This window comes from Streptomyces sp. NPDC089799 (assembly GCF_040684755.1).
Taxonomy (GTDB): Bacteria; Actinomycetota; Actinomycetes; order Streptomycetales; family Streptomycetaceae; genus Streptomyces.
In genome coordinates, this window is sequence record NZ_JBFBGR010000008.1 from 18559 (window position 1) to 245633 (window position 227075).

At 72.7% G+C, this 227075-nt stretch carries 201 protein-coding genes, 6 tRNA genes, 1 pseudogene and 1 riboswitch (1 of these 209 running past the window's edge); of the genes and pseudogenes, 80 read left to right on the plus strand and 128 right to left on the minus strand.

All coding sequences use genetic code 11. The features are described from left to right. Nucleotides 1-110: 110 nt before the first annotated feature. From AB0O36_RS10445 to AB0O36_RS10455, 3 genes are all read left to right on the plus strand, one after another. Complete coding sequence (locus AB0O36_RS10445; RefSeq protein WP_365106966.1) at nt 111-1163, plus strand: DUF916 domain-containing protein; 1053 nt, start codon at nt 111-113, stop codon at nt 1161-1163. A gap of 64 nt (nt 1164-1227) precedes the next feature. Beyond that, nucleotides 1228-1926, plus strand: coding sequence for a hypothetical protein (locus AB0O36_RS10450; protein ID WP_365106968.1), 699 nt, complete (start codon nt 1228-1230; stop codon nt 1924-1926). Then, nucleotides 1923-3086, plus strand: a complete 1164-nt coding sequence (locus tag AB0O36_RS10455; RefSeq protein ID WP_365106970.1) for an NAD(P)-dependent oxidoreductase — start codon at nt 1923-1925, stop codon at nt 3084-3086. Before AB0O36_RS10450 ends, AB0O36_RS10455 begins: the two co-directional genes overlap by 4 nt. Nucleotides 3087-3168: 82 nt before the next feature. On the opposite strand, the gene AB0O36_RS10460 is transcribed toward AB0O36_RS10455, so the two are convergent. Genes AB0O36_RS10460 through iolC form a run of 4 tightly spaced genes read right to left on the minus strand, consistent with a single transcriptional unit; the run spans nt 3169 to nt 8492 of the window. Continuing rightward, nucleotides 3169-4668, minus strand: coding sequence for a CoA-acylating methylmalonate-semialdehyde dehydrogenase (locus tag AB0O36_RS10460; protein WP_365106973.1), 1500 nt, complete (start codon nt 4666-4668; stop codon nt 3169-3171). Between the two features lie 13 nt (nt 4669-4681). Next, a complete protein-coding gene (iolD, locus tag AB0O36_RS10465; RefSeq protein WP_365106976.1) occupies nt 4682-6550 on the minus strand; it encodes a 3D-(3,5/4)-trihydroxycyclohexane-1,2-dione acylhydrolase (decyclizing) in 1869 nt (622 codons plus the stop codon). After that, on the minus strand, nt 6547-7557 hold the full coding sequence (iolB, locus tag AB0O36_RS10470; RefSeq protein ID WP_365106978.1) for a 5-deoxy-glucuronate isomerase: 1011 nt from the start codon (nt 7555-7557) through the stop codon (nt 6547-6549). Before iolB ends, iolD begins: the two co-directional genes overlap by 4 nt. Next, nucleotides 7548-8492, minus strand: a complete 945-nt coding sequence (gene iolC / locus AB0O36_RS10475; protein WP_365107560.1) for a 5-dehydro-2-deoxygluconokinase — start codon at nt 8490-8492, stop codon at nt 7548-7550. Before iolC ends, iolB begins: the two co-directional genes overlap by 10 nt. Before the next feature lie 71 nt (nt 8493-8563). On the opposite strand from iolC, the gene AB0O36_RS10480 reads away from it, so the two are divergent. From AB0O36_RS10480 to AB0O36_RS10490, 3 genes are all read left to right on the plus strand, one after another. Then, nucleotides 8564-9478 carry a sugar phosphate isomerase/epimerase gene (locus AB0O36_RS10480; RefSeq protein ID WP_365106981.1) on the plus strand — a complete coding sequence of 305 codons (915 nt, stop codon included), beginning with the start codon at nt 8564-8566 and terminating at the stop codon, nt 9476-9478. A gap of 14 nt (nt 9479-9492) precedes the next feature. After that, on the plus strand, nt 9493-10506 hold the full coding sequence (locus tag AB0O36_RS10485) for a Gfo/Idh/MocA family oxidoreductase (RefSeq protein ID WP_365106984.1): 1014 nt from the start codon (nt 9493-9495) through the stop codon (nt 10504-10506). 235 nt (nt 10507-10741) lie between these two features. After that, complete coding sequence (locus tag AB0O36_RS10490; protein ID WP_365106987.1) at nt 10742-10936, plus strand: MerR family transcriptional regulator; 195 nt, start codon at nt 10742-10744, stop codon at nt 10934-10936. A 184-nt stretch (nt 10937-11120) separates the two neighbouring features. Here the strand turns inward: AB0O36_RS10490 and AB0O36_RS10495 are convergent, their stop codons facing one another. Beyond that, on the minus strand, nt 11121-13502 hold the full coding sequence (locus tag AB0O36_RS10495; protein ID WP_365106988.1) for an MMPL family transporter: 2382 nt from the start codon (nt 13500-13502) through the stop codon (nt 11121-11123). A gap of 130 nt (nt 13503-13632) precedes the next feature. Between AB0O36_RS10495 and AB0O36_RS10500 the strand changes: the two genes are divergently transcribed. The 3 genes from AB0O36_RS10500 (at nt 13633) to AB0O36_RS10510 (ending at nt 17151) form a co-directional block, all read left to right on the plus strand. Beyond that, complete coding sequence (locus tag AB0O36_RS10500; RefSeq protein WP_365106991.1) at nt 13633-14283, plus strand: TetR/AcrR family transcriptional regulator; 651 nt, start codon at nt 13633-13635, stop codon at nt 14281-14283. A gap of 256 nt (nt 14284-14539) precedes the next feature. Beyond that, nucleotides 14540-14767: a cation transporter gene (locus tag AB0O36_RS10505; protein WP_365106993.1), complete on the plus strand. Its 228-nt coding sequence runs from the start codon at nt 14540-14542 to the stop codon at nt 14765-14767. Nucleotides 14768-14886: 119 nt separating this feature from the next. Next, nucleotides 14887-17151, plus strand: a complete 2265-nt coding sequence (locus AB0O36_RS10510) for a heavy metal translocating P-type ATPase (protein WP_365106995.1) — start codon at nt 14887-14889, stop codon at nt 17149-17151. A 353-nt stretch (nt 17152-17504) separates the two neighbouring features. Here the strand turns inward: AB0O36_RS10510 and AB0O36_RS10515 are convergent, their stop codons facing one another. Together AB0O36_RS10515 and AB0O36_RS10520 are read right to left on the minus strand one after the other, a co-directional pair. Continuing rightward, the gene (locus AB0O36_RS10515; protein ID WP_365106997.1) at nt 17505-18794 is read right to left on the minus strand and encodes a citrate synthase; all 1290 of its coding nucleotides are present in this window, start codon (nt 18792-18794) and stop codon (nt 17505-17507) included. Between the two features lie 182 nt (nt 18795-18976). Further along, complete coding sequence (locus tag AB0O36_RS10520) at nt 18977-21205, minus strand: ATP-dependent RecD-like DNA helicase (RefSeq protein WP_365106999.1); 2229 nt, start codon at nt 21203-21205, stop codon at nt 18977-18979. Nucleotides 21206-21845: 640 nt separating this feature from the next. Between AB0O36_RS10520 and AB0O36_RS10525 the strand changes: the two are divergent. After that, nucleotides 21846-22337: pseudogene (locus tag AB0O36_RS10525) on the plus strand (GNAT family N-acetyltransferase); the annotation flags it as partial. Here the strand turns inward: AB0O36_RS10525 and AB0O36_RS10530 are convergent. Beyond that, on the minus strand, nt 22243-23289 hold the full coding sequence (locus AB0O36_RS10530) for an EamA family transporter (protein WP_365107002.1): 1047 nt from the start codon (nt 23287-23289) through the stop codon (nt 22243-22245). The pseudogene AB0O36_RS10525 and the gene AB0O36_RS10530 sit on opposite strands and share 95 nt — an antisense overlap. Before the next feature lie 104 nt (nt 23290-23393). Between AB0O36_RS10530 and AB0O36_RS10535 the strand changes: the two genes are divergently transcribed. After that, nucleotides 23394-24347, plus strand: coding sequence for a LysR substrate-binding domain-containing protein (locus tag AB0O36_RS10535; protein WP_365107004.1), 954 nt, complete (start codon nt 23394-23396; stop codon nt 24345-24347). A gap of 287 nt (nt 24348-24634) precedes the next feature. Beyond that, nucleotides 24635-26320, plus strand: coding sequence for a glycoside hydrolase family 3 N-terminal domain-containing protein (locus AB0O36_RS10540; protein WP_365107563.1), 1686 nt, complete (start codon nt 24635-24637; stop codon nt 26318-26320). 25 nt (nt 26321-26345) lie between these two features. Here the strand turns inward: AB0O36_RS10540 and AB0O36_RS10545 are convergent, their stop codons facing one another. The 6 genes from AB0O36_RS10545 to speB all read right to left on the minus strand — a co-directional run bounded on the left by AB0O36_RS10545 (nt 26346) and on the right by speB (nt 35731). Further along, complete coding sequence (locus tag AB0O36_RS10545) at nt 26346-27779, minus strand: S28 family serine protease (protein ID WP_365107006.1); 1434 nt, start codon at nt 27777-27779, stop codon at nt 26346-26348. An 81-nt stretch (nt 27780-27860) separates the two neighbouring features. Then, entirely contained in the window at nt 27861-28292 is a 432-nt protein-coding gene (locus AB0O36_RS10550; protein ID WP_365107009.1) for a hypothetical protein, read from the minus strand. Between the two features lie 147 nt (nt 28293-28439). Further along, the gene (locus AB0O36_RS10555) at nt 28440-32300 is read right to left on the minus strand and encodes an ABC transporter ATP-binding protein (protein WP_365107012.1); all 3861 of its coding nucleotides are present in this window, start codon (nt 32298-32300) and stop codon (nt 28440-28442) included. Nucleotides 32301-32532: 232 nt separating this feature from the next. Beyond that, on the minus strand, nt 32533-32874 hold the full coding sequence (locus AB0O36_RS10560; protein ID WP_365107013.1) for a DoxX family protein: 342 nt from the start codon (nt 32872-32874) through the stop codon (nt 32533-32535). A gap of 137 nt (nt 32875-33011) precedes the next feature. Continuing rightward, the gene (locus AB0O36_RS10565; protein ID WP_365107016.1) at nt 33012-34694 is read right to left on the minus strand and encodes a thiamine pyrophosphate-binding protein; all 1683 of its coding nucleotides are present in this window, start codon (nt 34692-34694) and stop codon (nt 33012-33014) included. Between the two features lie 53 nt (nt 34695-34747). Then, nucleotides 34748-35731, minus strand: a complete 984-nt coding sequence (speB, locus tag AB0O36_RS10570; protein WP_365107019.1) for an agmatinase — start codon at nt 35729-35731, stop codon at nt 34748-34750. Between the two features lie 388 nt (nt 35732-36119). Here speB and AB0O36_RS10575 point away from each other — a divergent pair, with 388 nt between their 5' ends. Beyond that, nucleotides 36120-38132: a helix-turn-helix domain-containing protein gene (locus AB0O36_RS10575; RefSeq protein ID WP_365107022.1), complete on the plus strand. Its 2013-nt coding sequence runs from the start codon at nt 36120-36122 to the stop codon at nt 38130-38132. A gap of 70 nt (nt 38133-38202) precedes the next feature. Here AB0O36_RS10575 and AB0O36_RS10580 read toward each other — a convergent pair whose 3' ends face one another. Together AB0O36_RS10580 and AB0O36_RS10585 are read right to left on the minus strand one after the other, a co-directional pair. Continuing rightward, on the minus strand, nt 38203-40056 hold the full coding sequence (locus AB0O36_RS10580; protein WP_365107025.1) for a caspase family protein: 1854 nt from the start codon (nt 40054-40056) through the stop codon (nt 38203-38205). Beyond that, nucleotides 40053-40424 (minus strand): hypothetical protein, encoded by a 372-nt coding sequence (locus AB0O36_RS10585; RefSeq protein ID WP_365107028.1) that lies wholly within the window; start codon nt 40422-40424, stop codon nt 40053-40055. Before AB0O36_RS10585 ends, AB0O36_RS10580 begins: the two co-directional genes overlap by 4 nt. A gap of 267 nt (nt 40425-40691) precedes the next feature. On the opposite strand from AB0O36_RS10585, the gene AB0O36_RS10590 reads away from it, so the two are divergent. Next, nucleotides 40692-41849: an amidase domain-containing protein gene (locus tag AB0O36_RS10590; RefSeq protein WP_365107031.1), complete on the plus strand. Its 1158-nt coding sequence runs from the start codon at nt 40692-40694 to the stop codon at nt 41847-41849. A gap of 52 nt (nt 41850-41901) precedes the next feature. After that, nucleotides 41902-42297 carry a hypothetical protein gene (locus tag AB0O36_RS10595; protein ID WP_365107034.1) on the plus strand — a complete coding sequence of 132 codons (396 nt, stop codon included), beginning with the start codon at nt 41902-41904 and terminating at the stop codon, nt 42295-42297. A gap of 116 nt (nt 42298-42413) precedes the next feature. On the opposite strand, the gene AB0O36_RS10600 is transcribed toward AB0O36_RS10595, so the two are convergent. Next, nucleotides 42414-42884: a hypothetical protein gene (locus tag AB0O36_RS10600; protein ID WP_365107037.1), complete on the minus strand. Its 471-nt coding sequence runs from the start codon at nt 42882-42884 to the stop codon at nt 42414-42416. A 166-nt stretch (nt 42885-43050) separates the two neighbouring features. Continuing rightward, nucleotides 43051-43701, minus strand: a complete 651-nt coding sequence (locus tag AB0O36_RS10605; RefSeq protein ID WP_365107040.1) for a helix-turn-helix domain-containing protein — start codon at nt 43699-43701, stop codon at nt 43051-43053. A gap of 300 nt (nt 43702-44001) precedes the next feature. Between AB0O36_RS10605 and AB0O36_RS10610 the strand changes: the two genes are divergently transcribed. Continuing rightward, nucleotides 44002-45159, plus strand: coding sequence for an acyl-CoA dehydrogenase family protein (locus AB0O36_RS10610; RefSeq protein ID WP_365107042.1), 1158 nt, complete (start codon nt 44002-44004; stop codon nt 45157-45159). A 6-nt stretch (nt 45160-45165) separates the two neighbouring features. Then, nucleotides 45166-46041 (plus strand): acyl-CoA thioesterase II, encoded by an 876-nt coding sequence (gene tesB, locus AB0O36_RS10615; protein ID WP_365107045.1) that lies wholly within the window; start codon nt 45166-45168, stop codon nt 46039-46041. Between the two features lie 25 nt (nt 46042-46066). Here the strand turns inward: tesB and AB0O36_RS10620 are convergent, their stop codons facing one another. Both AB0O36_RS10620 and AB0O36_RS10625 read right to left on the minus strand, forming a co-directional pair. Beyond that, nucleotides 46067-46861, minus strand: a complete 795-nt coding sequence (locus AB0O36_RS10620) for a phosphatase (protein WP_365107048.1) — start codon at nt 46859-46861, stop codon at nt 46067-46069. Nucleotides 46862-47080: 219 nt separating this feature from the next. Then, a complete protein-coding gene (locus tag AB0O36_RS10625; RefSeq protein WP_365107051.1) occupies nt 47081-47662 on the minus strand; it encodes a TetR/AcrR family transcriptional regulator in 582 nt (193 codons plus the stop codon). Nucleotides 47663-47754: 92 nt separating this feature from the next. Here AB0O36_RS10625 and AB0O36_RS10630 point away from each other — a divergent pair, with 92 nt between their 5' ends. The 10 genes from AB0O36_RS10630 to AB0O36_RS10675 all read left to right on the plus strand — a co-directional run bounded on the left by AB0O36_RS10630 (nt 47755) and on the right by AB0O36_RS10675 (nt 61354). Beyond that, nucleotides 47755-49386 carry a carboxyl transferase domain-containing protein gene (locus AB0O36_RS10630; RefSeq protein ID WP_365107054.1) on the plus strand — a complete coding sequence of 544 codons (1632 nt, stop codon included), beginning with the start codon at nt 47755-47757 and terminating at the stop codon, nt 49384-49386. Nucleotides 49387-49400: 14 nt separating this feature from the next. After that, the gene (locus AB0O36_RS10635; protein ID WP_365107057.1) at nt 49401-51407 is read left to right on the plus strand and encodes a biotin carboxylase N-terminal domain-containing protein; all 2007 of its coding nucleotides are present in this window, start codon (nt 49401-49403) and stop codon (nt 51405-51407) included. Between the two features lie 92 nt (nt 51408-51499). After that, nucleotides 51500-52420 (plus strand): hydroxymethylglutaryl-CoA lyase, encoded by a 921-nt coding sequence (locus tag AB0O36_RS10640; protein WP_365107566.1) that lies wholly within the window; start codon nt 51500-51502, stop codon nt 52418-52420. A 6-nt stretch (nt 52421-52426) separates the two neighbouring features. Beyond that, nucleotides 52427-53587, plus strand: a complete 1161-nt coding sequence (locus tag AB0O36_RS10645) for an acyl-CoA dehydrogenase family protein (RefSeq protein WP_365107059.1) — start codon at nt 52427-52429, stop codon at nt 53585-53587. 290 nt (nt 53588-53877) lie between these two features. Further along, a complete protein-coding gene (locus AB0O36_RS10650) occupies nt 53878-54945 on the plus strand; it encodes an ABC transporter substrate-binding protein (protein WP_365107061.1) in 1068 nt (355 codons plus the stop codon). 113 nt (nt 54946-55058) lie between these two features. Continuing rightward, complete coding sequence (locus AB0O36_RS10655) at nt 55059-55964, plus strand: siderophore-interacting protein (protein WP_365107063.1); 906 nt, start codon at nt 55059-55061, stop codon at nt 55962-55964. A 204-nt stretch (nt 55965-56168) separates the two neighbouring features. Further along, nucleotides 56169-57671, plus strand: coding sequence for an aspartate aminotransferase family protein (locus AB0O36_RS10660; protein WP_365107066.1), 1503 nt, complete (start codon nt 56169-56171; stop codon nt 57669-57671). Next, nucleotides 57658-58974, plus strand: coding sequence for a SidA/IucD/PvdA family monooxygenase (locus AB0O36_RS10665; protein WP_365107068.1), 1317 nt, complete (start codon nt 57658-57660; stop codon nt 58972-58974). The genes AB0O36_RS10660 and AB0O36_RS10665 overlap by 14 nt, the downstream gene beginning before the upstream one ends. Continuing rightward, entirely contained in the window at nt 58971-59576 is a 606-nt protein-coding gene (locus AB0O36_RS10670; protein WP_365107071.1) for a GNAT family N-acetyltransferase, read from the plus strand. The genes AB0O36_RS10665 and AB0O36_RS10670 overlap by 4 nt, the downstream gene beginning before the upstream one ends. Further along, complete coding sequence (locus tag AB0O36_RS10675) at nt 59573-61354, plus strand: IucA/IucC family siderophore biosynthesis protein (RefSeq protein ID WP_365107074.1); 1782 nt, start codon at nt 59573-59575, stop codon at nt 61352-61354. Before AB0O36_RS10670 ends, AB0O36_RS10675 begins: the two co-directional genes overlap by 4 nt. 67 nt (nt 61355-61421) lie before the next feature. On the opposite strand, the gene AB0O36_RS10680 is transcribed toward AB0O36_RS10675, so the two are convergent. From AB0O36_RS10680 to AB0O36_RS10700, 5 genes are all read right to left on the minus strand, one after another. Then, nucleotides 61422-61625: a hypothetical protein gene (locus tag AB0O36_RS10680; RefSeq protein WP_365107076.1), complete on the minus strand. Its 204-nt coding sequence runs from the start codon at nt 61623-61625 to the stop codon at nt 61422-61424. Further along, nucleotides 61622-62026, minus strand: a complete 405-nt coding sequence (locus tag AB0O36_RS10685; protein ID WP_365107078.1) for an ATP-binding protein — start codon at nt 62024-62026, stop codon at nt 61622-61624. The genes AB0O36_RS10680 and AB0O36_RS10685 overlap by 4 nt, the downstream gene beginning before the upstream one ends. A gap of 250 nt (nt 62027-62276) precedes the next feature. Next, nucleotides 62277-63446 (minus strand): helix-turn-helix transcriptional regulator, encoded by a 1170-nt coding sequence (locus AB0O36_RS10690; protein ID WP_365107080.1) that lies wholly within the window; start codon nt 63444-63446, stop codon nt 62277-62279. A gap of 36 nt (nt 63447-63482) precedes the next feature. Further along, nucleotides 63483-64118 carry an HAD family hydrolase gene (locus AB0O36_RS10695; protein ID WP_365107083.1) on the minus strand — a complete coding sequence of 212 codons (636 nt, stop codon included), beginning with the start codon at nt 64116-64118 and terminating at the stop codon, nt 63483-63485. A 52-nt stretch (nt 64119-64170) separates the two neighbouring features. Beyond that, nucleotides 64171-65673 (minus strand): IPT/TIG domain-containing protein, encoded by a 1503-nt coding sequence (locus tag AB0O36_RS10700; RefSeq protein ID WP_365107086.1) that lies wholly within the window; start codon nt 65671-65673, stop codon nt 64171-64173. 217 nt (nt 65674-65890) lie between these two features. Here AB0O36_RS10700 and AB0O36_RS10705 point away from each other — a divergent pair, with 217 nt between their 5' ends. Then, the gene (locus tag AB0O36_RS10705; protein ID WP_365107089.1) at nt 65891-66949 is read left to right on the plus strand and encodes a hypothetical protein; all 1059 of its coding nucleotides are present in this window, start codon (nt 65891-65893) and stop codon (nt 66947-66949) included. A gap of 9 nt (nt 66950-66958) precedes the next feature. On the opposite strand, the gene AB0O36_RS10710 is transcribed toward AB0O36_RS10705, so the two are convergent. The 3 genes from AB0O36_RS10710 to AB0O36_RS10720 all read right to left on the minus strand — a co-directional run bounded on the left by AB0O36_RS10710 (nt 66959) and on the right by AB0O36_RS10720 (nt 68850). Beyond that, entirely contained in the window at nt 66959-68089 is a 1131-nt protein-coding gene (locus tag AB0O36_RS10710) for a site-2 protease family protein (RefSeq protein WP_365107091.1), read from the minus strand. A gap of 81 nt (nt 68090-68170) precedes the next feature. Continuing rightward, nucleotides 68171-68569 carry a hypothetical protein gene (locus tag AB0O36_RS10715; RefSeq protein ID WP_365107094.1) on the minus strand — a complete coding sequence of 133 codons (399 nt, stop codon included), beginning with the start codon at nt 68567-68569 and terminating at the stop codon, nt 68171-68173. Then, nucleotides 68566-68850, minus strand: a complete 285-nt coding sequence (locus AB0O36_RS10720; RefSeq protein WP_365107096.1) for a hypothetical protein — start codon at nt 68848-68850, stop codon at nt 68566-68568. Before AB0O36_RS10720 ends, AB0O36_RS10715 begins: the two co-directional genes overlap by 4 nt. A gap of 160 nt (nt 68851-69010) precedes the next feature. Between AB0O36_RS10720 and AB0O36_RS10725 the strand changes: the two genes are divergently transcribed. Together AB0O36_RS10725 and AB0O36_RS10730 are read left to right on the plus strand one after the other, a co-directional pair. Then, nucleotides 69011-69484, plus strand: coding sequence for a hypothetical protein (locus AB0O36_RS10725; RefSeq protein WP_365107099.1), 474 nt, complete (start codon nt 69011-69013; stop codon nt 69482-69484). Beyond that, the gene (locus AB0O36_RS10730; RefSeq protein ID WP_365107100.1) at nt 69481-69834 is read left to right on the plus strand and encodes a hypothetical protein; all 354 of its coding nucleotides are present in this window, start codon (nt 69481-69483) and stop codon (nt 69832-69834) included. The genes AB0O36_RS10725 and AB0O36_RS10730 overlap by 4 nt, the downstream gene beginning before the upstream one ends. Before the next feature lie 28 nt (nt 69835-69862). Here the strand turns inward: AB0O36_RS10730 and AB0O36_RS10735 are convergent, their stop codons facing one another. Continuing rightward, nucleotides 69863-71611 carry a family 20 glycosylhydrolase gene (locus tag AB0O36_RS10735; protein ID WP_365107102.1) on the minus strand — a complete coding sequence of 583 codons (1749 nt, stop codon included), beginning with the start codon at nt 71609-71611 and terminating at the stop codon, nt 69863-69865. 52 nt (nt 71612-71663) lie between these two features. Here AB0O36_RS10735 and AB0O36_RS10740 point away from each other — a divergent pair, with 52 nt between their 5' ends. The 3 genes from AB0O36_RS10740 to glmS all read left to right on the plus strand — a co-directional run bounded on the left by AB0O36_RS10740 (nt 71664) and on the right by glmS (nt 74869). Next, nucleotides 71664-72569: a DUF4429 domain-containing protein gene (locus AB0O36_RS10740; protein ID WP_365107104.1), complete on the plus strand. Its 906-nt coding sequence runs from the start codon at nt 71664-71666 to the stop codon at nt 72567-72569. A gap of 140 nt (nt 72570-72709) precedes the next feature. Then, nucleotides 72710-72985, plus strand: coding sequence for a hypothetical protein (locus AB0O36_RS10745; RefSeq protein WP_365107568.1), 276 nt, complete (start codon nt 72710-72712; stop codon nt 72983-72985). 66 nt (nt 72986-73051) lie between these two features. Further along, a complete protein-coding gene (gene glmS / locus AB0O36_RS10750; protein WP_365107107.1) occupies nt 73052-74869 on the plus strand; it encodes a glutamine--fructose-6-phosphate transaminase (isomerizing) in 1818 nt (605 codons plus the stop codon). A 72-nt stretch (nt 74870-74941) separates the two neighbouring features. Here the strand turns inward: glmS and AB0O36_RS10755 are convergent, their stop codons facing one another. After that, on the minus strand, nt 74942-75508 hold the full coding sequence (locus AB0O36_RS10755; RefSeq protein WP_365107109.1) for an acetate uptake transporter: 567 nt from the start codon (nt 75506-75508) through the stop codon (nt 74942-74944). 111 nt (nt 75509-75619) lie between these two features. Further along, on the minus strand, nt 75620-76153 hold the full coding sequence (locus AB0O36_RS10760) for a universal stress protein (protein ID WP_365107112.1): 534 nt from the start codon (nt 76151-76153) through the stop codon (nt 75620-75622). A 308-nt stretch (nt 76154-76461) separates the two neighbouring features. Here AB0O36_RS10760 and AB0O36_RS10765 point away from each other — a divergent pair, with 308 nt between their 5' ends. From AB0O36_RS10765 to AB0O36_RS10780, 4 genes are all read left to right on the plus strand, one after another. Further along, a complete protein-coding gene (locus tag AB0O36_RS10765; RefSeq protein ID WP_365107115.1) occupies nt 76462-76818 on the plus strand; it encodes a hypothetical protein in 357 nt (118 codons plus the stop codon). Between the two features lie 374 nt (nt 76819-77192). Continuing rightward, nucleotides 77193-78365 carry a helix-turn-helix domain-containing protein gene (locus tag AB0O36_RS10770; protein WP_365107116.1) on the plus strand — a complete coding sequence of 391 codons (1173 nt, stop codon included), beginning with the start codon at nt 77193-77195 and terminating at the stop codon, nt 78363-78365. 96 nt (nt 78366-78461) lie between these two features. Beyond that, complete coding sequence (gene orn / locus AB0O36_RS10775; RefSeq protein ID WP_365107119.1) at nt 78462-79064, plus strand: oligoribonuclease; 603 nt, start codon at nt 78462-78464, stop codon at nt 79062-79064. A 106-nt stretch (nt 79065-79170) separates the two neighbouring features. Then, nucleotides 79171-79243 (plus strand) — tRNA-His (locus tag AB0O36_RS10780). Between the two features lie 72 nt (nt 79244-79315). On the opposite strand, the gene AB0O36_RS10785 is transcribed toward AB0O36_RS10780, so the two are convergent. Continuing rightward, nucleotides 79316-80161, minus strand: a complete 846-nt coding sequence (locus AB0O36_RS10785; RefSeq protein ID WP_365107122.1) for an NAD(P)H-binding protein — start codon at nt 80159-80161, stop codon at nt 79316-79318. Between the two features lie 119 nt (nt 80162-80280). Here AB0O36_RS10785 and AB0O36_RS10790 point away from each other — a divergent pair, with 119 nt between their 5' ends. Further along, nucleotides 80281-80778 carry a MarR family transcriptional regulator gene (locus AB0O36_RS10790; RefSeq protein WP_365107123.1) on the plus strand — a complete coding sequence of 166 codons (498 nt, stop codon included), beginning with the start codon at nt 80281-80283 and terminating at the stop codon, nt 80776-80778. A 145-nt stretch (nt 80779-80923) separates the two neighbouring features. Here the strand turns inward: AB0O36_RS10790 and AB0O36_RS10795 are convergent, their stop codons facing one another. From AB0O36_RS10795 to AB0O36_RS10810, 4 genes are all read right to left on the minus strand, one after another. Then, nucleotides 80924-81637, minus strand: coding sequence for an NAD(P)-binding domain-containing protein (locus AB0O36_RS10795; RefSeq protein ID WP_365107126.1), 714 nt, complete (start codon nt 81635-81637; stop codon nt 80924-80926). Nucleotides 81638-81716: 79 nt separating this feature from the next. After that, nucleotides 81717-82022 (minus strand): hypothetical protein, encoded by a 306-nt coding sequence (locus AB0O36_RS10800; protein ID WP_365107129.1) that lies wholly within the window; start codon nt 82020-82022, stop codon nt 81717-81719. Between the two features lie 86 nt (nt 82023-82108). Then, nucleotides 82109-83476 (minus strand): HAMP domain-containing sensor histidine kinase, encoded by a 1368-nt coding sequence (locus tag AB0O36_RS10805; RefSeq protein ID WP_365107132.1) that lies wholly within the window; start codon nt 83474-83476, stop codon nt 82109-82111. 16 nt (nt 83477-83492) lie between these two features. Beyond that, on the minus strand, nt 83493-84182 hold the full coding sequence (locus AB0O36_RS10810; protein ID WP_365107133.1) for a response regulator transcription factor: 690 nt from the start codon (nt 84180-84182) through the stop codon (nt 83493-83495). A 79-nt stretch (nt 84183-84261) separates the two neighbouring features. On the opposite strand from AB0O36_RS10810, the gene AB0O36_RS10815 reads away from it, so the two are divergent. The 3 genes from AB0O36_RS10815 to AB0O36_RS10825 all read left to right on the plus strand — a co-directional run bounded on the left by AB0O36_RS10815 (nt 84262) and on the right by AB0O36_RS10825 (nt 85468). Beyond that, the gene (locus AB0O36_RS10815) at nt 84262-84840 is read left to right on the plus strand and encodes a hypothetical protein (protein WP_365107136.1); all 579 of its coding nucleotides are present in this window, start codon (nt 84262-84264) and stop codon (nt 84838-84840) included. Nucleotides 84841-84938: 98 nt separating this feature from the next. Then, nucleotides 84939-85214 carry a type II toxin-antitoxin system Phd/YefM family antitoxin gene (locus tag AB0O36_RS10820; protein WP_365107139.1) on the plus strand — a complete coding sequence of 92 codons (276 nt, stop codon included), beginning with the start codon at nt 84939-84941 and terminating at the stop codon, nt 85212-85214. Continuing rightward, nucleotides 85211-85468, plus strand: coding sequence for a Txe/YoeB family addiction module toxin (locus tag AB0O36_RS10825; RefSeq protein ID WP_365107142.1), 258 nt, complete (start codon nt 85211-85213; stop codon nt 85466-85468). The genes AB0O36_RS10820 and AB0O36_RS10825 overlap by 4 nt, the downstream gene beginning before the upstream one ends. A 27-nt stretch (nt 85469-85495) precedes the next feature. Here AB0O36_RS10825 and AB0O36_RS10830 read toward each other — a convergent pair whose 3' ends face one another. Continuing rightward, nucleotides 85496-86398, minus strand: coding sequence for a fused MFS/spermidine synthase (locus AB0O36_RS10830; protein WP_365107145.1), 903 nt, complete (start codon nt 86396-86398; stop codon nt 85496-85498). A gap of 68 nt (nt 86399-86466) precedes the next feature. Beyond that, on the minus strand, nt 86467-86889 hold the full coding sequence (locus AB0O36_RS10835) for a hypothetical protein (protein ID WP_365107571.1): 423 nt from the start codon (nt 86887-86889) through the stop codon (nt 86467-86469). Between the two features lie 254 nt (nt 86890-87143). Here AB0O36_RS10835 and AB0O36_RS10840 point away from each other — a divergent pair, with 254 nt between their 5' ends. Continuing rightward, nucleotides 87144-88478 (plus strand): tetratricopeptide repeat protein, encoded by a 1335-nt coding sequence (locus AB0O36_RS10840; RefSeq protein WP_365107147.1) that lies wholly within the window; start codon nt 87144-87146, stop codon nt 88476-88478. A 29-nt stretch (nt 88479-88507) separates the two neighbouring features. On the opposite strand, the gene AB0O36_RS10845 is transcribed toward AB0O36_RS10840, so the two are convergent. Further along, nucleotides 88508-89098 (minus strand): histidine phosphatase family protein, encoded by a 591-nt coding sequence (locus AB0O36_RS10845; RefSeq protein ID WP_365107150.1) that lies wholly within the window; start codon nt 89096-89098, stop codon nt 88508-88510. Nucleotides 89099-89197: 99 nt separating this feature from the next. Here AB0O36_RS10845 and AB0O36_RS10850 point away from each other — a divergent pair, with 99 nt between their 5' ends. From AB0O36_RS10850 to AB0O36_RS10865, 4 genes are read left to right on the plus strand one after another with little or no spacing between them, the layout of a single operon-like run. After that, nucleotides 89198-90019, plus strand: coding sequence for a phosphatase PAP2 family protein (locus AB0O36_RS10850; RefSeq protein WP_365107153.1), 822 nt, complete (start codon nt 89198-89200; stop codon nt 90017-90019). Next, the gene (locus AB0O36_RS10855) at nt 89958-91268 is read left to right on the plus strand and encodes a hypothetical protein (RefSeq protein ID WP_365107156.1); all 1311 of its coding nucleotides are present in this window, start codon (nt 89958-89960) and stop codon (nt 91266-91268) included. Before AB0O36_RS10850 ends, AB0O36_RS10855 begins: the two co-directional genes overlap by 62 nt. After that, complete coding sequence (locus AB0O36_RS10860) at nt 91256-92839, plus strand: hypothetical protein (RefSeq protein ID WP_365107158.1); 1584 nt, start codon at nt 91256-91258, stop codon at nt 92837-92839. Before AB0O36_RS10855 ends, AB0O36_RS10860 begins: the two co-directional genes overlap by 13 nt. Further along, nucleotides 92836-94182, plus strand: a complete 1347-nt coding sequence (locus AB0O36_RS10865) for an AAA domain-containing protein (protein ID WP_365107160.1) — start codon at nt 92836-92838, stop codon at nt 94180-94182. Before AB0O36_RS10860 ends, AB0O36_RS10865 begins: the two co-directional genes overlap by 4 nt. 12 nt (nt 94183-94194) lie before the next feature. On the opposite strand, the gene AB0O36_RS10870 is transcribed toward AB0O36_RS10865, so the two are convergent. Both AB0O36_RS10870 and AB0O36_RS10875 read right to left on the minus strand, forming a co-directional pair. Further along, nucleotides 94195-95841 (minus strand): carboxylesterase family protein, encoded by a 1647-nt coding sequence (locus AB0O36_RS10870; RefSeq protein ID WP_365107163.1) that lies wholly within the window; start codon nt 95839-95841, stop codon nt 94195-94197. Nucleotides 95842-95920: 79 nt separating this feature from the next. Next, nucleotides 95921-96427, minus strand: a complete 507-nt coding sequence (locus tag AB0O36_RS10875; RefSeq protein ID WP_365107165.1) for a MarR family winged helix-turn-helix transcriptional regulator — start codon at nt 96425-96427, stop codon at nt 95921-95923. Nucleotides 96428-96541: 114 nt separating this feature from the next. Between AB0O36_RS10875 and AB0O36_RS10880 the strand changes: the two genes are divergently transcribed. Continuing rightward, nucleotides 96542-97105 (plus strand): NADPH-dependent FMN reductase, encoded by a 564-nt coding sequence (locus tag AB0O36_RS10880; RefSeq protein WP_365107167.1) that lies wholly within the window; start codon nt 96542-96544, stop codon nt 97103-97105. Between the two features lie 109 nt (nt 97106-97214). Here AB0O36_RS10880 and AB0O36_RS10885 read toward each other — a convergent pair whose 3' ends face one another. Further along, nucleotides 97215-98459, minus strand: coding sequence for an amidohydrolase (locus AB0O36_RS10885; RefSeq protein WP_365107170.1), 1245 nt, complete (start codon nt 98457-98459; stop codon nt 97215-97217). A gap of 321 nt (nt 98460-98780) precedes the next feature. On the opposite strand from AB0O36_RS10885, the gene AB0O36_RS10890 reads away from it, so the two are divergent. The 3 genes from AB0O36_RS10890 (at nt 98781) to AB0O36_RS10900 (ending at nt 100038) form a co-directional block, all read left to right on the plus strand. Further along, on the plus strand, nt 98781-99122 hold the full coding sequence (locus AB0O36_RS10890) for a hypothetical protein (protein ID WP_365107173.1): 342 nt from the start codon (nt 98781-98783) through the stop codon (nt 99120-99122). A 234-nt stretch (nt 99123-99356) separates the two neighbouring features. Continuing rightward, nucleotides 99357-99974 (plus strand): hypothetical protein, encoded by a 618-nt coding sequence (locus tag AB0O36_RS10895; RefSeq protein WP_365107174.1) that lies wholly within the window; start codon nt 99357-99359, stop codon nt 99972-99974. Beyond that, nucleotides 99965-100038: transfer RNA gene (locus AB0O36_RS10900), tRNA-Lys, on the plus strand. Before AB0O36_RS10895 ends, AB0O36_RS10900 begins: the two co-directional genes overlap by 10 nt. 74 nt (nt 100039-100112) lie before the next feature. On the opposite strand, the gene AB0O36_RS10905 is transcribed toward AB0O36_RS10900, so the two are convergent. After that, nucleotides 100113-101345 (minus strand): M6 family metalloprotease domain-containing protein, encoded by a 1233-nt coding sequence (locus AB0O36_RS10905; protein ID WP_365107574.1) that lies wholly within the window; start codon nt 101343-101345, stop codon nt 100113-100115. A 398-nt stretch (nt 101346-101743) separates the two neighbouring features. On the opposite strand from AB0O36_RS10905, the gene AB0O36_RS10910 reads away from it, so the two are divergent. Then, entirely contained in the window at nt 101744-103504 is a 1761-nt protein-coding gene (locus AB0O36_RS10910) for an EAL domain-containing protein (RefSeq protein ID WP_365107577.1), read from the plus strand. 121 nt (nt 103505-103625) lie between these two features. Here AB0O36_RS10910 and AB0O36_RS10915 read toward each other — a convergent pair whose 3' ends face one another. Together AB0O36_RS10915 and AB0O36_RS10920 are read right to left on the minus strand one after the other, a co-directional pair. After that, on the minus strand, nt 103626-105323 hold the full coding sequence (locus tag AB0O36_RS10915; protein ID WP_365107177.1) for a glycosyl hydrolase family 18 protein: 1698 nt from the start codon (nt 105321-105323) through the stop codon (nt 103626-103628). 316 nt (nt 105324-105639) lie between these two features. Next, nucleotides 105640-106860 carry an LLM class flavin-dependent oxidoreductase gene (locus AB0O36_RS10920; RefSeq protein ID WP_365107179.1) on the minus strand — a complete coding sequence of 407 codons (1221 nt, stop codon included), beginning with the start codon at nt 106858-106860 and terminating at the stop codon, nt 105640-105642. A gap of 239 nt (nt 106861-107099) precedes the next feature. Between AB0O36_RS10920 and AB0O36_RS10925 the strand changes: the two genes are divergently transcribed. Continuing rightward, nucleotides 107100-107858 (plus strand): IclR family transcriptional regulator C-terminal domain-containing protein, encoded by a 759-nt coding sequence (locus AB0O36_RS10925; protein ID WP_365107182.1) that lies wholly within the window; start codon nt 107100-107102, stop codon nt 107856-107858. A gap of 208 nt (nt 107859-108066) precedes the next feature. Here AB0O36_RS10925 and AB0O36_RS10930 read toward each other — a convergent pair. The 7 genes from AB0O36_RS10930 to AB0O36_RS10960 form a co-directional block, all read right to left on the minus strand. Further along, nucleotides 108067-108140: transfer RNA gene (locus AB0O36_RS10930), tRNA-Lys, on the minus strand. 104 nt (nt 108141-108244) lie between these two features. Next, complete coding sequence (locus tag AB0O36_RS10935; protein ID WP_365107184.1) at nt 108245-109360, minus strand: AI-2E family transporter; 1116 nt, start codon at nt 109358-109360, stop codon at nt 108245-108247. Nucleotides 109361-109491: 131 nt separating this feature from the next. Continuing rightward, the gene (locus AB0O36_RS10940; RefSeq protein WP_365107187.1) at nt 109492-110343 is read right to left on the minus strand and encodes a DMT family transporter; all 852 of its coding nucleotides are present in this window, start codon (nt 110341-110343) and stop codon (nt 109492-109494) included. A gap of 120 nt (nt 110344-110463) precedes the next feature. Continuing rightward, on the minus strand, nt 110464-112191 hold the full coding sequence (locus tag AB0O36_RS10945) for an AMP-binding protein (protein WP_365107189.1): 1728 nt from the start codon (nt 112189-112191) through the stop codon (nt 110464-110466). 24 nt (nt 112192-112215) lie between these two features. Beyond that, nucleotides 112216-112824: a lytic polysaccharide monooxygenase gene (locus AB0O36_RS10950; protein ID WP_365107192.1), complete on the minus strand. Its 609-nt coding sequence runs from the start codon at nt 112822-112824 to the stop codon at nt 112216-112218. Between the two features lie 291 nt (nt 112825-113115). Then, nucleotides 113116-114720, minus strand: coding sequence for an SPFH domain-containing protein (locus AB0O36_RS10955; protein ID WP_365107195.1), 1605 nt, complete (start codon nt 114718-114720; stop codon nt 113116-113118). Next, entirely contained in the window at nt 114717-116255 is a 1539-nt protein-coding gene (locus AB0O36_RS10960; protein ID WP_365107580.1) for a peptidoglycan-binding protein, read from the minus strand. The genes AB0O36_RS10955 and AB0O36_RS10960 overlap by 4 nt, the downstream gene beginning before the upstream one ends. Before the next feature lie 218 nt (nt 116256-116473). On the opposite strand from AB0O36_RS10960, the gene AB0O36_RS10965 reads away from it, so the two are divergent. After that, a tRNA-Lys gene (locus AB0O36_RS10965) sits at nt 116474-116547 on the plus strand. A 71-nt stretch (nt 116548-116618) separates the two neighbouring features. Here the strand turns inward: AB0O36_RS10965 and AB0O36_RS10970 are convergent. The 15 genes from AB0O36_RS10970 to AB0O36_RS11040 all read right to left on the minus strand — a co-directional run bounded on the left by AB0O36_RS10970 (nt 116619) and on the right by AB0O36_RS11040 (nt 136051). Further along, on the minus strand, nt 116619-117266 hold the full coding sequence (locus tag AB0O36_RS10970; RefSeq protein ID WP_365107197.1) for a class F sortase: 648 nt from the start codon (nt 117264-117266) through the stop codon (nt 116619-116621). Then, a complete protein-coding gene (locus tag AB0O36_RS10975; RefSeq protein ID WP_365107200.1) occupies nt 117263-117982 on the minus strand; it encodes a hypothetical protein in 720 nt (239 codons plus the stop codon). The genes AB0O36_RS10970 and AB0O36_RS10975 overlap by 4 nt, the downstream gene beginning before the upstream one ends. Before the next feature lie 114 nt (nt 117983-118096). After that, the gene (locus tag AB0O36_RS10980) at nt 118097-118876 is read right to left on the minus strand and encodes an HAD-IIA family hydrolase (RefSeq protein WP_365107203.1); all 780 of its coding nucleotides are present in this window, start codon (nt 118874-118876) and stop codon (nt 118097-118099) included. Nucleotides 118877-118990: 114 nt separating this feature from the next. Beyond that, complete coding sequence (locus AB0O36_RS10985) at nt 118991-123091, minus strand: caspase family protein (protein WP_365107206.1); 4101 nt, start codon at nt 123089-123091, stop codon at nt 118991-118993. Then, nucleotides 123088-123978, minus strand: a complete 891-nt coding sequence (locus AB0O36_RS10990; RefSeq protein ID WP_365107208.1) for a hypothetical protein — start codon at nt 123976-123978, stop codon at nt 123088-123090. Before AB0O36_RS10990 ends, AB0O36_RS10985 begins: the two co-directional genes overlap by 4 nt. A gap of 99 nt (nt 123979-124077) precedes the next feature. Continuing rightward, nucleotides 124078-125679 carry an alkaline phosphatase family protein gene (locus AB0O36_RS10995; RefSeq protein ID WP_365107211.1) on the minus strand — a complete coding sequence of 534 codons (1602 nt, stop codon included), beginning with the start codon at nt 125677-125679 and terminating at the stop codon, nt 124078-124080. Nucleotides 125680-125787: 108 nt separating this feature from the next. Then, nucleotides 125788-126870 (minus strand): 2-aminoethylphosphonate ABC transporter substrate-binding protein, encoded by a 1083-nt coding sequence (locus AB0O36_RS11000; RefSeq protein ID WP_365107214.1) that lies wholly within the window; start codon nt 126868-126870, stop codon nt 125788-125790. Between the two features lie 24 nt (nt 126871-126894). Further along, a complete protein-coding gene (locus AB0O36_RS11005) occupies nt 126895-127692 on the minus strand; it encodes an ABC transporter permease subunit (protein WP_365107217.1) in 798 nt (265 codons plus the stop codon). Further along, entirely contained in the window at nt 127679-128476 is a 798-nt protein-coding gene (locus AB0O36_RS11010; RefSeq protein ID WP_365107220.1) for a 2-aminoethylphosphonate ABC transporter permease subunit, read from the minus strand. The genes AB0O36_RS11005 and AB0O36_RS11010 overlap by 14 nt, the downstream gene beginning before the upstream one ends. Before the next feature lie 292 nt (nt 128477-128768). Further along, nucleotides 128769-129821 (minus strand): ABC transporter ATP-binding protein, encoded by a 1053-nt coding sequence (locus AB0O36_RS11015; RefSeq protein ID WP_365107223.1) that lies wholly within the window; start codon nt 129819-129821, stop codon nt 128769-128771. Next, nucleotides 129818-130657 (minus strand): phosphonatase-like hydrolase, encoded by an 840-nt coding sequence (locus AB0O36_RS11020; RefSeq protein ID WP_365107225.1) that lies wholly within the window; start codon nt 130655-130657, stop codon nt 129818-129820. Before AB0O36_RS11020 ends, AB0O36_RS11015 begins: the two co-directional genes overlap by 4 nt. A gap of 5 nt (nt 130658-130662) precedes the next feature. Next, nucleotides 130663-131784: a TIGR03364 family FAD-dependent oxidoreductase gene (locus tag AB0O36_RS11025; protein WP_365107228.1), complete on the minus strand. Its 1122-nt coding sequence runs from the start codon at nt 131782-131784 to the stop codon at nt 130663-130665. Between the two features lie 147 nt (nt 131785-131931). Beyond that, entirely contained in the window at nt 131932-132690 is a 759-nt protein-coding gene (locus AB0O36_RS11030) for a GntR family transcriptional regulator (RefSeq protein WP_365107231.1), read from the minus strand. Nucleotides 132691-132941: 251 nt separating this feature from the next. After that, complete coding sequence (locus AB0O36_RS11035; RefSeq protein ID WP_365107234.1) at nt 132942-134081, minus strand: hypothetical protein; 1140 nt, start codon at nt 134079-134081, stop codon at nt 132942-132944. 650 nt (nt 134082-134731) lie between these two features. Further along, nucleotides 134732-136051, minus strand: coding sequence for an ROK family transcriptional regulator (locus tag AB0O36_RS11040; RefSeq protein ID WP_365107237.1), 1320 nt, complete (start codon nt 136049-136051; stop codon nt 134732-134734). Between the two features lie 55 nt (nt 136052-136106). Here AB0O36_RS11040 and AB0O36_RS11045 point away from each other — a divergent pair, with 55 nt between their 5' ends. Continuing rightward, nucleotides 136107-137237, plus strand: a complete 1131-nt coding sequence (locus AB0O36_RS11045) for a Gfo/Idh/MocA family oxidoreductase (RefSeq protein WP_365107239.1) — start codon at nt 136107-136109, stop codon at nt 137235-137237. Between the two features lie 265 nt (nt 137238-137502). On the opposite strand, the gene AB0O36_RS11050 is transcribed toward AB0O36_RS11045, so the two are convergent. From AB0O36_RS11050 to AB0O36_RS11065, 4 genes are all read right to left on the minus strand, one after another. Continuing rightward, the gene (locus AB0O36_RS11050; RefSeq protein ID WP_365107241.1) at nt 137503-138360 is read right to left on the minus strand and encodes a fumarylacetoacetate hydrolase family protein; all 858 of its coding nucleotides are present in this window, start codon (nt 138358-138360) and stop codon (nt 137503-137505) included. A 156-nt stretch (nt 138361-138516) separates the two neighbouring features. Next, entirely contained in the window at nt 138517-139299 is a 783-nt protein-coding gene (yidC, locus tag AB0O36_RS11055; protein WP_365107243.1) for a membrane protein insertase YidC, read from the minus strand. A 188-nt stretch (nt 139300-139487) separates the two neighbouring features. Further along, the gene (locus tag AB0O36_RS11060; RefSeq protein WP_365107245.1) at nt 139488-139823 is read right to left on the minus strand and encodes a DUF6412 domain-containing protein; all 336 of its coding nucleotides are present in this window, start codon (nt 139821-139823) and stop codon (nt 139488-139490) included. 109 nt (nt 139824-139932) lie between these two features. Beyond that, nucleotides 139933-140922, minus strand: coding sequence for a class E sortase (locus tag AB0O36_RS11065; RefSeq protein ID WP_365107248.1), 990 nt, complete (start codon nt 140920-140922; stop codon nt 139933-139935). On the opposite strand from AB0O36_RS11065, the gene AB0O36_RS11070 reads away from it, so the two are divergent. Next, complete coding sequence (locus tag AB0O36_RS11070) at nt 140835-141833, plus strand: SEC-C metal-binding domain-containing protein (RefSeq protein ID WP_365107251.1); 999 nt, start codon at nt 140835-140837, stop codon at nt 141831-141833. The genes AB0O36_RS11065 and AB0O36_RS11070 overlap by 88 nt on opposite strands. A gap of 32 nt (nt 141834-141865) precedes the next feature. Here AB0O36_RS11070 and AB0O36_RS11075 read toward each other — a convergent pair whose 3' ends face one another. The 3 genes from AB0O36_RS11075 to AB0O36_RS11085 all read right to left on the minus strand — a co-directional run bounded on the left by AB0O36_RS11075 (nt 141866) and on the right by AB0O36_RS11085 (nt 145861). Beyond that, the gene (locus AB0O36_RS11075; protein ID WP_365107583.1) at nt 141866-143692 is read right to left on the minus strand and encodes a DEAD/DEAH box helicase; all 1827 of its coding nucleotides are present in this window, start codon (nt 143690-143692) and stop codon (nt 141866-141868) included. An 11-nt stretch (nt 143693-143703) separates the two neighbouring features. Next, nucleotides 143704-145110: a transcriptional regulator gene (locus AB0O36_RS11080; RefSeq protein WP_365107254.1), complete on the minus strand. Its 1407-nt coding sequence runs from the start codon at nt 145108-145110 to the stop codon at nt 143704-143706. A gap of 64 nt (nt 145111-145174) precedes the next feature. Further along, a complete protein-coding gene (locus tag AB0O36_RS11085) occupies nt 145175-145861 on the minus strand; it encodes a hypothetical protein (RefSeq protein WP_365107257.1) in 687 nt (228 codons plus the stop codon). A 285-nt stretch (nt 145862-146146) separates the two neighbouring features. On the opposite strand from AB0O36_RS11085, the gene AB0O36_RS11090 reads away from it, so the two are divergent. The 4 genes from AB0O36_RS11090 to AB0O36_RS11105 all read left to right on the plus strand — a co-directional run bounded on the left by AB0O36_RS11090 (nt 146147) and on the right by AB0O36_RS11105 (nt 148817). Further along, nucleotides 146147-146920: a hypothetical protein gene (locus tag AB0O36_RS11090; protein ID WP_365107260.1), complete on the plus strand. Its 774-nt coding sequence runs from the start codon at nt 146147-146149 to the stop codon at nt 146918-146920. Nucleotides 146921-147059: 139 nt separating this feature from the next. Beyond that, nucleotides 147060-147266 carry a hypothetical protein gene (locus AB0O36_RS11095; RefSeq protein WP_365107262.1) on the plus strand — a complete coding sequence of 69 codons (207 nt, stop codon included), beginning with the start codon at nt 147060-147062 and terminating at the stop codon, nt 147264-147266. 151 nt (nt 147267-147417) lie between these two features. Then, nucleotides 147418-148347, plus strand: coding sequence for a NaeI family type II restriction endonuclease (locus AB0O36_RS11100; protein WP_365107586.1), 930 nt, complete (start codon nt 147418-147420; stop codon nt 148345-148347). A 5-nt stretch (nt 148348-148352) separates the two neighbouring features. Next, on the plus strand, nt 148353-148817 hold the full coding sequence (locus tag AB0O36_RS11105) for a very short patch repair endonuclease (RefSeq protein ID WP_365107263.1): 465 nt from the start codon (nt 148353-148355) through the stop codon (nt 148815-148817). Here the strand turns inward: AB0O36_RS11105 and dcm are convergent, their stop codons facing one another. The 3 genes from dcm to AB0O36_RS11120 form a co-directional block, all read right to left on the minus strand. Next, a complete protein-coding gene (gene dcm, locus AB0O36_RS11110; protein WP_365107266.1) occupies nt 148818-150005 on the minus strand; it encodes a DNA (cytosine-5-)-methyltransferase in 1188 nt (395 codons plus the stop codon). Between the two features lie 141 nt (nt 150006-150146). Then, the gene (locus tag AB0O36_RS11115) at nt 150147-151211 is read right to left on the minus strand and encodes a hypothetical protein (protein WP_365107268.1); all 1065 of its coding nucleotides are present in this window, start codon (nt 151209-151211) and stop codon (nt 150147-150149) included. A 37-nt stretch (nt 151212-151248) separates the two neighbouring features. Then, nucleotides 151249-151794, minus strand: a complete 546-nt coding sequence (locus AB0O36_RS11120; RefSeq protein WP_365107271.1) for a GNAT family N-acetyltransferase — start codon at nt 151792-151794, stop codon at nt 151249-151251. 160 nt (nt 151795-151954) lie between these two features. Here AB0O36_RS11120 and AB0O36_RS11125 point away from each other — a divergent pair, with 160 nt between their 5' ends. Together AB0O36_RS11125 and AB0O36_RS11130 are read left to right on the plus strand one after the other, a co-directional pair. After that, the gene (locus AB0O36_RS11125) at nt 151955-152131 is read left to right on the plus strand and encodes a hypothetical protein (RefSeq protein WP_365107274.1); all 177 of its coding nucleotides are present in this window, start codon (nt 151955-151957) and stop codon (nt 152129-152131) included. A gap of 37 nt (nt 152132-152168) precedes the next feature. Further along, nucleotides 152169-152468 carry a hypothetical protein gene (locus tag AB0O36_RS11130; RefSeq protein WP_365107276.1) on the plus strand — a complete coding sequence of 100 codons (300 nt, stop codon included), beginning with the start codon at nt 152169-152171 and terminating at the stop codon, nt 152466-152468. 270 nt (nt 152469-152738) lie between these two features. Here AB0O36_RS11130 and AB0O36_RS11135 read toward each other — a convergent pair whose 3' ends face one another. From AB0O36_RS11135 to AB0O36_RS11155, 5 genes are all read right to left on the minus strand, one after another. Beyond that, the gene (locus tag AB0O36_RS11135) at nt 152739-154172 is read right to left on the minus strand and encodes a DUF445 domain-containing protein (protein ID WP_365107279.1); all 1434 of its coding nucleotides are present in this window, start codon (nt 154170-154172) and stop codon (nt 152739-152741) included. A gap of 436 nt (nt 154173-154608) precedes the next feature. Further along, on the minus strand, nt 154609-155454 hold the full coding sequence (locus AB0O36_RS11140; protein WP_365107280.1) for a DUF1707 domain-containing protein: 846 nt from the start codon (nt 155452-155454) through the stop codon (nt 154609-154611). 122 nt (nt 155455-155576) lie between these two features. Continuing rightward, the gene (locus AB0O36_RS11145; RefSeq protein WP_365107282.1) at nt 155577-156542 is read right to left on the minus strand and encodes an ATP-binding cassette domain-containing protein; all 966 of its coding nucleotides are present in this window, start codon (nt 156540-156542) and stop codon (nt 155577-155579) included. A 9-nt stretch (nt 156543-156551) separates the two neighbouring features. After that, nucleotides 156552-157373, minus strand: coding sequence for an ABC transporter permease (locus tag AB0O36_RS11150; protein WP_365107588.1), 822 nt, complete (start codon nt 157371-157373; stop codon nt 156552-156554). 76 nt (nt 157374-157449) lie between these two features. Continuing rightward, a complete protein-coding gene (locus AB0O36_RS11155; RefSeq protein WP_365107285.1) occupies nt 157450-158253 on the minus strand; it encodes an ABC-2 family transporter protein in 804 nt (267 codons plus the stop codon). A gap of 231 nt (nt 158254-158484) precedes the next feature. Here AB0O36_RS11155 and AB0O36_RS11160 point away from each other — a divergent pair, with 231 nt between their 5' ends. After that, nucleotides 158485-160872, plus strand: coding sequence for a transglycosylase domain-containing protein (locus AB0O36_RS11160; RefSeq protein ID WP_365107286.1), 2388 nt, complete (start codon nt 158485-158487; stop codon nt 160870-160872). A 54-nt stretch (nt 160873-160926) separates the two neighbouring features. On the opposite strand, the gene AB0O36_RS11165 is transcribed toward AB0O36_RS11160, so the two are convergent. The 3 genes from AB0O36_RS11165 to AB0O36_RS11175 form a co-directional block, all read right to left on the minus strand. After that, nucleotides 160927-161247 carry a multidrug efflux SMR transporter gene (locus AB0O36_RS11165; protein ID WP_226726471.1) on the minus strand — a complete coding sequence of 107 codons (321 nt, stop codon included), beginning with the start codon at nt 161245-161247 and terminating at the stop codon, nt 160927-160929. Between the two features lie 32 nt (nt 161248-161279). After that, nucleotides 161280-161345, minus strand: a riboswitch (guanidine-III (ykkC-III) riboswitch). A 120-nt stretch (nt 161346-161465) separates the two neighbouring features. Further along, nucleotides 161466-161807, minus strand: a complete 342-nt coding sequence (locus AB0O36_RS11170) for a co-chaperone GroES (protein ID WP_365107289.1) — start codon at nt 161805-161807, stop codon at nt 161466-161468. 23 nt (nt 161808-161830) lie between these two features. Continuing rightward, entirely contained in the window at nt 161831-162151 is a 321-nt protein-coding gene (locus AB0O36_RS11175) for a DUF3618 domain-containing protein (protein WP_365107291.1), read from the minus strand. Nucleotides 162152-162262: 111 nt separating this feature from the next. Here AB0O36_RS11175 and bcp point away from each other — a divergent pair, with 111 nt between their 5' ends. The 4 genes from bcp (at nt 162263) to AB0O36_RS11195 (ending at nt 164162) form a co-directional block, all read left to right on the plus strand. Continuing rightward, nucleotides 162263-162730, plus strand: a complete 468-nt coding sequence (gene bcp / locus AB0O36_RS11180; protein ID WP_365107294.1) for a thioredoxin-dependent thiol peroxidase — start codon at nt 162263-162265, stop codon at nt 162728-162730. Nucleotides 162731-162878: 148 nt separating this feature from the next. Further along, a complete protein-coding gene (locus AB0O36_RS11185; RefSeq protein ID WP_365107296.1) occupies nt 162879-163520 on the plus strand; it encodes an HNH endonuclease signature motif containing protein in 642 nt (213 codons plus the stop codon). Then, complete coding sequence (locus tag AB0O36_RS11190) at nt 163517-164026, plus strand: HNH endonuclease signature motif containing protein (RefSeq protein WP_365107299.1); 510 nt, start codon at nt 163517-163519, stop codon at nt 164024-164026. The genes AB0O36_RS11185 and AB0O36_RS11190 overlap by 4 nt, the downstream gene beginning before the upstream one ends. Before the next feature lie 53 nt (nt 164027-164079). Then, nucleotides 164080-164162: transfer RNA gene (locus AB0O36_RS11195), tRNA-Leu, on the plus strand. Between the two features lie 67 nt (nt 164163-164229). On the opposite strand, the gene rdgB is transcribed toward AB0O36_RS11195, so the two are convergent. The 4 genes from rdgB to AB0O36_RS11215 all read right to left on the minus strand — a co-directional run bounded on the left by rdgB (nt 164230) and on the right by AB0O36_RS11215 (nt 166568). Further along, nucleotides 164230-164832 (minus strand): RdgB/HAM1 family non-canonical purine NTP pyrophosphatase, encoded by a 603-nt coding sequence (gene rdgB / locus AB0O36_RS11200; protein ID WP_365107302.1) that lies wholly within the window; start codon nt 164830-164832, stop codon nt 164230-164232. Between the two features lie 47 nt (nt 164833-164879). Next, a complete protein-coding gene (locus tag AB0O36_RS11205; protein WP_365107305.1) occupies nt 164880-165263 on the minus strand; it encodes a hypothetical protein in 384 nt (127 codons plus the stop codon). Between the two features lie 173 nt (nt 165264-165436). After that, entirely contained in the window at nt 165437-166168 is a 732-nt protein-coding gene (gene rph, locus AB0O36_RS11210; RefSeq protein ID WP_365107308.1) for a ribonuclease PH, read from the minus strand. Between the two features lie 88 nt (nt 166169-166256). Then, the gene (locus AB0O36_RS11215) at nt 166257-166568 is read right to left on the minus strand and encodes a PTS glucose/sucrose transporter subunit IIB (protein ID WP_365107312.1); all 312 of its coding nucleotides are present in this window, start codon (nt 166566-166568) and stop codon (nt 166257-166259) included. 141 nt (nt 166569-166709) lie between these two features. On the opposite strand from AB0O36_RS11215, the gene AB0O36_RS11220 reads away from it, so the two are divergent. Next, nucleotides 166710-168023, plus strand: a complete 1314-nt coding sequence (locus AB0O36_RS11220) for a PTS transporter subunit EIIC (protein WP_365107315.1) — start codon at nt 166710-166712, stop codon at nt 168021-168023. 350 nt (nt 168024-168373) lie between these two features. After that, nucleotides 168374-169639: a PTS transporter subunit EIIC gene (locus tag AB0O36_RS11225; protein ID WP_365107318.1), complete on the plus strand. Its 1266-nt coding sequence runs from the start codon at nt 168374-168376 to the stop codon at nt 169637-169639. 170 nt (nt 169640-169809) lie between these two features. Here the strand turns inward: AB0O36_RS11225 and AB0O36_RS11230 are convergent, their stop codons facing one another. Together AB0O36_RS11230 and AB0O36_RS11235 are read right to left on the minus strand one after the other, a co-directional pair. Further along, the gene (locus AB0O36_RS11230; protein ID WP_365107321.1) at nt 169810-171282 is read right to left on the minus strand and encodes a M1 family metallopeptidase; all 1473 of its coding nucleotides are present in this window, start codon (nt 171280-171282) and stop codon (nt 169810-169812) included. A 143-nt stretch (nt 171283-171425) separates the two neighbouring features. Continuing rightward, nucleotides 171426-172178: an MBL fold metallo-hydrolase gene (locus AB0O36_RS11235; protein ID WP_365107324.1), complete on the minus strand. Its 753-nt coding sequence runs from the start codon at nt 172176-172178 to the stop codon at nt 171426-171428. A 237-nt stretch (nt 172179-172415) separates the two neighbouring features. Here AB0O36_RS11235 and AB0O36_RS11240 point away from each other — a divergent pair, with 237 nt between their 5' ends. Both AB0O36_RS11240 and AB0O36_RS11245 read left to right on the plus strand, forming a co-directional pair. Further along, the gene (locus AB0O36_RS11240) at nt 172416-172829 is read left to right on the plus strand and encodes a hypothetical protein (protein ID WP_365107327.1); all 414 of its coding nucleotides are present in this window, start codon (nt 172416-172418) and stop codon (nt 172827-172829) included. Beyond that, nucleotides 172826-173182: a DUF488 family protein gene (locus AB0O36_RS11245; protein ID WP_365107330.1), complete on the plus strand. Its 357-nt coding sequence runs from the start codon at nt 172826-172828 to the stop codon at nt 173180-173182. The genes AB0O36_RS11240 and AB0O36_RS11245 overlap by 4 nt, the downstream gene beginning before the upstream one ends. A 66-nt stretch (nt 173183-173248) precedes the next feature. On the opposite strand, the gene AB0O36_RS11250 is transcribed toward AB0O36_RS11245, so the two are convergent. The 8 genes from AB0O36_RS11250 to clpS all read right to left on the minus strand — a co-directional run bounded on the left by AB0O36_RS11250 (nt 173249) and on the right by clpS (nt 178723). Further along, a complete protein-coding gene (locus AB0O36_RS11250) occupies nt 173249-173695 on the minus strand; it encodes a hypothetical protein (protein ID WP_365107332.1) in 447 nt (148 codons plus the stop codon). Between the two features lie 250 nt (nt 173696-173945). Beyond that, nucleotides 173946-174896: a cysteine synthase gene (locus AB0O36_RS11255; RefSeq protein WP_365107335.1), complete on the minus strand. Its 951-nt coding sequence runs from the start codon at nt 174894-174896 to the stop codon at nt 173946-173948. Then, on the minus strand, nt 174896-175174 hold the full coding sequence (locus AB0O36_RS11260; protein WP_365107338.1) for a MoaD/ThiS family protein: 279 nt from the start codon (nt 175172-175174) through the stop codon (nt 174896-174898). The genes AB0O36_RS11255 and AB0O36_RS11260 overlap by 1 nt, the downstream gene beginning before the upstream one ends. Before the next feature lie 91 nt (nt 175175-175265). Next, nucleotides 175266-175376, minus strand: coding sequence for a putative leader peptide (locus tag AB0O36_RS11265; protein WP_365107341.1), 111 nt, complete (start codon nt 175374-175376; stop codon nt 175266-175268). Between the two features lie 88 nt (nt 175377-175464). Then, nucleotides 175465-175887, minus strand: a complete 423-nt coding sequence (locus AB0O36_RS11270; RefSeq protein WP_365107343.1) for a M67 family metallopeptidase — start codon at nt 175885-175887, stop codon at nt 175465-175467. Nucleotides 175888-176033: 146 nt separating this feature from the next. Further along, nucleotides 176034-177467, minus strand: coding sequence for an amino acid permease (locus tag AB0O36_RS11275; RefSeq protein ID WP_365107346.1), 1434 nt, complete (start codon nt 177465-177467; stop codon nt 176034-176036). A 330-nt stretch (nt 177468-177797) separates the two neighbouring features. Beyond that, nucleotides 177798-178409 carry a DUF2017 domain-containing protein gene (locus AB0O36_RS11280; protein ID WP_365107349.1) on the minus strand — a complete coding sequence of 204 codons (612 nt, stop codon included), beginning with the start codon at nt 178407-178409 and terminating at the stop codon, nt 177798-177800. After that, entirely contained in the window at nt 178409-178723 is a 315-nt protein-coding gene (gene clpS, locus AB0O36_RS11285) for an ATP-dependent Clp protease adapter ClpS (RefSeq protein ID WP_365107351.1), read from the minus strand. The genes AB0O36_RS11280 and clpS overlap by 1 nt, the downstream gene beginning before the upstream one ends. A gap of 106 nt (nt 178724-178829) precedes the next feature. Between clpS and AB0O36_RS11290 the strand changes: the two genes are divergently transcribed. Both AB0O36_RS11290 and AB0O36_RS11295 read left to right on the plus strand, forming a co-directional pair. Continuing rightward, nucleotides 178830-180158: a nicotinate phosphoribosyltransferase gene (locus AB0O36_RS11290; protein ID WP_365107354.1), complete on the plus strand. Its 1329-nt coding sequence runs from the start codon at nt 178830-178832 to the stop codon at nt 180156-180158. Nucleotides 180159-180512: 354 nt separating this feature from the next. Then, a complete protein-coding gene (locus AB0O36_RS11295) occupies nt 180513-181115 on the plus strand; it encodes an isochorismatase family protein (protein ID WP_365107357.1) in 603 nt (200 codons plus the stop codon). A gap of 72 nt (nt 181116-181187) precedes the next feature. Here AB0O36_RS11295 and AB0O36_RS11300 read toward each other — a convergent pair whose 3' ends face one another. Beyond that, on the minus strand, nt 181188-181523 hold the full coding sequence (locus AB0O36_RS11300) for a hypothetical protein (protein ID WP_365107360.1): 336 nt from the start codon (nt 181521-181523) through the stop codon (nt 181188-181190). A gap of 160 nt (nt 181524-181683) precedes the next feature. Then, on the minus strand, nt 181684-184113 hold the full coding sequence (locus AB0O36_RS11305; RefSeq protein WP_365107363.1) for an immune inhibitor A domain-containing protein: 2430 nt from the start codon (nt 184111-184113) through the stop codon (nt 181684-181686). 338 nt (nt 184114-184451) lie between these two features. Here AB0O36_RS11305 and AB0O36_RS11310 point away from each other — a divergent pair, with 338 nt between their 5' ends. Continuing rightward, complete coding sequence (locus AB0O36_RS11310; protein ID WP_365107366.1) at nt 184452-184763, plus strand: hypothetical protein; 312 nt, start codon at nt 184452-184454, stop codon at nt 184761-184763. Between the two features lie 37 nt (nt 184764-184800). Here the strand turns inward: AB0O36_RS11310 and AB0O36_RS11315 are convergent, their stop codons facing one another. Both AB0O36_RS11315 and AB0O36_RS11320 read right to left on the minus strand, forming a co-directional pair. Beyond that, nucleotides 184801-185601 carry an RDD family protein gene (locus AB0O36_RS11315; protein WP_365107369.1) on the minus strand — a complete coding sequence of 267 codons (801 nt, stop codon included), beginning with the start codon at nt 185599-185601 and terminating at the stop codon, nt 184801-184803. Between the two features lie 68 nt (nt 185602-185669). Continuing rightward, the gene (locus AB0O36_RS11320; protein WP_365107371.1) at nt 185670-186221 is read right to left on the minus strand and encodes an RDD family protein; all 552 of its coding nucleotides are present in this window, start codon (nt 186219-186221) and stop codon (nt 185670-185672) included. A gap of 2217 nt (nt 186222-188438) precedes the next feature. Between AB0O36_RS11320 and AB0O36_RS11325 the strand changes: the two genes are divergently transcribed. After that, complete coding sequence (locus AB0O36_RS11325) at nt 188439-188918, plus strand: SsgA family sporulation/cell division regulator (protein ID WP_365107373.1); 480 nt, start codon at nt 188439-188441, stop codon at nt 188916-188918. Between the two features lie 72 nt (nt 188919-188990). On the opposite strand, the gene AB0O36_RS11330 is transcribed toward AB0O36_RS11325, so the two are convergent. Further along, on the minus strand, nt 188991-190490 hold the full coding sequence (locus tag AB0O36_RS11330; RefSeq protein ID WP_365107375.1) for an FAD-linked oxidase C-terminal domain-containing protein: 1500 nt from the start codon (nt 190488-190490) through the stop codon (nt 188991-188993). 121 nt (nt 190491-190611) lie between these two features. On the opposite strand from AB0O36_RS11330, the gene AB0O36_RS11335 reads away from it, so the two are divergent. After that, nucleotides 190612-192084, plus strand: a complete 1473-nt coding sequence (locus AB0O36_RS11335; RefSeq protein ID WP_365107378.1) for a tetratricopeptide repeat protein — start codon at nt 190612-190614, stop codon at nt 192082-192084. Nucleotides 192085-192238: 154 nt separating this feature from the next. Here the strand turns inward: AB0O36_RS11335 and hppD are convergent, their stop codons facing one another. Further along, on the minus strand, nt 192239-193384 hold the full coding sequence (hppD, locus tag AB0O36_RS11340; protein WP_365107381.1) for a 4-hydroxyphenylpyruvate dioxygenase: 1146 nt from the start codon (nt 193382-193384) through the stop codon (nt 192239-192241). A gap of 131 nt (nt 193385-193515) precedes the next feature. On the opposite strand from hppD, the gene AB0O36_RS11345 reads away from it, so the two are divergent. Further along, nucleotides 193516-193986, plus strand: a complete 471-nt coding sequence (locus AB0O36_RS11345) for an Lrp/AsnC family transcriptional regulator (protein WP_365107591.1) — start codon at nt 193516-193518, stop codon at nt 193984-193986. Between the two features lie 27 nt (nt 193987-194013). Here AB0O36_RS11345 and AB0O36_RS11350 read toward each other — a convergent pair whose 3' ends face one another. The 6 genes from AB0O36_RS11350 to AB0O36_RS11375 all read right to left on the minus strand — a co-directional run bounded on the left by AB0O36_RS11350 (nt 194014) and on the right by AB0O36_RS11375 (nt 200319). After that, on the minus strand, nt 194014-194811 hold the full coding sequence (locus tag AB0O36_RS11350; RefSeq protein WP_365107594.1) for a S16 family serine protease: 798 nt from the start codon (nt 194809-194811) through the stop codon (nt 194014-194016). Nucleotides 194812-195020: 209 nt separating this feature from the next. Then, nucleotides 195021-195662: a helix-turn-helix domain-containing protein gene (locus tag AB0O36_RS11355; protein ID WP_365107384.1), complete on the minus strand. Its 642-nt coding sequence runs from the start codon at nt 195660-195662 to the stop codon at nt 195021-195023. Between the two features lie 579 nt (nt 195663-196241). Beyond that, nucleotides 196242-198029, minus strand: a complete 1788-nt coding sequence (locus AB0O36_RS11360) for a DEAD/DEAH box helicase (protein WP_365107387.1) — start codon at nt 198027-198029, stop codon at nt 196242-196244. Between the two features lie 143 nt (nt 198030-198172). Continuing rightward, nucleotides 198173-198541 (minus strand): Fic family protein, encoded by a 369-nt coding sequence (locus tag AB0O36_RS11365; RefSeq protein ID WP_365107389.1) that lies wholly within the window; start codon nt 198539-198541, stop codon nt 198173-198175. Continuing rightward, nucleotides 198541-198738 (minus strand): Arc family DNA-binding protein, encoded by a 198-nt coding sequence (locus AB0O36_RS11370; protein ID WP_365107392.1) that lies wholly within the window; start codon nt 198736-198738, stop codon nt 198541-198543. Before AB0O36_RS11370 ends, AB0O36_RS11365 begins: the two co-directional genes overlap by 1 nt. 33 nt (nt 198739-198771) lie before the next feature. Then, nucleotides 198772-200319, minus strand: a complete 1548-nt coding sequence (locus AB0O36_RS11375; protein ID WP_365107395.1) for an MFS transporter — start codon at nt 200317-200319, stop codon at nt 198772-198774. A gap of 217 nt (nt 200320-200536) precedes the next feature. Between AB0O36_RS11375 and AB0O36_RS11380 the strand changes: the two genes are divergently transcribed. Beyond that, a tRNA-Cys gene (locus AB0O36_RS11380) sits at nt 200537-200608 on the plus strand. Nucleotides 200609-200684: 76 nt separating this feature from the next. On the opposite strand, the gene mycP is transcribed toward AB0O36_RS11380, so the two are convergent. The 9 genes from mycP to AB0O36_RS11425 form a co-directional block, all read right to left on the minus strand. Next, a complete protein-coding gene (gene mycP / locus AB0O36_RS11385; RefSeq protein WP_365107398.1) occupies nt 200685-201881 on the minus strand; it encodes a type VII secretion-associated serine protease mycosin in 1197 nt (398 codons plus the stop codon). A gap of 20 nt (nt 201882-201901) precedes the next feature. Continuing rightward, complete coding sequence (locus AB0O36_RS11390; RefSeq protein WP_365107401.1) at nt 201902-203401, minus strand: hypothetical protein; 1500 nt, start codon at nt 203399-203401, stop codon at nt 201902-201904. After that, nucleotides 203401-203946: a hypothetical protein gene (locus AB0O36_RS11395; RefSeq protein WP_365107404.1), complete on the minus strand. Its 546-nt coding sequence runs from the start codon at nt 203944-203946 to the stop codon at nt 203401-203403. The genes AB0O36_RS11390 and AB0O36_RS11395 overlap by 1 nt, the downstream gene beginning before the upstream one ends. A gap of 141 nt (nt 203947-204087) precedes the next feature. Beyond that, nucleotides 204088-206436, minus strand: a complete 2349-nt coding sequence (locus AB0O36_RS11400; RefSeq protein ID WP_365107407.1) for a xanthine dehydrogenase family protein molybdopterin-binding subunit — start codon at nt 206434-206436, stop codon at nt 204088-204090. Further along, nucleotides 206433-208982 carry a 2Fe-2S iron-sulfur cluster-binding protein gene (locus tag AB0O36_RS11405; protein ID WP_365107410.1) on the minus strand — a complete coding sequence of 850 codons (2550 nt, stop codon included), beginning with the start codon at nt 208980-208982 and terminating at the stop codon, nt 206433-206435. The genes AB0O36_RS11400 and AB0O36_RS11405 overlap by 4 nt, the downstream gene beginning before the upstream one ends. Nucleotides 208983-209020: 38 nt before the next feature. Then, entirely contained in the window at nt 209021-209908 is an 888-nt protein-coding gene (locus AB0O36_RS11410) for an FAD binding domain-containing protein (protein WP_365107412.1), read from the minus strand. A 251-nt stretch (nt 209909-210159) separates the two neighbouring features. Further along, nucleotides 210160-211878, minus strand: a complete 1719-nt coding sequence (locus AB0O36_RS11415; RefSeq protein ID WP_365107597.1) for a beta-N-acetylhexosaminidase — start codon at nt 211876-211878, stop codon at nt 210160-210162. A gap of 359 nt (nt 211879-212237) precedes the next feature. After that, nucleotides 212238-212528 carry a DUF3039 domain-containing protein gene (locus AB0O36_RS11420; protein WP_365107415.1) on the minus strand — a complete coding sequence of 97 codons (291 nt, stop codon included), beginning with the start codon at nt 212526-212528 and terminating at the stop codon, nt 212238-212240. Between the two features lie 28 nt (nt 212529-212556). Further along, a complete protein-coding gene (locus AB0O36_RS11425) occupies nt 212557-213117 on the minus strand; it encodes a YqgE/AlgH family protein (RefSeq protein ID WP_365107418.1) in 561 nt (186 codons plus the stop codon). A 308-nt stretch (nt 213118-213425) separates the two neighbouring features. Here AB0O36_RS11425 and murA point away from each other — a divergent pair, with 308 nt between their 5' ends. After that, nucleotides 213426-214775: a UDP-N-acetylglucosamine 1-carboxyvinyltransferase gene (gene murA / locus AB0O36_RS11430; protein WP_365107421.1), complete on the plus strand. Its 1350-nt coding sequence runs from the start codon at nt 213426-213428 to the stop codon at nt 214773-214775. A 376-nt stretch (nt 214776-215151) separates the two neighbouring features. Here the strand turns inward: murA and AB0O36_RS11435 are convergent, their stop codons facing one another. The 8 genes from AB0O36_RS11435 to AB0O36_RS11470 form a co-directional block, all read right to left on the minus strand. Beyond that, nucleotides 215152-215433, minus strand: coding sequence for an HU family DNA-binding protein (locus AB0O36_RS11435; RefSeq protein ID WP_030875040.1), 282 nt, complete (start codon nt 215431-215433; stop codon nt 215152-215154). Nucleotides 215434-215769: 336 nt separating this feature from the next. After that, nucleotides 215770-217194 carry an NAD-dependent malic enzyme gene (locus AB0O36_RS11440; RefSeq protein WP_365107425.1) on the minus strand — a complete coding sequence of 475 codons (1425 nt, stop codon included), beginning with the start codon at nt 217192-217194 and terminating at the stop codon, nt 215770-215772. 510 nt (nt 217195-217704) lie between these two features. After that, nucleotides 217705-220017, minus strand: coding sequence for a UvrD-helicase domain-containing protein (locus AB0O36_RS11445; protein ID WP_365107428.1), 2313 nt, complete (start codon nt 220015-220017; stop codon nt 217705-217707). Between the two features lie 127 nt (nt 220018-220144). Continuing rightward, entirely contained in the window at nt 220145-220705 is a 561-nt protein-coding gene (locus tag AB0O36_RS11450) for a CGNR zinc finger domain-containing protein (protein ID WP_365107431.1), read from the minus strand. Between the two features lie 65 nt (nt 220706-220770). Beyond that, on the minus strand, nt 220771-221397 hold the full coding sequence (locus tag AB0O36_RS11455) for a GNAT family protein (protein WP_365107434.1): 627 nt from the start codon (nt 221395-221397) through the stop codon (nt 220771-220773). Between the two features lie 19 nt (nt 221398-221416). Beyond that, nucleotides 221417-222664, minus strand: coding sequence for a uroporphyrinogen-III synthase (locus tag AB0O36_RS11460; RefSeq protein ID WP_365107437.1), 1248 nt, complete (start codon nt 222662-222664; stop codon nt 221417-221419). Nucleotides 222665-222787: 123 nt separating this feature from the next. Then, nucleotides 222788-224182, minus strand: a complete 1395-nt coding sequence (locus AB0O36_RS11465) for a nitrate/nitrite transporter (protein ID WP_365107439.1) — start codon at nt 224180-224182, stop codon at nt 222788-222790. Nucleotides 224183-224277: 95 nt separating this feature from the next. Continuing rightward, a complete protein-coding gene (locus tag AB0O36_RS11470; RefSeq protein WP_365107442.1) occupies nt 224278-225255 on the minus strand; it encodes a LysR family transcriptional regulator in 978 nt (325 codons plus the stop codon). A gap of 229 nt (nt 225256-225484) precedes the next feature. Here AB0O36_RS11470 and AB0O36_RS11475 point away from each other — a divergent pair, with 229 nt between their 5' ends. Both AB0O36_RS11475 and AB0O36_RS11480 read left to right on the plus strand, forming a co-directional pair. After that, nucleotides 225485-226729 carry an MFS transporter gene (locus AB0O36_RS11475; protein WP_365107600.1) on the plus strand — a complete coding sequence of 415 codons (1245 nt, stop codon included), beginning with the start codon at nt 225485-225487 and terminating at the stop codon, nt 226727-226729. A gap of 114 nt (nt 226730-226843) precedes the next feature. Further along, nucleotides 226844-227075, plus strand: the beginning of a protein-coding gene (locus tag AB0O36_RS11480) for an SH3 domain-containing protein (RefSeq protein ID WP_365107445.1). 1331 nt of this gene lie beyond the right edge of the window; 232 of the gene's 1563 nt are visible here — the first part of the coding sequence; its start codon is at nt 226844-226846; the stop codon falls past the right edge of the window.

Consider the following 227075-nt stretch of genomic DNA (forward strand, 5'->3'; position numbering starts at 1 on the left):
TTTTTCTTTTGTGTTTTTTTCTTATTTTTATCCGATCGGGTCCGGGGGGGGGGGGGGGCCCCGCCCCCCCACCACCCTCGTCCTGTTCCGGCCCTCCTGGAGACCCGCCCATGCAGCCTGCCCTCCGCACCCGAACCGGCCTCGCCGCGCTGCTCCTGTTGCTCGCCGGCGTCCTGCTGCTGGTGCCCGCCGCGCCCGCCCGGGCCGCCGACAACGGCACCTGGAGCGTGTTCCCCACCCCGCCGGCCGGGGCGCAGATGCCCGACCGCGCGTACTTCTTCCACCAGGGCGCGGCCGGTACGACGGTGCGCGACAGCGTGACCGTCCACAACACCTCCGACAGGGAACTGAGCTTCAAGGTCTTCGCCACCGATGCCGTCAACACCCCGGTGGGCGGGGCGTTCGCGCTGCTGCCGGCGGAGACCGCGCCCAAGGACCTGGGCACCTGGATCCGCCTCGGGCCGGAGGCCGCCGACGGGGCCGGCGGGACGGTCACCGTGCCCGCCAAGGGCCGCAGGGACATCCCGTTCACCGTCACCGTGCCCGAGGACGCCATCCCGGGCGACCACGTGGGCGGGATCGTCGCGCTCGGCACGGCCGTCGAGGGCGTGGAGGGCGACGGCAAGGTCAAGGTGGGGGTGCGCCGTTCGGTGGGCGCACGCCTGTACTTCCGCGTGCCGGGGCCGGTGGCGGCCGGTCTGAGCGTGGAGGACGTACGGGTGGCGCGGCATGCGCCGCTGCTGCCGTGGATCGGCGGGAAGGCCACGGCCACCGTCTCGTACACCCTGGTCAACCGGGGCAACGTGGTGGTCTCGCCGACGCTGGCGGTACGCGCCGAGGGGGCCTTCGGCCGTACGGTGCGCAGCAGTCCGGCCCGTGACCTGAAACTGGTGCTGCTGCCGGGCCAGCGCATCGAGCTGACCGAACCATGGCCGGACGCACCCCAGTTGGACTGGGTGACCGTCACCCTCACCGCCGGCGCGGCGGACCAGCCCGGCCTGAAGGCCACGGGTGGGGCGGAGTTCGTGGCGGTGCCCTGGGCGGCGGCGGGCGTCCTGCTGGTGCTGACCGGGGCGGGCATCGCCGTGCTGGTGGTGCGCCGGCGCCGGACCGCCCCCCTCGAAGATCCAATTTCCGTACGGGACTTGGCCGAAACCCGTTGATCGGCGAGGCTGACCCCTGGCGTCCCGGCGCACGGCCGGACCGCTGACCAGGGGGGAGCCCACGATGGAGTGGACGGACACCAGAACCACGGCGGACGAAACCGGCCGCCCCGACCCGACGGCCGCCCCCGCCCCGGCGAGCGCACTGCTGTGGCGCGTCGAGGACGCGCTCGGTGACGGCACCTCGGTCTGGCTGCCCGGGGACGGCCTGCTGCGGCTGACCCTGCCGGTGTTCGGCGGCGGACCGGTGCCGGTCACCGTCGACGCGGTCGCGGACACGGTCCGTCCGGCGCGCGGGATCGTGTACCTGCTGCCCGGCGGAGGGCTGGACTTCACCGCCGCGTTCCTCACCCCGGCCGGGGCCGGGCAGGGCCTCGCGGAGCGGCTGTGCGACCGCGGCCTGCTGGTCGTCGGCGTCACCCCGCGCGAGGACGCGGCGGAGGCCGCGGACACCGCCGCCGGATGGGACCCGGAGGCGCACCACCGGGACCTGGCCGGGGTGGTGGCCGCGCTGGATCCCGTACTGCGCCTGCCGTACGCCTACGCCGGCCATGCCGAGGGGGCCGCCCTGGCCCTGGCCGCAACCGCCGCGGACGACTCGCCGCGCCTGCGCAGGCTGATGGAGGCGCACGCCCCCGGAGAGGGCCCGCACGCCGCCCTTCTCCCCGACCGCGCGCACGACCCCGCCCACACCGACCACCGCGCCCACGCCGGCCTCCTCGGAGACGCCCCTGCCCCCACGGCCGCCCGGGCCGTGCTGTGACCCGTGCCGCCGACCACGGCGCGGGCACACCCTCCGGCCCCGCCCGGCCGGAGCGGCCCCCTGCAGCGGCGGCTCCGGCGGGGGCGAGCGCGCCTCCGGCGCGTGTCCTCCTCCTCGACGCCGCCCCCGGCGACCTGCTCGACCGCGAGCTGGAGCGCCTGCTCGGCCATGGGCTGGCCGTCACCCTGAACCTCCGCCGGGTCGCCGACAAGGCCGCGGCCCGGGCCGCCTGGCAGGGCAGGGTGGAGTTCACCGACTTTGATCCCTTCGACGGGGAAGCGCTGATCGCGGAGACCCTCCGGGACGGCCACGGCCACGACGCGGTCAAATCCCGTGCCGGAGTCCCGTTTCGCGCCGCGTTCCTCGCGGCGGCGACCGCCCCCGGGATCAGCGCCCCGCTCCGGGTGATCGGCCGGGCCGGGGCGGGCACCGACCACGTCGACCTGCCGGCCGCGGCCCGGCACGGCGTCGCCGTCACCCACACCCCCGGGTCGAACGCCGAGGCGGTGGCCGAGTTCGCCCTGGCCCAGCTGCTCGCCCTGACCCGTGACCTGACCGCGTACGACGACGCCGCGCACCGCGGCCTCTGGCGCGCCCCCGCCGCCCCCGCCCGGGAGCTCTCCGAGCTCACCCTCGGCCTGGTCGGCGTGGGCCGGATCGCCTCGGCACTGGCGCGGCGGGCGACCGCCCTGGGCATGACGGTGCAGGGCCTCTCCCGGCGCCCCGCCGGTGCCGGGGACCCGGTGCGCCGGGCCGGCTCCCTCGGTGCGCTGCTCGGCAGCAGCGACGTGGTCTCCCTGCACCTGCCGCTCACGGCGGAGACCCGCGGACTGATCGGTGCCACGGAACTGGCCCTGATGCGCCCGGGGGCGGTCCTGCTGAACACCGCCCGCGGCGGCATCGTCGACGAGCAGGCCCTGGCGGACGCGCTCCGCGACCCCGCGCACCCCCTGGCCGCGGCCGCCGTCGACACCTTCGCCCGCGAACACGCCGCCTTCGCCTCGCCCCTCTTCGGCCTGCCGAACGCCCTGCTGACCCCGCACGTCGCGGGCATGTCGCGCACGGCGATGGCCGGCGCGGCGCTCGCCTGTGCGGACCACATGGCGGCCCTGCTGGCCGGCCGGTCCGAGGGCGTTCCCGTGGTGGCGCCGGCGGGCTGAGGGCGGAAACGGGCTCGCCCCCGCGTGAGGGTTGCGGGGGCGAGCGGTTCCGGCCGGCCTGCGGGCCGGGGCGGCGGTGGGGTCAGTGGTTGCGGGGGAAGCCCAGGTCGACGCCGGAGTGCGGCTCGGACGGGTCGGGCCAGCGGGTGGTGACGACCTTGCCGCGGGTGTAGAAGTGGATGCCGTCCGGGCCGTAGATGTGGTGGTCGCCGAAGAGCGAGTCCTTCCAGCCGCCGAAGGAGTGGTAGCCCACCGGGACCGGGATCGGCACGTTCACGCCGACCATGCCCGCCTGGACCTCCAGCTGGAAGCGGCGGGCCGCGCCGCCGTCCCGGGTGAAGATCGCGGTGCCGTTGCCGAACGGCGAGTCGTTGATCAGCGCCACGGCCTCCTCGTAGGTCTCGGCGCGCAGCACGCAGAGCACCGGGCCGAAGATCTCGTCGCGGTAGGCGTCGGAGTCGGTCTTGACGTTGTCCAGGAGGGACAGGCCGATCCAGTGGCCGTCCTCGAACCCGTCGACCGTGTAGCCGGTGCCGTCCAGGACCACGTCCGCGCCCTGCTCGGCGGCGCCGTGCACGTACGAGGCGACCTTGTCGCGGTGCACCTTGGTGATCAGCGGGCCCATCTCCGAGGTCGGGTCGTTGCCCGGGCCGATCTTGATCTTCTCGGCGCGCTCGCGGATCTTCTCGACCAGCGCGTCGCCGACGGCGCCGACCGCGACGACGGCCGAGATGGCCATGCAGCGCTCGCCGGCCGAGCCGTACGCCGCCGAGACCGCGGCGTCGGCGGCCGCGTCGAGGTCGGCGTCGGGCAGGACCAGCATGTGGTTCTTGGCGCCGCCCAGCGCCTGGACGCGCTTGCCGTTGGCGGAGGCGGTGGTGTGGATGTACCGGGCGATCGGGGTGGAGCCGACGAAGGAGACGGCCGCGACGTCCGGGTGGGCGAGGAGGGCGTCCACGGCGACCTTGTCGCCGTGGAGCACGTTCAGCACACCGTCCGGCAGGCCGGCCTGGCTCGCCAGCTCGGCCAGCTTGTTGGCGGCCGACGGGTCCTTCTCGCTCGGCTTGAGCACGAAGGTGTTGCCGCAGGCGATGGCCAGCGGGAACATCCACATCGGGACCATCGCCGGGAAGTTGAACGGAGTGATGCCGGCGACCACGCCGAGGGGCTGCCGGATCGCGGCCACGTCCACCCGGTTGGAGACCGAGGTCGACAGCTCGCCCTTGAGCTGCGTGGTGATCCCACAGGCCAGCTCGACGATCTCCAGACCGCGGGCGACCTCGCCCAGCGCGTCCGAGTGGACCTTGCCGTGCTCGGCGACGATCAGCTCGGCGATGGCGTCGCGGTTGGCGTCCAGCAGGGCGCGGTAGGCGAACAGCACCTTGGTGCGGGCGGCCAGCGAGGACTGGCCCCAGGTCCGGAACGCGTCCTTGGCGGCCTGGACCGCGGCGTCCACCTCGTCCACCGAGGCCAGCGCGACCCGGGTGGTGACCACGCCGGTCGCCGGGTCGGTGACCGGGCCGTAGTTGCCCGACGCGCCCTCGACGGTCTTGCCACCGATCCAGTGGTTGACGGTCTTCATTTGCCTTGCTCCTTCACAGATGGCGACGTCGCTGCGCGGCTTGCCGGTCGTACGCTTGGCGGGCTTCGATCGCGGCCGGACGGGTCGCGGCCTCGGCCACAGGAACATCCCACCACGCCTGTGCGGGGGGCGGGCCCGACACAGTGTCGGGCGTTCGGGTCTGTGTGTAGACACATGTGGGCCGGTCCGCGGCGCGCGCTTCGGCCAGGGCTTCCTGCAGGTCACGGACGGTGCGGGCGCGGATCACGGCCATTCCGAGGGAGGCCGCGTTGGCCGCGAGGTCCACGCCGGGCGTGTGCTCCGGGGCGAACGCGGTGCCGAGGCGTTCGCCCCCGACGGCCGCGGAGAGGCCGCCGATGGAGGCGTACCCCTGATTGTCCAGGATCACCAGTTTGAGCGGTACGCCCTCCTGTACGGCGGTGACCAGCTCGGTGGGGTTCATCAGGTACGTGCCGTCGCCGACCAGCGCCCACACCGGCCGGCCGGGCTCGGCGAGGCCGATGCCGAGGGCGGCCGGGATCTCGTATCCCATGCAGGAGTACCCGTACTCCACGTGGTACTGGAGCGGCGACCTGGTCCGCCACAGTTTGTGCAGGTCGCCTGGGAGCGATCCGGCCGCGTTGACCAGGACGTCCTCGCCGGTGACCACGGCGTCGAGGGCGCCGAGCACCTGTGCCTGGGTGGGGGCGAGGTCGAGGTCGGCGCCCTCGGCCCGGAAGGCCAGACCCACGCGGCGCTCCCAGTCCTCCTTGGCGGCGCCGTACGCCGCCGGGTACGCGGGGTCGACCCGGTGGCCGGCCAGCAGGGCGGCCAGCTCGCGGAGGGTCTCCCGGGCATCGCCGACGAGCGGCCGGGCGGCGGCCGGCTTGTGCGCGTCGTACGGATCGAGGTTGAGCCCGATGAAACGGACGTCAGGATTCCGGAACAGGGTCGAGGAGGCGGTGGTGAAATCGCTCAGCCGGGTCCCGGCGGCGATCACCAGGTCGGCTCCGCGGGCGAGGTCGTTCGCGGGGGCGGTCCCGGTGTGGCCCACCCCGCCCACGTCCGCCGGATGGTCGTGGGGCAGGGAGCCCTTGCCGGCCTGGGTGGAGGCCACCGGGATGCCGGTGGCCCCGGCGAACGCGGCCAGCTCGGTCTGGGCCCCGCTGTACCGGATCCCTCCGCCCGCGATGATCAGCGGCCGGGCGGCGGCCCGGACGGCCCCGGCCGCGGCCTCCAGCTCGTCCCGGTCGGGCCGGGGCCGGCGCACGGCCCACACCCGCTCCGCGAAGAACTCCTCCGGCCAGTCATGCGCCTCGGCCTGTACGTCCTGGGGCAGCGCCAGGGTGACGGCCCCGGTGGCGACCGGGTCGCTGAGCACCCGCATGGCCTGCAGGGCGGCGGGGATCAGCGCCTCGGGGCGGGTGATCCGGTCGAAGTACCGGGACACCGGCCGCAGGGTGTCGTTGACGGACAGGTCACCGGCGTACGGCACCTCCAGCTGCTGGAGCACCGGGTCGGCGGGCCGGCCGGCGAACACGTCGCCGGGCAGCAGCAGCACCGGGATCCGGTTGATCGTCGCCCCGGCGGCACCGGTGACCAGATTGGTCGCGCCGGGCCCGATGGAGGTGGTGACGGCGTGGGCGGACAGCCGCCCGCTGTGCCGGGCGTACCCGACGGCCGCGTGCACCATCGCCTGCTCGTTGCGCCCCTGCAGGAAGGGCATCTCCTTGCCGCCGGTCTCCAGCAGGGCCTGCCCGATCCCGGCCACGTTGCCGTGCCCGAAGATGCCCCAGGTCGCGGCGATCAGGCGGTGCCTGCGCCCGTCGCGCTCGGTGAACTGCCGGCTCAGGAACGCGATCAGCGCCTGGGCGGTGGTCAGCCTCAGGGTGCGAGTGCTCATCGGCGGGCCTCCTCCGCCCGGTGGAAGGGCAGCCGGGGGTCGGTGTCCAGCCCCTCCCAGGTCTCCCGGATCCAGGCGTGACCGGGATGGTCCCGGATCAGCCACTCCCGTTCCGCTCCCGGCCCGGCCATCACGTTCAGGTAGTACATGTCGTGCCCCGGGGCGGCGATGGAGGGCCCGTGCCACCCGTCGGGAATCAACACGGCGTCCCCGGTCCGCACCTCGGCGAGCACATCGGTCTTCCCGGCGGGCGAAGGCGTCACCCGCTGGTACCCCACTCCGGGGGTGTCCCCGTGCGGGGCGATCTCGAACCAGTAGATCTCCTCCAGTTCGGACTCCTCCCCGGGATGCTCCTCGTCGTGCTTGTGCGGCGGGTACGAGGACCAGTTCCCGCCGGGGGTCAGCACCTCGACGGCGATCAGCCGGTCACACGCGAAGGCGTCCGCGGCGGCGAAATTGTTGACCTGCCGCGAGCAGGACCCGCGCCCCCGCAGCTCGACGGCCACGTCCCGCCCGGCCCCGTACCGTGCCGGCAGCCGCCGCTCGCACCGCGCCCCGGCCAGCGCGAACCTCCCGCCCTCCGCGGACCGCACCTCGACCTCCGCGTCCCGCGGCACATAGGCGAAGTCGCTCGTCGCCTCGAACACGCTCCCCCGCCCGAGCAACTCGAACACGACGGGCTCCCCGCCCTCGGCAGAGCGGGGCACGGGGTCCGGGGCGGAGCCCCGACCGGGGTCCGGGGCGGAGCCCCGAGGGGGGTGTGGGGGCGCGGCCCCCGCGGACGGGGTCCGGGGCTGAGCCCCGGCACCCGGCGGAGCCGCATGACCGGACACAGCGGGAAGGGGCGGGGTGGGGAAACGCTCCGCGCAGCGGACCACGCACCCGCCGGACAGCGGCAGCACGACCCACTCCGCGTCCCCGCACGCGAACGCGTACGCCTCACCCGGCCCGAGCTCCAGGATCCGCAGCCGCGTCAGCTCCATCGCGTGCTCCGAAATCACCGGCACGACGCCAGCACCTCCTCCACCTCCGCCGCGTACGGCATGGCGGACGAGCACTCCAGCCGCCCCGCCACGATCGCCCCCGCCGCGTTCCCGTACCGCACGGCCCGCTCCGGCCCCCACCCCGCCAGCAGCCCGTGACACAGCGCACCCCCGAACGCGTCCCCCGCGCCGAGCCCGTTGACCACCTCCACCTTCACCGGCGGGACCTCCACCACCGTCCCGTCCCGGTGCGCCGCCAGCACCCCGTCCGGGCCGCGCTTCACCACGGCCAGTTCCACCCCCGCCGCCAGCAGCGCCCGTGCCGCCGCGTACGGCTCCTGCTCGCCCGTCGCGATCCCGCACTCCTCCGTGTTCCCGACGGCCACCGTCGCGGAGGCCAGGGCCCGCGCGTACCAGGGGGCCGGGTCCGAGGACCACAGCACGGGCCGCCAGTCCAGGTCGAACACCGTGGTCCCGGACTTCGCCCGCGCCTCCAGCGCGGCCAGGGTGGCCGTCCGGCCCGGTTCCTCACTCAGCCCGGTGCCGGTCATCCAGAACACGCGTGCGGAGCGCACCGCGTCCAGGTCCAGTTCCTCCGTGCGGATCTCCAGGTCCGGCGCCTTCGGCTCCCGCCGGAAGTGGATCGGGAAGTGGTCGGGCGGGAAGATCTCGCAGAAGGCCAGCGGGGTCGGATACGCCGCCACCTCGCCCACCCACCGGTCGTCCACGCCGAAGCGCCGCAGCTCGGCCCTCAGGTACGCGCCGAAGGGATCGGCACCGGTGCGGGTGATCAGCGCGCACCGGCGCCCCAGCCGGGCCGCGGCGACCGCGACGTTGGCCGGGGAGCCGCCCAGGAACTTCCCGAAGGTGTCCGCCTCGGCGAGTGGCACCCCGCTGCGGAGCGGGTAGAGATCCACGCCGATGCGTCCCATCGTGATCAGGTCGAACGGTTCCGACAGGTCGGCGGACGGGTCGGTACGCACAGTCAAGTCCTCCCAGTTTCCCCACAATGCAGCCTAAGGTGGCCGTTATGACGTCCTCCCCGCCCGCGTTGACCCGTATCCGTGTCGGTTCGGCTCCGGACTCCTGGGGAGTGTGGTTTCCGGACGATCCGCGGCAGACCGGCTGGGCCCGTTTCCTCGACGAGGTGGCCGACGCCGGGTACGAGTGGATCGAGCTCGGCCCGTACGGATACCTCCCCACCGATCCGGTCCGGCTGGCCGAGGAGACCGCGAAGCGCGGTCTGCGGGTCTCGGCCGGGACGGTCTTCACCGGACTCCATCACGGGCCGGCGGTCTGGGACCGGACCTGGGAGCACGTGTCGCAGGTGGCGGAGCTCACCCGCGCGATGGGCGCGGAGCACCTGGTGGTGATCCCCTCCTTCTGGCGGGACGACAAGACCGGAGAAGTGCTGGAGGACCGGACCCTGACCGCCGGACAGTGGCGCGAACTGGCCCGGCAGACCGAGCGCCTGGGCCGGGAGGTGCGGGAGCGGCACGGGCTGCGGATCGTGGTGCACCCGCACGCCGACACGCACATCGACACCCCCGAGAACGTGACCCGCTTCCTGGACGCGACCGACGCCGACCTGGTGTCGCTGTGCCTGGACACCGGGCACTACGCGTACTGCGGCGGGGACAGCGTGGAGCTGATCGAGACCTTCGGGGAGCGCATCGGCTATCTGCACCTCAAGCAGGTGGACCCGCGGATCCTCGCCGAAGTCCGTGCGGGACAGGTGCCGTTCGGGCCGGCGGTGGCGCGCGGGGTGATGTGCGAGCCGCCGTCCGGGGTGCCCGCGCTGGAGCCGGTGCTGGCCGCGGCACAGCGGCTCGGCACCGACCTGTTCGCCATCGTCGAGCAGGACATGTACCCCTGCGAGCCGTCCCGGCCGCTGCCCATCGCCCGGCGCACCCGCGCCTATCTGCGCTCCTGCGGCGCCCGTTGAGAGGCTTTCCGGACATGACCAGCACGCTCGGCATCGCGGTGATCGGCACCGGGAAGATGGGCGCCGACCACGTCCGCCGGATCGGGCACTCGGTGGGCGGTGCCCGGGTGGTGGCGGTGGCCGACCCGGACGGCGACCGGGTCAAGGAGGTCGCGGCGGGCCTGGAGGGCGCCTCCGCGCACACCGACCCGGTGGCGGCACTGTCCGCGCCCGGCGTCGGGGCGGTCCTGATCGCCTCTCCGGGACCGGCCCACGAGGAGGCCCTGCTGGCGGCTCTGGAGCGGGAGCTCCCGGTGCTGTGCGAGAAGCCGCTGACCCCGGACCCGGCCGCCGCCCTGCGCGTCCTGGAGGCGGAGCGGCGGCTGGGGCGGCGCCTGGTCCAGGTGGGTTTCATGCGCCGGTTCGACGCCGAGTACGAGCGGCTGAAGGGACTGCTGGACTCCGGCGGGATCGGGCGGCCGATGTTCCTGCACTGCCGTCACCGGAACGCCTCTTCCCCCTCCTTCTTCACCAGTTCGATGCTCATCAGCGACTCGGTGGTGCACGAGGTGGACGCCGCCCGCTGGCTGCTCGGCCAGGAGGTCACGGCGGTGACCGTGCTCTCTCCGGCCGCTTCCTCCGCCGCCCCCGGGGGACTGCGCGATCCGCAGCTGGTGCTGCTGGAGACCTCGGGCGGCGCCATCGTGGACGTGGAGATCTTCGTCAACTGCGGCTTCGGCTACCAGGTGCAGGTCGAGGCGGTCGGCGAGGCGGGCAGCGCCCGGATCGGTGACGCGGGGGCGATGGTCGTGCAGGCGGCGGGCCGCCGTTACGACGAGGTCCCGCAGGACTTCACCGTGCGCTTCGCGGACGCCTACGACCGGCAGCTCCGCCGGTGGGTGGCCGCAGCCGCCCGCGGCGGGGTGGACGGCCCGGACGTCTGGGACGGCTACGCAGCCGCCGCCGTGTCGGAGGCCGGACTCACCGCCCTGCGGACCGGCACCCGCACCGCGGTGGAACTGGCCGAGCGGCCCCCGCTCTACCGCTGAAACCCCTTTCGCCACGGCCGGCTCCCGTGTCACCACGGTCACGGGAGTCGGCCCCCGGTCACGCTTGTCCGCGTTACGCGGGTCTTCCGTCACAGCCGTGCGACAGCCCCTCCCCTGCCCTCTGGCGTGGTCGTTCTCCGGGCACAACCCGAGTCGAGTGATCGTCAGCGTCCACGCTCCGGCTCCCCCCGACGGCCTCCCGGCCGACCCCGGTACGTGGACAAGGAGGTGTGCCATGACCGACCGGAAGCTGTGGTCGTACAAGGAGATCGCCGCCCACATCCGGGTCCAGCCCGACACCGTGCGCTCGTACCGCAAGCACGGGCTGCTCCCCCCGCCCGATCATGTGGAGGGCGGCAAGCCCTTCTGGTACGCCGACACGGTCCGCGCCTGGGTGGCCCGGCGCCCCGGCAACCGCGGCGGCCGCTAGCCGGTGGCAGCATCGTTGCCGGTATCCGGACCGGCCTCCGGACCGGTCTCCGGACCGGTCTCCGGACCGGTCTCCGGACCGGTCTCCGGACCGGCCTCCGCATCGGTGTCCGGAAGCCTGCTTCACCTCCCCGGCGACGCCCCGGCGGCTCCGGCCGCCGGGGCGCGGGCCGCCCGGCCCCGCCTTACTGGCCCGCCCCGGCCAGTACCTTCGCCTCCCCTTCCTCCTCCTTCTGCCCCTTCTGCCCCTTCTCCTCGCGCTGTTCCGGCTGCTCCTGCTCCACCGGCCGCTCCACCGGGGCCTGCGCCGGCTCGCCCTCACTGAGTCCGAACCGGTCGTGCAGACGGCGCAGCGGGCCCGGCGCCCACCAGGTGGCCCGGCCGGTCAGCTTCATCACGGCCGGCACCAGCAGGCTGCGCACCACCATCGCGTCCATCAGCACCGCCAGCGCGATGCCCAGCCCGAGCATCTTGGTGTTGGTGACCCGAGAGGTGCCGATGGCCACCATCACCACCGCGAGGATCACCGCGGCCGCGGTGATCAGTCCGCCCGTCCTGGCCAGACCGGTGCGGACGGCTCCCTCGTGGTCGCCGGTCCGGTCGTACTCCTCCTTGATCCGGGATATGAGGAACACCCCGTAGTCCATGGAGAGTCCGAAGGCGATGCAGAACATCAGCACCGGCAGGTTGGTCTCGATGTCCCCGGTCGCGGTGAAGGAAAGCAGTCCGGACAGGTGGCCCTCCTGGAACACCCACACCACCGCACCGAACATCGCCGTCAGGCTGAGCGCGTTCAGCAGCACCGCCTGGAGCGGGATCAGCACGCTGCCGCTGAGCAGGAAGACCAGCAGCAGGGTCGCCACGGTGATCAGGGCGAGCGCCCACGGCAGCTTCTCCGCGATCGCGTCCTGGGCATCGACCAGGACGGCCGCCTTGCCCGTCACCGCGGTGTCGAAGGGGGCGTCCACCCCGCGCACCTCGCCCACCAGGTCCTGCGCCTGCCCGCCGATGGCCTCGCCCTCACCGACGACCGTGAAGTACGCGGAGGACCCCGAGACGACCGGCCCCTCGACCCGGAGCGTCCCGGGCAGGGCGTCCAGCCGCGCCCGGTACTCCCGGTACTGCCCGGCGTTCGCCGCGCCCTCGGCGAAGACGACCAGCCCGTCGCCGGGGCCGCCCGGGAAACCGTCCCGGATCTGCTGCTGGACGAGGTGCGAGGCAGCGGTCTCCGGCAGCTGCCGGTCGTCGACCGTGCCGAACTTCACCCCGAGGAAGGGCAGTCCGAGGAGCAGCAGGCCCGCCGTGGTGGCCACCGCGAACAGCGGGGCCCGGCGCATCACCAGCGCGGCCGACCGCGCCCAGCCCCGCCCCTCGGCGCCCTCGGCGGCCGCCGCACCGGCCCCGGCGGTACGGCGCCGGCGCCACAGGCGCCTCAGGTCCAGCGAGTTGACCCGGTCCCCCAGCAGCACCAGCGCGGCCGGCAGCAGGGTCAGTGCCGCCCCGGCGGCGATCAGCACCACCGCGATCCCCGCGTAGGCGAAGGAGCGGAGGAAGTACATCGGGAAGAGCAGCATCGCCGAGAGCGCGACCGCGACCGTCAGTGCGGAGAACAGGACCGTCCGCCCCGCCGTCCGCAGCGTGGCGCCGACCGCCGCGACCGGTTCCCGGCCGGCCGCCAGCTCCTCCCGGTACCGCCGCACGATGAACAGGGCGTAGTCGATGGCCAGTCCGAGGCCGAGGGCCGTGGTCAGGTTCAGCGCGAAGACCGAGACCTCGGTGACCTCGCTGAGTCCGCGGAGCACCGCGTTGGTCCCGAGGATGGCGACGATGCCGACGCCCAGCGGCAGCAGGGCCGCGATCGCGCTGCCGAAGACCAGGACGAGCAGTACGAGGGTGACCGGCAGGGCGATCAGCTCGGCGCGGAGCAGGTCTTCCTGGATGGTGGTGGTGATCTCGCGCTGGACGGCGGCCGGTCCGCCGAGCGACACGTTCACCGGTCCGTGGGTGCCGCGGTACTCCGGCTCGATCCGGTCGAGCACCGCCGTGGCGGTCTTGGCTTCGCCCTGGATGCGGGCGGCGATCAGCGCCTGCCTGCCGTCCTTCGACTTCAGGGTGGGCAGTCCCGTCCGCCAGTACGAGCCGACGCCGGTGATCCCCGGTTCGGCGGCGAGCCGGGCGGTGAGCCGGTCCGCTTCGGCGGCCACGGCCGGATCGTCGACCCCGGCCGGCCCGACGCCCGGACCGGCGTCCACCAGGAGCAGCAGGTTCGGCTGGGAGGCGGGGAAGTCGCGCTCCAGGGCCCGGGTGGCATAGGTGGACTGCGCGTCCGGGTTCTCCCAGCCGCCGCTCGCCAGCCGGTCGGCGACCCCGCCGCCCGCGAGCACGGCCAGGGCGGTCAGGACCAGTGCGATCAGCAGGGACAGCCGGGGCCGGGCGGTGACCACACGCGTCCAGCCGCCCACCCCCGCCGGACGGCTCTCTCCCCCGCGCTGCCCGGCTTCCACTCCGCGTCCTCCCCTGTCGCTCTGCCGGTCCGGCCGATGATCTGCCTGTTTGACTTCGGGCATGGCTCGGTGTCCCCTTCACCGTGATTGCCAGCCGGAATAAACTGGCAAACACGAGCACTCGCTCGCGTTTCTCAAGAATGCGAGCGAGCTCTCGCGTTTGTCAATCACCCTGGGGAAGGAAGGGATCGCCGTGCCCGAGGAGAAACGGGCGAACGCAGCCAAGAAGGTCGCGGCTCCGCGCCGCCAGGCCCGCGGGGAGCGCCGCATCGCCCAGCTCCTGGAGGCGGCCGCCGGCGTGTTCTGCAGGTCGGGGTACGCGGCCGCGAGCACCAACTCGATCGCCCGGGAGGCGGGCGTCTCGCCCGGCACGCTCTACCAGTTCTTCCCGAACAAGGAGGCCATCGCCGTCGAGCTCGGCGGCCGCCTGCTGGAACGGGCCAACGAGATGCACGGCCAGGCCTTCCTGCCGGAGAACCTCGACAGACCCCTGCCCGAGCTGCTCGACGCCGTCCTCGACCCGCTCATCGAGTTCCAGTGCGAGAACCCGGCCTTCTGGGCCCTGATGCACGGCTCCGGAGTGCCCGGCATCACCCAGGAGCACCAGACCCTGCACGCCGGCATGCTCGCCCGGGTCGAGAGCGTGCTGCGCAGCTTCCGCCCGGACGCCACTCCCGCCGAGGTGCACCTCACCGCCAACGTGATCCTGGGCATCTTCAAGTCCTCGATGGACCTGATCCTGGCCTCCGAGGGCGAGGAGCGCGCCGCGTACGTCACCGAGCTCAAGACGGTGTTGCGGCGCTACCTGGAGCCGATGGTCACCACGCCCCCGACCACCCGCTGACCCGACCGCGGGCACGGCCGTGAGCACGGCCTCGGGTGCCGGACCTCAAGGGGCCCGGCGCCCGAGGCCCGCCCCCCGGAGCCGGGCCCGCCGGCTCCGGGTCCTCGCGGCACCCGGGTGGCCGAAAGGGAATCCCCGGATCCGACACCGCTCGCTTAATACCCCCTAGGGGTATAATCTGTGGTGCGGCGGGAGGACCGTGGAACCACACGGGCCCTCAACCGCACCATCGGCCACCCCCGAAGAGGAGAACGACATGACCGCCGAGACGGACACCCGGACCACCACCGTCTACCGCGTGACCGGCATGACCTGCGGCCACTGCGAGGGCGCGGTGTCCGCCGAGCTCTCCGCCCTCCCCGGGGTCACCTCGGTCAAGGCCGTGGCCGCCACCGGAGAGGTCACCGTGGTCTCCGAGGCGCCGCTCGCCCTGGACGACGTACGCGCCGCGGTCGACGAGGCCGGCTACGAACTCGCCGAATAGGCGGCAGGGTTCCGGGGCCCGGACCGGGCCCCGGCTCCCCGCCCCGCACCACCCCGCCGGGCCGTGCCGCGCCGGACGACACCGGCCCCCGACGGCCCGGCCTTCCCCTGGAGCCGGACATGAGCAGCACCCTTGAGGTGGAGCTGACCATCGGCGGGATGACCTGCGCCTCCTGCGCGGCCCGCATCGAGAAGAAGCTCAACCGGATGGACGGCGTCACCGCCTCGGTGAACTACGCCACCGAGAAGGCGAAGGTCACCTACGACCCCGGGGTGGAGGTCGCCGACCTGATCGCCACGGTGGTGAAGACCGGGTACACGGCCGAGGAACCCCCGCCCCCTCCGGCCCCGGAACCGGCCGCCTCCGCCGCCCACCCGGCCGGCTCCGTCCCGGCCGCCGCCACCCCGGAGACCGACCCCGAGCTCGCCGCCCTGCGGCAGCGGCTGCGGGTCTCCGTGCTGCTCGCGGCTCCCGTGGTCCTGCTCTCGATGGTCCCGGCCCTCCAGTTCGACAACTGGCAGTGGCTCTGCCTCACCCTGGCCTCCCCCGTCGTCGTCTGGGGCGGCCTGCCCTTCCACCGGGCCGCCTGGAGCAACGCCCGGCACGGCGCCGCCACCATGGACACCCTGGTCTCCATCGGCACCCTCGCCGCCTACACCTGGTCCCTGTGGGCGCTGTTCTTCGGCCACGCCGGGATGACCGGCATGCGGCACGGCTTCGACCTCACGGCCGACCGCACCGACGCCTCCTCCTCCCTCTACCTGGAGGTCGCGGCCGGCGTCATCGCCTTCATCCTGCTCGGCCGCTATCTGGAGGCCCGCGCCAAACGGAAGGCCGGCGCCGCCCTGCACGCCCTGCTGGAACTCGGCGCCAAGGACGTCGCGGTGCTGCGCGACGGGCGCGAGGTGCGGATCCCGGTCACCGCGCTCGCCGTCGGCGACCGGTTCGCGGTCCGGCCCGGCGAGAAGATCGCCACCGACGGCACCGTCCTCGAAGGCGCCTCCGCCGTGGACACCTCGATGCTCACCGGCGAGTCCGTCCCCGTGGAGGTGGCGGCGGGCGACGCGGTCACCGGCGCCACCGTCAACACCTCCGGCCGACTCGTCGTCCGGGCCACCCGCGTCGGCGCCGACACCCAACTGGCCCGGATGGCCAGGCTGGTCGAGGAGGCGCAGAGCGGCAAGGCCCGGGTGCAGCGGCTCGCCGACCGGATCTCGGCCGTGTTCGTGCCCGTGGTCCTGCTGATCGCGCTCGGCACCTGGGCCGGCTGGCTCCTGGCCACCGACGACGCCACCGCCGCCTTCACCGCCGCCGTGGCCGTCCTGATCATCGCCTGCCCCTGCGCCCTCGGCCTGGCCACCCCGACCGCCCTGATGGTCGGCACCGGCCGCGGCGCCCAGCTCGGCATCCTGATCAAAGGCCCGGAAGTCCTCGAATCCACCCGCACCGTCGACACCGTCGTCCTGGACAAGACCGGCACCGTGACGACCGGCCGGATGACCCTCCTGGGCGTGCACCCCGCCGAGGGCACCGACGAGCACCAACTCCTGCGGCTGGCCGGAGCCCTGGAACACGCCTCCGAACACCCCATCGCCCAGGCCGTCGCCGCCGGCGCTGCCGAACGGGTCGGCACGCTCCCCGTCCCCACGGCGTTCACGGGTCTGCCCGGCCTCGGCGTCCGGGGCACCGTCGAGGGCCGCGAGGTGCTGGTCGGCCGTCAGAAACTGATGGCCGAGCAGGGGCTGACCGTCCCGCCCGGGCTGACCGTCGCCGTCTCCGAGGCCGAACGGTCCGGCCGTACGGCGGTCATGGCCGCCTGGGACGGGGCCGTCCGCGGGGTCCTGACCGTGGCCGACGCGGTCAAGCCCACCAGCGCCGAAGCGGTCTCCCTGCTGCGCGGTCTGGGCCTCACCCCGGTGCTGCTGACCGGCGACAACCAGGCCGTCGCCGAGGAGGTGGCCCGCGAGGTCGGCATCACCGAGGTCATCGCCGAGGTGCTGCCGCAGGACAAGGCGGAGGTGGTCGGCCGCCTCCAAGCCCGGGGCCGTACGGTCGCCATGGTCGGCGACGGCGTCAACGACGCCGCCGCGCTGGCCCGGGCCGATCTGGGCCTGGCCATGGGCACCGGCACCGACGCCGCGATCGAGGCCGCCGACCTCACCCTGGTCCGCGGTGACCTGCGGGTGGCCGCGGACGCCATCCGGCTGTCCCGCAGGACACTGGCCACCATCAAGGGCAACCTGTTCTGGGCCTTCGGGTACAACGTGGCGGCGCTGCCGCTGGCCGCCGCCGGACTGCTCAACCCGATGATCGCGGGGGCCGCCATGGCCTTTTCCTCGGTGTTCGTGGTCACCAACAGCCTGCGGCTACGATCTTTCCGCTGAGCCCGCCTCCCCCGCTCACACACAGTTCCTTCACGGGAGACGCAGATCACAGTGATCCCAACGTAACCATTCGGGGTGGTCGCGGGTCTAATGGGGCGATGCCAAGAACATCTTGGGGGATGTTCGCGGAGGTCTTGGGGGACGTCCGCGGCATCGGCTAGGCCGGGGCACGTGCCCTCGGGGAGCTTTGAGCGGCCCTCCCGACCCGTGCGGGTCCCGGCAGGCACCACAAACGCCCCGGTTCGGGTCCCGTGGGGGGAATCCGACCGGGGAACGGAAAGCGCCCCGACCGTCGACCCGTGGGGGGATCGACGGCGGGGCGCTTTCTCTTGCCCGGGGGCCGGGGCCGCGGGTCAGCGGGCCTCGACGGGGACGAAGTCGCGCAGGACCTCGCCGGTGTAGATCTGGCGCGGGCGGCCGATGCGGGAACCCGGCTCCTTGATCATCTCGTGCCACTGGGCGATCCAGCCGGGAAGGCGGCCGAGCGCGAAGAGCACGGTGAACATCTCGGTCGGGAAGCCCATGGCCCGGTAGATCAGACCGGTGTAGAAGTCCACGTTCGGGTAGAGGTTGCGCGAGACGAAGTAGTCGTCGGAGAGCGCGTGCTCCTCCAGCTTGAGCGCGATGTCGAGCAGCTCGTCGGACTTGCCGAGCGCCGAGAGGACATCGTGCGCCGCCGCCTTGATGATCTTCGCCCGCGGGTCGAAGCTCTTGTAGACGCGGTGGCCGAAGCCCATCAGGCGGACGCCGTCCTCCTTGTTCTTCACCTTGTTGATGAAGGAGTCCACGTCGCCGCCGTTGGCCTGGATGCCCTGGAGCATCTCCAGCACGGACTGGTTGGCGCCACCGTGCAGGGGGCCCCACAGGGCGCTGATGCCGGCGGAGATGGACGCGAACATGTTCGCCTGCGAGGAGCCGACCAGGCGGACGGTGGAGGTCGAGCAGTTCTGCTCGTGGTCCGCGTGCAGGATCAGGAGCTTGTCGAGCGCGGAGACCACGACCGGGTCGAGCTCGTACTCCTGGGCCGGCACGGAGAAGGTCATGCGCAGGAAGTTCTCGACGTAGCCGAGGTCGTTGCGCGGGTAGACCACCGGGTGGCCGACCGACTTCTTGTACGCGTACGCGGCGATCGTCGGCAGCTTGGCCAGCAGGCGGATCGTCGAGAGGTGGCGCTGCTTCTCGTCGAACGGGTTGTGGCTGTCCTGGTAGAACGTGGACAGCGCGCTGACCACGGAGGACAGCATCGCCATCGGGTGGGCGTCGCGCGGGAAGCCGTCGTAGAAGCGCTTGACGTCCTCGTGCAGCAGCGTGTGCTGGGTGATCTCGTTGCGGAACGTCGCGAGCTGGTCGACGGTCGGCAGCTCACCGTTGATCAGCAGGTAGGCGACCTCGATGAAGGTCGAGCGCTCCGCAAGCTGCTCGATCGGGTAACCGCGGTACCGCAGGATGCCCTGCTCGCCGTCGAGGTAGGTGATCGCGGATTTATAGGCGGCGGTGTTTCCGTAGCCGCTGTCCAAGGTGACCAGCCCGGTCTGAGCCCGGAGCTTCGCGATGTCGAAGCCCTTGTCACCGACGGTGCTCTCGACCACCGGGTAGGTGTATTCACCGTCCGCGTACCGCAGTACTACAGAGTTGTCGCTCACGTCATCCCTCACCGACGTAGTGCCTCTTCTTCGAGGTGCCCTGACTGCCTCTACCTTCCCCCATTTGGCGCAGGAGAGTGCACTCGGGGTCGGCCTTTGGTGTTTTTGACGGCACTGAGTGCCGCCAGCCCGCCTATCCTGCCCCCTCCGCGCCGGTGCTGGAACCCCAAATGATCGATCATTTAGGTGATGTTTCCCACCGGTATGCGGCCGGACAGCCTCGCGGCGACCGCCGTGTACCTCCTGCCTGCGGAAACGGTACGCACGGCCTGGGCCAGCGCCTTGCGTGAGCCGACCAGCACGACCAGTTTCTTCGCCCTGGTCACCGCCGTGTAGAGCAAGTTCCGCTGGAGCATCATCCAAGCCCCGGTGGTGACCGGGATCACCACGGCGGGATATTCACTCCCCTGGGAACGGTGGATGGTGACGGCGTAGGCGTGGGCCAGCTCGTCGAGCTCCGTGAAGTCGTACCCCACCTCCTCGTCCTCCTCCGTGCGGACCGTCAGGGTCTGCTCGTCCGGATCGAGCGCCGTGACCACGCCCACGGTGCCGTTGAAGACACCATTGGCGCCCTTCTCATAGTTGTTCCTGATCTGGGTGACTTTGTCACCCACACGGAAGACCCGGCCACCGAACCTCTTCTCCGGCAGCCCCGGCCGGGCCGGGGTGACCGCCTGCTGGAGCAGCCCGTTGAGGGTGCCCGCACCCGCCGGACCCCGGTGCATCGGCGCGAGGACCTGGACGTCCCGCCGCGGGTCCAGGCCGAAGCGCGCCGGGATCCGCCGGGCGGCCACGTCCACCGTCAGCCGGCCGGCCTCCTCGCCGTCCTCCTCGGCGAACAGGAAGAAGTCCGGCAACCCCTCGGTCAGCGGCGGGAGCCCGGTGTTGATGCGGTGCGCGTTGGTCACCACACCGGACTGCTGCGCCTGCCGGAAGATCCGGGTCAGCCGCACCGCAGGCACCGGCCCTCCCTCGGCCAGCAGGTCCCGCAGCACCTCCCCGGCACCCACCGACGGCAGCTGGTCCACGTCCCCGACGAGCAGCAGGTGGGCGCCCGGTGCCACCGCCTTGACCAGCTTGTTGGCCAGCAGCAGGTCCAGCATGGACGCCTCGTCGACCACGACCAGGTCCGCGTCGAGCGGCCGGTCCCGGTCGTACGCCGCGTCCCCGCCCGGCTTGAGCTCCAGCAGCCGGTGCACCGTCGACGCCTCCGCGCCGGTGAGCTCCGACAGCCGCTTGGCGGCCCTGCCCGTCGGGGCCGCCAGCACCACCTTGGCCTTCCTGGCACGGGCGAGCTCGACGATGGAGCGCACGGTGAAGGACTTGCCGCAGCCCGGTCCGCCGGTGAGCACGGCCACCCTGCGGGTCAGTGCCAGCTTCACCGCGTCCCGTTGCTCCGGCGCGAGCTCGGCCCCGGTCCGTCCGGCGAGCCAGCCCAGCGCCTTGTCCCAGTCCACGTCCCGGAAGCCCGGCATCCGGTCCTCCTCGGTCTGCAGCAGCCGGCGCAGCTGCCCGGCCAGGGAGAGCTCGGCCCGGTGGAAGGGCACCAGGTAGACCGCGGTCAGCGGCGGGCCGCCCTCCGGGTCCGGAACCGGCTCCCTCACCACCCCTTCGGGATCCGCGGCGAGTTCGGCCAGGCAGTCGATCACCAGCCCCGTGTCCACCTGGAGCAGTTTGACCCCGTCCGCGATCAGCCGTTCCTCGGGGAGGAAGCAGTGCCCCTGGTCGGTGGACTGGGACAGCGCGTACTGCAGCCCGGCCTTGACCCGTTCGGGGCTGTCGTGCGGGATGCCGACCGCCTGCGCGATCCGGTCGGCGGTGAGGAAGCCGATGCCCCAGACGTCGGCGGCCAGCCGGTAGGGCTGATTCTTCACCACCGAGACGGAGGCGTCCCCGTACTTCTTGTAGATGCGCACGGCGATGGAGGTGGAGACGCCGACGCCCTGGAGGAAGACCATGACCTCCTTGATGGCCTTCTGCTCCTCCCAGGCGGCGCCGATCATCCTGGTCCGCTTGGGCCCCAGGCCCGGCACCTCGACCAGCCGCTTCGGCTCGGTCTCGATGACCTCCAGGGTGTCCGTGCCGAAGTGTTCGACGATGCGGTCGGCGATCCTCGGGCCGATGCCCTTGATCAGCCCCGAGCCGAGGTACCGGCGTATGCCCTGGATCGTCGCGGGCAGCACCGTGCGGTAGTTCTCCACCGTGAACTGCCGTCCGTACTGCGGGTGGGAGCCCCAACGGCCCTCCATCCGCAGCGATTCGCCCGGCTGTGCGCCGAGCAGCGCCCCGACCACCGTCAGGAGGTCGCCGCCGCCGCGCCCCGTGTCCACCCGGGCGACCGTGTACCCGTTCTCCTCGTTGGCGTACGTGATCCGCTCCAGGACCCCTTCGACCACCGCCATGTTCGACATGGCACGAAGCTACCCCCACCCGCGGACATCCCGCCCGGCCTGTGGACGGTCCCCCGGACCCCCGTGCGGGGCGACGGCGGGAGACACCAAGGGGGCCCGGCCTCGCGGCCGGGCCCCCTCACGGTTACCCCTCCCGTGCAGGACTTCCCGATCCCCCCGGATCCCTCCCCGGAAGCCCTGACGCCACATGAGACTCGCGCGCCGCCGGAACGGTTGCACGGCAATGCACAGCGTTATGCTTCTGTTACTCAAGGTGCCGTCAAACCCCTCCAGACGTAGCGTTTCGGCCATGGGTGACTCCTCTTTCGAGGACGAGGTCCTCACGGAACTCGGCGATGACCGGCTGAGCGAGATCGCCGCACTGCTCGGGACCGATGCGGAGGGCGCGCGCGAGACCGTCTCCACGACGGCCGGCGTCATGGCCGGCGGCCTCCGGGAGCAGGCCGGTGGCCGACGCGGTCGCGAAGAAGACCGGCGTACCGGCCGCCACCGTCAGCCGCGTCATCGAGCTGATCGTCCCTGTGATGCCGGCCGTGCTCGCCAACCGGGGAGCCCGCAAGAAGTGAGCCGTTCCCCGGCTCCGGGCCGACGCCGCCCCGTCGGCGCCCCCTAGAGTGGTGGCATGGCTGAGAGGGTGCGGCTGCGGGAGCCCGGGCCGGGCGATCTGGGCTGGATCGTGCAGCGCCACGGCGCGCTGTACGCCGCCGAGTACGGCTGGAACAGCGAGTTCGAGGGGCTGGTCGCCAGGATCGTCGCCGACTTCGCCGAGGACCACGACCCCCACCTGGAGCGGGTGTGGATCGCCGAGCTCGACGGCCGCCCGGTCGGCTCGGTGATGTGCGTACGGGAGGACGGCTCGCCCGGCACCGCCCGGCTGCGCCTGCTGCTCGTGGACCCCGAGGGCCGGGGCCTGGGCATCGGCGCCCGGCTGGTGGACGCGGTGGTGTCCTTCGCCCGTTCGGCCGGCTACCGCGAACTGGTGCTGTGGACCAACGACGTCCTCGCCGGCGCCCGCGCCCTCTACCTGCGGGCCGGGTTCACGCTCGTCTCGGAGCAGCCGCACCGCTCGTACGGAGCGGACCTGACGGGTCAGGACTGGCGGCTGCCGCTGCGGGAGGACCCCCCGCGCTGACCCCGCCGGCCGGTGCTCCTCCGGCGGCTGCCCCTCCGGACGGTGCTCCCCCCGCCGCCGCTCCGGCCGACGCCGCACCGGCCGTACGCCGGGCCCGCCCCGACGGGGTGAGCGAGGTCAGCGCCACCCCGCCCACCAGCAGCACCGCCGCGAGCCAGCGGAGCCCCGACACCCCCTCCTCCAGCACCAGCGCCGCCGAGGACATCCCGAACACCGGCACCAGCAGCGAGAACGGCGCCACCGAGGAGGCCGGGTAGCGGCGCAGCAGGTACCCCCAGGCACCGAATCCGAACACGGTCGAGACCCAGGCCACGTACGCGATGACGCCCACCCCGGACCAGTCCAGGGCGCGCAGCGCGGCGAGGTCCCGCTCGGGCCCCTCCAGCAGCAGCGAGAGCGCGAGCAGCGGCAGCACCGGCACGGTGCACACCCAGAGCATGAAGTTCAGCGCGTCGGGCGGGGACGCCTTGCGGGTCAGCACGTTGGACACCCCCCAGCAGACGGCGGCCGCGACGACCAGCGCGAAGCCCAGGACCGGCCCCGAGGCGCCCTCGTCCACCCCCGCGACCACGATCCCGGCGAGGGCCACCGCCATCCCCAGCAGCCGCACCCGGCCGGGCCGTTCGCGCAGTACGACCGCCGCGAACACCGCCGTGAACACCGCCTGGACCTGCAGCACCAGGGAGGACAGCCCGGCCGGCATCCCGGCGTCCATGCCGGTGAACAGCAGCCCGAACTTGGCCACGCCCAGGGCCAGGCCCACCCCGAGCACCCACTTCCAGGCGACCTTGGGGCGTCCGGTGAAGAACACCGCGGGCAGCGCGGCGACCAGGAAGCGGAGTGCGGACAGCAGCAGCGGCGGGAAGTGGTCGAGGCCGATCTCGATGACGACGAAGTTGAATCCCCAGACGGCGGCGACGAGTACGGCGAGTGCGATGTGTACGGGACGCATGCTCCGAGCATCGACCCGCCGACCCTTAAGCACCAGCGAAGGTCTCTACCGGGTCGGATACAGCAACGCTTACGAATGACCGCCCGGGGACCTACGATGGGCGCATGCTGGATCTGGCCCGCCTGCGCGCGCTGCACGCCGTCTCCGTCCACGGTTCGGTCGCGGCCGCCGCGGCCGCCCTCGGCTACACCCCGTCCGCCGTCTCCCAGCAGATCGCCAAGCTGGAGCGGGAGACCCGCACCACCCTGCTGGAGCGGCGCGGCCGGGGCGTGGCGCTCACCGAGGAGGCCCGCCATCTGGCCGCCACGGCGCAGGAGTTGCTGGCCATCGTGGAGCGGGCCGAGACCACCCTGGAGGAACGCCGCGGACTGCCGAGCGGGCTGCTGACGGTCGCCGCGTTCGCCTCAGCCGCCCGCGGGCTGCTGCCGGGGGTGCTGGCGGAGCTGGCGCACCGGCACCCCGCGCTGGACGTCCGGCTGACCGAGGTGGACCCGCACCTGTCCGTGGACCTGGTGGCCCGGGGCGTCACCGACCTGGCCGTGGCGCACGACTGGGACATCGCCCCGCTCCCCGCCCCGGAGGGCGTCGACCAGGCCCGCATCGGGGACGAGCGGTGCGACCTGATCGTGCCGGCGGGGCATCCGTTCGCCCGGCGCGCGGTGGTGCGCCGGGAGGACCTCGCAGGCCAGCGCTGGGTCTGCCAGCCTCCCGGCATGGTCTGTCACGACTGGCTCGTGCGGACCCTGCGGGACGCCGGCTGCGAACCGGAGGTGGTGCACGTCGCGGAGGAGAACCACACCCTGGTCGCCCTGGTCGCGGCGGGGCTGGGGGTGGCCGTGATCCCACGGCTCGGCACCGGTCCGCTGCCGCCGGGCGCGGTGGCCGTCCCCCTCGAACCGGCGCCCGTGCGCAGGCTGTACGCACTCTGGCGGACCGGCGCGGCCCGCCGCCCCGCGATCACCGAGACGGTCCGCACCCTGCGCGCCCACTGGCCCCCGCCGGGGGTGGGCGGGACCACGGACGCGCACCGGCCCCACCGGGATCAGGATTCGGTCTAGCGCTTACGGGGGACCCGCGCGCGTGGGGCCGGGCCCGGGCGGGCCGGGCGCAGTAGCGTGCCCGGGTGCCGTCCAACGTGCCGTCCAACGACCCGTCCACCGAGCCGCCGGGCGTGGCGGGCAACGCGTCCCGCCGCCGCCTGCTGACCGCTGCCGCCGCCGTGGCCGCCGGTGTGGCGGCCGGCGTCTGCGCCACCCGGAACGGCGGCTCCGCCCCGGTCCCCCTCGCGCACGCCGGGCACCGGTCCGACGCGCGGAACCCCGGCACCACCCCCGGTGCCACACCGGTGGCGGCACCCGGCAGGCGGCCGGACGCCGCCGCCCTGCGGCAGCTGCTGGACGGGATGACGCTGGCGGAGAAGGTGGGCCAGCTGTTCGTCAGCCGGGTCTACGGGCACTCCGCGACCGACCCGGACCCCGCCGACGCCGAGGCGAACCTGGCGCAGTTCGGGGTGCGCACCGCCGCCGAGCTGGTCTCCCGCCACCACCTCGGCGGGACCATCTACTTCGCCTGGGCGCACAACACCCGGGCCCCGCTGCAGATCGCCGCGCTCTCCAACGGCCTCCAGCGCGCCGCGCTGGCGGCCCCCTCCCGCATCCCGCTGCTGATCTCCACCGATCAGGAGCACGGGATCATCGCCCGGATCGGCCGCCCGGCCACCCTGCTGCCCGGCGCGATGGCCCTCGGGGCGGGCGGCTCCACCGCCGATGCCCGGCGGGCCGCGCGGATCGCCGGCACCGAACTGGCCGCGCTCGGCATCCGCCAGGACTACGCCCCGGTGGCCGACGTCAACACCGACCCGGCCAACCCGGTCATCGGCGTCCGCTCCTTCGGCTCGGACCCGCGGGCGGTGGCCGGGCTGGTCGCCGCCCAGGTACGCGGGTACCAGGCGGCCGGGATCGCGGCGACCGCCAAGCACTTCCCCGGCCACGGAGACACCGCCACCGACAGCCACGTGGGCCTGCCGGTGATGGACCACACCCGGGCGGAGTGGGAACGGCTGGACGAGCCGCCCTTCCGGTCGGCCGTGGAGTCGGGCATCGACGTGATCATGACCGCGCACATCGTGGTGCCGTCCCTGGACCCGTCCGGGGACCCGGCCACCCTCTCCCGTCCGGTCATCACCGGCGTGCTGCGCGAACGCCTCGGCTTCCGCGGGGTGGTGGTCACCGACGCCCTCGACATGGCCGGCGTACGGCAGAAGTACGGCGACGAACGGGTGCCGGTGCTGGCCCTGAAGGCCGGCTGCGACCAGCTGCTCAACGCACCCGACCTGGCGCTCGCGCAGCGCAGCGTGCTGGCGGCGGTGCGGAGCGGCGAGCTGACCGAGGAACGGATCGGGGAGTCGGTGCTGCGGATCCTGGAACTCAAGGCCCGCCGCGGGCTGTTCGGGGACCCGTACACCTCGCCGGAGCGGGTCGCGGCCGCCGTCGGCACACCCGCGCACCTGGCCGCCGCCGACCGGATCGCCGCCCGTACGACCACCCTGCTGGCCAATCCGCGGGGCCTGCTCCCGCTCGACCCTGCGGTATGCCCCAGGCTGCTGGTCACCGGCGCCGACCCGGCCTCGCCCAGCGGCACCACGGGCCCGCCGACGGCCGTCCTGGCCCGCGAGCTGACCGCCCTGGGGTTCACCGCCACGGCCGTCCCTGCGGAGCGGGCGCCTGCCGCCGCGCCGGGCCACGACGCGCTCCTGGTATGCACGTACAACGTCCCGGAGGGCGCGAGTCCGCAGCGGACGCTGGTGACGGAGCTGATCGCCACCGGGGTCCCGGTGGTGGCGCTGGCCGTCCGCAACCCCTACGACGCCGCGCGGCTGCCCAAGTGCGCGGCGAGCCTGGCGACATACTCCTGGACCGATGTGGAACTCCGCGCCGCCGCCCGGGTGCTGGCCGGTGCGGTCCGCCCGGCCGGGCGGCTCCCGGTGCCCGTGCCGGGCGGCTACCCGCTGGGCCACGGCCTCACGTACTGAGACCGCGGCCCGGCGGCCCGCGGTGTTACGGGCGGAGCTGCGGCTCGCGCTCGGTGTCCCGCCGGTCGAGCTTCATGTCGGCCCTGGCCAGCGGCTTCGCCTTGGCCGGGTCCGCCTGGACGGCGGCCGGCGCGACCCCGGCCCACTCCAGGATCCGTGCGGTGGCCAGCGCCTTCTCGCCCTCCTGGAGCTTGGCGACATTGGCCCCGTGGTTGGCGCCCGGCGCGATCATGACGTAGGAGTCACGCGCCCCGTAGCCCAGGCGGAACGGTTCGGCACCCCACGGGTCGTTCTGCCCGTAGACAAAGAGCATCCGCTCGGCGTTGTTCTTCACCCAGGTGTCCACGTCCCGCATCACCCCCGGCTGGAAGGTCATGGGGATGTCCCGGGGCACGAAGTTCCGCGGCGGCTGGTAGCCGTAGCGGGTCAGGCCCTTCAGGTGGGGCTGCTTGATGTCGGGCGAACCGAGCTGGGTGCCGGCCTGGTAGTAGTACGGGGTGTACGTCTCCAGGCCCTGGTCGGTGTAGGCCGAGAAGCCGGAGATGGCGTCGACGGTGTCCCAGATCTCCTGGTCGGAGGCGGTGGCCGCGGCCGGCACGGTCCCGCAGTCGGAGAGCAGGCTGTACTGCCAGAACGCCCACGTGTAGTCGAGGACCACGGCCTCGTACGCCTTGTCGAGGCTGCCGACGGTGTTGAAGGTCCAGCCGTTCTCGGCGGCGGCCGCAGCGTACTTGGCCTCCAGCGGCTCGCGGCGCTTGAGCGCCTCGCGCTGGACGTTGTTCAGCTTGTCGCGGCACTCCTTGGTGCCGACCTTGGCGAAGAAGCGGTCGTAGGCCGAGTCCTCGTCGTTCACCACGTCGTTGGGCGCGACGTAGGCGACGACCCCGTCCATGTCCTTGGGGTGGAAGCGCTCGTAATAGGTGGCGGTCATGCCGCCCTTGCTGCCCCCGGTGGCGAGCCACTTCTTGCCGTAGATCTTCTTCAGGGCCTGGTAAATGCGGTGCTGGTCGTCCGCGGCCTGCTTGATGTTCAGGTGGGACCAGTTGGCCGGCTCGGGCCGGGAGGGCGTGAAGAACCGGTACTCCATCGACACCTGGTTGCCGTCGACGATGGTCGTCGGCTCGCTGCGGCGCGGGTTGGTGTTCACGTTGTAGCCCGAGGTGTAGAACACCGTCGGCCGGTTGGTGTCCTTGTGCAGCAGCGTGATGCGCTGCTTGAAGGTGCCCTGCCACGGCTTCCGGTGGTCCACCGGCTGCTCGTAGTCGAGGACGAAGAAGCGGTAACCCGTGTACGGCTTCTCCTCCACGAGGCTCATCCCCGGTATCGCGAGGATCCTGTCCTTGATGTCCGGGCCGGTGGCGGGCCCGGCGGCGGTGGCCGCCTGAGCCGTCAGTCCGGCCGCGCCCAGGGTGCCGGTCAGCATCGTGAGCGACAGCAGGCATCGGAGCGCCTTGCGCATTCGTCCTCCCCTTGGTTCACTTCGGTCGCCGTGAACCTAACGGGCGCAACGCACTTGTGAACAGACCCGGTTGGGACGCCTTCAGCAGAGGATCCAGCCCGAGGAGACCGAACCGGCGCCGACTTCGCCGCGGACGAACACGCAGCGGCTCACCGCGTAGACCGTCACCGGTCCGGCGAAGCGGGTGAACCTTCCCCGGTCCGCGACCGGCACCCCGCCGCGCGGCTGGACGCTGACGGACATGTGCTGCCGTACTCCCGTGCGGTAGGGCAGGGTCATCGCGCAGACGTGGGTGCGCGACTTGAACACGCGGACCTCACCGGTCGAGAACGGCAGCGTCCGCACCAGCCGGCCGGCGCAGCCGCCGGCCGTGGCCTCGGGTACCTCCCGCGCCTGTGCCGCCTGCGCGGGCGCGGCGGTGAGCAGCCCGCCGGCGACGGCCAGGCCCAGGCCGGCCACGGACACGCCCAGGGCCCTGGTCAGCCGCCCTGTCCTGCCCCACGCGTGGAACATGGTTCCCCCCAGTCGGTCGTACGTATGACGCACGGACGTACGACGCACGACCGACGGGGTTGGTTCCAGCCGGTTCCGCTTAGGACGGTTTCAGGCCACCCGGGCGGGGGCCTGCGGGAGGGCCTGCGGGGGGCCGGAGCGGGACGTTCAGGCCGCGGTCGCCTTCTCGTCCTCGCCGATGAAGGTGCGCCAGAGCTCGGCGTACCGGCCGCCGCGGGCGAGGAGTTCGGCGTGCGTGCCGTCCTCGGCGATCCGGCCGCCGTCCATGACCACGACCCGGTCCGCGCGGGCCGCGGTGGTGAGCCGGTGCGCCACCACCAGGGTGGTACGGCGGCCCGCCAGACGGTCCGTGGCCTGGTTGACCAGGGCTTCGCTCGCCAGGTCCAGGGCGGCCGTCGCCTCGTCGAGCAGCAGCACGTCCGGGTCGACGAGTTCGGCCCGGGCCAGGGCGATCAGCTGCCGCTGGCCGGCCGACAGGTTGCGGCCGCGCTCGGCCACCGGGTGCAGGTAGCCGCCGTCGAGGGTGGCGATCATGCCGTGGGCGCCGACCGCCCGGGCCGCAGCCTCCACTTCCGCGTCGCTCGCGTCCGGCCGGCCGTAGGCGATGGCGTCCCGGACGGTCCCCGGGAAGAGGTACGACTCCTGGGGGACCACGCCCAGCCGGTGGCGGTAGCCCGTCAGGTCGAGCTCGCGCAGGTCGGTGCCGTCGGCGGTGACCCGGCCGTCGGTGGGGTCGTAGAACCGGGCCACCAGCTTGACCAGGGTGGACTTCCCGGCCCCGGTCTCACCGACGAAGGCGACGGTCTGCCCGGCGGGTATCCGCAGGTCTATGCCGGCCAGCGCCTCGCCCTTCTCGCCCCGCTCCTCGGCGGTGCCGTACCGGAAGCGGACGCCCTCGAAGGCGATGTCCCCGCGGAGCTGCTCCACCTCGCGGGGGGCCTTCGCGCGCGGCGTGGTGGTGGGCTCGCGCAGCAGGTCCTGGATCCGGCCCAGCGACACGGTGGCCTGCTGGTACCCGTCGAAGACCTGGGAGAGCTGCTGGACGGGGGCGAAGAACAGGTCGATGTAGAGCAGGTAGGCGACCAGCGCGCCGGTGGTCAGGGTGCCCGCCTCGACCCGGCCGGCGCCGACGATCAGCACGGCGGCCGCGGCCACCGAGGAGAGCAGCTGGACGAAGGGGAAGTAGACGGATATCAGCCACTGTCCGCGGACCCGGGCCTCGCGGTAGGAGTCGCTGCGCTCGGCGAACCGGGCGGCCCCGGAGCGCTCGCGGCGGAACGCCTGGACGATCCGCAGCCCGGAGACGGACTCCTGGAGGTCGGCGTTGACCACGCTGACCCGGTCGCGGGCCAGTTCGTACGCCTTCACGGACCTGCGGCGGAAGACGATGGTGCCGATGACGAGCAGCGGCAGGGTGGCGAAGACGATCAGGGCCAGTTCGACGTCCAGGACCAGCAGGGCGACGAGGATCCCGAAGAAGGTGAAGACCGAGACGACGGCGGTGACGAGCCCGGTCTGCAGGAAGGTGGACAGGGCGTCCACGTCGGTGGTCATCCGGGTCATGATCCGGCCGGTGAGCTCGCGCTCGTAGTAGTCCAGGCCGAGGCGCTGCAGCTGCGCGAAGATCTTTACGCGGAGCGAGTAGAGCACGCGTTCGCCGGTGCGGCCGGTCATCCGGGTCTCGGCGACCTGCGCGGCCCACTGGCCGAGGACGACCAGCAGGGCCACCGCGGAGGCGGCCCAGACCGCGCCGAGGGCGAGCCGTTCCACTCCGTCGTCGATGCCGTGCCGGATCAGTACCGGCAGCAGCAGGCCGGCGCCCGCGTCCACGGCGACCAGGCCGAGGCTCACGGCGAGCGGGGCCCAGAAGCCGTGGAGCAGGCGGCGCAGGCCGTAGCTCTCCTCGGGTGCGGCCGCGCGGGTCTCGTCGATGTCCGGGGTGTCGTCGGCGGGCGGCAGCGCGGCCACCTGCGCGAGAAGTGCGGGGGTGGCCGGCATTCCGGCGACGGCCCCGGCCATGCTGTGCGGCGCGCCGGTCCCGGCGGCGGGCGCGGTGACGGCGCCGCGCCCGGCGTCCTGCTCTGCCTCCTCCTCGCGGCGCTTCCACAGCTCGGGGGTGATCCCGTCGACGGCCCGGCGCTTGGCGCTGACCGGCTCGGAGTCGATCTCCGCCTCGATCTCCAGCTCGCGTTCGAGGTCGGCGAGGACGTCGGCGTCGGTCGCGGGCTCCGCGTCGGGGACCCGAGGCGATCCCGCGGCGAGCGCGTCGGGGTCGGTGAGCAGCCGGCGGAACAGCGCGGAGTCCCGCTCCAGCTCCTCGTGGGTGCCCAGGGCGGCGAGCCGGCCGTCCTGGAGTACGGCGATCCGGTCGGCGAGCGCGAGGGTGGAGCGGCGGTGCGCGATGAGCAGGGTGGTGCGGCCCGCCATCACCGACCGCAGGGCCTCGTGGATCTCGTGCTCGATGCGGGCGTCGACGGCGGAGGTGGCGTCGTCCAGGAGCAGCAGCCGGGGGTCGGTCAGGATGGCCCGGGCGAGGGCGATGCGCTGCCGCTGGCCGCCGGACAGGGTGAGTCCGTGCTCGCCGACCGCGGTGTCGTAGCCGGCGGGCAGGGCTTCGATGAAGCCGTCGGCCTGGGCGGCGCGAGCGGCGGCCCGGATCTCCTCGTCGCCGGCGTCGGGGTGGCCGTAGGCGATGTTGGACCGCACCGAGTCGGAGAACAGGAAGGAGTCCTCGGGCACCAGTCCGATGGCGGCGCGCAGGGAGTCGAAGGTCAGGTCTCGGACGTCGTGGCCGCCGATCCGGACGGTGCCGCGGTCGGCGTCGTAGAAGCGGGGCAGGAGCAGGGAGAGGGTGGACTTGCCGCTGCCGGAGGCGCCGACGACGGCGAGGGTCTCGCCGGGTTCGACGCGCAGGCTGAGCCCGTCCAGCACGGGCTTCTCCGGGTCGTAGCCGAAGGACACGTCCTCGAACTCGACGGTGGCGGGGGCGTCCGCGGGGAGCTCCGTGGTGCCGTCCTCGATCACCGGCCGGGTGTCGATGAGCTCCAGGACCCGCTCCACGCCCGCGCGGGCCTGCTGGCCGACGGTGAGCACCATGGCGAGCATGCGGACGGGGCCGACCAGCTGGGCGAGGTAGGTGGAGAAGGCGACGAAGGTGCCCAGGGTGACCCGGCCGTTGGTGGCCATCCAGCCGCCGAGGGCGAGCATGGCGACCTGGGCGAGGCCGGGGACGGCCTGCAGGGCGGGGGTGTAGCGGGAGTTCATGCGGATGGTGCGGAGCCGTCCGGCGAACAGCCGGCGGCCGGCCTCGCGGAGCTTGCCGGTCTCCTGATCCTCCTGCCCGAAGCCCTTGACCACGCGGACGCCGGTCACGGCGCCGTCCACGACGCCGGCGACGGCGGCGGCCTGGCCCTGGGCGTACCAGGTGGCGGGGAACAGCTTCTTCCGGCTGCGCTTGGCGATGAACCAGAGGGCGGGGGCCATGAGGAGGGCGACGAGGGTCAGCAGCGGCGAGAGCCACAGCATGACGGCCAGGGATATGCCGAAGAGCAGGAAGTTGCCGATGGTCATCGGCAGCATGAAGAGCAGGCCCTGGATCAGCTGGAGGTCGCTGGTGGCCCGCCCGACGACCTGTCCGGTGGAGAGCTCGTCCTGGCGCCGTCCGTCGAGCCGGGCGATGGTGTCGTACATCTCGGTGCGGAGGTCGTGCTGCACGTCGAGGGCGAGCCGGCCGCCGTAGTACCGGCGTATGTACGTCAGCACGTACACGGCTGCCGCGGCGCCTATGAGCATCCCCGCCCAGGGCCCCATGGGCTTGCTCTGATCGCCGATGACGTCGTCGATGATCACCTTGGTGACCAGTGGCACCACGGCCATCACGGCCATGCCGCCGAGCGAGGACCCGAGGGCGAGCAGGACGTTCGCCTTGTACCGCCAGGTGTACGCGGTGAGCCTCCTGGCCCAGCCCTGCCGTCCCTGCCCCGCCCCGGCTTTTTCTCCCGCCGCCACGTGAAGCCTCCCCGTTCGTCCTGTCCTGCCGGAAGGCACCAACGCGGCGACCGGCGGATTTCATCCCGCAGCAACAATTGAACGGGTGTACGCCGGGCCTCACGAGCCGGACTCGTCCGGCCGTGGCGGCCCGCCTCGACGGACCGTCGGGGCGGGCTCCGGAACGGGCTCCCGGAAACACTCCGGGAGGGGCTCCGGGACGGGCTCCGGGACGCGGTCCCGGGGACCACGCTCAGGCGGCCAGGATCAGGGCGGCGGCGGCCGGGGCGGCGTAGACCACCGGGAAGACCATGTGCGCGTACGCCTTCGCCCGGGCCACGGTGATCACGGCACCGGTGAAGTACAGCACCAGCCCGATCCCGGCCAGCGTCCCGATCACCGGCACGAACAGCCCGACCAGCAGACCGGCGGCACCGGCGGCCTTGGCCGCGCCCAGGAAGTTCCACATGCCCTGCGGCACCCCGTACTCGGCGAGCGGCTCGACGGTGAACTTCGCCTTGAAGAAGATCGAGGCTCCCGAGAACCCGGCCATCACGGCGGCAAGGACGGTGACGATGACGTAGGTGGTGGACATGATGCTCGCTCCTCGGTGTCGGCAGTCTCTCCGGGAGCCGGTGCGCTGCGCTCCGGCCCGTTCACTGCTCTGAACCGCGGCGGCGCGCATGTGTGACAGGCCGGGGAAAAAACTTTCCGAACCTCGTGCACCGGGCCTCAGAGGTGCGTCGGGGCGAACATCCTCAGGGTGGCGGGGAGGACGACGACCGAGGGGCCGGGGGTGGCGAGGGCCTTGGCGAGGTCGGCCTGGAGGGCGGCCGGGGTGGTGGTGGTCGCCGGGACGCCGAAGGAGGCGGCGAGGGCGGCGAAGTCCGGGCGGGCGAGGTCCGTGGCGGTGGCGTTGCCGTAGGCGTCGGTCATGTACTCGCGCAGGATGCCGTAGCCGCCGTCGTCCACGATCAGCCAGGTGACGTCCAGGTCGTGCTGGACCGCCGTGGCCAGTTCGGCCAGCGAGTACATGGCGCCGCCGTCGCCCGAGACGGCCAGGACCGGGGTGCCGGGTTCCGCGACGCAGGCGCCGAGGGCGGCCGGGAAGGCGTAGCCGAGGCCGCCGGCGCCCTGGGCGGAGTGCATGGTGTTCGGGTGCTTCGGGTCGAAGGCGGACCAGGCCCAGTACGACAGCATCGTCATGTCCCAGAAGGACGGGGAGCGGGCCGGGAGCGCCTTGCGGATCGAGGCCAGGAGCTGCTGCTCCAGGGTGAGGTCCTGGGCGGCGAGGCGGGCGGCGATGTCGGCCAGGACCATCCGGACCCGGTCGGGGGCGGTGGGGTCCTCGCGCCGGCCGACGGTCTCCAGGAGGGCCTGGAGGGCCAGGCGGGCGTCGGCGTGGATGCCGAGCGCGGGGTGGTTGGACTCCAGCTTGCCGAGGTCGGCCTCGATCTGGATGACCCGGCCGGACGGGAAGAACGTGTGGTAGTTCGAGGAGAGCTCGCCCAGGCCGGAGCCGACGACGAGGAGGACGTCCGCGTCCTCCAGGAAGTCGGTCATGTGCCGGTCCTCCAGCCAGGACTGGAGGGAGAGGGGGTGCGTCCACGGGAACGCGCCCTTGCCGCCGAAGGTGGTGACCACGGGGGCACCGATGTGTTCGGCGAGCTGCCTGAGCTTGCCGGCGGCGTCCGCGCGGACCACACCGCCGCCCGCGACGATCACCGGGCGGGCGGCGTTCTGCAGCCAGTGGGCTGCCAGCGCGGTCAGCTCGGGGCGCGGGGCGAGCTCGTGCGGGGTCGCGTCCACGCCCGTGACCTGCGGGATCACGGTCTCGGCGCGGAGGACGTCCTCGGGGATCTCCACCCAGACCGGTCCGTGCGGGGCCGTGAGGGCCGATTCCCAGGCCTCGGCAATCGCCGAGGGGATCTGGGACTGCGTACGGGCGGTGTGGACGGACTTGACCACGTCCCGGAAGGACGCGGCCTGGTCGCGCAGCTCGTGCAGGTGGCCGCGCCGTCCGCCGCCCAGCCCCGCGCCCGGGACCTGGGAGCAGATGGCGAGGACGGGCGCCGAGGCGGCCGCCGCCTCCTGCAGGGCGGGCAGGGCGGTCAGTGCGCCCGGTCCGGTGGAGAGCAGCAGCGGGACCGCCTCGCCGGTGAGGCGGCCGTACGCGTCGGCGGCGAAGCCCGCGTTGTTCTCCACGCGGAGGCCGACCAGACGGAGGTCGGAGCGGCCCACGGCGTCGAAGAGGGCCAGCGCGTGCTGGCCCGGGATGCCGAAGACGGTGGTGGCGCCCAGGCCGCGCAGCGTCTCCACGACCAGGTCCCCGCCCGTACGGCCCGGCGGCGGTGCCAGGGCGGCCGCCGTCTGGGCCTCGGTGGGACGGAGAACCAGGTCGTGGTCGTGCGTCACGCGCTGTGCGCCTTTCTGCCGTGCTCCTCGGCCGTGCTCACCGGCCGTCGTGCCTACGCGCCCTTCGCGGCGCCCTTCGCGGCGGCGATCTGACGGCTCATGATCGTGGTCAGCTCGTACGCGGTGTGCGAGGCCGCGACCGAGGTGATCTCTGCGTGATCGTACGCCGGGGCGACCTCGACGACATCCGCGGAGACCAGGTTGCAGGAGGACAGACCGCGGATGATCTCCAGCAGCTCGCGGGAGGTCATGCCGCCGGCCTCCGGGGTGCCGGTGCCGGGGGCGTGCGCCGGGTCGAGCACGTCGATGTCGATGGAGATGTACAGCGGGCGGTCGCCGATGCGCTGGCGCAGCTGGTCGGCGATCTCGTCGGCGCCGCGGCGGTAGACGTCGGCGGAGGTCACGATGCCGAAGCCCATCTTGGCGTCGTCGTCGAGGTCCTGCTTGCCGTAGAGCGGGCCGCGGGTACCGACGTGGGAGAGCGCCTCGGTGTCGAGGATGCCCTCCTCGACGGCGCGGCGGAACGGGGTGCCGTGGGTGTACTCGGCGCCGAAGTAGGTGTCCCAGGTGTCCAGGTGCGCGTCGAAGTGGAGCAGGGCGACGGGGCCGTGCTTCTTGGCGACCGAGCGGAGGAGGGGGAGGGCGATGGTGTGGTCGCCGCCGAGGGTCATCAGGCGGGAGCCGGCGGTCAGCAGCTCGTCGGCCGCGGCCTCGACGGTCTCGACGGCCTCGTTGATGTTGAAGGGGTTCACGGCGATGTCGCCGGCGTCGGCGACCTGTGCGAGGGCGAACGGGGAGGCGTCCTGGGCCGGGTTGTACGGGCGCAGCAGGCGGGAGGCCTCACGGATGGCGTTGCCGCCGAAGCGGGCGCCGGGGCGGTAGGACACGCCGGAGTCGAAGGGCACGCCGACGACGGCCACGTCGGCGGAGCCGACCTCGTCGAGGCGGGGCAGCCGGGCGAAGGTGGCCGGGCCGGCGTACCGCGGGATGCGGGAGGAGTCGACGGGTCCGCGGGGCTGCGTGCTCTGCGTGCTCATGTCGGGGACGGCCCTTCTGTGGCTGGCGTGTGCGGTGTGGTGCGGGTGCGCTGCGCCGTGCTCGGAGCTGCGTGTGCTCCGAGCTGCGTCGCGCGGGTGCGCTGCTGTGGCCCGGCACCGGGGTGCCGGAGCGGCCGGCGCGGTTGCGCCGGTGGCTTGGTGCCGGTGGCTTGGTGACGGCGGCCTGGGTACCGGTGCCTCTGCGCCGGTGTTCCGGTGCTCGTGCCCCGGCGCCGTGGCCGATGCAGTGACCGATGCGGTGACCGATGCGGTGACCGGCGCCGCGCACGGGCGCACGCCGGGCACTGTTTCGAGCGTAGGCCGCCTGCCGCCCGCCGCGAAGTGTACGTTTTATCCATCGACCCAACCCGGACTGTACGGAGCATCCATGCCGCCTGTGTCCTCTGCCGACGGGCCCCAGAATCCCGCAGCCGCCCCCGGAGCGCACGGGGACGCGGGCACGGGCGCCGGAGCGGACGCGGGCACGACTCCGGCCGGAGCCGTCGGTGACCGGGCGGCGTCGCCGGGACCGCGCCCCGCCGGGCGGGCGACGGGCGGCGGCCCGGGTACGCCGGTCGGGTCGGACGGATCCGCGCCGCCGCCCGGAGCCGGCGCCACGGGTGCGGCCGGCGCGCCTCACGGGACGGCGGGCGGGGCTGGCGGGGCAGGACCCGGCGGACGCACGGCGCCCGCCTCCGCCGCCCCCTCCGGCGCCGGCGCGGCCGGGCCGGCCGGGACGTCGGGTGCGGCCGGCCCGGCCGGGGGGCGCGGGGGCTCGCGGGCCGGGGCGGGGGTCGGCGGGGCGGCGCCGCCCATCGCCCTCGCCGCGCTGCTCGCCGACCGGTCCCTCGGGCTGCGGCTGCTCGCCGGGCCCGCGGAGGCCGAGCTGCTCGGCGTACACGCCTCGGAGATGGCGGACCCGTCCCCCTACCTCCTCGGCAGCGAGCTGCTGCTGACCGCGGGGGCCGGTCTGGCCCCGGCCGGAGGGGCGGGGACGGGAGGAGCCAGGACCGGCGGAGCCGAGACCGGCGGAGGGCCCCTGGGCGCCGGGACCAGCGGAGCCGGGACCGACGGGGCGGACGCCGACGCCTACGTCGCTCGCCTCGTCCACGCCGGAGTGGCCGCGCTCGGCTTCGGTGTGGCGCCGGTGCACGCCGAGGTGCCGCACGGGCTCCTCGCGGCCTGCGCGCGCCACGGCCTGCCCCTGCTGGAGGTGCCGCAGCCGACCCCGTTCACCGCCGTGGCCCGTGCGGTCTGGCGGCTGATGGCGGAGGCCCGTACCCGCGAGCTGCGGCGGGTCGCGGAGGCCCAGCAGTCGCTGGCCGCGGCCGCGTCCCGGCCCGACCCGGTCCCGGCGGTGCTGCGCCGGCTCGCTGCCGCCCTCGGCGGCTGGGCCGTCCTGCTGTCCCCCGACGGCACCGTGACGGCCTCGGCGGGCACTCCCCCGCCGGAGCCTGCCGTACACGCCCTGGCCGACCTGGGCCGCCGGGTGGCGTCCGGCGGGCCCGCCACCGCCGCGGAGACCCTCCCGCCGGCCGCCACCTCCGGGACCCTGCCGCCCGGCACCGCCGCGGACGCCCCGCCGGAGGGTCTCCGGCACCTGGCGGCGTACGCCCTGGGGCCGCAGGCCGCCGGGACGGGCCGGGCCGTGCTCGGTACCGCGTCGGCCACGCGCACCCCCGGCGACCACACCGTCGCGGGCGCCGCCGCCGTCCTGCTCACCCTGCTCACCACCGCCCGCCAGGCCCCCGGTTCCGTCGACGCGGGAGCCCGTTCCTCCGCCGCCCTGCTACGGCTGCTGCTCGGCGGGCAGCCCGTCGAGGCCGCCGCCCTCCTCGGCCCCGGTCCGTGGACGGTGGTGCACGCGCGGCCACTGCCCGGTACGGACGCCCGCGCACCGGGGGCCGCCGCCGCCCTGGCCGCGGAGCTCGGCGCGGCGCTGGTGGACGCCGGGGGGCCCGCCGTACGGCTGCTCACCGACCGGGAGCCGGAGCCCCGGCCCGGATGGCGGCTGGGGGCGAGCTCCCCCGCCGGCGCCGCCGGCCTGGCGGCGGCCGACGCCGAGGCGGCCGGGGCGCTGCGCCGCGCCGAGGCCGCGCGGTCCCCGCTGCTGCGGCACACCGCCGACGGCCTCGCCGCGCTCGTACCGGCAGCACAGGCGGAGGCGCACGCGCGGACCCTGCTGGCCCCGCTGGACCCGGTGCTCCGCGGGACCCTCCGCGCCTGGCTCGCCCACCACGGCGGCTGGGACCGCGCAGCGACCTCCCTCGGGGTGCACCGCAACACCGTCCGCCAGCGGATCGCGCGCTGCGCGGAGCTCCTCGGCCGCGACCTGGACGACCCCGACGTGCGCATGGAGCTCTGGTTCGCGCTGAACCGGGCCTCCGGGGCGGACGGCTGACCGCCCCGGGGCCCGCCCGGGACCGCCGGGACCGCCGGGCGATCGTCGGGCAACCGCCGAGGACCGCCCGTCAGCCCGCCGCGGCCTCCCCGAACAGCCGCCGGCTCTCCCGCTCCACCGCCACCCTCCCGTACTTGTTCACCAGGGCGAGGTAGAAGAGTCCCGGCGCGGTCGGCGACCACGACCCGGCCCGTTCCGGGTCGAAGATGAAGCGGACCACCGGCTCGATCTCGAAGTCCACCAGCTCGTGCCGGTCGTGCTCCCACTTGTCGGACACCCCGCGCGACCGCCGTTCGACGAACTCGTGCGAGGTCACCTGGCGCAGCCTGGCCATGAACAGCGCACCCCACTGGTGGGTGCTCTTGTCGATGGTCAGGGCCAGCATGTTCAAGCGGTACTCGTGCGCGCTCAGCGCCAGCTCCTCGCTGAGCCCGCGCCGCGCCACGTTGAAGATGTTGGGTGCCTGGCGGGCCGCGTTGTCGACCACCCTCGACAGGGCCTCGTTGGCCGAGGAGTTCCAGGTTCCGGGATGCGAGCCGACCATCTGGCTGCGCCGCGAGACGATCAGCTTCTCGTCCCGCGTGATCACCGCGACGTTCGTTCCGAAGGAGGAGCTCATGAACGGCGCGACGTCGAGCGGGTCCTGGTGCGGGTCGATGTAGCGGCTCTTGGGGGTGGACCCGTCCCGGAACCGCCGGTCGAGCTGTTGCGTGGCCAGGAAGGTGTAGTAGTCGGAGTTCTGCAACTGGATGTAGATCTCGGGTGATTCGGTCTCGGCGACCCGGCCGATCGTGATCCGTTCGACGGCGTAGTTGAGCCCGTTCCAGAAGTAGGGCCGGCCGGCGGCCTTCAGTGCGCCCTGCTCCGCCTCGATCTCGGCCCGCCACTCGGCGAGTTCCTCCGGCAGCTCCACGTCCTCGTCCACGGCCCGTACGTGCAGGGAGCTCTCGGGAATGGCACTCTCGCCGTCCCCCTCCACCACGATCAGGTCGGTCCGCATCGGGCCCCAGGTGAACGGCTCCCAGGACGCGCTGACCCCGGACGGGCCGGCGGCCCCGGCCCCGGTACCGCCCACGGCCGCCGCGCCGTGGGCCACCGCACCGGGCGCGCCGGAGGCCACCGCGCCGGCCGCGTCGGGCGCAACGGCCGCACCGCCCATACGGGAGGCATCGGCCGCGACGCCGGCCCTGTTGCGGACGAGCGCCACCTGGCCGCCCAGCGCGTGGTTGTGCCGGTCGGGCTGCGGATAGCCCTTGCTCACCAGGTTGTGGCTGACCCTCTGGAAGATCGTGTCCATGTCCAGCAGTTCGGCGGCGCCCTCGATGCCCGTTTCGAGGGTGTGGACGAGCTCACCGGTGAACGCGGTGTACCGGGCCGCCGCCGGCGCCTTGGCGAGCGGCCGGCTCGGGGTGGTGGCCGCCCAGACCACCGTCCCGTGCACATCGGTCTTGGCCGAGCCCATCACGGTGGCCATGCGTTCGCTGGCGGCCCGCCCGCTGTAGCAGCAGTCGAGGATGATGATGCGCCGGGCGGCCTGCGCCTCCCCCATCAGCACCGCACGGCGGACCCACTCGTAGTGGACCGCGTTGTACCGTTCCGAGCCCGGCTTGCGGCGGGTTCCGGTCAGGCCGAGGTAGAGCCCGTCCTCGTCCGCGAAGCCGTGGCCCGCGTAGTAGAAGACGAGTGTGTCGGTGGCCCGGTCGGCGGCGGCCTCCAGCGCGGCCATCACCTCGTCCGCGTTCCCGGGATCCCTGACCACCCGGCAGTGCGAAGCCGGCAGGCCGAGGTGTCCGGGGCTGACCAGGATCCGGTGCAGCGCCTTGAGGTTGCCCTCCACCGCCTCCAGGCCCGGGTGGTGGTCGTACCGGGACACGCCGACCAGCACCGCCTGTGACCGCTGCGGGTCCGGAAGCCGTGAGCTCACCGGCGCTCCCCCTCCGGCGCGGGCCGGAGGTCCTCGTCCGCGGGCTCCTCCAGCAGCGCCCGGACCTGGCCGGAATCCGCCCTTCCTGGAAGCTCCTGCTCCCGGCCTCCGGTGCGGAGCCTCCTGGACCTGGCCCGCGGCCGGGTCCCGAGCCAGGTGGCCAGGGAGACGGCGAAGCCCCCGACCGCGGCGATGTCCCCGAGGACCACGTGGACGGCCTCCAGGACGCCCCCCATCGTCTCCGGCTCCTCCGCCTCCACCAGCAGGATCACCGCTTCCCGGAGCTGGGGGTCCTCCCGGAGCCACGCGCGCAGTGCCCGCAGTTCCTCGTCGTCCCCCTGCCCCGCGCTCAGGACCTCGACTTCCATCCAGAACCCCCGTGCCGTACGAGATCGAACGTGGCGGTGACAGGATTCAAGCCGCCCCGCGCCCGGTCAACAGCGTTATCCGCCAAGATTCATCCCCGAGGCGAGCGAAGCGCGGTGGTTCGCACTCCGATACGACATCCTGCCCGGACTGATCCATTCCAGTCAGACACGGCCGCAACTTGGCCGAAAACAAAAGCATTTGGCCACGCAGTTTGGCACAGTGGCCCCAACGGGAAATTCACACCCGCACACAAGGGGGATCAGTCAGTGAACTCCACCCTCCGGTTAAAGACCGCCACCGCGGTGGTCCTGACCGTCGCACTGTCCGCCGTCCTGCTGCCGGCGGCCGGGGCCTCGGCGGCCGCCGGCGCCGAGGCAGGAGCCTCCGCGAGCGTCGACGCGGCCACGAAGCAGGGCTTCGCGTCGCTCGCCGACGCCGTCCTCACCAAGCGCACCTCGGCCCTGCTCGACGGGCCCCGGCCGAACGCCTTCGCGGCGACGCCCCCGTCGGGGCCCGTCAGTGTCGCGAGCGGCCTGGCGTCCGCGGAGAACGGTGCCGTCGCCGGCCTGCTGCAGCGCAGGGCCCGGCTCGCCGAGCTGAAGGAGGCGTACACGGCGGCGAAGGTCGACGTGGACGTGGACAGCGTGCGCGTCACCGGCGCCCGCGCCAAGGTCCGGGTCACCGAGACCACCGAACTGACCTACAAGAAGATCTACGGCGACGAGCCGCCCAACACCGGCTTCCAGGCACAGCACGAGCTCACCTTCACCGCCGCACCCGGCGGGACCTGGCAGCTCACCGGCATCACCCCGCTGGACCAGGGCGGCCCGTCCGCGATCAACGCACCGGACTCGGCCGTGGTGGACCCGGGCGGCGTCGTGGCCGACGCGGCCGGCCAGGCCGCGGCCACCACCGTGCCCGCGCGGCCGGAGGCGAAGATCTCGCCCGCCGCCGGGTACAACTACGGCGCGATGGCGAAGTACGCCGAGAAGTACTGGAAGAACTACAACCCGTCGTACCGGAAGTTCAACGACGTCGGCGGCGACTGCACCAACTTCATCAGCCAGTCCCTCCGGGCCGGCGGCTGGAAGAACGACACGGGCTGGTACAAGAGCTACAAGAACTGGTGGTACAACTCCGCCAACCAGACCACGTCCTGGGTGAACGTGAACTACTGGGCGTCCTTTGCCCTGTACAGCAAGCGGACGCACAACCTCAGCAATGTGTACTACCTGGGCGTCGGGGACATCCTCCAGATGGACTTCAGCGGCAACGGCTCGAAGGACCACTCGATGATCACCACGTACCGCAGCTCGCGTGGTGTCCCGTACCTCACCTACCACTCCAACAACACCTACCGGAAGTCGGTGGCGAGCATTGTGGCGCAGAACCCGCGGGCGAAGTACTACGCCTTCCGCACCTGACCGGTCCGGCCGCCGCCCTCGGGCCCGGATCCTGGCCGGCGCGGCCGCCGCGGTGTTCTGCGCCGCGGCCCTCACGGCCTGCGGGGGCGGCGACGCCAAGGCGGACCTGGCCGACCAGGACCGCTTCCTCCGCAGCTACGTGTCGCTGCTCAACGCGTCGGACGAGACCGGCCTGGCCGGCCTCCTGGACGACCACCCGGACGGCAAGGAGGACGCCGCCGCGCGGATCAAGCGGTACGGCGGCCAGGGCTGGGACGTCCACTGGACCCGCACGTCGGATTTCCCGAACGTCTGGCACGTGCGGCTGACCGGCACGGCGAAGGCGGCGAACCGCCCCGTCCGGGTCGACGAGACCGTCAGCTGGGAGGACGAGCACTGGCTGCTCACCCCCCTGGAAGGCGTCGGGAAGAAACCGTCCAACGCGGCGGACACCACCCCGCCGCCCTGACGGCACCGCCTCCGCGACCCGACCAGGCCCGCGTCCCCTCGGGGGCGCGGGCCTGCCCGGCGTTGCACGCCTCGGCACCACTCCGATGAGCCCGGGCGGCCCGGCCCCCTGCCGGATCAGATGTCGATCACGCGGTACGCGAGGGTGTAGACCCCGCCGGAGCCCTCCAGCGAGCGGTACTGGACCTCGGCGCCGGCCTCGCTGCCGGTGACCAGGGTGGCACCGAGCTTGTCGTCGCCGCTGGTGGTGTCGTAGTCCCACAGGGTCAGCGTGCGGGCCTGCTGCTTGCCCAGGACCAGGGCGGAGTTGCCGTTCCCGTCGGTCAGGGAGCGGACGTAGTTCGTGCCCATCGTCTGATACTTGGCGCTGCCGGGCCAGACCTTGATCTGGTTGCCGTTGGCGTCGGTGATCTTGAGATACGCCTCGTCGTGGTCGCCCTCGCTCTGCTGGTGGCAGGTGAGCTCCAGCAGCTCGATCCTCACGTAGTCGACCGGCTCGGCGTGGGCGGTGCCGGCGAAGGCGGTCAGGCTGCCGAGGCCGAGTGCGGCGGCGGTGGCGATGCGGGCGATGCGGGTCCTGGCGGACATGTGGTTCCCCCCGTGGTTCAGTCCGTGTATCCGTTCGCGCCGGGGAGCTCCCCGGCACACCCCTACGGTGCCCGGCCGTCCCGCCGCCGCTCTACGCGCGTTCCGCTGAGCGGAACGCGCCCGCCACCGCCCCGACGCCCGCCCCGACGCGCCTCTGCGCCCGCCCCTACGCCCGGGCCACCGCCCGGCAGGGCTCCGGGGCGGGTGCCGTGCCGCGGGCCAGCGCCCGGGTGATCGCCAGACCCGCCTCGGCAACGGCCTGGGTGAGCGGCCCGAGGGGGCGCCCGGCCCGGACCACCCCGGCGACGGCGGCGACCGTACGGCCGTCCGGCGACCGGACCGGCACGGCGGCGCAGGCCACGCCCTCCATCACGTCCTCACGGTCCAGCACCAGCCCGCCGCGCGTGCCGCGCAGGGCGCGCCCGGCGGCCGTGTCCAGCAGGAAGCTCATTCCGTCGCGGACCGGCACCAGCGACTCGGGCTCGCCCGGGACCGAGCAGACGGTCATCGCGAGCTCCTGCCGCAGCACCGTCAGCACCACGCTCGCCCCGGTGGCCCCGCGCAGCCGGTACAGCGGCAGCCGGGCCGCGGCGCGCAGGCCCGGGTGCGGCTGCCAGGCCTGGCCGAGCCGGAAGACCTGCGGCCCGAGGCGGTAGCCGCGGCCCTTGCGTTCCACCGCGCCCACCGCCGCGAGCTGGTCGAGCAGCCGGTGCACGGTGCCCTTGGGGACGCCGCAGGCCAGCGCCAGTTCCGTGACCCCGGCCTCCCGGTCGTACAGCCGCAGGGCCTCCAGCAGGGCGAACGCGCCCTCCAGCACCCCCCTGCCGCCCGGCGCGGACGCCCGTTCCGATGCCTCTGCCGACGGACGCGCCGACGTGTGCGCGCATCTTTCCGCGGACTCGCTCATGGTTCCCCCGATGTCCCCCGAAGTGCTTCGTTCCCCGTTCGCAGAATGCCGCCCTCCCCCGCCGTTGCGAAGGGGTTCGGCATCGCGGCGTGTCCCGGGGGCAGGGACCGGCCCACGACATCTGGACAGCGGAAGGAACTCGCCGGTAACTTAAATCTGAGCAAGCGCTTAGCCAGTAGGCTGGCCGGGACAGGATCGAGGAGGCGGCTCGTGCGCCGTACGGTATTCAACGAGGACCACGAGGCGTTCCGGGAGACCATCCGGGCCTTCGTCGAGGCCGAGGTCGTCCCGGTCTACGACGAGTGGTTCGCCGCCGGCCAGGCCCCGCGCGACTTCTACTACAAGCTCGGTGAGCTGGGCATCTTCGGCATCAACGTGCCCGAGGAGTTCGGCGGCGCGGGCCTGGACACCCACAAGTTCGAGGCCGTGCTCTACGAGGAGACCGCCCGCGCGGGCGTCAACTTCGGCGGCTCCGGCGTGCACGTGCTGCTCGCCCTCCCCTACATCAAGATGCTCGCGGACGACGAGCAGAAGAAGCGCTACCTCCCGAAGTTCGTCTCCGGCGAGGAGATGTGGGCGCTGGCGATGACCGAGCCGGGCACCGGCTCCGACGTCGCGGGCATGAAGACCACCGCCCGGCTCTCCGAGGACGGCACCCACTACGTCCTCAACGGTTCCAAGACCTTCATCACCGGCGGCGTGCACGCCGACCGCGTGATCGTCTGCGCCCGTACGTCCGCCCCCACCGAGCAGGACCGCCGCTTCGGCATCTCGCTCTTCGCCGTGGACACCAAGTCCGAGGGCTACTCGATCGGCCGCAAGCTGGACAAGCTGGGCCTGCGCACCTCCGACACCGCCGAGCTGGCCTTCGTCGACGTCAAGGTCCCGGTCGAGGACCTGCTCGGCGAGGAGAACAAGGGCTTCTACTACCTCGGCCAGAACCTGCCGTCCGAGCGCTGGGGCATCGCCTTCGGCGCCTACGCCCAGGCCCAGGCCGCCGTCCGGTTCGCCCAGCAGTACGTGACCGACCGCACCGTCTTCGGCAAGCCGGTCGCCCACTTCCAGAACACCAAGTTCGAGCTGGCCGCCTGCCAGGCCGAGGTGGACGCCGCCCAGGCCGTCGCCGACCGCGCCCTGGAGGCCCTGGACGCCCACGAGCTGACCCCGGCCGAGGCCGCCTCCGCCAAGCTGTTCTGCACCGAGGTCGCGCACCGCGTCATCGACCGCTGCCTCCAGCTGCACGGCGGCTACGGCTACATGAACGAGTACCCGATCGCCCGCCTCTACGCCGACAACCGCGTGAACCGCATCTACGGCGGCACCAGCGAGGTCATGAAGTCCATCATCGCCAAGTCGATGGGGCTGTAAGTCCCCTTGAGCGAGGCGCTGACCGATCTCCTCGACCTGCTCGACCTGGAGCAGATCGAGGAGAACATCTTCCGCGGCACCAGCAGGACCTCCCTGGTGCCGCGGGTCTTCGGCGGGCAGGTCGCGGCCCAGGCCATGGTCGCGGCCGGCCGCACCGTGCCCGCGGACCGTACGCCGCACTCCCTGCACTCGTACTTCCTGCGGGCCGGGGACGCCGGCGCGCCGATCGTGTACTCCGTGGACCGGATCCGCGACGGCCGCTCCTTCACCACCCGGCGGGTGGTCGCCGTCCAGCACGGGCAGCCGATCTTCCACCTCTCCGCGTCCTTCCAGACGTACGAGGAGGGGCTGGACCACCAGACGGTCATGCCGGACGCGCCGGACCCGGAGACCCTGCCGACCGCGGCGGAGGACCTGCCCCGCTACCGGGAGATCTTCCGGGACCCGGGCACGGTGGAGCGGCTGCTGGAGGCCCGGGGCGCGGTGGACCTGCGGTACGCGACCACCCCGCCGTGGGGCTCGGTCGGCGAGCCGCTGGACCCCCGCTCCCAGGTGTGGTTCCGTACGGCCGGCAAGCTCGACGCGGACGACCCGCTGCTGCACGTCTGCCTGGCGACGTACGTCTCGGACATGACGCTGCTGGACTCCGTCCTGCTCGCGCACGGCCGGGGCGGCTGGGCCGTCGGGGACGTGGTGGGCGCGTCGCTGGACCACGCGATGTGGTTCCACCGGCCCTTCCGGGCGGACGAGTGGCTCCTGTACGACCAGGAGTCCCCCACGGCACACGGCGGCCGCGGACTCGGCCAGGCCCGCATCTGGACCCGCGACGGCAAGCTGGCCGTCACGGTGATCCAGGAGGGCGTGGTCCGCGTCCCGCGCTGACCGCGCCCCCGCGGCGGCGGGCCGGTCAGCCCTCGTGCCCCAGGCCCGCCGCGTTCAGCAGGTACGCCACCATCGGGTCGTAGTGGCGCGGGTCGCGGACGTGGTCGTCCAGCGGGACCGCGACCTGGAGGGTGCCTTCCGATTCGGCCAGGAACAGCGCGGGGTCGTTGCAGTCCGCGTAGCCGACGGCGTCCAGGCCGCGCTGGGCGGCGCAGCCGGCCCAGCCGTGGTCGGCGACGACCAGGTCGGGCAGCGGCCGGCCGACGAGGGCGAGGCCGTCGAGGATGGCGTTCATCGGCTCCGGCGAATGGGTGTGCCACAGCGTCGCACCCCGTTCCAGCACCGCCACGTCCGCGACCTGCCAGACCATGCCCTCGTCCGCGGTGAGCCCGGAGGGGATGACCACGACCTCGCAGCCGGCCGCGCGCAGGGCGGCGGCGGTGGCCCGGTGCACGTCCAGCAGGCCGCCCGGGTGGCCGGTGGCGAACAGGACGCTCTGCCGGTCCAGCGCCGCCTTGTGCAGCCGGGCCGCCATCCGGTCCAGCGCTGCGACCGTCAGCTCGGGGTCGATGGTGTCCTGGCCGTGGCGGTGCTCGGGGTCGTCGACCACGCCGCAGCGCTCCGCCATGACGGCCAGGACGTCCTGCTCGTCATTCCAGCGGTCGCCCAGCTCCAGGCCCAGCCAGTAGTGCCGGTCGCCGTTCGCGAGCTTGCGGTAGTGGGAGAGGTTGTTCTCGCGCGGCGTGGCCACCTGGCCTGCGATCCGGGTGCGGACGAGGTGGTCGACGAGTTCGGCGCGGCTGGGTATCGGGGTCGGCATGCGGCCATTCTGCCGCTGCCCGGCCGGAGGCGCTGGTTCCGTTCCATGGTCCGTCGACAGCGGCCGCCACGACCCGGCGAAGGGGCCGCACGAAGGGGCCGCGCCCGCCCCGTGCGCGCGACGCCGGACCGTGCCCCCGGCCGGGCTGCGCGGTGGCTCTGCAACGGCCCCGGGGTGACCCCGCGACGGCCCCAGGCCGGCCCTGCGGCGGCCCCGCGGCTAGCGCGCCGAAAGCGCCGCGAAGGCGCCGTCCGCGAGCCGGCGGAGCAGCGACTCCATGGCGTCGCGGCCGAGCGAGCCCAGGTGCGGGGTCGAGTTCAGCAGGCCGAAGACCGCGTGCACGGTGACCCGGGCCTCCGCCTCGGGCGCCGCCGGGTGCAGCTCCCGTACGACCTCCACCCAGAGCTCGACGTACTGCCGCTGCAGCTGCCGGACCAGCTTGCGGTCCTCCTCGCGCAGCCGGTCCAGCTCCCGGTCGTGGAGGGTGATCAGCGCCCGGTCGTCCAGCGCGAAGTCGATGTGGCCGTCGATGAGGGAGGCGAGCACCGCCCCGGGGTCCCCGGCCGCCTCGGCGACCCGGTGCCGGCCGCCGGTCAGCAGCCGCTCGCTGATCCCCACCAGCAGCTCCGCCAGCATGGCGTCCTTGCCGGCGAAGTGCCGGTAGAGGCCGGGGCCGCTGATGCCCACGGCCGCGCCTATCTCGTCCACGCCGACGCCATGGAATCCACGCTCGGCGAAGAGGCGGGCGGCCTCACTGAGGATCTGCTCGCGACGGGTCGGGGCGGCCGCTGATGTGGTCATGGAAATCCATTCTAGACAGGGCCGTTAGCGGTCGTTAACCTGGGCGCGACAAGTGTTAACGCTCATTAACCGAGGGCAAGGGGGCTCACGGGATGCAGCAGGCACCAGTGCTGACGAGCGCCGCGGATCCGGCGTCGGACGCCTGGCGGACCAACGAGGCCGCCCACCGCGAGCTGGCCGAGGGTCTGCGGACCCGGCTGGAGGCCGCCCGCCTCGGCGGCGGCGAGAAGGCCCGCGCCCGGCACACCGCGCGCGGGAAGCTGCTGCCGCGGGACCGGGTGGACACCCTCCTGGACCCGGGCTCCCCGTTCCTGGAGCTGGCCCCGCTGGCTGCCGAGGGGATGTACGGGGGCGCCGCCCCGGCCGCCGGCGTGATCGCCGGCATCGGGCGGGTCAGCGGCCGCGAGTGCGTGATCGTCGCGAACGACGCCACCGTCAAGGGCGGCACGTACTACCCGATGACCGTGAAGAAGCACCTCCGGGCGCAGGAGGTGGCACTGGAGAATCGTCTCCCCTGCCTCTACCTGGTCGATTCCGGCGGCGCCTTCCTCCCGATGCAGGACGAGGTCTTCCCCGACCGCGAGCACTTCGGGCGGATCTTCTACAACCAGGCCCGGATGTCCGGCGCCGGCATCCCGCAGATCGCGGCCGTCCTCGGCTCCTGCACGGCCGGCGGCGCGTACGTCCCGGCGATGAGCGACGAGGCGGTCATCGTCCGCAACCAGGGCACGATCTTCCTGGGCGGCCCGCCGCTGGTGAAGGCCGCCACCGGCGAGGTGGTCACGGCCGAGGAGCTCGGCGGCGGCGAGGTCCACTCGCGCACCTCCGGGGTCACCGACCACCTGGCGGAGGACGACGCGCACGCGCTGCGGATCGTCCGCAACATCGTGGCCACCCTGCCCGGCCGCGGGGCCCTGCCCTGGTCGGTGGAGGCACCGGAGGAGCCGAAGGTCGACCCGTACGGGCTCTACGGCGCGGTCCCCGTCGACTCCCGCACCCCCTACGACGCCCGCGAGATCATCGCCCGGATCGCGGACGGCTCCCGCTTCCAGGAGTTCAAGGCCGAGTTCGGGCAGACCCTGGTCACCGGCTTCGCCCGGATCCACGGCCACCCGGTCGGCATCATCGCCAACAACGGCATCCTGTTCGCCGAATCCGCCCAGAAGGGCGCCCACTTCATCGAGCTCTGCGACCAGCGCGGCATCCCGCTGCTGTTCCTGCAGAACATCTCGGGCTTCATGGTGGGCCGCGACTACGAGGCGGGCGGCATCGCCAAGCACGGCGCGAAGATGGTGACGGCGGTGGCCTGCACCCGAGTGCCCAAGCTGACCGTCGTCGTCGGCGGCTCCTACGGCGCCGGCAACTACTCGATGTGCGGCCGGGCGTACTCGCCCCGCTTCATGTGGATGTGGCCCAACGCCAAGATCTCCGTCATGGGCGGCGAACAGGCCGCGTCCGTACTGGCCACCGTCAAGCGGGACCAGATCGAGGGCGCCGGCCAGGAGTGGGCCGCCGGGGAGGAGGACGCCTTCAAGGCGCCCATCCGCGCCCAGTACGAGGAACAGGGCAACGCCTACTACGCCACCGCGCGGCTCTGGGACGACGGGGTCATCGACCCGCTGGAGACCCGCCAGGTGCTGGGTCTGGCCCTGACCGCCTGCGCCAACGCCCCGCTGGCACCGAAGGACCCGGCCCAGCCCGGCTTCGGCATCTTCCGGATGTGAGGGACGGGAAACCGATGTTCAGCACTGTTCTGGTCGCCAACCGCGGCGAGATCGCGGTCCGCGTCATCCGGACCCTGCGCTCCCTGGGGATCCGCTCGGTCGCGGTCTTCAGCGACGCCGACGCCGACGCCCGGCACGTCCGCGAGGCCGATGTCGCGGTCCGCATCGGCCCGGCGGCCGCCGCGGAGAGCTACCTGTCCGTCCCCAGGCTGATCGACGCGGCCCGGCGCACCGGCGCCGAGGCGGTCCACCCCGGCTACGGCTTCCTCGCGGAGAACGCGGCCTTCGCGGCCGCCTGCGCCGAGGCGGGCCTGGCCTTCATCGGCCCGCCGGCCTCCGCCATCTCCCTGATGGGCGACAAGATCCGGGCCAAGGAGACGGTGAAGGCGGCCGGGGTCCCGGTCGTCCCCGGCTCCTCCGGCAGCGGCCTGTCCGACGCCGAACTGATCGGCGCGGCCCGCGAGATCGGCATGCCGGTGCTGCTCAAGCCCTCGGCGGGCGGCGGCGGCAAGGGCATGCGCCTGGTCCGCGACGAGGCGCTGCTGGCCGAGGAGATCGCGGCGGCCCGCCGCGAGGCCCGCTCCTCCTTCGGTGACGACACCCTGCTGGTGGAGCGGTGGATCGACCGTCCCCGGCACATCGAGATCCAGGTCCTGGCGGACGCCCATGGGAACGTCGTCCACCTCGGCGAGCGCGAATGCTCGCTGCAGCGGCGCCACCAGAAGGTGGTGGAAGAGGCCCCGTCGGTGCTGCTCACCCCGGAGATCCGGGCGGCGATGGGCGAGGCGGCGGTGAACGCGGCCCGCTCGTGCGGCTACGTCGGCGCGGGCACGGTGGAGTTCATCGTGCCGGGCGGGGACCCGTCCTCGTACTACTTCATGGAGATGAACACCCGCCTCCAGGTCGAGCACCCCGTCACCGAGCGGATCACCGGGCTGGACCTGGTGGAGCAGCAGCTGCTGGTCGCTGCGGGCGAGAAGCTGTCCTTCGGCCAGGAGGACGTCCGTCTCGAAGGCCACTCGATCGAGGCGCGGATCTGCGCGGAGGACCCGGCCCGCGGCTTCCTGCCGTCCGGCGGGCGCGTGCTGGCCCTGTCCGAGCCGTCCTCGGACACCGTCCGTACGGACTCCGGGCTCTCGGCGGGCGTGGACACGGGCAGCACCTACGACCCGATGCTGTCGAAGGTCATCGCCTGGGGGCCGGACCGGGCGGCGGCCCTGCGGTCGCTGCGGGCGGCACTGGCCGACACGGTGATCCTGGGCGTCCAGACCAACACCGGCTTCCTGCGGAGGCTGCTGGCGCACCCGTCGGTGGTGTCCGGCGACATGGACACCGGCCTGGTCGAGCGGGACCTCCCCTCCCTGCTCCCCGAAGGCGTCCCGGCGGAGGTGTACGCGACCGTCGCGCTGCTCGCGGCGGCCGGCGAGCCGGGCGGCTCCGCCGGCGGCTGGGTCGACCCCTTCGGGGCCGCCGACGGGTGGCGCCTGGGCGGCACCCCCGCCTGGACGGTCCGCCACTTCCGCATCCCGGGCCAGGACCCGGTCGAGGTCCGCACCCGCGCCCGGGGCACGTCGTACGAGCTGCTGCTCGACGCGGACGCCGGCACCTCCGGCGCCCGGCTCGTCGAGCTCGGCGCCGACCGGGTCACCGTCGAACTCGACGGCATCACGCACCGGTTCGCGTACGCCGCCTCGGCCGAGGGCATCTGGGTCGGCCGGGACGGCGACACCTGGCACGTCCAGCGGCACGACCCCGTCCAGGCGAGCCTGTCCGGCTCCCGGCACGGCGGTGCCGACACCCTCGCCGCCCCCATGCCGGGCACCGTCACCGTGGTGAAGGTGGCCGTGGGCGACAGGGTCGAGGCCGGCCAGAGCCTGCTCGTCGTCGAGGCCATGAAGATGGAGCACGTCATCTCCGCCCCGCACTCCGGCACCGTCGCCGAGCTCGACGTCAGCCCCGGCACCACCGTCGCCATGGACCAGGTCCTGGCCGTGGTCACCCCGGAGGACGAGGAGGCATGAGCGGCATGGACGACGTGAACAGCGCGGACGACGTGAACAGCGCGGATGACGTGAACGGCGTGGCTGACGTGAACGGCTCGGCCGGACTGCCCATGACCGTGCCGGCGCCCGGGCTCCCCGCCCGGGTCAGGATCCACGAGGTCGGTGCCCGGGACGGCCTGCAGAACGAGAAGACGGCCGTCCCCACCGAGGTGAAGGCCGAGTTCATCCACCGGCTGGCCGCGGCCGGCCTCACCACCGTCGAGGCGACCAGCTTCGTGCACCCCAAGTGGGTGCCCCAGCTCGCCGACGCCGAGGAGCTGTACCCCCGCCTGGCCGGGCTCGACGGCGTGCACCTGCCCGTGCTGGTGCCCAACGAGCGCGGCCTGGCCCGGGCGCGCGAGCTCGGGGCCGACCGGATCGCCGTGTTCGGCTCGGCCACCGAGACCTTCGCCGCCCGCAACCTCAACCGCACCGTCGCCGAGTCGCTCGCCATGTTCGAGCCGGTCGTGGCCTCGGCCAAGGCCGACGGCATGCACGTCCGCGGCTACCTCTCCATGTGCTTCGGCGACCCCTGGGAGGGTGCGGTCCCCGTCCACCGGGTGGTCTCCGTCGCCAAGGCACTGCTCGACCTGGGCTGTGACGAGATCAGCCTGGGCGACACCATCGGCGTCGCCACCCCCGGCCACGTCCGGGCCCTCCTCTCCGCCCTCGGCGAGGACGGCGTCGGCACCGACCGGATCGGCGTCCACTTCCACGACACCTACGGGCAGGCCCTGTCCAACACCCTGGCCGCCCTCCAGCACGGCGTCACCACCGTCGACGCGTCGGCCGGCGGCCTCGGCGGCTGCCCGTACGCGAAGAGCGCCACCGGGAACCTCGCGACCGAGGACCTGGTGTGGATGCTCGACGGTCTCGGCATCGAGACCGGCGTCGACCTGGCCGCCCTCACCGCCACGAGCGTGTGGATGGCCGAACGGCTGGGCCGCCCCAGCCCCTCCCGCACCGTCCGCGCCCTCTCCCACAAGGAGTAGCAGATCATGTCCCTCGACCACCGGCTCTCCCCCGAGCACGAGGAACTCCGCCGTACCGTCGAGGCGTTCGCGCACGACGTGGTCGCCCCGAAGATCGGCGACTTCTACGAGCGGCACGAGTTCCCGTACGAGATCGTCCGCGAGATGGGCGCCATGGGCCTGTTCGGCCTGCCCTTCCCCGAGGAGTACGGCGGCATGGGCGGCGACTACCTCGCCCTCGGCATCGCCCTGGAGGAGCTGGCCCGGGTCGACTCCTCCGTCGCCATCACCCTGGAGGCCGGGGTCTCGCTGGGCGCCATGCCGCTCCACCTCTTCGGCACCGAGGAGCAGAAGCGGGAGTGGCTGCCCAAGCTGTGCTCGGGCGAGGTGCTCGGCGCCTTCGGCCTGACCGAGCCCGGCGCGGGCAGCGACGCCGGCGGCACCCGCACCACCGCCGTCCGGGACGGCGACCACTGGGTCATCAACGGCTCGAAGTGCTTCATCACCAACTCGGGCACGGACATCACCGGTCTGGTCACGGTCACCGCGGTGACCGGCCGCAAGGCGGACGGCCGCCCGGAGATCTCCTCCATCATCGTGCCGTCCGGCACGCCCGGCTTCACGGTGGCGGCGCCGTACTCCAAGGTCGGCTGGAACGCCTCGGACACCCGCGAGCTGTCCTTCTCCGACGTCCGGGTGCCGCTGGCCAATCTGGTGGGCGAGGAGGGCCGCGGGTACGCCCAGTTCCTGCGCATCCTCGACGAGGGCCGGATCGCGATCGCCGCGCTGGCCACCGGTCTGGCGCAGGGCTGTGTGGACGAGTCGGTGAAGTACGCGAAGGAACGTTCCGCGTTCGGCCGGCCGATCGGCGACAACCAGGCCATCCAGTTCAAGCTGGCCGACATGGAGATGCGCGCGCACATGGCCCGTCTCGGCTGGCGCGACGCGGCCTCCCGGCTGGTGGCCGGGGAGCCGTTCAAGAAGGAGGCGGCGATCGCCAAGCTGTACTCCTCCACGGTTGCCGTGGACAACGCCCGTGAGGCCACCCAGATCCACGGCGGGTACGGCTTCATGAACGAGTACCCGGTGGCCCGGATGTGGCGCGACTCCAAGATCCTGGAGATCGGCGAGGGGACGAGCGAGGTGCAGCGCATGCTGATCGCCCGTGAGCTGGGCTTCGCCGGCTGACGTCTGACGGCGACTCCGGCCGGGCGACGACGCCCGCCGGCCCCGCCACCCCTCCGGACCCTACGGGCGGCCCGCGTTCCGACGCGGGCCGCCCGCGCGTTTTCGGACACCGGAGGGGGCCGCGGGAAGGCTCGCGACCCGGGCTCGACCCGGGCGGGATCCGGGCGGGACCGAAGTGAGATCCAAATTACTTAGGACCGCCTTACCTAATCAGGCCAAGGTTAGGCTAACCTTCCCAGCGAACGGCCCGTTGTCCCGGGCCGCGCCCCCGTACGAAAGCAGACACAGCCATGCCCAAGCCCAGAGCGACCCTCCTCACCCGCCGTGGCCTGATCGCCGCCGGTGGTGCCCTCGGCCTCGTCGTCACCCTCGCCGCGTGCGGCGGCAAGGACGCGGGCAAGGACGGGGCGGACGCCAAGGACAAGGGCGCCGCGGCCACCGGGCCGTGGAGCTTCAAGGACGACCTCGGCAAGACGGTCGAGGCCAAGAGCACGCCGAAGAACATCGTGGCCTTCACCGGCACCGCCGCCGCGCTGTACGACTACGGCGTCCAGGTCAAGGGCGTGTTCGGCCCGACCAAGACCGCCGACGGCAAGCCCGACGTGCAGGCCGGCTCGATGGACATCTCCAAGGTCGAGATCCTCGGCAACGTCTACGACGAGTTCAACGTCGAGAAGTACGCGGCCCTGAGGCCGGACGTGCTGGTCACCAACACCTGGGACGGCACCTACTGGTACGTGCCCGAGGCCTCCAAGGACAAGATCCTGAAGCTGGCCCCGGCCGCCGCCGTGGGCGCGGGCGGCGTCTACCCGGACAAGTCCCCGGTCACCATGGACAAGGCCCTCCAGCGCAACGCCGAGCTGGCCAAGTCCCTGGGCGCCGACCTGGCCTCCAAGAAGAACGCCGACGCCAAGGCCCGCTTCGAGGCCGCCGCCGCCAAGGTGCGCGAGGCCACCAAGGCCAACCCCGGCATCAAGGTGCTGGTCGGCTCCGGCTCCCCCGAGCTGTTCTACGTCTCCACCCCCGAGACCTCGGCCGACCTGAAGTACTTCCAGAGCCTGGGTGTGGAGTTCGTTGCCCCGGAGAAGGACAAGCTGGACCAGGGCGGCTTCTACGAGAGCCTGAGCTGGGAGAACGCCGGCAAGTACCCGGCCGACGTCATCATGCTCGACAACCGCAGCGCCACCCTGCAGCCGGACGCCCTGAAGAGCCAGAAGCCCACCTTCGCCGGCCTGCCGGCGGTCAAGGCCGGCCAGGTCATCCCGCGCACCACCGAGCCGATCTACTCGTACGAGAAGTGCGCGCAGATCCTCGAGGACCTCGCCAAGTCCATCCAGAGCGCCAAGAAGGCCGGCTGACACCCGGCCGACCCGAAAAGCCGGGCCCCGACCGGGGCCCGGCTCGCGGCCGTTCGGCGGCCGCAGTGCCCGCGGCTGCCACCGGCGCCGCACACGTCCCAGGGGGGAACCGCATGACCGACGACACCACCGTCCCCCACTTCAGGTTCTTCGAGCTCGAAGTGGTCCGCACCGAGCGCATCGGGCACTCCTTCCTGCGCGTCACGTTCGGCGGCGGGTCCCTGGCGGAGTTCCCGGAGTTCCGCTCGGGCGGCTTCGACCAGAGCCTGTCCCTGTTCCTCCCGCTCCCCCACCTGGAGCACACCGTCCTGCCGTCCACGGCCGAGGACACCTGGTTCGCCGACTGGCGCGCCGTACCGGACGCGGAGCGCCCGGTGATGCGCTCGTACACGGTGCGCGAACAGCGCCGTACGGACACGGGCGGGACCGAGGTCGACATCGACTTCGTGCTGCACGGCGGGACGAGCCCCGCGTCGAACTGGGCCGGCCGGGCCGTGCCCGGCAGCCGGATCATGGCCATCGGGCCCGCCGCGGCCGAGAACAAGTCGGTCCGCTTCCGGCCGCCGGCCGGCACCGACGCCCTGGTGATGTACGCGGACGAGACCGCGCTGCCCGCGGCCGCCGCGATCCTGGAGGGGCTGCCCGCCGGGACGCCCGTCCGGGCCGTCTTCGAAGTCCCGCACGAGGACGACCGGTTCCTGTCCGTGCCCGGCGGGGACGGCCGGGACATCAGCTGGGTGGTGCGGGATCCCGCCACCCCCGGCCCGGAGCGCGCAGAACGCGTACGGGAGGCCTTCCGCGCCCTCGAACTGCCTGCCGCCCGGGCCCCGTACGCGTGGATCGCGGGCGAGGCCGGCACCGTACGGGAGGTACGCCGCCACCTGGTGCAGGAGCGGTCCGTCGACCGGCGCGCGGTGCGCTTCACCGGTTACTGGCGGCTCGGCGCGAGCGAGGAGCAGCTGCTCGCCGAGGCGTACGCGGGACGGGCGCCCAGCGAGGACCCCGACTCCGCTCTTTAGTCCGGGAGTTCACCTCCCGTCATCCGCTTGCCCGAAGGGCCCCGGCGATTTCCGGCCGGGGCCCTTCTCCATTTGGCCGATAACTAAGGTTAGGCTAACCTAAACATCGCACGGCGCACCCGGTCTGCTGCCGTCCCCCCTCTTCTTTCGCTCATCCCCCCTTTCTCGTTCTTCCCCCTTCTCCCCTGCCCGGAGGACCTGTTGATGCGCACGCACCTGCTCAACGAGACGACCGCCGACCGCTACCGGCGCTCGGTGACTCAGGGCGTCGAACGCGTGGCCGCGAAACTCGCCTCCACCACCGGCCCCCACACCGGGATAGCCGTGGACGAACTCGCCCCGGTCATCGCGGGGATCGACCTGGACCGGCCGCTCGAAGACCCGGCCGCCGTCCTGGACGAGCTGGAGGACGTCTACCTCCGGGACGCGGTCTACTTCCACCACCCGCGCTACCTCGGCCACCTCAACTGCCCGGTCGTCATCCCGGCCGTGGTCGGCGAGGCGATCCTCTCGGCCGTCAACTCCTCGATGGACACCTGGGACCAGTCCATCGGCGGCACCCTCATCGAGCGCCGCCTGATCGACTGGACCGCGCAGCGGATCGGCCTCGGGCCGGACGCGGACGGCGTGTTCACCTCCGGCGGCAGCCAGTCCAACTTCCACGCGCTGCTGCTGGCCCGCGACGAGGCCTGCCGCACCGTCATGAAGCAGGGCATGGCGGAGGGCCTGGAGCTGACCAAGGCCGAGGTCCTCCCCAGGCTCCGCATCCTCACCTCCGAGTGCAGCCACTTCAGCGTGCAGAAGTCCGCGGCGATGCTCGGCCTCGGCTACGAGGCGGTCATCTCCATACCCGCCGACCGCGACCGCCGCATGGACACCGCCGCGCTCGCCCTGGAACTGGAGAACTGCGCCCGCGAGGGCCTCTTCCCGATGGCGGTCGTCGCGACCGCCGGGACCACCGACTTCGGCTCCATCGACCCGCTCCCGGAGATCGCCGCGCTCGCCGCCGAACACTCCGCCTGGATGCACGTGGACGCCGCCTACGGCTGCGGACTCCTGGTCTCCCCCACCCGACGGCACCTGCTGGCCGGCATCGAGTTCGCCGACTCGGTCACGGTGGACTACCACAAGTCCTTCTTCCAGCCCGTCTCCTCCAGCGCGGTGCTGGTCCGCGACCGCGACACCATGAAGCACGCGACCTACCACGCCGACTACCTCAACCCCCGCCGGATGGCGGAGGAGCGGATCCCCAACCAGGTCGACAAGTCCATCCAGACGACCCGCCGCTTCGACGCCCTCAAGCTGTGGGTGACCCTGCGCACCATGGGCGCCGACGGCATCGGCGGGCTCTTCGACGAGGTCGTCGACCTGGCCGCGGCCGGCCACGGGGTCATCACCGCCGACCCGCGCTTCGAGGTCGTCGTCCGCCCGCAGATCTCCACCCTGGTCTTCCGCTACGTCCCCGCCGGCGACGGCGAGCACGCCGCCGCCCGCCCCGAGCTGGTCGACGAGGCCAACCTGCACGCCCGCAAGGCGCTGTTCGCCTCGGGCGAGGCCGTGGTCGCCGGCACCAAGGTGGACGGCCGCCAGTACCTGAAGTTCACCCTCCTCAACCCGCAGACCACGACGGCCGACATCGCCGCCGTCCTCGACCTTCTCGCCGCGCACGCCGAGCAGTACCTGGGAGAGTCCCTTGTCCACGCCTGAGACCACCGCGTCGCACCCGACGTACGACTTCATCGCCATCGGCCTCGGCCCCTTCAACCTGGGGCTCGCCTGCCTGACCGCGCCGATCGACGGCCTGAACGGCCTGTTCATCGAGTCGAAGCCGCACTTCGAGTGGCACGCCGGGATGTTCCTGGACGGCGCGCACCTGCAGACCCCGTTCATGTCGGACCTGGTCACCCTCGCCGACCCGACCTCGCCCTTCTCCTTCCTGAACTACCTGAAGGACAAGGACCGGCTGTACTCCTTCTACATCCGGGAGAACTTCTACCCGCTGCGGACCGAGTACAACGACTACTGCCGCTGGGCCGCCGACCGCCTGGACAACGTCCTGTGGTCCACCTCCGTCACCTCCGTCACCCACGACGAGGCGACCGGGCTGTACGAGGTCCACACCGGCGGGGGCGCCACCCACCGGGCCCGCCGCCTGGTACTCGGCACCGGCACCCCGCCGCACGTCCCCGCGGCCTGCGAGGGCCTCGGCGGGGACTTCTTCCACAACTCCGCCTACGTGCAGAACAAGGCCGAGCTGCAGAAGAAGGAGTCGATCACCATCGTCGGCTCCGGCCAGAGCGCGGCCGAGATCTATTACGACCTGCTCTCCGAGATCGACGTCCACGGCTACCGGCTCAACTGGGTCACCCGCTCCCCGCGGTTCTTCCCGCTGGAGTACACCAAGCTGACGCTGGAGATGACCTCCCCGGAGTACGTGGACTACTTCCACGCACTCCCCGAGGACACCCGCTACCGCCTGGAGGGGCAGCAGAAGAACCTGTTCAAGGGCATCGACGGCGACCTCATCGACGCGATCTTCGACCTGCTGTACCAGAAGAAGGTCACCATGCCGGTCGACGTCCCGACCACGCTGCTGACCAACACCTCGCTGGACTCCGCCGCGTACGACGCGACCACCGGTACGTACACCCTGGGGCTGCGCCAGCAGGAGCAGGAGCGGGACTTCTCCCTCACCACCGAGGGCCTGGTCCTGGCCACCGGCTACAAGTACACCTTCCCGGAGTTCCTGGAGCCGGTCCGCCACCGCCTGAACTTCGACGGGCGCGGCCGCATCGACGCGGCCCGCAACTACAGCGTGGACGTCACCGGCCGCGGGATCTACCTGCAGAACGGCACCACGCACAACCACTCCCTCACCTCGCCCGACCTGGGCATGGCGGCGTACCGGAACGCGTACATCGTCGGCGAGCTGCTCGGCCGCGCCCACTACAAGGTCGAGAAGTCCATCGCGTTCCAGCAGTTCACCGCCCCGGAAGGCACCCTCGCATGAGCACCACCCCTGTCCTCTTCTCGCGCACAGACCCGGCGCTCGGCACCTTCTCGGTGCGCCCGCTCGACCCGTTCTCGGACGCGGAACTGCTCCACCGCTGGGTCACCGACCCGAAAGCGTCGTTCTGGATGATGCAGGACGCCTCCCTCACGGACGTCGAGCGCGAGTACATGCGGATCACCGCGCACGAGCACCACCACGCCTTCATCGGGCTGCACGAGGGCGAGCCGGCCTTCCTGATGGAGTCCTACGACCCGCGCGAGCTGGAGCTGGTCGGCCTGTACGACCCGCAGCCCGGCGACGTGGGCATGCACTTCCTGGTCGCGCCGACGCAGACCCCGCTCTCCGGCTTCACCCGTGCCGTGATCACCACGGTGATGGCGGCCCTGTTCGACGACCCGGCCACCCGGCGCGTGGTCGTGGAACCGGACGTCCGCAACAAGGCCGTCCACGCGCTCAACGAGGCCGTCGGCTTCGTCCCGGAGCGCGAGATCACCAAGCCGGAGAAGGAGGCCCTGCTGTCCTTCTGCACCCGGGCCGCGTTCGAGGCCGCCACGGGCGTCTTCGCGACCGGCGACAGCGAGGAGGAAACCGCCGCATGACCATCGCCGACGCCATCACCCACCTCTCCCCCGAGCTGTGGGCCCGCGCCAACCGGGCCCTGGTCCGCAAGGCCCTCGCCGAGTTCTCGCACGAGCGCCTGCTGACACCGACCTCGCTCGGCGGCGACCGGTACAGCCTCCACAGCGACGACGGGACGGTGGAGTACGTCTTCACCGCCGCCCGGCACGCCCTGGACCACTGGGCGGTGGACGAGTCCTCGATCACCCGCCACAAGGACGGTGCCGCCGCCGAGCCGGACGCCATCGACTTCCACATCGAGTTCCAGCGCTCCCTGGGCCTGAGCCCGGAGGTGCTGCCGGTCTACCTGGAGGAGATCTCCTCCACCCTGTCCGGCTCCGCGTACAAGTACGCCAAGACCCAGGTCACGTCCGGCGTCCTCGCCAAGTCCTCCTTCCAGGACATCGAGACCGGCATGACCGAGGGCCACCCCTGCTTCGTGGCCAACAACGGCCGGCTCGGCTTCGGGGTGCACGAGTACCACGCGTACGCGCCGGAGGCCGCGAGCCCGGTCCACCTGATCTGGGCGGCGGCCCACAAGGACGTCTCCACCTTCACGGCGGGCGCCGGCCTGGACCACGACACCTTCATGCGCGACGAGCTGGGTGGGGCGGCGGTCGAGGGCTTCGCGGCGAAGCTCCGCTCCCTGGACCTGGACCCGGCGGACTACCACCTCTTCCCGGTCCACCCCTGGCAGTGGTGGAACAAGACCACGGTGACCTTCTCCGCGGAGATCGCCACCCGCCGCCTGGTCCTCCTCGGCGAGGGCGAGGACGCGTACCTCCCGCAGCAGTCGATCCGTACGTTCTTCAACACGACCACGCCCACCAAGCACTACGTGAAGACCGCCATCTCGGTCCTCAACATGGGCTTCATGCGGGGCCTGTCGGCGGCGTACATGGAGGCCACCCCGGCCATCAACGACTGGCTGCACGGCCTGATCGAACAGGACGAGGTCCTTCGGTCCGTCGACTTCTCGATCATCCGGGAGCGTGCGGCCATCGGCTACCGCCACCTGCAGTACGAGCGCGCGACGGACCGCTACTCCCCGTACCGCAAGATGCTGGCCGCGCTCTGGCGCGAGTCCCCGGTGGGCTCGTTGCAGGACGGCGAGCGCCTGGCCACCATGGCCGCACTCCTCCACGTGGACGCGGACGGCAAGTCGTTCATCGGCGCCCTGATCGAGGAGTCCGGCCTCACCCCGGCGGAATGGCTGCGCCCCTACCTCCGCGCGTACCTCCTGCCCCTGCTGCACTGCTTCTACCGCTACGACCTCGCCTACATGCCGCACGGCGAGAACACGATCCTGGTGATCAAGGCCGGCGTGGTGCAGCGGGCGATCTTCAAGGACATCGCCGAGGAGATCGTCATCATGAGCGGGGACGCGGTCCTGCCCCCGGAGGTCGAGCGCATCCGCGCCGACATCCCGGAGGACATGAAGCTCCTGTCGATCTTCACGGACGTCTTCGACTGCTTCTTCCGCTTCCTGGGCTCGATCCTGGTCTCGGAGGGCATCTGCACCGAGGAGACCTTCTGGCAGGCCGTGGCCGACTGCGCCCACGAGTACCAGGACTCCATGCCGTCCCTCTCGGAGAAGTTCACCCAGTACGACCTCTTCGCGGACGAATTCCAGCTGTCCTGCCTCAACCGCCTCCAGCTGCGCAACAACAAGCAGATGGTCGACCTGTCCGACCCCTCCGCCGCCCTCCAGCTGATCGGCACCCTCCCGAACCCCGTCGCGCCCTACGCGCGGCGGTGACCGGAGGAACGGGCGCGCGTTCCCGAAAACGGTCCCTCGGACGCGCGCCCGTTCTTCCCCCAACCCCTCATCGGGGAGCAAGAGCCCGCTGGAAATCGGTGACGATCCGCCGGTAGCCGGTGTGCCCGGTGCTCCGCGCATGCCGCAGCGCCCACACGGCGGTGGTGTCCTCGTCGTCCGCCGGCCCGGACCCGGCATGGCACGAGGTGCACTCGGTCTCGTGGATCGCCCCGCTCCCGGCCCGGTCCACGGCCAGCAGCCAGCCGCTCACCGCGGCTTCACCGACAGCTCGGCCCACACCCGCTTCCCGGGCCCGCTCCGCTCCCCCACGGCCCACCGGTCGGCGACGGCCGCGACCAGGAACAGCCCGCGCCCTCGCTCCCCCTGCCCCTCCCTGACCTCGGGCTTCGCCGGGCAGGCGTCATGCACCTCCACCCGCACCCCGTCTGCGAGCCGCACGTACCGCGTCTCGATCTCCCGGTCCGGCGGCGCGAAGGCATGCCGTACGGCATTGGTGACCAGCTCCGAAGCGACGAGCAACGCGTCGTCCTCCAGCTCCTGCAGCCCCCACCCGGCGAGCACCTTGCGCAGCTCCGCCCTGGCCAGCGACACGCACTGGGCCTCCCGCCGCCACCTCAGCACGACTTCGTCCCGCTCGCGGAGATCGCTCACCGGACCACCACCCGCCCGTGGATGACCCGGGGCCCGAGATCGATCCCGAGGGTGGCAAGCACAAGCACCTGCCGCCGCCACCATTGCCTTACATGGGGCACCAGCCCGATAAAATGCAGCACGTCGACGCTCCTTTGGTAAGCGTTGGCCACGCCCCCGGACTGTTCGCGCAGTCGCGGGGGTCATTCCTTGATGATGGGCTGCTGCAACGGAGCCAAGGGATACAGCTTGTATCCCTCCCACGGCTTGCTCAGACGGCGCCGATCCAGTCGGCAAACGCATTCAGCGAGTCAGCCTCCGCTCTTTTGATGCGGCGGATCGTCACAACGTCCTCACGCGCCCACGGGTGCTCGCGGACATGCTGCGGCGCCAGTCTGCGTGCCACCTTCAGCGACTCGAACGCGGCGTCGGGTCGGCCTGACCACAGCTGGGCCCGGCCCAGCTCGACGTAGAAGCCGGAGCGGCGCTCGGCCGGGATCTCGCTACCCGGCTCCCACCCTCGCACCAGGTCCAGGGCGCGGCCGATGTGGTCCTGGCCAAGGCTGACGGCCACCGCCACCTCGTGGATCCGAACGCTCGACTGCCCGAACGCCGTACCCAAGTAGACGCCTTCCGGCACTCCCTGAGCGAGGCGTTCAGCGGCGCGGAGGTGAGTCTGTGCAGCGGCAGAATTCCCGGCTCGGGCCGCGACCACGGCCGTCCTCATGTGCAGGGCCCCCTGCACGGCCGCCGCGCGTTCGGAGACCGGCCCGGACACAGTTCCAAGGACCCGTTCGAGGGCTGCCTGGCCGGCCCGGTGTGCACGGGCTGCCATGAATGTCTCGGCGTGCACGTATGCAGCCGTGTTCACGACGTCGGGGTCTCCAGTCTGATCAGCCGCCCAACGCATGACGTCGATCAGCCGTGCAGACAGGTCGTACGCACCGTACTTGTACGCCACGGCGTCCGCCGCCCTCGCAGCATCGACAACAAGGCGGGCCGCCTCTGCTCGGCTCCGGCCGCTTGTGGCGTGCAGGTGGGCAAGCGCATCCGTGAGCAAAGCGGAGGCGCTGGTGGCGATGTGACCGTACTGGGCCGCGAGCCGCCAGCCGGTCGCCACGGAAACAGCTGCAGCGACTTCGGCGAACGGGCGTCCGGGCGGGTCCAGGGGAAAGTCGTAGCCGGCGATTGCTGCAGAGATCGCCGGGAGTGCGGAATGGACTTTGTGCTGCGTGCCCGTGTACGCCGGATCGAGCCGGGACGCGTCAACGCCAAGAGCTGACGCCAACGCCTCCAACAACACCGGGGACGGGGTGCGTACGCCTCGCTCGACACTCTTCACCATGACGAGGGAGACATGGGATTCCCGGGCCAAGTCCGCCTGCGTCATCCGTCGAGACTTGCGCCGCGCGGCGATGCGCTGCCCGATGTATTCGGCCATGCACAGAACGTACTGGTCACAAGAACTGCCCGTGGGTCAGATCAGACCAACCAGGTCGTGCAGGGAGTCGATCGACCAGTCCGCGGCGGCCCGGACACCGGGGTCGTCGGCCCACCAGAACCCCCACGGCCCGCGACGCAGGTGGGCGGTCCGCAACCCGGCCGCTCGCGCCGGGAACACGTCGTTGGCCGGATGGTCGCCCACGTACAGGGTCTGGTCGGCTGGGGCAGCGGCAACATCCAGCACACGGGCGAAGAACCCCGGGGCGGGTTTGGAGACCCCCCACTCCCCCGACGTCACCACCAGGTCCGCGGGCAGCTCCAGGGCGCGGAGCAGATCGCCCATGAGCCGACTCTGGTTACCGGCCACGACGACGCGAGCGCCGGCGCTGCGCAGCGCCGCCAAGGCCGGCCGCACGTCTTCGTAGAGGTCGCTCTCGTCGAGTTGCTCGCCTCGCCCGGCCGCCGCCCGTGCCGCGTACTCAGCGCCGATGTCGATGCCCGGCCTGAGCATCCGAAGCGCGTCCGCGTTGTCCCGTCCGTCCACCACGACCGCCCCGACGAGCGCGGAGAGGGTGTGTCTCGGTACGCCGAGCCAGTCGGCCCAGGATGCCCAGTAGCGGTCATCGCAGGTCAGTGTCTCGCCTACGTCCAGGACCACGGTACGAATCACCCGACCACCCTATGGGCCTCGGATTCGGCCTGGGCCGCCTTCGTGGACGGGGTCAGGTGCTCAGGCCCAGGTACGTGAACTCGTCCGCCGGGGTCGCGGGGGACGAGTAGCCGTTCAGGAAGACGGTGACGTTGACGGTCGGGGACTTGCCGATGCCGATGGTTCGGCTGGGTGCCTTGACCAGCAGCTGCTCGGGGGCCCACTGGATCACCTCGGCGAGTGTGTCGCCGAAGTAGACCTGAGGGGTCGAGGTGAAGTTGATGCCGTTGATCTGGACCTGGTCGCCCACCCGGCCGGTGTCCGGGGTGATGCCGGTGACCACCACCGCCGCGGGGCCGCCGTAGGCGAACACGCCGCGCGGCACGGCCGGGGACGTGCCCAGGTCGTTCGTCGCCCGGACGTCGACCACGCCGACGCCCTCGACGGGCGCCCAGACGATGACCGCTTCGTCGCGGATGGCGACGTACTCCTTGGTGACCGGCAGCGTCCCGAAGTCGACCAGGACGCCGTCGCCGAACCCGCTGCCGACGACCTCGACCGGGCCGCCGGCCGTGCCGACGGGCGTCACGAGGGCCACCACCGGGCCCGACGGCACGTCGGGCGCGCCGAGGAGGCCCAGATAGGTGGAGTTGGCGTGCTGGAAGGCCACTTGGCCCATGAAGTCCTGGACCGAGCTCCTCACCACGCCCAGGTCCACCGGGTCGTAGCTGTCGTTCAGCGGGTCGTCCTTGCCCGGCTGGACGTACACGTGGGGACCGGGGAGGCCCGCGAGCGTCGAGAGGACGGCTTTGACGTCGTCGTTCGCCGCCGGACCCGGACTGGGGTACCACTGCTTGACCGCGTCGAGGTTGTTCCATGACTGCGGCACCACGTCGTTGATGTTGTAGTGGCGCTCGTTCGCCTGCCATTCCAGGGAGTCGACCCAGTCGGCGAAGTCCGCTCCGCCGGCGGTGGGGGCGGCGAAGGTGTGCAGCTCGAAGTTCGGCGTCCCGTCCGGCCCGCCGATCGACTGGAGGTAGGGGGCGACCATGGTCGCGATGCAGCCGCCGAGGCTGTGGCCCGTCACGTAGACGGTCGGGTTCGGCTGCGCCTGCCCCAGGGCGGTGGTGAGCGCCTGCGCCAGGGTGACGCCGTCCGTGCTCATGCCGACGACCTCGGTGAACGCCTTCATCGCGCCCTTGGCGACCCACACCGGGGACGGCATTCCGGCGAGGTTGAACGGGACCACCGTGCCGACGTCGAGGTCCTCCAGCAGATCGGTGACGTTGCCGACGGTGCCGCGGATCACCACGGCGAAGGTGTTGGAGCCGTCGGTGTTGGTGGCGAGGTAGGCGAGGTTGGCGTTGCCCGGACTCACCCCGAGCCAGGAGAGGACCCAGGTGCCCTGGGTCGCGAGCGAGGTATCGGCCAGCTGCTGGGTGATGCCGGACGCGATCCGGGTGCTGTGTTCCGCCAGGGTCTCGCCCGAGGGTCGCGGGGTGGCCGCGGTCGCCGCGATCGCGGACAGCGTCATGGTCACCTGCGGGACGGTCGGCTGGTTCTGGTCGGTCGCCATGCTCGCGCTCGCTCCTCGTGGGATCGCCCGGTCCGGCCGGAGCAGGTTCGCGCCCAACCTACGGTTCCCCGGAGGACGCCGACGGGAGGCGGGCCCCGGCTTCACGCGATCGGGCCCCTCCGGTCCGGTCCGGCGACGACGCCCCCGCCACGACGCCTCACCCGTCCGGCCCCACACCGCCCCGAACAGGCGGGTCGGCGAGGAAGACTTGGGCGTCATGACAGTTTCCCACCCGCTGGCCGGGATCGCCGCGCAGCCGGAGACGGCTGCCCGCTGGGCCCTGGGCCGGATGGCCTCGGCGGCCGCCGAGGACGTGCGCTTCGATGCCGTGGCCCGGTCGTCCGGGCACCGCGTCCCGGACGACGTCTCCGGGCGGTACGGGTCCCACGGCACCGCCCGCTTCGAGAGCAGCGCGCCGGAACCGGAAGGCCGCGAGGTGCTCGACGGTGCTTCGACCGCGGAGCTTCGTGCGGACGTGTCCGTCGGCGTGGATCCGTGCCTGGCGCTCGCGGATCCGGCCCGGCTCGTCAGCGCGGTCGCCACTGCCACGGACGGGCGCCTCACCTGGCAGGGCGAACGGCCCGCCGTCGAGCTCGTCCTCACCCCCAACCCCGAGTCCGCCGACCCGGACGGCTCCTGGCTCCCTCCCGGGGCCACCCGCCTCATCGCCACGGTCGACGTCCGCACCGGTCTGCTCCTGGGCGCCCGCGTCTTCGACTCCCACGGCTGTTTCCGCACGGGCGAGCTCCGCCTCACCCGCACCTCCGCCGACACGGCAGCCGCCCTGCCCGCGGACGGGACGGGGGCCGGTACCGTACTGGCGCGGATGGCCACCGCTCTCCTCGACCCGGTGCGGCTGCACGCCCGGATCGACGCCCAGCCGGGCGTCGACGTGCCACCGGCCACGGCCTCGTCTCCGTCCCGGCGCCGCTGGACCGTCACCGTCCACAGCCCCGACGGCATCCTGACCGCGGACATCAGCGGCGACTACCGCAGCGACCGGACCTCCCCGGGCGCCGCCCGGCTCGCCGAACTCCTCACCCCCTCCCGCATCGTGTCCCACCTCGCGCACGCCACCGCGACGGGTCCCGACTCCCTCCGCGCCACCGTCCGCCCACTGCGCAGCTTCCCGCTCAGCGCCTGGGCCCCTGACGAACACCTCACCTGCGACTTCACCGTCGACCCGGCGACCGGCGTCCTCCTCCTCGCCCACACCACCGACTCCGACTCTCGCACCCTCTTCCGCTGCGAGGTCCACCTCCACCGGCCCGGGTGACGGCGGACTTCAGCGCGCCGCCGGGCCCCGGAGGGCGTGGCGCTGGAGGAGGCGGGTGACGTCGCGTTCGGTGATGACGCCCGCCAGCCGGCCGGCGCCGATGACGAGGATGTACGCGCCGCCGCCGAGGGTGAGCTTTTCGAGGACGTCGGTCAGGAGGTCCTCCGGGCCGCACGCGGTGCAGCGCTCCAGCGGGACCGCCACGTCGCGCACCCGCAGGTCGTCCCGCCGGTCGGGCGGGACCTTCGCCAGGCGGCCGAGGTGCAGCAGGCCGCTGGGGCGGCCGTCGAAGTCGGTCACGGGCAGCACCCCGTGGCGGGCCTGTAGGGCGACCTCCTCGACGCAGCGTTCCACGGTCAGCCAGTCCGGGCAGGTCTCCACCGGGGTCGTCATCGCGTCCGAGGCGCGGAGCCCGCGCAGGGCCGGTGCCAGGGCCGCGTGCTTGCGTTCCGCTCCGGCGACGAACATGACGAAGAGGCCGATGAACGACAGCCACAGACCGCCGGGGTAGCCCCGCAGCAGGGAGATCCAGCCTACGGCGACCATCGCGGCGCCCATGACCTGCCCGCTGCGGGCGGCCGCGCGTTCGGCCCGGTCCCGGTCGCCCGTACGCCACCACAGGAGGGCCTGCACCACCCGGCCGCCATCGAGCGGGGCCGCGGGCAGCAGGTTGAAGACGCCCAGGACGGCGTTGATCCAGCCGAGCCACAGCAGCACCGCCGCGGGTACGGCCCAGCCGTGCACCGTGCCCAGCCCGACCCCGGCGCCGAACGCCACCGCGCCCACGACCAGGCTGGTGAGCGGGCCGCTCACGGCCACCAGGAACGCCGCGCCCGCCGCCCGCGGCCGGCCCATCTCGGTCACCCCGCCCAGCGCCCACAGGGTGATGCCCTGCACCGGGATGCCCTTCCGCCGGGCCGTGACCGCGTGGGCGGCCTCGTGCGCCAGCAGGCTGGCCAGCAGCAGGAGCGCCCCGGCCAGGCCGGCGACCGCGTACACGGCGCCCGGCCGGTCGGGGACCGAGTCGGGCAGCGTCCGGCTGCCCAGGCTGTACCCGAAGAGCCACACCAGCACGGGCACCGTCCAGTGCATGCGCAGCGGTATCCCGAAGACCCGTCCCATCGGCAGCGCGTTGTTCATGGCCATCTCCCGCAAGCCGCCCCACTGCCAGTCTCGCGCTGCGAGGGCCCCGGTGCGGGCCGGCCGCCGGAAGGTGGCGCGTCAGTGGAAGCCGAGCATCCCCGGGGTCTCGATGTCGATGGTGACGATGCCTGGCGGGTAGGAGTCCTCGGTTCCGGTGAGCAGAATCGACATGCTCGCGAATTCCGCACGCGGCAGGGCGCAGTACAGGGCATGACAGATGTCGGGGCCGCCATAGCCGTCCCGGACCATCGTGCCCACGGTGACCGAGGCAACGGTGTCGAGATCGTCGACGAGCACCGAGGAGAGGCTCAGCACACGGCGGGCCGCCCCCTCGTCGTCGGCTTCGGCCTGCATCAGACACAGGGCGGGAACGGTCAGTTGGTCACCCGGAGTCCGAGCCATGTTGCCGGCGAGCAGGCTGAGCGCCTTGTGGCCGGCGGCCAGCGCCTTGACGGCACTGGTGTCGAGAATGATCACGCGGCGTCCCGCCCGACCGCCCGTACCTTCTCGGCGGCCAGCTTGTAGATGTTGGCCAGCACGTCCGGCGCTCGGTCGAATTCCTCGTCGCTGATGTCGACGCCCAGCACCTCGCGGACCACCTTGCGGTCGGCAGCGAGCCGCGCGGCGCGTTGTGCGACCGTCGGCTGTTCGGCCGCCAGAGCCTCCACCATCTGCCCGATGCTCACTCCACGCTCCTTGGCGAGCTCGGCGAGATGGTCACGGGTCTCTTTGGGAACCTGAATCGTCGTGGTTGCCATAGCGGCACTATAGAGCGACCAGAGACAGGCGGCCAGGCTCCGGACGGCAGACCGGAGCCCGCACTCACCGGCAGACGGGGTCAGTTGCGCTGGAATGGGCTGTGGGGTCGGGCCGCGCAAGCAGCACCATGAGTCCGACATCCGAGCTAGTGTGGATGTCATGACGTCCGCCTATGAAGACGTGCCCTTCAGCGAGCTGCTGCACCGGCCCGCCGTGACCACTCGCCGCCTGGACGCCGTACGGGCGCTCCGGCTGCGCAGACGCGACGCGGGCGACCTCGCCCTGATGCGGATCGACCAGCTGGAGAGCGACACCACGGTGGTGGACTTCACCGCCCGTCTGCTGACCGGACTGGTCCGAACCGAAAACATCGACGCGCTGCGACAGGCGCTGCCCGAAGCCCTCCCGTGGAGCACGTTCCTGCCCCCGGAGGACATCGACGTGCTGATCTCCGAGTTGGTGGCCACCGCACGCGGCGCCGTGGCGCTGGACAACCTCTCGCCGATCGCGCTGCTGCTCACGCAATGGCGTCACAGCGCCGAGATCTACGCGGATCCCTCCCTGCTGGCCGTGCTCACCCGGGAACCCGAGGGAGATCTCGGACCGGCCCCCATCCCCGAGGCGACAGAGTGAGCCCCAAGCGCGGGGATCGTGCCGCACCCCCGCCCGTCGGCGAGGAATACGACCTGCGCTTCGCCAATACGGAGGCCGCCGACGGCTGGGAACATCTGAGCCGCCATGCGGCCGGCAATCTGCGCCGCGCGTTCGAGAAGATTCGCGGCAATCCCCGAGCTGCCGACCAGCCCGACCGCCAGCACCGCCTCAAGGGCAAGCTCGGTACGGCGGAGTTCAAGGGCCAGGAGCACGAACGGTGGCAGTTCGAGGTCACGGGCGGCGGACGCATCTGGTACCTGATCGATGACGCCCGCCGCACTGCCTGGATCACCTACGCCGGTACCGGCCACCCGAAAGCCACGGATTGACCGACAGGCACCGGCCTGACGGGAAGGGTCAGTTGCGCTGGATGTCGTCGCGGGGCGGGAAGGGGGCCGTGGGGCGGGCCGCGGCCGGGGAGGGCTGGACCGGGGCGGGCCAGGGGACGTCGGGGGCGCGGAAGTAGCCGATCTGCTGGGCTTCCAGGCGGGGGCCGTGTGCCGCGAGGCGCTGGGCGTACGAGGGCCAGTCGCGCCGGGTGGCCGGGGACCAGCCGAGTTCGGCGATGCCCAGGACCCGGGGGAAGGCCATGTACTCCAGGTCGGCGCGGGTGGCGATGGTCTCCGTCCAGAGGGGGGCCTCGACGCCGAGGACCGCGGATTCCGGAACGCCGGGGAAGTACGCGCCCGGGTCCCAGTCGTAGGCGCGCCGGACCGGGACGTAGCCCGCCCAGGCCAGGCCCGGGGCGGTGTCCGCGTCGTACTTCATGTCGAGGTAGGCGTGGTCGGCCGGGGAGAGGATCAGCCGGTGGCCGGCCTTCGCGGCGGCCGCCACCCGGTCCCGCTCGGCGGCCGGGGTCCGGTCGTGGCCCCACCACTGGAGGACCGCGCCCGGCGCCGGGTCGGCCGCGGCCAGCTGGTGCCAGGCCACCACCTGCTTGCCGTACCCGGCGACCACCGCCTGGGCGCGCTCCATGAAGGCCGCGTAGTCCGCCGCCGGGGTGGAGTGCGCCTCGTCGCCGCCGATGTGGAGGTAGCGGCCGGGGGTGAGCTCGGCGACCTCGCGCAGGACGTCGTCGATGAAGGCGTAGGTGATCTCCTTGGAGACGCAGAGCGAGCTGAAGCCGACCTTGGTGCCGGTGTAGCGGGCCTGGGCCTTGCCGTCGCAGTTGAGCTCGGCGTAGGAGGCGAGGGCGGCGTTGGTGTGGCCCGGCATGTCGATCTCCGGGACCACCTCGATGTACCGGTCGGCGGCGTAGTCGACGAGTTCGCGGTAGTCGTCCCGGGTCCAGTGGCCGCCGGGGCCGCCGCCGACCCCGCCCACGCCGCCGTAGGAGGCGAGCCGGGGCCAGGAGGCGATGTCCAGGCGCCAGCCCTGGTCGTCGGTGAGGTGGACGTGCAGCTTGTTGATCTTGTACTGGGCGAGCTGGTCGACGTACCGCTTCACCTGCGGGACGGTGAAGTGGTGGCGGGCGATGTCGATCATCGCCCCGCGGTACGCGAACCGGGGCCTGTCGGTGACCGTGCCGCCGGGGACCTCCCGGCCGGACACCAGCTGGCGCAGGGTCTGCACTCCGCGGAACAGCCCGGCGGGGGCGTGGGCGGTGAGGGTCACGGCGGTGGCGGTGGACTCCAGGCGGTACCCCTCCTCGCCCAGGGACCCGTCGGACCCATCGGACCCGCCGGACCCGTCGGACCCGTCGGACCCGCCGGACCCGCCGGACCCATCGGACACGCCGGTCCCGTCGAGGCGGAGCCGGATGCCGTCGCCGCCGTCACCCGCCCCGCCGTCGGCCACGGGCAGCGGCAGGCCGGTGGGGCCGCGGAGGTCCTCGGCGAGCCGTTCGCCGATCTGCCGGACCTCCTCGTCCGCGCCGCCACCGCCACCGGTACCCGTGCGGATCACCGTGCCGGGGACGAGCCGGTGGGCCGGCCCGCCGGGCCTCACCTCGGCGGGGGCCGGGAGCAGCCGTTCGTACGGCGGCAGGTCCGCGTACACGAGCAGCTCGCCCGCCTTCGCGTCGCCGGCCCCGCCGGCCTGGGAACAGGAGGCCGAAGCCGCGAGGACCAGCAGGACCCCGAGCGTGCGCATCATCACCCGACTCATGTGCCCAGATATAGGCCAACTCCCTTGATCGCGACGGTGGAAGAATCGACGGATGGCAGAAATCATCCAGAAGGACGGCACCTGGACCTTCGACGGGGACCTGGTGCGCATCGTGCCGGGCCACGAGAAGACCGCCGGACTGCTGCGGCAGGCCCTCGGCGAGGTCACCGTACCGCTGCGGGCACTGGCCGGGATCTCGTACGAGCCGGGCCGCAAGGCGGGGCGGCTCCGGCTGAGACTCCGGGAGGGCGCGGACCCGCTGCTGCAGGTGACGGCGGGGCGCCTGCCCGAGTCGTCCGACCCGTACCGGCTGACGGTGGAGGCGGACCGGGGCGGGGTCGCCGAATACTTCGTCGACGCGGTGCGCAACGCGCTGCTGCTGGAGCAGGTCGATCCGGGGCCGGTGACCGAGTACCTGCTCCCGGGCCCCGCCGTGCCGGTCACCGCGTCGGCGGGTGACGGGACCGCCTCCTTCAACGGCGACCGGGTGAGCCTGGAGTGGAACTGGAAGACCGAGGAGGCGAAGGCGTCCGGCGGAACGCGGTCCTTCCGGGTGGCGGACGTCACCTCGGTGGACTGGTTCCCGGCGATCGGCCTGGAGAACGGCTGGCTGCGCTTCGTCCTGGCCGGGAGCACGTCCGGGGCGCCCGCCGCGAAGTACGACCCGCACAGCGTGGAGCTCTTCGGGTTCAGGAAGGACCCGCTGATGGCACTGGTGGCGGCGGCCGTGGCGGCCAGGATGCCGCATCCGGCGGCGCCGGCCGGCGCCGAGGCGGTGAAGGAGCTCACGGCGCCCGCCGCCGCTCCTGCCCTCCCCGCTCCGGCCGCGGCACCCGACGCGGAGGACCACGACGTGCTGCTGCGCCGCCTCCGCGAACTCGGCGAGCTGCACCGGACGGGGGTCCTGACCGCGGAGGAGTTCGGCACCGCGAAGGCGGCGATCCTCCGCCGGTTCTGACCGGAACCATCGCCGCCGCTTCCGACCGGAACCGGCGATTCTGGCCGGAATCACCCATTCCTTGGTCTGCACCATTAAGATCCTGCCCGAAATCGGGCAGGATCTTTGCGTTCCGAGGCGTGAGACGTCAGTATCTACGGGTGCTCGAACGCCGCCCGTCGCATGACGACCTCGTCGACCACCTGGTGCGCAGCACCGCGCTGCCGCGCGGTGAAGCGGCCCGGGTGGTGCTCGACGTACTGGCGTACTTCGACGAGACGACCGAGGAGTTCGTCCGCCGCCGCCACCGCGAACTGCAGTCCGGCGGATCGGTGAACACCGAGATCTTCGAGCGGATCTCGGCCGAACTGCCGCACCGCGCCGTGGCACCTCCGGAGCTCTCGCTCCGGCAGCTGCGCCGCATCGTCTACGGCTGACGGCCGACCGCGAACCGGGCGGGCACCGGGCACACACGTACGAACGTTCAGGAGGGGCTTAGATCCATGTGCGGAATCGTCGGCTACATCGGCAAGCGTGACGTCGCTCCACTGCTGCTGGAGGGCCTGCAGCGGCTGGAGTACCGGGGCTACGACTCGGCGGGCATCGTGGTCAACAGCCCGAAGGCCGGTGCCCTGAAGGTGGTCAAGGCCAAGGGCCGGGTCCGTGACCTGGAGGCCCGTGTTCCCAAGCGTTTCGCCGGCACCACCGGCATCGCCCACACCCGCTGGGCCACCCACGGCGCCCCGAGCGACCACAACTCGCACCCGCACCTCGACCCCGAGAACAAGGTCGCCGTCGTCCACAACGGCATCGTGGACAACGCCTCCGAGCTGCGCGCCAAGCTGGAGGCCGAGGGCGTCGTCTTCGCGTCCGAGACCGACACCGAGGTGATCACCCACCTGGTCGCCCGCTCCGAGGCCGACACCCTGGAGGGCAAGGTCCGCGAGGCCCTCAAGGTGATCGAGGGCACGTACGGCATCGCCGTCATGCACTCCGACTTCGCCGACCGCATCGTCGTCGCCCGCAACGGCTCCCCGGTCATCCTCGGCATCGGCGAGAAGGAGATGCTGGTCGCCTCCGACGTCGCCGCGCTGGTCGCCCACACCCGCCAGGTCGTCACCCTGAACGACGGCGAGATGGCCACCCTCAAGGCCGACGACTTCCGCACCTACACCACCAGCGGGACGACGACCAACGCCACCCCCGAGACCGTGGAGTGGGAGGCCGCCTCCTACGACATGGGCGGCCACGACACCTACATGCACAAGGAGATCTCCGAGCAGCCCGACGCGGTCGACCGCGTGCTGCGCGGCCGGATCGACGACCGCTTCTCCACCGTGCACCTGGGCGGCCTGAACCTGGACCCGCGCGAGGCCCGCGCCATCCGCCGGGTCAAGATCCTGGGCTGTGGCACCTCGTACCACGCCGGCATGATCGGCGCCTCCCTCATCGAGGGCATGGCCCGCATCCCGGCCGACGCCGAGCCGGCCTCGGAGTTCCGCTACCGCAACCCGGTGGTCGACCCCGACACCCTCTACATCGCGGTCTCCCAGTCCGGTGAGACCTACGACGTGCTGGCCGCCGTCCAGGAACTCAAGCGCAAGGGCGCCCGGGTGCTGGGCGTCGTCAACGTGGTGGGCTCCGCGATCGCCCGCGAGGCGGACGGCGGCGTCTACGTGCACGCCGGCCCGGAGGTCTGCGTGGTCTCCACCAAGTGCTTCACCAACACGGTCGTGGCCTTCGCGCTGCTCGCCGTCCACCTCGGCCGGATCCGGGACCTGTCCGTCACCGACGGCAAGCGGATCATCGAGGGCCTGCGCAAGCTGCCCGCGCAGATCTCCGAGATCCTGGAGCAGGAGGACGAGATCAAGCGCCTGGCGGCCGAGTACGCCGACGCCAAGTCGATGATGTTCATCGGCCGGGTGCGGGGCTACCCGGTGGCCCTGGAGGCCTCCCTGAAGCTGAAGGAGATCTCCTACATCCACGCCGAGGCGTACCCGGCCTCGGAGCTCAAGCACGGCCCCCTCGCGCTCATCGAGCCCTCGCTGCCGACCGTCGCGATCGTCCCGGACGACGACCTGCTGGAGAAGAACCGCGCGGCGCTGGAGGAGATCAAGGCCCGCAGCGGCCGCATCCTCGCGGTCGCCCACCGCGAGCAGGAGAAGGCCGACCACACGATCCTCGTTCCGAAGAACGAGGACGAGCTCGACCCGATCCTGATGGGCATCCCGCTCCAGCTGCTGGCGTACCACACCGCCCTGGCCCTCGGCCGGGACATCGACAAGCCGCGCAACCTGGCGAAGTCGGTCACCGTCGAGTAGTCGACCGCGTGCCGCAGCCCCCCGTGCATCCGTGCACGGGGGGCTGCGGCGCATCCGCGGTGCTGCTGCCGCTCAGCCCGCGGCGGGGGCGCTGCGGCCGGCGCGGCCCAGCGACATCGGCCACTTGGCCAGCGCGGCGGTGGCGCCGTACCAGCCGAGGAGGCCCGAGACGGCGGCGACCCAGCCGCCGGCCTTGGCGAGTCCACTGCTGTCCGCGAAGGCGCCTATCGCCAGGAGGAGCAGGGAGAGGGTCAGCAGGGCGTACACGCCCTGGCTGAACAGACCGCTCGACGCGGCGACCGTGAGGGTCAGCGCCAGCAGCGCGAACAGCACCAGAAACGTTCCGGCAGCCTCGGCGGAGGCCGACGCGCCGGCGCCCTTGGCCCAGGTGAACCAGAAGATGCCCAGGCCCGCGAAGGCGGTGCCGTTGAATCCGTTGCCGCCGCGGTACTCAAGGAGCCCGAGGAGGAAGAGGGCGACGCCTCCGACGTACATGGCGAGGAGGACGGAGTCGGCCGCGGAGACACCGTCGATCACACCGGTGTGGCCGATTCCGAACGCGAGAAGGGTGAGACCCAGGGCCAGGTGCCCGAGGGTCGAAGTGGTGGCCGTGCTTCCCGCGGAGACATCATTGTCCACGGCGGGCTCCCTTCGATCCGATCTGCAATTGTGCTGTTACCCAGCGCTTTTTATGTACCCTTCACATGGGTGCACAACCGCACAAGGGTCAGACAATCCGTCACGTCGCGATTACGGAATGACAACGACGGGTCGCTGCGCCCGCTTCGCCAGCCGGCCGGCCACGGAGCCGAAAATGCGCCCCACGATGCCGTGCGTCGAGCCCACCACGATCGCGTCGGCCGAGTACTCGCGGCCGACCTCCTCCAGCTCGTGGCAGATGTCCCCGCCGCGCTCGACGAGGATCCACGGCACCTCGGCCAGGTAGTCGGCACAGGCCAGTTCCAGACCCAGCACCTCGGTGCGGTGGTCGGGCACGTCCACGAAGACCGGCGGTTCGCAGCCCGCCCAGACCGTCGTCGGCAGGCGGTTGGCCACGTGCACGATGATCAGGCCGGAACCCGAGCGGCGGGCCATTCCGATCGCGTAGGCGAGCGCCCGCTCGCTGGACGTGGAACCGTCGAAGCCCACCACCACGCCGTGCCGGAAGGCCGGATCGCAGGGGTGGGGGCGCGTCTCCTCGGCGGCGCGCAGATCGGCCGACGTGGTGTCGGCGACGCGCTTGCGCTTGCGGTCCGCGGGTTCGGGGATGTCGTGACCGGCCATGGGTGTCTCGGCGTTCGGATCCTCGGGAAGCAACGGGCGGATTGGCGACGCTGGGTGACGGGAGGGTGTGCGGGAAGCATCTTTCCAGGCCTTTACCCACCAGCGTACGGCGACACTCCTGTCCTGCACAGGGCTTGCCGCCCCTGGAGAGCGTCCCAGGGAGCATGCCGGAGAGGACCCTCCTTGGCAATGGCGGTTGGCCCCTACAGGCAGTGACGAGCCACCCGTGCGCGCAGTGACCGGCGTCGGTCCGACGCCGTTGGACAAGAGTCCGAGCGTGTCAGGAAGAGCCCGCAGGGAGTACAGCCGTGCCAGGCCATCCGGTTCACCCCGTCCGCCCCGACCGGCAGCACCGGCCCGCCCGCGAGGACCCCGCCGGGGACGTGGTGCGGTGGGCGGCGTTCAGCTGCCTGCTCGTCCCGGTGGTCCTCGTGGTCTACGGGACGTCCTTCGGCGGCGCGGCCGTCGCCACCCTCGGCCTGGTCGCCGTGACGGCCGCGTGCCGGGTCATGCTGCGGCTCTCGGAGAAGAACCAGAGGGCGGCCGCGCGGGTGCTCGCCGAAGCGCAGGGGCCGGCCGGGCCGCACCGCGGCCGGCACTCGCGGACCGGCGCGGGCGCGCACCGCGGATGTCACGCTTCCGGGGGCCCGACCACGCAGGACTGACCGGTTCGCACACCCGCCCCCGCATGTTTTCAGCCAACTTCACTTTCGAGTACAACCATCGGCGGAATCCCCCCACGACCCCCCTACCACCAGCGTCGACGGCGGAAGGGGGGTGTGGAGACCCTACGAGTACTGGCCACGGCCACCCCTTCCGCTTTCACGCGAGGTCGCGGAGTGGAACGCTTGGTGATCGAATGCTTTTCGCCAAGTTGCCAAGTCGACATAGCGCTGCGTGCTGAACTTGTCACGCCGACAGCACGGGACGCAGTAGATTCGATCATGTATTTACGGCGGGGGACACGTGCAAGGCCGAGGGGAAACGTACACGTGCGACCAGACCAAGGAGTCGCGACACCCAAGGGGGGCTTAGCGCCATGAGCCAGGACTCCACCGCCGTCGTCGCGGACGCCGGCCGGAAGCTCGCGGGGCGCCGCCGCAGGGAAATCGTCGCGGTGCTGCTCTTCAGCGGCGGACCGATTTTCGAGAGTTCCATTCCACTCTCCGTGTTCGGCATTGACCGGCAGGACGCGGGAGTTCCACGCTACCGACTGCTCGTGTGCGCCGGGGAGGACGGTCCGCTGCGGACCACCGGCGGACTCGAACTGACCGCCCCGTACGGGCTGGAGGCCATTGCCCGCGCCGGCACCGTGGTCGTTCCGGCCTGGCGGTCCATCACTTCACCACCTCCGCCGGAGGCGCTGGACGCACTGCGTCAGGCGCACGAGGAGGGCGCACGGATCGTCGGACTGTGCACGGGGGCCTTCGTGCTCGCCGCCGCAGGTCTGCTGGACGGCCGGCCCGCGACGACGCACTGGATGTACGCGCCGACGCTGGCCAAGCGCTACCCGTCCGTCCACGTCGATCCGCGCGAGCTGTTCGTCGACGACGGCGACGTGCTGACCTCCGCGGGCACCGCGGCCGGAATCGACCTGTGCCTGCACATCGTGCGCACGGACCACGGCAGCGAGGCGGCCGGGGCCCTGGCCCGCAGGCTCGTCGTGCCACCGCGCCGCACCGGCGGGCAGGAGCGCTACCTCGACCGGTCGCTGCCGGAGGAGATCGGCGCCGACCCGCTGGCCGAGGTGGTGGCCTGGGCACTGGAGCACCTCCACGAGCAGTTCGACGTGGAGACGCTCGCCGCCCGCGCCTACATGAGCCGGCGCACCTTCGACCGGCGCTTCCGGTCGCTGACCGGCAGCGCGCCGCTGCAGTGGCTGATCACCCAGCGGGTGCTGCAGGCCCAGCGGCTGCTGGAGACCTCCGACTACTCCGTGGACGAGGTCGCCGGCCGGTGCGGGTTCCGCTCTCCGGTCGCGCTGCGCGGGCACTTCCGCCGGCAGCTGGGGTCCTCCCCGGCCGCCTACCGGTCCGCGTACCGGGCGCGCCGCCCGCAGAGCGAAGTCCCGGTGGTGTCCGAAATCAGCGGTGGCCCGCTTCCGCACCAGCGCACGCCGCAGCCCCAGCGGGCCGCGGCGGCCCTGGCCGCCACCGGTCCGACGGTCACCGAGCTCTACGCGCCGGGCCGGGCCCTGCGCGAGCACGCGTAACCGTGCGCCCGCGTGCCACGGTGCGCGGGCGCACCGCCTGAGGTCCTCGGATCGGTCCATGACCGATCCGGGGACCTTCCGCATAAGGTGAGACGCATGAACGATCGCATGGTGTGGATCGACTGCGAGATGACCGGGCTCTCGCTGACGGACGACGCACTTATCGAGGTGGCCGCACTGGTCACCGACTCGGAGCTCAACGTACTCGGCGAAGGCGTGGACATCGTGATCCGCCCGCCGGACGCCGCCCTGGAGACCATGCCCGACGTGGTGCGCGAAATGCACACCGCTTCCGGGCTGCTCGACGAGCTGGCCGGCGGCACCACGCTGGCCGACGCCGAGGCACAGGTCCTGGCCTACGTACGGGAGCACGTCAAGGAGCCCGGCAAGGCGCCGCTCTGCGGGAACTCGGTCGGCACCGACCGCGGTTTCCTGCTGCGCGACATGCCGACTCTCGAGGACTACCTGCACTACCGGATCGTGGACGTCTCCTCGATCAAGGAGCTGGCGCGCCGCTGGTACCCGCGGGCGTACTTCAACAGCCCGCCGAAGAACGGCAACCACCGGGCCCTCGCGGACATCAAGGAATCCATCGCGGAGCTCCGCTACTACCGGGAGGCGGTCTTCGTGCCGCAGCCCGGACCGGACTCGGACACCGCCCGGACCATCGCGGCGAAGCACGTCCTGCCTGCGGAGTAGCACCCGCGGACAGCACCGGAGCGAGGGCGGGAGGGAATGGGTGCGCGAGCACCCTCCAGAACCCTGTACCCTTTTCTTCGGCCGGTCGGAATTCCGACCGGGCATGGTGGGTGTAGCTCAGTTGGTAGAGCACCTGGTTGTGGTCCAGGTGGCCGCGGGTTCGAGTCCCGTCACTCACCCTGTACGAGGGCCCCGGTTCGCGGAAGCGGATCGGGGCCCTCTGCGTTTCCCGGCGACCGGACGGGTCCGCATCACGCGGCGGGGCCGGCGCCGGAGTCCGCGGTGAAGTCGGCGGCGTGGTCCTCGCACCAGGTGGCGAAGGAACGGGCGGGGTGGCCGGTGAGGAGCTCGACATCGCCGGTGACCGGCACGGGCAGACCGTCCGAGGCGGCCCAGAAGTCGAGCAGGGCGTCGGCGTAGGGGCCGGGCACGTACTCGGCCACATCGTCCTTCCACTGCCCGGGGCTGATGCTCTCGACGGGTATGGGACGCTCCAGGACGCCGCCGAGGATCGAGAGCTGCGTGGTGAAGGTCAGCGCCTGCGGTCCGGTCAGGGTGTACGCGCGGCCGGCGAGGGCGGGGTCGGTGAGGACCGCGAAGGCCGCTTCGGCCAGGTCCGCCTCGTGGACCGGGTCGGCGTAGGCGCCGGGGAAGGGCAGCCGGACGGGGCGGTCGGCCTTGATCGGCCAGGCCCAGCCCCGGGCGTTGCTCGCGAAGGAGCCGGGGCGCAGCACCGTGGTGCGCAGCGGGGACGCGAGGAGCGCCTGCTCGACGGCGAGGTGCCCGGCCGCCAGCGGGCTGTCGGCGGCGTCGGGGGCGAGCACCGAGGAGGAGGACAGCAGCACCACGTGCTCCACGCCCGCGGTGACCGCCTCCTTGACGAAGGCGTCGATGCCCCCGGCCTCGGCGTAGAGGAAGACGGAGCCCACCCCCCGCAGCGCGGCGGGGAAGCCGGCGGGGTCGGAGAGGTCGCAGTGGACGGTGCCCGGAGTGTCCGGGCGGCGCGAGGCGAGCCGGTACGCCAGGCCGTGCCGGTCGAGCAGGGCGGTGAGGCCGCGGGCGACGGCGCCGCGGCCGCCGGTGACGAGGATCGTCATGGTCGTTCCCTTTCGGTCCGTGCGTCGCGGCCGTGAACGGCTACCATGATGGCGCGACGCAGATTCTTCGTGGCGCATTCTCTGCGTCACGCAGATAAATTTGGACCATGGGAGATGCGATGTCAACCGATTCCCCCCGTTCGGGTGAGGAGCAGTGGAGCCGGGCCGAGCTCCTGGCCCGGGTCGTCACCGAGAGCCAGCGGCACTACGCCGACTACTCGCTCTTCAACCAGGCCATGGCCGACCGGCTGCAGCTGCACCCCACCGACATGCAGTGCATCGCCCTCCTCGACATGGAGCCCGGCCCCGTGAGCACCGGCGACATCGCCCGGCTGACCGGCCTGACCTCGGGCTCCGCCACCCGGCTCGTGGACCGCCTGGCCAAGGCCGGCATCGTGGAGCGCAAGGCCGATCCCCAGGACCGCCGCCGTTCGCTGGTCTCCCTCAACGCCGAGGCGCGGGACCGGATCAGCACTGCCTGGGAGACCCCGGGCCGCGCCTTCGGCGCCGTCCTGGACAGCTACTCCGACGCCGAACTCGCCGTCATCGCCGACTACCTGCACCGGGCCGCCGAGGTCGGCCGCGCCCAGGCCGAACGCCTCACCTCCGGCGGCTGAGCGCCCGGAGACCGGGAAGGCCCGGGCCGGAAGGCCCCGAGCCGGAAGGCCCGAGCCGGAAAACACGAGCCGGAAAACACGAGGGCCCGCCGGTTCGCCACTGACGAACCGGCGGGCCCTCACCCTCAAGGCCGCTCAGGGGCCGTCAGTGGCCTCCCCAGGAACCTCCGCCGCCCGCCCCCTGGATGTGGAAGTTGAAGTCGCTGTGGCCGAGGCTGCCCATCAGCCGCAGCCAGACCGGCAGCAGCATCTCGGTCCCGCGCGCGGTCTCGATGCCGCCCAGGTCGAGGATCGCCCCCTCCGGCCAGCCGAAGGAGAGCAGGAGCTCGCGGACGGTCTTCTTCGCGTCCTCGTCCTCCCCGCTCAGGAACACGTGGTGGTCGCCGGCCACCCGCGCCGGGTCGACCATCACCAGGCAGTTCATGGTGTTGAGGGACTTCACCACGCGCAGCCCGGGGAAGGTGCGCTGGATCAGCTCGCCGAGGCTGTCCGTGTCCACCGGGTCCAGCCGGGGCGGGAACCCGTGGGAGAAGTCCAGCGGGTTCGCCACGTCGAGGAGCACCTTGCCGTCCAGGTGGGCGGCGTCCGCCTCGGTCAGGGCCTCGATGCTGACCCGTCCGCCGGTGGCGTTCACCAGGATCTCGCCGGTGCGGGCCGCCTCGGCGAAGCCGGCCAGGCGGACCTCGGGGTGGTCCGCCTGCCAGGTGGCGTAGGGCGGTGTGCCCATGGCATCGGGTTCGGTGCGGGCCATGGTGGCCCCGGGGTCGCGGGTGCCGATGACCACGTCGTGGCCGAGGCCGGCGAGCCGGCCGGCCAGCGTACGGCCGACGATTCCGGTGCCGAGTACTGCGAAACGCATTGGGGTCAGCCCCTTCAGGGAGTGCGGCGAGCAGTGCGGGCACAGCTCTACCACGCGCCGCCGTCGGGAGCGTGCCGGTTCAGCCCTTCGGGGCGTACGACGTGGCCGCCAGCCCCCGCTTCATCTCCTCCGGGTTCATCACCGGCTGGATCTCCACCTCCGCGTGGAGGTCGAAGAAGAGCGGTTCCAGCAGCGAGGGCACGGCGGCACTGTCCGTCAGGTCGCAGACGAACCAGAAGGACCGCACACCCTCCGAAGGGCCGAAATACGCCGCTTCCGGCTTCAGCTTCTCCATCAGGTCGCTCATCAGGGCGGGCAGCCGGCCGCTCTTGAGGGCTTCGTTGCTCGCCACCGTGTCCATGTGGCCCCGGATCATGACTCGCATGTGTGACTCCTTCCGTCACACCCACCGTCGGGCGGCCCACCGGGACCGGCAACCGCCGGACTCCATCCGGGCGCCACCCGTACGCCTCACCTCCGGCGCTTGCGCCGCCCCGCCCGCCGGTTCCCCGACTGCCCCGTCTCCCGCCCGTCCAGCCCGATCCACACCCGCACCTCGGTGCCGCCGAGCACCGAGCTGCCCAGCCGTACGTCGCCGCCGGTCGACTCCGCCACCCGCCGTACGATGTCCAGCCCCAGCCCCGTGGAACCGGTCCGGCCCCCGTCGTTGCCCCGCCGCAGCGCCGCGTCCGGGTCGGCGATGCCCGGCCCCGCGTCCGAGACCAGCACGATCACCGCGTCCGCGGTCTCGTGCACGTCCACCGCGAACGGCGTGCCCTCCGCGGTGTGCCGGAACACGTTGCCCAGCATGGCGTCCATCGCCGCCACCAGCTCCGGCCGCGCCACCGGGATCCGTATCGTCCGGGCGGCCCCGGCCAGCCGGACCTCGCGCCCCTGGTCCTCGGCCAGCGCCGACCAGAACTCCATCCGCTCCCGGATCACCTCCCCCGCGTCGCAGCCCGCCGCCGCGACCGCCGTGGACCGCTGCTCGCGGGCCGTCCGGATGATCGCGTCCACCTCGCGCTCCAGCTGCTCGACCGCCGCCCGGGTCTGTTCGACGGCCGGGCCGTCACCGAGGGAGGCCGTGTTCAGCCGGAGCACGGTCAGCGGGGTGCGCAGCCGGTGCGAGAGGTCCGCGGCCAGCTCCCGCTCGTTGGCGAGCAGTTCCATCACCTGGTCGGCCATGGAGTTGAAGGCCACCGCCGCCGACTGGAGTTCCTTGGGACCGTCCTCGGGCACCCGGGCGCCCAGCCGGCCCTCGCCGAGCTCCTGGGCGGCGTGCGCGAGCCGTCTGGCCGGGCCGGTCATCCGGGCTCCGAGCCGGTCCGCGACCGCCACCGAACCCACGACCAGCGCGGCCCCGACCCCGGCCAGCACCAGCCAGGCCGTGCTCACCCCGTTGCTGACCTCGCTCTCCGGAACGAGGATCTCGACGACCGCGATGTCCCCGGTGCCGATGGCGGTGGGCTGCAGCAGGGCGAACCCGCCGCCGGCCGCGCGCACGGTCCGGGCGGACCCCTCCAGCCGGGTCCGCTCCACGGCCTCCGTGCCGGCCCAGCCGGGCTCGCCGATGATCACGGCGGCCTCCCCGTGCACGGCCGGCACGTGGACGGCCATCCGCCGGAGCGCACCCATGTCCGTGCTCTCCACGGCACGGTGCAGCTGCTGCGCGTCGGTGGTGATCGACAGGGTGGGGCCGATGGTGGCGGCCTGCCGCTCGGCGTTGGAGAACGCCCGGTCGCGGGCCATCTCCTGGACGACCAGGCCCAGCGGTACGGCGAAGGCCACGACCACCATGACGGTGACCGCCAGGCACACCTTGACCAGCGCCCACCTCATGCCCGGCCCGCCGTGCTCACTGCGGCGGCTCCAGCTTCACCCCGACGCCCCGCAGGGTGTGGAGGTAGCGGGGGCTGGCCGCGGTCTCGCCCAGCTTCCGCCGCAGCCAGGACAGGTGGACGTCGATGGTCTGGTCGTCGCCGTAGGACTGCTGCCAGACCTCGGCGAGGAGTTCGCGCCGGGCCACCACCACGCCGGGCCGCCCGGCGAGGAAGGCCAGCAGGTCGAACTCGCGCCGGGTGAGGTCGAGTACGGTCCCGTCGAGCTCGGCCTGGCGGCGCAGCGGGTCGATGGACAGCCCGCCCACCCGGAGCACCCGGGAGGGCGGCCCGTCCCCGGCCGCGGAACGCGCGCGGCGCAGTACGGCGGCCATCCGGGCGGACAGGTGCTCCACGGAGAAGGGCTTCGTGAGGTAGTCGTCGGCGCCGTCGTTGAGCAGCCGGACGATCTCCGCCTCGTCGTCCCGCGCGGTCGCGATGATCACGGGTACGTCGGTGATGCCGCGCAGCATCTTCAGCGCCTCGGAACCGTCCAGGTCGGGCAGTCCGAGATCGAGGATGACCACGTCGAAGCGGTGGTGCGCGACTTCCCGCAGGGCCTCCAGCGCCGTCCCGACGCTGCGCACCGTGTGCGCGGCGTCGGTCAGGTGCCGGATCAGAGCGGAACGCACGAACTGGTCGTCCTCGACCACGAGCACACTTGCCATGGCCCGCACCGTACGCCATCCCGGGGACCCGCCGGGGTGGCGGCCGGTCTCCGGGACGGGTGGTGCAGTATGTGCGCTGATGCAACGAGGACTTGTCCACGCACTGGCCTGGACGCTGGCGACCGGGGCGGCGGTGACGCTGTCCTGGTGGGGTGTGCGCACGGTGATGTCCGGGACGGCTTACGACCGGCCGAAGGCCATCCCGCTGACCGCCGGACCGCTGTCCTCCTCCACGCACGGGGCGAAACCGGAGCCCTCGCGGCTCCCGTCCGGCCCGTCCGCACCGTCCTCCGCTTCCCCTTCGCCCGCCGCTCCGTCCCCGTCCGCACCCTCCGGCACCCCGGGAAAGCCGAGGAAGTCCGTGCCCCCGTCCCTCCCGGGCCCGGGCCCCACCTCCGCCGGGCCGTCCGGCGGCAAGCCCTCCGCCTCCGGCGGGGGCCGGGTGGAGGGCCGTACGGTCGACGGCGGCCGGGTGGTCTTCGAGCTGGGCACGTCCTCGGCGGAGCTGGTGTCCGCGACGCCGTCGCCGGGCTGGCAGATGCAGCTCTGGAAGCAGCCGACGTGGATCCGCGTGACCTTCACCAAGGACGGCCGGGAGTCCTCCGTCTTCTGTACCTGGCACGACCACCCCCCGACGGTCGAGACCTGGCAGACCTGACCGAGGCCCCGGCGGGACGGCCGAGTGGTACCGTGTAGCCGTACGGCGTCCCGTACGGCATCTCCGTACGGCGTGCGACGCGATCCGGAGGTGGCCCCATGCCGATCTCGGCGAATGAAGCCCGTCAGAAGTTCTACCCGCTGATCCGCAAGGTCAACGAGGACCACGTTCCGATAGAGGTCACCTCTCGCGAGCACGGCGACATCGTCATGATGTCCGCCGAGGACTTCCGGTCGTGGCAGGAGACGGTGTACCTCCTGCGCTCACCCCGCAACGCCCAGTCGCTGATGGAGGCCGTTGCGCGCGACAAGGCCGGTGAACGACTGGTCACCAGGACCATGGAAGAGCTGACTTCCCTGGCAGGGACCGAATGAGGAGCATTCACTTCGACCCGGCCGCATGGGATGACTTTCTGTTCTGGCTCAACGCGGATCGCAAGATGGCCCGCAGGATCACACGGCTGATCGAGGAAATCCAGCGAACCCCCTTCACCGGCGTCGGCAAACCGGAGCCTCTGAAGGCCGACCTCTCCGGCTACTGGTCCCGCCGGATCGACGACGAACACCGTCTGGTCTACCGGGCCGACGACAAGGAAGTGAAGATCCTCAAGGCCCGGTACCACTACTGACCCGCTCCCTCTCGGCGCCCCCCGCCGTCACTGGAACGCGGTCGGCGGGGGTGCCGGGGAGGGCGTGGCCGAGGCGTCTGTGACGGGGGTGGCGCCGCCGGCGAAGTCGGTGAGCGCGCGGCCGTGTTCGACGCGGCCGGGATGGGGGTCGCTCGCCACCCGCCGGGTGAAGTCGGCGATCGGGAGTTCGGTGTCGGCGGCCACCAGGACCGCATTGCCGAATCGTTTCGCCCGCCAGACCACCGGGTCCGCCGCCATCGCCAGGTGCCCGAAGCGGGAGGCCGCGGTGGCGATCTGCCCGCGCAGGTGCGCCAGCGGCGGCCCGTCCGCGAGGTTCGCGACGTACCACCCGGTGGGCGAGAGCACCCGTCGTACGTCGTCCAGGAACTCGGCGCTGGTCAGGTGTGCCGGGGTACGGGCGCCCCCGAACACGTCCGCGATCACCAGGTCCGCCCAGCCCTCGGGGAGCTTGGCCAGTCCGGCACGCGCGTCGAGCGCGCGGACCCGGACCCGGGCCTGCGGGTCCAGGGGCAGGTGCTCACGCACGAAGGCCACCAGCCCGGCGTCGATCTCCACGATCTGCTGGCCGGAGCGGGGGCGGGTGGCGGCGGTGTACCGGGCGAGGGTGAAGGCGCCGCCGCCCAGGTGGAGCACGTTCAGCGGCTGCCGGGCCGGGCCGGCCAGGTCGATCAGGTGCCCGATCCGCCGCTGGTAGGAGAAGTCGAGGTGGGTCGGGTCGTCGAGGTCCACGTGGGACTGCGGGGCGCCGTCGATCAGCAGGGTCCAGGCACGGGTGCGGTCCCGGTCCGGCGCCAGCTCGGCCGTGCCGCCGTCCACCCGTCCGGTGACCGGCCCGGTCGTCCCGGTCCTCCCGGTCGTCCCGGTCGTTTCGTTCTCGCGCTCGCCGCCGCGCCGCCTGCTCCGTCCCACCGGCTCATTATCGCCGGTCAGCGGGTTCCGCCGGGCAGCAGGTTCCGGCTGCCGGCAGGCGCCGCCGGTCAGCGGCAGCTGTCGGCCGCCTCGATCAGCCGCGCCGCCTCGCCCAGGGCCGCGCGCAGCACCTCGGGATCGGTCACCGCGCCGCCGTCCGCCTCCGGCGGGAGCAGCCAGCCGGTGCCCGCGCCGCCGGTGGTGGGCGCCCCGCCGATCGCCGGGGCCTCGCCGAACCGCATCCCGCGCCCGTTGGTCTGCGTACAGGCACTGCCGGGGAGGTCCCAGGCGTCGGCGGTGCCGGCCGGGACGAGGAAGCCGAGGGTGTCGCCCGAACCGTCGTGGAGGACGGGTCCCACACCCGTCGCGGGGGCGGCGGCACGGCGGATGATGTCGACCGCCTCCAGTCCCTGCCGGGTGGGCACGGTCACGAGGTCGGGAGCGACGTCCGGCCCGGACGCGGCGCCGGCGCCCACTGCGCAGTTCTCCATTCCGGCCTCCACCATGGGAACCCTCCTCCTGCTCCTTGACCACTCCTCATGCTCCTCATGGTTCAACGCCCGGGAACGTCAACGGTGGCGGCGCAAAGCCGCTGCAAAGGATGGCAGTTCATGGCAGATCACGGGTGAGATATCCCTTTTGTAGCCAAACAGCGTGTGGGGGTGGGACACCTGGCGGTACGTTCATGCGCGCCGGACCCCCCTTCCAGAACCCGGCAGGAGTTCTCGCCAGAGAGGCCACGTCGATGACGGCGTCCCCCATCTCACTCACGCCCAACACCTCCTTCCGGCGGCTGCGCGGTCAGCACTCCCCCGCCGAGTTCGCGGCTCTGGTGCGCCGGGCGGCGCGGGAGATCGGAGAAACGGTTTCCTGCGACGCCCGCTACATCGGCCGGGTCGAGTCCGGCGAGATCCGCTGCCCCAACTACGCCTACGAGCGGGTCTTCCTGCACCTGTTCCCCGGACGCACCCTGGCCGACCTCGGGTTCTCCCCGCGCGAGGCGGTCCGCGGCCGGGACCGCCTCCGCTTCCCCGGCCCGCCCGCTCCGCCCGCCCCCGTCCCGTCCCCCACCCCCTCCGAGGAGAGCGACGTGCTGCGTCGCGCATTCATGGCCGGCGGCTCGGCCACCGTGGCCGCCGCCGCGATCGACTTCAGCCCGCTGGGCGACCACCGCCGGACACCGGGCCGGGCCGGCGAGTCCGAGGCCGCCGCCGTAGAGGAAGCCGTACGCCGGATCCGGCTGCTGGACGACCGGCACGGCGCCGACGACCTGTACCGCCGGGCCGCCGAACCGCTGCGGGCGGCCTACGCACTGCTGGACGCCGGGGCCATGCGGCAGTCCACCGAGGACCGGATCCAGGCGGGCGCGGGCGAACTGGCCCTCTCGGTGGGCTGGCTGGCGCACGATTCGGGCCGCTTCGAGGACGCCCGGTCCCACTACGCGGAGGCGCTGGCCACCGCCCGGGTCTCCGGGGACGCCGGACTGGAGGCGCACGCGTTCTCCAACACGGCCTTCCTGGCGCGGGACGCGGGGCGGCCGCGCGAGGCCGTCCGGGCGGCCCAGGCGGGGCTGGCGGCGGCCCGCGGGCTGGGGTCGTCGCGGCTGCTGTCGCTGCTCTCGCTGCGGGAGGCGGGCGGCTGGTCGGGGCTGGCGGACCGGCGGTCCTGCGAGGAGGCGCTGAGCCGGGCGCACTCGCACTTCGCGCGCGGCACCTCTCCCGCCGACCCGGAGTGGATGTCCTTCTTCGGGGAGGCCGAGCTCGAATCCCTGGAGTCGCGGTGCTGGGCGGGGCTGGGCGAGTACGGGCGGGCCGCGCGGCACGCGCGGCGTGCGGCGGACCTGCAGGACCCGCACTTCGCACGGAACATGGCGCTGTACACCGCGGAGCTCGCCGGGGACCTGGCGCGGGCGGGTGCGCCGGAGGAGGCCGCGTGGGCGGGTGAGCGGGTGCTGGACCGGCTGGCGGAGGTGCGGTCGACGCGGGTGCGCTCGATGCTGGCGGGGACGGCGGCGGCGCTGGTCCCGCACCAGCGGTCGGGGCGGGTCGCGGCGTTCCTGGCCCGGCGGTCGGAGGTCTAGGGGCTGTCCGGCGGATCAGGCGCGGCCCGTTACAGGTGGCCCGTGTCGTTCCAGCGGTCCAGGGCAGGGGCGCCGTACTGCCAGCCGAGGACGGACAGGGAGGTCGGGTCGAGGCGGATGCGGGAGCCGAAGAAGATGTCCTCGCCCAGCCAGCGGGCGGCCAGGCTGCGCAGGATGTGGCCGTGGGCGAAGACGAGGACGTCGCGCTCGGCCGCACGGGCCCAGGCCACGACCTCGTCCACGCGCGCGGTGACCTCTGCGGTCGACTCGCCGCCGGGCGCGCCGTCGCGCCAGAGCAGCCAGCCGGGACGGACCGCCTGGATCTCGGCCGGCGTCATGCCCTCGAAGTCGCCGTAGTCCCATTCCATCAGCGCGTCCCACGGATCGGCCCGGCCGCCGAACCCGGCCAGGTCACAGGTTTCGCTCGCGCGGAGCAGCGGGCTGGTGCGCACCTCCGCCCCGCGCAGCCCGGACCACGGCTCCCGGGCCAGCCGCTCGCCGAGCAGCTTCGCGCCGCGCCGCCCCTCCTCCAGTAGGGGGATGTCCGTGCGCCCGGTGTGCTTGCCGGAGAGCGACCAGGCGGTCTGTCCGTGGCGGGCGAGCAGGATACGGGGGGCCATGTCTGTTTCTCCCAGGTTCGTACCTGTTGGATAGTCCGACAATCATCCATCACATGAACGCGGGGCAACCCATCCGCTCCTGAGATCGTCTTACGTCGTATGACTGAACGGCACCGGCCCACCCGTTGGTGGGCCGAACTGCTGCTGCTGGGGATCGTCTACGGCGTGTACTCCGGCGGCAGGCTCCTCGCACGCGGCGACGTAGACCTCGCCGTGGAACACGGCCTTTCCATACTCCGGTTCGAGCACGTCCTCGGGATGGACTTCGAACGGCCCCTCAACCGCCTGTTCACCGAGCAGGCGTGGCTGGGGGTTCCCGCCGACTTCGTCTACGCCTCCCTGCACTACCTGGTGACCCCGGTCGTACTGGTCTGGATGTACCGGCGCCGGCCGGCCCACTACCGGTTCGCCCGCACCTGGCTGGTGTCGTCCACCCTGCTCGGGCTCATCGGGTTCAGCCTGATGCCGACCTGCCCGCCCCGGCTGCTCGACGCCGCGCACGGGTTCACCGACACCATGGCCTACTACAGCGGCTACGGCTGGTGGGGCGCGGAGGCCAGCGCACCGCGCGGCATGGGGGCGCTCACCAACCAGTACGCCGCCATGCCGAGCCTGCACGTGGGCTGGGCCCTGTGGTGCGGGGTGCTGCTCTGGACGTATGGGCGGAGCCCGCTGCTGAAAGCTTTCGGTGTCGCGTATCCGCTGGTCACCACGATCGTGGTGATGGGCACGGCGAACCACTACTTCCTCGACGCGGTGGCCGGTGCGGCCGTCATGGGGGCCGGGTTCCTGATCGCCGTACGGATCGGTGCCCGCAGCCGCACCCGCGTTGTCAGTGGCGGATGGGACACTTCCGCGGGTGAGCTCCTACCCAAGCAGCGTCCCGCCGCCGAAGACGACTCTCCGGCAGCGGCTCGCTGACCTGCGCGGCCCGGCCGTGCCGCCCCGCCCGCTCGACGCCCGGGCGCTCGCGGCGCTCGCCGCCAACCCGGGCTGCGGCAGACGGGCCCTGCTGGACGGCGCCGGGGTGGACAAGACCGCGCTGGCCACGGCCCTCGGCACGCCGGCCGGGTTCGGCCAGTCGCAGTTCGCCATCGTCCGCGGGCACTCCTTCGAAGCCGCCGTCAAGGGGGACGGCGGCTCTGTGCTGCTCCGACTGGTGCACGAGCGGCTCGACGCGGGCAGCGAGCCGCCGGGCCGGTCGGCCCGCGTCCCCGACCTCACCGCGGCGGGCCCCGAGGGTCGCGCCGGGCGGACGGCGCTGGCGCTGCGCGAGGCCACCGCGGCGGCGCTCGCCGAGGGCGCCTGGACCCTCCTGGACCATCCGATGCTGGCGCTGGAGGTGGCCGGCACCCCGGCCTACCTGGAGCCGGACGCGATCGTGGTGCACCCCGACGGCCGGTGGACGGTCGTCGAGATCAAGTCCTTCCCGATGATCGACGGCACGGCCGACCCGTCCAAGGTGGGGGCCGCCGCCCGCCAGGCCGCCGTCTACGTGCTGGCCCTGGAGAAGACCGCCGCCCGGGTGGAGGGCGCCGAGGTCGCGCACCGGGCCCTGCTGGTCTGCCCGAAGGACTTCTCCAACCTGCCGACCGCGGCCGTGCTCGACGTCCGCAAGCAGCGCGCCGTCACCCGGCGCCAGCTGGACCGGCTCACCCGCGTCGAGGAACTCGCCGCCGGACTCCCCGAGGGCCTCAGCTTCGACCCGTCCCGTCCGGCCGAGGAACTGGCCGAGGCGGTCGAGGCGGTGTCCGCGGCCTACGCCCCCGACTGCCTGGCCGCCTGCGAACTGGCCTTCCACTGCCGCCGGCGGGCCCGGGACGACGGCTCCGTGACGGTGCTGGGCCGCTCCGTGCGCGCGGAACTGGGCGTCCTGACCACGGTCGGCGAGGCGCTGGCCGCCGCCGACGGCATCCCCGGCCCGCGCCCGGCCGGCGGGGGCTGCGGCACCCCGGAGCCGGACCCGGCAGCGGACGGCGCACAGGATCCGACGGTGGAAGCGCTGCGGTACGCCGCGCGGCTGCGGGCCGAGGCCCTGCACACCGCAGCCACCACCGCGGCCGCCGACGGCGCCACCGCCGGCGCCACGGCCACCCGTACCGACAGCGCCTCCGGCACCGCCGCCGCCCGCACGCAGCACCGACCGGAGGCTCCGGAATGTCCCTGCTGAGCACCCTGGCCCGGCTGGAGGCCCTCCGCGCCGGGCGGGCCCGGCCGCTGGCGACCGTACGGCACCGGCACCTGAGCGAGCGCCCGCTGGTCTTCGTACCGCTGACCACCGCGGGTGAGGCGGGCGCCCCGCTCGGCGCCATGCTGGGCACGGACCCGGACGAGCCGCGGATCCTGGTGATACCGCAGCCCCGGGACCGGGACCTGCGCTGGCGGTTCCTGGGCGACCTGGCCGCGTACGTGATCCCGTACGTCGAGGGGTTCGCGGACGACGTGGAGCCCGCCGAGCGGACCGAGACCGACCCGGAGACCGGCAAGCGGGTCAAGGTCGAGACGGAGCTGTGCAGGGACGCCCCGCAGATCGTGGTGCCCAGCCGGGCCGGCATCGACCACGTACGGCTGCTCGGCCGGTCGATGCGGTTCCGCCGGACGGCCGAGGAGGACCCGGAGGCCCCCTATCCGGCGCCCGACCGGGTGCCGCTGCTGGGGCGCTGGTTCACCCATCTCGCCGAGCGGTCCCGGGTGCCGGGGTCCTCGATGCTGGTCTCGGCCACGGACCTGCTGTCCCGGCACTGGGCGACCGGTCAGAGCAACCTGGAGGACCAGCACCTCGGTTCGCTGCTGGGCTGGATCGACCCGCCCGAGGGGGTCTCCGGCGAGGAGGCGGCCCGGCGGGCCGAGCTGGCCCGGGACGCGACGGGGCAGCTGCTGGTCCCGCCGGCCGGACCGGCCACCGACCCCTCCTTCGACAACAAGCTGCTGGCGCCCGCCATGACCCGCTTCGACGCGGCCCGGGCACACGGGGAGCGGCCGGACACGGACGGCCTCCGGGTGGCGGAACTGGCGGTCCGGGAGCTGGTGGTGTCGCAGATGGCACCCACCTGGCGGGCGGTGTGGCGGTCGCTGGACCTGGTACGGGACCTGCCGCCGGGCGAGCACACCGAGGAGCGCTGGACCCGCGACCGCTGGTCGTTCACCGGGCACCGGGACCGGGTGCGCGCGGGTGAGCCGCCGCAGCCGCGCCGGGACGACGCGGTGACGGCGGCGCAGAAGCTCGCCTCGCGGGAGACCGAGCAGACCCGCCTGGACGCCCAGGAGGCGCTGGACGACCCGCTGGTGATGGCCGGCCGGAGGCTGGCCGGCGAGGCGTTCGCGGGCGAGGTCACCGAGGTGGTGATGGAGTGGACCGACTCCAAGCGGCCCAGTCCGCGGCCGCTGGTCGTGGTGGCCACCGACGACCGCCCGCAACTGCCGGAGGGCGGCGGCGGGAAGGTGTGGCGCTCGCTGGACGGGCGCCCGCAGGCGGCCGCGTTCGTCCGGCGCGAGGAGGACGGCCGGCTGGTGCTGCGGCTGCTGGACAAGATGGGGCGGGGCCGGGACCCGGAGCCGGGTTCGGTGCCGGAGAAGGGCGACCGGGTGTGCTGGACCCTGTTCGAGCACGACGCCCGCGGCGGCCCGAAGCTGCCGGACCCGGAGAACACCCCGTGGACGCACGGCGGCCCGCCCGGCGCACTGACCGCCGCGACGCCGCAGGGCGCGCCCGACCCCGTGACCGACGAGGACATCCTGTGAGCCGCCAGACCACGACCGCGTCCGATCCGGGCGCGGCCGCCGAGCGCGCCACCGCGGCGATCCTGCACGACACCCTGCACGCCCCGCAGCGGGGTGTGGTCGTGGACTCCCCGCCGGGGGCCGGGAAGTCCACGCTGGTGGTGCGGGCCGCCCGGGAGCTCGCCGCGGCCGGGCGCCGGCTGATGATCGTCGCGCAGACCAACGCGCAGGTGGACGACCTGGTGCTGCGGCTGGCCGGGAAGGACCCGGAGCTCCGGGTGGGCCGGCTGCACAGCAGTGACGCCGACGCCTACGACCCGGCGCTGCTCGGGCTGCCGTCGGTGGTGCTGTCGGCGAAGCCGGGCGACCTGGCCGAGCTGCCGGTGGTGATCTCCACCGCCGCGAAGTGGGCGTACGCGCAGGGCGTGGAACCCTGGGAGCACGCGATCGTCGACGAGGCGTACCAGATGCGCTCCGACGCGCTGCTGGCCGTGGCCGGGCTGTTCGAGCGGGCGCTGTTCGTCGGCGACCCCGGTCAGCTGGACCCGTTCAGCGTGGTCGGGGCCGAGCAGTGGGCGGGGCTGTCCTACGACCCTTCGGCCTCGGCGGTGTCCACGCTGCTCGCGCACAACCCGGACCTGCCGCAGCACCGGCTGCCGGTGTCCTGGCGGCTCCCGGCGTCCGCGGCGCCGCTGGTCTCCCGGGCGTTCTACCCGTACTCGCCCTTCCGCAGCGGCACCGGCCACGGGGACCGGCGGATCGGCTTCGGCACCGCCTCGGACGGCTCGGGGCCGGACCGGGTGCTGGACGTGGCGGCCGAGTCGGGCTGGGGCCTGCTGGAGCTGCCCGCCCGGCACACCCCGCGGACGGATCCGGAGGCCGTCCGGGCGGTGGCCCTGGTGGTACGGCGGGCGCTGGACCGCGGCACGGTCACCACGGACGAGCGGTCGCCGGACCCGGTGCCGCTGACCGCGGACCGGATCGCGGTGGGCACCGCCCACCGCGACCAGGCGGCGGCGGTGCGCGCCGCGCTGGCGGAGCTGGGGGTGGCCGGCGTCACGGTGGACACCGCGAACCGCCTGCAGGGCCGCGAGTACGACCTCACGGTGGTGCTGCACCCCCTGTCCGGCCGCCCGGACGCGACGGCCTTCCACCTGGAGACGGGCCGCCTGTGCGTGCTCGCCTCCCGGCACCGGCACGCCTGCGTGGTCGTCGCCCGCGCGGGCATCGCCGACCTCCTCGACGAACACCCCTCGCTGGAACCGGTCCAGCTGGGCGTGAGCGTGAAGTTCCCTGATGGCTGGGAAGCGAACCACGCGGTGCTCCAGCAGCTCGCCGAACACCGCGTGAGCTGGCGGCCGTAGGGTCCGGCCGGTTCAGCCCAGGGACTTCCAGAACCCGTACCGGTGGTCCTTGGCGAAGTCCACCGGGCGGATGCCGTTCGGGCCCGAGGCCAGGGCCAGGGCGTTCACCGCCGCCGGGGTGGTGGGCTTCCATTCCGCGGTGGAGCCGGGCTTCCCGGTGCGGGCGAAGTCGGTCCAGATGCGGATCATGTCGTCGGACAGTGCGCGCTGGGCCGGGTTCAGCTGCTCGTACGTGTCGAGTTCGAAGAGGTAGGGGAGGTCGAAGGTGTGCGGGGCACCCTTCGGCCCGGCCGGCTTCGGGATGCTCGGGTCGGAGTACCAGGGCACGTCGGCCTCGGCGAACTCGTAGGTGTACGTGGGCGAGTGCGCGGACAGCGCGCGACCCATGTCCACGGCGTGCCGGGCCCACTTGCCGTCGGTGAGGGCGGCGGCCAGGGCGAGGGCGTACGAGCCGCCGTAGGCGTCGGCAGGGTAGTGGGCGGCAATGACTCCGGCCCGTTCCGCACCGAACTCCGTTCCCAGGGCGGCGAGGACGTCGGCCCGGTCGAGCCGGGCCTGCGGGTCACCCGTGGTCGCCTTCTTCATGCCCTCCATCGCGTTCACCCGGCCGCGTTCCTCGTCCCGGGTGGTGCCGAGCAGCACCGGGACCCGGTTGAAGCGGCCCGAGGCGAAGGCCTCGCGCGGGGTGCGGGGCAGCAGCGCGCCGCCGTAGGACGGTCCGTACGCGGGCTCCGGTCCGAACGGAGGACGCACCAGGTACTCGGTGCCGGCGGTGTGCCAGTCCGCCCCGGGGACACCGTCCCCCTTGAGTCGGTCGGTGATCCCGGCGGCCGTCCGCTCGCCGTCCCGCAGCGCGGTCGCGCGCTCGCGCCCGCCGTCGGGGCCCGTGCAGGGGGCGCTCTGGAGGATGACCCGGTCGAAGAGCCCGGCGGAGGACGGGGCGACCAGGTGGGCGCAGCTGCTGTGGCCGCCGGCGGACTCGCCGAAGAGGGTGACGTCGTGCGGGTCGCCGCCGAAGGCCGCGGCGTTGCGGCGCACCCAGCGGAGGGCCTCCTGCTGGTCGAGGAAGCCGTAGTTGCCGGATTCGCCGCGCCGTTCGAGGTCGGGGTGGGCCAGGTAGCCCAGGGCGCCGAGCCGGTAGTTGACGGTGACGACGACCACGTCGCCCTGCGCGGCCAGCCGTCGGGCGCCGTGCATGGAGCCCGCGCCGTCGCTGTGGTCGCCGCCGTGCAGGTAGACCATCACGGCGCGGGGCCGGACCGCGGCGGTCCGCGGGGTGGTCACGTTCAGGGAGAGGCAGTCCTCGTCGTCGGAGTGCGGGCCGAGGGGGCCGATGGCTCCGGTCTGGGGGCAGGCGGAGCCGGGCCGGGTGGCCTCGCGGACGCCGGACCAGCGCCGGACCGGGGCGGGCGGGGCCCAGCGGCGTTCGCCGGTGGGCGGGGCGGCGTAGGGGATGCCCTGGAAGGTGCGGACGGTGTCGGTGACCGCGCCGCGTACGAGGCCCTTGTCGGTGCGTACGGTCGGGCCGTCGGCACGGTGCACGGCGGCGGCCGTCCCGGGGACGGCGGCTTCGGCCGCGGTGCTCGCGGTGACCGCGGTCACCGCGAGGGTGGCGCCCAGGGCGAGGGGGAGCAGGGGGCGTGCTGTCCGCTTCAACATGTAGACAACCGTATGAATCTGACGGTCGGGCGGGCATCCGATCACCCCCCGGGTGCGGGGTGGGGCTACCCCCACCCCGTCAGTCGCGCCCGGGGCCGCAGTCCAGGGCGGCGGTCGTGAGGGTGTCGCCGATGGCGGCCAGCGCCTCCAGCTGCTCGGGGGCGAGGAGGTCGATCAGGTGCCGGCGGACCGATTCGACGTGCATCGGGGCGGCCGCCTCGATGACGGCCCAGCCGTCCCCGGTCAGCACCACCTCGGCCCCGCGGCCGTCCGCGGCCACCCCCTCTCGGCGGACCAGGCCGCGCTGTTCCATGCGGGTCAGCTGGTGGGAGAGGCGGCTGCGGGACCACAGCATGAGTTCGGCGAGGCCGCTGATCCGGCGGCGCCGGCCGGGGCTGCGGCTGAGCATGGCCAGGACGTCGTAGTCGGCTTCGGAGAGCCCGCTGTCCCGGCCCAGGTCGCGCGCGATCGCCGCATTGACCAGCGGGACCGCGCGCCGCCAGGCGTGCCAGGCGCGCATTTCGGCCGCATCGAGCCAGCGCGGCTCGGGCTCCGGTCCGGACGGAGCGTGGGAGGTGTCGCTCATGGGCCCACTCTAGCGAGGTAGGTGACATGTCATCTAGGTGGTTGACACGTCATCGACTCATGGGTTTTATTGGTGACACGTCAACTACCGGCGCCTGATCAACGGGGGTTCTCCATGCCGCGCCTGCTCGTCGTCTCCACCAGCACCCGCCCGGTCTCCACCGGCCGGCCGCTCGCCGCCTGGATCGGCGGGGCCGCCGCCGAGCACGGCGGCTTCGAGGTCGTCCCGGTGGACCTCGCCGAGATCAACCTGCCCCTGCTCGACGAGCCGGCGGCGCCCGCCTCCGGCGAGCCCTACACCCACCAGCACACCAAGGACTGGAGCGCGCTGATCGAGTCCGGCGACGCCGTGCTCTTCGTTCTCACCATGTACAACGGCGCCTTCGCCGCCCCGCTGAAGAACGCCGTCGACTACCTCTACCGCGAGTGGCAGGGCAAGCCGGTCGGCCTGGTCAGCTACACCGCCGGCCCGTCGGGCGGCGTCCCGGCCGCCGAGGGCATCGCCGACGTGCTGACGCGGATCGGCGCCCGCGTGGCCGAGAGCCGCGCCTCGGTCCCGAGCATCTACGGCCACCTCGGCGACGAGGGCTTCACCGCGCCGGAGGGCTTCGCCGACCGGCTGACCGAGGTCCTGGACGAGCTGGCCAAGCTCGCCACCGAGCAGCCCGTCAGCTCCTGACCCCGGTTTCGGGCGGTTGCGTGCCGCGCCGGGCGGGGCATGCCCTGCCCGGCGCGGATCAGCGCGGCCGGCGTCACCGGCGCCACCGGCGACCCGCGGGCAGCCCCGCTCAGCCGGTGACGAGTGCCCCCGCCAAGTGGTCGTACGCGACGTGCACGTGCAGCCGGACGCCGGTGACCAGCGTGTCGTCGTCGGCGTAGAAGCCGGGGTGGTGGTTGCGGACGACCCCCCGGCCGCCCGGCTCCGGCACCGCCTCGCCGTACTCGTCCAGCAGGGAGTCCTGCACCCCGAGCATCACGTACAGGCCGCCGAACCGGCCCACGAGCTCGGAGACGTCGTCATAGCCGAGGGTCCCGCCGGTCTCGACGAGCCGGCCCGCACCGGCCACCCGGCGCAGAGTGGGCAGCGCCGCCGTCACCCACTCCTCGCTGTTGTGCACGGCCGGCACGTCCTGCAGGTATTCGACCGCCGCGGTGCAGCCGTAGGCGCGCGCCGTGTGCTCGGCGAGGACCGTCAGCCGGGACCGGACCCCGGCCATGTCCTTCTCCTCCGCGCACCGGACGGTCCCCCAGAGGGTGACCGTCTCGCCGATGACGTTGAACCGGCCCACGTCCTCGATGTGCCCGATGGACACCGTGACCGGCGTGAACGCGGAGACCTGCCGGTAGAGCTGGCCGATCCCGGTGAGCAGCGCGCCGACCGCCGGCATCGGGTCGATGCCGTGCCAGGGCGTGGAGCCGTGCGTCTGCTGCCCCGTGACGGTGATCCGGACCAGGCTGGACGCCGCGTACTGGTTGCCCACCCGGTAGCCGACGTGCCCCTTGGGGTGCGGGGTGACATGCATCCCGAAGGCCATGGTGGGCACGGGGTCCCCGAAGGCACCCTCGGCGACCATCCGCCGGGCCCCGCCCTCCTCGTCCACCGGCGGCCCCTCCTCGGCCGGCTGGAACACGAACAGCACCGTGCCGGGCAGCCGGTCCCGTACGCCGGCCAGCACGGCGGCGGCGCCGAGCAGCATCGCCGTGTGGCAGTCGTGCCCGCAGGCGTGCGACACGCCCGGAACGGCGGACGCGAAGCCGGTGCCGCAGCGGTCGGGGACGGGCAGCGCGTCGGTGTCGGCACGGAGCGCGGCCACCCGGTCCCCGGGCAGCCCGCCGCGCAGCACGCCGACCACGCCGTGACCGGCGATCCCGGTGCGGACCTCGTCGAGGCCGAGGTCGCGGAGCGCCCCGGCGACCGTCCGGGACGTGGCCTCCTCCCGGTTGGACAGCTCGGGGTTCCGGTGCAGGTGGTGGCGCCAGGCGATGACCTGCGGTGCGGCCTTGGCCGCCAGGCGGTCGAGCTCCTCGTGCATCCGCGCTCCTCGCTCCCTGCTCCTTGTCGGTGCTCCCGCTCGGTGCTCCCGCTCGGTGTCCCCGCTCGATGTTCCCGCTCGATGTTCCCGCTCGGTGCTCCCGCTCGGTGCTCCCGCTCCGTGCTGTCCCGATCCGCGCTCCTGCCCGGCGCCCCGCGTCCGCGCGCCGGCGCGCTCTGCGTGCGCCGCCCCTCCCTGTCTGCCCCGCCGCACCCCCCTGACACCCGCCCGCCCCGCCCTTCGAGCGGCGGTCTTGCGCGGCGTTGGACAATAGAGGGTGGCCCGGAAGGACCGGTGGACCGCGAGCGCAGGAGGACACGCATGGCAGAGCCCGAGCGGACCGAGCGGAGGCTGCGGCCCGCGCCGCTGCTCTTCGAGCCCTCGGAGGCTGCCGCGGACCCGGAGCACTTCTTCGATCTGGAGTCCATCGACGACCCGCACGAGCTGCTGGTCCGCGCGACGGAGCTGGCGCTGGCGTTCCGGGCCGCCCAGGACCGTGCCATGGAGTTCCAGGCGGTGGCCGCGGCCCAGCTGGCGGACCCGCGCCGGTTCGACCGCCTGCCGCCCGCCGCCATCGCGGAACGGGTCGAGTGGACCGAGGACTACGCCCGCAAGATGATCGAGTTCGGCGAGGACCTCCTCAAGGGCCTCCCGGACGACTGACCGGACCACCCGGCCGGCCCCACCCACCCGGGCCCGGCCGTCCTGCCCACCTGACCGCCTGCCCCACCTGACCGCCTGCCACGCCCGGCCCCGCCACGTCCGGCCCCGCCCGACACCCATGCGTCCCGGGCATCTGGCATATGCGGCGCGCAACATACCCCACCCCGGGCCCGTGCGGGGCCATTTCCCGTAACCCGGCGAAACCGGTTGCGTACGGCGGGTACACCTGGATGCATGACGACGACGCTCTCTCCGAACAGCGGCTGTCCCGCCTTCGAGGCCGCGCGGGTCGCACAGGCCACGCAGGTCACCCTGGAGGGGGCCGCCTGGCTCGCCTCCTCGTCGGCGTACCCGCAGAGCACCCTTTCGCTGTGGCGGCAGCGGCCCTCCGCGCCCGCCGTGCTGCCGTGCGGGACGGCGTTCGACATCGTCAACGTCCCGGTCGTCTTCGGGCGGCGACTGCTGGACCTGCTGTGGGGCGAGGGCCCCGGCTCCGGGCCGGTGGCCGTGCACCGCGGCCGGATGCTGCTCTTCGCCGCCCCGGGGACCGCCCAGCGGCTGCCCGCCCTGCTGGACTGGGAGGAGTGGGCCACCTCCGTCCCCGCGCCGCTCTGCCACGGGCGGGGCGACGCCGTGACCGTCCCGGCCCTGCTCCCGCCGCCGGGCCCGTCGCGCTGGCTGGTCGCCCCCGACACGCGCAGCCCGTGGCTGCCCGGGCCCGAGGCCCTGCTCTGGGCCTGCGTCCGCGCCGCGCGGGCCACGTCCTCCGCTTCCGCCGCCGACCTGCGGGTATCGATTTTTCCTTCGGCGGATCGGGATGCTAATGTCTACGACGTCAGCAGGCGCCGCTAGCTCAGTTGGTTAGAGCAGCTGACTCTTAATCAGCGGGTCCGGGGTTCGAGTCCCTGGCGGCGCACCGACGGAAGAAGCCCCTCGCAGCAGCGAGGGGCTTCTTCGTTTCCCGGCGGGGCCACCCGGGGGGCGGAGTCCTCAGGTGGTGATCTTCACCGTATAGGCCCCCGACGGGGTCCGGTCGGCCACCTCGATCGTGATCCGCTCACCCGGCACCGTGAACGTCTCCCCCACCTCCAGCGGGGCGTCCGCCAGCGGCGGGTACACCGACCGGTCCCAGCACGCCTCAGTCCCCGGGTGCCCGTCGAGCACCTCGATCGGGCCACCGCCGGACGGCGCCTCGTTGCGGACCCGGTAGACGAGCACGCCCTCGGTGCAGGTGTCCCCGTCGTTCCCGGCCGAACCCCGCGCCTCCACGGCGATCGCGCTGCCGGGGCCCGTACGGATCACCGCCAGCCGGGTGCCGCCGGTGCCGCCGCGCGGCACCTCCTCGCCCAGCGGTTCCAGGGTGTGCAGGGAGGAGCCGCTCTGCACGCAGTCCACCTGCCCGGGACCGAGCCAGCCCAGCTTCCACTTGTGCCAGGCGAACAGGTCCGGGGCCATGCCGAACTGGCTGCCCATGACGTCCCAGTCGCCGACATAGGTGTCCCAGTCGCCCTTGCCGTCCGTCGGCCGGTGGTAGAGGTCCGGCAGGTCGAAGACGTGGCCGGTCTCGTGCGCGAGCACGTTGCGGTCCGGCGGATGCTGCTCGAAGACCGTCACGATCCGGCGGAGTTCGGCGCCGTCCGCGCGGATCGGCCGGTCGAAGTTGACGACCTTGGTGGCGTCGGAGTCCACCCCCGGGGCGTCGGGATCGGCGACGAAGTAGACGATGTCGTAGGCGGAGAAGTCGACGGCCCGGTCGGCGGCGGCGACCGCGTCCCGCAGGTAGGACGCCCGGTCGTCCGGGTCCCAGTCACGCTGTATGCGGTACTCGGTGGACGGCTTCGGCATCCGGATCCATGCCTTCTGCGGGTGCGCGGCCAGCCGGAACCTGCCGTACGAGGCCCGCTCGAAGAACGCGCCGGTGGCGGGGAAGTAGTCGGCGGTCAGTTCCCGGGGAGTGGTCTTCGGGACGGCGTCGGGGAAGGACAGGAAGACCATCACCGCGTCGAGGGTGCGCTCCGGCTTGGGGTAGGCCCGGTTCCAGGTGTCCAGGCCCACCGAATGGTGCGCCGCCGTACGGGTGAGCGCGCACGGGCCGGCGCCGGTGTCGGCGACCGCAGGTCCCGCGACCAGCGACGTGGCGGCGAGCGCCGTCATGGAAGTGAGGGCCGCCGCCGCACTGCGCATACGACGGTCCACTCCCCCGGGTGTCTGCTGTCGCGGCACATCGACCTCCGGTGGGGGGATTCGATCCATCCCAACCACCTTGCGGGGATTGTCCTACTTATGTCCTGTTCCGCTGCCCCACCTGAGTGATCGACGGTGTCGGACCTTCTCGCACACGCCCGAACGGGAGATTACGAAGCGTCACGACCGATCACGGGGGAGCCCGCTGTGTTCACAGCCGCGCAGAAACGATCGGGCGGCACCCTGGCGCCCCCGCCCGACCCGCCGTCAGAAGGGCGTCAAGACGCCGAAGCGCCCCGCCCGGGACGGCGCCGCCGCTGGATAGGGCCTCCCGCCTGCCTCTATGATCGGCACACTTTCCTGCGCGGACATCACGAGCACTGCGGGAGCGAACGGTGGGCGGAACCTCAGAGGGAACCGGTTCGGCGGCCGACAGCATCCGACCGGCCACTACGGAGCGTGAACTGCGCGACTACCGAGCGGCCTTCAACGCGGCCCATCTCCCGATGGCGGTCGTCGACCGGGACGGCTTCGTCGTCGCCGCGAACGAGGCCCTCGGCGGGCTGCTCGGAGCCGAGCCGCACGAACTGGTCGAGCAGTCGGCGGCCGACCTGGTCGACCTGGCCGCCGAGGCCCGGACCTGGCAGGCGTACCGGGAGGTGCTGCGCGGCCGGCAGGCCAGACTGCGCTGCACCCGGCGGCTGAAGCACCCCGACGGGCACAGCCTGTGGACCGAGGTGACCCTCGGGCCGGTGCCCGGCACCCGGGACGTCCTGCTGTCCGTCGCGGACATCAGCGACCGGCGCGATCTGCAGGCCCGCCTCCGGCACCTGCAGATGCACGACCCGGTCACCAGGCTGCCCAACCGGGCGCTGTTCTTCGAGCGGCTCTCCGCCGCTCTGGAGGCGTCCTCGTACGAGCACGGCGGCACGGGCCGGATCGGGCTGTGCTACCTGGACCTCGACGGGTTCAAGGCGGTCAACGACACCCTCGGGCACCGGATCGGGGACCGGCTGCTGACCGCGGTGGCTGCCCGGCTCACCCAGTGCGCCGACCAGTCCGGTTACGGGCGCACGGGCGGGCACCTGGTGGCCCGGCTCGGCGGCGACGAGTTCGCGCTGCTGGTCGAGGACTCCACCGGCACCGAGGAGCTGGCCGATCTGGCCCGGTCCGTGCTGACCGCCGTGCAGGAGCCGTTCGAGCTGGCCGGGCAGCGGCTGTCGGTGTCGGCCTCGATCGGCGTGGTGGAGCGGGCCGCCGCCGGGACCTCGGCCACCGGGCTGATGCAGGCCGCCGACACCACGCTGTACTGGGCGAAGGCGGACGGCAAGGCCCGCTGGACGCTCTTCGACCCGGAGCGCAACGCGCACCGGATGACGCGGCAGGCGCTCAGCTCGACCCTCCGTCCGGCCGTGGAGCGGGGCGAGTTCGCGCTGGAGTACCAGCCGCTGGTGGACCTGGAGAGCGGGGCCGTGCGGGGCGTGGAGGCCCTGGTGCGGTGGAATCATCCGCAGTTCGGACCGCTTGCGCCGAATCGGTTCATCGGAATTGCGGAAGAGGACGGTTCGATCGTCCAGTTGGGGCAGTGGGTGCTGCGGACGGCGTGCCGGCAGGCCCGGCGCTGGCAGATCGAGCACCCCAGTGATTCCCCGGTGTTCGTGTCGGTGAACGTGGCGGTCCGGCAGGTGTGGGACTCGGACCTGGTGGGCGACGTGGCGGAGATCCTCGCGGAGACCGGGCTGGCCCCGCAGCTGCTCCAGCTGGAGCTCACCGAGTCGGCGGTGATGGGTTCGGCCGGGCGGCCGCTTCAGGCGCTGCAGGCACTGAGTGACATGGGCGTCCGGATCGCCATCGACGACTTCGGCACCGGCTACTCCAACCTCGCCTACCTCAGCCGGCTGCCGGTCTCGGTGCTGAAGCTGGACGGCTCCTTCGTCCGCGGCTTCCGCTACGAGGAGGGCGCCCATCCCAATCCGGCCGACGAGACCATCGTCGAGGCTCTGGTCCAGCTGGCGCACCGGCTGGGGCTGACGGTGACCGCCGAGTGCGTGGAGACGGCCGGCCAGGCCGCCCGGCTCCGGCGGGTCGGCTGCGACACCGGCCAGGGCTGGCTGTACTCGCGCGCGGTCGCCCCGGAGCGCATCGCCGAGATGATCGGCGGGCGCTCCGGGGCGGGCGGCCCCGGCGACGCGCCCTGAGGCGGCGCGGGCCCGGACGGGCGCACCGGGGAAGGGCGCACCACGAAGGGGCGCACCACGAAGAGGCGAACCCGCCCCTGCCGGTGGGCAGGGGCGGGTCGCTCGGCGCGAGGTGGGGGGATCAGCAGGCGCCGAGGTCCTGCCAGACGCCCCATTCACCGGTGGTGCCGGGGGTCTCGTTCTGGGTCCACCACTTGGCCTTCCACTTGCGGCCGTTGTGGGAGACCTCGCTGCCGCCGTTGTAGACGGTGCCCGCGACGTAGGCCGGGAGGCTGCCGCAGCCCGTGGTGGGCGGCGTGGTCGGCGGGGTCGTGGGCGGGGTGGTCGGCGGCGTGGTGGGGGGTGTGGTGGGCGGGGTGGTCGGCGGGACCGTGGTGCCGCCGAGCGCGTCGTTGATCCGGCCCAGCAGGGTGGCGTTGTTGTCCAGGCCGAGCAGGGAGTACATCATCGCGCCGGCCAGGCCGCGCTGCTTGCCGTAGGCGACGCGCTCCTGGATGGACCTCTGGTTCAGGCCGGTGAAGAACTCGCCGTCCTTGTAGAAGTACGAGGACTTCGAGGCGTCGTCCCAGAAGGTGGTGGCGGGGTTGTCGACGATCCCGCCGAGCTCCTTGTAGTGCGCGATGCCGGCCTGCTGGCTGAGCGGACGGGCGCCGGAGCCGCCGGTGGCGGGCTGCGCGAGGCCGTTGGTGGTGCCCGCCGGGACGCCCTTCCAGCCGCGGTAGTAGAACTCGTAGCCCAGGGTCAGTTTGTTGGCGGGGAAGCCGCCGGTGATGCCGTAGGCCGGGTTGCCGTCGATCCACGAGTCGATGGCGTTGTCGATGCTGTACTTCTCGACGCCGGGCGCGATCGGGTCGGTCGGGTCGGCCGCGGACGGGTACAGCGGGGACTGGTGGTACGTCGGCCCGTCGCCGTCCCAGGCGCCGTGCATGTCGTACGTCATGATGTTGGCGTAGTCCAAGTACTGGCCGATCTTGTCGGTCTCGATGTACTTGATCTTGTCCTGGCCGGCCGGGAGGGCCGCGGTCAGCATGTACTTCTTACCGCCGTTGGCCGCGCCCTCGGTGTCGAGCTGCTTGCGGAACTCCTGCAGCAGCAGGGTGAAGTTCTGCTTGTCCTCGGGCCCGTAGTGGTTGCCCAGGTGGCCGCCGGAGGAGCCCGGGTACTCCCAGTCGATGTCGATGCCGTCGAAGATGCCCGCCGCGGTGCCGGGACCGCCGAAGCCGCCCTCCACCGGCAGGTCGCCCTTGATGTACTGCTTGATGCAGGAGGCGACGAACTTCTTGCGGGAGGCGTCGGTCTTGGCCGCGTCGTGGAAGTACTTGGAGTACGTCCAGCCGCCCAGCGAGATGTTGATCTTCAGGTGGGGGTACTTGGCCTTCAGTTCCTTGAACTGGTTGAAGACGCCCACGATCGGCTGGTCCCACTTGTCCGCGACGCCGTCCACGCTGTCGGCGGCACCGAAGGACTTCTGGTAGTCCGCGTAGCTGTCACCCGCGCCGTCGCCGGCGTTGGGGTTGTTGTCGTCGCCGGCCGCCTTGTTGGCCTCGAAACAGGTGAGTTCGGTGGGGTGGATGTTGCCGAACGAGTAATTGATGACGTCCAGCTTGCTCGCGATGCCCCGGGTGTCGAGGTGCTTGGGGTAGAAGGCGTTCCCGTACACGCTCCACTGGTCGTAATAGGCGATCCGGACACCGCCGGCGGCGGCGGTGGCCGAGGCGTCCGCGGCCTGGGCGGTGCCGAGGCCCGCGAAACCGGCCAGCGCTCCGGCGGCGAGCGCGGCCGTGGCGGCGGCCGCGACGAGGGGTTTACGGATGTGCATGAACAGCCTCCGGAGGTGGGAGGGGAGGACGTGGGGAGGATGTAACAGCCCGGGTGGGAGAAGTGATAGCGATCACGAGATGACCCCGTCAATGGTTTGCGCCAAAGAAGGACTAGACCACTCGCGGCGCAATTTCCCAGGTGGGAGGGGTGGAGGCGCATGAGAATCCGCCCGCCACCCCCGGTGACGAGCGGTTTAGGACTGCCTTGAGGAAACCCGGCGCAAGGTTTCGGCAACAAACCAGCCGAACTCCGTTCATCCCCCGTCAGCTGCCGGAAACCTCCGGCCCGGCCGGCCTCCGGTCGGGCTCAGGCCCTCATCCGGTCATCCCGTACGCATCTGCGACGAGCTCGTACGAGCGCAACCGGGCCGCCCCGCCGTGCACGTTGGCGGTCAGCATCAGCTCGTCCGCGCCGGTGCGCGCCACCAGCGCGTCCAGCCCGGCCCGCACCTGCTCCGGGGTGCCGTGGACGACGTTGGAGAGCCGGCCGTCGGTGAACTCCCGTTCCGCCGGGGAGAAGGAGTACGCGGCGGCCTCCTGCGGGGTCGGGACCAGTCCGGGCCGCCCGGTGCGCAGCCGGAGCATCGCCAGCGCGCCGGTGAGCACCTGGGCGCGGGCCCGCTCCTCGTCCTCCGCGGCCAGCACGGAGACGCCGATCATCGCGTACGGGGCGTCCAGGACGGCGGAGGGACGGAAGCTGTCCCGGTAGAGCGCGAGCGCGGGCAGCGTGCCGGCCGCCGAGAAGTGGTGGGCGTAGGCGAAGGGCAGGCCCAGCTCGCCGGCCAGCCGGGCGCTGAACCCGGAGGACCCGAGCAGCCAGACCGGGGGCCGGGCCGCGGGCCCCTGCACCGGCCCGGGGACCGCGTGCACCCGCGCGTAGGGGTGCCCGGCGGGGAAGTCGTCGTCCAGGAAGCGGGTCAGCTCGGCGAGCCGGTCCGGGAACTCGGCGGCCTCGGCGTCGGGCCGGGCGGTGCCGCGCAGCGCGGCGGCGGTCCGGCCGTCGGTTCCGGGCGCGCGGCCCAGACCGAGGTCGACCCGGCCCGGGGCGAGGGCCTCCAGGGTGCCGAACTGCTCGGCGATGGCGAGCGGGGCGTGGTTGGGCAGCATCACCCCGCCCGAGCCGAGCCGGATGCGGGAGGTGTGGGCGGCCAGGTGGGCCAGGATCACCGCCGGGGAGGAGCTGGCCACGCCGGGCATGGAGTGGTGCTCGGCGACCCAGTGCCGGTGGTAGCCGCGGGACTCGGCGAGGCGGGCCAGTTCCACGCTGGTGCGCAGGGAGTGGTGGGCGGTGCTGCCGCTGCCCACGGTCACCAGGTCCAGCACGGAGAGCGGGACCTGGGCCGAGCCGCGGACGGTGCCCCGGATACCGTCCGCGGAGGGGGCGCCTCCGGTGCCCGCCGGGGCGCCCCCGGCGCGCTCACCGTCACCACCCGCACCACCGGTGCGCTCCCCCGCGCCCTCGGACACGCCCTCCGGTACGCCCTCGCGGGCGCCGTCCGGGTCGCCGTCGCGGCTCCCGTCCCGCCTGTCGCTCATCGTCGCTCCCGTCGCAGCGCACGCCGTCCGGTACGGCGTACGGAGATCTCGAACAGGAGGTGGTCCTCGGGCATTCCCGGCGAGTCGGGACACCGCCCTTGACCTTGGCATATGCCAGCGGAGTAGATCCAGGCCGAAGGGCGTGATCGAGCCATCAATCTCATCAACAGGCGCTCCACGTGGGCCTCTTGATGGCTATCGTGGTAGAGCAAGCGGTAACAACCTGCTAGGGGGAAACCGTGGCGCTGAAGCCCGAGCCGACCGCGCCGTTCCACTCGGTGCAGTACGCCCTGCGCGTGCTGGAAACGATCGGACGGCACCCCGGTGGCGTGACCGATACGCAGATCGCCCGCGAGACGGGCCTGCCGGCCGTCCACCTCGCCCCCATGCTCCTGATGCTGCGCCGCGAGGGGTACGTGCTCCAGGTCTCGGACGGCGCCTATGCGATAGGCGACTCCCTGGTGCTGCTCGGCTCCGGCACCGACCGGCAGCAGGCCCTCCAGAACAAGCTGCAGGACACCCTGGACCGGCTGCGCGACTCGGTCGGCGCCGCCGTCTACATCAGCCGTTACGTGGACGGCGAGGTCAGGATCACGCAGTTCGCGGACAGCCCCCGCACCCCGAAGGTGCACGAGTGGGTCGACTTCCGCTCCGCCGCGCACGCGAGCGCGGTCGGCAAGTGCCTGCTGACGCAGCTCGACGTGAACGGGCGGCGCGACCACCTGTCCCGGCACAGGATCGCCCGGCTGACGTCCAAGACGATCACGAGCGAGCGGGTGCTCTTCTCCAAGCTGGACAGCCAGCCCGCCACCGTCCCCGTGCTGGACCTGCAGGAGTACGCGGTGGGCACGGTCTGCGCGGCGGTGCCGATCACGGCCGGGGCCTCGGTGGGCTGCCTGGCCCTGTCCATGCCGGTGGAGCACGCCCACCGGCTGCGGGCCGCGGCGGACGCCCTGAACCGGAAGGCCGCACCCCTCCTGCTCTCGCTGACGCTCTGAGCCCTGGGCTCCCGACGCCCGGGCTCCCGTTGCCTGGGCCCCCGGCCTTCCGCTTCGCGGCCCCCGGACCGGCGAGGCTCCGGGAAGGCCCGCCCGGCAGAGCCGGCCGGTAGACCCCGCCCGCCCGGTAGCCTCCGGTACACCCGTCGAGGCTCCGGAAAGCACTCAGGGCGGCTCCCGGTGAACCGGAAACCGCCCTGAGATCAGGTGCGCCGCCAGGGACTCGAACCCCGGACCCGCTGATTAAGAGTCAGCTGCTCTAACCAACTGAGCTAGCGGCGCCTGCTGACAGAGAAAATACTACCCGGTCCCGAGGGGTGCTCGTGACCACCCCCGTTCACCCCTCCGCCACCTCCACCGGAAGACCGGAACACCGGCACGCCCCCTCACGGGACCGGTGGTGGGGGTGGGGCCGGGGAGGCAGGTGGGATCAGTGCGGGTGGAGGGGTGCGGAGGGAGATGCGGACCGCCCAGAGGACGGAGACCAGGGGGACGGCCACGACCGCGCCGACGACCCCGGCGGCGGTGGCACCGGCCAGGACGGAGACCGCGACCACCAGGGGGTGGAGGCGCACCGCCCAGCTCATCACCAGCGGGTGCAGGAGGTGGCCCTCGATCTGGCCGATGACCACGATCAGGGCGAGGACCACCGCGGCCGTCCAGGGCCCGTTCGCCGCGAGGGCGACCACCGTCGCCACGGCCAGGGCGACCGGCGAGCCCACCAGGGGCACGAACGCGGCGACGAACTCCAGCAGGGCCAGCGGCACCGCGAGCGGCACCCCCAGCAGGTACAGGGCCAGTCCGACCAGGATCGCGTTCGTGGCGGCGACGAGGACGATGCCGCGGGTGTACCCGGTGAAGGTGCGCCATGCGGCGCGCCCGGCGGTGTCCCAGCGGGGCCGGGCCGGCTCCGGGAGCTGGGCGCAGAACCAGGCCCAGTGGCGGTTCCCGGAGTGGATGAAGAACACGGCGGAGAACAGGGCCAGCACGAGCACGGCCATCACGTGCACCAGCGTGCCGGCCCCGCTGAGGGCCGTGCTCAGCAGCGCCGACCGGTGGGTGGAGACGTACTCCGCGATGCGGGACTGGAGGCCGGTGAGGGCGCCCTCGTCCAGGTTGAACGGCGGCCGCGCCAGCCAGTCCTCGATCCGGTCGAGACCCACCCTGAACTCGCGGACCAGGGTGGTGCTCTCCCCCGCCACCGCCTCGCCGACCAGCGCCAGCACCCCGAGGACCAGTGCGATGCTGCCGAGCAGCACGATCGCGACGGCCGCCCCGCGCGGCAGCCCGCCGCGCACCACGGTGTCGGCGGCCGGCCGGAGCATCGCCGTGATCACCAGCCCGAGGAAGAGGCCGACGCCGATCTCGTGGAAGCGGCCGAGCACGGCGAAGACGGCGTAGACGGCGGCACCGACGACGAGCAGCCGCCACGCGTGGGCCGCGGCCGAGCGGAGTCCTCGTGAGACGTGCGGTGGCGGTGGCGGTTGCGGGCGCGGGCGCATGCCCTTCCCCGTACCACCGGGGGTCCCCCGTGCCACGGTCCGGTACGAGGATTGCTCCGACCGGGGGCACCGGCGGCGGGAAGCCGGGGGCGGGAAGCCGGGGCGGGGCGGTGATCGGGGATCGGGCGCGGTCAGACCGGGTCGTCCGTCCGGGCCAGGACCACGACGCCCGCCGCCACCAGGGCCACCCCCGCCAGCTGCGGCACCAGCCACCACCCTCCGCGCACGTGCTCCTCGTACAGCAGCACGCCCAGGACCAGGCCGGTGCAGGCGTCGCCCAGGGTGAGGGCCGGCTGGGAGGCGACCAGCGGGCCGCCCTGCATGGCGTTGCCGAAGAGGAGCAGTGCGGAGATGCCCGTCACCACCATCGCGTAGGTCGGCCAGCCGGTCAGGAACGCCTGCCACCCGTCCTCTTCGAAGTCGTGCACCGCCGATTTCATGAGTGCGGCCGTCAGCGCGTAGCAGAGGGCGGTGGCCAGGCCCAGGCAGACCGCCCGGATCCGCCCCGGCGGGCGGCGGAGCCCGGCCGCGGTCAGGGCCAGGACGGCCCCGGCGCCGGCCGCCAGTGTCGGGATCCAGCGGTCCGGCGGTACGTCCGTGCGGTTGCCGGTGGGCGAGAGCGCCACCAGGGCCAGGCCGAGGCCGCCCACCACCCCGGCCACGGCCGCCCACTGCGCGCCGGGCAGCGGCCGCCGGACGAACAACGAGGCGATCAGCAGGGCCAGCGGCAGTTCCAGGACGAACAACGGCTGTACGAGGGCCAGTGCGCCCGTCGCGAGGGCCGCGGCCTGGCCCGCGCCGGCGGCGATCACCGCCAGGATGCCGAACAGCCAGACCGGCTTGCGGACCAGGTCCAGGAACAGCCCCGGCCGGAAGCCCCGGCTCTGCGGCACGGTCAGCGCGGCCCGCCGCTGGAGCACGGTGGCCAGGGCGTTGCTGCACGCGGCGAACAGCGCGAAGACCACCGGCAGGAGGAACCCCATGTCCCGATCCTGACCGTCCCGCCTCCGCCCGGCACCCCGGCACGGCCCGCCCGTGGCCCTCCGGGGCCGGCCTCGGCACCCGGGCGCGGCGGGCGGCCGCCGTCCCGGCGACGACAGGCCCTAGCGGGACAGCAGGTCGGCCCGGCCCTGGGCTTCGTAGCGGGTGAGGATCGCTTCGAGGTCGGGTGCGGTCAGCGGGCGGTAGGAGGTCCGGCCGGGCGGGCGGTGCCAGACGGGGTCGGGGGCGGGGCCGGTGCCTCCCGGCGCCGGGGCGGGGAGGAAGCCGGCCCGGCGCAGGGCCACCCGGTGGACCTTGTTGGTGGCGGTGACCGGCATGGCGGGGACCACCCGGACGTACCGGGGGGCCATCTTGGTGCCGAGGTCGGGCTGGGCGGTGAGGAACTCCTCGAAGGCGGCCGGGTCGAAGACGGCGCCGGGGCGGAGGGCGAGCGCGGCCATCACCTGGTCGCCGGCGACCTCGTCCGGGACGGCGTACACGGCGACGGCCGCCGCGTCCGGCCAGCGGGCCAGGATGTTCTCGATCACGGCGGCGGCCAGGTTCTCGCTGTCGACGCGGAGCCGGTCGTCGGTCCGCCCGGCGAAGTAGAGGTGGCCGTCGGTGTCGCGGAAGAACAGGTCGCCGGTCCAGTACCAGCCGTTGCGGGTGCGGGCGGCCTCCGCGTCCGGGTTGCGCCAGTAGCCCTCGAACATGCTGCGGCCGCGGTTGACGAGTTCGCCTATGGCCCGGTCGCCGTTGAGCAGCCGGCCCGCCGCGTCCAGCCGGGCGGGAGGGCATTCGCGGCCGGTGTCCGGGTCGATCACCGCGAGGTCGTCGCCGGGCGCGGCCCGTCCGAGGGCCCCGGGCGGGGTGTCGGGGCCGCGCTGGACGGAGGCGCCGCCCTCGGTGGCGCCGTAGCCCTCGACCAGCCGGACCCCGAAGCGGGCCGCGAACCGGGCCGCGTCCACCGCGCCCGCCTCGGTGCCGAAGCCGAGGCGGAGCGGGTTGTCGTGGTCGTCGGGCCGGGGCGGGGTGGCGAGCAGGTACTGGACGGCCCGGCCGACGTAGGTGAAGTAGGTCGCCCCGTAGGCGCGTACGTCGTCCAGGAAGGCGGAGGCGGAGAAGCGGCGGCGGAGCGCCACCGAGGCGCCGGCGGCGAGGGCGGGCAGCCAGTCCGCGATCACGGCGTTGCCGTGGAACATCGGCATGCAGACGTAGTGGACGTCGTCCGGGGTGACGGAGAAGTGCCGGGCGAGGGAGTGTCCGGCGGCGGCGAGCCGGCCCTGGCTGCAGACGGCCGCCTTGGGGGCGCCGGTGGAGCCGGAGGTGAAGTACAGCAGGAGGCGGTCGCCGGGCGCGGGCGGGCGCGCGGCCAGGTCCTGCGGGGTCGCGCCGGCGTAGGGGGCGAGGAGGTCGGCGTACTCCTCGCCGTCGGTGACCAGGACGCGTACGCCGGGCAGGTCGAGGCCGGCGAGCAGCGGCAGGTGGGCGCGTTCGGTGACCAGCAGGGCGCACTCGGTGTGCAGGATGTCGCGGGCGAGCTCGGCGCCGCGCCGGGTGGGGTTGATGCCGGCGACGGCGGCCCCGGCGAGGGCCGCCGCGCCGAGCCAGAAGGGGAACTCCGGGGTGTTGTCGAGGAGCACGCCGATGTGCGGTTCCGCCCCCCGTGGCAGCAGGTCGGTGAGCAGCGCGGCGCGGACGGCGGCCTCGCGGGCGGTCCGGTGGTGGCTGAGGACGGTGGTGCCGTTCCTCAGCCCCGGCCGGTGGTCGCCCCACTGGCGGACGACGAGCTCCGCGACGGTCGCGGGCGCGCCGGCTCCGTCGATCCCCTTGGTCGCCTCGGTCCCCATGCGCGGACCATAATTGACGGAACGTCAGAACTGAACGTCCGAGCAGGCGTAGAAGGCCATCGGGGTGTCGTGGACGGTCCAGACGGCGAGGATCATGTGCCGGCCGGACTTGCCGGAGGGCAGCCTGCCCTCGTGGCTGAAGGTCATCGGCGGGCGGGCGCCGTTGTAGGCCACGGTGAGGAAGGGCTGGGACTCCAGGGCGGACCGGGTGAGCGGCCTGGTCGGGTCCCAGCCGTCCTTGGTGACGAAGTACTTGAAGTCGGTGGTGGCGTGGTTGGCGGTGAACTGCCAGCGGAAGGTGTGCGCGGCGCCGCTGGTCAGCTTGGTCGCGGGCCACGCGCCGCCGCGCGGGTTGTCCAGTTCGGCGAACCGGGCGTTGCCTCCGGCGCAGATGGTGCCGTCGGAGGGGCCGAGGGCCGGGAAGCCCTTGAACCCCTCGACGCTCTGCGGCTCCCACTGGATCTCGCCGCAGTCGGCGACCGTCTTGTTCGCGCACAGTTTCTGGCGGCTGATCGGGCTGTCGGTGTAGCCGTGGCCGCTGGCGCCGGGGGCGGCGAGGAGGGTGACCGCGGCTATGACGCCGAGGCCGAGCGCGGAGGCGCCGGCCCGTGCGGCGGTACGGGTATTGCGCATGGGTGCTCCTTGAGCGTGGGGGGAGTCCGGTGAGCGTGCGCGCGCGGGGATCCGGCAGTCCGGCCGGGGCGGTGGATCGATGGATCGATGGATCGACGGGTCGATGGGTCAACGGGTCGATGGGTCGACGCGTCGATCCATCGACCGATGGGGCGTTCGATCGGCGTGAAGGTCTAGACCAAGTCACAGATTATTTCCGGAAGTTGGCCATGTCCAGACCAATCGGCCGACCGATCCGCGCCTTGGGGGCGGGGACCGGCCGGCCGGGTGTTCCTCGTGCCGTCCTGCGGGTTACTCGGGGCGCCCGGTGTAGAAGGCGACGGTGAGGTCCTTCACCAGCGCCTTGCGCTCGTAGTCGTCGAGTTCGACGAGCCCGCGCGAGGTGAGGCGGTTGACGGTGTCGTCGACCGCGTCCACGACCGAGGTCAGCACGCTGTCCCGGTGCTTGGCGTCGATCGCGGCCACCCGGCGGCGGCGCATGGCGGCGGCGACCTCGGGGGCGTACTCGATCCGCGTCGGCTGGGCCGAGAACACCTCGATCCCGACCGCCTCGGTCTCGGCCGCCAGCATCCGGGTGAGCGCCTCGCCGACCGCCTCCGCGTCGCGCAGGGTCGGTGCGTCCTCGTGGAACGCGTCGGCGGGCAGCTGGGACAGCACCCGGGCCAGGGCGGATTCCACCTGCTCGGCGAGGTAGGAGGTGTGGTCGGCCACCGCGAGGGTGGCGCGCGCGGTGTCCCGTACCTGCCACACCACCTGGACGACGACCTGGAGGGCCAGCCCGCCCGCATCGACGGCCGGCAGCGGGTCGCTGCGCCAGTGCCGGAGGCGTACGTCGACCTTGCGGCGCAGGAGCAGCGGGCTGATCCAGATCAGGCCGGTGCGCCGTACGGTGCCGCGGTAGCGGCCGAACAGGGTCAGCACCCAGGCGTGGCCGGTCCGGCCCCGGCCGAGGCCGCCGAGGGCGATCAGGGCCACGACGCCGAGGAGGGCGAGCGGGGGCCAGTGGTGGGCGTGCAGTCCGCGGTACGGGCGCGGGGGCATCCCGAAGGCGGCCACCAGGGCGTCGGGGAGGGCGCCGGCCCGCCAGAGCGCGGCGGCGCACCCGGCGAGCGCCAGACCGCCGACGGCCGCGGCGGCCCAGCCGGGCAGCGCCGGGCCCCGTCGCTCGCGGAGCCGGTCGTCCCCGCCGGGTACCCGGCGGACCACCGGCGTACGCGGGTGCCGGGCGTCCGGGACCGGGCGGGGCCGCGCGTCGAGGCGCGGAGCGGGGACGAGGGCGGGGGCGGGGGCGGGCTCCGGTGCCGATGCCGATGCCGATGCCGCCGCGGGGGCGGGGCTGGGGGCGGGGGCGGCCATGGCCACCTGGTCCCGGAAGAGCAGGTGCACCGGGATCTCGGTGGGGGCGGCGGCCCGGACCACCAGGGGCAGCGCCGGGTCCGCGGTGTCGTCCTCCGCCAGGCCCCGCGCGAGGGCGTCGGCGACGATCACCTCGACGCCGGGGCCGGGGATCCTCGCCTCGCCGACCACAGGGGCCGCCGCAGCCACCGCTTCCGCTGCGTACGCCACTTCAGCCGTGTCTGCCGCTTCCGACATGTCTGCCGCTTCCGCCATGTCTGCTGCTTCCGCCGCAGCATCCGTGGCCACGGCCGCGGCCACGGCCGCAGTGCCCTCCGCCCCGTGGTCCTCGCTCCGCTCTGCCCGGATCAGCCAGGGCGGCAGCAGCATCCGCGTCGGTGCGACCTCCTCCGCGGCCGCCGCGGGGGCCGTGGCAGGGGCAGGGGTCGCTGCCGCCGGTGCGGGGGGCCGGGTCCGCTCGGGAGCGGGGGCGGCGGGGGGCAGGGACATGGCGCCCGTGGTGGACGTGGTGCGCGTGGGGAACATCGTTGCCTCCGTCATGCGAACAGCCGTCGCCAGGTTTCCGGCCCCGGGTAGCCGTCGGCCTCGGCGCCCCGCCAGCCCTGGGCCCGCTGGAACGCCTCGACCGCACGCCGGTCCGCCTCCGACCAGCGGGGCCCCGGGCCCGTCCGGTAGTACTTGCCGAAGCCCTTCCGGGCCAGCTGCCGGCCCAGCGCCTCGATCGCCGGGTGCGCCTTCCCCGGCCGGAACACCCCGGCGCCCGGGAACGGCGGCACCACACCCGGCCTGACCGGCCGGGTGCCGGTGCCGGTGCCAATGCCGGTGCCGGTGCCGGTGCCGGTGCCCGGGGGCACCGTCGGCCTCGGGGCCCCCGGACTCCCGGTCTTCGGCGGATTCGACTGCTTCGGCGGCGTCGTCGGCTTCGGCGGGGTGCCGCCCGCGACCGTCGGCCTGATGTCCTTGCCCTGCCCGTCGACCAGCAGCTTCCACGTTTCCGGCCCCGGGAGCCCGTCCGCCTCGGCGTCCGTCCACCCCTGGGCCTGCTGGAACGCCTGCGTGGCGAGCCGGTCCGCCTCCGACCAGCGGGTCGACGGCCCGTTCGGGTAGAAGCGCATCCCGCCGCGGTCGATCAGCATCCGCGCGAGCCGGGCGACGTGCTCGTTGTCCGCTCCCGGTCCGAACTTCGACGCGCCTGGGTACCCGGTCGACACGACCGGAGTCACCGGCGGCGTTCCGTGCGGCCCGCCGGGGTTCGCGTCGTCCGGGCTGATGCCGCCCGTGACCCCGTTGAAGCGGTACGGGACGTACTTCGTCGCGTTGTTCCAGTAGCCGTACGGCGTCGCCAGGCGCCGCGTGATCGGCTTGGTCTGCTCGTAGGCGATGTAGTGCGTCCGCGTCTCGTCCACCCAGCCGCCGAAGAGCACGACGTGCGAGCCCTTGTTGGGGTTCGACGGGTTGTGGAACAGCAGCATGTCGCCCGGCAGGAGCTCGTCCTTGGAGATCCTGGTGGCGAACTTGTCCAGGCTGCCCGTCCACTCGTTCGTCCCGAGGTTCCAGGCCATCGAGACGAAGCCGGAGCAGTCCTGCCGGTACCCGTCCGACCAGTACTGCTCCATGCTGTACGGGACCTGCTCGTCGAGCCACAGCTTCGCCCGGTTGATGATCGCCGCCCGCTCGATGTGCCGGACCACCGGAACCTTCGCCGGGGTGGTGGTCCTCGGCGGCTTGGCCGACACCCCCGACGGGCCGTGCAGCGGGCCGCGCTGCCCCTGCGGGGTCCCGGGGTCGTCGCGGGCGACGGGCGCGCCGTTCTGATCGGCGTCCGCGGACCGGCCGGTGCCGCCCGGGGGGACCGGATCGGTCGCTGCTGCCGCCGAGGTGACACCGCCGCCGCCCAGCACCACTCCGGCGGCCGTCACCACCACCAGCGCACGCCTCGCCCCGTGCGCCCCGGGGTGCCCCCCGTCCCTGAGCGGTACGGCCCGCCCGGCGGCCAGGGCCCGGCGCCGCCGGACGCAGCCCCGGCACGGGCAGTCGCCTGCAGGCTCGTACTCCTCGAAAACCGGCTCCCGGATCACCGGCATCTGTGTCGGTGGCTGCGCCTGCGTCTGCGTTCTCATGCGGTTCCGTCCACTCCTCACCCAGCCCGGAGAAACCTGGCGCATCGTCAGATTCGACGCGGCCAAGAGATATAGTGCACGGAAAAGGGCACGAATATGGGGTAATCGGACAAGCCGGGCGTGGCTGGTCACGAACACCGCGGAAGGTGGGGTAGAGTTTTCTCTGTCAGCAGGCGCCGCTAGCTCAGTTGGTTAGAGCAGCTGACTCTTAATCAGCGGGTCCGGGGTTCGAGTCCCTGGCGGCGCACCGACGGAAGAAGCCCCTCGCAGCAGCGAGGGGCTTCTTCGTTCTCCGGCACCGGCCGGGGAAGGTCCCGGTCAGGAGCGGGCGGTCCCGGTCAGGTACGCCGACACCACCACGTTCGCCGTGTACTCCCCGGCGGCCTTGTCGTACGTCCCGCCGCAGGTCACCAGCCGCAGCTCGGCCCGTCCCGGCACCTTCGGGCCGTACGCCTTGTGCGCGTCGAAGGACCGGCGCTCGTAGACCCGGACGTCCTCGACGGTGAACTCGGCGACCGTGCCGTCCGTACGGGCCACCCGCACCTTGTCCCCCGGCTTCGCCGTGCTGAGCCCGTAGAACACCGCCGGTTTCGACGCGGTGTCCACGTGCCCCACCAGCAGGGCGGCGCCCGCCTCTCCCGGGCGGGTGCCGCCGCCCCACCAGCCGACCGTTCCGGGGCGGTCGAAGGGGGGCGGCTCGATCGCCCCGTCACCGTCGAGGCCGCGCGGGACCAGCGGGGCCCGGATTCCCATCGAGGGCACGTCGACCCGCTGCGGCAGGGCGGGGTCCAGCGGGGCGTGCGCGGCCGGCAGACCGGCCGGCGCCATCGCCCCGCCCTGGCCCGCGCCGATGCCGGGCCGCACGTCGGTGATCTCGCGTCCCCACAGCCAGAGACCCAGCACCAGGACCGTCCAGGCGGCGACGGTCAGCACCCGGCCCCCGCCCGAGGACTTCGGCTCGGTCACTCCCCGCTGCGGCGGCGCCGCAGCGTCAGCGCCCGGCCCGCCACGGCCAGGGTCGCGGCGGCCGCCAGGAACGCGCCGATCAAGGTGTGCGGCAGGCCCGGGCCCTGCGGGGCCGGGTGCTTCTTCGCCGCGGCGAGGTTCTCGGTGGCGGGGCCGTCACCCGCGGGGCCGGCGGCGTTCCCGCCGGCGGGGAGCTTCTGCGCCTCGGGCAGCTTGCCGGCCATGCCACCGCCGCCCGCGTGGACGGGCCAGCGGGGGGTGTGGTGGGCGAACGGCGGCCGGTCGTGGTCCGGCTTGCCGTGGTCCGGCCCGTCGTGGTCGCCGCCGCGGTGCGGCACGACCTGGATCGAGCCGGTGGCCCGGCCCGCGCCGCCCTCGCAGTGCGCCTCGACGGAGTGCCAGCCCGGCTTGGCGTGCACGCTGATCGTGGCTTCGCCGAAGAGCTCGCCACCGGGGGCGTTGCGGCCGCCGTGGCCGCCCCGGCCGTGCAGCGGAACCGGCGAGACGAAGACCGGGGACTTCGCGACCCCCTTGCCGCCGTCGCAGCCCAGGACGCGCAGCTCGACCTGCGCCCCGGGCTCGGCCGTGGTCGGGGTGGCCCAGATCGTGCCCCGGACCCCGTCGTCCGCCGGAGCGGCGGGCGCGGTGAGCACGGAGACGGCGGTCAGGGCGGCGGCCGCGCCGGTGGCACGGAGAGCGAGCAGAGCAGTGCGCATCGTGAACCTCCTCCTGCAAGGAGGTTCACTCGCGCGGCACCCCGCCGCATCCGGGACGCGGCAGACGGGTCACCCGGATCAGCCGGTCAGAGCAGACGGCGCCCCGGAGCCGGCTCAGACCAGGTCCACCAGATCGGCGATCGAGTCCACGGTCTTGGTCGGCCGGTACGGGAACCTCTCGGTGTCCTCGACCGTGGTCAGCCCGGTGAGCACCAGGAAGGTCTGCATCCCGGCCTCCAGGCCGGCCAGCACGTCGGTGTCCATCCGGTCGCCGATCATCGCGCTGCTCTCGGAGTGCGCCCCGATCGCGTTGAGACCCGTGCGCATCATCAGCGGGTTCGGCTTCCCGGCGAAGTACGGCTTCTTGCCGGTCGCCTTGGTGATCAGCGCGGCCACGGCTCCGGTGGCGGGCAGCGGCCCCTCGGTGGACGGGCCGGTCTCGTCGGGGTTGGTGCAGATGAAGCGGGCACCGGCGTTGATCAGGCGGACGGCCTTGGTCATCGCCTCGAAGGAGTACGTCCGGGTCTCCCCCAGCACCACGTAGTCGGGCTCGTGGTCGGTGAGCACGTAGCCGATGTCGTGCAGGGCCGTGGTCAGGCCGGCCTCGCCGATCACGTACGCGGTACCGCCGGGCCGCTGGTCGTCCAGGAACTTGGCGGTGGCGAGCGCGGAGGTCCAGATGTTCTCGACGGGCACGTCCAGCCCCATGCGCTGGAGCCGGGCGTGCAGGTCGCGCGGGGTGTAGATGGAGTTGTTGGTCAGCACCAGGAAGGGCTTGCCGGACTCGCGCAGCCGCTTGATGAAGGCATCGGCACCCGGGATGGGAGTGCCCTCGTGGATGAGGACCCCGTCCATGTCGGTGAGCCAGGATTCGATCGGCTTGCGCTCTCCCACGGACTTCTCTCCGCTCTCCGATGGCCTCTGCGGCCGTTTGACCTGTGGTCTGTACCACCACCCTAGCGGGCGGCCCGCCCGGCCGGACCGGCCGTCCGCAGCCCGGACATGGCCTCAGGGCGAACGCTCGAAGACGATGACCTCGAAGCCGGCGCACACGACGAGCTCGCCGCCCGGGGCAACGGCGGCGCCGTACGCCGGGACCGGCAGCGCCAGCCGGTGCATCAGACGCCCCGTGGCGAGTTCCCAGATCCGTACGCCGCCCTCTGTGCACGTCACGGCCACGGCGACCCCGTCCATGACGGCACACCGAACGTCGAAGACGAGGACGTCCTCGGTCTCCAGGTGATGCAGGAAGCGCCCCGTCCGGGCATCCCATATCCCGGCGCCGCAGTCGGTGCCGATCACAACGAACGCTCGCCGCCCATCGAAGCCCCAAGCCAGTTCCATGATCGCGCCACCGACCGGGAACGTGGCCAATTCCTGGCACCTTGCCAGATCCCACAGCTGGACGTCGTGGTCATCGACTTCCCCGTTGCGCCGAACAGCGAGTGCGAGGACCGGCACGCCGGCCCACACTGCTGTGGCGAGGGCTTCGCCCCGTGCCGACGAGGGAGCGATCCGCCCCCGGCAAACGCCCGTGGCGAGATCCCTCAGTTCCAGGCTCTCGGGAGCGGGATGCTCCGAGCCCGGTCCGACCAGGGCGACGGGACGGGCATCCACCACCACACAGCTCACCGGCTCGTTCCCCACGTCGTCCCAGCCGCCTCCACGGCCGGCCCCGGTCAGGTCCCACACCCTCACCGAGCGGTCGACCGCGGCCGACACGGCAACCGGTCTCCCCTCCACCACCACGCAGTCGACGGAGATCACCGCGCCGCGGTGCCCGGACAGCCGGGCCGATTCCTTCCCCGTGGCCAGCTCCCAGACGCGGAGCACCTGGTCGGCGCCCCCGGTGACGGCGACCGGTTCGCCGTCCACCACCGAGCACGAGACCTCGGACGCATTGCCGTTGTGACCGCCGCGGTACCAGGTCTCGTCCTCGGCCGCGAGGTTCCACAGCCGTACGCTCTCGTCCTCACTGCCGGTGGCCACGAACGGCGCCCCACTCACCGTCAGGGCCGCCACGGTGTAGACCGATTCGTTGTGGCCGTTCAACCAGCCGAGCCGATGACCGTCTTCGGCGTCCACCAGCAGCACCGAGCCGCTCATGCAGCCGACGAGGAGCACCTTTCGACCGCAGACGTCGGCAAAAGCCAGTCCGGACACGCGCTGGGGCTCCACGGACAATGCCGTGAGCGGCACAAAGGTGTCCAGGTTGCAGATCTCGACCTCACCAACCTGCGTGGCGAAGGCCGCCAGCAGCATCCCCCGGTGCGCCGTCGCTGCCACGACGGGATGGGCGAGCTTGACGGGCAGCTGCTCCCACAGTCCGTCGGACGGCCTCCATCGAAGCAGGGAGTTCCGTAGATTGATCAGAACAGTGGCCTCTTTCTCGGTCCCCGCGCAGGCCAGGCCGTACTCACGAGGCTCCTCATCTTCCAGGCAGGAGGCGGGCAATGTGGAGTGCAGCTCGCCCGTGAGGAGGTCCCTCACCCACACCGCCCCGGGCCCGCGTCCGACGAACACCGCCCGGCCGTTCAGCCGCGTGCAGGCCAGGCTCCATACGGGGCTGCCGGCGTCAGCACAGAGGAGTTCGGTCCGGCTCGCGAGGTCCCAGACCCGGACGCAGCCGTCCAGCGAGCCTGTGACGACGAAGGACACCCCGTCCGCCACGGTGCTCGCCAGCGCCGAAACCGCCATCGCGCCTTTCAACCCGCCCAGCAACGAGCGGTCGGTGGGATCCCACACCGAGACGGTGGACCAGTCGTCGACGACGAGCAGCACGTCCCTCCCCGAGAGCCGCGCCGAGGCAAGAATGTCCGCCCTGACCGACCCACGGGTCAGCTCGGCATGGAAGCGCGGGCTCGTCTGGCTCCCCGTCGCCCAGCGCGGCCGCCACTCCAGTCGCTCCGACAGCGCGACCCGGTACTCCTCGGCCTGGTACCGGGCGGCGTCCACGGCCAGGATCTGCGCCCGGGTGGTGACATCCACCGTCCGGTACAGGTGTGCCGACGTCCGGTACATCGCGCGTACCCGGACCGCCTCCGGAGAACGCACCGATTCCAGGGCCGCCAGCAGCGCATCCGGGTCCGCGTGAACCAGGAAGAACGGGTCCCGAAGCAGTCGCTCCAGGTCGTCCGAGGCAGCAGCGTGGGCAGGGATGTGGGACAGGACGTACGGGTGTGCGCGCGGCCAGTCCTGGAAGGAGGCCAGCAGGGCTGCCGTCATGCGGCGCTGGTCCTCGGCGCTGCGGCGGGGGTCGCGGAGGTGCTCGGCGAGGGCCTCGTGGTAGAGGCGGAAGACCGACCGGCCCTGGTCCACCGGGACTTCGAGGACGTAGGAGCCCGCGTTCCGGAGGAGCCAGTCGATGTCGTCGTCGGTGCACGGGACGCCGGACAGGGCCGTGGCCAGGGGGGCCCACAAGGAGTCCCAGGGGAGGCCGGCGCCTTCTGCGTGGGCGAGGGGGCGGAGGAGGCGGCGGACCTTGGGCTCGTCGTCGCCGTAGCGGGCGAGGTAGGCGTCGAATGCCTCGCCCACTTCGGAGGGGAGGTGCGACTCCCAGCCGGGGCGGGTCACGTCGACCGTCAGGTCGCCCAGTGTCAGCGCCCGCACGGTCATGCGGGCGACGAGGAAGGAACGGCCGGCACGGGCTGCGACCGCGCGGGCCAGCTCCGCGCGGTGCGGGGACGGCGGGAGCGTGTCCGCCGCGTACGCCTCGACGTCCTCGCGGCCCGTGTACGCGTCCGTGTCGAGGTCGATGATCTCCACGGCCCGGCCCAGGTCCGGGATGCCGCTGCGGCGGGTGCCGATGATCAGGCGGAGGTGCGGGAGGGCCGACATCGGGCGGAGCAGTTCCCGTGCGATGCGCTGGGGTTCGCGGCCGCCGACGCCCGTGCCCGCCTCGTCCAGGGCGTCGATCAGGATCGTGCGGAGCTCGGTCGCGTCCGCCGGGGCAGCCGGTGCCGCCAGGGCCGCCAGCAGCTCCGACGGGGAGTCCGCGTCGACCGCCAGGGCCGTCGCGAGGCGCGAGGTGAGCTGTTCCAGGGTGGTGCCGTGGGCGTGGACGGCCGTCGTCACGCAGCCGCGCGGAGGGAGCAAGTGCGCCGGTGCTTCGGGGCGGTCCTCACGGGAGAGGGCCAGCAGGCGGCCCAGGACCGCCGACTTGCCCGAGCCAGGGTCGCCCGTGACGACCCGGGCTCGGGCGTCGTGGCGCGGTTCGCGGAGCCAGCCCGCCAGCGTGGCCAGTGCCTGACGGCGGCCGGTGAAGTGGTCGCCCTTCTCGCTCGCGTACTCCACGCCCCGGCCCCGCGGGTCGAAGTGGGCCGTCCATTCGCGCGCCGACTCGACGTCCACGGGGTGTTCTGGGAGGCCCGGGCGGTGCTCCCGGTTGGGGAAGAACGGCGGCACGGTCTGCCCGGAGGCGGCGTGGTAGGTGGCCCGCTGGTCGGGGCGGTGATCCGAGAAGTGAGCGTTGATCCGGGTCGTGATCGTCGCCACGTCCAGGTAGCGCGGCCGCATCCCGGCCGCCCCGTTGCGGACCGCCCGCTCCAGACCGTCCACGAAGGCGTGGTCGTGCGCGATGCCCCGGGCGCGCGCCGAGGCCAGCAGCCAGAGCCCGTCCGCGTCGGGCGGGCGTACGTCGACCAGATCGGCGGCGGCCTTGGTGATCCCGGCCGCGCCCAGTTCGGCGTAGCACGTGTCGAGGATCAGGAGGGCGTGACCGACGGGGGACCCGGCGAGCAGTTCGGCGAGCTCCGAGGTGCGGATCGTGCTCGTCTGCCGGTCCTGGCGGCTGGTGCGGCAGGTGAGCCGGTGGTGGGTTTCGCGCAGGCCGTGGCCGGCGTAGTAGACGGTCAGGACGTCCGTCTCGGTGCGCGCCGGGTCCTGGAGCCAGTCCTCCAGGCCGGCCAGGACCTGGCGGGCGTCGGGTGCGTCGCGCAGTTCGGTGAGGATCGGCCGGTAGCCGAGGTCGCCGAAGAGGTCCCCGATGCGGTGGAGGTCACCGGCGACCCCGGGCAGGTCGGGGAGGTACGGGTCGGCCGGGTAGCTGCCGGAGCCGAAGGCGAACAGGTGGCGGGTGAGACCGTCGGCGGTCGGCGGCGCGTCCGTCACGCGGTGAGCCCCGCCGCGATCGCCGTACCCGTCTCCACCGCCGTCAGGTACGCCGTCATGTCGTGCATCTGCGCGCCGTTGTCGACGGTGCCGTCCTGGACGCCGGGGCCGAAGCGGGGTGCGAGTTCGCGGACGAGGGCGACGACGTCTCCCGTGTCGGCCAGGTTGTGCCAGGTCTTCACAGGCCCCGGCCAGGCGCCGCGGCCGCCCTCCGGGGCCGGCGTGAGGCGGTCGAAGACCAGGTTGCCCAGGCCCAGCGGGGAGCCGAGCGTCACCAGGGTCAGCGGCTGCCCCTGCGGGTGCGCGCACAGGGTCTCGTAGGCGACCACCGAGCCGAGGGAGTGGGCGACGACGACCCGGGTGTCCGGGGTGATCCGTTCGGCGACCCGGTCGCGGGCGGCCTGCCGGAGCTCGGGCTCGGCGAAGTACCGGCGGACCTGCTTGAGGTCGGAGATCAGCAGCCGGTCGGAGACGGCGCCGAAGAAGCGGCTCCGGGTGAGGGCGTCCAGGGCGCGCCGGACCAGGGCGGTCCGCAGCGGGCGGCTGAGCGCGTGTCCGACGGCACCGCGGCCGGTCGGGGCGTCCGGGCCGGTGACGGTGGGGTCGAGGCGGGCCGCCTCCCGCCACCACTCCAGCAGCAGCTCGGTCTCGAAGCCGGGTTCGACGTCCTCGGCGGCGTAGTGGGGTTCGCCGCGGGTGCCGGACTGCCGGTACAGGTCGCCGTAGCCGGCGCAGACGATGTCGCCCTCGGCGACCTCGGGGAGGGCGGGGTCACGGCGGCGGGCGAGTGCGGCCCCGCCGCGGAGGGCGGGGCCGGCCTCGGCCAGGAGTGTTTCGGCGGTGCCGAGTTGGTGTCCCACTCCGTGCACGACCACGATCCGGCTCATGACGCTGCCCCTCCCCCTGTGGTGACGGAAAGTCAGGCTACCGTCGGCGGAGGGACTGGTGTGCGGCCTGTGGACAAGCGGACCGCGGACGTGCGGGCGTCAGCTCAGGGTGACGTTGTCGACCGTCCAGAACCAGTTGTTGGTGCCCGTGTAGCGGAAGCGGACCTGGACGTCGGTGGCGCCGGCCGGGACCTGGAGCGTGACGGCCTCGGACTTGGCGAGGGCGTCGGCCGTGTGGTTCTTGACCACGGTCGCGGTGCCGCCGTTGTAGGAGACCAGGACCTGGGCGGTCTGGCCGGCCTCGTGGCGGTAGTGGGTCTGGTAGCGGAGCGTCTTCGTCGTGCCGCCCGTGACCGCCCACTTGGGGGTGACCAGGGTGGAGTCGAAGGTGCCGGTGTGGGTCTTGTCGTCCCACTCGTCGGAGTCGGCGACGGCGAACACGTCACGGGAGCGGACGTTCAGCTCCCGCCACTGGTCGCGCTGCGCCTGGGACCAGAACTCGTCGGTGGCGAAGGCCCAGCCGGCCCATTCGGTGACGCCGCCGGAGCCCATCTTCGAGTTGTCCACGGACCAGCCGGCGGGCGGGGTGCGGGTGAAGCCCTTGGTGCCGGCCGGAATGCCGGTCTCGTCGACCCGGGCCTGGAGGTTCGGGCGCAGGGTGTCGAACGGGTCGCTGTCGGGGGCGTTCAGCGGTACGCCGTCCAGGGCGGAGCCGGCCGCCACGCCCACGTGCTGCAGGGCGGTGGCGGCGACGTCGACCAGGCGGACGTCCTCACGGACCGAGCCCGCCGGGATCCCGGCGCCCTTGGCGATGACGAAGGTGCCGCGCTCGGCGATGGTGGAGCCGCCGTGACCGCCGGTGCCGGTGTGCCCGTGGTCGGTGGTGACCAGGATCTTCCAGTTCTCCTGCGCGTACGTGGGGCGCTGCTGGACGGCGGTGAGGAGCCGGCCGACGAGGACGTCGACGCGGCCGATGGCGTCCAGGTACTGCTGACTGGATGCGCCGTACGCGTGGCCGGCCGCGTCGACCTCGCCGAGGTAGACGAAGGAGGCGTCGGGGTCGGCGTCGCGCAGTTCGGCCGCGGCGGCCGTGGCGACCTTGGGGTCCTCGTTGCCGTAGCCGTCGCGGTCGCCCTTGAGGGAGAGGCGCTTGTCGACCTTCGCGGAGAAGATCGGGCCGTTCTGGTCGGTGGAGGTGATGGGCTCCCAGTCGGCGGCCGCGTAGGTGTTGAGCGCCGGGGCGGCGTTCTCGATGCGGGTCAGGAAGTCCGGGTGGGCGGTGTAGTTCTTGCCGGTGAAGGAGTTGTCCTTCACTCCGTGCTTGTCGGGCCAGACGCCGGTGGCGATGGTGGACCAGCCGGGGCCGGAGGAGGTGGCCGCCATCGGGTTGGCGTAGAGGGTGCTCTTGGCGGTGAGGCCCTGGGCCATCAGGCCGTTGAGGTTGGGGGCGTTGGCGGCCTTGATGCGGTCGAGGACGACCCCGTCGAGGCCGATGACCAGCACCTTGTCGGTGACGGCGGCCGCCGCCGCGGGCGCGGGGGCGGCACCGGCGGGGGTGGTGGCGGCGAGGGTCGCACCGAGCAGGGCGGCCGCGGTGGCGGTCACCGTGGCGGTGCGACGGCGTCCGGGCAGGACTGTGGACACGTACTCCTCCAGGAGCATGCGGTCGGGGTGCTGCGGGGAGAAGGGAGCGGGAGGCACGGGAGGCCTCGCGAAGACGGGCCCGGACCGGACGGTGCGGGCGTTCGGTCCAGACCCGTTATCTGCACGACACATCCTGGCGGCCCAGGGTGACCGCCGGGTTACGGCTCAGCTTCCGGTCGCGGACTTCCACGCGTCGACGTAGGCCGTCAGGTTCTTGTCGATGTCCGCCCAGTCCGGCTCGAAGACGTCGACGCCGCTCAGCAGCTTGGTGAGTTCGACCGCGTTGGCGTCGGTGGGCTTGACGTCCGTACGGGCCGGGAAGCCGCCGCCGACCTCGCTGACCAGCTTCTGGGACTCCTCGCTGAGCAGGTGGTCGAGGAGCTTCCTGCCGTTCTCGCCGTGCGGGGCGCCCTTGACCAGGCCGGCCGCGTACGGGAGGGCGAAGGTGGTGGGGGCGCCGCCCTCCTTCGCCGGGAACCAGATGCCCAGGTTCGGCATGGACTTGGACTGGGCGAAGTTCATCTGCACGTCGCCGTTGGCCACGAGGATCTCGCCCTTGTCGGTCTTCGGCGCCAGCTTGCTGGTCGAGGAGGACGGGCCGACGTTGTTGGCCTGGAGCTTCCTGAGGTACTCCAGGGCCGGCTCCTTGCCGCCGAAGTCGTGCATCGACTTGATCAGCACGGCCGTGCCGTCGCCGGCCACACCGGGGGTGGAGTACTGCAGCTTGCCCTTGAACTTCGGGTCCAGCAGCTGCTCCCAGGTCTTCGGGGCCTCCGGGAGCTCCTTCTTGTTGTAGACGAACCCGAAGTAGTTGTTGACCACGGAGGTCCACGTGGCGTCGGCGGCCTTGTCGCGGCCGTTGACCTTGTCCGCGCCCTTGGGCCCGTAGGGCTGGAGGAGGCCCTTGCCGTCGGCCTGCTGGATGAACGGCGGCAGGGTGATCAGCACGTCGGCCTGGGTGTTGGTCTTCTCGCGGACGGCGCGCTGGACCATCTCGCCGGAGCCGCCCTCGACGTACTTCACCTCGATGCCGGTCTTCTTGGTGAAGTCGGCGAAGACCTTGTCGTACCAGCCGTCGCCCTTCTCGCCCTTGAGGCCGTCGGCGCTGTAGACGAGCACGACCTTCTCGCCGGCCTTGGAGTCGGCGGAGGAGGCGTCGCAGGCGGTGAGGGCGGAGGCGAGGGTGAGGGCGGCGGTGACGGCGGTGGCGGTGCGCAGCAGGGGCTTGCGGGACACGGGGCTGGGCATGGGGCTTCCTTCGGGGGACGGGGGTCAGCGGTAGGAGGCTCTGGTGCGGATGCGGGAGACGGCCAGCAGGACCAGGAGGGTGGTGGCCATCAGGACCACGGCGACGGCGGATCCGCCGAAGAGCGAGCCGCGGTCGGTGGCCGTGAAGATCCGGACGGGGAGGGGCGTCCAGTCCGGCGGGTAGAGCATCATCGTGGCGCTCAGCTCGCCCATGGAGAGGGCGAAGCAGAGCCCGGCGGCCGCGTTGAGGGAGGGCAGCAGCAGGGGGAGCTTGACCCGCCACAGCACGTACGCGGGACGGGCGCCCAGACTGGCGGCCGCCTGCTCGTACGCGGGATCGAGACGAAGGATGGCAGCCGAAACCGACTGGTGGGCGAACGCCGTGACAAGAATGGTGTGCGCGAGGACGACGATGCTGCTGGTGCCGTTGAGCAGCACGGGCGGCCGGCTGAAGGCGACCAGGACGGCGAGGCCGACGACCACGGACGGCACCGCGACCGGGAGCATGAACAGGGCGTCCAGGGAACGCTTTCCGCGCCTGCGCAGGCCCGCCGCGGCCAGCGCGGCCCAGGTACCGGTGGTGAGGGCGAGCAGGCTCGCAGTGACGGCGGTGACCAGGCTGGTGGTGAGGGCCTGGAGGGATTCGCCGTGGACGGCGGAGGCGTAGTGCTCCGTGGTGGGGCCGGAGGGGAAGGCGCCGGACCAGTGGGTGGCGAAGGAGGCCGCGACCACCACGAGCAGCGGCAGCGCGAACAGCGGCAGGAAGAGGACGAGGAAGAGGGCCCAGGCCGCCCAGCGGCCCGCCCGGCTATGCACCAGCACGCTTGCTCACCACCCGGTAGAGGCCGAACAGGCCCACGGAGATCGCGATGTTGACGACCGCGACCACGCAGGCGGCCGGGTAGTCGGATTCGAGGATGGCCTTGCCGTAGACGAGCATCGGGAGCGTGGTGACGCCCTTGGCGCCGGTGAAGAGCACGATGCCGAACTCGTTGAGGCACATGACCAGGACGAGGCTGCCGCCGGAGGCGAGCGCGGGCAGGGCCTCGGGGACGATCACCCGGCGGACGATCCGGAGGGGGCGCGCACCCAGGCTCGACGCCACTTCGAGCTGTGCCGTGTCGATCTGGGAGAACGCGGCGAGCAGCGGGCGCACCACGAAGGGCGTGAAGTAGGTGATCTCCGCGAGGAGCACGCCCCAGGGGGTGGTGAGGAAGTGGAACGGTCCCTCGGCGGCGCCGGCGCCGGTCGCACCGGTCCACAGGCCGTTGGCCATGCCGACGTTGCCGTAGATGAAGAGGAGGGCGAGGGTGATGAGGAAGGAGGGGAAGGAGAGGAATACGTCGATGAACTTGGAGACCGCACGGGCGCCGGGGAACGGTACGAAGGCGATGACCAGCGCGAGCACGAAGCCGAGCAGCAGGCATCCGGCGGTGGCACCGACGGCCAGCCACACGGTGGTGCCGAGCGCGTCGCGGAACGCGGCGGACCCGAAGACCTTTGCGTAGGCGCTGAAGGTGCCGCCGCTGTCGGGGGTGAGGGACTGCTGCACCACGAGTGCGAGGGGATAGAGGAACACCAGCCCGAGCACGGCGACGGGCGGCAACGCCCAGACGGTGCGCGGGACCGGCCACGGCCTCCGGCCGGGTGGGGGCTCGGTGGGTGGAAGCTCGGTGGGTGGGGTGGCCCGGGGCGGGGCCGGTGTCCTGGCCCGTGCCGCCGGTGCGGGACTTTGCCCCGGCGCCCCGGCAGGGGCTTGGGGTGGGCGGGCTGCGTCCACGGAGGGCGTGTCCGGGTGCGCCCGCCCTCCCCCGAGCTCCCGGCTTCGCTCGGGCAGGGGGTACCCCCGTCTCCCCGCGGGACGCCCGCCCACACCGGGGGTCGCGGACGTCGGGCGGTCAGCCATCGGCCACCCCCGCCGTCAGCAGCACCGCGTCCCGCGGCTCGAAGTGCAGCGTGACCTCCTCGCCCGGTACGGGGGTCTCGCGCAGCTCCGGCAGGTCGGCCTTGACCCGGTGCCCGGCCACGTCGACGTACAGCCGGTGGGTGGAGCCGCGCCACTGGACCTCGGTGATCCGGCCCCGGAGGGTGTTGGGGCCCTGCTCGCCCAGTCCGAGCAGGTGCGGCCGGACGCACAGGGTGGCCGTGGCCCCCGGCGTGGCGCGGCCCCGGTCGAGGGTGAGGGCGCGGCCCGCGAACACCGCCCCGGCCTCGGCGACGGTGACCGGCAGCAGGTTGGCGTTGCCGACGAACGAGGCGGTGAACTCGGTGCGCGGCGACCGGTAGAGCTCCTGCGGGGTCCCGCAGTCCTGCAGCCGGGCCCGGTCCATCACCGCGATCCGGTCCGCCAGGGTCAGCGCCTCGACCTGGTCGTGGGTGACGTAGAGGATGGACACGTCGGGCAGTTCCCGGTGCAGCCGGGCGAGTTCCGCGAGCATCCCGGAGCGCAGCTGTGCGTCGAGCGCCGACAGCGGCTCGTCCAGCAGCAGGACTCCGGGGCGGATGGCGAGCGCCCGGGCGATGGCCACGCGCTGCTGCTGACCGCCCGACAGTTCCCGCGGGTGGCGGCGGGCGTACGCCCCCATGCCGGTCATCTCCAGGGCCTCGGCGACCCTTCCGGGGATCTCCGCCTTCGGGGCCTTCTGCGCGCGCAGCCCGAAGGCGACGTTCTCCTCGACCCGCATGTGCGGGAACAGCGCGTACTGCTGGACGACCATCCCGATGCCCCGCTTGTGCGGCGGCAGCGGGGTGACGTCACGGCCGCCGATCAGCACCCGTCCCGAGGCGGGCCGGACGAAGCCGGCCACCGCCCGCAGGGCGGTCGTCTTCCCGGAACCGGACGGCCCGAGCAGCGCCATGACCTCCCCGGGCCCGACCGTCAGGTCGAGGGAGTCCAGGACGGTGGTGCCGCCGTAGGCGACCGACACCGAGTCGAAACGGATGCCGCTCACGCCCGGCGCTCCCGTGCGTCACGCGCTTCGGGGGCGTCGGGGGCTTCGAGTGCGTCGAGCAGGGCGGGGAGTTCGGCGACGGAGCCGAGGACCTCGGTGGCGCCGTTGGCCAGCAGGGCCGGCCGGTCGTGCGCCCCGGTCAGCACCCCGGCGACCACCCCGGCCCCGGCGCGGCTGCCGCTGAGCATGTCGTACGCCGTGTCGCCGGCCACCGCCACCTGCCGTACGTCGTCCACCGCGCCGGTGCGCAGCAGTGCGGCCAGCACCAGGTCCGGGTAGGGGCGGCCGCGGCCGCCCGCGTCGGCGGGGCACAGGGTGAGCTCGACCAGGTCGCGCCAGCCGAGGGCGTCGAGGATGGCGTCCTGGGTGACCCGGGCGAAGCCGGTGGTCAGGACGACGGTGCGGCCGGCGGCGCGGAGCTCCTCGACCGTCTTGCGGGCGCCGGGGACCTCCGCGATCAGGCCGCCGTCGACGAGTTCGCCGTACGCCTCCTCGAAGGCGGTGTTGGCCCGGCGGGCGGCGTCCTCGGTGCCGAAGAGGTGGCGGAAGACGGAGATCTTCGACTCGCCCATGGTGTCGCGGACGTACCGGAGCTTGTCGGCGTGGTCGGCGGAGCCGGGCTCGACGCCGAGGCGTTCGGCGGCCCGTTCGAAGGCGCGCTCGACGAGGCCGCCGTCGGCGACGGTGGTGCCGGCCATGTCGAGGACGACCAGGCCGTACGGCTTCCGGATGCTCGGGGTGTTCGGGGTGTTCGGGGTGTTCGGGGTGCTCGGGGTGCTCGGGGTGCTCGGGGTGCTCGGGATACTCGGGATACTCGGGTTACTCGGGTTGCTCATGGGTTTCACCAGCCCAGTTCGTTCGCGGTGGTTTCGGCGATGGCCGGCGAGCAGGTCATTCCGCGGCCACCGGGCCCGGTCACCAGCCAGATGCCGTCCCGGACCTGCTCGCGGTGCACCACCCGGGTGGTGTCGGTGCACTGCGCGTACACGCCCGCCCAGCGGCGCCGGATCTTCGGCAGCGGACGGCCGAGGAAGGACTCGACGACCCCGGTGAGGTGGTCGTAGGGGTCTTCGAGGGTGTCGAAGGCGAAGGGGTGCTCGTACTCGTGGGTGTCGCCGATGGTCAGACCGCCGTCGAGGCGCTGCACCATCAGCAGCTGCATCCTGTGCGCGGCGGCGGTCTCCGGCTGCGCCTGCCCGGCGTTGAGCTCGTCGAGCGCGGCGGACCGGTAGGCGGGGTAGTAGCGGAAGCTGTCGGCGTCGGCGACGGAGGTGGTGAGCGGCTCGCCCAGCGGTTCGGTCTGCATCATCTGCAGGCGCACCCGGCGGACGGGCAGCTCGGGGGCGAGCTCGCGGACCAGGCCGGACAGCCAGGCGCCGGTGGCCAGGACGACGGCGTCGCCGGAGTGGACCTCGCCGTGGTCGTCGCGGACCGCGCCGGGGCCTGCGACGTCGCGGACCTCGCGGCCGGGGAGGAAGGTGTAGCGGCCGGTGGCCGACAGCGCGGCGCGCAGGGCGACTTGCGCGGTGCGCGGTTCCACGGCCGCGTCGCGCTCGCACCACAGGGCGGCCTCGAAGGCGCCGCGCAGGGCCGGGTTGACGGCGCGGGCCTCGGCGGCGGTGACCAGCTCGTAGCCGCGGGCGGCGGCATCGGGCCGGCGGGTGGCGGCCTCGGCGACGGCGTACTCGCGGGCGGTACGGACCGGGGTGAGCGAACCGTTGGCCCGGAACCCCAGGTCCGGGACCTGCTTCCCGATCTCCTCCCAGAGCTCGCGGGCGCGGAGGGCGGTGTCGAGCTCCTCGCCCCCGGCCCGTCCGCTCACCCAGATCTGGCCGAAATTGCGCAACGAGGCGCCGCGCGCTTCCGCCTCGCGCTCGATCTGTACGACCTCGTGGCCGCGCTGGATTGCCTGCCAGGCGTGCATGGTGCCGACCACGCCGCCTCCGACGACTATGACTCGCATGGCGTCCAAAGTGGGTGCGGGCGATGACCCGCGAGGGGCGGCGCGGCAACACGATGGTGAACAGCCCCCGACACTTGGACTAGACCCGTTATCGCCTCGTGGCATACGGGCGCCGAAGTGTCCGGGAATGGGGTGACTCCGTACCGCCTACTGGGCTTTGAGGTGGGTCGTGAAGCTGAAGCGGTCACCTCGGTAGAGCGAACGCACCCGCTCCAGGGGCCGCCCGTCCCGGTCCCGCGAGAAACGGTGGATCAGCAGCATCGGCAGCGCGGGCGGGGTGCCGATGAGCAGCGCCTCGCGGGGGGTGGCGAGGACCGTCTCCAACTTCTCGTCGGCATCGCCGAAGGCGATCCCGAGCCGCTCGTGGAGGTACCCGTAGAAGGACGAATCCGGCTGGAAATCGCTGTCGAGCCGCGGGACCCGGGCGACCCGGATGTACGTGCTCTCCAGTCCGACCCGCTCGTCGTCGGCGAGCAGCACCCGCTCCAGGTGCCAGACGGGCTCGCCCGGTTCGGCGCCGATGCCCGGGGCGAGCTCGGGCGGGCAGGGGAACTGCTCCAGCCCGATCAGGTTCCGGCCCGGCCTGCGCCCCTGCCGGCGTACGCCCTCGGTGTAGCTGGCGAGGGACAGCGGCTGCTCCAGCTTGGGGCCGGCGACGACGGTGCCACGGCCGGAGCGGCGGAGCCGCCCTTCGAGCAGGAGCTCGCGCAGGGCCTGGCGTACGGTCTCGCGGGCCACCTCGTACCGCTCGGCCAGGTCGCGCTCGGTGGGCAGGAGTCCGCCTTCGCCAAGTTCCTCGACGAGGTCGGCGATGCGGGCCTTGACCGCGTAGTACTTCGGGATCCGGCCGTGCTCGGGGATGCCGGAGCGGACGGGCGAACCGGGGCGGTGATCGTTTGGTTCCACGCTGGGACTGTACGCGCTCCGGGCGGGGGCCCTGGGGGCGTACGGGAACGGCATCTGTTGGTGCGTCTTCGGGGTGTGCGCCCGTCCTCGGGCTGCGCGTCCTCGGGCTGTTCGGGGCGCACTCCCTCGGGTCGCACTTCGTCGGGCCGTACGGCCTGTGCCGGTCAGGGGCGGGGCGGCGCACCCGGGAGTTCCGCGGCGCGGGGCCGGGGGCAGCAGCCGGTCAGGACGGGCCGGTCAGGAACGGCCGGTCAGGACGGAGGGCGGAGCCGCCGCGCGACGAGGATCAGGCCGCCGCCCGCGGCGAGGGCCATACCTGCGAGCCCGGCGGCCATCCTGGCGGCCCGCTCCCGGCCGGCGGCGGTGGGAGCGGCTGCGGCGACGGCGGCAACGCTCTCGGCGCGGGCTCCGTCCGCTTCCCCGTCGAGGCCGGTGTGCGCGAGCGACCCCGCCTCCCCCGAGCCGTCCTCGCCCTCCGACGCTCCCCCGGCCTCGGTGTCACCCGCGGACGACCCCTCGGGCCCGTCGACGGAGAAGCGGTACCCGCCGCCCTCGCCGATCCAGTCGCCGTCGTCGCCCCGGCGCCGGACGAGCGCGGCGTCGGCGACGACCTCGCCGGCGGGCGCGCCCTGGGCGAAGGAGAGTCCCACCTTGACGGTGACCGTGGCGCCGGGCGCGACGGAGAAGCCGGAGAAGCCGCTGCCGCCGTCGAAGACGGCGATGACCTCGTCGCGGTCGGTGCGCTCCAGGCTGACCGGGTAGGCGCTGCCGGCCGCGTCGAACTCCATCCGGAGGTGCTCCGGGCGGAGGGCGCGGGCGGCGTCGGTGAACACGATCACCGGGTGCACCGCCGTGCAGGGGGCCGGGCCGGTGTTGGCCAGGTCCAGGTACCAGCTCTGCACGCCCCCGCCGCTGCGGTACACGGCGGGCCCGCCCCGGATCCGGGCGCCGATGGGGAACTCGGTGCTCTTGCCCTCCCCGCACTTGGCCGCCCGCAGCCGCGCGGGCAGGGCGGGCGCGGGCTTGGCACCGGCCCCGGCGCCCGCGCCGGCCGCGACGTGCCCGGAGCCACCGGGGGCCGGGTTGGGCGCCGGCGGCCCGACCTGCGGGACCCAGCCCGGTGCGGCCGCTGCCGGTGCGGCAGGCACGACCGGTCCTGCCAGTGCGACGGGTGCTGCCGGCGCGACTGGTGCTGCGGGTGCTGCGAGTGCTGCCGGTGCTGCGGGTGCTGCGGGTGCTGCGGGTGCTGCGGGTGCTGCGACGAACGACGCCCTCGCCGTGCCCGGCCCGGCATGGGCCGCGCCGGGCGCGGGCAGCGGGGCCGCGGCGGCGGCCGGCCCGCCGAGGGCGAGCAGTGCCCCCGAGAGGGCCAGAGCTTCACGCAGTCGCATGGAGGGCCTTCGCTGCTCGCCGGACGATGGTCGGACCAGGTGACTATCACCCCGCCCAGGCCCGCAGCCTGCCACGCGCCCGAACCACCCTCCCACCTGCCGCGCCCGCCCCACCCCGCTTTACCCCCGTTCAGCCCCCGTCCGATCCGGCCGAACGGCCCCTGGCCGGCGGTCGGTTCGGCCGCCGGAACCGGTCAGCACGCCGACCGAAAGCCGCCGCCCCGGCCGCGCGGGACTCGGCAGCCGGACGCTGCCACCGTGCGCATGCCGGCCGTTGCCCAGGCCAGGGTGGGCATGACGGCCGCACCCCGCCGCCGCGTAGGCGCCGGCCGTTTGCCCCGGCCGGGCTGGGCATGGCAGCCACACCCCGCCGCCGTGTGGGCAGGCGTGCCGCAGGGCGGCACGGGTGGGCACACGGCACCCCAGTCCCGCGAGGGCTCGCGCAGCTCCCCCCAGCCCCCCGCTCCCGCCAACGGGGCCGGACCCCGCTCCGGACGGAGCTCCGCTCAGGGCATTGCCGGGCACCGGCGCAGCCCCGCCCGGGCTTCGAGCGTGCCAGGGCCAGGCGCCCGCCCAGAGAAGGGGCCCGTCACACCGGAGCCACACCGAACCGACCGACGCCCCCGACCCGCCCAGCCCGAAGGCCCCCGCTAGCCGGCGCCGCCGAACAGCGGGGCCAGCACCAGCTCCGCCGCCCCCTCCGCCACACCCACCCGCGCCGGCAGCACCTCCGCCGTCCCCCGCGCCCGTACCGCCCTGGCCACACCCGTCACGAACCCCGCCGGATCGGCCTCCACCACCCGGCCGCCCAGCAGCACCCGCTCCACGTCCAGCAGCGCGACCAGGTTCGCCACCGCCTCCCCCAGCACCCGGGCCGCCTCGGCCACGTCCCCCCGCGCCACCGCGGCCAGGCACAGCACCTCCACGCACCCCCGCGCCCCGCACCGGCACGGCGGACCGTCCAGCATCAGCACCTGGTGGCCGAACTCGCCCGCCGCGGAGCGGCCGTCCCGCCCCCGGTAGACCTCGCCGTCCAGCAGCAGTCCGGCGCCGATCCCCGTCCCCACGTGCACGTACGCCGTCGGGCCCGGCCGGCCCGCGTCAGCCGCGGCCGCCGCCCCCGCGTTGGTGTCCTTGTCCAGCTCCACCGGGACGCCCAGCCGCTCCGCCAGCACCTCCCGCAGCTCGAAGCCCTCCCATTCGGGGTGTCCGGTGACCCGCCCCAGCACCCCGGTCCGCCGGTCGAGCGGCCCCGGCGCCGCCACTCCGACACCCAGCACGCCCAGCACGTCCGGCAGCGCCGCGCGCAGGCGCCCTGGCGTACGTACGCCGGCGCCGACCGGAACGGCGACGGCCGGCTCAACACCAGGCAGCCCGGCACCAAGCAGCCCCACATCAGGCAGCCCGGCGCCGGCCAGGCCGACGTCGGACGGGTCGACACCGGACAGGCCGAGGTCAGACAGGCCGACACCGGACAGGTCGACGTCAGACGGACCGACACCGGACACGTCGACGTCAGACACGTCGAGGCCCCGCGCCGCAAGACCGGACGCGCCCGCGCAGACCTCCCCTACGGCCCCCACCACCGCATCCGCCACCGCATCGGGCCCCCACCCGAAGTCCACGGCCGACCGCACCTCCGCCACCACACGTCCGGCCAGGTCCACCCGGACCACCCGCAGCGCGTCGCGGTCGAGGTGCACCCCGACCGCGTGGCCGGCCTCGGGCACCAGCCGGAGCAGGGTGCGCGGCTTGCCGCCGGTGGACTCGCCCCTGCCTGCCTCGGCGACCAGGCCGTCCCCCCGCAGCCGGGCCGTGATCTTGCTGACGGCCTGCGGGGTGAGCCCCGTACGCGCCGCCAGTTCGCCGCGTCCGAGCCCCTCGGCCCCCGCGCCGCGCAGCAGACCCAGCAGCAGGGCGGCATTGTGTCCGCGCAGCCCCGGCAAGTTCGCCCCAGTACCCCTGTTCACCCGCCCATTCTCTCCCCTCCTTGCACTTCGGCAACACTGTTGCCAAAGTGTCGCCATGAGCACCAGCAGCGCAAGCCCCAGCACCGGCATCGGCACCGGCGCCCGCCCCGGCGGCCCCCTCCGTGTCGGCCTCATCGGCTACGGACTCGCCGGTTCCGTTTTCCACGCCCCCCTGGTCGCCGCGACCGACGGGCTGGTCCTCGACACCGTCGTCACCACCCGACCCGACCGGCAGGAGCAGGCGCGGGCCGAGTTCCCCGACGCCCGGATCGCCGCCACCGCCGACGAGCTGTTCGGGCGTACACCGGCCGTCGACCTCGTGGTGGTCGCCTCCCCGAACAAGACGCACGTCCCGCTGGCCACCGCCGCCCTGGAGGCGGGCATTCCGGTGGTCGTGGACAAGCCGCTGGCCGCCACCGCCACCGAGGCCCGCGCCCTCGCCGAGCTCGCCGACCGTCGCGGCACCTTCCTCTCCGTCTTCCAGAACCGCCGCTGGGACAACGACTTCCTCACCCTGCGCCGGCTGATCGCGACCGGGGAGCTGGGCGAGATCCAGCGCTTCGAGTCCCGCTTCGAGCGCTGGCGCCCGCAGCTGAAGGGCGGCTGGCGCGAGTCGGGCGCGCCGGAGGAGATCGGTGGTCTGCTCTACGACCTGGGCAGCCACCTGGTCGACCAGGCGCTGGTGCTGTTCGGGCCGGCCGTACGGGTCTACGCCGAGACGGACGTGCGCCGCCCGGGCGCCGAGACCGACGACGACACGTTCATCGCGCTGACCCATGCGAACGGGGTCCGCTCCCACCTCTACATGAGCGCGACCGCCGCCCAGCTGGGACCGCGCTTCCGGGTCCTGGGCTCCTCGGCGGGATTCGTGAAGTACGGCCTGGACCCGCAGGAGGGGGCGCTGCGCGAGGGCCGCCGACCGGGTGCGCCCGGGCAGGCGTGGGGCGAGGAGCCCGAGCACTGCTGGGGGACGGTCGGCTCCGGGGAGTCCCCGCTGACCGGTGGCGGACGGCCCGAGCCCACGGTTGCGGGCGACTACCCGGCGTACTACGCGGCGGTGGCGGCGGCCCTGCGGGACGGCGGCCCGGCCCCGGTCACGGCGTACGAGGCTGCGCACGCGCTGGAGGTGCTGGAGGCCGCGCGCAGGTCCTCGGCGGAGGGCATCACCGTCACGCTCGGGAACTGACGGCCGCGGACGACGGGGCGCGTCCACCGACCGCGGACGGGAGACACAGACGGCGGGCGCGCACTCCAGCCACGCACTCCCGGCACGGACGCCGGACACGGACGCCGGGCGCCCAACCGCCGGCCCGAACCTCCGGCCCCGGACATCAGCCCCAACCGTCGACCCCGGACCCCGGCCCCAACCTCCACCCCCGGACACCGGGCGAACGCAGCAGGGGTGGGTACCGCCCGAAGGCGGCACCCACCCCTGCACCGGCATCCGCCGGCTACGCGCTCTTGAACTCCTGGCGCTGGCGGCCGAGGCCCTCGATCTCCAGCTCCACGACGTCGCCGGCCCGCAGGAACGGCTTGGGCTCCGGCTGCCCCGCCGCCACACCCGCCGGGGTGCCGGTGACGATGACGTCGCCCGGGTGGAGGGTCATGAAGTGGCTCAGGTAGCGCACGACCTCGCCGACCGGGAAGATCTGGCTGGCGGTCGTACCGTCCTGCTTGAGCTCGCCGTTGACCCACAGCTTCACGCCCAGCGCCTGCGGGTCCGCGACCTCGTCGGCGGTGACCAGCCAGGGGCCTATCGGGGTGAAGGTCTCGCAGTTCTTGCCCTTGTCCCAGGTGCCGCCGCGCTCGTTCTGGAACGCGCGCTCGGTGACGTCGTTCACCAGGGCGTAGCCGGCGACGTGGGAGAGGGCCTCCTCGGCGGAGGACAGGTAACGGGCGGTGGCGCCGATGACGACGCCGAGCTCGGCCTCCCAGTCGGTCTTCACGCTGCCGCGCGGGATCAGCACGGTGTCGTCCGGGCCGCCGACGGTGTCGGGGGCCTTCATGAAGACGATCGGCTCGGCGGGCGCCTCCGCGCCGACCTCGGCCGCGTGGCAGTGGTAGTTCAGGCCGATGCCCACGATCTTGCCGATGCGCCCGACGGGCGAACCGATGCGCTGCCCTTCCGCGTCGAGCACGGGAAGCTCGCCGGAGGCCGCCGCGTCGCGCACCCGGGACAGCGCGGAGTCGTCGGCGAGGAGCTCGCCGTCCACGTCCGCAACGAGGCCGGAGAGGTCCCGGAGGGTCCCGTCCTGGTCGAGCAGCGCGGGGCGCTCAGCCCCCACCGGACCGACACGCAGCAGCTTCATGGGCATTCTCCCGTGGTCGAGATTGGTCGGCCCTGGGCATGCCCCGGGCCGGACGATGGGTTGCGGCCATCGGAGGATTGGTCGATCCTCCAAGATGCCGGTCCGATCCGCAAACCCTGTTCACAGACTGGACCGTAACCTTCCACCTTCGACCCGCTATGCGCCGATTTCCACCGCTTCCTTCTTCTCCCATCGGTACTGGAGCCAGGCGCGCTCGCCCGCCGTCCACGCGGTCGTGGTCAGCAGGTAGAGACCCGCGGCCAGCGGTACGACGGCCGCGGTGACCAGCGTCCCGAAGGCCATCAACGGCATCACCTTCACCATCTGCCGCATCACCGCCGCCCCCGGCTCGTCCGCGTCCGTCCCGGCCGCCGGCAGCACCGGACCCTTTCCCGCCGCCATGGCCCGCCGCGCCCGCAGCACCGTCCAGACGGCCACCGCCGCGATCGCCGCGAACAGCCCGAGGAAGACCAGCCCCTGCGCGCCGAACGGACCGCCGTCCCCGAGCGCATCCCCCCACGTCCCGCCCAGCGGCGCACCGAGGAGCCCCTCGGCGAGCAGCCCGTTGACCTTCCCGCCGACGCTCCCCGACGAGAACACCCGGTACATCACGAAGAACACCGGCAGCTGCACCAGCATCGGCAGGCATCCGGCCAGCGGAGAGGTACCTGCCTCCGCGTGCAGGTCGAGGACCGCCTTCTGCAGCCGGTCCGCGTTCTTCGGCCCGGGATGGCGGCGCTTCAGCTCGGCCAGCCGCGGCGCCAGCGCGGCCCTGGCCCGCTCACCGCGGAAGGCCGCCCGGGTCAGCGGGTGCAGGGCGACCCGTACGAGAACGGTGAACATCACGATCGCGGCCGCGGTGGCGGAAGCCGCGAAGACCGGATCGAGCACATCGGCGAGCCGGGAAACGAGCAGGGCGAACACAGCGAAAACGGACACGTGGACCCTCCGGGGTCAGTCCTGCCACCGCGCGCCGGGACAGGGCCGCACGGCAGCACCGAAAGAAGGAATCTCGGTGCGACGGACCACGCACAAGAGGGTCAGCGCTCACAACCACAGGAGCACAACTGCACAGCAGACCCGAAAGAAGAAAGAAGAGAAACCCCTGCGGAAAAGGAGGGGAACCCTTACGCGGCCGTCAGGAACGGCCGACCGGGCGCCCTGGGCCGGGAACGGCTCGAGGCATCGGGATCACGCTGCGGAAGGAACGCCGTACGCTGCTCGCGATCACGGATCGCGGTGCGTATTCGGGTGGGCGGCACGGGCGAGGCGGCGCGCGCGACCAGGGCGACGCACCCCAGCACGGCCGTGGCCGCGAAGGTCACGGCAGAGATCAGCCCGCCCTCGCCCGGCACGGCCGAGCCCACCAGGGCCGACCCGAGCAGGAGCGCGAAGAACACGAGGAGAACAGGCGCGGCGACCGGCCCGAGCCGCGCGAACGCACCGCGGAACCCCTTGACCATCCCTTCCCCTCCTCCCGTGCTCACGATCACCGGACCACCCGGCACTCTCCCGCACAACGCACCCCGCCGAACAGGAGTTCCCGCCCCGCCGAAAGAAATCCGCACCGCATCAGCGCAGGGTTCCCCACACCACCAGCCGGTACCTGGAGCTGTACTCGGGCGTGCAGGTGGTGAGCGTGATGTACGCCCCGGGCCCGTCGTATCCGAACTCGGGCCGCACCAGACTCCTCGGCACCTCCGCGATCACCCCGGTGTCCCGCGGCGAGGTCTGGGGAAGCACCTTCCCCACCACGTACACGTACCGTCGCCCGCGCACGTCGACGTACATCTCGTCCCCCGCCCGCAGCCGGTTCACGTACCGGAAGGGCTCACCGTGCGTGTTGCGGTGCCCGGCCAGCGCGAAGTTCCCCTGCGCCCCCGGCCCCGCCGTCCCCGGGTAGTGCCCCACGTACCCCTTGTCGAGCACGCTCCGCCGCCCGATCCCCTCCGCCACCGGCACCACGACCCCGAGCCGCGGTATCCGCAACACGGCGTACGCCCCCCGCTCCCGACCACCGCCACCACCGGTGCCCCCGGAACCATCCGCACCCCCGGAAACACGAGAACCACCAGAGCCACCGGAGCCACCAGCACGGTCACTGTCACGCACACGGTCAGGGGAAGGCGGAGGCTCAGGAAAACGTGAAGGATCAAGGGAACGGGAAGGATCAAGGGAACGGGAAGGGTCAGGGGACGGGGAAGGGCCGGCCCACTCGCCCTCCAACGCCGCCACCTGCTCGCGCGCCCCGGCGACGGCCTGCCGGTTCGTCCACCACACCTGGTGCACCACCAGCAACAACACGACCACCCCGAAGGTGACCGCCAGTTCGGCCGCACCCCACAGTCCCCGGGACAGCACCCGGGCCGGCACCCCGCGCCCCCGCCGCTGCACGACCACCGGTATGCGATCTCTCACGGCCGGCACCCTAGGACCTCCCCCCTCAACTGACCAGCGGCAGTACGGTGTGAACCATGCGCCCCGACACGCCTGCCGAGCACATCGCCGAAGCCGAGCGTCTGATCCGCACGGCGACCCGTTACCCCGAGGACCAGGAGCCACTGCTCCTCCAGGCCGCGGCCCACCTGGAACTGGCCGACGAACGGGAGCGGGCGAGCACCCTCTACGACCAGCTGCTGTCCTCCGACCCCGCCGACCCCCACCTGGTGAAGGCCCTCCAGGCCGCCAACCTCTGGGAGTACGGCCACGAGGCCGAGGCCCGCACCCTGATCTCCGGCATCCGCGCCGCCGCGCCCACCGACCCGGCCCCCTGGGAGGTGATCGCGGAAGCCCTGGAGGCCCACGACGAACTGGCCGACTCCGAGGAGTGCTTCACGGAGGCCGCCACCCTTCTCGTCAAGGAATCGGACCCCCTCACTCCGGCGACCACCGCCCTGCTCACCGGCCGCCACCGGGTCCGCCGGCTGCTCGCGCTCCCGCACGACGAATGGGACATGGTCGCCGACACCCGCCACACCGGCCCGGTCCCGCTCGACGAACTCCACGATCCCAAGCGCATCTGGGCCCTGGGCTCCAACGACCCCGCCGAACTCCGCGCCGAGATCGCCCGCCTCCGCGCCGAACTCGGCGACCGCCGCGCCGCCCTCTCCCGGCCCTTCCCGGTCGCCCTGCTCCACTGGCCGGTCGAGGAGCTCACCGAACTCCTCACCGCCTACCCCACCCTCGCCACGGAATACCCCTCCCACGCGGCCCACCTGACCGCCGTCGAGACCTCCCTCCGCAGCCTCGCCGCCTCCGGCACCCACAACCTCGGCATCGTCACGGGCAGCGTCCCCTCCTACGAAGCCTTCGCCGCCTCCGAGAAGACATCCCCGGCCTCCCCCTCCCTCCTGGCCGAATACGCCACCACCCTCGCCGCCCGCGGCAAAGCCACCCCCTGGCCCCCCTCCCCCACCTCCCCCTGCTGGTGCACCTCCACCAAGCCCTACGCCCAGTGCCACGGCGCGCCCTAGGCTCATGACACGGCGAGGAGCCGCCCGCGCCCTCAGCCGGGCGGCTGTTCCAGGTGCCCGATCAGCGCCTGGAGATCCGCGGAGTCCATGCCCCAGGGGGTCACGTCCTCCTCGGGGTCGGCCAGCTCCTGGACCGTCGGGTCGTCGAGGATCTTGCCCATGAACTCCAGTTTGTGGCCCAGCCGGTCATGGACGATGCCGTCGATGGTCCCGCGTGCGATGAGCACTGTGACGCGTGTTTCCGTATCGGCGGCAAGTCCGAGCCGGTGAATCCGGTCGAGACTCTGCAGGAACCTTCCAGCGGCGAAATCCCTGTCCACATAGATGGCGTCGTGGCACACATGATGAAGGCTGATCCCTTCACCCAAAGTCGCCGGATTGGACAGCAGCACCATGCAGTCGGGATCCTCACGGAACCTGCGGATCTCCTCGTCGCGGTCCACGGTGCCCCCGTGCACGACGGCGGGCCTGAACTTGCCGAGCGCTCCCGCGAGTGTGGTCAGGTTCCTGACGAAAGTGGACCACACCAGAGTCTTCCGCCCTGCGCGGGCGTTCTCGGAGACGGCCTGCAATACGGCCTCGTACTTGGGCGATGTCTCATAGCGGGGGAGGTCCCGCATGAGTTCCTTCAGCGGCAGGCCATCAGACGGCTTCAGGGGCGGAACGTAGAAGGGAAGGGGCTCATGGCGGTCCGATCCTGCCTCCAGCAGCGCCGGGTTCGTACTGGCCATCATGAGGTACACAAGGATCTTGCCGAGTCTGGTGAACTCTTCCTGCTCCCGGGGCGCCAGGCCTACGAGCTGGTTCTGCAGGGCGGAGTAGAGCGTGCGGTGGGCCGCAGGGAGTTCCACGTACTTGACCCGGACCTCGACCGGCGGAAGTCCGAGTTCCTTCTTCGTGGTGCGTGTGAACAGCGGCCGCAGAACCCTGCTCGCGTGCGCCAGGTTGCCGCCGGCCACCGCCCTGTCCACCGCACTCCTGCCGTGTCCCGGCCACACGAAGGACAGCAGGCTCTCCAGGTCCTTGGCACCGTTCGGCGCGGGAGTCCCCGTGAGGATCAGCCGATGGCGGGCGAGCGGGCCCAGGGCCATGCAGGTGGCGCCGTACGTGCCCCTGACCCCGAGCTTCATCCGGTGCGCCTCATCCAGAACCATCATGGCCGGACCCATGCTGAGCCAGTCGGCGAGCTGTGACTGGTACCGGTTCAGCCTTTCGTAGTTGACGAGCAATATCTCCGCGTCGCCGTCCGGACTGCGCTTGAAGATCCGTACGGTCGGCGGATCGATGAAGCAGAGGGCTGCCTCGTCACACCAGGCCTCGTATGCGGACTTCGGGCTGACGACGAGCAGCCGCCTGACCGCCCCTGCCTGCCGCAGAGCCGCGTACACGGCCAGAGCCGTACGGGTCTTGCCGGCTCCGGGCACGCTGAAGTTCGCTCCGTGAGTGAGCGACATCAGCTTCGCGATGTCGCGGATCTGGAAGCTCGTCAGTGGTGCCGCCCAGGACTCCCCCAGGAGCCCGGGAACGTCCGACGCGCCAACCGTGCCCGTGACGTCATCGCCCCGGCTGCCCGCAGTGAGCCGGGCCTCGACCGCCTGGGCATCCCGGACGGATGCCTCAGCGAGGTCTTTGAGGTCGGGCGCGAACGCTACGCCGGCCGGGTCATGCCAGTGGCTGAGGAGTGTGAGGCGGGACAGGAATTCCTCAAGGTCCACCTCTGCAGCCAGGTTTCCCCGCTGGGTACCACTGCTGAAGCGGGCGATCAGCCTGACGAGCTGGGGCTGATCACCGGGAAGGGCCCTGAAGACGACCTTCGTTCTGGTCTCGTCAAAACCCAGTCTGAGAGACGGCTCCACCATGTCGAGCACGTTCAGTCCTCACTTGCGTTGATCAGCCAGGTCATGCCCTGTCCTCGCCTGCGTACCCCCCGGCTCGCTTGCCGCGCCAGTTTCGTCAGGCTCACCTTGAGTCCCAGCAGCGCACTGTCAAAGCTGTCCTCGTCCAGGCTGTCCTTGCCCAGGGCCTGTACGAGGTCGACAACGCTCTGGTCAATGGCCGCGCGGGCGTCATCGAGGCGTTCCGCCGTCGTCTGGCGGACCCGCTTCAGCCTGTCGTCGCGCTCAGCCTCATCGAGTGCCCGCCTCATCCCCCGGCGCACGTCAACTACTTCTTGCTGCGCCGCTTCCCGTACCTCGGCAGACAGGTGGCGGGCTTCCTCGGTGGCCCTGGCCCGGAGAACCCGGTCCGTGGCCGCGCGGGCCTGCCGGACGGGATCGGATGCGGCGGGCACCGAGACGCCGAGTCCCGGAATCGCCACAGCAGCCGGCGACTCGCCCACCTCTGAGCTCATCAGCTCCGGCAGGTTCCCCTCCATGTACACCGACTGGAAGTCCTCGTTGATGAGACGCGTTTTCGTCTTCGCGAAGTCAAGGAGGATGGCAACAATCCGGTTCTCCTTGAGCTGCTCGGCGCGCTCCTGGCTGGAGGCCTCCGCCTTCAGGTAGGTGCGGTGCAACTCCTTGAGGTTCTCCTGGTGTCCTTCGAAGTCAGACAGTGCCAGCTGGGCACCTTCAGGTGTGGCGCTCCGGTCGATCATGTCCCTGATGACACCCAGGATCCAGCGCTCCTGCCTGAAGGTCTTGAGCTGGACGTGGAAAGCACGTGCGATGTCAGCCGCGTCACGGCCGATCAGCTCCTGCTCCTCCATCGCGATGAGACGGTTGATGTAGGAGTAGTCCCGCCGCTTGTCGGGCCGGAGCTGAAGCGCCAGCTCAACCGCGTTGATGTCCTCCCAGGTGAAGGAGGGGGGCAGCACTCCCACCCGGATCGACGGGCGCTTGAGCTTCCGGAGAGCAGCCGCCCTGGTGTTGCCGTTGACCAGGATTCCCTCGTGCGTGATCAGACCTGGCTCCTGCTGGTCCACGCTCCTGAGGCTCTCCAGCAGAGCTTCGAAGTCGGGGTCGACCTCGTCTGGGTTCGCAGGCCTGCCGACCAGAAGCCGGTTCAGGTACTCCTGGCTCTCTGGCTTCCACGGGTCCTCTTCCAGCCCCCGGGCGAGATCCGGATCGTGGCCCTGCTGCGCCCTGATCCGGTGGGTCGCGGGGTTGTAATACAGGTCGCGCAGCGGCATGTCGATCACGCCGACATGCAGGGCCCGGCCGTTCCAGTCGACGGTGACGGTCTCCCGGACTCCGTCGCCTTCCGCAGTCTCCTTGAGCCGGCGCGCAACGAACTCGGCTTTCTCCACAGCATTCGGAGGAAGGTCGAACTTCAGCATCCCCACAGGTCTCCTTGATATCGGGCCTCAGCCCTGTCGTACTCCCGGCCGTCCACAGGCGGAGCTACGCCCGCTCAAGTGCCTGGCGGACAGTCTCCCGCGATTCCGCCGGCAGGCTCCGGTACTGCCCCCACAGCCGCTCCAGCAGGCTGAAGTCCCTGCGGTCTGCCGCCACCCACTGGGTGAAGAGCTCCCGCTCCATCCGGCTCATCTGACCCACGTGTCCGAGCACACCCGTAACGTCGGTCTGCCGGCCACGGCCGCCGATCCGGCATCTGCGGCACTCCGTCACCAGCTCGACGACTACGCCGCCGGGCTTGACAACCTCCCTGCGTGCGAGATCCAGCTGCGCCGTTTCGATGCCACCCTCATACGGCTCGCCGGCCGTGATTCCGCACACGCGGCACAGGTGATCATCACGGTCGAGGATCTCACGCCGCTGTGGAGCCGAGACAGCTGCTGCCTGCTTCACCCTTGACTGCCCGGGCTTCCAGACCTCCGCACCCATCTCCACGAAGCGGTGCTCGCTCGGACTCAGGGTCGCGTCATCCCGATTTGTCGCGATACGCCAGCCGCGGTCCCTGAGGTCGCGCATACGCCGGTCGATCTGAGACGTCTCCGGAAAGGCCTCCCGGAGCTGGGTCTTCGTGAAGACCTCCCCTACACCAACCTCGGCAACCAGCCAGAGCGCGCAGCGGACCATCGTCGCGAGACGCTCATTGCGCCACGAAGGAATGTCAGCGATTACCACGATTTCTCCCCGGAATGATTTCGATGACGAGCACCCCTGGTGTGTGAAGCCCAGCGGCAGAACCCCATTGGAAGGGCCCCACACCACCTGGATCAAGTCGATCCGGATGTTTTCGCCGTAACGCAAACACCTCCATCCGGCCTGCTCCGCAAAACGCAAACACCCGGCGCGCGACCGAAGGAAGCGCAAACATCAAATCTCCGGAACGGATCATTCCTAGTTGCGCACCATGCGGGCAGGCAGGACAGACTGACCTTTCATCAAATTCCGTGCAGAGGAGTACTCATGGCTGCCCTCGGGCAGGTCCGCAAGGCCTACTGGCCCGGCTGCAGTCCGGCCCGGCAGGCATACGTCGCGAGCTTCCGCGCGCTCATAGGCGCCATGCCCACGAAGAAGCAGGGGGCACGCGCGAAGTACCTGCGCATCCCGCTGGGCACACTCTCCAACTACTGGACCGGGCGCCGCGTACCGTCTGCCGTAAAGCTCCGTGCGATGTACGACGCGGTAAGCGAGCGCAAGCGCACCGACGCCCGCCTGATCCCGTTCGAGCACCTGGAGGAACAGCGGAAGACCGCTGCTCTGCGCGGCGCCGTCCTGGCATCGCCTCAGGAGAGGAGCGACATCAAGGCGGCTGGCCGGATCTCTCTCCAGGCCCCCGCACCAAAGGCGATCGGTGCGCCCGCAGGCGATACGGCGCCCTCCGGCACGGTTCCGGCACACGGACCGGCGCAGGACCGGCACAACAACGAAAGCGGGAAGGTCGGCGAGACCGTCGGCGCCCTCCGTGCCGCTCAGGCTGCGGGCGACCGCCGTGCCGTCATCGGCATCGCATGGTCGGCGAGCCGGACTCTCACTCACGGAGAGCTCTGCACCGCGGCCGCCGAACTGTACGCCAGCGGCGACGCCGCGCTCGGGGAAGCCCTCCTGCTCAGCGGCCGGGAACGCAGCCAGGAGGAGAGCATTCGGCTCGCCATCGCCCTCATGAGCGCGGGGCTCACCACCCAGGCGGAACTCGTGATGCGCGCGGCGCTGCCACCGGGAGGAAATGAACAGGCGTAGGCCTACGCAGCACCCTGAGAGCACCCTGGCCGGATTCCGGCAGCACGGAGCGGGAACAGTCGCCGCTCTTCCTCTTCTTCCTGCTCCGACGCCGGACAGCAGCTCCGGCATTCCCTCTTCCATGGAGTTGACCGTTCACATGCTGAACATTTCCCTGTCCGCGCTGTTCCTCTCCATCGCCATCGCCGTCGTGTTCGCGCTGCTCGTCGCGGGGGCCGCAGTCGCACTGGCCCGATGGGACCAGAGGTCCGCGGCCGGGGCCGTCATCATGGGCGCCGTCGCGTTCGCGAGCACCCTGACCCTGGCAATCCTGATGCTCGGGCTCGTGCTCGGGACTGGCAGCTGAGCCGTAGGCAGGCCGGCGCGCCGGGGCCGCCCGCCGGTAAGCTCGCACACACCCAGCGGTCAGCTGCTGCACGGCTGCCCAACTCGTCAGACAGGTGGTCCACTTGCCGTTCCCGGATGTGTCCGCAGCCGTGAGCATCGCGTCCCGTGCAATGCCGGCGGACGATCCTGAGCTAGCCCTGGTCCATTCGGAGCTGCGCCGACTCGATCCGGCAGGACTGCGGTTCGCCGGAGTACTACGAGACACGATCGATCAGCTGCTGAACGGCGAGGTGACCGGCAGGTACGACTGGAAGACCCTGTTCAAAACGGAGAAGACGCACGCCGGCACCGTTGTCGAGATCAACCTCCAGCGCGAGTTCACGTTCGACGACGGTCTGGAGATGGATTACCGGATCGCCGGCGTGGACGTCGACTGCAAGTACTCCCAGCAGTTCGGCGGCTGGATGATCCCGCCGGAGGCTGTGGGACACCTGTGTCTGCTCGTGTGGGCAAACGACTACAAGAGCCGCTGGAGCGCCGGCCTGCTCCGCATCACTCCCGAACTCCTCAACGGCGGCAGCAATCGGGACATGAAGCTGACGGTGAAGGCCGGGCACCGGAGGGAAATACTCTGGCTCTGGCATGACGCGGAGCTCCCGGAGAACACCCTGTTGCACATGGAGACCGCTGACCGCGAAGCCGTATTCGCCCAGCGGTCAGGCCAGGCCAGGCTCAGTGAGCTCTTCCGGCGGGTTCAGCACCGCCGGATCGGACGCAACGTCGTACGCACCGTCGCGCAGCAGAAGGACTACATGAAGCGAGTGCGGGGAAACGGTGGCGCCCGGTCCTCACTCCGGCCTGAGGGAATCCTGATCATGGGGGACTACCTGGCCCACCAGGAAATCGCCCGGCAGCTCGCACTCCCGGTCCCTGGGGAGGGCGATTTCGTCAGCGCCCGGGTGGTGAGGAGCTTCCCGGGCGACGGCAGGCCGTCCGCCATGATCGGCGGGGAGTCCTGGGCGCTGGCTGAGGCCGGAGAGCCCGTGGTAGCCGCTCCCCTCCTCCCCGCACACACGGCGTCGGCCAGTACGGAAGACTGACAGACATGAGCGAGCCGTGGACCCCGCCCGAAGGATCATGGGCTTCGTCGGCCTCTCGTCGGCGGAACATGCAGGCGATCCGAAGCCGTGACACCAAGCCGGAGCGCACCGTCCGCAGCCTGCTGCATGCCCAGGGCCTGCGCTACCGCGTGGCGGCGCGCCCGATCACCGGCCTCCGAAGGACGGCCGACATCGTCTTCCGGCCCGCAAAGGTCGCGGTGTTCATCGATGGCTGCTACTGGCACGGCTGTCCCGAACATTACGTGCCGCCGAAGACCAATCCGGGCTACTGGTCCGACAAGGTGGCCGGCAACATGGCCCGTGACCGGGACACGGACCAGCGCCTGGCCGAGGCCGGCTGGACAGTGCTCCGGTTCTGGGAGCACGAGGCGGCAGCCGATTGCGCTGTCCGTATCGCTGCCGAGGTGGAAAAGCGCCGTGCCCGCCGAGATGAAGCGGGCACGGCCTGACTACGCCTCGGCCTGGTCCCGCTCGCGCGCGGCCTTGAGGACCTCGATGATCGACCTGCCGACGGCCGCCGCAACCGGGGGCGGGAACGCGTTGCCGACCTGCCGGTACTGAGCGGTCTTGCCTCCGCTGAAGTCCCAGCCCCTGGGGAAGCCCTGGATGATCGCGGCTTGCTCCACCGTGAGCATCGGTCCGCCCTCACCGAGGAGATCCCGCTCGTGGGAGCCCTTCACGTTGCAGGTTTTGATGTCGTTGGCCACGCCGAGGCCCGATACACCCAACTGCTTCCAGGCGGCCTTGGCGCGGCTGGGACCGAGATCGGCGCCGCCGTGCTTCTTCGAACCACCGACGAGCGTGGGCGCGATGCCGCCCCCCTTGCCCTTGAGCTCCGCGTCCCGCTTCTTGGCCTGGTCGTACCAGCGCTCGTAGGCCTTCCGAGCCCGCTCAGCGTGCTCGCCCTCGAAGAACTGCTCGTAACGCTCGTACATCGTCGGCTGCAGCGCCTCCGCCACACTGACCGGGTCCTCGTGGGTGGGGCTCGGCCACTCGTACTTGAGGCCCTTCAGGACGTCCCTCCGGATGGCCACCAGGATCGCCCTCGGCCGGAGCTGAGGCACGCCGAAATCGCTCGCTTCGAGGACACCCCAGCGGCACACCTCGTATCCGAGACCTTCTTCGGGCTCCTCGGTCCCGTCTTCTTTCCTGTAGGTCCCACCGGCCAGCCGGGCCGTGATCCAGTCACGGTAATCGGAGAACTTCGGGTCCATGATCCCGCGCACGTTCTCGATCATCACGGCCCGCGGCCTCAGTTCCTCGACGAGGTCGAGCATCCGCGGGAAGAGATCACGTTCGTCGTTCTTGCCCAGCTGCTTTCCCGCGTGGGAGAAGGGCGGGCAGGGGACACCGCCGGCCAGCAAGTCGAGCTCACCTTGCGGGAGAGCCGAGCCATTGTTCGTCACGTGGACGTCAGGAAGGAAATCGTTGACGTCCATCTGCAGCACCTCACAGCGCTGCTTCTCCCACGACCACTTCTGGTGTGTGTCGATGTTGCTGAGCAGCGTCGCAGCCGCATGCGGATCGATCTCCACCAGTGCGAGGTGCTTGAAACCCGCCTCGTGCAGACCGATGGCCTGTCCGCCGGCTCCAGCACAAATCTCAATAGAGGTGAACTCCGCCTCAGTGCTGGTCATGCACCCTCCTTCGAACACGTACCGAGCTGGCGCCCTGTGCCACCAGCCATCACAGAGGGTGACATGCCCCACTGACAACGACCCCCACAAGTGTGCGGCATAGCCACTGCGGCTTCTGCCACCGTGCAGGAGTCCCTGCCGCTATCCCGGGACATCGAAGATCTGGAGCTGATGGTCGCCGAGGATCCGGACCGGTGCTGGGGCGGGGCGGGTGGTGGACAGGGCCAGGAGGGTGCGGAGGGCAGAGACGACTGTTTGGGGGGTGGTGTGGAGGAGGGAGGGGGTGGTGGAGATGACCAGGATGCCGTGGGATTCGAGGCGGAGGAGGGTGGCGTGCCAGGCGTCGCGGGTGAAGTGGTACTCCACCGAGTCGATCTCCAGGGCCACGCCGTGGTCCGGCCAGTACGCGTCCGGGGTGGCGAGGAAGCGGCCGTCCGGGGAGTAGAGGCGGGCGTTCCAGAGGGGGGCCGGGAGGTCGGTGGCTGCCAGGGTCTCTCGGGCGCGGGCCTCCGCCGGGGAGCGGGTGCCGGCGAGGAGTTCGGTGGCCGCCGTGCGGGCCGCCGGGTGGTTGAGGAGGCGGGCGGCCCGGAGTTCGGTGTGGAGGTCGGTGGGGTGGCACCAGCCCGACTGGACCACGTGGGCCAGGACCGAGCGGACCAGGTCCGGGTCGTCGGCGCGGGCCGCGAAGTCCGCGGCGGCGCGGACCGGACGGGCGCAGGGGATGCCGGTGACGGACATGGTGGCGGGCCAGCGGGCGGTGGACCTGGGCCGGGCGTCGGCGGCCGGGCGGAGCCGGCGCGGGGCGCGGATCAGGACGTCGTACGGGGCCGGGGGCGCGCCGCGTACGCCGAGCAGTGCGAGGGCGGCTCCGCCGGTGAGGGCCGCGGTGGCGCCGGAGAGGGGGTCGCCGGCGGTGGGCTCGGCGGCGTAGAGGACTGCGGCGAGGGCGCGCTGGCGGTGGTCCGGGGGGCCGGTCTGGAGGAGGTGGACCCGGGGCAGCAGGCGTTGCCAGGGGCCGCCGGGGCGGCAGCGGCTGCGGATGGTGCCGGCGGGCACGCCGGCCTGGCGGAGTTGGTGGTGGGTCGCCAGGTTCAGTTGCCGCCGGCCGGTCTCGATCGCCGTGACCGCCCTGGCGGCTCTACCGGGCCTGCCGGCTGTAGTGGCCCTGCCGGTGTGGGGTGGCTGTGCGGGCGGTGGTGTGGTCATGGGGCGGGGATGCCCCGGGGGTGAGGGGTTGTAACGCTCAGTGACCGGGGTGGTGGGGGGAGAGGAAGACCACCACGGCGTTGTGGGTGCCGGGGAGGGGGTCGACCTCGTGCCAGCCCAGGCGGTGGTAGGTGGCGACCGTGTCCGTTGCCGTGCGGGAGGTGAGGAGCCAGGCGCGCCGGGCCGGAGCGTCGGCGGTGATCTCGGCGAGCAGGGCGCGGCCGGTGCCCCGGCCGCGGGCGTAGGGGCGTACGGCCAGTTCGTCGATCTCCAGGGCGCCGACGAGGAGTTCGCGGACCCGGTCCGGGCCGAGCTGGGCGGCGACCTGGGCGTAGCCGCGGTCGGCGGGGAAGGCCGCCTGGGTCAGCCAGCCGGTGGCGAAGCCGTCGACGCCGGCCTCGGACTGGGCGAGGGCGGTACGGAAGCCGGTGCGGCGGGCGTCGGCGGTCAGCCGGCCCGCGAACTGGCGAATGGTTTCTTCGTTCTCGTTCCACGGCGGGGCCGAGAACACCTCGGCGTAGGCGTCGAGGAGTTCGTCCGCGAGGTCGAGGACCGTCGGTCCGTAACAGATCACCGGTTTCATTCCGATCCTGCGAGGGGTGGGGCATTTACTCCCCTATGGAGAGTGAATGTACGGCCGGGACGTTCCCTGAGCCACGGGATCGGCGGATGCGGCGAGTGTGCGACAAATCCCCGCGTGTCGGGTGGCCGTGTCGGGTGGGCGCCCCGGGCGTTGGAGGGGCATGGAGAGACTGGTCGGCGCGCTCGGCGCGGTAGCCCTCACGTTCCTGCTCGTGCTGGGGTTCCTCGCGCTGCTGCCCGCGCCCGTGCAGAAGGCCGTACCGGACACCGTGGTCGGTGGCGTGGTGCTGCTGGTGGGATTGCTCGCCGTCCGTCGTTTCGTACGACGATCGCGTTAGCCTCGAAGGAACGACTTCCGGCGAAGGGACAGGTTTCATGGCTCAGGTACCGACTTCCGCAGTGGCCGCCGCAGGGCTGGTCGGCGGTTACGCGGTCGCACGGTTCACCCGGAAGCGGCCGCTGGGCGGGGTCGTGCTCGGCGCGGCCGGGATCGCCGCCGGCCGGGAGTGGTACCGCCGTGCGGGCACCCCCGCCGCGGCGGCGCTCGGCACGCTGTACGTGGCGGCGTTCGCCGGGTCCCACCCGCTGGCCAAGAAGATCGGCGCCTGGCCGGCCGTGCTCGGCGTCGCCGGTGTCGTCGCCACGGCCTCCTGGGCTGTCGCCGACCGGGGTTGACCGGCCGGGGTTGACCGGCCGGGACGTCCGGCTTTGGGCATCCGGCTTTGGGTGTCCGACTTTGGGTGTCCGGCTTTGGGTGTCCGGCTTTGGGCGTCCGGCCCGGGGTGGCCGGCCCGGGGTCGCCGGCCGTGGATTGAGCCCTGGTAGGGGCGTAGCCGGTGCCCGGCGGGGCGGGGTGGCGGGGTGGGCGCGCCCCGTCCCCCGCCACTTCCGTCCCGCTGCTTGCGTTCTGTCACTTCCGTCGTGCGTCGCGTCGCTTCCGGCGCGTCATGCGCCCAGGGCCTGGGAGACCGAGTAGATCAGCAGGCCCGCCAGGGCGCCGACCACCGTGCCGTTGATCCGGATGAACTGCAGGTCGCGGCCGATGTGCGCCTCGATCTTGCGGGAGGTGTGCTCGGCGTCCCAGCCCGCCACCGTGTCGGTGATCAGCGAGGTGATCTCGGTCCGGTAGTTCGTGACCACGTACACCAGCGCTCCCTCGATCCAGCCCTCCACCTTGGCCTGGAGCCGGCCGTCCGAGGCCAGCCGCGCACCGAGGGACATCAGGGAGGCCCGGACCCGGAGCCTCAGCTCGCTCCGCTCGTCCTCGGCGGCCGAGAGGATCATCGACCGGATCGCCGACCAGGCTGAGGCGATGACGTCCTGGACCTCGCCGCGCGCCAGGATCTCCGACTTCAGCCGCTCCACCCGCAGCCGGGTGTCCGAGTCCGACTGGAGGTCCGCCGCGAAGTCCGTGAGGAAGCGGTCGACCGCACTGCGAGCCGGGTGCTGCGGCATGTCCCGCATCTCCGTGACGAAGCGGAGGAGCTCCTTGTAGACGCGTTCGCCGACCTTGCGGTCCACGAACCTCGGGGTCCAGCCGGGCGCGCCGCCCTGGACCGCGTCCATGACGGAGTCCCCGTGCGTGACCAGCCAGTCGGCGGCCCTGGCGCACACCAGGTCCACGACGCGGCGGTGGCCGCCGTCCGCGACGATCCGCTCCAGGGTCTTGCCGACCCCGGGCGCGATCTCGACGGTCTCCGCCCGCCGCGTGATCGCCTCGCCGACCACCGCCTGGACGTCGGAGTCCCGCAGGACGGTGAGGGCGCCGCGCAGCGCCGTCGCCAGTTCCGCGGTGACGCGGTCGGCGTGCGCGGGCTCGGCCAGCCAGGAGCCGAGCCGGCCGCCGATGGAAAGGGCGTGCAGGCGGGCGCGTACGACGTCCGGGGAGAGGAAGTTCTCCCCTACGAACTCGCCCAGCGAGACCCCCAGCTGGTCCTTCTTGGTCGGGATGATCGCGGTGTGCGGGATGGGCAGGCCGAGCGGACGCCGGAACAGGGCGGTGACCGCGAACCAGTCGGCCAGGGCGCCGACCATGCCGGCCTCGGCGGCGGCTGCGACGTAGCCGGCCCAGCCGCCTGCGCCCCAGGCGTTCTGCGCGACCTTCGCCAGGACGTAGATCAGGGCGACGAGGAGGAGCAGGCCCGTGGCCGTCGTCTTCATGCGGCGGACGCCGCGTCTGCGTTCCTCGTCGGCGGGGTTGAACGCGAAGCTGCCGTTGCCCGGGCTGCCGCCGTTGCCCGGGCGGCCGCCGTTGCCCGGGGTGCCTGGGCCGCCGCTGCCTTGGCCGCCCTGGCCGCCCTGACCGCCCTGACCGCCCTGGCCGCCCTGGCCGCCTTGGCCGGAGCCGGTACCGGTGCCGGTGCCTGGTTCGATGGGCACCCTTCGCGCTGTGCCTTCCACGTGCTCCTGCCTTCCCCCGGGGGCGCCGGGGCGGCGCCGGTTTTGTCTGCATAGCATCCGACTCCCGGGGGGCTCCAGGAGTTCCCGGCACGCCAGTGAAGCCCCCCGCGGACGTTTCCGCGGCGGGGCTTTCCCGCAGCGGCGCTTGCGCCCGGCGGGGGTGTGGCCGCTGGGCGGGCTTCGTCGGGCCGGGTTTCCGCCCGGCGGGGTACGGCTGCCGAGCGGGCTTGCGCTGAGCGGGGTGCAGTTGCCGGGCGGGGTGTCCCGGTGTGCCCACCCTCCCCCAAGTTCTCGGCTTCGCTCGAACAGGGGGGACCCCCATCGCCCTGCGGCACGCCTGCCCACGCCGGGGGGCGACGCGCCCACCCGCCCCGGGGGCCGAGACCACCCGCCCGCACCCGGGCGGGACGCCCCGCTACAGGTCCTTGCGCAGGGACGGGCCCGTGGGTGGGGGGCCCGGGGGGAGCTTGGCCTGCTTCGGGGGCTTCGGGGTTTTCGGGGGCTTCACCTTGACCTGGACGCCGCCCCAGAAGGCGAAGCCCGTCACCACCACGCGCGGAGCGCCCGGTTCCGTCGGGCCGGGGAAGCCCTTCCGGTCGAAGGCCCCCATCAGGCCGAAGCCGCGTACGTCCAGCTCCACGCCCGGCGGCACCACGATGTCGATGCCGCCCATGACCGCGAAGCAGTTGATCACGACCTCGCGCTCCGAGAACAGCGCCTCGCGCAGATCGATCTTGCCGCCGCCCCAGAACGCCACCGCGTCGAACCGCGCCGGCACCGTCCACTGCCCCACCCGCTGGAAGCCCGACATCACCGCGACCGCCGCCGACGAGGTGCCCGGCCCGCCGATCCGGCCCGGCCAGGTGCCGACACCGGTGCCGGCACCAGCGCCGGAAGCTGCCGGCACCGCCACCGGTGCCGGAAGGTCCCGGGTCAGCGGCTCCAGTTCGGCGTACGTCCGGGAGGTGTACGCCGCCTCCAGCCGCTCCTCGAACTCGTCCATGTCGAGGCGCCCCTCGGCGACCGCGTCGCGCAGCCGCTCCGCGACCCGGTCACGGTCCGCGTCCGAGGCACGCAGGTCTCCCGGGTTCGGCCCGGGCGGCTTCCGCTCCGCCGGTACCGCGTCCGACCCGGGCCGCCCACCATGACCATCGGGACCAGCATGACCGTCGGGACCGCCATGACCGTCGTGACCGCCATGACCGCCACGGCCGTCCCCCCGGTCCTCCGCGTCCTCGCGATCCCGCCGGTCATCGCTCATGGCCAACAGCCTAGCCATTCATGCGACTTACGGGACCGAAGAGCCGAAGGACCGAAGAGCCGAAGGACCGAAGAGCCGAAGAGCCGAAGGACCGGAGACCCGAACGACCGGAGGCCCGCAGGTCACCCCCGCCCCGCGTACATCCGCGCGATCACGTCCTCGATGTCCGGCTCCCGCACCGACAGGTCCACCAGCGGGTACGCCGCAGCCACCGCCGCCACCAGCGGGGCCGCCGACCGCCCCGCCGGGAACGCCAGCCACTGCCGCGGCCCCTCCACCCGCACCGTCCGGGCCCCCGGCAGCTCGATCGGCGGGAGCTCCCGCTCCAGGTCCACCACCAGGGTCCGCTCGCTCTCCCCCGCGCCGCCCGCCGAGTGCAGCCCGCCCAGCGTCCCGTCGTACATCAGCCGCCCGTGGTCGATCACCATCACCCGCTCGCACAACTGCTCGATGTCCTGCAGGTCGTGCGTGGTCAGCAGCACCGTCGTGCCGGCCTCCTCGTTCAGCTGCCGCAGGAAGCCCCGCACCTTCGCCTTGCTGATGACGTCCAGCCCGATCGTCGGCTCGTCCAGGTACAGCACGTCCGGGTCGTGCAGCAGCGCCGCCGCGATGTCCCCGCGCATCCGCTGCCCCAGCGACAGCTGCCGCACCGGCACGTCGAGCAGCTCCCCCAGGTCCAGCTGCTCCACGCACCGCTCCAGGTTCCGGCGGAACCGGTCCTCGGGGATCCGGTACATCCGCCGCACCAGCCCGTACGAGTCCTTCAGCGGCAGGTCCCACCACAGCGTCGTGCGCTGCCCGAACACCACTCCGATCCGGCTCGCCAGCCGGGTCCGCTCCGCCGACGGGTCGATCCCGGCGACCCGCAGCCGGCCACCGCTCGGGGTCAGGATCCCGGTCAGCATCTTGATCGTCGTCGACTTCCCGGCGCCGTTGGGCCCGATATAGCCGACCACCTCTCCCCGCCCCACCTCGAAACTGATCCCGTCCACCGCCCTGACCTGGCGCTTCTCCCTCCGGAACCGCCCGGCCCGACGCCGTACGTCAAAGACCTTCGCCACGTCCCGCAATTCGATCAACGCATCCACGTGCTCAGCTCAGCTCCCCGTACTCCGGTACGAACGAAGGCCCGCCCGCCACGCCAGCGACGCGGGCAGGAACACCACGAAGGCGACCAGCGGACTCAGGTACGCCACCCAGCCCGGCAGCCCCAGCGGATCCGGCCGCCCCAGCACCTCCAGCGCCGGCAGCCAGTTCACGAAGGCCAGCGGCACCACGAACGTCACCGCGCGCAGCAGGTCCCGCGCGAAGACCGTCGGCGGGTACTGCAGCATCGTGGCCCCGCCGTACGTGAAGGAGTTCTGCACCTCCGCCGCGTCCCCGGCGACGAACTGGAACGCCCCGCCCGCCACGAACACCGCCGCGAAGATCGCCGCCCCGGACAGCACCATCACCGGCACCAGCAGCACCCGGCCGGCCGTCCACTCCACGTCCAGCACGGCCAGCGACCACACCAGCACCGCCAGCCCCTGCGTCACCCGGCCCAGCCGACGCAGCGCGAACCGGTCCGCGGCCACCTGCGCCAGCACGGGCACCGGCCGGACCAGCATCGTGTCCAGCGAACCGTCCCGCACCCGCTGCCCCATCCGGTCCATGTTCCCCAGCAGCAGGTCCGACAGCCCGAAGGAGGCCGAGCAGGACCCGTACAGCAGGGCGATCTCCGGCAGCGAGAACCCGCCCAGCGCGTCCACGTGCCGGAACATGACGTAGATGCCGGCGAAGTCGAGCAGCGTGATCGCCCCGTTCCCGACCGTCGCCAGCAGGAAGGACGTCCGGTACGTCATCGTGGCGCGGATCCACATCGCCACGATCAGCACATAGCCGCGGAGCCCTTCGGCCAGCCGGCCGGCCCACCGCACCCGGGCGTACCGGGCGTGCCGCGGGTCCTGGGGGTCCTCCTCCGGGCCGTCCCTCCGCGCCCCCCGCACCAGTGCGTCAACCACCCTGGACCACCACCTTCCGCGTCGCCGCCGCCTGCACCAGACGCCCCGCCGCCAGCAGCGCCAGCGCCCAGCCCAGCTGGAAGGCCAGCGCCCCGGCCGCCGCCCCCGACCCGGAGTGCTTGCCCAGCAGCACGTCCAGCGGCACCTGGAGCATCGCCGACCAGGGCAGCATCCGGACCAGCTCGCCGAACCAGCCCGGGAAGACCGTCAGCGGCAGCAGCACCCCCGAGAAGGCGATCATGACGACGGTGGCCACCATGTTGATCCCCGACCCGTCCAGCAGCCAGAACGCCGCCAGCCCGATCAGATAGCGCACCGCGAAACTGACCACCAGCCCCAGCAGCACCGACACCAGGAACAGCACCCACCGCTCCGGCGCGACCGGCAGCGCCAGCGGGAAGACCAGCGCCCCCACCAGCAACGGCACCGTCCCGCGCCCCACCAGCTGGAACCCGGCCCGCCCCAGATCGGCCGCCAGCCACCACAGCTGGAGGTCCGCCGGCCGGTACAGGTCGACCGCGATGTCACCCGTACGGATGCGCTCCTGCAACTCCTCCTGGAAGCCCCCGCCGATCAGCGCCGCCGAGGCGAGCAGCGACTGGCTGACGAAGACGAAGGCCAGGGCCTCCGCCCGGTCGTACCCCCCGAGGCCGGGCCGTTCCGACCACAGGGCGATGTAGGTGTACGCCACGATGAACCCGAAGACGGTGTTGGTGAACACCCCCGCCGCCGTGGCGGTTCCATAGGTGGCATAGCGGCGGAACCCGCCCGCTGCCACCGCGAGATAGAGACGCACCGTTTCTCTTCCACTCCCGCTCTCGTTCCCACGTCGGCCAAAGCGCGCGAGCTTAGTGCGGAGGGGCGATCCACGCGATCGAATTACGCCCGTTCGGGCCGGAGCCCGCCACCGTCGGGTAGACACCATCGGGTACGGACACGGACATTTACCCCCGACGTTCCCCCGAACGTTCCCCCGAACGTTCCCCCGACGTTCCACCGTTCCGCTCGGCCCCGAGGAGCCCTGGAGATGACGGACCAGTCACCACCCCCGGCCTGGTCCCCCCGCGACCCGGACGCCCCCGCCGGGCAAGGGCGCAGCCGCACCCGGCAACGGCGCAGGCGCACCGGATGGCGCCGCCTCGTCCCCACCTGGCGCATGCTCCTCACCGCCGTCCTGCTGTGCGCGCTGCTCGTCGTCGGCGCCCTCACCGCCGGCTACCTGCTGGTCGACATCCCGCCCGCCAACGCCGCCGCCACCGCACAGTCCAACGTCTTCCTCTACGCCGACGGTTCACAGCTCGCCCGCGACGGCGAGGTCAACCGCCAGAACGTGGCCCTCTCCGAAGTCCCCCGCACCGTCCAGCGCGCCGTACTCGCCGCCGAGGACCGGGACTTCTACTCCGAACGCGCCGTCGACCCCGCCGCCATGGTCCGCGCCGCCTGGAACACCGCCACGGGCAAGGGCGTCCAGTCCGGTTCCACCATCACCCAGCAGTACGTCAAGAACTACTACCTCGGCCAGGAACAGACCCTCACCCGCAAGGCCAAGGAGTTCTTCATCGCCGTCAAGCTCGGCCGGGAGACGTCCAAGGACCACATCCTGGAGGGCTACCTCAACACCAGCTACTTCGGCCGCAACGCGTACGGCATCCAGGCCGCCGCCCAGGCCTACTACGGCAAGGACGCCAACCACCTCACCACCACCGAGGGCGCCTACCTCGCCACCCTCCTCAACTCCCCCAGCGCCTTCGACGTGATCACCCACCCGCAGAGCCGCGACCGCGCCCTGGCCCGCTGGAACTACGTACTCGACGGCATGGTCAAGAAGAACTGGCTCACCCCCGCCGAACGCGCCGCCGCCCGCTTCCCCGAACCCCAGAAGGTCCGCCCCGCCTCCGGCCTGTCCGGCCAGCGCGGCTACCTCGTCGAAGCCGTCAAGGACTACGTCACCGCCCACGGCATCCTCGACGAGAAGACCCTCGCCCAAGGCGGCTACCGCATCACCACCACCATCGACAAGGCCCGCCAGACCGCACTCGTGGACGCCGTCGAGGACCGGCTCATCAGCCGGCTCGACCCGCAGACCCGCGAGGCCGACCGCTTCGTCCGCGCCGGCAGCGCCTCCATCGACCCCGCCACCGGCAAGGTCGTCGCCCTCTACGGCGGCATCGACTACACCCGGCAGTACGTCAACAACGCCACCCGCCACGACTTCCAGGTCGCCTCCACCTTCAAGCCGTTCGTCTTCGCCTCCGCCGTCGAGAACGGCTCCCGCACCCAGGACGGCAGCCCCATCACCCCCGACACCTCCTACAACGGCGACAACAAACGCCCCGTCACCGGCAGCCGCACCCCCTATGCGCCCGAGAACGAGGGCCAGACCTCCTACGGCGACATCACCGTCAGCACCGCCACCGACCTCTCCGTCAACTCCGTCTTCGCCCAGATGGTCGTCGACGTCGGCACCCTCAAGGTCAGGGACACCGCCGTCGCCCTCGGCATCCCCGCCGACACCCCCAACTTCGACCTCGGCCCGGCCATGGCCCTGGGCACCCTGCAGGCGTCCGTCCTCGACATGACCCAGGCCTACGCCACCCTCGCCGACCACGGCCGGTACACCCCGTACACCCTCGTCGAGAAGATCACCAGGCGCGGGGACACCATCCCCCTGCCCGGGCGGGAGTCCCGCCAGGCCATCAGCCGGGAGGCCGCCGACACCACCACCTCCATGCTGGTCAGCGTCGTCGACAACGGCACCGGCACCGCCGCCCAGGCGGCCGGCCGCCCGGCCGCGGGCAAGACCGGCACCGGCGAACTGGACCGCTCCGCGTGGTTCGCGGCGTACACCCCGGACCTGGTGACGGTGGTCGCGGTCATGGGCCAGGACCCCGACACCGGCACCCTGGAGTCCCTCTACGGCGCCCTGGGCGAGGACCGCATCAGCGGCGGCGGCTACCCCGCCCGGATCTGGGCGGCGTACACCGGGGAGGCCCTGGAGGACTCGGAACAGGCCGACTTCGACCTCGAACTCCAGCCGGACGCGTACCGGCCGGTGCCCCCGCCGCAGCCCTTCCCGCCGACCGGGCCGGCCTCCGAGCCGCCCCCCACCGGCCGTCCGACGGACGGCACCCGCCCGCCGGCACCGGACCGCCCGACCCCGAGCCGGCCGGACGGAGAGGACGACGGCGGGCAGGACCAGGACGGAGGGGGCAACGGCGGCCGGACGGACGGCGGGCAGACCGACGGAGGGCAGGGCGACGGGGGACAGAGCAGCGCCGGGCAGAGCGACGGCGGGCAGACCGGCGGCGGCCGCACGGACGGCGGCCAGGGCAACGGAGGCCAGACCAACGGCAGCCAGACGAACGGGGGCCAGACCGAAGGCGGAGGCACCACGTCCGGATTCCTCGGCTGGTGACCCACCCGGCCTGCGTCGGAGGAGCGGTCGGTCCGTACCTCCGGGACGCCACGGCTAGTGCCCGGAGGTCGCCTTCAGCCCCACCACCGCGACCAGCAGCAGACAGATGAAGAAGATCCGGGCGGCGGTCACCGGCTCACCCAGCACCACCATCCCGAGCACCGCCGCACCGGCCGCACCGATGCCCACCCACACGCCGTACGCCGTACCGATCGGCAGCGACTTGGCGGCGAAGGACAGCAGCACCATGCTCGCGACGATCCCGGCACCGGTGAACACGCTCGGCCACAGCCGCGTGAACCCCTCGGTGAACTTCATGCCGATCGACCAGCCCACTTCGAGCAGACCGGCGAGCAGGAGCAGAACCCAGGCCATGACAGGCACCTCCGGGACGAGTACGGAACGGGGGTGCGTCGTCTTGTCGTACCCGGTACGGCGCGTCTCGTCGGGGTTCTCCTCCACCGTAGCAAAGCACGAACGAAAGGGCCGGTGACTCCGGTCACCGGCCCTTCGTACGTCTTCTCGGCCCCACGGGCAGCGCCCGGAGGCTCTCGGGCAGCGCCCGGCGGCTCCCGGGTGGAGCCCGCCTGCCTCTACAGGTAGAGCCCGGTGGAGTCCTTGGACCCCTCCAGCCGCTCCGCCGCCACGGCGTGCAGGTCCCGCTCCCGCATCAGCACGTAGGTCATGCCCCGGACCTCGACCTCGGCCCGGTCCTCAGGGTCGTACAGCACCCGGTCGCCCGGCTCCACCGTGCGCACGTTCTGCCCTACGGCGACCACCTCGGCCCAGGCCAGCCGCTTGCCCACCGCCGCCGTCGCGGGAATGAGGATGCCACCGCCCGAACGGCGCTCGCCCTCGGGCGAATCGGTCCGCACGAGCACGCGGTCGTGCAGCATGCGGATGGGCAGCTTGTCGTGGGTGGGGTTCTCGCTCACGCCAATGAACCTACCTGTTCGGATCAGCCGCGCTTGCGCCGGGCCGAAAGGGCCAGCAGCCCGATCACCCCCACGGCGACCAGCGCGACCGGCAGGACCCGCTCCGGCCGCGGCGCACCGGAGGCGTCCCAGAGGGTGCCCCGGACGTCCTCGACCACGCGCTGGACGGTGGCGAAGGCGCGGCCGACGGTGTGGTCCACCTGGGACACGGCCTTGGCCTTGACGTCCCCGATGATCGTCTTCGGGTGCATGCGCACACCGATCTCGTCGAGCGTCTCGGCGAGCTGCTCGCGCCGGCGCACGATGTCCGCCTCGATCTGCGCTGGGGTCCTGGCTTCGGGCACCGCGCCGCCTCCGTCGTGGTGTGTGGTCACTGTCCGGTCACTGTCCTGTGCGATCAGTCTGTCAGCTTACGCTCGGGGAGGTACCGATCCCCTCCCGAGGAGACTGTGAACATGAGCGAGCGACTGCAGCCGGGCGACACCGCGCCCGCCTTCACCCTGCCCGACGCGGACGGCAACGAGGTCTCGCTCGCCGACCACCTCGGCCGCAAGGTGATCGTCTACTTCTACCCGGCGGCGCTGACGCCGGGCTGCACCAAGCAGGCGTGCGACTTCACGGACAACCTGGACGTGCTGGCCACGGCCGGGTACGACGTCATCGGCGTCTCGCCGGACAAGCCGGAGAAGCTGGCGAAGTTCCGCGAGACCGAGCACCTGAAGGTCACCCTGGTCGGCGACCCCGACAAGGAGGTCCTGGCGGCCTACGGCGCCTTCGGCGAGAAGCAGCTCTACGGCAAGACCGTGACCGGCGTGATCCGCTCCACGGTGATCGTGGACGAGGAGGGCAAGGTCGAGCGCGCCCTCTACAACGTCAAGGCCACCGGCCACGTAGCCAAGATCATCAAGGACCTGGGCATCTGACCCCGCCCCTCTCCTCCGGAGCGGCCCGCGCCAACAACCGGTGCGGGCCGCTCCGTTTATCGGACGGAACGACCCGCAACCGTCCGACTATCGGCCCGTTACTCCAAGCGAGGCCCGCACACGCGGCCGAAACAGGAGGGGTGAACACATGCCGGTCAGCCAGTACACACGGGAACGTCTGGAAGAAGCGGCGCGCACGTCACGCACGCTGAGCGAGGCGATGGGAAGGCTAGGCGTGGACCCGCAGAGCGGATCCCGCAAGTACGTGCGCGAGCGCATGCGGAAGCTCGATATCGACACCTCGCACTTCGAGCGGGACGGGGTGAGGTGGACCAAGGAGGTACTGGGAGAAGCAGTGGCCGCGTCGACGAACATGTGCGAGGTACTGCGGCGGCTCGGCGTGGAGGTCGTGGGCGGCCAGCACACCCACATCAGCCGGCGCGTGAAGGCGATGGGCATCGACACTTCCCACTTCAGACTGCCGTCCCCTGCAGGCCGGCCGAAGGCCCGCCTCACCCCCGAGAACCTGCTGGTCAGGCAGGACAGGCCCAGCTCACGACGCAGGCAGAGCCAGCACCTGAAGCAGGCGCTGTCCATGCTGGGCGTCCCCGATGTGTGCCAGATGTGCGGAATCCCTGGTGCTTGGCAGGGCTATCCCCTGCCTCTGGAGGTCGACCACTTGGACGGCGACTGGCGCAACAACCTGCCCGAAAACTTGCGACTCCTGTGCCCCAACTGCCATTCCACCACCGAAACTTACCGCGGACGGGGCAAGGGGCGTCGCCCATGAGCGGGGGAAACCGCCGGATCCACCAACGCCGCGTCAAGCCCGCCCCGGAAGCCCTTCGGGATGCGGTGGCGACTTCGCTCTCGCTCGCGGAGGCCCTCCGCCACCTGGGCATCCCGGATTCGGGGAGCTCTCGCGGCGCACTGAAGCGGTGGATCCACGAGGAGGGCCTCTCCACCGCCCACCTTCTCGGCCAGGCCCACCAACGCGGCAAGGCGGGCCCCGTCCCCCTGAAGCCTGCGGCGGAAATCCTGGTCGAGCACGACGGCGAACGGCGAACCCGTACCCACCTGCTGCGGCGGGCCCTGCGCGAGATCGGCGTTCAGGAACGCTGTGATGCGTGCGGCACCGGACCGGAGTGGGGCGGGCGGCCCATGACCCTGGAAGTCGACCACGTCAACGGCGACTGGCGCGACGACCGTGCACAGAACCTGCGGCTGCTGTGCCCCAACTGCCATGCCGTAACGAGCACCTGGTGCCGGGGCGGAGGGCCGCGCCCTCTCGTGTGAGTGTCACACACCCCCGTACACTGGAGCCGCCGATCGGTTGCGATCGGCGGCCTGCGGCCGTTGCTGAACGGTATAAGCGGAGGTTTTAGGTGCCTCTGGGCGTTTGCCCATGTGGGTTCGAATCCCATCGGCCGCACTGACCGTGGAATCGAAGGCCCGCTCTCACCACGGTGAGAGCGGGCCTTCGATGTTCCAACGGGACGTCAGCCCAGGAGGTCGTGGAGGACCGGGACCAGGGCGCGGAAGGCGTGGCCCCGGTGGGAGATGGCGTTCTTTTCGGCGGGCGTCAGTTCGGCGCAGGTGCGGGTGTCGCCGGCCGGCTGGAGGATCGGGTCGTAGCCGAAGCCGCCGGTGCCGGAAGGGGCATGGCGGAGGGTGCCGCGGAGGCGGCCTTCGACCACGCGCTCGGTGCCGTCGGGGAGGGCCAGGGCCGCCGCGCACATGAAGTGGGCACCGCGGTGTTCATCGGCGATGTCGCCGAGCTGGGCCAGGAGCAGGTCGAGGTTGGCCTTGTCGTCGCCGTGGCGGCCGGCCCAGCGGGCGGAGAAGATGCCGGGGGCGCCGTTCAGGACGTCCACGCAGAGGCCGGAGTCGTCGGCGATGGCGGGCAGGCCGGTGGCCTGGGCCAGGGCGTGGGCCTTGAGGAGTGCGTTTTCGGCGAAGGTGACGCCGGTTTCCTTGACGTCGGGGATGTCCGGGTACGCGTCCGCGCCGACCAGCTCGTGCGGCAGGCCGGCGTCGGACAGGATGGCGCGGAGTTCGGTGACTTTGCCCGCGTTGCGGGTGGCGAGGATCAGGCGGGTCATGGTCACCGATTATCCCCGGGGTGGGAGCGGGCCCCCACCGTCCCTCGTCAGGGGGTGCAGACCTTGGAGATCTCGGTGGCCGCGTCGGCGACCGGCTTGATGTCCGGGTTGGGGTTGCCCTGCTCGATGGCGGTGCGGACGTTCTTCACGGCGGCGGTCATGTCGTCGATGGCCTTGCCCAGGTCCGTGTTGTCGGTCTGGTCGCCGATCTTCTTCAGGTTCTGGTCGATCTGATCCAGGGCGGTCTTGGCGTCCTGGGGGCTGTTGCCCGCGTTGGAGACAGCCTGGGAGAGGTCGTTCGCGGCGTTGGTGATGGTCACCGCGGTGTTCGCGCAGTCGAGGGCCGTGGATATCGCGTCGCAGGCCGCGAGACCCGGGACGGTCAGGACCGCGGCCAGGGCCAGGGCGGCTGCGCGGTGGTGCTTCTGCATCGGGACGGTTCCCCCTCATGTGCGGGTGCGTTCGCGCGTACCTGCGTACGTACGTACCTGTGTGTGCTCGTGCGTGGACGGGCGTACGGCGGTGAGACCGTACGCCCGTGCTGTTGGGGACGTCGCCGGGCCCCGGGCGGTTGCGCCCCGGGCAGCTGCGTCAGCCCGTTGCGTCAGTCCGTCAGGCCGAGCGCGTGCAGCTGGATGGCTTCCAGGTCCGCGCAGCCGCCGGCGGCGAGGTCGAGCAGGGCGTTGAGTTCCTTGCGGTCGAAGGGCTCGCCCTCGGCGGTGCCCTGGACCTCGACGAAGCGGCCGTCGCCGGTGCAGACGACGTTCATGTCGGTCTCGGCGCGGACGTCCTCCTCGTAGCAGAGGTCGAGGAGGGGGACGCCGTCGACGATGCCGACGCTGACGGCGGCGACGGTGCCGGTGAGGGGCTTGCGGCCGGCCTTGATCAGCTTCTTCTGCTGGCCCCAGGCGATGGCGTCGGCGAGGGCGACGTAGGCGCCGGTGATGGCGGCGGTGCGGGTGCCGCCGTCGGCCTGGAGGACGTCGCAGTCGAGGACGATGGTGTTCTCGCCGAGGGCCTTGTAGTCGATGACGGCGCGGAGCGAGCGGCCGATGAGGCGGGAGATCTCGTGGGTGCGGCCGCCGATCTTGCCGCGGACGGATTCGCGGTCGCCGCGGGTGTTGGTGGAGCGGGGCAGCATCGAGTATTCGCTGGTGACCCAGCCTTCGCCGGAGCCCTTGCGCCAGCGCGGGACGCCTTCGGTGAAGGAGGCGGTGCAGAAGACCTTGGTGTCGCCGAAGGAGATGAGGACGGAGCCCTCTGCGTGCTTGCTCCATCCCCGTTCGATGGTGACCGGGCGGAGCTGTTCGGGCGTACGGCCGTCGATGCGAGACATGTTTCCGAGCCTAGCCGGTGCGGGGGGACGCGAAGACCCCGTCCGGGTGGTCCGGGACGGGGTCCGGCGAGCGGCGCGGGCGCTCAGGTCACATGAGGTCTTCGATCTCGGCGGCGATGGGGTCGGCGTCGGTGCCGATGACGACCTGGATGGCGGTGCCCATCTTGACGACGCCGTGGGCGCCGGCGGCCTTGAGGGCTGCTTCGTCGACGAGGTCGGGGTTGTTGACCTCGGTGCGGAGGCGGGTGATGCAGCCCTCGATCTCCTCGATGTTGTCGAGTCCGCCGAGCGCGGCGACGATCTTCTCAGCCTTGGTGGCCATGTGTTCTCCCTGAGTGCCTGAGGTGCGGGGACCGCTTGCGGCGTTCCGCGTCGTCACGGTAACCCACGTTTGGCCCATGTATGCGGGCGGACTTCCGGCTTCTGCCGAATGATGGCGATCAGCAGCTCCCGGCCCGTGGTGCGGTGGTGCTGCCACCGCACCACAACTGGTCTACACCAGTGTGGCGTCGCTGCCAAACCGGCCGGTGAGGGAGGTCCGATGAGCGCGAGCAGCACCGCTGCGGCACCGGGGCGGAGCCGGTGGAGCGGCCTCTTCCAGGAGCTCCAGAAGATGGGGCGCAGCCTTCAGCTGCCGATCGCGGTGCTGCCCGCGGCGGGCATCCTCACCCGGCTGGGGCAGCCGGACGTGTTCGGCGAGGACGGCCTGAACTGGAACGTCCTCGCCAAGGTGATGGACGGTGCCGGCAGTGCGCTGCTGGATCCCGACCTCGGACTGCCGCTGCTGTTCTGCATCGGCGTGGCGATCGGCATGGCGAAGAAGGCGGACGGTTCGACGGCGCTGGCGGCGGTGGCGGGGTTCCTCGTCTACCGGGGGGTGCTGCACGCGTTCGCGGAGCCCTGTCCGCCGGGGTCGACGGCGGTCGGGACTCCGGACGCGGGTGGCTGTCTGGCTCCCGGCAATACGTTCACCGGGTTCACGTTCCAGAATCCCGGGGTGTTCGGCGGGATCGTCATGGGCCTGCTGGCGGCCTGGTTCTGGCAGCGGTACCACCGGGTGAAGCTGGTGCCCTGGCTGGGCTTCTTCAACGGGCGCCGGCTGGTGCCGATCGTCATGTCGGTCGTCGCGATCGGCTTCGCCGCGGTGTGCCTGTGGGTCTGGCCGCCGGTGGGTGCCGGTCTGGAGAGCTTCTCCGACTGGCTGCGGGGGCTGGGGTCGTGGGGGGCGGGCATCTTCGGGGTGGCGAACCGAGCCCTGCTGGTGATCGGTCTGCACCAGTTCCTGAACGTGCCCCTGTGGTTCCAGTTCGGCTCGTACACGACGCCGGAGGGGCAGACGTACCACGGTGACATCAACATGTTCCTGCACGGGGACCCGAACGCGGGCATGTTCCTGTCGGGGTTCTTCCCGATCATGATGTTCGCGCTGCCGGCGGCGGCGCTGGCGATCACGCACTGTGCGAAGCCCAAGCGCCGGGCGGAGGTCGGGGGGCTGATGCTGTCGGTGGCGCTGACCTCGTTCGTCACGGGGATCACGGAGCCGCTGGAGTACTCGTTCCTGTTCGTGGCCCCGGCGCTGTACGCGGTGCACGCGGTGCTGACGGGCGTGTCGATGGCGGTGACCTGGGCGCTGGGCGTGCACGACGGGTTCAGCTTCTCGGCCGGGCTGATCGACTACGTCCTCAACTGGGGTCTGGCGACGAAGCCGTGGCTGATCATCCCGATCGGGTTGTGCTTCGCGGTCGTGTATTACGTCGTGTTCCGGTTCGCGATCACGAAGTTCGACCTGGCGACGCCGGGGCGGGAGTCGGACGAGGAGATCGAGGCGATGCAGGCGGATACGACCAAGGCGTAGCCGGCCGTACGGCGCCGCCGTCGCGCCGGCCGTTTCGGCCCTTCCTTCGAGGCCCCCGGACCCTTCGGTCCGGGGGCCTTCGGCCGTGCCGTCGCGGGCCCCGGAAGGGGACGTTCCAGGGTCTTTATCCCGCCGCGACGAGTGTGGCGCAGACCACAGGAAAACGAAGGTTCCTTATCTATCGCCGACCGTGCTACAACTGGTCTACACCACGCATTGGTGTAGACCACGGCAGCCGCTCCCGGGCTCCGTGCCACCGTATCGAGACGTCGCCGTCCCCGTGTGTGTCCTCCGGCGGCGCCTTGCACCTCCCCCCAGCCTCCGGCCGGGGGCACCCCCAGGAGGAAGTTGTGACCACGGCCAGCGCTGCCCCGGCGGCGGAAAAGAAGAAGGGTGCCGGGGCGATGGCTGTCATGCAGCGCATCGGCCGGAGCCTGATGCTCCCCGTTGCGGTGCTGCCCGCCGCCGCCCTCCTCGTGCGCCTCGGCGACAAGGACATGCTCGGCTCGGCCTCGCTGCCCGAGTTCATCAACAAGATCGCCGGCTATATGACCGCGGGCGGCGGAGCGATCCTCGACAACATGGCGCTGCTGTTCGCCGTCGGCATCGCGATCGGCTTCGCCAAGAAGTCCGACGGCTCCACGGCCCTCGCCGCCGTCACCGGCTACCTGGTCTTCAAGAACGTACTGGCCACGTTCACCGACTCCAACCTGCCCAAGGTCGCGAAGGTCATCGACGGCAAGGTCGCCATGGTCGAGGCCCCGGTCGACGCCAAGGTCCTCGGCGGCGTCGTCATGGGCATCGTGGTCGCCCTGATCTACCAGAAGTTCTACCGGACCAAGCTGCCCGAGTGGGCGGGCTTCTTCGGCGGCCGCCGCCTGGTCCCGATCCTGTCGGCCTTCGCCGGTCTGGTCATCGGCATCGTCTTCGGCCTGATCTGGCCGGTCCTGGGCAAGGGCCTGCACGGCCTCGGCGAGTGGCTCGTCGGCTCCGGCGCCGTGGGCGCGGGCATCTTCGGTGTCGCCAACCGCGGTCTGATCCCGGTCGGCATGCACCACCTGCTGAACTCCTTCCCGTGGCTGCAGGCCGGCGAGTACAACGGCAAGAGCGGCGACATCGCCCGCTTCCTGGCCGGCGACCCGTCCGCCGGCCAGTTCATGACCGGCTTCTTCCCGATCATGATGTTCGCCCTCCCGGCCGCCTGCCTGGCGATCGTCCACTGCGCCCGCCCCGAGCGCCGCAAGGTCGTCGGCGGCATGATGTTCTCCCTCGCGCTCACCTCCTTCGTCACCGGCGTGACCGAGCCGATCGAGTTCACCTTCATGTTCATCGCCCCGGTCCTGTACGCCCTCCACGCGGTGCTGACCGGTGTCTCCATGGCGCTGACCTGGGCGCTCGGCATGAAGGACGGGTTCGGCTTCTCCGCCGGAGCCATCGACTACGCGCTGAACTTCGGCAAGGCGACCAACCCGCTGGGGCTGGCGCTGGTCGGCCTCTGCTTCGCCGCCGTGTACTACGTGGTGTTCCGCTTCGCGATCACCAAGTGGAACCTCCCGACGCCGGGCCGCGAGTCCGACGAGGAGCTGGCCGAGCTGCTGAAGGCCGAGGCCAAGTAGGCCGCGGGGCCGGATCCCGGCCCCCTGCCCCGGCCCCGGGCTTCCCTGGCCCCGGGGCAACGGCGGAGCCCCCGTCCTCCCTTCCGGAGGGCGGGGGCTCCGCCGTTCCCGCAGGACCGCCGCCGTCAGGCCGCCGCCGTCAGGCCGCTGCTGTCACCAGGGCGTTCCCGTCACGAGGCCGCTCCCGTGCGGACGCGGTGCTCGCGCCAGAAGGAGGTGAGGTCGGTGGTCGTCGCCGCCTGGGCCGCACGCTGGAAGTCGGCGGTCGTGGAGACCCCGTACCAGTGGTCCCGCGCGTACTTCTTCAGCATCGCGGCCATGGCCTGGGGGCCCAGCACCTTCTCCAGATCGTGCAGCACGCAGCCGCCGTTGTAGTAGACGAAACGGCTCCAGCCGGGGCCGTAGGCGGCCCAGTAGCCCATCGAGTTGGTGACCGCCTGGGTGTCGTCGTCCCAGCTGGCGTACTCCGCGCACGATTCGCCGTTGTCGCCCATGAGCAGATCGCCGGAGTACACGGCGAACGCCTCGTCCAGCCACGGCGACGCGTACTCGTCGTTGCCGACGATGCCGTACCACCACTGGTGGGCCAGCTCGTGGATGATTCCGCTGCCGGACTCGGTGGCCCAGACCAGGACCAGGCCGGGGAACTCCATGCTGCCGATGGGCGCGAACCGGTCGCTCAGGATCGCGTCGACCTCGCCGTAGGGGTAGCGGCCGAACCGCTTCCCGAGGTCGTCGATGGCGCGGAGCGCGTCCGCGCGGGCGGTCTCCACCCAGGCGGCCGGGGTGCCGTCGGTCCAGTACGTGCGCACGGTGACGCCGCCCGGCGACGTGGCCGTGCCGCTGCGGAACGGGCCGGCCGCCCACGCGAAGTCCCGCACCTGCCGGGCGGTGCTGGTGGTGACGGTGCGGCCGGGGGTGCCCGGCCGGGTGGTGGTGGTGCCGGTCGCCGGGACCTTCAGCGCGGTCGGGTGGTCGAGGGTCACCCGGAAGTCGGAGGCCAGCGCGTAGTAGCTCTCGCCCCGGTCGACGTGGGGGTCCAGGTGCCAGCCCTGCGCGTCCCGGACGGCCAGCACCGGCAGGGCGTTGCCGAGGTAGCGGTGGGCGCCTTCGCGTCCGAAGCGGTGCAGCCGGTCGGGGACGGTGATCGAGACGTCGAAGCCGACGGTGGCCCGGCCGCCGGGCGGCAGCGGGGCGGGCAGTGCGATCCGTACCGCGGTGCACCCGACCGACGGGGCGTCCGGGGTGCCTCCGGTCACCCGGCCGATCCGGACCGGGGAGGGATTCTGCGGGGTGCCGCAGCCGTCGGTGCCGTTGCCCCAGAGGCGGACGTAGACCTCGCGCAGCGGCTCGGCGGAACGGTTGCCGAAGGTGACGGTCTCGCGGCCGGTCCACCGGGTGCCGGTGTCGTCGGCGCGCAGGTCGGCGCGGTACGAGGGCCGGGAGGGGGCGGCGTGCTCGGCGCGCCCGCTGCCGTACCCGCCGTCCTGCCCGCTCCCGGGCCCGCCGCCCTGGACGCTGGCGGGGCCGCTGCCCTGTCCGGTGCCGTTCCCGGGGTCTGCGGCGGCTGGGGAAGCGAGCGCGCCCGCCCCCAGGAGTGCCGCCAGTAACGCGCCCGCGATGCTGTGCCCGATCCGTCTCATGGTCCGCCCCCGTGGTCGTGGCCGCAGTCGCGGCCTTTGGCATGTACGCCGCCGACGCTACGGGACCGGGCACCGGCGTGCACGTGCCGCACGCCACTCCAACGCGGTGTGTACGGCCCCGACTTCGGGGAGGGTCGCCCGGCTCAGACCTCGTAGACCGCGCCCGCGAAGGCGAGCTCGCTCGGGCCGTCGTAGACCGCACGCGCGTCGGCGAGGTTCTGCTGGGCGTCGGTCCACGGGGGGACGTGCGTCAGCACCAGCCGTCCGGCGCCGGCCCGCCGGGCGTACTCGCCGGCTTCCCGGCCGTTGAGGTGCAGGTCCGGGATGTCCTCCTTGCCGTGCGTGAAGGACGCCTCGCAGAGGAAGAGGTCGGTGCCCTCGGCCAGCAGGCCCAGCTCGGTGCAGACACCGGTGTCGCCGGAGTAGGTCAGGGACCGGCCGCCGTGCTCGACCCGGATGCCGTACGCCTCCACGGGGTGGGCGAGCTTCTCGGTGCGCACCTGGAACGGGCCGATCTCGAACGTCCCGGACTTGAGGGTGCGGAAGTCGAAGACCTCGCTCATCGACCGCTCGTCGGGTACGTCGTCGTAGGCGGTGGCCAGCCGCCGCTCGGTGCCTTCCGGCCCGAAGACGGGGATGGGGCCGCAGCGGCCGCCTTCGTGGCGGTAGTAGCGGGCGACGAAGTACGCGCACATGTCGATGCAGTGGTCGGCGTGCAGGTGGCTCAGGAAGATCGCGTCGAGGTCGTACAGACCGATGTGGCGCTGCAGCTCGCCGAGGGCGCCGTTGCCCATGTCGAGGAGCAGCCGGAAGCCGTCGGCCTCGACGAGGTAGCTCGAACAGGCCGATTCCGCGGACGGGAACGACCCCGAGCAGCCGACGACGGTGAGCTTCATGGAGCAGGAACCTCCGTGGGGATCGGCGGAGCCGTGCGTGGGTCGAGCGTAAGGCGCGGAACGTCCGGTCGCTCCTCCGCGGCGGGCCGTTGTGGGGGAACTCACCTGTGGTGTCACCCGGGTGAGCGACCGGCGGGGTCCGGGTTGCCGTGCCGCCGGTATGCGGAATGCCGCCGGGCCGGCGTCGGGGGTGTGCCGTGCCGGGCGGCCGGGGTGCGGGTCCATTACGGTCGGTATATGGACACGTCGTGGTGGCCGGCGGCCGCCGCGGTGGTGGCCGTCGTGCTCGTGGTGCTGGTCGCGGGCCGCCGCCCCGCTCCCCCGCCGCCCGCCCGGGCCCGGCACGGCACCGGTCCGGAGCCGAGACCCCGGCCCGGTGAGATCTGGCGGCTGGACGACGGCCTCACCTGCCTGGTGCTGTCGGTACGGGCGCACCGGGTGCGGATCGCACGGATCACCACGAAGTACCACGACGAGCGTCCGGGCGTGCTGCCGTTGCCGCCGGGCGGGGTGGGCGATGTGCACGGCCGGGCGGGCTTCCTGGAGGCGGACCGGCCGGTGGAGGTGTCGGTGTGGGACTGCCGGACGCGGGTCGGGGAGCTGGATCCGGCCCTGTGGGACGAGGTGAAGGGGCTGGGAGGCGGGCGATGATCCGGTTGAAGCGGGTGTACGAGGCTCCGGATCCGGTGGAGGACGGGGTGCGGGTGCTGGTGGACCGGCTGTGGCCGCGGGGGCTGGCGAAGGCGGACGCGGGGGTGGACGAGTGGCCCAAGGCGGTGACTCCGTCGGCGGAGCTGCGGAAGCGGTACCACTCGGGGGAGCTGGGGTTCGCGGAGTTCCGCGAGAGGTACGAGGCGGAGCTGGGCGGGGCGGAGGCGGGGGTGGAGGTGGCTCGGCTGCGGGCGATGGCTCTGGCGGGGACGGTGACGTTGCTGACGGCGGTGAAGGAGCCGGGGGCGAGTCATGCGGCCGTGCTCGCGGAGTATCTGGCTGCGGCGTCGTAGGGGGCGGGGGTTGCATGCGGGAGCGCCCGCCCCCGGTGGGGCGGGCGCTCCGGGGGATCCGGGGCGTCAGTCGAAGACGCTGCCGCTGCGGTCGACGCAGAGGGCCCAGATCACGAAGACGCAGATGGCGATCGCGACGATGGACCAGAAGGGCTGGTAGGGCAGCCACAGGAAGTGGAAGATGGCGGCGATGGCGGTCAGTGCGATGCCGACGGCCCGGCCCCAGGTCGTGCCCTTGAGGATCGCGAGGCCGGTGACCAGGAGCAGGATGCCGATCACGATGTGGATCCAGCCCCAGCCGGTCAGGTCGAACTTGAAGGTGTAGCCGCGGACCCGGAAGATGACGTCGTCGTTGGCCAGTGCGGCGATGCCTTCCAGGATCCCGAACACGCCGATGACCATCATCATGACGGCGGCGAACATGGCACCGCCCGCCGCCCAGGGTGACGACTCCCCGGTCGGGGAAGGGCGGCGGGGAGATCCCGGAGCCGCGGGGTTGGGGGTGGTCGTCATCGCGCCACCATCCTCTCTGTGCGGTCGGTCGAGCACGTTCAGCGTCGACCGGGACCGCCGTCCCGGCGACTCCCGCGGGCCGTTCGGGTGACCCGGGTGGTGTCGGGAGTGGTGGCGCGACGGTGTCGGGAGTGGTGGCGCGAGGGGTGCCGGGTGGGCCGTCGGCGCGGCGCCCCGGCAGCCGAACGGCCCGCGTCCGCCGGGGGTGCCGGGGGCGCGGGCCGTGAGGTGGAGAGGGGCGGCGGGGCGGCTACGCCCAGAGCTGGCCCTGGAGGACCTCGATGGCCTCTTCCGTGGTGGCCGCCGTGTAGACGCCCGTCGAGAGGTACTTCCAGCCGCCGTCGGCGACGACGAACACGATGTCGGCGGACTCGCCCGCCTTGACCGCCTTCTTCCCGACGCCGATGGCCGCGTGCAGCGCCGCTCCGGTGGAGACGCCCGCGAAGATGCCCTCCTGCTGGAGCAGCTCGCGGGTGCGGGTCACCGCGTCGGCGGAGCCGACGGAGAAGCGGGTGGTCAGCACGGAGGCGTCGTAGAGCTCCGGGACGAAGCCCTCGTCGAGGTTGCGCAGGCCGTACACCAGGTCGTCGTACCGCGGTTCGGCGGCGACGATCTTCACGTCCGGCTTGTGCTCGCGCAGGTAGCGGCCCACGCCCATCAGCGTGCCGGTGGTGCCCAGGCCCGCCACGAAGTGGGTGATCGAGGGCAGGTCGGCGAGGATCTCCGGGCCGGTGCCGGCGTAGTGGGCGCCGGCGTTGTCCGGGTTTCCGTACTGGTAGAGCATCACCCAGGACGGGTTCTGCGCGGCCAGTTCCTTCGCCACGCGGACCGCGGTGTTGGAACCGCCCGCGGCCGGCGAGGAGATGATCTCGGCTCCCCACATGGCGAGCAGGTCACGCCGCTCCTGCGACGTGTTCTCCGGCATGACGCACACGATCCGGTAGCCCTTGAGCTTCGCCGCCATGGCCAGCGAGATGCCCGTGTTGCCCGAGGTGGGCTCCAGGATCGTGCACCCGGGGGTGAGCCTGCCGTCCTTCTCCGCCTGCTCGACCATGTGCAGGGCCGGACGGTCCTTGATCGAGCCGGTCGGGTTGCGGTCCTCCAGCTTCGCCCAGATGCGGACGTCCTCGGAGGGCGAGAGGCGGGGCAGGCGGACCAGCGGGGTGTTGCCGACCGCCGCCAGCGGGGAGTCGTAGCGCATTACTTCGAGCCGCCGGCCACGGCCGGGAGGATCGTGACGTTGTCCCCGTCGGAGAGCTTGGTGGTGATGCCTTCGAGGAAGCGGACGTCCTCGTCGTTGAGGTAGACGTTGACGAAGCGGCGCAGCTGGCCGTTGTCGACGATGCGCTCCTGGATGCCCTGGTGGCGGGTCTCCAGGTCGGCGAAGAGCTCGGCGAGGGTGGCGCCCTCGCCGGTCACGGCCTTCTGGCCGCCGGTGTAGGTGCGGAGGATGGTCGGGATGCTGACCTCGATGGCCATGACTGGCTCCAGAATCGTCACGTAGGGGCGGGCGCGCGCGGCTCTTCGCCCCCGCGCGGGTGGGGCGTGTGGTGCTGGGTGGTGCGGCGGTTCAGGCAGCGGAACAGATCGCGCTGGCGAGGCGGCACAGGTCGACGTGCAGCCGCGCCACGAGCAGCAGCTGCCTGCCGGGCGTCTCGATGCTCACGTCGTGGGAAACCATGCGGGCATCGTAACGATTCCCCGTCACCCGAAAGGAGTGTCGTCTCGGATCTCGGACCTAAAACGTTCACATGTCGGGCAGAGTGGGGTCAGTACGCCGCCACGACCTGCACTTCTTCCTCGGTGATGACCCCGTCCACGATCCGGTACGAGCGGAACTGGAAGTCGCCGAGGCCGTCGGTGTCGGCGGTCGAGACGAGGACGTAGTGGGCGCCGGGCTCGTTGGCGTAGGTGACGTCGGTGCGCGAGGGGTAGGCCTCGGTCGCGGTGTGCGAGTGGTAGACGATCACGGGTTCCTCGTCCCGCTGGTCCATCTCGCGGTAGAGCTTCAGCAGGTCCTTGGAGTCGAACTCGTAGAACGTGGGCGACCGGGCGGCGTTGAGCATGGGGATGAAGCGCTCGGGGCGGCCGGTGCCGACGGGGCCGGCCACGACGCCGCAGGCCTCGTCGGGGTGGTCCTTGCGGGCGTGTTCGACGATCCGGTCGTGCAGGTCCTGGGTGATGGTCAGCATGAGCGACAGGATAAGCAGACGGGCCCTCCCGTACCGAGGAACGGAACGGGAGGGCCCGGATGCTGGACAGGGGCCGGTGACGGCGGGTGCCGTGGCCGGTGCGGCCCGGGTTGCGGCCCGGGTCGCGGCCCGGGTCGCAGCCCGGGTTACGAACGCTTGGCGAAGGCCGCGTTCTGCGGGTTGCGGCTCTTGAGCACCAGGTAGGTGACGCCCAGGAGGGCACCCCACAGCGGGGCGCAGTAGAGCGAGATGCGGGCGTCCTTGTCGGCCCCCATCATCACGATGACCATGGCGATGAAGGCGAGCGCGAACCAGCTGGTCCACGGGGACCCGGGGGCCTTGAACGGGGAGGCGGGCAGTTCGCCGCGGTCCGCCTTGGCCCGGTAGCGGATCTGGCAGACGAGGATCATGACCCAGGCCCACATGCCGGAGATGGTGGCGAAGGAGACGACGTAGTCGAAGGCCTTGCCGGGGGCCACGTAGTTGATCCAGACGCCGGCGAGCATCAGCGAGGCCGAGAAGGTGGTGCCGGCCAGCGGGGTGCCGTTCCTGGTGAGCCGGGTGAAGAACTTCGGGCCCTGGCCGTTGAGCGCGAGGTCGCGCAGCATGCGGCCGGTGGAGTACATGCCCGAGTTGCAGGAGGAGAGGGCGGCCGTCAGGACGACGAAGTTGACGATGGCGGCGCCGACGCCCAGGCCCATCCGCTCGAAGGCGGCCACGAAGGGCGAGACGCCCGGCTGGAAGTGCGACCAGGGCACGACCGAGAGGATCATGATCAGGGCGCCGACGTAGAAGACGGCGATCCGCCACGGCACGGTGTTGATGGCCTTGGGGAGCGTCTTCTCGGGGTCCTTGGACTCGCCCGCGGTGACGCCGACCAGCTCGACGGCGAGGAAGGCGAAGACGACGATCTGCAGGGTCATCAGGGTGCCGCCGATGCCCTTGGGGAAGAACCCGCCGTCGTTCCACAGGTTGGCGACTGAGGCGGTCTCGGCGGCGTCGGAGAAGCCGACGGTGAGGATGCCGGCGCAGATCAGGATCATGCCGACGATGGCGGTGACCTTGACCATGGAGAACCAGAACTCCAGCTCGCCGAAGAGCTTCACGGAGATGAGGTTCGCCGCGTAGAGGACGACGGTGAAGATCAGCGCGTATGCCCACTGCGGGAAGCTGTCGCCGGTCCAGTACGCCATGTACTTGGCGGCGGCGGTCACCTCGGTGATGCCGGTGACCACCCAGAACAGCCAGTACGTCCAGCCGGTGGCATAGCCCCAGAAGGGGCCGAGGAACTCGCGGGCGTAGTCCGAGAAGGAGCCCGCGACGGGGCGGTACATGAGCAGTTCGCCCAGGGCCCGCATGATGAAGAAGATGACCAGGCCCGCGATGGCGTAGGCCAGGATCAGGCTGGGGCCGGCCTTGGAGATGGCCTTGCCCGCGCCCAGGAAGAGCCCGGTGCCGATGGCTCCGCCGATCGCGATCATCTGGATCTGGCGGGCTCCGAGCGTGCGGTGGTAGCCCTCGCCCCCCGCTGCTTCGCCGCCGTCGGGGCGGTCGTTGGTCTCGACCTGCACAGAGGTCATGTTTGGTGCGCCTTTCTCCACGCCGACCCGCGCCGGTTGCGGCGGCTGCGAGTCGGGTCCTCGTCCCCCCGGATACGGATGGAGTTGCACACCGGCGGTCTGCCGGCTCAAGCGCCGCCGCCGGGGCATGGGTGGCGTCCCGGCGGCGGTCGAGAAGATTTATCACGGGTTTATGGGTCATGTGCGACATGGATTGTGACCCGGGACACAGGGAGAGCGGGGCAAAGGCGCGGAAATGGATCAGATCACCGCATGGCGGTGATCTGATCGTTATCCGGATTTGAGCGTCCGCTGAGCGAACGGATTGGTGAACGGCCGTCAGGCGGGGCGTCAGGCGAGGGTTTCGATGAGGGTCTCCTGGAGTCCGCCGAGCCACAGATAGGCCATCACCAGGGGCTTGCGCGGGTCCTCGTCGGGCAGCCGGAACAGCTGCTCGCTCTGCTCGTCCTCGGTGATCTCCAGCCGGGCGCCGATGGTCAGCCGCAGGTCGTTGAGGGAGCCCAGCCAGCGCAGCGGCAGTTCCCCGGTGAGCTCCAGCACGGCCCCGCCGTCACCCGCGGGGGTGAGCGCGTTCAGGCTCTGTACGACGGCCAGCGCGTCCTCCCGCTTGCGGGTGCGCAGGTCGTTCTCGGTGAACCGGCGGAACTCGGACGACCGCTCCTTCAGCTCGGCCGGGTCCACGCCCTCGTCCTCCGCGGAGGGGCCGCCGTAGGCGTCGGGGAACAGCCGGGCCAGGGCCGGGTCGGACGGGGGCTCGGTCGGGCCCTCCGCGAACAGCGCGGCCAGCGGGTCGGCGTCGGGCTCGTCGCCGCCGGGGCCGGGGCCGATCAGCTCCAGGAGCTGCACGACGAGGGAGCGCAGGATGGAGATCTCGACCTCGTCCAGCGCGACGGCGGCACCGCCGCCCTTGAGCGGCACGAAGGTGCCGGGAGCGCGCCCCATCAGTTGCGGTCCTGGGAGAGGGTCGCCCACAGGCCGTAGCCGTGCATGGCCTGCACGTCGCGCTCCATTTCCTCGCGGGTGCCGCTGGACACGACCGCCCGCCCCTTGTGGTGTACGTCCAGCATCAGTTTGTGCGCCACGTCCTTGGAGTAGCCGAAGTACGCCTGGAACACGTAGGTCACGTAGCTCATGAGGTTGACCGGGTCGTTGTGCACCAGGGTCACCCAGGGGACGTCGGGTTCGGGGACCGCGGCCGTCTCTTCGGCCGATTCGGTGCGTTCGATCTCAATGGGAGCAACACTCACTCGTCCCATGCTGCCACCTCGCGGGCGGCCCCGCTTGGACGGGTCCCCTGACCGTGTCCGGGGGCTCACCATTAGATCTCGTCACTTTGACGAAATGTGCGCTAGCATCCCTGACATGAACCCTGCGGACCTGGGCCTGCCGGTGGACGTGCCGTCGACAGCGCTCTTCACGGATCACTACGAGCTCACGATGCTGAAGGCGGCTCTGGCCAACGGCACGGCGGACCGCCGCTCGGTCTTCGAGGTGTTCACCCGCCGGCTGCCCGAGGGGCGGCGCTACGGCGTGGTGGCGGGCACCGGCCGGGTGCTGGACGCGGTGGAGAACTTCCGCTTCGACTCGGCGGTGCTGGAGTTCCTGCGGGAGCGGGACGTCGTCGACATGCGGACCCTGGACTGGCTGTCCTCGTACCGCTTCTCCGGCGACATCTGGGGCTACCCGGAGGGCGAGGTCTACTTCCCCGGCTCGCCGATCCTGCGGGTGGAGGGCACCTTCGCCGAGTGCGTGCTGCTGGAGACGGTGATCCTCTCGATCCTCAACCACGACTCGGCGATCGCCGCGGCGGCCTCCCGGATGGCCTCGGCGGCCGGTGACCGGCCGCTGCTGGAGATGGGGGCGCGGCGGACCCACGAGCTGGCGGCCGTCGCCGCCTCCCGGGCCGCCTACGTCGGCGGCTTCACCTCCACCTCGGACCTGGCGGCCGGCTTCCGCTACGGGATCCCCACGATCGGCACGTCCGCCCACGCGTTCACCCTGCTGCACGACTCGGAGCGGGACGCCTTCCGCGCCCAGGTGGACTCGCTGGGCCAGGGCACCACCCTGCTGGTGGACACCTACGACGTCGCGGAGGCGGTACGGACGGCCGTGGAGGTCGCCGGGACCGGGCTGGGCGCGGTCCGCATCGACTCCGGCGACCTGCTGCTGGTCGCGCACCGGGTGCGGCACCAGCTGGACGAGCTCGGTGCGACCGGGACGCGGATCGTGGTCACCTCCGACCTGGACGAGTACGCGATCGCCTCGCTGGCGGCGGCTCCGGTGGACGCGTACGGCGTGGGCACCCAGCTGGTGACCGGCAGCGGGCACCCCACCTGCTCGATGGTCTACAAGCTGGTCGCCCGTGCCGGCTCCGACGACCCCAAGGCCCCCCTGGTCCCGGTGGCCAAGAAGTCCACGGGCGGGAAGACCTCGATCGGCGGCCGCAAGTGGGCCGCCCGGCGGCGGGACGCGGAGGGCGTCGCGGAGGCGGAGGTCGTCGGCACCGGCCCGGTGCCGCAGGCGCTGGCCGGGTCGCAGCTGCTGGTCCAGCTGGTCAAGGGCGGCGAGGTGGTCGCCCGCGAGCCGCTGGACGCGGCGCGGGACCGGCACCGGGCGGCGCGGGCGGCACTGCCCCTGTCTGCGACGCAGCTGTCGCGGGGGGAGCCGGTCATCCCGACCGAGTACGTGTGACCCCTCCGGGGGCGGGGCGGGCGGGCGCTGCGGTGGCCGTGCGGCCGAGCCAGGCCCGGGCGACGCCCCGGCCCCCTCTCGGGGGCTCCGCCCCACACCCCGCCGGGGCCGGGGCGGGCGGGCCGCTGCGCGGAGCCGTCCCCTCCCCACCCTTTCCCGAAACCGGGGCTGCGCCCCGGACCCCGTACCGGGCCGGGCGTCGGCCCGGATCCCTGGGTCTGGGGCAGGGCCCCAGTTACGGGAAGGGGCGGGGTGGGGAAGAAGCCCCGCAGGGGACACCAACGAGCACAGGGCACATCGCAACACTGCGCAACACTCAGTGCTTTTGCGACACTTCGAGCTAAGGACCGCGTCATGCACCGCGCACTGATCGTCGTCGACGTACAGAACGACTTCTGCGAAGGCGGCAGCCTCGCGGTCGCCGGCGGCGCCGACGTCGCCGCCGCCATCACCGAGCTGATCGCCCAGGCCACGCCGGGCTACCGGCACGTGGTCGCCACCCGTGACCACCACGTCGACCCCGGCGACCACTTCGCCCGCCCGCCGGCCGAGCCGGACTACGAGAACAGCTGGCCGGTGCACTGCGTGGCCGGCACCGAGGGCGTCGGGTTCCACCCGAACTTCGCCCCCGCCGTCGCCTCGGGCGCCGTCGCGGCCGTCTTCGACAAGGGCGCGCACGCCGCGGCGTACAGCGGCTTCGAGGGCGCCGACGAGAACGGCGCCGGCCTGGCGGAGTGGCTGCGCGAGCGCGGCGTCACCGAGGTCGACGTGGTCGGCATCGCCACCGACCACTGCGTCCGGGCCACCGCGCTCGACGCGGTCCGCGAGGGCTTCCGTACACACGTCCTGCTCGACCTGACCGCGGGCGTGGCCCCGCACACCACCGAGCGGGCCCTCGCGGAGCTCCGGGAGGCCGGGGTGGAGCTGACCGGCGCGCCCGTGCTGACGGGCGCGTAGGAGCGGCGCGTAGGAGCGGCGCGTAGGAGCGGCGCGTAGGAGCGGCGCGGCGGCCCCGGGCGCGGCGGGCTGCTAGGCGCCGCGCAGCAGGGCGCCTATCGGGTGCCAGAGCTCGGACGCGCGGTCGGGTACGGTCCGCCACAGCAGGCCGTCGGGGTGGTGGAGCACCGCGGTGACCTCGTCCGGGGTCGGCGGCTGGGTGTTCCCCCGCAGGTAGACGGCCCGCATGCCGAGGTTCCGCAGCCGGGTCAGGGCGCGGGCCCGGTTCGCGGCGTGGACGAGTACGCGGACGGGTCCGTCCGCGGCGTCGGGGCAGCCGCTGCCCGCCGGCCCGGAGTCGGGTCTGGGCAGCGTCAGGGCCACCACGACGCTGCCGGTCGGCAGCTTGACGAAACCTCCACCTGGCATGAACAGCACATCCCCCGTGAGACGGTCCCCGGCCGGGACCGGTCAAGCCCTCGGCCGGTGCGGGCGTCCGTGACGGCACCCGTGTTCGCATCCAACCGCGATCGGCCGCCGCCCGCTAGTGGGCGACGGCCGATCATGGTTTGACCTGCGGTTTTACCGACTACTTGGTCGAGGGACCGACCTCGATCGTCATCTGGAGGCCGTCGTAGGTCTCCTTGGCGATCTTGATCTTGGTGTTGGTGTCCGAGACCTTGACGGAACCGGTCGGGTTCTCGTCGTAGTAGTACTTGCCCTTGTGGTCGTCAAAGACCATGTTGGCGGCCTTCGGCTTCACGAACAGCTCCTGGCCGTTCTTGTGCAGGGTGAAGGCGTCCGTCGAGTACGCGCTGAAGGTGGCGTCGTACGGCTGGATCTTGTTCCGCAGCAGGGTGCCGTCCGCCCACTTCATGGGCTTGGCGTTGGCGTCGACCGGCAGGATCAGGCCCTGGCCCGGGTGGACGCTGGTGTTGTTGTCCTTCTGGGAGGTGTCCCAGAGCCAGACCAGCAGACCGTCCTGGTACGGGTAGTGCTCGACCCAGTCGGGACGGGTCGAGGACCAGCCGAAGTTGTACGGGCCGACCTTGAGGGTGCGGTCGTACGAGACGTAGCGGCGGTTCTCCGCGAGGTAGTACTGCGCGTAGTCCTTGGTGAAGCCGCCGCCGATCCGGGAGAAGCCCTTGCCGGTCCAGCCGTTGTCGCCGTTCTCGGCGCCGTCGGTGAACAGGTTCGCGCCGTCGGCCTTCACCGCGATGGCGTCGGCGGTGAAGCCCTTGCCGCCCGCGCCGCCGTCCGTCTGGTAGCGGAAGCGGAGGTCGACCTTCTTGCCCGCGTAGGCGTCGAGCGGGAAGTTCAGGTCCTGCCAGCCGCCGGAGACGTCGGTCAGCGACGGGGAGCCCGCGGCGTCGACCGGGATGGCCTTGCCGTTGGCGGTGCCGGCGAGGGCGGTCCAGGTGGCGCCGCCGTCGGTGGACACCTCGGTGTAGAGGTAGTCGTAGTCCTTCTCGATGTCCCACCAGCCCTTGAGGGACAGCGCGGCGGACTTCTTGCCGGTCAGGTCGACGGACCGGGTCAGGGTGTTCTTGAGGTCGTCACCCATGCCCGACCACCACTGGTTGGCACCCTCGGCGGGGGCCACCACGTCGGTGCGGACCTGCTTCTTGGGCAGCTCGACGACCAGCGCCTGCTTGTCCTTGGTGTTGTACTCGGACACGCCCAGCTTGTGGGTGGACTTCGTGGCGGCCTTGGCCCGGTCGTAGTTCAGCCAGCCGAGCTGCAGCTTGTCCCAGGCGTTCATGTCGCCCGGCATGTCACCTATGGAGTCCTTGCCCTCGCCGAGCCAGGAGCCGGCCGACATCAGGGACCAGAAGCCCACCGAGTTGTCGCCGCCACCGGTGGTGTCGTAGAGGTCCGGCAGACCCAGGTCGTGGCCGTACTCGTGGGCGAAGACACCGAGGCCGCCGTTCTCGGGCTGCATGGTGTAGTCGCCGACCCAGATGCCGCTGTTGCCGATCTGGGTGCCGCCGGCCTTGTTGTTCTCCGGGCCGGTCTTGCCCGCGTTGGTGCCGTAGGCGTACCAGCGGTGCGCCCACAGCGCGTTGGTGCCCTCGGCGCCGCCGCCGGCCGACTCGTCCTCGCCCGCGTGGACGATCTGGAAGTGGTCGATGTAGCCGTCGGGCTCGTTGAAGTTGCCGTCGCCGTCGTGGTCGTAACGGTCCCACTGGTCGTACTGCGCCAGCTTGGCCTTGATCTCGGCGTCGGTCTTGCCGGCCGCCTTCTGCTTCTCGACCCAGGCGGTCACGCCGTCGCGGACGGTGTCCCAGACGTTGGCGCAGTTGGTCTGGCCGCAGTAGTTGGAACCGTAACGGGCCTCGTTGTACTGGACCTTGACCCAGTCGGCGACCTCACCGTCGACCGAGTAACGGCCCGAGGAGGTCTTCTCGTAGTAGGTCTTCAGCGAGTCCTTGCCCTTGCCCGTACCGAAGTAGAGCTCCTGGAAGTACTGCTGGTTGAAGTCCTTGCGCCAGGCGGTGCTGTTGTCCTTGGCCCGGTCGGGCTGCGGGATCGTGTTGTGCAGCGGACCGGGGGTGCCGCCGTACTTCAGGACCGGGGGCTTGGGGCCGTCCGGGCCGTCCGGGTCGAAGGTGGTCGTGTCGTCGACCTTGTCCCCGAACTCGACCAGGATGGTGAAGATCTTGTCGGTCTTCTCGCGGGCGAGCTCGACGTACTTGGCGTCGTCGAGCTTGACGACCTTCGAGGAGCCCCGCTGCTCGGTCTTCTTCTTGCCCGACAGCACCTGCTCCAGGGCGGCCTTGCGGGCCTGCTCCTGCTGCTTGCTGAACGGACCCTTCAGGTCGTGCTCCACCCGGGTCTTGGCCGGAGCGGTCGGGTCCTGCTGGTCGGAGGCCGGGGCCCCGCTGGCGGGGGACGGCCCCCACCCGGAATCGGCCTGCGCGGCGCTGCCGAGGACGATGCCGGACGCCGCGGTGGCGGCCAGGGTCACGGCGATGGCGGCGGCACGCACGGCACGCCGCCTCGCAGAATTGTTGGTCACTTGATGTGTTCCCCTCCCGCGGCCGCTCATGGACGTCCGGAACTTCGCCAAAGGAGTGGGGTGTTCCGCGCGGCGCGCGTCTCAAGTGACGCCATTTGACCGGAGCGAAGCAAGAAAAGACAGACCTTGACTTGGACCGGTCAATTGCACTATGCGGTCAGTTGGTTCCGATATCCGGACACCAATCGGGCATTTCGCCCCTCGCGTTCAGCCCGGCGAACGCGTGAGCCCCGTGCGCCCCCCGTGCTCCGGCACCGTGTGTCAGGTCACGCTTACCGGCGGTCCCGTGCGGGAACCAACCGTCTTGGAGCACCTCCGCCTTGAGGACGGATACCGCCATGCCGCGACCGACCGCCGCACAGCTCGCCTACGGGTCCGCGACCGTGATCGCCTCGACCATCGCCATGCTCCTGCTCTCACAGACCAGTGCCGGAGCGGGCATCGCCGTCATCACCACCGCCGCCCTGGCGCTCGGGCTGCTGGTGGCGGTCACCGTACCGCCGCCGGGGCGGCGCCGGAAGACCGCGGACGAGGGCGGACGCGCGGCGACGGCCGGGTCCGCCGGGGCTCCGGCGGCCGGGGACATGGCGGCGGCCGCCCGGGTTCCTGAACCCCGGACGGCCGCGGCCGAACATTCCGTACAGCTCTGACGCTCCGGCCCTGCGCGACCAGGCCGCGCCTTTCGGATCAGGCCGCGGTGACCACCACCGTCTTGGCCACCTTGTCGTGCAGGCCCTGCTTGTACGGCTTGTCCACGAGCATCGAGACGATGAGCGCGAGCGGCCACAGGCAGAAGCAGCACAGCAGGGTGGGGATCCACAGCATGGCGGCGCGCCCCAGGGCGGTGCCGGACGCCGGCACGCTGCCGTCGTTGAGCATCGCCACGCGCATGTGCAGCATCTTCTTGCCGAGGGTCTGGCCGTTCTTCCTGGTGAAGAACCAGTCGTAGCCGACGAAGGCGATGATCGCGATCAGCGTCCAGATCAGCCCGGAGCCGTTGTAGGAGCGGGTCCAGATCTGGGTGACGTCCTCGCCCTGGTTCGTCTCCACCGTGTACCGCTTGGTGTTGAACGGGATCTGGATGAGGAAGAGCGGGATCGCCACGATCAGCGCGTCGATGATGCGGGCGGCCAGCCGCCTGCCGAAGTCCGCGAGCGGGGGCATGCCGGCCAGCGGGTCGGGCATGCCGTAGCCGCCGGCGCCGCCGCTGCCGCCGTACGGATCGCCGCCGTAGGGGGGCGGCGGAGGCGGGTAACCCCCGCCGCCGGGCGGGGGCGGGAAGCCTCCGGGGCCGCCGGGGGGCGGTCCGCCCGGGGGCGGGGTCCCGCCGGGCGGGGGACCTCCCGGCGGCGGGCCGCCGGGCGGGGTGCCCCCGGTGGGCGGCGTGTCGTACGGAGAGCCGCCCGAGGGATGCGTCGGCTCCTGGGGCTTCTTGAGGAACGGGTCGTCCTCGGGCCGTTCGCCCGGCGGCGGCTGATCGGTACTCATGGCCCGAGTCGAACCCGGCCCCGCGGACCCCGCAACGGCACCGGGTCCGTCCGGGCGACGGGTGGGTGCTACCGGGTGACGAACGTACCGGCGGCCTTGTCGTGCCAGGCCTGGCGGCGCGGCCGGTCCACCAGGCACCAGAGGGCCCCGGGCAGCCCCAGGAGCCCGTACACCAGCCAGCGCCGCAGCGCCGCCCCGAAGCCGGGCGGGCGGCCGGTGGACACCGACGCCACGCGGATGCCGAGCAGTTTCTTGCCCGGGGTACGTCCCCAGCGGGCGGTGGGGAGGGCCTCGTAGAACACGCCGAAGACGAGGACGACGGCGAACACGAGCGCGAGGTGGGCGGCGGTGGTGCCGTCCAGCAGCCACACGGTGACGGTATCGCCGCCCGCGCCCCGGGCGGCGGCGTCCACCTTGGCCTGGAGGTGCTCGGTCACCGCCGGTACGGAGGGCCAGGCCGCGGCGGCTCCGGCGGCGGCGAGCGGGATGCAGTCCAGCACCCGGGCGAGGAACCGCCGCCCGAGCGCCGCGGGCCGGGCGGCCCGCTCGGCCATCCGCTCGAAGACGGCCGGGTCGGTACGGGGGCGAACGGCGGAGCCGTCCCCGTCGGCGGCGGGCACGACCGCGCCGGGGCGCTCCGCGCCTTCCCCGTGGCCCCTCCCGCTCCCTTCCCCCTCACCGGTACGCGCGCCCGTCTGCCGGGGCGCCTCTGCCCGGGGCTGTGGCTCCGCGGGCCGGGGTTCGGCGGCGGGAGCGGCCGCCGGGGAGCGGGCGGAGAGGATGCCGGGCGTGGGCTCGGCCGTACGTCCCCGGGGTGCGGGCGCGGCCGGGGCCGCCGGGGCAGGGCGGCGGCCGTCCCCGTCGGGCCCGGACGACGGTCCCGGTGCCGGGGCGTCTGCCGCGGGGGCCGCCGGGTCGCGCCGGCGGCCCCCGGGCCACAGGTCGGCGTCGTCCTGCGCGGGCTCCGGGGTCCGACGGTTCAGGGAGACGCCCCGGCCGGGTGCGGCCGGGCGGTCCGCCGGGCGGTCCGCCGGGGGTGCATCGGCGGGGGCTCCCCACGAGACTCGACGATCGCGGGGCCCGCCGAAGCCCGACTGCTGGGCGGGGTCGGCCGCCCACGCCGGAGCTTCGGCGAGCGCACCGGTCTCGTCCAGGAAGACCGGCCCGGTCTCCTCCGCCCGCCCGACACCCGGTCCCGCCGGGGCGGAAGCCGGGGCCGACGCGCCGGCGGACCGTGCAGCCGAGGCGGCGCCACCGCCCGGTGCCGGGCCCGGGTCGGGAGCGGACGCGGCCCCGGCGGACCCCGCGGCGGGCCACGACACCGGGGCCGGCTCGGAAGCCGAGCCGGAGACGGGCGCGGCACCGGGAGCCGGAGCCGATGCGCCGGCCGATGCTCCGGCGGACCACGCGGCCGGGGCCCCGCCGTCATCCGTCCCCTGGAAGGGAGTCGAACCGGCAGCCGGAGCCGACCCGGTGGCCGGCCAGGCGGCCGGAGCCGCGCCGTATCCGGGCGCCGGGGCGGAAGGGCCGGGAGCCGAACCGGGAGCCGGGGCGGAAACGGGAGCGGGAGCCGACCCGGCGGCGGGCCAGGCCGCCGGGGCCGCACCGAAGCCCGCCGCCGAGCCGGAAGCCGGGGCAGGAGCAGGAGCAGGAGCCGGGCCGGGAGCGGGAGCCGACCCGGCGGCGGGCCAGGCGGCCGGGGGCGCACCCCGTCCCGGCACCGGGGCGGAGGCTGCGCCGCGGGCAGGAGCCGCCTCACCGGCAGACCAAGGGGCGGGAGCCCGGCCGTAATCGGCCGCCGGGGCGGGAGCCGGAGCGGGAGCCGGGCCCGGAGCGGCAGCCGAGCCGGCGGCGGGCCAGGCGGCCGGGGGCGCGCCGTACCCGGGCCCCGGGGCGGGAACCGGACCGCGGGCCGGATCCGGAGCCGTGGACGAGGGGGTGACGGGCCACCGGGACGGTGCGGCGGCCGGAGTCGGGGCGGCGGGCCACGGGGTCTGCACGGCACCCGGGGCCGACGGCGCGGTGGCGGGCCCGGAAGCCCGAGCCGCGTCACGGATCGGCTCCGCCGGCCCGAACCCGGCCGGCGGGACGGACTGCCGGGCGGGGCCGGGAGCGGGCTGCGGGCCGGCGGCGGGCCACTGGACCGGCGCGGGACCGGGACCGGGCACCGGGGACGGGACCGGCGCCGGGGCGGGCCGCGGGGTGGGGACCGGAGCCGGGGCCGGGGCCTGCGTACGGAGGTCCGGCGCACCCGGCCCCTCCGGCCCGCGGCGCTCGCCCGGCCGGCCATGGCCACCCGCGCCGCCCGCGCCACCCGCGCCGCCCGGCCCGCCGACGCCGCCCGGCCCGGCCGCCCCGCCGACCCCGCTCCCGCCCGCCGGACCGGTCGCGGCCGCCCACGCCGCCTCGTCCGCCGCGGTCGTACGTCGGCTCGTGCCCGGCACCCACGCGGAACCGTTCCAGTAGCGGACGAACCCGGGGATGGACGGATCGGGGTAGTAGCCCTCACGGGCCGCGTGCTCACCGTCACCTGGGGAGGCCGTCAATGTCCCCAACTCCGATCGTGGCTTGAGGCTTGTGCGCGTGGCACAAGGGGCGTGCGCAAGGGAGGACCATAACCAAGAACCCCGGTCCCGCAGGTTCGGTAACGGGAGAATCCAAGCCTTCGGGCGAACCCCGCGCCGTTCCGCCCCCACCGCCCGCTTCCGGCCAGACGATGACTTCCGGCCAACCTGTGCCAGCCGCCCCGAAGTCGCGTCATACCCGGACAGCTCCGCGCTCTCTCCTCATGTCGGGCCGACTCGACCCGCCCGCACCACAGAGAAGAGAGGCACCCCATGCACTACCCCGCCATCGAGCGCGAGCTGGAGCTGAAGCTGGTCCTGTCGCCCGAGCGCAGCGTCACCGTCCCCGCCCTCCTGCTCTACCGGACGACCGACCCGTACGCCGTGCACATCACCTTCCACACCGGCTCCAGCGCACCCGTGAACTGGACCTTCGCCCGCGAGCTGCTGGTCGAGGGGGTGTTCCGGCCCTGCGGCCAGGGCGACGTACGGATCTGGCCCACCAAGGTCGACGGCAAGGCGGTGCTCTGCATGGCCCTCAGCTCCCCGGACGGCGACGCGCTGCTGGAGGTGCCGGCCGCCGCGCTGTCCGCCTGGCTGGAACGCACCCTGCGGGTGGTGCCGCCGGGCACCGAGGCGGAACGGCTCGGACTGGACGAGGCCCTCGCCGAGCTGCTCGCCCCGACCCCGGCGGACGAAGTGTGGCTGCGGGACGCGTGGCCCTCCGACGAGTCCGGGGACGGGGATGCATGAGGCGTGGGGGCAGGGGCGGGGGCGGTGCGCGCCCGGACGACAGGACGGCAGGACGGCAGGACGGCCGGACGGTCAGAACAGCTTGCCGGGGTTCAGCAGGCCCAGCGGGTCGAAGGCCCGCTTCACCGCGCGCTGCATCTCCAGCCCCACCGGCCCCAGTTCGCGGGCCAGCCATTCCTTCTTCAGTACGCCGACGCCGTGCTCGCCGGTGATCGTGCCGCCCAGTTCCAGCCCCAGCGCCATGATCGCGTCGAAGGACTCGCGGGCGCGCCGGGCCTCGTCCTCGTCGGCGGGGTCGAAGCAGACCACGGGGTGGGTGTTCCCGTCGCCCGCGTGTGCGCACACCCCGACGGTGAGCCCGTACCGTTCGGCGATCGCCGCCGTGCCGTCCAGCATCTCGGCGAGCCGCGACCGCGGCACGCACACGTCGTCGATCATCGTGGCGGGCCTGAGCGCCTCCAGTGCGGTCAACGACATCCGCCGCGCCTGGAGCAGCAGTTCCGACTCCGCCTCGTCCTCCGCGGGCACCACCGCCGTGGCGCCGGCGGCCGCGCACAGCTCCCCCACCGCCGCCAGGTCGGCCGCCGGGTCCGGGGTGTCGAACGCGGCCAGCAGGAGCGCCTCCGTGGTCTCCGGCAGCCCCATCCGACCCAGCGCGTTGACCGCGCGTACGGTCGTACGGTCCATCAGCTCCAGCAGCGACGGCGTCAGACCGGCCTCCATCACCGCGCACACGGCTTCGCACGCGGCCGCCGACGAGGGGAACTCGGCGGCCAGCGCCAGCTGCCGGGGCGGCGCCGGCCGCAGCGCGAGGACGGCGCCGACGACCACCCCTAGGGTGCCCTCGGAGCCGACGAACAGCCGGGTGAGGTCGTACCCGGCGACGCCCTTGGCGGTACGCCGGCCGGTGCGCAGCAGCCGGCCGTCGGCGAGGACCAGGTCCAGCCCGAGCACGTACTCGGCGGTGACCCCGTACTTGACGCAGCACAGACCTCCGGAGGCGGTGCCGATGTTCCCGCCGATGGTGCACTGTTCCCAGCTGGAGGGGTCGGGCGGGTAGTACAGGCCCCGTTCGGCCACCGCGCGGGAGAGGACGGCGTTGACCACGCCCGGTTCGACGACGGCGGTCCGGTCCACGGTGTTGATCTCCAGGATCCCGTCCATCCCGACCAGCGAGAGCACGATGCAGCCGTCGGAGGCGTTGGCGCCGCCGGACAGGCCGGTGCGGGCGCCCTGCGGGACGACGGGGACGCGGAGTGCGGTGGCGGTGCGCATCACGTGCCGGACCTGCTCGACGGTGCGGGGCAGGACCACGGCGGCGGGCCGGCCGGCGGTGCAGAAGCTCGCCATGTCGGTGGCGTAGGCGGCGGTCACGTCGGGGTCGGTGAGGAGGGCTCCCGGCGGGAGTCCGGCGGCGAGGCGGGCGTACAGGTCGGCGGGGTCGTATGTGAGGCCGTGGGCGTGCCGGTCCGCGGGCTCGTCCGCGGGGCCTTGTACGGGGACGTGCGTGGCGGATCGCTCGGGGTGGTGCGCGGCGGGTCGCGCGGCGGGCCGAACCGGAAGATCGTCCATCGAACCAGGGTGACACCGGGGGCCATCGGTGTGAACCCGGCCGCGACCCTCTTCGGACACCGCCGCTCACTCTTCATATTTGACGCACAGTGAGCGGGTGGAACGCGAAGAACGCCAAGACGTGGCATTCAAGCCGGAGCGGCCCTTGACCTTCACCGGCCGCAAGACGCTCGTGCCGGCGGCGGTCGCCGTGGTCCTGATCGCCGCGGCGCTGCTGGTCCGCCCGGCACGGGTCGACGACGACGCCCGCCCGCCCGGACCCACCGAACGGGCGGCTTCGGCCGTCGGCATGGGGGCGCCGGCGGCGCAGGTGGACCTGACGGCGCTGATCGACGACCGGGAGAAGTGGCTGCGCGGGCACGAGGACGACCACGGTTCGTGGGCGGTGCTCGGGTCGGCGTACCTGGAGCAGTCCCGGCGCGGCCCGGACCCGGCCTGGTACCCGAAGGCGGAGCGGGCGTTCAAGCGCTCGCTGGAGCTGCGGCCGGCCGAGAAGGGCAACTTCGACGCGATGACGGGCATGGGCGCGCTGGCCAATGCCCGCGGGGACTTCGTGACCGGGAAGAAGTGGGGCGAGCTGGTCCGGGCGCAGTCGTCGCGGCGCTGGACGGCGTACCCGGTGCTGGTGGACGCGTACACGGGCATGGGCGAGTACAAGTCGGCCGAGGCGGCGCTGGAACGGCTGCTGGAGCTGCGGCCGGGGCTTGCGGCGTACTCGAAGGCGGCGCAGGTGTACCGGGACCGGGGCTGGCGCGAGGACGCGGCGGTCGCGATGGAGCAGGCGGCGGGCACGGCGAAGACGCCGGCGGAGAAGGCGTACTGCCTGTACCGGCTGGGTGAACTGGCCTGGGAGCGGGGCGAGACGGCGGAGTCCCTGCGCTTCTTCGAGGGTGCGCTGCGGACGGACGCGGCGCAGGACCAGGCGCTGGGCGGGAAGGCCCGGGCGCTGGCCGCGATGGGGCGGAACGGGGAGGCGATCCGGGACTACCGGGCGGCGCTGGGCCGGTCGCCGGTGCCGCAGCTGGCGCTGGAGCTGGGCGAGCTGCTGGAGGCCGCGGGCCGGGAGGACGAGGCGCGGGCGGCGGACGGGCCGTACGCGATGCTGGGCGCGCTGGCGGCCAAGGGCACGGCGAACGGCGTGAACGAGTCGGTGGTGCTCGGGCTGTACGAGGCGGACCACGGCGATCCGGCGGACGCGGTGCGGCGGCTCACGGCGGAGTGGGGCCGGCACCCGAGCGTGCAGGTGGCCGATGCGCTGGGCTGGGCGCTGCACCGGACCGGGGACGACGAGGAGGCGCTGGAGTACGCGAAGAAGGCGACGGACCTGGGGCTGCGGAGCGCGGAGTTCGCGTACCACCGGGCGCAGATCGAGCGGGGGGTGGGCGACGGCGCGACGGCGCGGCGGTACCTGCAGCTGGCGCTGCGGACGAACGAGCGGTTCTCGCCGGTACGGGCGCCGGTGGCGAGGCAGGCACTGGGCGCGCTGGGCGAGCCGGCCGGGGGCGGCCCGGAGAACGTGCAGCCGAAGGGTACGTGGGTGGCGCCGGACATGAGCCAGTACATCGTGCCGGCCAAACCGAAGCCGAAGCAGTAGCAACGGCAGGGCGGGGGCAGGGGCGACCGGCCGGGGCGGCGTGAGCGCCCCTCCCCCACCGCAGCCCGGCGGTCCTCCGACCCCCTGACCGGAGGACCGCCGGGCGGCGCGCAGCCCCGCCCGGCAGGGGCGGGGCTGCGCAGGGGGGTGGCGGTCAGAGGTTGCCGCGCTTTTCCTGTTCGCGCTCGATGGCCTCGAAGAGGGCCTTGAAGTTGCCCTTGCCGAAGCCCATCGAGCCGTGGCGCTCGATGATCTCGAAGAAGACGGTCGGGCGGTCCTGCACCGGCTTGGTGAAGATCTGCAGCAGGTAGCCGTCCTCGTCGCGGTCCGCGAGGATCTTCAGCTCGCGCAGCTCGTCGATCGGCACGCGGGTGTCGCCCACCCACTCGCCCAGGGTGTCGTAGTACGTGTCCGGGACGGACAGGAACTGGACGCCGGCGGCGCGCATGGTGCGCACGGTGGCGACGATGTCGTTCGTGGCGAGGGCGATGTGCTGGACGCCGGGGCCGTTGTAGAACTCCAGGTACTCGTCGATCTGCGACTTCTTCTTCGCGATCGCCGGCTCGTTGATCGGGAACTTCACCTTCTTGGTGCCGTCCGCGACCACCTTGGACATCAGCGCCGAGTACTCGGTCGCGATGTCGTCGCCCACGAACTCCTTCATGTTCGTGAAGCCCATGACCTTGTTGTAGAAGGCGACCCACTCGTTCATGCGGCCCAGCTCGACGTTGCCCACGCAGTGGTCGATGGCCTGGAAGGTGCGCTTGGCCGGCGGCTCGACGATCGGGGCTGCGGCGATGAAGCCCGGCAGGTAGGGGCCGGTGTAGCGGGAGCGGTCGACCAGCGTGTGGCGGGTCGTGCCGTAGGTGGCGATGGCCGCCAGGACCACGGTGCCGTGCTCGTCGGAGATCTCGTACGGCTCGTCCAGGCCGCGGGCGCCCTGCTCGACGGCGTACTTGTACGCCGCCCGCGCGTCCGGGACCTCGATGGCGAGGTCGATCACGCCGTCGCCGTGCTCGGCGACGTGCTCGTCGATGAACCGGCCGTGGTCGGTCGTGGCCTTGATGACCGAGGTCAGGACGAAGCGGGCGGAGCCGTTCGTCAGGACGTAACTGGCCGTCTCCCGGCTGCCGTTCTCCGGTCCGGAGTAGGCGACGAGCTTCATGCCGAAGGCGGTGGAGTAGTAGTGCGCCGCCTGCTTCGCGTTGCCGACGGCGAAGACCACCGCGTCCATCCCCTTCACCGGGAAGGGGTCGGCCTCACGCGCGGTCTCGGGGCTGTGGTCCAGGGTCTCAGTCATGAGCGCAGAGTCCCGCCGATCCACAAGCTGCGCAATAGTTTCCTGTTCGGGTGTACAGACTGCCCACCCTGGGCCCACCATGGATGGGAAATCTGTGCAGTATGACCAGCGAACGAAGGAAGGCATGCCACATGGGCATCGACGAGCTCGACGGCCGGCTCATCGTGCTGCTCGCGCGCGAGCCCCGGATCGGGGTGCTGGAGGCGTCCCGCCGCCTCGGCGTGGCCCGCGGCACGGTCCAGGCCAGGCTCGACCGGCTCCAGTCGAACGGCGTGATCCGCGGCTTCGGCCCGCAGGTGGACCCGGCGGCGCTCGGCTACCCGGTGACCGCGTTCGCCACGCTGGAGATCAAACAGGGTCAGGGCGCGGACGTACGGGCCCACCTGGCGACGGTGCCGGAGGTCCTCGAACTGCACACGACCACCGGCCACGGCGACATGCTGTGCCGCCTGGTGGCCCGCTCCAACGCCGACCTGCAGCGGGTGATCGACCGTGTGGTCGGCTTCGAGGGCATCGTCCGCGCCTCGACGGCCATCGTCATGGAGAACCCCGTCCCCCTCCGCATCATCCCCCTCGTGGAACAGGCCGCCGGGGACCGCTGAAGACCGCTCACGCGGACCGGGGGAGCGTCAGCAGGAAGGGACCTTGCCGTTCTTGTTCAGTTCCCGGAGGGCCGACACGGCGCCGGACAGTGAGGTGACCGGGATCAGCCGGAGGCCCTCCGGCAGTTCCGACTGCGCGTCGGAGCACTCGGCCTCGGGCACGAGGAACACGGTCGCGCCGTCCCGGGCGGCGGCCTGGGTCTTCAGCGCGACACCGCCGACCGGGCCGACCTTGCCGTCGGCGGTGATGGTGCCGGTACCGGCGATGGTGCGGCCGCCGGTGAGGTCGCGGCCGGTGCCGTCGCCGTCGAGCTTGTCGACGATGCCGAGGGAGAAGAGGAGTCCGGCGCTCGGGCCGCCGACGTCGGCGAGGTTGAGGTCCACCTTCACCTTCCCGGGGTCCTTCTTCAGGTATCCGAGCGCGGCTTCGGTCGCGGTCGACTGCGACTTCGCCATCTGCTCCAGGTTGTGCTTCTCGATCTCCTTGTCGGAGCCCCCGGTCGGGTAGACCGCCTCCTTCGGCATGACCGCGCGGTCCGTACGGAACCAGTTGTCGACCAGCTCGGGCAGGCTGACGGCCTGCGAGGGGCCGGTGGCGACGATGGTGGTCATGCGGAGCTGCCCGCTGGTCCCGCGGGTGGGCGCACCGGTGACCGTGATGACGCTCTTGCCGTCCTTGCTGCCGAGCACGTCGGCCGTCAGGCCGGGCTGGGCGAGCACGAACGGCAGCGGCGCGAAGGCGGCGACCACGAGCAGTGCGAGCGTCGGGGCGGCGCAGACGGCCAGGGCCACGGGGCGCGGGAGGCTTGAGAGGCGTGAGAGCAGCACCCCGCCAATCTACTGGGCCGGTGGGGTGGGGCCCGGCCGGTGTGCGTCGGCCGGGCCGGGCCGGCCGGGCGGGTGGCGGGCCGGGGCGGCGAGCCCCGCCGGGTCACGGTGCCGGGCGGCTGCGCTGCCCGCGCGGGGTCGGTGTGCCGTGTGCCCACCCGTGCCGCGTCCTGCGGCACGACTGCCCACACGGCACGGCCGCGTGGCTAGCGGAGGGCGTCCGCCACTTCGCGGGCCGCGTCGACCACGCGCGGGCCCACCCGCTCGGGTACGGCGTCGGCCAGCATGACGACGCCGACGCTGCCCTCCAGGCCGGTTATGCCGAGCAGCGGTGCGGCGGCTCCGCTCGCCCCGGCTTCGAGTTCTCCGTGCGTGAGGGTGTAACCGGGCTCGATGAGCGCACCCTGCCTGGCGGCCAGGATGGCTCGGCCCGCGGCACCGCGGTCGAGGGGATGGCGGAACCCGGCCCGGTACGCGACGTGGTAGTCGGTCCAGGTCGGCTCCACCACGGCCACGGCGAGTGCCTCGGTGCCGTCCACGAGGGTGAGGTGGGCGGTGGCGCCGATGTCCTCGGCGAGCGATCTGAGCACCGGCAGGGCCGCTTCGCGTACCAGCGGGTGGACCTGTCGGCCCAGCCGCAGCACGCCGAGGCCCACCCGGGCCCGGCCGCCGAGGTCACGGCGGACCAGGGCGTGCTGCTCCAGCGTGGCCAGCAGTCGGTAGACGACGGTCCGGTTGACCCCGAGGCGGTTCGAGAGCTCGGTGACGGTCAGACCGTGATCGGTATCGGCGAGCAGTTTGAGGACTCTCAGTCCCCTGTCGAGCGTCTGGGAGGTTTCCGCGGTCACGACGCCTCTCCCTCTTGAGTGAGCGGCGGTGAACTCTCACGGGGCGGAGGCGGCACCGGTCCCATCGGCGACGCACGGAGAGGCCGCCGGATAGGCCATGGCACCGGCAAGCGCTCCCGCGGCGGCGTTGCCACGGGGCGTATCGATGCGGGAACCGTAGCGAGCGCGTCCCGCTCAGCGGAAGGGCAAGTCCAGAATCCGGGCGCGGAATCCCCGTATGTGCGTTTTGGGGCACGGCTGTTGTACCGATTCGTAACCTCGATTGCCACAGGGGGCTTTTTCCGTCCCGCGGCCCCGATGGAGTTCAAAACTGCGGGGTGGAGACCCCGGAACCGCAAGTTCCGGTCAGTGGCGCGGGAGGGGCGGAGCGCCGCCCTCCGACCCCCGGGAGCGGGCTCCTGTCGGCACCGACGAGAGGGGTGCGCGTCCGATTCGTAGGAATTGCGCCACGGGCCCTGCGCGCGGGAGGCGCACCGGTGGTGGGAAGGGCTCACACGGTGGGCGGGGGCGGGCCCAAGCCGTTGGTACGAAGCCCCCACAGGGGCGGGACGACACCGCTGTGGGGGCTTCGCGACGCGCTCAGCGCATGCGGGTGGCCCACTCCTGGACCTTCTTGATGCGCTCCCGGAGCTGGCCCGCGGTCGCCTCCGCGCTCGGCGGTCCGCCGCACACCCGCCGCAGCTCGGTGTGGATCACGCCGTGCGGCTTGCCGCTCTGGTGGACGTACGCGCCGACCATGGTGTTCAGCGACTTCCGCAGCTCCAGCAGCTCCTTGTGCGAGACCACCGGCCGCCGTTCGGCCGGCAGCTCCAGCAGGTCCGCCTCCGCGTCCGGCTTCTTCCGGCTGTGCGCGATCTGCCGGGCCTGCCGCTTCTGCAGCAGCATCTGCACCTGGTCGGGTTCGAGCAGGCCGGGGATGCCCAGGTAGTCCTGCTCCTCCTCGCTGCCCGGGTGCGCCTGCATGCCGAACTCGGCGCTGTTGAACAGCACCCGGTCGAAGACGGCGTCGGACTCCAGCGCCTCGAAGGGCAGCATGTCCTGCTCGCCGGTGTCCTCGTCCTCCTGCCGGTTCGCCTCGTCCATCTCCTTCTCGGACTCGGCGTACGGGTCCTCGTCCTCGCCGCCCTTCTTGGGCTTGTCGAGGACGTGGTCGCGCTCGACCTCCATCTCGTTGGCGAAGCCGAGGAGGTAGGGGATGGTCGGCAGGAACACCGACGCGGTCTCGCCGCGCCTGCGCGAGCGCACGAAACGGCCGACGGCCTGGGCGAAGAACAGCGGGGTGGAGATCGTCGTCGCGTACACGCCGACGGCCAGCCGGGGCACGTCGACGCCCTCGGACACCATCCGGACCGCGACCATCCAGCGGTCGTCGTTCGCGCTGAAGTCGTCGATCTTCTTCGAGGCGCCCGCGTCGTCCGAGAGCACGACCGTGGCCTTGCTGCCGGTGATCTCCCGGATCAGCTTGGCGTAGGAACGCGCCGAGTCCTGGTCGGAGGCGATCACCAGGCCGCCCGCGTCCGGGATGCCCTTGCGGACCTCGGTGAGCCGCGTGTCGGCGGCGCGCAGCACGTTGGGCATCCAGTCGCCGCGCGGGTCCAGGGCGGTGCGCCAGGCCTGGCTGATGGCGTCCTTGGTCATCGGCTCGCCCAGCTTGGCGGCGATCTCGTCGCCGGCCTTGGTGCGCCAGCGCATGTTGCCGCTGTAGGAGAGGAAGATGACCGGCCGGACGACGCCGTCACCGAGGGCGTTGCCGTAGCCGTAGGTGTAGTCGGCGGACGAGCGGCGGATGCCGTCGTTGCCCTCCTCGTACGTGACGAAGGGGATGGGGTTGGTGTCGGACCGGAAGGGGGTTCCGGTCAGGGCCAGGCGGCGGGTCGCCGGGTCGAACGCCTCCAGGCACGCCTCGCCCCAGGACTTGCTGTCGCCGGCGTGGTGGATCTCGTCGAGGATGACCAGGGTCTTGCGCTGCTCGCAGCGGTTGCGGTGCAGCATCGGGCGTACGCCGACACCGGCGTAGGTGACCGCGACCCCGTGGTACTCGCGGCTCAGCGGGCCGGCCGAGTACTCGGGGTCGAGCCGGATGCCTATCCGGGCGGCGGCCTCGGCCCACTGCTTCTTGAGGTGCTCGGTCGGGGCGACCACGGTCACCTGCTGGACCACGTGGTGGTGCAGCAGCCAGGAGGCGAGGGTGAGGGCGAAGGTCGTCTTGCCGGCGCCGGGCGTGGCGACCGCGAGGAAGTCACGCGGCTGGGTCTGGAGGTACTTGTCCAGCGCTCCCTGCTGCCAGGCGCGCAGCTTGCTGGCGGTGCCCCAGGGGGCGCGGCCGGGGAAGGCGGGTGAGAGGTGGTGGGAGGCGGTAGTAGTCACGGTCTCCGGTTCGTGCTCTCGACGGCGATCGGAAGTCGTACGTAGGACAACCGGGCCACCCTACCGGGGCGGGCCCGCCCCTCGCGGAGGGACAGGCCCGTGACCTGGGGACGTGCGGCGAGGGTCACACCGCTGCCGCCCGCTTACCGCGCGAACCTCGGCAACTGCGTCGCGATCTTGGGTACATCGAGTGCGCCCTGGCACACGTCCAAGACGAACCGCTCTGCCTCATCCACGTCGAAGTGCGCGTCGAGCGGGTGTCCGTTCATGTGCAGGAACACCCAGGTCGCATACCAGGCGAGGCGCTTGTTCCCGTCAACCAGGCCGTGGTTCCGGGCCAGCGACTCCATCAGCGCCGCGGCCTTCTGCCACACGTCCGGGTATGCGTCCTGCCCGAACACGCTCGATTGCGGGCGAGCGAGCGCCGAGTCGAGCAACCCGTAGTCGCGGACCTCGCTGGTCCCGAGCCGCTGAGCCAGGTTCAGGAGCTCGGGCATGGTCAGGTACTGCATCAGGCGAGCCTCCGGTTCAGCTCCTCACTGACCTTCAGCACGTGCTCTGCGGCCTCATTGAAGAGGCGCGAGTGCTCGTTTATGGCCCGGATCACCGCGTCGTGCACGAAGGACTGCATGCTGCGGCCCTCCGCCTCGGCGCGCTCGCGCAGGGAGTTCAGCTCTTCCTCGGTAAACCTCACGTTAAGACCAGCCATGACAGCAACGGTACCGCGCGGTACCACTCGGTGTCAGCCCACTTCCCTAGGGAGGGTGACCGCCCGGGCGGACTCCGGGTCCAGTCGGGTGGCCACCCAGGCGCCCAGCAGGGCCACGCAGGCCATCGGGAGGAAGACCACCACGAACGCGCCGGGGTGCGAGGCGGCGCCGGCCGCATCGGCGGCCGCGCCGTGGGCCGCGCCGACCGTCCCGCCGCCGAGGGCGGCGAACGCCGCGCCGCCGGACGCCAGCAGCACCACGTTGGCCAGGGCGTCCGAGATCTGGAGGGCCGCGGAGTTGCTCCCGGCCTCCTCCGGCGGCGACAGCTCCAGCAGCAGCACGCTGGTGGAGCCGATCACCAGGCCCAGGCCCAGGCAGCCGACCGCCCAGGTCAGGGTGAGGAGCCAGGCCGGCACCGACCCGATGAGCACCAGGGGCGCCGTGGCGATGGCGAGGGCCTCCAGGACCATGCCCAGGACCATCAGCCGCTCCCGGTAGGGCTGCATCCGCGGCTTGGACTGGATCGCCGACCCGGCGGCCCAGGTCAGTCCGCCCAGCGCCAGCGCGAATCCGGCCAGGGTGGGGCTGAGGCCCCGCTGGGTGACCAGCATCAGCGGGATGAAGCTCTCGGCCGAGATGAAGGCGCCCATCGCGAGCCCGCGGAGCAGGACCACGGACGGCAGGCCGCGCCGCGCCAGGTAGGTGCCGCGGGGCAGCAGCCCGCGGACGGCCGGCACGATCAGGGCCGCGCCCGCGAGGGCCGGCAGCAGGGAGAGCCAGCGCAGGTCCTGGGCGGCGTACTGCAGCAGCCCGGCGCCGAGCGAGATGCCGAGCGCGAGCCTGATCCGCCGCCGGTCGAAGCGCGCGGGGGCGGCGGCGCCGCCCACCGGGCCCGATGCGACCCGGCGTATCGCGGGCAGGGCGACGACCAGGGGGATCACGACCAGTACCGGGATGCCGAGGAACACCCAGCGCCATCCGAAGTGCTCGGTGACCGTGCCGGAGACCAGCGGCCCGACGATGGAGGGCACCACCCAGCTGGCGGCGAAGGCCGCCATGATCGCGGGCCGGAGCCGTTCGTCGTAGCCGCGGCTGACCACCACGTACAGCGCGACGATCACCAGGCCGCCGCCGAGCCCCTGTACGGCGCGCCCGAGCACGAACAGCCACATGGCCCCGGCGGTCCCGGCCAGCACCAGGCCGCCGGCGAAGGAGGCGATGCCGAGGGTCAGCGGGCGCAGCGGGCCGTCCCGGTCGCTCCACTGGCCGGAAAGCACCATGCCGAAGAGGCTGGTGGTGAAGTACGCGGAGAAGGAGAAGGCGTAGAGCGCCATCCCGTTCAGCTCGCGGCCCGCGACGGGCATCGCGGTGCCCACGGCGGTGGCCTCGAAGGCGATCAGGAAGATCACGCTGATCATGCCGATGCTGAGCGTCCGGTGCGCGGGGCCGAGGACGCCTGCGTCCGCACTGCCACCGCCGCCGCCAGCGCCGCCGCTGCCGCCACCGCCGGCCGACTTGGATGCGGACGGTCCGGGGGTGGCTTCGGCCGTCTCGTCGGCACGGGGTTCGAGGGCGCTCATCGCATCAGCGTAAGGGCCGTGACCGTATTTCGTCCCTGTCATTTCGGCGGATCACGGGTCCTCCGGGAGTCCTAGGACCGCAGGCCGACCGCCGTGCGCGGAGAGGTTTGTGAACGCGGCGTGGCGGTCCCGTTGCAGGACCCGGGTTTCCCTTCCGGCCCGGCTGCGGCCCGCCGTACGGTCGTGTCCAGCAAGAGAACGCGCAGGAAAAAAGCACGGCCGTGTGCCCGAGTGGCCCAGGGACTCGCCTGCAAAGCGGGGTACGCGGGTTCAATTCCCGCCACGGCCTCAGAGAGATGCCGAAGGCCGCCCGGATTCGTTCCGGGCGGCCTCACTCACATCCGAGGTCCTTCTGCGCGAAGGCGTCAGCGGTTCCTGGCGCGTACGGCGACTGCGGTCACGGCTCCCCCGATCAGCACGGCGGCACCGATGCCGAGGGCGATCCAGAGCGTGCTGCCTCCGCCGCCGTCCTCCTTGTCCGCGGCCTGCGGAGCGGGCGCGGGTGCGGCGGAGCTCCCGGCGGACGGCGCGGCCTCACCGGATCCGGACGAACCGGGAGCGGGCGAAGCGGCCGCGGCGAGGTCGGGCAGCGGCCACTTGTCGGCGGGGCCGGGGTCGCCGGGGTTGGTCAGCGCGATCCGCGGCCGGACCACGCCGTAGCCGATGTGGTTGTTCCGCTCGACGCCGTCGCGGGGCTTGCCGGCGGTGTTGAGCATGACGCGGAGGACCTGGTTGTTGGTCCAGTCGGGGTGGGCGGCCCAGATCAGTGCGGCTGAGGCGGAGGCTAGGGCGCTGGCGTCACTGGTGCCGTGGGTCTTGCAGACGCCGGTCTTGCCGGAGCAGGCCGTCACGACGTCCATGCCGGGAGCCGCGAGGTCGATTTGAGGTCCCTTCTGGGATTCCGCAGTGGCATTGCCGTTCTGATCAATGGCCCCCATGCCCACCACGCCCGGTGTGCCGGCCGGATAGAGGAGCTCGTTGTACGACTGAGCGGAGTTGCCCGCGCCCGCGAAAATCAGCTTGCCCTTGGACAGTGCGTACTTCACTGCTTGGGCGCGAAGGTCGTCATTTGCCTTGTCCTTGCTCGGGGCGGCAAGGGAGATGTTGATGACCTTGGCTTCCGAGTCCGCTGCGTAGCGGATGGCTTCGGCCCAGGAGGGTGTCCGTGGATCCTTGTCGTACGGAACACGGATCGGAAGGATCTTGACGCCCGGGGCCAAGCCGAACGCACCGTCACCCGAAGGGTGCTTGCCCGTGCCCGCGATCATCGCGGCAATACCCGTGCCGTGCCGGTCAAAGTCCTTACGCTCGTCACCGTCGGTGTTCGTCGCAAAGTTCTTCCCGGGCAGGACCTGGCCTTCCAGCTCCGGCACCCGACCGACACCGGTGTCGATCACCGCAACGGTGACACCCTTGCCGGTGCTGGTCCTCCACATCTCGTCGGCCTTCATGGAGTCGAGATGCCATTGCTGGGCTCTGATGCTCTCCGCGTGGGCCGGAGTCGCGGCGACTCCGGCCAACAGCAGACCCATCAGGACAGACGTGGCCTTCCGCATGCGCATCCCGTGCAGTGTCCGTTCGCTCAGTCGACTACCGGCGGGCCAACACGGCGGTTGTCCTGCCAGGTCTCTTCGTCCTCGACCAGGTAGTCGGGGCGTTCGCCGTTCTGCTCGTCCCGGCGCGTGCCCCTGGGCTGCGCGCCGGCGCCGACCGGGCCTGCACCCTGGTTGCCCCGGACCAGGCCGGAACCGCCCTGGGTGAAGGGCTGACCGGGCGTCCCGCTGGTCGAGCGCCCGCCCACCACGCCGCCGGACTCCCGAGCCAGCCGGCGGCCGGATCCGGGTGCACCCTGGGCAGGTGCGCCACCCTGGAAGCCTCCGCCGCCCATGCCGGGGCCGTATCCGGGGGTTCCCGGACGACCGGCCTGCCCGTGCGGGCCCTCACCGATCACGGTGCCGCGCGGAATGCTGGTGCTCGGGCCGCTCCGGTTCACCTGTCGGCCACCGGAGATGCCGTTGTCCCTCGGCGCGAACTCCGGCATTCCGGGGAGCCTGCCGAGCGGCGACTCACCTCTGGGCAGTCCGGGTACGAGCGGACCGGTCGGGCTCACCGGGCCACGGCCGAGCGGCCCGGGACCACCCGGGACGGTCTTGTTCACCGGCGGGACGCTGCCGATCGGCGGGAGGGTCACCGGCGGGACCATGCCGACGGGCGGCGGACCGCCCGGGGTGTGGGGCAGGTTCGGAGTCGGAGGCGTGGGCGTCACCTGTGTCGGGGGCGGAAGGGTCCCGACGGTGTCGAGGTCGGTGTCCACGTCCCGGTCCGGGAAGACCGCGGGCGGAACCGGAACCGGATCCGGAGTCCGAGGCGTGGGCTGGACCGGTGTCGTGGGGTCCGGGTTCGACGGCTGGTAGCCGTCGTTCAGGCGGGGATCGTCACTCTTGTGACGGGCGTCGCCTCCCCTGTCGGTGTACGGGGCCTCACGCATGCCGTTGCCCACGTCGGGGCTGCCACCCGAACGGGCAATGTCCTCATTCCCGTAGACCGCCGGAGGCTGCACCGAAGACGGCGCCGGCGGAAACGTAGGAAGCGGCGCCGCGTTCATCTGCGTCGACGACTGCTCGTAGGACTCCGCCAGCTTCTTCATCGCCTGCACGGCCTGCTGCCGGTCCGCCGACAGCTTGGCGTGGGCCGTCTGGCCGATCTTCGCCGCGTCCGGGTCGTTGCGGGCCTCGCGCGCCGCCTCCAGGTTGTCGTACGCGCCCTGGTCGTACTTCGGCATGTTGGCCTTGACCTCGGTGATGGTCTGCGCCGCGTTGACCATCCAGGTGCCGCCGGTCTTGCTGTACTCGCCGAGCCGCAGCGTGGCGTTGCCCAGGCCGTTGACCCAGTTCTGGAAGGCGTCGGCGGCCTCGCCCTCCCAGTTCTCGACCTTGTGGTTCTTGAGGTCGTTGCCGATTTTGGTGATCTCGATCTCGGCGTCCTTGAGGAGCTGGCCGCGCGACCGGACGGTCTCGGCGTCCACCGAGGCCAGCATCCCCAGCAGTTCCTTGTGCGAGAACGGCTCGAAGTCGGTTGCCATTACATGTCACCCCCGGACGTGCTGGTGTCGGTGTTCGGCTGCGGGGACGACGCCGAAGGGGCGTTCGGTTCCGGCGTGTGGTGCCCCTGCGCTCCCGGGTCCAGCTCCACCTTGTACTGGTCCCGCGCCTGCTTCTGCAGGGACCGCATGCGCGCCTTGATGTCCTCGTCCATGTTCTCGTAGCCGATCCGCGACGCCTCGATGGCGATGCCGAGGGACTCGATCTGGTTGCCCAGTGCCTTCGAGAGGTCCTCCATCTGGCTGCGGACCTTGTTGTACGCCGTCTGCAGGTCGCCCGCCTCCGCGAAGCCCGTGCCCAGCTTGCCCTCGGCCAGGGTGCCGTGGGCGAACTTGCCGTGCTCCGCGTTCGATCCCTTCAACTGGTCGAGCAGCGCGTCCACCCGCTTGCGGTACTCGATCATCGACTGCTTCTCGACGAACAGGGCCTTGCCCTGTGCCGCCAGCAGTCCCTCGTTCACCAGCGACAGCATGCTGCCGCCCGGAATGAACGGAAGTACCGCCTCGATCCCGTCGTCCGCCGCCACGATGGCCTCCCCGTGTACCGTCTCCCCGTGCTGCGGCGCCGCTGCCGCACCACGTCCCCGTTCGCATGCGTACGGACAACTCTAGCCAGCGGCGCCGACAGCCCCAAGAGCGGGGTTGCACGTGCAATGCGGGTCACTCGGTCAGGAGTTGGCCGCGCCGCCCGTCGACGCGACCGCCGCCGAGGGGCGGATCGGGAGCCGGTTGACCGGGCGCCCGGTCGCCGAGCGCACCGCCGAGGCCACCGCCGCGGGTGCGGTGACCACCGGGACGGCACTGGCCGCCTTGGCGCCGAACGGCGCGACCACGTCCCGCTCTTCCACGAGTCTGACGATCCGTACGGCCGGGGCGTCGAGCGCCGTCGGCAGCGCATAGCCCGTCAGATCGGGGTGGCGGATCAGACCGGAGGCCGTGCGCAGGTTCTCGGTGAGGGCCGCGCCGACGCCCTGGGTGACGCCCGCCTCGATCCGGGCGGCCAGCTGGCGCGGGTTGAGCACGCGGCCGACGTCCTGGGCCACGGCCAGCTCGACCACGCGGACCGAGCCCAGTTCGATGTCCACGTCGACCACCGCGCGGATCGCGCAGAAGGCGAGGCCGACGAAGGCGTCGCCCTGCCCCTCGGCGTCCAGCGGCTCCGTGGGGTGCGGGCGGCACTGGGCGGTCGCCCAGAGCTCCTTGCCCTGCAGGGCCTCCGCAACCGGGGTGGAGAAGGCGCCGTCGTAGGAGGTGATCCGGCCGTCCTTGATCTGCAGCAGTTCCGTGGACATGCCGAACTTGGCGGCCATCGGCTGCAGCAGCTGCGTACGGACCATCTTCGCGGCGCGTTCCACCGCGCCGCCCGAGACCCAGGTGTGGCGGCCGTGGGCGGACGGGCCGGCCGGCGGCTGGTCCGTGTCGACCGGTGCGACGTACACCTCGTCGACCCCGAGGGTCTCCTGGACGATCTGGCGGGCCAGGGTGGTGAAGCCCTGCCCGGTCTCCACTGCGGCGCAGATCACGGTCGCGATGCCGTTCTGGACCTTCACGGTGGCGGTGGACACCTCGTCGGTGCCCTCCGCGCCGAGCATGTGGACCATGCCGAGGCCGTAGCCGACGCCGCGCCGGACCGCGCCCGGTTCACCCGCGCCCTCGGGTCCGCCCGGCAGCAGCCACTCCTCCTCCGGGGCGTCCTTGGGCAGCGAGGGCAGCTCGGCGTCGCGGACCGCGCGCAGCAGTTCGGCGACCGGGGCGGGGCAGGTGACGGCCTGCCCGGTGGGCAGCGAGTCGCCGGTGGCCAGCACGTTGCGCAGGCGCAGTTCGGCGCCGTCGAGGCCGAGCTGGGCGGCCAGCTTGTCCATCTGGCCCTCGTACGCGGCGCAGACCTGCATGGCGCCCTCGCCGCGGACGTGGCCGGACGGCGGGTTGTTGGTGCGTACGGCCCAGCCCTCGACGAAGGCGTTCGGGACGACGTACGGGCCGCAGGCGAACGCGACGGCCGCGGCGAGGGACTCGGCGGAGGAGTCGGCGTAGGCGCCGGCGTCCATCAGGATCTGCGCCTCGACCTTGACGAGCCGGCCCTCGGCGTCCGCGTGGTGGCGGTAGCGGAGCAGGGTGGGGTGCCGGTGGGCGTGGCCGAGGAAGGACTCCTCGCGGGTCGCGGCGAGCTTCACCGGGCAGCCGGTGCGCAGCGCGAGCAGGCCGAGCGGCAGCTGGAAGCCCGAGTCCTCGCGGTCGGCGGTGGCGCCGGGAACTCCGGTGACGACGACCTTGACCCGCTCCGGTTCCAGGCCGAAGCAGGCGGCGGCCAGGTCGCGGTCGGTGTGCGGGTCGGTGGAGGCGGCGTAGATCTCCACGCCGCCGTCGGGGCGGGGCACGGCGAGGCCGGCCTCGGCTCCGATGGGTGCGGGGTCCTGGCGGCCGATCCGGTACAACCCCTCGACGACCACCTCGCCGACCGCCTCGGGGTCGCCGTAGCGGAGCGGGATGTGCCGGATCAGGTTGCCCTCGGGGTGCAGCGGCGGCGCGCCGAAGGACTGCTCGGGGTCGGTGACCGCGTCGAGGAGCTCGTACTCGACGGCGATGGCGGCGGCGGCCAGCCGGGCGGCGTCCGGGTGGTCGGCGGCGACCGCGGCGATCGGCTCGCCGTGGTGGCGGACCACGTCGTGGGCGAAGACGGGGCGGTCGGAGATCCGCCGGCCGTGGGTGGCGGCGCCGGGGACGTCGGCCTGGGTGACCACGGCCCGTACGCCGGGCATCTGCGCGGCCGCGCTGGTGTCGATGGAGACGATCCGGGCGTGTGCGTGCGGGGAGCGGAGGACGGCCGCCCAGAGCAGCCCCTCGGCCCACAGGTCCGCGGCGTAGGGGAAGGTGCCCTCGGTCTTGGCGCGGGCCTCGGTGGGCGGGACGGAGGCGCCGATCCCGCGCGGGGGCGCGTCGGCCGCGGAACCGGCGCCCGCGGCATGGGCGGTGACCGCAGCGGTCACGATGGCCGTTGCCGCGTCGCCGGCGGTCATGCGGTGCCTCCGTGCTGGTCGTACTGGCCGTACTGGTCGGGGTGGTGGCCCTGGTGGTCGTGGTGACCCGGGACCTGGTGGCCCGGACCCTGGTGGCCCTCGACCTGGTGGCCCTGGTGCACGCCGCCCGCGCCGGGCGCGGCCTGGTGCGGGATGAGGGGAGCGCCGGGGAGGTGACCGGCCTGGGCCATCTGCGCGGCCTGGGCCGCCTGGGCGGTCTCCGCCGCGGCTGCCGCGGTGGCGTCCCGTTCGGCCACGACCTCGCGGACGGCGTCGAGCACGCCCTGGTAGCCGGAGCACCGGCAGAGGTTGCCGCAGAGTGCCTGGCGGGTCTCCAGCTCGCTGGGGGCGTGGTTGCCCTCCAGCAGGTCGTGGATGGTCATGGCCATGCCGGGGATGCAGAAGCCGCACTGCACCGCGCCCGAGCCGCACAGGGCCCGCTGGACGTCGGACAGCTCGCCCTGGGTGGCCAGGCCCTCGACCGTACGGACCTCGGAGCCGGCGGCGGTGGCCGCGGGCACCAGGCAGGAGTTGACCAGGCGGCCGTCGACCTGCACGGCGCAGGCCCCGCACTCGCCCTGGGAGCAGCCGTCCTTGGCGCCGGCCAGGCCGAGGCGCTCGCGCAGCACGTAGAGCAGCGACTCGCCGATCCAGGCGGAGGTGACGGGGCGGTCGGCGCCGTTGACGCGGAGCACGTACGAGGCGAGCGGGTGCTCCTCGGTGTGCGTGGTGACCGGGGCTTCGTGCGCGTGTCCGGCGTAGGGCTCGCCCGGCAGGTGCGGTTCGCCGTGCGGGTGCGGTTCGCCGTGCAGGTGCGGTTCGGCAGCGGGCGCGGGCAGTGCGGTTCCTCCGGCGGGGGTGCCGGTGTCCGTGCCGCCGTCCGCCGCCACGGGCGCCCCGTCCGGGAGGGCGATGCCCTCGGCCGGGGTGTGCCCGGCGTCGTCGCCGCCCCCGGGGACGGCGTCCCCGTGGGTGCCGTCCCCGTGGATGCCTTCGGTGTGGGTGGCGTCGGTGTGGACGGCTTCGCCGTGGGCGGCTTCGCCGGAGCCCGGCTCGACGCCGTCCGGCAGGGCGACACCGTGCGCCGGAGTCCCGTCCGGCACCGCCACGCCATGGGGCGGGGTGCCGTCCGTGAAGGCGATGCCGTGGCCGAGCGTCCCGCCCGGGAAGGCGGTGCCGTGCGCCGGGGTGCCGTCGTGGAAGGCCGTTCCGTGGCCGGTCGTCCCGCCGTGGCCGGCCGTGGCGCCGGTACCGCCCCCGCCGTCCGCCGCGGCGGGCTCCGGGAAGGCGGTGCCGTGTGCCGGAGTCCCGTCGTGGAAGGCGACGCCGTGGCCCAGCGTCCCGTCCGGGAAGGCGATGCCGTGGCCCAGGGTGCCGTCCGTGAAGGCCGTGCCGTGGCCGATGGTGCCGCTCTGGGCGTACGGCGTCGGTGCCGGACCGTCCGCGTGGGGCAGGTCGCCGGACGCGCCGGGGACGGCCAGGGGCACGCCCTCCGGCGGGGTGTGGCCGGCGGCCGCGTACGGATCCACGTCGGGAGCGGCGACGACGGCGGTCGGCACGTACGGGTGGGCACCCGGGAGACCGGGGGCACCCGGGAGACCAGGGACCTCCGAGACGCCCGGCAGCGCCACGCCCTCGGCCGGGGTGTGGGTGTACGCGTAGGCGGCGTACGGGTCGGGCTCGGCCGCGGCGGGGGCGGCGCCGGGTCCGGTCTCTTCCGCGTAGGGGTGGCCGGCCGGTGCGTGGCCGTGCTCCGCGCGGGCGGCCGGCGCGGTGTCGTGGTGGTCGGACGGGGCCGGGGCGTGGGCCGCGTCGATGTCCGGGGCGGCGTGCGCGGCCTCGCCCTCGGGGAGGGTGCCCACGCCGGGGCCGCCCAGTACGCGTCCGCGGGCCTGCGCCACGGGCGCGGAGGGCGCGTACGCCCGTACGCCGTCGAACTCCGCCTGCGGCGCGTCCGCCCACGGCGCTGCCGCGCCGCCCGGCAGGGTCACCGGAGCCTGGCTCCAGTCGGCCGCCGGGGAGGGCCACTGGCCGGTGTCGGAGCCGGCCTCGAAACCGGTGCCGGTGTCGAAGCCGGAGCCGGTGTCGAAGCCGGAGCCGGTGTCGAAGCCGGTGCCCGCGGCCGGGTCCTCGGCGGGGTGCACCGCCTCCGGGAACTGCCACTCGGCCGTGGCCCCCGGGTCCGTGGTCCCGTCCGCCCCGGCAGCGGGCGCGGCGGCGAGGTGCGCGGGAGCGGCGGCCGGGGCGGTGCCGGCGGCCGGCTCGGGCCATGCCGTCGGGAGCGTCCAGGTGCCCGTCGCCGAGGCCGGATCGGCGCTCGCGGCCGGCGGGGCCGTGTCCACCGGCATCGGCGGGACCGCGATCACCGGCGGCACGATCACCGGCGGCACGTATCCGTGCCCCGGTGCCGCCAGCGGCTCTCCGGTGCCGGAGCCGCCCAGCATCTCCTGCGGCAGCTGTACGAACGCCGTCGCGTCGGAGTCGTACTCGCCGCCCTGCGGGACCGGCTCCCAACCCCAGCCCGGTCCCCCGTTCCCCTGACTCACGTGCCCGTTCCCGTTCCCGTCCGCGTTGCCGTTCCCGCTCATGAGCTCAGTGCCCTCCCCAGGGCCCTGCGTGCCAGCACCGACACCGTCCGCCGCAGCTGCAGGACACCTGCCGGGACCGGGTCGCCCTGGTCGGGCACGCAGGCCGCCGCGACGTAGTCGCCGAACGCCTCCAGCGCCTCCGGCGCGAGGGTCCGCTCGGCGTCCCAGTCGATCAGTGAGGCCACCCACTGCTCGGCCTCCAGTGGCCGCAGCGGCATCGGCGCCACCGCGCCCACCGCGATCCGCACCCCGCGCCGCGCCGGGTCGAGCACCAGGCCCACCGAGGCGATGGCGCGGCCCGGCCCGGTCCGGCCGGTGGCCTTGAGGAAGACCTGGGGGGCGTGCAGCAGCGGCACCCGCACGTAGCCGATCAGCTCGCCGGGCCGCAGCATCTCGCGGCCCGCGAGCAGGTGGGAGACCGGGATCTCACGCCGCGCGCCACCCGGCCCGGCGATGATCAGTACGGCTTCCAGCGCGGCCAGCACCGGCAGGGAGTCCCCGGTGGGCGCGCCCGTCACGATGTTGCCGCCGAGGGTGCCGGCGTTGCGGATCTGCGGCGGTCCGGCCGCGCGCGCGGCCGCCGCCAGCGCCGGGATCAGCGCGGCGAAGTCGGGCCGGCCCATCCGGGCGTGCGTGAGGCCGGCGCCGAGCAGTGCGTGCCCGTCCTGGTACTGCCAGCCGCGGATCTCGTTGATCCGCCCGAGGCCGACCAGTCCGGCCGGGCGCAGCAGCCCGGCGTTCACGGCCGCCATCAGGTCGGTTCCGCCCGCCACGGGTACGGCCGCGGGCATGGCGGCGAGAGCGTCGACGGCTTCGTCGAGCGAGCCGGGCAGCATGACGGACTGCGTCACCGGCTGCGCCGCCTGCGGTGCGTGAGTGGTCAACCCAGCTGCCCCTTCCCGATGTCCCGGCGCTCACGGCTGTTGCGCCGTACGGTACGTGCTCACAGCCGGGACGTGGCAACTCTGGCACATCTTCCGCACCGCCCCGGCGCGAGGGTGGCCCGGGCGCCCCCCGGAGGGCTCCGGTCCGGTCCGCCCCGCGCCGGCGTGGAAGAAAGGTCCCTTTTCTGCGGTTTTCCTTTGGTCGGAACCGACTTGCGGGGAGACGGCGGGAACAGAACTGGTTGCCGGAGTCACACGATCGGGGGCGGCCCTTCGACCGGGCGTCCGAGCACTCCGGGCCGCCGCTGCCACGGGAGCGGACCCTGCGGCCGCCGGTAGTCGACCCCCAGCGCGTCCAGCCGGGCGTAGTGCGCCCCCATGCGCCGCTCGAAGCCGGGCCAGTCCCGCCGGGACGGCTCCGGCAGCTCCGACCAGACCGTCTCCGCGAAGGCCGCGAGCCGTGGGAACACCTGGTAGTCCACCCGCGCCTGGTTCTCCGTCACCTCGGTCCACATGTTGGCCTGCGCGCCCAGCACCCGGGCGGCCGCCGCCTCCGACAAGCCCGGCGGAACCGGCTCGAACCGGTACACGTCCTCCAGGGTGCGCACGTAGCCGATCGGCACCGGCTCGTCCGCCCCGGCGTCCTGACGGTGGTCCAGGTACACCTGCTGCTCGGGGCACATCACCACGTCGTGGCCCGCCTCGGCGGCCGTGATGCCGCCCGCGTACCCGCGCCAGGAGGACACCGCGGCACCCTCGGCGAGCCCGCCCTGGAGGATCTCGTCCCAGCCGATCAGGCGGCGGCCCCGGTCGGCCAGCCAGCGGTCGAAGTGCCGGATGAACCAGGACTGGAGGCCGTCCTCGCCGTCCACGCCCAGCTCGCGGATCCGCTGCTGCGCGGTCCTGGACCGCTGCCACTGCGTCCTGGGGCATTCGTCGCCACCGACGTGCACGAACGGCGAGACCTCCGCCGGGAACAGCTCCAGCAGCTCCTCGAAGACGCCCTCGTAGAAGCGCAGTACGGGCTCGGTCGGGGCGAGCACGTGCTCGCTGATGCCCCAGTCGTCCCACACCTCCGGCGGGACCGTGCCGGTCACGTCGGTGTTGCCCAGCTCCGGGTACGCGGCGATCGCGGCCTGCGAGTGGCCGGGTATGTCGATCTCGGGGACCACCCGGATGTGCCGTTCGGCGGCGTGGGCGACGATCTCCCGGATGTCGTCCTGGGTGTAGAAGCCGCCGTGCGGGGTCTCGTTCCACAGCGGCGACGCCCGGTGGCCCCTGCGGCTGCGCGGCCGCCAGGCGCCGACGGAGGTCAGGCGGGGGTGGCGCCGGATCTCGACCCGCCAGCCCTGGTCGTCCGTCAGGTGCAGGTGCAGCACGTTCAGCTTGTGCGCGGCGAGCAGGTCCAGGTAGCGCAGCACCCCGTCCTTGGGCATGAAGTGCCGGGCCACGTCGAGCATCATGCCGCGCCAGCCGAAGCGCGGGCCGTCCCGGACGTCGCCGATGGGGAGGGTCCAGGTCCGGCGGTCCCGGCTCAGCGGTGCGTTCCGGTACGCATCGGGCCCGAGCAGCTGACGGAACGTCTGGGCCGCCCAGAACAACCCGGCGGGATCGGCGCCTTCCAGCAGCACCCCGCGGTCCGTCACGTGGACCTCGTGCCACTCCGGGCCGAGCGTCCGCGCGAGGTCGGGGCGCAGGGCCAGCCATACCGCCTGCCGCACGCCCTCCGGCGCCCCGCCGGGGCCCGTCTCCGGACGGCCCGCCTCAGGATCAGCCGGCGAGGGCTCGGCGGGGGAGGGCACTGCCGGGGCGGGCAGGTCCCAGCCCGTGGCCGCGCCGATCTCGCGGCGGATCCAGGCGGCCGTGGACCCGGTGCCGGGTCCGGCGACGAGCAGCGGATCGGTGAGCCCGGCCAGGCGCGTGCCGCCGTCGGCGAACCGGGCGTACCGGGGTGCGGGGATCAGGTCCATGGACGGGCAGCCCTTCGCGGCGGGGTCGTTGGGCACCGCGGCGCACCACGGGGTTCCGCGGCGCGGGCGGCACAGGTCTGAACCTATGCCGCGCCCGTCCGGCCCGGACAGCCCTTGGACGGCGAAGGCGTCCGGTGCGGCGAAGGGCCCGGTGCGCCGGCGTAGGTCCTGGGTGAGTCCGGGAAGGTCCCGGGTGCGTCCGGGTGCGTCCGGGAAGGTCCCGGGTGCGTCGGCGAAGTGCCCCGGCACGTCCGGAAGGGCCCGGGTGCGGCAAAGGCCCCCGGCGCGCGCGTGCGCACACCGGGGGCCTCGGTCCCGCGGGACACGGGGCGGAGCCCCGTGCCGGGCCGGCTGCCGGACTACTTGTCCTTGCCGCCCTTGCCCTTGTCCTTGTCCCCGCCCGGGCCCATGGACTCGTAGATCTCCTTGCAGAGCGGGCAGACCGGGTACTTCTTCGGATCACGGCCCGGCACCCACACCTTGCCGCAGAGCGCCACGACGGGAGTCCCTTCGAGGGCGCTCGCCATGATCTTGTCCTTCTGGACGTAGTGGGCGTAGCGCTCGTGGTCGCCGTCGCCGTGAGAGACCTGCGGCGTCGGCTCGACGAGGGTCCCGGTGCCAGTCCCGCGGTCGGGCTCAAGAGTGCTCATGCAGCCAGGGTACCGACCCGCGCCGGACTCAGTTCAGCGACGGGTCGTCCGGGTAGGTGGCGACCATGGCGAGTTCGCTGCGCTGGCGGCGCAGCACCGCCCGCCACAGCCTTTCCGGGTCCGGGAAGGAGATGTCGCCCGGCTCGGACTCCACCACGTACCAGGCTCCGTCGCCGAGCTCGTCCTCCAGCTGGCCGGGGCCCCAGCCGGAGTAGCCGGCGAAGATCCGCAGGCAGCCCAGGGCTCCGGAGAGCAGTTCCGGCGGGGCCTCCAGGTCGACCAGGCCGATCGCACCGTGCACGCGTCTCCAGCCGACCGGGCCCTCCTCCCCCGGGATGACGGCGATGCCGAGGGCGGAGTCGAGGGCGACCGGGCCGCCCTGGAAGACCACGCCCGGGTCACCGGCCAGTGCGGCCCAGGGCATCAGTATGTCGCCGACGCCCACCGGGGTCGGGCGGTTGAGGACCACGCCGAGCGAGCCCTGCTCGTCGTGGTCGAGCAGCAGGACCACCGCGCGGTCGAAGTTCGGGTCCGCGAGCGCGGGTGTGGCGACGAGCAGCCGCCCGGTGAGGGAGGACACCTCGGTCATGCGGCCATGATCCCCCATGTTCGGCGTTCCCGGGGAGTCGGAGTCGGGCTTGCCTCGCGGGCGGGTACGGGCGCACCGCAGCAGCGGGGAGCGCGTGCCGGGCGTGCGAACGGGTGACGTGTGGGAATACCTGCGGAAGGCCACCCTCCGCCATTTCCCGGGCACGGAGGGTGCTGTGCCGAATTCATGACAGTCCTACGGCCGCGTCAGCCTTACGAACAGGGGGGTTTCGCCCCTTACCCTTACCTCTGATCCCCTGCCCCTAGTCTCCCTGGCTCGTCCGGGGGGCCCATCGGAACGCGAGATTCATGACCGGCACTGACAGTCACGACGACGTACTGCTCGTCCACGGCGGGACCCCGCTCGAGGGCGAGATCCGTGTCCGCGGCGCGAAGAACCTCGTGCCGAAGGCCATGGTCGCCGCCCTGCTCGGCAGTGAACCCAGCCGGCTGCGCAACGTGCCGGACATCCGTGACGTTCGGGTCGTCCGCGGTCTGCTGCAGCTGCACGGCGTGACGGTCCGCCCCGGCGAGGAGCCGGGCGAGCTGGTGCTCGACCCGACCCACGTGGAGAGCGCCAACGTCGCGGACATCGACGCGCACGCGGGTTCCTCCCGCATCCCGATCCTGTTCTGCGGCCCGCTGCTGCACCGGCTCGGCCACGCCTTCATCCCCGGTCTCGGCGGCTGCGACATCGGCGGGCGGCCGATCGACTTCCACTTCGACGTGCTGCGGCAGTTCGGCGCGACCATCGAGAAGCGCGAGGGCGGCCAGTACCTGGAGGCCCCGCAGCGGCTGCGCGGCTGCAAGATCCGCCTGCCCTACCCCTCGGTCGGCTCGACCGAGCAGGTGCTACTGACGGCGGTGCTGGCCGAGGGCGTCACCGAGCTGGCCAACGCGGCGGTGGAGCCGGAGATCGAGGACCTCATCTGCGTGCTGCAGAAGATGGGCGCCATCATCTCCATGGACACCGACCGGACGATCCGGATCACCGGTGTCGACCGCCTCGGCGGCTACAACCACAAGGCGCTCCCGGACCGTCTGGAGGCCGCTTCGTGGGCTTCCGCGGCGCTGGCGACCGGCGGCAACATCTACGTGCGCGGCGCCCAGCAGCGCTCGATGATGACCTTCCTGAACACCTACCGCAAGGTGGGTGGCGCCTTCGAGATCGACGACGACGGCATCCGCTTCTGGCACCCGGGCGGCCCGCTGAAGGCGATCGCGCTGGAGACGGACGTGCACCCCGGCTTCCAGACCGACTGGCAGCAGCCGCTGGTGGTCGCCCTCACCCAGGCCACCGGCCTCTCCATCGTCCACGAGACGGTCTACGAGTCCCGGCTGGGCTTCACCGAGGCGCTCAACCAGATGGGTGCTCACATCCAGCTGTACCGCGAGTGCCTGGGCGGCTCGGCCTGCCGCTTCGGCCAGCGCAACTTCCTGCACTCCGCGGTCGTCTCCGGCCCCACCAAGCTGCAGGGCGCCGACCTGGTCATCCCCGACCTGCGCGGCGGCTTCTCGTACCTGATCGCGGCCCTGGCCGCCGAGGGCACCTCGCGGGTCCACGGCATCGACCTGATCAACCGCGGCTACGAGAACTTCATGGAGAAACTCGTGGAACTCGGCGCGAAGGTCGAGCTCCCCGGCGGCGACCTGGTCTGACGACCGCTCCGCTCCACCCCCCGCACCACCCGACGATGGCCCCGAACCCGGGGCCATCGCCGTTTCCGCAGCCACCTCGCCCCGACACGGCCACCGTCGACGACACCCCGCCCCTGCTGGGGGTCCGGGGGTCATCCCCCGGGAAGACACAGCATGGAGAAGCTCGTGGAACTCGGCGCGAAGGTCGAGCTCCCCGGCGGCGACCTGGTCTGACGACCGCTCCGCTCCACCCCCCGCACCACCCGACGATGGCCCTGCCCCCGGGGCCATCGCCGTTTCCGCGGCCACCGGCACGCCGAAGGGCGGCCACCCCATCCGGGGTGGCCGCCCTTCGCAGTACTGCGTACTTCTGGCCAGAGGCCAACAAGGACGAGACTTACTTGCCCTTGGCGGCTTCCTTGAGCTTGGAGCCCGCGGAGACCTTCACGCTGTAGCCGGCCGGGATCTGGATGGGGTCGCCGGTCTGCGGGTTGCGAGCGGTGCGAGCGGCACGGTGGGTGCGCTCGAAGGTCAGGAAGCCGGGGATGGTGACCTTCTCGTCGCCCTTGGCGACGACCTCGCCGATGGTCTCGGCGAGAGCGGCCAGAACGGCGTCGGCGTCCTTGCGGGTCACCTCGGCGCGCTCGGACAGAGCGGCCACCAGCTCACTGCGGTTCATGTTGTACTCCCGTGTTCAACTTGCCTATGAGGCGTGCCACGCGGCAGAGCCGCATGTTTGGCACCAGCGAAGCCGATGCTGCCAGGGCCCTCGGACAGTCCCCGGACCCGGGTCTGCCGTCAGACCCTCGCGCCACAGTCACGCATCCTGCCCCCACCAGCGGCGGGAAAGCGAATCCGGCACCCGCCAGGGTCACACGAAAAGCGCCACAGTCACGCCACCGTGACGCTCCGTCCGCACCAGTGGGAGGGCTCGGGGATGCGGACCGCTGACCTCGCGGGCATCGCCGCAACCCTAGAGGCGTGTCAACGGCCCCGCATCCCGCGACGCGCCGGATCAGGCGGACGTGGGGCCCGTCACAGCGGCGGTGGCGGCCTTCCGGACGGCACCCGCGACCGCACCGGCCACCTTGTCGTTGAACACCGAAGGAATGATGTAGTTCGCGTTCAGCTCGTCCTCGCCGACCACGTCCGCGAGCGCGCTCGCCGCCGCCAGCATCATGTCCGTGTTGACCGTCCGGGACTGCGCGTCCAGCAGGCCGCGGAAGACGCCCGGGAAGACGAGGACGTTGTTGATCTGGTTCGGGAAGTCGGAGCGGCCGGTGGCCACGACGGCCGCCGTCTGGCGGGCGACGGCCGGGTCCACCTCGGGGTCCGGGTTCGCGAGCGCGAACACGATGGCGCCCTCGGCCATGGCCGCGACGTCCTCGCCGCCGAGCACGTTCGGGGCGGAGACGCCGATGAACACGTCGGCGCCGACCACGGCCTCCTTGAGGGTGCCGGTGTAGCCCTCGGGGTTGGTGTTCTCGGCGATCCAGCGCAGCGGGGAGTCCGCGGCGGCGTCGACCAGGTCGGTGCGGCCCGCGTGCACGACGCCGTGCACGTCGGCCACCACGGCGTTCTTCACACCGGCCGAGAGCAGCAGCTTCAGGATGGCCGTACCGGCCGCGCCGGCGCCGGACATGACGACCTTGACGTCGCCGATGGCCTTGCCCACCACGCGCAGGGCGTTGGTGAGGGCGGCCAGCACCACGATCGCGGTGCCGTGCTGGTCGTCGTGGAAGACGGGGATGTCCAGGGCCTCGCGGAGCCGCGCCTCGATCTCGAAGCAGCGGGGCGCGGAGATGTCCTCCAGGTTGATGCCGGCGAAGCCGGGGGCGATCGCCTTGACGATCGCGACGATCTCGTCGGAGTCCTGGGTGTCCAGGCAGATCGGCCAGGCGTCGATGCCGGCGAACCGCTTGAAGAGGGCCGCCTTGCCCTCCATGACCGGCAGCGCGGCCTTGGGGCCGATGTTGCCGAGGCCGAGCACGGCCGACCCGTCGGTAACGACTGCGACGGAGTTGCGCTTGATGGTGAGGCGGCGCGCGTCCTCGGGGTTCTCGGCGATCGCCATGCACACGCGGGCCACGCCCGGGGTGTAGATCATGGAGAGGTCGTCACGGTTGCGGATGGGGTGCTTGGCCGCCATCTCGATCTTGCCGCCGAGGTGCATCAGGAAGGTGCGGTCGGAGACCTTGCCGAGCGCGACCCCCTCGATGCCGCGCAGCTTCTCGACGATCTCGTCGGCGTGCGCGGTGGACGTGGCCGCGATGGTGACGTCGATACGGAGCTTCTCGTGGCCGGATGCGGTCACGTCGAGGCCGGTCACCGAACCACCGGAAGATTCCACGGCGGTGGTGAGCTGGGATACCGCGGTTCCGCTCGCGGGCACCTCCAGGCGGACCGTCATCGAGTACGAGACGCTGGGCGCCGTTGCCATGACCGGTTTCCTCTGCTTTCCCTGTGATCACTGTGCGGGCCCCGCCACACGGTCGGCATGGCAGGACCTGTTGTCCGATCGTCCCACCTACCGGCTGGTACAAGGTAACCAGCTACAAATTTCGGAAAGACACTTCCACCATACGAGATTTGCCGGGGGGTGTGAAGGGTGGGGTCACACAAAACAGGTCCGCGCCCTCCGACTGCGGAGGGCGCGGACCTGTAGGAAAAACCAACGATCAGTGGCACCGACCCGCCATGCTCGCCTCGCGGCAAGTGGTCGCTCTAGGCGACGAAGGTTGGGCCCGGGGGCTTGGATCGAGCCGGTGCCGTACCCAGGCTAACAAAGGATCGCGCGATGTGATCCCCCCTGGGCGGGTTGACCCGTTCCACCACGCGCCTGGCCGCGGGCCATCCGGGCCCGTGGCCAGGCGCACGGCCCCGCGCGGGCGGCCGCGCGGGCGGCGGGCCGTCCCGGTCCGGTGCCCGCCGGTCCCGGGTCAGCCCCCTGTCAGTCCCGCAGCAGGGCCGGTACGCCGTCCTCCGGGGCGTCGCGGCCGGTGGACACCACCGTCAGCTGCTGGGTGGCGCGGGTCAGGGCGACGTACAGCACCCGCAGGCCCGCGGGGGACTCCTGGGCGATCTCGGCCGGGGAGACCACCACCGTGGCGTCGTACTCCAGGCCCTTGGCCTCCAGGCTGCCCAGCGCCACGGCGCGGCCGCCCAGGTCGGCCAGCCACCGCGCGGCCTCGGCCCGGCGGTTCATGGCGACGACCACGCCCACCGTGCCGTCCACCTGGTCCAGCAGCCGGCGGGTCTCCTCGCGCACGGTCTCCGCCAGGTCACCGCCCTCGGCCAGGGCGGTGAAGCGGGGCCGCAGTCCGGTGGAGCGGACCGCCGTGGGCGGTTCCATCCCGGGCATGGCCTGCGCCAGCACCTTCGCCGCCAGCTCGGCGATCTCCGCCGGGTTGCGGTAGTTCACGGTCAGCGTGAAGCGCCGGCGCGGACGGCTGCCCAGCGCCTCGTCGCGGGCCGCGGCCGCCTCGTCCGGGTCGGTCCAGGAGGACTGCGCCGGGTCGCCGACCACGGTCCAGGTGCCGTGGCGGCCGCGCCGGCCCACCATCCGCCACTGCATCGGCGTCAGGTCCTGCGCCTCGTCCACGATCACGTGCGCGTAGTCGACCCGTTCGGCCGCGAGCCGCTCGGCCCGCTCCCGCTGGGTCTCCTCGCGCTGCGGCATCAGCTCCTCCAGCCCGCTGAGCTGGTCGAGCGGGTCGAGCTCGCGCTTCCGCTTCGGCCGGGCCGGCGCGCCGAGCAGCATCTGCAGTTCGTCGAGCAGGGCCACGTCGTGCACGGACAGCGCGTCGCGGCGCAGCGAGCGGGCCAGCTGCCGGGTTTCGCGCGGGTTCAGCACCCGCCGGGTCCAGCGGCCCAGCCGGCGCTCGTCGGCCATCGCCGCGAGCACCCCGCGCGGGGTCAGCTCGGGCCACCAGGCGTTCAGGAAGTCGAGGAACACGTCCTCCGTCGAGATGTCCTCGTCGAAGGCGGAGCGCAGCTCGGCGGCCAGCTCGGGGTCGGAGTGGCGGCCGGCGCCGCCGGACTTCTGCCACAGCGCGTCCAGCAGCAGCCGGCGGGCCCGCGGGCGGAGCAGGTTGACCGGGGCGGTGCCGCCCAGCACGGTCTGCCGGATGCGGCCCAGCTCGTCCGCGTCCAGCTCCTGGCGCCGCCCGAAGGCGACCACCCGCAGGCTGTCCGGAGCGCGGCCGGCCGGCCCGCCGAGCTCCAGGGCCCCCCGTACGGCCTTGCGCAGCACCTTCAGCATCCGCGAGGAGCCCTTGATCCGGGACACGGCCGGCTCGTCGTACGCCGTCGCCTCCGCGCCGTCGACCAGCGAGCCGAGCGCGCGGATCGCCACCTGGCCCTCCTCGCCGAGCGAGGGCAGGACGCCCTCGGTGTAGGCGACGAGCAGCGGGGTCGGGGAGACGATCAGGATGCCCCCGGCGTACCGGCGGCGGTCCTGGTAGAGCAGGTAGGCGGCGCGGTGCAGGGCCACGGCCGTCTTTCCGGTGCCGGGGCCGCCGGACACCTCGGCCACGGAGGCGGCGGGGGCCCGGATGACCAGGTCCTGCTCGGCCTGGATGGAGGAGACGATGTCCCGCATGGTGTGCGTGCGGGCCCGGCCGAGGGCGGCCATCAGCGCGCCGTCGCCGATGGAGGGCAGCTCCTCGCCGTCGAGGAAGGCGGTCACCTCGGGGCGCATCAGGTCGTCCTCGACTCCGAGCACCCTGCGGCCCTTGGAGCGGATGACGCGGCGGCGGACGACGCGGCCGGGCTCCTTGGGGGTGGAGCGGTAGAACGGCGCGGCGGCGGGCGCGCGCCAGTCGATCACCAGCGGGGAGTAGTCGGCGTCGAGGACGCCGATCCGGCCGATGTGGAGGGTTTCGGCGATGTCGGCGGTGAGGTCCGGGCGGATGGCGTCCTCGGCCGGCGCGACGGAGGTGTAGGCCCCGTCCGGACCGCGTTCCCCGTCCTTGCCGAGCACCAGGTCGACCCGGCCGAAGAGGAAGTCCTCGAACTCGTTGTTGAGGCGGTTCAGGTGGATCCCGGCCCGGTAGACCTGGGCGTCGCGCTCGGCGAGCGCGCCCGGAGTACCGACCTGGCCGCGCTTGGCCGCGTCGTTCATCAGGAACTCCGCCTCGTGGATCTTCTCCTCGAGGCGGCGGTACACCTGGTCCAGATGACTCTGTTCGACCGCGATCTCTCGATCGCGGAGGGACTCCGCCGTGCTGTCGACAGCGTCGACAGCGGCATCCTGCGCGGCCACCAAGGCCCCTTTCTGACGTGCATGGGCGACCGTCAACCGTACGCGAACCGGCGGGGTCTCCGCACTCCGGTTCAAAAGGACCGGTACGCCGCCAGGCCCTGTCCGGCCCTGATCCGCCGGACGGGCCCTAGCCCACCCGGGCGGCGAGGGCGCGGCGGCGGTGCCGGGCGACCCGTTCGCGGTTCCCGCAGATCTCGCTGCTGCACCAGCGGCGGCGGTGGCCGCGGGAGGTGTCCAGGTAGACCCGGGTGCAGCCGTCGCCCTCGCAGGTCCGCAGCAGGGCCCGGTCGCCCGGATCGGTGAGGAGCTCGACGGCGTCCCGGGCGACGGCGGCCAGCAGCGCCCCGCGTTCCACACCGCCCCGCAGCGCGCGCACGAGGTGCCCGTCCCCGTCGCGTACGGCACACAGGCCGGGCGGCGGCCCGGCTGCCGCGGAGTTCACCCGCGCGAGGGCGGTGTCCTCGGGCACGCTGCCGGCCAGCTCGGCCCGCACCAGGACGCGCAGGTCCGCGCGCAGGTCCCGGAAGGGCGGCAGCCAGCCCTCGTCGACCCCGGCGAGGGGGGTCCCGTACGGCACCAGTCCGGCACCGGTGAGCCACATCCGCAGTTCCGCGCCGTCCCGGAGCTCCTCGGGAGGCCCGAAGGTGCCGACCAGGTCCAGGCAGAGCCGCCCGGAGTCGAACCACATGCCCCCAGAGTGCCCCCGCCCCGCCCCGCGGGGAAGCCCCCGTGCGGGGCCTCTGCGGAGCGGCGCTAGGACCTGTCCGACCCTGATCCGCCGGACAGGCCCCGGACCGCGTACGGCGGGTCGTCGTGGAGGAGGCGCTGGAAGAGGTGGTGGTCGCGCCAGGCGCCGTTGATGTGGAGGTAGCGGGGGGCGGTTCCGTAGCGCTCGAAGCCGGCCTTGGCGAGGACCCGCTGGGAGGCGTGGTTGTCGGTGAGGGTGCCGGCCTCGACGCGGTGCAGGCCGACCTCGTCGCGGGCGATCCGGAGCACCTCCTCGACGGCCGCGTACGCCAGGCCCCGGCCGCGCCACGCCCGGTCCACCCAGTAGCCGATGCCGCCGCTGCAGAGCGGGCCGTGCGTGATGGTGCCGAGGTTGACGGCGCCGACCACTTCCTCGCCTTGGTCGCCGTGGCCTCCGTGGCCTCCGTGGTCGCCGTGGCCTCCGTGGACCAGCAGGTACGGCCGCATCCGGCCGCCGTCCCGCTCCGCGAGCATGCCGTCGATGCGGGCGCGCTGCCCGGCCGCGGTGTAGAAGGCGTCCGGCCGGTCCGGCTCCACGGCCCGCATGTTCGCGCGGTTCCGCGCCAGCGCGTCGGCCAGGGCCCCGGCGTCGTCGGCCCGCAGGTCCCGCATCTCCACCCCGTCGATGATCATCCGGGCACGTTAGCCCGGATCAGCGGGCACCCGCCCGCAGATCGCCGTACTTCGCCTCCGAGGACGGGTCCAGCGAGAGCCGGTAGCCGCGCTTGACCACCGTCTGGATCAGCTTCGGCGCGCCCAGGGCCGCACGCAGCCGGGCCATCGCCGTCTCCACGGCGTGCTCGTCGCGGCCCGCGCCGGGCAGGGCGCGCAGCAGGTCCGCGCGGGAGACCACCCAGCCCGGGCGCCGGGCCAGCGCCCGCAGCAGGGACATCCCGGCCGGCGGCACCGGACGCAGTTCGCCGTCCAGCAGCACCGCGTGCCCGCGGAGCTCCAGCCAGTGCCCGGCCACCCTCAGCCGGCGGGCCCGCGCGGGCAGTTCCTGGCACAGCAGCTGCACCAGCGGGCCCAGCCGGAACCGGTCCGGCTGGACGGTGTCCACGCCCCGCGCCTGCAGCGGCAGCGCGGTGACCGGCCCCACGCAGGCGGCCAGCACCCCGCCCCGCAGCGCGGCCAGGACCTCCTCGCCCATCCCCCGCTGCTCCGCCCGCGCCAGCAGCGAGGCCGCGGCCGGCGCCGAGGTGAAGCTGACCGCGTCCACCCCGCCCGCGGCCACCGCGTCCAGCAGCCGGTCCAGCGGGCCGGGGTCCTCCGGGGCCATCCACCGGTACACGGGGACGACGACCACGTCGGCCCCGCCCTCCCGCAGCGCCTCGACGAAGCCCGGCAGCGGTTCGCCGTGCAGCTGGAGCGCCACCCTCCGGCCGGCCACCCCGGCCGTCAGCATCCGGTCCAGCACCTCGGCGAGGGACTCCGACTCCGGCGACCACGCCTCGGCCAGCCCGGCCGCCCGGATCGCGCCCCGCACCTTGGGCCCGCGCGCCAGGAGTTCGGACCCGCGCACCCGGGCCAGCAGTTCCTCCCCGACGCCCCAGCCCTCGGCCGCCTCGATCCACCCGCGGAAGCCGATGGCGGTGGTGGCGACGACCACGTCCGGGGCGCGGCGGATGAGTTCCTTGGTGGCGGCGAGGAGTTCGCCGTCGTCGGCGAGCGGCACGATCCGCAGGGCCGGGGCGTGCAGCACGGCCGCGCCGCGCCGCCGCAGCAGGGCGATCAGGTCGTCGGCCCGGCGTGCCGCGGTGACCCCGACGGTGAAGCCGGAGAGCGGGCCGGGGCCGTCGGCCGTCGGCGCGGAGGCCGTCCGGCCGGCAGGACGGTGGGCGGCGTCGGTCTGGGCGTCGGTCTGGGCGTCGGTCTGGGCGTCGGTCTGGGCGTCGATCATCGTGACCTGCCTCGTGGTGCATGTCGGGGGGGCGGTACGGCGGGAAACCGCGGTCCGAGCCTGCCAAGCGGGCATGTCGGGCTCGGTTCACGATCGTTTCGCGCCGGTTACACCGCCCGTCCACTACACGGACGTGAGCTGCGGCTTCGCCCCGCCGTCCGCGGCCTCCGCCGCCACCCCGCCGCCGGCCTGGGCCGCAGCGGGCCGCCGAAGGTATACCGCCCAGGTGACCGCGCCGCACGCCGCGTAGAAGCCGAGGAAGGTGACGAACGCCGCCGTCCCGGACCCCGAGCTCAGGAACGCCTCCCGGAACACCAGGTTGATGCCCAGTCCGCCGAGCGCGCCGACCGCGCCGATGATGCCCATCGACGCCCCGCTCAGCCGCCGCCCGTACGCCGCGGCCGCCTCCCCGTCCATCCCCCGGGCCACCGCCTTCGCCTGGAAGATGCCGGGGATCATCTTGTACGTCGAGCCGTTGCCGAGCCCGCTGAGCACGAACAGCGCCACGAACCCGGCCAGGAACACCGGCAGCGACTCGCGCACCGAGGCCAGCAGCACCACCCCGGTGGCCGCCGCCATCCCCGCGAACGTCCCCAGCGTGATCCGGGCCCCGCCGAGGCGGTCCGCGAGGCGACCGCCCACCGGCCGGATCAGCGAACCGAGCAGCGGCCCCAGGAAGGTCAGCGAGGCGGCCTGCAGCGGGGTCCGCCCGAACTGGGTCTGCAGCACCAGCCCGAAGGCGAAGGAGTAGCCGATGAAGGAGCCGAACGTGCCGACGTAGAGGAAGGCCATGATCCAGGTGTGGCCGTCGCGGAGGCTCTCGCGGACCGCGCCGGAGTCGTTCCGGACCGGCGCCAGGTTGTCCATGCGCAGCCAGGCCAGTGCGGCCGCGACCACGATCAGCGGGAGGTAGGCGGCGAGCAGCACCCGCGGGTGCCCGGCGCCGGCGGTGCCGATGACCAGCAGGCCGGCCAGCTGGACCACCGGCACGCCGATGTTCCCGCCGCCGGCGTTCAGCCCGAGCGCCCACCCCTTGAGCCGCAGCGGGAAGAAGGCGTTGATGTTGGTCATGGAGGAGGCGAAGTTGCCGCCGCCGACCCCGGTCAGCGCGGCGACCAGCAGGAAGGTCCCGTACGAGGTGCCCGGTTCCAGCACGACCAGCGCGGCGAGGGTCGGCACGAGCAGCAGCAGGGCGCTGAACACCGTCCAGTTGCGCCCCCCGAACCGGGCCACCGCGAAGGTGTACGGCACCCGGACGAAGGCCCCGACGAAGGTGGCCGTGCCGATCAGGAAGAACTTCCCTGCCGGGTCCACCCCGTACTCGGGGCCCATGAACAGCACCAGCACGGACCACATGGTCCAGATGGAGAAGCCGATGTGCTCGGAGAACACCGAGTACACGAGGTTGCGCCGGGCGGTGCGCTCCCCGCTCTCCCGCCAGAAGACCTCGTCCTCCGGCTCCCACCGCTCGATCCAGCGGCCCCCGGTCCGGGGGGCCTTCGGCTGAGTTGCGGTCATCACGCCTCCACAGCTGTCGCGTCCGTGGAATCGACCGTAGGGACGGCGCGTTTCGGGCCCGGTCCCCGTCCGGTGACCGCCGCGCAACCTTGCTCTCACCCGCCGCCCGGACCGGATGTGAGCGGTTCCGGCCACCAGCTGTCCTGCGGTACGGCCAGCCAGCCGTGTACGGCGGCCAGTTCGGCGGCGGCTTCGCGCAGCGCGTCCAGGCCGGGGTGGCGCAGGCCCTGCCGCCAGACCATGGACAGCGGGGACAGCGGCACCGGGTCCACCAGGGGGCGTTTCACGCTGCCCGGCAGGTCCGCGAAGTCCACCGTCACCAGGACGGGGTTGCGGGTCTTGGCCATCACCCGGCGGAACTCCTCCTTGCCGACGGCGACCGGTGCGGGCGGCGCGATGCCGATGCCCCTCCCCGCGAACAGGTCCTCGGCCAGCGAGGTCCATTCCAGGGTGCGGGGGTTGCCGGCCCCCGCGTACACGGTCTCCCCCGCGAGCGCGGACAGCGGGACCGCCGGTGCCGCGGCCAGCGGGTGGTCCTCCGGCAGCAGGACGGCCAGCGGCTCGTACCGGACGGGATGCCGGCCGAGTCCGGTGCGCAGCCGGGCGCCGAGCCCGCCGTACCGGCCGAAGGAGACGTCGAGGCGGCCCGCGAGGATCTCGGCGGCGGCGTGGGTGAGCCCGCTCTCGAAGCGGGCCATCAGCTCGCAGCCGGGGGCCAGTTCGCGTGCCCGCTCCAGGACGGAGCGGGCGGTGCCGGGGCCGTCGGTGTTGAGGTCCACCAGCAGCGGGCGGTCCGCGTCGCGGGCCGGCGCGAAGGCGTCGGCGAGCTCCTCGTGGGCGCCGAGCACCCGCCGGGCGAGCGGCACCAGCCGCTGCCCGTCGGCGGTCAGCTCCACCTGCCGGGTGGTGCGCAGGAACAGCTCCGCGCCGAGCTCCCGCTCCAGTCGGCGCACGTCCCGGCTGAGCGCCTGCTGGGCGACGTAGAGGCGGGCTGCGGCCCTGGTGAAGTGCAGTTCCTCGGCCACGGCGAGGAAGCCGCGCAGCAGGCGGGGGTCGAGATCGCGGTCGGTCACCGCAGGAGATTAACAACGGGAGCGGGTGAATGTCCGCCGGACAGGTGTTGGACGCCTCCCGCCCCCGCACCGGAGCCTGTTGACCATGACCGGCACGACCTCGACCGCACTCCGCGCCCCGTCCGCCTCCTCCGCCGCTGCTCCCTCCACCTCCCCTTCCGGCTCTCCCTCCGGCTCTCCCTACGTCTCCTCTTCCGCCCCCGCGTCCCGGAGCCGCGGCGGCGCGCTGATGGCCGTGACCGGCGGCACCCTGGTGCACGCCGCCCCGCGGCCGGCGGCGCGCCGCCCGCCCGGACCGTACCGGCGGCTGCTCGCCACCCCCGGCGCCCGCGGCTTCACCGCCGGCAACCTGATCGCCCGGCTGCCCATCGGCATGTTCGGGGTGAGCGCGGTGATGATGATCGCCGGTCAGCGGGGCTCGTACGCGCTGGCCGGCGCGGTCACCGCCACCGGCCTGGCCGCCACCGCGCTGGTCGGGCCGTGGACCGCGCGGCTGATCGACCGGCACGGGCAGGCCCGGATCGCGCTTCCCGCCACCCTGATCGCGGTCCTCGGCTGCCTCTCGCTGGTGCTGTGCGTCCGGGCCGGCGCACCCGCGTGGACCCTCTTCGCCTCCTACGCCGCCACCGCGACCACCCCCAACATCGGGGGCATGTCCCGGGCCCGCTGGACGTACCTGCTGCGCGAGGACCCCGGCGCCCGGCACACCGCCATGTCGTTCGAGCAGGCCGCCGACGAAGCCTGCTACATGCTGGGGCCGGTCCTGGCCGCGGCCCTGTGCAGCGGTCTGTTCCCGGAGGCCGGAACGCTCGCCGGGGCGGCCCTGCTGCTCACCGGCATGCTGGTCTTCACCTCCCGGCGGGCCACCGAACCCCCGGTGCTGCCGCGGGTCCACCGCCGCTCCCCGCTGCGCACCCCGGGGACGGCCGCCCTGCTGCTGGTGTTCACGGCCCTGGGGGCCGTCTTCGGCTCCATGGAGATCGCCTCGATCGCGCACCTGGACCGCCTCGGGCTCGGTGCGGCCTCCGGACCGGTGCTCGCGCTGCAGGCGGCCGGGTCCTGCGCGGCCGGCCTGCTCTACGGCACCCTGCGGCCGCGGTCGCTGCGCACCTGCACGGCCGCGCTGGCGGTGGCGATGGCCGGGCCCTTCGCGGCGGCGGCCGCGGGTCCGCTGCCGGTGCTCGGGGCGGCCCTGCTGGTGGCGGGCATGGCCACGGCGCCCACCATGGTCACCGCGATGTCCCTGGTGCACCGGCGGACCCCGCCGGAGCGGCTCAACGAGGGGATGACCCTGGCCGTGACGGCGATCCTCGCCGGGATCGCGGGCGGGGCGGCGGGCGGCGGCTGGGTGGTGGAGCACCTCGGCCCCGGCCTCGCCTACGCGGTCCCGGCGGTGGCGGCGCTGGTCGCCGCCCTCGTGACCGTACCGGCGCAACGGGCCTCCGGCGTACGGGTGACCCAGGTCGCGCCATAGCTGACTCGGTGTCATCATCCGCTTTTACTGGTGGGGGCCTCTCGCCCTCCGGCCGGCCGCCGTCCCTGGTCGTCACCTGCCGGTTCCGTCGCCCTTCCGTTGCGGAGGATCCCCTTGCCTGCCCTGTCTACTTCCCGCCGCCTGCCCGCGGCCCTGGTCGTGGCCGCCGTCACCGCCTCGTGCATGATGCCGGCGCTGCCCGCCCTGGCCGACTCGGCGAACATCCGCTTCTCCCAGCCGTACGTCCCCTCCATCGCGCCGGGCAAGACGGGCCGAGTGGTGATCGTGGCCGGCAACGGCGCCGACGCGGCCGTCAGCTCCACCTTCCGGATCACGGCTCCGGAGC

Coding starts and splice junctions, on each gene's coding strand:
- AB0O36_RS11045 (WP_365107239.1), top strand. CDS start 136,107: ATGAGCACCAGCAGCGCAAGCCCCAGCACCGGCATCGGCACCGGCGCC.
- AB0O36_RS11310 (WP_365107366.1), top strand. CDS start 184,452: ATGCCGCGACCGACCGCCGCACAGCTCGCCTACGGGTCCGCGACCGTG.
- AB0O36_RS10940 (WP_365107187.1), bottom strand. CDS start 110,343: ATGGGGTTCCTCCTGCCGGTGGTCTTCGCGCTGTTCGCCGCGTGCAGC.
- AB0O36_RS11120 (WP_365107271.1), bottom strand. CDS start 151,794: ATGAAACCGGTGATCTGTTACGGACCGACGGTCCTCGACCTCGCGGAC.
- AB0O36_RS10835 (WP_365107571.1), bottom strand. CDS start 86,889: ATGGAGAACTGCGCAGTGGGCGCCGGCGCCGCGTCCGGGCCGGACGTC.
- AB0O36_RS11440 (WP_365107425.1), bottom strand. CDS start 217,194: ATGGCAACGGCGCCCAGCGTCTCGTACTCGATGACGGTCCGCCTGGAG.
- AB0O36_RS10895 (WP_365107174.1), top strand. CDS start 99,357: ATGACGACGACGCTCTCTCCGAACAGCGGCTGTCCCGCCTTCGAGGCC.
- AB0O36_RS11130 (WP_365107276.1), top strand. CDS start 152,169: ATGGCTCAGGTACCGACTTCCGCAGTGGCCGCCGCAGGGCTGGTCGGC.
- AB0O36_RS10860 (WP_365107158.1), top strand. CDS start 91,256: ATGTCCCTGCTGAGCACCCTGGCCCGGCTGGAGGCCCTCCGCGCCGGG.
- rph (WP_365107308.1), bottom strand. CDS start 166,168: ATGTCTCGCATCGACGGCCGTACGCCCGAACAGCTCCGCCCGGTCACC.
- AB0O36_RS10945 (WP_365107189.1), bottom strand. CDS start 112,191: ATGGGGACCGAGGCGACCAAGGGGATCGACGGAGCCGGCGCGCCCGCG.
- AB0O36_RS11245 (WP_365107330.1), top strand. CDS start 172,826: ATGATCCGGTTGAAGCGGGTGTACGAGGCTCCGGATCCGGTGGAGGAC.
- AB0O36_RS10480 (WP_365106981.1), top strand. CDS start 8,564: ATGACGTCCTCCCCGCCCGCGTTGACCCGTATCCGTGTCGGTTCGGCT.
- AB0O36_RS11185 (WP_365107296.1), top strand. CDS start 162,879: ATGCCGGTCAGCCAGTACACACGGGAACGTCTGGAAGAAGCGGCGCGC.
- AB0O36_RS10630 (WP_365107054.1), top strand. CDS start 47,755: ATGCAGCAGGCACCAGTGCTGACGAGCGCCGCGGATCCGGCGTCGGAC.
- AB0O36_RS11415 (WP_365107597.1), bottom strand. CDS start 211,878: ATGGACCTGATCCCCGCACCCCGGTACGCCCGGTTCGCCGACGGCGGC.
- AB0O36_RS10890 (WP_365107173.1), top strand. CDS start 98,781: ATGGCAGAGCCCGAGCGGACCGAGCGGAGGCTGCGGCCCGCGCCGCTG.
- glmS (WP_365107107.1), top strand. CDS start 73,052: ATGTGCGGAATCGTCGGCTACATCGGCAAGCGTGACGTCGCTCCACTG.
- AB0O36_RS10600 (WP_365107037.1), bottom strand. CDS start 42,884: ATGTCCGCCAGGACCCGCATCGCCCGCATCGCCACCGCCGCCGCACTC.
- AB0O36_RS11090 (WP_365107260.1), top strand. CDS start 146,147: ATGGCTGCCCTCGGGCAGGTCCGCAAGGCCTACTGGCCCGGCTGCAGT.
- AB0O36_RS11315 (WP_365107369.1), bottom strand. CDS start 185,601: ATGAGTACCGATCAGCCGCCGCCGGGCGAACGGCCCGAGGACGACCCG.
- hppD (WP_365107381.1), bottom strand. CDS start 193,384: ATGACTGAGACCCTGGACCACAGCCCCGAGACCGCGCGTGAGGCCGAC.
- AB0O36_RS10710 (WP_365107091.1), bottom strand. CDS start 68,089: ATGAACAACGCGCTGCCGATGGGACGGGTCTTCGGGATACCGCTGCGC.
- AB0O36_RS11205 (WP_365107305.1), bottom strand. CDS start 165,263: ATGCAGAAGCACCACCGCGCAGCCGCCCTGGCCCTGGCCGCGGTCCTG.
- AB0O36_RS11240 (WP_365107327.1), top strand. CDS start 172,416: ATGGACACGTCGTGGTGGCCGGCGGCCGCCGCGGTGGTGGCCGTCGTG.
- AB0O36_RS11230 (WP_365107321.1), bottom strand. CDS start 171,282: ATGAGACGGATCGGGCACAGCATCGCGGGCGCGTTACTGGCGGCACTC.
- AB0O36_RS10640 (WP_365107566.1), top strand. CDS start 51,500: ATGACCGTGCCGGCGCCCGGGCTCCCCGCCCGGGTCAGGATCCACGAG.
- AB0O36_RS11025 (WP_365107228.1), bottom strand. CDS start 131,784: ATGCGAGTCATAGTCGTCGGAGGCGGCGTGGTCGGCACCATGCACGCC.
- AB0O36_RS10885 (WP_365107170.1), bottom strand. CDS start 98,459: ATGCACGAGGAGCTCGACCGCCTGGCGGCCAAGGCCGCACCGCAGGTC.
- AB0O36_RS11280 (WP_365107349.1), bottom strand. CDS start 178,409: ATGGGGCGCGCTCCCGGCACCTTCGTGCCGCTCAAGGGCGGCGGTGCC.
- AB0O36_RS10705 (WP_365107089.1), top strand. CDS start 65,891: ATGACAGTTTCCCACCCGCTGGCCGGGATCGCCGCGCAGCCGGAGACG.
- AB0O36_RS10870 (WP_365107163.1), bottom strand. CDS start 95,841: ATGTTGAAGCGGACAGCACGCCCCCTGCTCCCCCTCGCCCTGGGCGCC.
- AB0O36_RS10700 (WP_365107086.1), bottom strand. CDS start 65,673: ATGGCGACCGACCAGAACCAGCCGACCGTCCCGCAGGTGACCATGACG.
- AB0O36_RS10445 (WP_365106966.1), top strand. CDS start 111: ATGCAGCCTGCCCTCCGCACCCGAACCGGCCTCGCCGCGCTGCTCCTG.
- AB0O36_RS11050 (WP_365107241.1), bottom strand. CDS start 138,360: ATGAAGCTGCTGCGTGTCGGTCCGGTGGGGGCTGAGCGCCCCGCGCTG.
- AB0O36_RS11215 (WP_365107312.1), bottom strand. CDS start 166,568: ATGGGCCAAACGTGGGTTACCGTGACGACGCGGAACGCCGCAAGCGGT.
- AB0O36_RS10545 (WP_365107006.1), bottom strand. CDS start 27,779: ATGCGCAAGGCGCTCCGATGCCTGCTGTCGCTCACGATGCTGACCGGC.
- AB0O36_RS10510 (WP_365106995.1), top strand. CDS start 14,887: ATGAGCAGCACCCTTGAGGTGGAGCTGACCATCGGCGGGATGACCTGC.
- AB0O36_RS11375 (WP_365107395.1), bottom strand. CDS start 200,319: ATGAGCGCCCTCGAACCCCGTGCCGACGAGACGGCCGAAGCCACCCCC.
- AB0O36_RS11035 (WP_365107234.1), bottom strand. CDS start 134,081: ATGCGACTGCGTGAAGCTCTGGCCCTCTCGGGGGCACTGCTCGCCCTC.
- AB0O36_RS10795 (WP_365107126.1), bottom strand. CDS start 81,637: ATGCGTTTCGCAGTACTCGGCACCGGAATCGTCGGCCGTACGCTGGCC.
- AB0O36_RS10725 (WP_365107099.1), top strand. CDS start 69,011: ATGACGTCCGCCTATGAAGACGTGCCCTTCAGCGAGCTGCTGCACCGG.
- dcm (WP_365107266.1), bottom strand. CDS start 150,005: ATGACCAGCACTGAGGCGGAGTTCACCTCTATTGAGATTTGTGCTGGA.
- AB0O36_RS10560 (WP_365107013.1), bottom strand. CDS start 32,874: ATGTCCACCACCTACGTCATCGTCACCGTCCTTGCCGCCGTGATGGCC.
- AB0O36_RS11425 (WP_365107418.1), bottom strand. CDS start 213,117: ATGACCGAGGTGTCCTCCCTCACCGGGCGGCTGCTCGTCGCCACACCC.
- AB0O36_RS11190 (WP_365107299.1), top strand. CDS start 163,517: ATGAGCGGGGGAAACCGCCGGATCCACCAACGCCGCGTCAAGCCCGCC.
- AB0O36_RS11060 (WP_365107245.1), bottom strand. CDS start 139,823: ATGGTCAAGGGGTTCCGCGGTGCGTTCGCGCGGCTCGGGCCGGTCGCC.
- AB0O36_RS11475 (WP_365107600.1), top strand. CDS start 225,485: ATGGCCGTGACCGGCGGCACCCTGGTGCACGCCGCCCCGCGGCCGGCG.
- AB0O36_RS11255 (WP_365107335.1), bottom strand. CDS start 174,896: ATGCGCTACGACTCCCCGCTGGCGGCGGTCGGCAACACCCCGCTGGTC.
- AB0O36_RS11265 (WP_365107341.1), bottom strand. CDS start 175,376: ATGGTTTCCCACGACGTGAGCATCGAGACGCCCGGCAGGCAGCTGCTG.
- AB0O36_RS11165 (WP_226726471.1), bottom strand. CDS start 161,247: ATGGCCTGGGTTCTGCTCCTGCTCGCCGGTCTGCTCGAAGTGGGCTGG.
- AB0O36_RS10490 (WP_365106987.1), top strand. CDS start 10,742: ATGACCGACCGGAAGCTGTGGTCGTACAAGGAGATCGCCGCCCACATC.
- AB0O36_RS10460 (WP_365106973.1), bottom strand. CDS start 4,668: ATGAAGACCGTCAACCACTGGATCGGTGGCAAGACCGTCGAGGGCGCG.
- AB0O36_RS10825 (WP_365107142.1), top strand. CDS start 85,211: ATGAGGAGCATTCACTTCGACCCGGCCGCATGGGATGACTTTCTGTTC.
- bcp (WP_365107294.1), top strand. CDS start 162,263: ATGAGCGAGCGACTGCAGCCGGGCGACACCGCGCCCGCCTTCACCCTG.
- AB0O36_RS11250 (WP_365107332.1), bottom strand. CDS start 173,695: ATGACGACCACCCCCAACCCCGCGGCTCCGGGATCTCCCCGCCGCCCT.
- AB0O36_RS10935 (WP_365107184.1), bottom strand. CDS start 109,360: ATGCGCCCGCGCCCGCAACCGCCACCGCCACCGCACGTCTCACGAGGA.
- AB0O36_RS11125 (WP_365107274.1), top strand. CDS start 151,955: ATGGAGAGACTGGTCGGCGCGCTCGGCGCGGTAGCCCTCACGTTCCTG.
- AB0O36_RS10550 (WP_365107009.1), bottom strand. CDS start 28,292: ATGTTCCACGCGTGGGGCAGGACAGGGCGGCTGACCAGGGCCCTGGGC.
- AB0O36_RS11465 (WP_365107439.1), bottom strand. CDS start 224,182: ATGACCGCAACTCAGCCGAAGGCCCCCCGGACCGGGGGCCGCTGGATC.
- AB0O36_RS11300 (WP_365107360.1), bottom strand. CDS start 181,523: ATGCCAGGTGGAGGTTTCGTCAAGCTGCCGACCGGCAGCGTCGTGGTG.
- AB0O36_RS11105 (WP_365107263.1), top strand. CDS start 148,353: ATGAGCGAGCCGTGGACCCCGCCCGAAGGATCATGGGCTTCGTCGGCC.
- iolD (WP_365106976.1), bottom strand. CDS start 6,550: ATGAGCACTCGCACCCTGAGGCTGACCACCGCCCAGGCGCTGATCGCG.
- rdgB (WP_365107302.1), bottom strand. CDS start 164,832: ATGACCCGCCTGATCCTCGCCACCCGCAACGCGGGCAAAGTCACCGAA.
- AB0O36_RS10820 (WP_365107139.1), top strand. CDS start 84,939: ATGCCGATCTCGGCGAATGAAGCCCGTCAGAAGTTCTACCCGCTGATC.
- AB0O36_RS10785 (WP_365107122.1), bottom strand. CDS start 80,161: ATGACGATCCTCGTCACCGGCGGCCGCGGCGCCGTCGCCCGCGGCCTC.
- mycP (WP_365107398.1), bottom strand. CDS start 201,881: ATGCGCATGCGGAAGGCCACGTCTGTCCTGATGGGTCTGCTGTTGGCC.
- AB0O36_RS11420 (WP_365107415.1), bottom strand. CDS start 212,528: ATGAGCACTCTTGAGCCCGACCGCGGGACTGGCACCGGGACCCTCGTC.
- AB0O36_RS10955 (WP_365107195.1), bottom strand. CDS start 114,720: ATGACGGAGGCAACGATGTTCCCCACGCGCACCACGTCCACCACGGGC.
- AB0O36_RS10920 (WP_365107179.1), bottom strand. CDS start 106,860: ATGAGCGACAGGCGGGACGGGAGCCGCGACGGCGACCCGGACGGCGCC.
- AB0O36_RS11365 (WP_365107389.1), bottom strand. CDS start 198,541: ATGCAGTACCTGACCATGCCCGAGCTCCTGAACCTGGCTCAGCGGCTC.
- AB0O36_RS10845 (WP_365107150.1), bottom strand. CDS start 89,098: ATGGCCCCCCGTATCCTGCTCGCCCGCCACGGACAGACCGCCTGGTCG.
- AB0O36_RS11435 (WP_030875040.1), bottom strand. CDS start 215,433: ATGAACCGCAGTGAGCTGGTGGCCGCTCTGTCCGAGCGCGCCGAGGTG.
- AB0O36_RS10620 (WP_365107048.1), bottom strand. CDS start 46,861: ATGCCGACCCCGATACCCAGCCGCGCCGAACTCGTCGACCACCTCGTC.
- AB0O36_RS11020 (WP_365107225.1), bottom strand. CDS start 130,657: ATGAGCAACCCGAGTAACCCGAGTATCCCGAGTATCCCGAGCACCCCG.
- AB0O36_RS10645 (WP_365107059.1), top strand. CDS start 52,427: ATGTCCCTCGACCACCGGCTCTCCCCCGAGCACGAGGAACTCCGCCGT.
- AB0O36_RS11220 (WP_365107315.1), top strand. CDS start 166,710: ATGAGCGCGAGCAGCACCGCTGCGGCACCGGGGCGGAGCCGGTGGAGC.
- AB0O36_RS11080 (WP_365107254.1), bottom strand. CDS start 145,110: ATGCTGAAGTTCGACCTTCCTCCGAATGCTGTGGAGAAAGCCGAGTTC.
- AB0O36_RS10875 (WP_365107165.1), bottom strand. CDS start 96,427: ATGAGCGACACCTCCCACGCTCCGTCCGGACCGGAGCCCGAGCCGCGC.
- AB0O36_RS11295 (WP_365107357.1), top strand. CDS start 180,513: ATGCACCGCGCACTGATCGTCGTCGACGTACAGAACGACTTCTGCGAA.
- AB0O36_RS11345 (WP_365107591.1), top strand. CDS start 193,516: ATGGGCATCGACGAGCTCGACGGCCGGCTCATCGTGCTGCTCGCGCGC.
- AB0O36_RS10950 (WP_365107192.1), bottom strand. CDS start 112,824: ATGCGCAATACCCGTACCGCCGCACGGGCCGGCGCCTCCGCGCTCGGC.
- AB0O36_RS11070 (WP_365107251.1), top strand. CDS start 140,835: ATGCGCCCCGACACGCCTGCCGAGCACATCGCCGAAGCCGAGCGTCTG.
- speB (WP_365107019.1), bottom strand. CDS start 35,731: ATGAGCACGCAGAGCACGCAGCCCCGCGGACCCGTCGACTCCTCCCGC.
- AB0O36_RS10800 (WP_365107129.1), bottom strand. CDS start 82,022: ATGCGAGTCATGATCCGGGGCCACATGGACACGGTGGCGAGCAACGAA.
- AB0O36_RS10585 (WP_365107028.1), bottom strand. CDS start 40,424: ATGGAAGTCGAGGTCCTGAGCGCGGGGCAGGGGGACGACGAGGAACTG.
- AB0O36_RS10815 (WP_365107136.1), top strand. CDS start 84,262: ATGCAACGAGGACTTGTCCACGCACTGGCCTGGACGCTGGCGACCGGG.
- AB0O36_RS10720 (WP_365107096.1), bottom strand. CDS start 68,850: ATGGCAACCACGACGATTCAGGTTCCCAAAGAGACCCGTGACCATCTC.
- AB0O36_RS10625 (WP_365107051.1), bottom strand. CDS start 47,662: ATGACCACATCAGCGGCCGCCCCGACCCGTCGCGAGCAGATCCTCAGT.
- AB0O36_RS10535 (WP_365107004.1), top strand. CDS start 23,394: ATGCTGGATCTGGCCCGCCTGCGCGCGCTGCACGCCGTCTCCGTCCAC.
- AB0O36_RS10670 (WP_365107071.1), top strand. CDS start 58,971: ATGAGCACCACCCCTGTCCTCTTCTCGCGCACAGACCCGGCGCTCGGC.
- AB0O36_RS10915 (WP_365107177.1), bottom strand. CDS start 105,323: ATGCACATCCGTAAACCCCTCGTCGCGGCCGCCGCCACGGCCGCGCTC.
- AB0O36_RS10520 (WP_365106999.1), bottom strand. CDS start 21,205: ATGTCGAACATGGCGGTGGTCGAAGGGGTCCTGGAGCGGATCACGTAC.
- AB0O36_RS11235 (WP_365107324.1), bottom strand. CDS start 172,178: ATGAAGCTCACCGTCGTCGGCTGCTCGGGGTCGTTCCCGTCCGCGGAA.
- AB0O36_RS10530 (WP_365107002.1), bottom strand. CDS start 23,289: ATGCGTCCCGTACACATCGCACTCGCCGTACTCGTCGCCGCCGTCTGG.
- AB0O36_RS10655 (WP_365107063.1), top strand. CDS start 55,059: ATGACCGACGACACCACCGTCCCCCACTTCAGGTTCTTCGAGCTCGAA.
- AB0O36_RS10735 (WP_365107102.1), bottom strand. CDS start 71,611: ATGAGTCGGGTGATGATGCGCACGCTCGGGGTCCTGCTGGTCCTCGCG.
- AB0O36_RS11100 (WP_365107586.1), top strand. CDS start 147,418: ATGCCGGCGGACGATCCTGAGCTAGCCCTGGTCCATTCGGAGCTGCGC.
- AB0O36_RS11450 (WP_365107431.1), bottom strand. CDS start 220,705: ATGTGGTTCGACTCCGGGCGGCTCTGCCTGGACCTGGTCGGCACCTTC.
- AB0O36_RS10790 (WP_365107123.1), top strand. CDS start 80,281: ATGTCAACCGATTCCCCCCGTTCGGGTGAGGAGCAGTGGAGCCGGGCC.
- AB0O36_RS11115 (WP_365107268.1), bottom strand. CDS start 151,211: ATGACCACACCACCGCCCGCACAGCCACCCCACACCGGCAGGGCCACT.
- AB0O36_RS10495 (WP_365106988.1), bottom strand. CDS start 13,502: ATGCCCGAAGTCAAACAGGCAGATCATCGGCCGGACCGGCAGAGCGAC.
- AB0O36_RS10975 (WP_365107200.1), bottom strand. CDS start 117,982: ATGCGCACTGCTCTGCTCGCTCTCCGTGCCACCGGCGCGGCCGCCGCC.
- AB0O36_RS11460 (WP_365107437.1), bottom strand. CDS start 222,664: ATGATCGACGCCCAGACCGACGCCCAGACCGACGCCCAGACCGACGCC.
- murA (WP_365107421.1), top strand. CDS start 213,426: ATGACCGGCACTGACAGTCACGACGACGTACTGCTCGTCCACGGCGGG.
- AB0O36_RS11140 (WP_365107280.1), bottom strand. CDS start 155,454: ATGAGCGATGACCGGCGGGATCGCGAGGACGCGGAGGACCGGGGGGAC.
- AB0O36_RS10575 (WP_365107022.1), top strand. CDS start 36,120: ATGCCGCCTGTGTCCTCTGCCGACGGGCCCCAGAATCCCGCAGCCGCC.
- AB0O36_RS11270 (WP_365107343.1), bottom strand. CDS start 175,887: ATGCTGACCATCACCCAGGACCTGCACGACCGGATCGTCGAACACGCC.
- AB0O36_RS10740 (WP_365107104.1), top strand. CDS start 71,664: ATGGCAGAAATCATCCAGAAGGACGGCACCTGGACCTTCGACGGGGAC.
- AB0O36_RS10675 (WP_365107074.1), top strand. CDS start 59,573: ATGACCATCGCCGACGCCATCACCCACCTCTCCCCCGAGCTGTGGGCC.
- AB0O36_RS10850 (WP_365107153.1), top strand. CDS start 89,198: ATGACTGAACGGCACCGGCCCACCCGTTGGTGGGCCGAACTGCTGCTG.
- AB0O36_RS11075 (WP_365107583.1), bottom strand. CDS start 143,692: ATGGTGGAGCCGTCTCTCAGACTGGGTTTTGACGAGACCAGAACGAAG.
- AB0O36_RS11275 (WP_365107346.1), bottom strand. CDS start 177,467: ATGACCTCTGTGCAGGTCGAGACCAACGACCGCCCCGACGGCGGCGAA.
- AB0O36_RS10650 (WP_365107061.1), top strand. CDS start 53,878: ATGCCCAAGCCCAGAGCGACCCTCCTCACCCGCCGTGGCCTGATCGCC.
- AB0O36_RS11390 (WP_365107401.1), bottom strand. CDS start 203,401: ATGGCAACCGACTTCGAGCCGTTCTCGCACAAGGAACTGCTGGGGATG.
- AB0O36_RS11095 (WP_365107262.1), top strand. CDS start 147,060: ATGCTGAACATTTCCCTGTCCGCGCTGTTCCTCTCCATCGCCATCGCC.
- clpS (WP_365107351.1), bottom strand. CDS start 178,723: ATGGGACGAGTGAGTGTTGCTCCCATTGAGATCGAACGCACCGAATCG.
- AB0O36_RS10505 (WP_365106993.1), top strand. CDS start 14,540: ATGACCGCCGAGACGGACACCCGGACCACCACCGTCTACCGCGTGACC.
- AB0O36_RS11330 (WP_365107375.1), bottom strand. CDS start 190,490: ATGGACGATCTTCCGGTTCGGCCCGCCGCGCGACCCGCCGCGCACCAC.
- AB0O36_RS10660 (WP_365107066.1), top strand. CDS start 56,169: ATGCGCACGCACCTGCTCAACGAGACGACCGCCGACCGCTACCGGCGC.
- AB0O36_RS10810 (WP_365107133.1), bottom strand. CDS start 84,182: ATGGCAAGTGTGCTCGTGGTCGAGGACGACCAGTTCGTGCGTTCCGCT.
- AB0O36_RS11370 (WP_365107392.1), bottom strand. CDS start 198,738: ATGGCTGGTCTTAACGTGAGGTTTACCGAGGAAGAGCTGAACTCCCTG.
- AB0O36_RS11400 (WP_365107407.1), bottom strand. CDS start 206,436: ATGACCGCCGGCGACGCGGCAACGGCCATCGTGACCGCTGCGGTCACC.
- AB0O36_RS10805 (WP_365107132.1), bottom strand. CDS start 83,476: ATGAGGTGGGCGCTGGTCAAGGTGTGCCTGGCGGTCACCGTCATGGTG.
- AB0O36_RS10450 (WP_365106968.1), top strand. CDS start 1,228: ATGGAGTGGACGGACACCAGAACCACGGCGGACGAAACCGGCCGCCCC.
- AB0O36_RS10880 (WP_365107167.1), top strand. CDS start 96,542: ATGCCGCGCCTGCTCGTCGTCTCCACCAGCACCCGCCCGGTCTCCACC.
- orn (WP_365107119.1), top strand. CDS start 78,462: ATGAACGATCGCATGGTGTGGATCGACTGCGAGATGACCGGGCTCTCG.
- AB0O36_RS10635 (WP_365107057.1), top strand. CDS start 49,401: ATGTTCAGCACTGTTCTGGTCGCCAACCGCGGCGAGATCGCGGTCCGC.
- AB0O36_RS10990 (WP_365107208.1), bottom strand. CDS start 123,978: ATGAGCCGGATCGTGGTCGTGCACGGAGTGGGACACCAACTCGGCACC.
- AB0O36_RS10770 (WP_365107116.1), top strand. CDS start 77,193: ATGAGCCAGGACTCCACCGCCGTCGTCGCGGACGCCGGCCGGAAGCTC.
- AB0O36_RS11290 (WP_365107354.1), top strand. CDS start 178,830: ATGAACCCTGCGGACCTGGGCCTGCCGGTGGACGTGCCGTCGACAGCG.
- AB0O36_RS10760 (WP_365107112.1), bottom strand. CDS start 76,153: ATGGCCGGTCACGACATCCCCGAACCCGCGGACCGCAAGCGCAAGCGC.
- AB0O36_RS10840 (WP_365107147.1), top strand. CDS start 87,144: ATGACGGCGTCCCCCATCTCACTCACGCCCAACACCTCCTTCCGGCGG.
- AB0O36_RS11325 (WP_365107373.1), top strand. CDS start 188,439: ATGCACTACCCCGCCATCGAGCGCGAGCTGGAGCTGAAGCTGGTCCTG.
- AB0O36_RS11455 (WP_365107434.1), bottom strand. CDS start 221,397: ATGATCATCGACGGGGTGGAGATGCGGGACCTGCGGGCCGACGACGCC.
- AB0O36_RS10485 (WP_365106984.1), top strand. CDS start 9,493: ATGACCAGCACGCTCGGCATCGCGGTGATCGGCACCGGGAAGATGGGC.
- AB0O36_RS11160 (WP_365107286.1), top strand. CDS start 158,485: ATGACGGACCAGTCACCACCCCCGGCCTGGTCCCCCCGCGACCCGGAC.
- AB0O36_RS11000 (WP_365107214.1), bottom strand. CDS start 126,870: ATGCCCAGCCCCGTGTCCCGCAAGCCCCTGCTGCGCACCGCCACCGCC.
- AB0O36_RS11260 (WP_365107338.1), bottom strand. CDS start 175,174: ATGGCCATCGAGGTCAGCATCCCGACCATCCTCCGCACCTACACCGGC.
- AB0O36_RS10690 (WP_365107080.1), bottom strand. CDS start 63,446: ATGGCCGAATACATCGGGCAGCGCATCGCCGCGCGGCGCAAGTCTCGA.